This window comes from Adhaeretor mobilis (genome assembly GCF_007741515.1).
Lineage (GTDB): Bacteria > Planctomycetota > Planctomycetia > Pirellulales > Lacipirellulaceae > Adhaeretor > Adhaeretor mobilis.
On the sequence record NZ_CP036263.1, the window covers coordinates 2,162,843 to 2,393,528 of the forward strand.

The window sequence follows — 230,686 nt, forward strand, 5'->3', positions numbered from 1 at the left end:
GCCATCCGGAGGCGTACTGTTCAGGTCGGCTGCTAAAAGAATCGCGTCACATCGTCCCTCGAAGCCCGTGAGATCGTGAAGTTGCAGTTCTACTTTCGCGCTAAGCTGGACAATGCCACCATCCTGCCAATGCCACTGGGCACCTTCGGTACCGAAGGTCGTTGAGAGCGGCTGGCCATCTACGAGTAGTTGGAACTTGCCAGGGGCGCCGGGCGCCTTCCACGGCGCGACCCAATCGCGTGTTCGGACCCAAACTCGGTACTTGCCAGGCGAGGAGACTTGAACTTCGGTCTTGCTATTCGGAACAGGCACGCCCAGCCCGTGAGCGAGCATGTAAGGAGAGCCCATCTGGTCCATAAACTGTTGATCAACAACCCAGCCTCCGACATCATCAAAGGCCTCGGCCTCGACGAGTATTAAATCTGTATGCTCATCATCAGCGTAAGCAGACAAACTTAAGTGCAAAGCACAGATGGCTAGCAAACAAGCTAATAAGGTATTTTTCATGATATCCAGCTCTTCAATCATCGTGGACTAATAGACAAGGTGTCACAGTGCTGCTTGCCAACCTTCATTGAGCTGCTTCACGAGTAAGTTAACAATATCTGGGTGATCTTCGGCGATATTCTTCGTTTCCTGCGGGTCGGTTTGGTGATCGAAGAGCTCGATGAAAACCGGTTCGGCCTTCTGATCGCGATAGTCACGCCAGACCACTAGTCGATAGCGATCCGTCCGCATCGCGTAGCCCATCAGGTGCTGCTCGAAAAGTTCACGATCCCATTTGTTTCCCTGCTGCGCGATGATTCGCTCCTCAACATCCTCGATCAAGGGTCCGAAGAACGTCTCGCGCATTCCTTTGGAGAGCGGGTTAGCAGCCCACTCACGTAGCGCAGGCGTTGGGAATTGGCTAAAGGCCGCCTTCTTCCAGGTGCGCTCAGGTTCGTCGAGCAGCGGTGCAAAACTATGCCCTTCGATATGCTTGGGGAGTGGCAGGTCGGCCAGCTCACAGAGCGTCGGGTACATGTCGACCAGTTCCACCAGCGCATCGGTGGATTCGCCGCGCACTTGCATGTCAGGCGTCCAAATCATTAGGGGTACCCGGGTCGCGATCTCGTAGTTGGTCGCCTTGCCCCAGATTCCCATATCACCAAGGTGCCAGCCGTGGTCGCCCCAGACGATGATGATCGTGTTGTCGCGCAACCCCTCCTCTTCGAGGGCCTGTAGCATGCGGCCTACCTGCGCGTCAACGTAAGTGACACACGATAAATAGGCATGCTTGAGTGTTCTTGACAACTCAGAATAGATTGGGCCGCTTTTAGGAATGCCGTCTCTCACCCGCAACTCAAAGGAAGGATGCAGTCCCATCTCCGCACCGTTCACAGGGCCGTCTCTGTGCTCAGCCAAGGGAATCTGATCACGGTCATACATGTCCCAATAGCGTTTAGGGGCGATAAAGTTGAGGTGCGGTTTGTAGAATCCCAATCCTAGGAAGAACGGCTTGTCGCTGTTCTCAGCCATGTCCTTCATCGTGGCGATGGCAAGGTCCGTGTTGTAGCCATCGCGATAGGCTTGATCCGGTACGTCGGCGGACTCGTACGCGGGGCCTTGTACTAGTCCTGTCTTTCCGATTCCCTTGCCGTACTTGGCTTCTAACAACTGTAAGTTTCTCTTGAGTATTTTTCGGTTCTCAGGAAGAGCAAAAGAGTCTGTAGGTTTCGCCAAGTCCAATCGATCAAATGCCGGTTTTCTGCTCCACGAATTCTCTAGATCAGCGAAGTCGTCTTTGTGGAATATCTTCCCGCAATATGCCGCTTCATACCCGTTTGCAATGAAGTGCTGCGACAGGGTGGTGATGTCCGGGTTCTTATCGCGAAAGTAAACAGAATTTTCGATCACGCCGATCGTATCCGGGCGTGCCCCTGTCATGAGGCTCGCACGAGATGGACTACAAATCGCTTCCTGGCAGTAGGCTCGATTGAAGAGCAACCCTTCGGCTGCCAGCTTATCCAGATTGGGGGAGATGGCGATTTCTGAGCCGTAGCAGCCTAGTTCTGGGCGAAGATCATCAATCGCAATGAAGAGGATGTTCGGTTTGTCGCCTGCCCTGAGGGACTGTGGTGTCAGCGATAGTAAAGCCAAGAATAGTATGCGATACATAGATGCTGTTTGGGTTTGAGGGCAAAAAATGGATCAATATTTGTTCGACTACCAAACCACCGGCATAAAGACGGTCATCTCGGCGGTGCCGCGATTGCTCCAGGCGAAATAAGGAACGAAATTAGTCTCGTAAGACTCCCAACGCGGTTTCTCAACGACACGATACATGCCTTGGCCGTCATCGGTGCGTAGCAGCACGTTTCCACGGATCGTGGTGACGCCACCCAGAAACTCTGGTTGGTGAGTAGCTGTTAGCACAGCATCGCCTTGGAGATAGACATCCAAGGTTTTTGTGTTCTCAGGCAAGTCCGGAGACTCGATGCAGTAAACAATAGGTCCGCGCTTAATCGCGACTTGGTTGCGAGCTTCTTCAATCAGGGGATGCCCTTCGATGAAGTTGATAGCCATGGGCATATCTAGGGTAATGCTATCTCCCGATTTCCACGCTCTATCAACACTGGCAAAAGTGCCCGGCTCGACGGCGACCCCGACGTCCTGGCCATTGACTTGAATCTTTGTTCCTTTAGACCAACTGGGGATTCTCAACTTGATCTCGAAGGGAGAGTCCTTGCACTCGTTGATCGTTAGTTTTACTTTTCCGTCCCAAGGGTATGTCGTTTCTTGATCAAGTTTGAGCGTTGAGCCATCGAGCAAAGTCGTGTCGAGACGATTACCTCCGTAGAGATTCACCGCGATTCCGTTCTCCGCCAAGCTGTAAGCCCAACCTGAAACTTTTGCGATGGTGCGTACAAGATTCGGCGGGCAGCAGAAGCATTCGATATACGGTTCGCGGTCTGCGGACTCCGTGCAATCGCGATTATCTTCGTATTCCCGTTGTCCTCGATTCATCCGCAGCGGATTCGCATAGAAATAGTTTTTGCCGTCGGCACTGATACCTACTAACGCACTGTTGTAGAGCACCAGCTCCATGACATCTGCGTATTTTGAGTCTCCCTTGATGCCGAGCAAACGCCAGTTAAACATTGCGTTAGCGATATTAGCGCAGGTTTCATTGTAGGCAGTGGAATTCGGCATCAGGTACTCTTCAAGGAACCCTTCTTCGATCTTGTCCCGGCGAGTTGATGCGCCAAAGTGAGCTTGTCCCACGGCACCGGTGACATACATTTTCTTGTTCGCGACGTTGTCCCATAGTCGGTCGAGTGCCTCGATGAGTGCTTGCTCACCGGTTTCTGCATAAACATCGGCAGCACCGGCATAGTAGTACAGAGCTAACACTGCATGACCAACTGCTTCGTTTTCTTCACGTAGGGGAACGCGTTCCTGCACCATGTCCCCGATCGGATACCCTTCGGTGCTGGCATCTTCGACAACCTCGGACTTGCCGCGGTTGTTGATGAAGATTTCTGCCAGTTCCAAGTAACGCTTGTCGCCCGTCGTGCGATAGAGCTCCGCCAAGCCCATGATCTGAGACTGGTTGAATCCGAATCGCGAGAGTTCCTTAGGCTGTGGTTCGAACAGCTTGTAGAGCAAGTCCGCATTCTTCACGGCTATGTCTAGGAAGTTGCTCTTTCCGGTCAGGCGATGGTGTATCGACGCACTCGTGTACAAGTGGCCGCAATTGTACATCTCGTGGTACTTACGGTTGGAGAAATGCTTGATGCCGTCGATCTGGATGTTCGTGTGTAGATACCCGTCCTCCTCCTGAGCCTGGCGGATGATCTCGATCACTTCGTCAAGGTCGTTCAGGATCGTTTCGTCTTGGTTAATCGCGTAGACATAAGTGGCCGCTTCCATCCACTTGAAGAAGTCGCCGTCATGCCATGCAAAACCTTGGTGTTGACCTTCTTTGAGTCCGGCGGCGACCTTAAAGTTGTTTAGGCCGTGGCCGATGTCGCCCTTGAGTAGCGAACCCATGTAGGGGACCATCACCTCTTCACAAAGCTTGAACTTGTCTGCCCAGAAGCCTTCGGTCCACTGGCAGTCGCCAAAGTTGATACTCTTGAGCTTTGCGTGAGGACTCTGAGAGTTGTTGGTGATGGCGCGAGTGTGGGCAGATGAGCTTTTCATGTTGAACTCTAGTCACAATTCCTAGACAGCAAGTTGCATCTACTTGTGCTATGCCAGCCTATTCTGTTGCTTCTGATACTAGGCGTCGGGAGTTAGGGCTGCTTGTATTTCTTCAATGCTCATGTTCTTCGTCTCCTTCAAGGTGAAGAACAAAATCACCAAACCGATAGCTACCGTCCCGGCATAGAAAAGAAACGTGAAACTCATTCCCATGTTCTCCATTTGCCAGGGGAAAAATTTCTGAACTAGCCAACTGGTCAGGCTCGTGACAATGGCAAAGAACGGGATTGCCATGCCCCGGACCGATGCGGGGAAGATCTCGGAAAACAAAACCCACATGACCGGGCCTACCGAGAAATGGAACGCAGCAATAAAGCTGAGTATCCCTAGTAGCACAAGCTTCGCATCAATCTTGATAGCCGCTTCTAGCAGCGGATTAAAATACTTGGAAGTATCTTCTTTGTCGATTGATTCATCGAGCGCTTCCCGGAAAGCGATATCGCTTTCTTTTTCAACACCAGCCAGCGAATCTAAACGACCAATATCAAATGCTTCGGTTACTTCTCCTTCCTCGGCAGACTTGCTCTCAGCCTCTTTCACGCCCTTCGCAAACTCGGCAATCGCCTCCTCGGTGAGCGTGTACCGAGCTTCATGGAACGCGTACGAGCAGAGTCCCAGGCTGGCGATGATCCAAACCATGCCCCAGATAATTAGCGGACGTCGCCCCAGTTTATCGACGAGTAGCAATCCGAGAATCGTGAAAACGACGCTCGTCAAGCCCACCCAAATTGCCTGCACAAAAGCGGCGTCCGTCCCGATGCCTAACTGTTTAAAAATGGTTTGAGCATAAAAGAGAACCGCGTTAATCCCTGAAGATTGTTGGGCAATGGCAATCGTTATTGCGATGATGAAAATCAAACGCATCGGTTTGCTGAAGATGATCCTCAGTTCCGAAAGAGAAGAGCGATCCTGAGAATCTTCCTGCAGACTCTCGCGAATTTCGCTCACGTGAGCCTCAATTTCCTCTGCAGGCATCAGTTTGCTGAGCCGTTGTTTTGCTTCGTCAGGACGATTGCGGTAAACAAACCAGTAGGGGCTTTCGGGAATGAACAGCAGTAGCCCCATCCAAAGCAAACAAATAGGGATTTCGGCTCCCAGCATCCAACGCCAACTGTTTTCGGGGGTAACTCCTAGGGCCTGCACCCACTCGATCCCAGCACCCGCCAAGTAGTGAATGAGATAGGTAATGAAGTAAGCACCAAACAGGCCCACAACGATATTGATCTGAGTCATTGAAACCAGCTTGCCCCGCCACTTCGGTGGAGCAATCTCGCCGATATACATGGACGCCAGCGAGATGGAGCTCCATCCTACGCCACCCAAGAAACGGGCCGCAGTTAGCGTCCAATAGTTGGGAGCAAAGGCGGATGCAATGGCTGAAATCAAATAGAGGACCGCGATAGTCAGGATCGCCTTCTTGCGACCAAACCGGTTGCAGACATAGCCGGCGAACGGCAATGCAAGTAAGACTCCCAACGCGGGAGCGGCTACCGCGGTTCCTAACTGCTCGGAAGTCAGTTGGAACTCGGCCTTGATAAGATCGACACCGCCGGAAATCAATGCGGCATCCAACCCAAACAGAAAACCGCCCATGGCGACGATCGTCGCATAACGGAAAGCATTTGCGGTATGGTCGTTCATTCCGTTTTCTCGATGGACAAGTCGTCAATGTACAATGCTTGACCGCTGCCCGAGACATCCTCAGGCTGAACGACGACGCGTATGCGATCCTTCGCGCTCGAAGGGTCGCTGCGCCGGAACGTCTGGGATATGGTTACCCACTTGCCTTTTTCAACACCTGAAAGGTCAAGTGGCTTAAGTTCCAACCAGGGTTCTTCCAGTACGATGCGAACTCTCTTGACGTCGCATTCCGGCTCAAGCCAAGCCTTCATCGAGAACTCATATCTGCCCGGCTCGAGATCGGAGGAACCGTAGGGCGCAAAAGCGGTGACTTTTTCTTCTAAGGGGCCCGAGTCAGAAAATTTCAAGGATTTGCTGCCGCTGGCGGCTTTCTCATCGACGATTGCCAAATGTTTTCTGGATGGCTCCGTCATCCACCAATCTTGCGACTTCTCCTCCAAAGCAAACGGTCCTTCGAAACTGAGCGGTATATTACTGGTGAGACTCTTCTGCCAGATGCGGATGTATTCGATTTCAAAGTCGACCGGCAAGTCGTTCTTCTCTGGAATGCCGTGCCAGGGAAAGGTTTCAGAATCGACCCACACCCAGAGCGGCTTGGTGATGACCCAGCCCTCTTCGCCGACTTCTTGCCGCGTTACGCTCCTCACCAACTTGCCGTCGGCGTGAAACTTGAGGTAGTTCTCATCCCACTCGATTCCATAAACATGAAAATCGTCAGCTACTTTCCAATCGAGCTGAAGGCGGTCAGTCCAGGTGGTTTTCCCTTTTCCTTCCGGCGACCAATCATGGATAGAAGACCATAATTCCCTAGGCAGTTGTTTCTTATGGGTTTGTGCTGGACGGGCGAGAAACTCGAAGACGTCAAGTTCGACGCCGTTGCCCGTCATCCAGAAGGAACTTGTCACCGAGGCATCAGCCGCTTTGCACTTAATTTCCATGTAGCCATAGAGAAACTGCTGCTTGCTAATGACGGCCGCAGTCGTGATGTTCTCGTAGGGTCGCCCCTCGGGTGCTTTCTTATCCGACTTGTCGATCTTCTTGGAGAAATCAAAGTCCGGTTCCCACTTCGCTTGAAGTTTGAGCTTGCCGGCTTCGATCCGAACATTCTTCGTCGAGAATTGAGAAGGGGCTCTCCCGATGAAGTTCGAACGGTATTCTCCATTGGTGCCCTGAATGTGCCACTTTTTTTCGTCTAGTGTTGTCCCTTCGAACTCGTCACTGACGGCATCATTAAGGTGCCACTCACCTTGGTTTTTAGGGTCGGCTACCGGGTAAACAGCAGGCTGGGCCGCAGCAATTGTAGACCCCGTGGCAATCAGACAAGCGGCTGTGAAGATAGGTAGTGAGTTCATCATTTGTTCCCTATTGCGATGTTGTCGATGTAGAGTGCGCCGGTGCCCTCTGGGATTTGTGCCTTTAGAAACCGTAAACGCAGGCGGTCGCCTTCTCCTGAAGAGGAGTCTCGCTTGAAGTCCTCTTTCAGGGTGATCCAGGTACCTTTTTCAACTTTTGTGAGATCGAAAGTCTCGAAAAGTATCTCAGGATCAGCGAGGCTAACATTCAGTGCTTCCACATCACAGTCTTCAGTGACGAAGACCTGTAACGAAAGCTGATACTCTCCTGCCTGAATGTCGACAGCCCCAGCCGGAGACACGATGGCTACATTGCCGAGCACTCCCTTGGGAGTGAACTTCAGACTCTTGATTCCTTTAGCGGCTTGCTCCTTGGAATACGAGAAGTGGGGCAGCCCATGCTCACCAATCTGCCAGAACTTTTGATACTCATTCACCTCACTGCTCTCGGGGACAAGTGTCAGCGGAATGGGATGATCATCGTAGAGAATCGGACCTTCAAAGCCGAAAAATTGACGGGCGAGCAGATTGTCTTGCGGTTTCTGCCAAACCCGTACGTAATCGATTTCATAATAGGAAGGAAGTTCCTCCTTATTCGGCAAACCAAGCCAAACGAAAATCTCACTGTCGAAGTAGAGTTCGAGTGGGTTAGTTAGCACCCAGTTCTCACCCTCTTTCTCTTGGGTTGTCTCATAGTATAGTTTGCCGTCAAGGAACAGCTTCAGATAGTCCTCTCCCCATTCGCAACCGTAAACGTGAAACTCATCCGCCACACGGAACGGCAATTTGGTCTTGAGTCCAAAACGACGTGTCGGACGCTTAGCAGGAGGTGACCAGTTATGGACTGAAGCCTTCCAGGTGTCTGGCTGAATGTCGCCCTTAATCTTCGCCGGTCCGATTTGCTCGTAGATATCGACCTCGGATTCATAGCCAAGTGCCCAAAAAGCGCAGATCATGTTGGAATTACCTGCCTTGGTGCGCACTTCCATGTAACCGTTCAGGAATCGCTGCTTACTAATGATGCCACCTGTTGTAATTGGCATGGGCTTGCCCTCCCACATGCCATAGCTATCGTTGCGATCTCCATCAGCATATGCGCCTTTGTAGAACGAGAACTTCGGCTCCCATTGAGAGCGGATTTTTAAGTGGCCATCTTCAACGTACACATTATGAGCAGCGTACTGCGAGGGCGGACGCCCTTTCCAAATGTAGTAGTCCCCGTCGGTTCCTTGGATGAACCATTTGTCGTCGTCGATTTCCGCAGCGTCAAACTCGTCGCTGACTTCCGGGTTCAGCGTCCAGTTTCCCTGGTTCTCTTGATCGGACAACGGCAAGTCGTCCGCTTTCAGAACGGGAAGGGTGGCTGTCAGCAGCCCTAGAACTGTGAGCAGACGAAGCCCTCTCTTATTACTAATTCTCATATTGATCGGTACTCTCGCGCGAGGGTGAGGAAAACTAGTCGATGGTGAATGTCTCTTCAAAGTTAGGCATATCGGTTTTTACCCATTCGTCACGCGCCTCAAGAGCATGAAACCAGCGTGGCGGGGTGTGACTCTTGCTCCATGCTTCAGCTTCGGCGACAAGCGACTTCATCAACCCCGGTTGCTTGTTACTCAGGTCGTGCTGTTCGCTGATGTCTTCATCAAGGTTGTGGAGCTTCCATTTCTGGTTGTAAGCTCGACATGCTTTCCATTGATCGCGTCGCACGGCAACGTCGCTGAAGCCATTGCGATGACGCAGCGCCAAGATGCTTTTTCCTGGACGCGCGCTACGACCCGCCTGGAAGTCTTCCCAGATGTCCGTACCATCCAAGTCCTTCCCTTCGGGGATCGAAGCGTTCGCAAGATTCGCAAAAGTTGGGTAAAAGTCCAGCGTGGTCACCGGGTGATCATAGCGTTTCCCTGTGGCAACTCTGCCCGGCCAATGAAAGAACAGGGGAACACGAAAGCCTCCCTCGTAGGTGTCTCCCTTGCTACCCTTAAGTGGCCGGTTCGTTGCTCCGCTATGTAGTTGCCCCCCGTTATCGCTTAGGAAGACGAGCAACGTATCATTCAGCTGCTTCGTCGACTTGAGAGCCTCAATAAGTTCCCCAACGCCACGATCGACCGCGTACACCATCGCGGCATAGGTCTTCCGTTTCTCATCTTGGATATTAGGAAATACCTCCATGTCCTCTTGTTTTGCTTCCAGGGGAGTATGCGGTGCATTGTAGGAAAGATAGAGGAAGAAAGGTTGTTCCTTCTGCGAAGCCTCATCAACAAAACGGACTGCCTCTCGGGAGAGTGCATCAGTGATGTATTCGGTCTCGTCGACTTCTTTTCCGTTGTGCTCTAAGGGCGTCAAGTAGTCCCAAACAGACTGCACACCTGCCTTGAGTTGCCGTTCATAGATTGGCTTGTATTGCTTTGGGAAATACTTATGTCCACCGCCGAGGAAACCGTAGTAGTCATCAAAGCCACGGCTATTGGGGTGATATTCGGGCTCGGTGCCCATGTGCCACTTTCCGATGGCTCCCGTAAAGTAGCCGGCTTCTTGTAGGACCGTGCTAATGAGCGTTTCTCCCACATCGACACCTTGCCGATAGTACTCTTCATTGCCTTTGCCACTCTCGGGGAGATTGAAAGGTGCGCCGAATTCATGAGGATAACGCCCTGTCATGAGTCCCATGCGACTTGGACCGCAGAATGGATGCGCAGCATAGGCTGAGCTAAATACGGTTCCCTGTTTCGCCAAGCTGTCTAAGTTGGGGGTGACAATGTCCGTTGCCCCATTGAATCCAACGTCGGAATAGCCGAGGTCGTCACACATAATAACGATGATATTTGGACGGGCAGCCCAGGCCGGTGTCGTCATCAAAAACATGGATATTGCAACAAAGAGTTTCATGGTTTTTACCTAGTAGTCAGCGGCAGGTGGGGCACGGAACTCGTCCGTTCGACGAGCGGACCAGCCTTCTTCTTGTCGTCGTAGCATGAACAGCGGCCGCGCTAGTTCGAGCTCCCAGTCAAATTGCTTCTGGAAAAGCGTCTTCACTTTCTCTGGATGCTTACCAGCCAAATTGTTCTGCTCGGCGGGGTCCTCGGCGAGGTTGTAGAGTTGTGCGGGGCGATCCGGAAAACGCAGCAGCTTCCAGTCGCCATCACGGATGGCGGCGCGGGTTTCCATTTTCCAATGCAAAGTTTGGTGGGGACGCTCCTTGTTCTTCCCTTGCAAGAAGGGCATCATATCCACGCCGTCGAGTCGCTCAATCAAAGTCGGATCGCCACCACCGGCTTTCACGAAAGTTGGGAGTAAGTCGAGCGTTGTTAATGGTCTCTCGTAGACTGTTCCCGTGGGCAGCTTTCCTGGCCAAGCAACAATGCCTGGTACGCGAATGCCTCCTTCGAGTTGCGTCCCTTTCACTCCACTGAAGGGATAGTTGCTCGATCCGTTTCGATCCATCGGACCACCATTGTCGTTGGTGAAAACAACGATGGTGTCCTGCTCCAGTCCGAGGTCCTTGAGCTTCTCGATGATCTGCCCACAAGCGCGATCCATCGAGAGCATCATTTGAGCTGCCGTGCGACGTGTCCCTTCCAGCTCGAAGAACTGATCCTTGTCTTGAGGGTCTGCTTCCATAGGCGCATGGACTGCGCTGAACGAGACGTAGGCAAAGAACGGTTTCTTCTGGTTGCGCTCAATGAAATCACAGGTTTCATCCGCAAGGACTTGGGTGAGATACCCGTCATGCTCTTGATAGTTGCCAAAGTTTCGCTCGATGAGATTCTCGCGAGCTGTCGATTTGGGATTGGCGTAAGCGAAGAAGCTCCTAGCTCCACCGCGAAAGCCATAGAACTCGTCGAAGCCTCGCTTGAGGGGATGATAACGGTCGGCCACGCCCATGTGCCACTTGCCGAAAATGCCGGTGTGATACCCATGTGCTTGCAGGTGGTCGCCCATTGTTTTCAGATCGGTCGGCAGACCCATCTCGTCGCCGAGCAGCTTGCTGCTTTCGCTCATGATCCCAGGCACGTTGATTTCTTCGTAGCCGAAACGTTGTTGGTACTGCCCTGTGAGCATCCCAGCACGAGACGGTCCACAGGTAGCACCACTCACATAAAAATTCGAGAGGCGGACACCGCGTTTGGCGAGTTGATCGAGGTGGGGTGTCTTGAAATGGTGGCTGCCGTGGAAACCAAAATCCCCATAGCCGGCATCGTCGGCGAACAAGAGGACAATATTAGGTTGCTTCGCGTCGGATACTTCAGCCGCTTCGCTTTGTGAGGCGAATGCGACCAGCATCATTGAGAGGACGAATCGGTTCATCTATCGCACTACCCTTCCCGAAGCGGATCCGCCCATGAGTGATTCCACCTCGCTACGCGTTGAGTAGTTGAAGTCGCCCTTGATGGAGTGTTTTAAACAAGAGGCAGCCACGGCGAAGTCCAAAGCCGTTTGGGGATCGCTCAATTCGGGAGTTGTGAGCGAGAAAATGAGGCCAGCAGCAAACGAATCTCCGCCCCCCACACGGTCCACAATATTCTTAATTTCATAGGGACGGTAATTCCCTTCTTCATCCTGTGGCGCAAAGAACGGCTTATCCGCACTCGCATCAAGGAGCATGGCTCCCCAAGCGTTGTGCGAGGCAGAATGACTCTCGCGTAGCGTAATGGCAACCTTACTGACATTAGGAAATTGCTGGACAACTTGCCGTGCTACATCGGGATAACGCCCTGTGTCGAGCGAGCCGCTATGCACGTCTGATTCGCCAGCACGAATGCCGAGCACGTCGGAGCAGTCCTCCTCATTAGCAATGACGATATCGACGTGAGGCAGAATGGTTCGCATCGTTGCCTGGGCCAATTCTCGCGGTGTTTTGGGCGGATTCCATTTCCAGAGCTTCCCCCGGAAATTCAAGTCGATGGAAACCTGAGCACCTGCCTCTTTCGCTTGCTGGGCAGCTACTAGGGTGGCCTCGGCTGCGGTCTGAGATAACGCGGGAGTGATGCCGCTTAAATGAAGCCACTGAGCATCGGCTAAGATGGCATCCCAGTCGTACCGATTCGCTGCGGTAATAGAGACTGCCGAATCAGCTCGATCGTAAATAACTTTGCTGGGACGTTGATTGGCACCTGTCTCAAGAAAATAGAGCCCCAGTCGGCCTTCGTCAGTTCGCACAATGTACTGCGTATCAACACCAACGGCACGGACGGAATCGACAGTGGCATCGGCGAGGGCATGCTTGGGCAATGCGGTCACATAACGCGCTGCCCCGCCAAAGTTGCAAATCGACGCGGCTACGCTGGCCTCAGCGCCTGCGTAGGTGACATCGAATTCACGCGTTTGGCGTAAGCGCAGATTAGCAGGAGGCGCTAACCGCCCCATGATTTCCCCAAAGGTAACAACAGGTTTCATTCTTTTCCTCGATGATGTTCCATCGTGATCTGAATCAGAGTTGCTCTTAAGCGGGATTAGCAAGGACTTCTCGTTGAACTGACGACGATCCCTCTAGCAGGCTCCGCACTTCGGCAGCCCTTGAAGCAATGGCTGCCCAGTTGTTTTCAGCGACGAGACTTTCCTGGACAATCCAAGAGCCCCCAATCGCAGCCACGTTAGGTTCGCTTAAGTACTGCACCATATTCTCGGCATTGAGGCCTCCCAACGGGAAGTATTCAATCCCCAAGTGCTTGTACGGGGCACCCATGCTCTTCAAGTATTGGATTCCACCAGCCGCTTCGGCGGGGAAGAATTTGACGAAGCGACAGCCCAACTCAATCGCTGCCTCAAGTTCGGTGGGGGTTGATATACCTGGCGCAAAAGGTAGCCCGATAGCGTTCGCTTCGTTGACGACTCGAGGGTTTAACCCCGGGGAGACACCAAAATCCGCTCCGGCTGCTTTTGCTTCGGCGGCCTGTTCGGGTGTGAGGATTGTGCCGACACCAACTAACATCTCTGGCACTTCAGCAGAGATCGCTTTTACCGCTTCAATACCGGCATCCGTACGTAGCGTTAGTTCAATGACATCAATGCCTCCGGCTAGCAGAGCTTCCGCTACAGGAACAGCGAACTCAACTTTTTCGACGGAGAAACCAGCGACGACTTGAGCTGTCCTCAATCGCTCAAGAATTTCTGTTGGGAAGCAGGTAATCATTCAAGTAGTCTCCGGGTGATCATCAAGCGGCATGGTTGCATTCTTTCTAATGGTCGATGAGTACTGAAACACGTTTGAGCGTGAGGTACTCTTCTAGGCTATAGCGCGAGCAATCTTTACCAACGCCACTTTGCTTCAAGCCGCCATGGGGAAGTTGCACGGAATAGTGAGGCTCGTTAATGCAGACGCTGCCAGCCTCGATGTCGCGAGCCGCTCTCAAACCGGTCGCCAGATTTGAGGTGAAGACATAAGCTGCCAAGCCATACTCCGTGTCGTTGGCCAGGGCAATTTCATTATCAGCATCGGTGTACTTGATGATGGGCAAAACGGGGCCAAATATCTCGTCGTGCGCCACCTTCATTCCGGTAGCCACGTTCTTGAGAATCGTTGGCTCCATAAAATAGCCGTCGCCTTCAACGGGCTTGCCTCCAGAAACGAGTTCAGCCCCTTCAGCGACGGCCGATTCCACGAGGCCAAGGACATACTGCCTTGCATCGTCAGAGATTAATGGCCCCATCTCAACCGATTCAGCACGCGTTTTGGCGTACTCAACGAACTCGTCGTATACGGACTCGTGGACGAAGCAACGATTCGGCGAGACGCAAACCTGCCCGCAGTTCGCAAACTTCAGATCGACCACTTTGTTGGCAGCGTCGCGAATGTCCGCGTCGGGATAGACCACTACCGGTGCGTTACCACCAAGTTCTACGGAAAAATGCTTGACGCTCGTGCAGGATGCATTCATGACCTCCAGCCCACCTCGGGTTGAGCCGATCATGGTGACCATTGCTGGAATATCGCTTTGGAGTAATGCTTTGGTAACCTTGTGGTCGCTGCTGGTGATCATGTTAATCACCCCATCGGGGATGCCGGCCTCTTTGGCTAGGTGAGCCGCTTCGAGCGATGCGAGGGGAGTCAGGCTAGAGGGCTTGATAATGACACTGCACCCTGCGGCAAGAGCCGGGCCGATCTTATAGCCGACGTTAAGTAACGGAAAGTTCCACGCCAGCATCCCTACCGCCACGCCAAGAGGCTGGCGTAGCGTGTAATGCAGGAACCTGCCGTCGGGATCGTGCAACACTGCCTGATCGAGCCGCTCAAACTCTTCGACAAAAAAGCGAAGGCAGGTTGTCAGCATGCCGAAATCGTATTCTGCGTTGTCCTGCGGCTTGCCGGTTTCAGCACGTAACAGTACTACGATCCGTTCACTGTTTTCTTCCAACAGATCGGCATAGCGAAGGATCAATTCCTTACGTTGGACGGGTGGTGTTGCTGACCAAACGCGAAATCCCTGCTGAGCAGCCTCGAGTGATTGCTCGATCGTTTCGCTGTTCGCCTCAGGCACTTGGCCTATCGACCATCCGGTCGAAGGGTCGACGACATCGACTGTCGCATCGGTCAGTCCAGACTGCCCATTAATAAGCATGGGGTAAATATTACTTGGCACTGTTTTCCTCCGTTGTTTCAACGCAGAAGCGTTCCATCGCTGCTCGGTCTGGCTCGACGCCGAGGCCGGCAGCGCTCGGCACTTTCATCACACCTTCAGTAACTTCTAGCCCGACCGCATACATTTCATCACGCATCGGATTGGCAGTACGGTCGACTTCTAACAAGGGTTCAGCAACCTCCGCGCGGCCCGGTTCGACGTAAGTGCTAGCGAGAAAATGCGTGGCACACGCTAAATTAAGCTGCGTTCCCCAGCAGTGCGGGACCACATTAATCCCGTGGGATGACGCAATGGCGCGAATCTTGAGGGCTTCGGTCGGTCCACCACAGTAAGCCATATCAGGTTGAACAATCTGAACGCCTCCTTGGGCGAGGAGGTCTTGGAAACCCCAACGTGTTTGTTCGCATTCGCCGGTCGCGATCGGGACATTGACTTTGTCAGCCAACTGTCGGAAAAGGCTCGTATGCTCGGGAGAAAGTGGCTCCTCGAACCAGGCAAAGCTGTGCTCATCCAAAACGCCACCAATTTCAATCGCTTCCCGCAAGTCGTAGGCATGATTCGAATCTGCCATCAGCTGTACGTCCGGGAACGTGCGACGCATCTTCACGATCTGCGCTTTGTCAAAGGCAATGTTCTTGCCGACTTTGATTTTCAGTGCCTGATAACCTTGCTCGACGTATCCAGCCGCCTCTGCCAGGATCGTATCCAACAGCTGGGATTCAGGCTGTTCCTTGAAGTACATTCCCGTGGCGTAACATTGCACTTGATCGCGAATGCGTCCCCCCATGAGTTCGGAAGCTGACACATTGAGCAATTTGCCTTTGAGGTCGAAGAATGCCATGTCCAAGCCAGACATCGCGCCCATCATGATTCCCTTACGAGCGAAATCGAGCGACCCGCGCCAACAGTGCTGCCAGGCAGCTTCATTGCTCAACGGGTTCCACCCTATTAATAGGGGAGCGTAGAAAGAGGCAATTGCCGATTGCGTTACCTCAGCCGGGCCATAGCACTCTCCCCAGCCACTGAGGCCTGAATCGTCAACAATTTCGACCAGCAATGCACTTCGGGTACGGTAGTGCCATTGAGAAAAGCCGAACGACTCCTCCAGTTCATGCTGCAGACGATATGTTTTGATGCTCTGTATCACAGCCCAAGTAGCTTAAAAGAAATGTGGATAGAGGTAGATAAGTTCCAAGCTGGCAGTGTAATACCCAACGCAAATCAGCTAGACAGCAGCATTTATTTCCGTATTTGAATGGTTGGTGATCGAGAATACACCCTCGATCACGTCCCGCTGATGGGACGTAAACGCCCTCTCAAAACCAGTACCCTGAATAGACAATGCAGTATACCAGTTTGGCAATGCCAGTGCTAGTGTTTCCTGGGGAATCACAGCACATCACGCTGAGAGGCCCCTTCTTCTCGAGCGTACATTCTACGACGGGAGAGGTAACTGTCTTACCCCATGCATTTGAACTTCAATCAACTAGCGACTAATTATTGACGGAAATTGTTGACAAGAGACGAGTGAGGCGGTATACCGGTTAATGAGGGCGGAGTTCAGGGAAGTTAGGCTCAGGTCGTTTTAGGAGCCTGATCCTGTGCGCGGCAGTCTCAACCCTGCGTTCCACAAGAAGCTTATAACTAATCGGTTTTTAGGTGGGGCACCACTGTCAGGCCCGCCTTCCTCGAGCAAGAGAACAGAATAATCGGGAGCTCTATTATGGCGAATGAAGGCAACGCTTCGTTCTTGCGGCACGAAGCCTACGTACACATCAAGGAGCAGCTCGTTGCCGGAAAGTGGGGGTTAAACGATCGCATTTCAGAAAAGACGGTCGCCGACGAGTTGGGCATTAGCCGAACTCCTGTCCGCGAAGCGATTCGCAAAATGATCATCGAAGGGCTTCTTTACCAAGTTCCCTCGAGCGGAACATTTGTGACGAAGCCGGATCGACAAAGCATCGTTGAGATGTTTGAAGTTCGCCTAGCACTGGAAGGCATGGCAGTCGAGAAAGCGACTGAATTGATCAGAGCCCCCGAAGTTCGTGAACTACTACGGCACTTCACGGTGATGAGAAATGCAGGTCGAGCTTTCCGCGATTCGGGCGAGTCCTACATGAATGGGGAGATACTTGAGAGGTTTTTAGCCTCTGACAGGGCGATGCATAAAGTGCTTCTCCTGACATCAGACAATCGACTGGCCTCCAACATCGTACAGAACGGTCGGATCCAGACTCTCATTTACGGACTGCATACCTACGACAGAGACTTGCACCATATCGCGATAACGCTGAGGGCCCACGGTCGAGTGTTGCTAGCCATCAAGCAGCGAGACGCATCCTCCGCGAGGCTCTGGATGGAGAAACACATTCGAAACAGTATGTGTGATGCGCTTCGTGCTTACGATCGCCAAGCGAGCGCGGCACATCGCAGTTCCCAAGGAGATCTTTCCAACACCGACATGACCTGAGCCTTGCTCACTCGCTTCAGCGGCGTTCTGACGTTCTAGCGAAACTTTTCACTAATCTCATATCCGAAGGAAGTTCTAAGATGCCTGTACTCATAGGTAGCGTTGGATTTTTGGAAGGCCGTTTTTCTTCCGAACGAAAATCACCGACCGGTAACTCTCGCACGGGCCTCGGTGGTCCCTATTCTGATGGTCGCAGTGCTTTTACACTGGTCGAGCTTCTTGTAGTGATCGCAATTATCGGCGTTCTGGTTGGGCTATTACTACCTGCCGTTCAAGCTGCCAGAGAAGCGGCGCGACGGGCACAGTGTATTAGCCAGATCAAGCAAATTGGTTTGGCAATGCTCAATTATGAGAGCGCACTCGGGAACTTCCCCGAGGGCAATCACAATGACAGGGACCTTGAGTGCGACTTAACGGCAGGTACCTTTTCTGGCTTTGGGAACCGCTGCACCAACAGCGCTCCGTGGACAGTTTCGATATTGCCGTACATCGAGCAGCAAACTCTCTTCGACCAGTTCGACCTTGATCTCCCCATTCCCTATCTCTACAGCGAATGTTCTGGAAATCAAGCTTACAATCTACCGTTCATGAAGACTCCTCTGGGTGTCTGGCAATGTCCAAGCGATATGATCGCCACTCCGGGCACACTCTACTCTTGTTATAATGCTTGTACCGGGGGGGGCGATTGGACTTTGGCCAATCCCGATCCTGAATTTGCCTATGCATGTAAGAGCTTTACGGGGACGCCGGAGTACCTAGTCTTTAACAATGGTATTTCTGGCTACAACTCAAAGACCGAGTTCCGGAACATTCAGGATGGTGCGTCGAACACGATACTCATCGGTGAAAACCGGATGCACTTTCAAATGGGCTCGCACGGTGGTGGCAATCCTGAACAGTACACGGGGTGGTCCTCATCTTGGGACGTTTCGAGCGGGTTTGCTGTCACGCATACTGGTTCAGCAGCCTCCCGTCCCATTAATTTCACGGTAGTCACTGGTAACGAACCAGTAACGGGAAGCGCCTCGCAGCCGTGGTATAGCCCCGGCGAGCGCGCGACTCAGTTTAGTAGCCACCATCCAGGGGGAGCGCATTTTTGTCTCGCCGACGGATCAGCCAGGTTTATTTCAGAGGACATCGATGATTTAGCATACTGGTCCTACGGCCGCATGGCAGATGGTCAAGTGACAGGAGGAAACTAACGTGATGCGAAAGATATCTCTGGCAGCTGTATTGGCCGTATTGCTCTCCACACTCGGTTGCGGAGGCGATGGGCTCGATCGACACGATTTGAGCGGCATGGTGACATTTAAGGGCGCTCCCGTGCCAGCTGGGTCGATCTCGTTTCGCCCCGACCAATCCAAAGGTGGTAGCGGACCGACCGGATACGCAAAAATTGAAGACGGAGAATTTAGCACCTACGGTACCGGCAAGGGCGCAATGACAGGCCCAGTGAAGGTAATGATTGAGGGCGCTGTGTCCAAGAAGCCGATGTCCGCGAGGCTATTCCCAATCTATAAGACTGATATCGAAGTCTCTGGTGACAAGACCGAGTTTGACTTCGAAGTTCCCGAGCAGGCTGCTCGAGTTAAACAGAAGCAAAGGAAGCGCTGAGTGGACTAGTGGAGTTGTTCGCTCAACTCCTGACTTACAGCTTTCCAACGGCTGAGTTTCTCAACATGGCAATTTGCAACGGAACAGATATGAGCATGTTTTACCGAAAATTCGTGAGCGTTCTTTCGCTTGCGGCAGTGGCAGTTCTCAACGCCCAAGTTCAAGCCCAGTCGCCGAATGTCATCGTTATCGTTGCCGACGATGCAGGCTACTCCGACTGGGGTTTTATGGACGGTGTGGACGGGAGCAATCCGACCCCTACGCCCGTCCCGACTCCCAATCTCGATGCACTGGCTAATCGTGGGGTGAAATTCTCCCGCGCTTATGTCGCGCAGTCCTGCCAACCGACACGAGCAGCGCTCGTAACTGGTGGCTATCAAAATCGCATTGGCAATGAGGTTGTCGGCAACAATGACTTCGGCTTGCCAGCTAGTGCAACGACGGTCTGGGATCGTATGAAGTCGCAAGGTTATGCAACCGGCGCCGTTGGGAAATGGCATCTTGGCAGCATCGATGGCCCGCAAGGAAACCGCCCCCAAACGCAAGGTGTTGACGAGTTCTACGGCATCTGGCACGGTTCGAGGCAATACAACGTCGGCAACACGAACTTGCCGCAGACGCAATTATTACGAGAAGCCATTGTGCCGACCAGTGGACCTGTTACTGATACTGTCGTGGAAGGAGCTCATAGCGGCGAATTCATCACCAATACGTTTGGTCAGTACGGTGTGGACTTCATCGCGAATCACGCCAACGGCGCAAATCCGTTTTTCCTTTACCAATCGTTTACCGCGCCGCACACACCACTCGTGAACGGACCCGATTTCAACGACCCAAGACTAGCGGGACTGTCCGGCCTGCGTAAACAGTATGCATCGAACATGCTGACGATGGATGCCGAGATTGGTCGCATGCTCGACCGACTCGAAGATCCTAACAACGATGGCAACACCTCGGACAGCATCACTGACAACACGCTTATTGTATTCGTGAACGACAACGGCGGTGCCGAGGCAGGATCATCATCTCCCAACGGAGCGGACAACGGAATCCTCAGGGCCGGCAAGGGCACGCCGTACGAAGGGGGCATCCGTGTACCTATGATTGTTGCCGGCGCAGGCGTGAATGCATCCGTTCACGGCACGACCTATGACAAAGCCGTTCACGGGGTTGATATTCTTCCCACAGCGTTTGCAGCGGCGGGTGGGACGTTAGGCTCAGGAGACACCGGCATAGATGGTGTCAACTTATTGCCCCACATTAACGGCACAAACACAGCCAACCCTCACGAAGTTCTCGTCAACCGGCATCGCAAGCAATTCACCGTGGTCAAGGGAGATTGGCGGCTCGTCAACTCAGGAGGCAGCTCGACGAACGGCCACCAACTGTTCAACATCGCGACAGACCCAAGTCAAACCACGAACGTAAGAGGTGCGAATCAATCGATGGCTGCTGAGTTAACGCGAGATCTAACGGCTCATGAAGCCGTTTTCGACAAGCAACGCTATGCCATTCTGGGCAACACTGAGGAAGCGACAATCAATACGTTCGATCACTTCACCTTCAGACCCAGTGCTCCCGCACCAGGAGGCACGGCTACCATCATCCAAGGCGCAATAGGTAATGGCGACTTCGAATCTAGTGAACCAGCCAGCGGCGACCAGAACTGGTCGGCCACTCCCAACTGGTACCGTTTAGATGGGAGCGAAACGGGAAACAACTTTACAACGGAAACAGGAAGCGGTGGAAGCTCCCAGCCCGGCTCGAGAGTTGCCTACAATCGGGGTGGCGCCGTCAACATCAATGACACCGGTTACACCGTGACGACTGCCGGCCAAACTTTTGATCTCAGTCTCGATCTGAGCCGCTTTGGCGGAGGCAGCGACTACAACGGGGACGAGCAATTTCGCGGATTCCTGTTCACATCATCTGAGGCCGTGAACGGCAATACCGTCACTGGTGACATTACTGAATTGGGCAATATCTTGATCGACAACCCTCAGCCAAACGACTTTTGGAAGAGTTTCTCAGAGACCGCCTTTTACACAGCTACTGCAGCAGATGTTGGCAAGACCCTCTACTTCGGCTTTGAATTGGTGAACCCAACGGGACCTGCTGTAGAACCGCGTGTCGATGTGATTGAGCTCACGACGGTCGGTGGTGGCTCCGGCGGCTCTTCGACAACGGATTGGTCGGACAACGGAGCGTGGTTTGAAGGCGGTACCAACAATGTTGAAACCATGTTCAACTCCGATGCGTTCGCTGGGGCCGTGCTCGAATTCCCAACGACGAACACGTTCAGCTACATTTCAAACAATGACATGGTTCGAGAAACAGGCTTGGAGTACATGCTGAACAAAGTCGTACTTAGCGGAGCGTTTAACGGCACACAGGATCAGTCTGCCACGATTCAAGGGAACGCCGTGCTGTTCACCAATAATCTTCAGGGTGTCGGTCCACAGATCGCTGTGGAGGCAACCAACAGTGGCAGCTCAAACTATAGCTACGTGATTGATCTCGACGTCATCATCTACCACGACCTGACGATTACCGGCGACGGTGATACGACGCTAACGATCAACGGGGAAGTTAGCAACTACTTCGAACCACGTAGCCTTACCAAGAGTGGTACCAGTACGGTCGTCCTCACTGCCGACAACTCTTACGAGGGTGACACGACCATTGAGGCAGGTACGCTGAGCATCACGAACGCATATTTGGAAGACAGTGCAGACGTTTATCTTGCGACTGGTGCCATCCTCGACTTGGATTTTGACGGTATCGATACCATCGACTCGCTCTATATCGATGGCATCTCTCAAGCGACTGGGACTTGGGGAACGATCGGTTCGGGGGCCACGCATGAGAGCAACCTCTTCACCGGCTCTGGGTTACTTTCCGTTTCGACACTTGCGGCTCTCTCCGGCGACTTCGACAACGACGGCGATGTCGACGGTGCCGACTTCTTGAAGTTCCAGCGCGACGATGGCTCGGCCAGCGGCCTCGTTGCTTTCCAAGATAACTACGGCAGCACCTCGGTAACAGCAAGCTCAGGTGCGGTACCAGAGCCAGCGGGACTCATCATGATTTCGATCGCGCTAGCACTGGCGATATTGAATCGCCGCTAAGAGGACTTGCTCGCGCTGCCCGGCGAGCCCAGGAACTCAACGGCAATCCAACTCCGGCTGCCCCCGCGCAAACTCCTAGGACAAGTATCGGCAGAGCTATGAATAGAATTTTACGTATCCTGGCCGCCTGCCCTGCAATTTTTTTGATTCAAGGTTCGGTGGCTGTCGATGCGCATGCTCAGCAAGCGCCGAACGTCATCGTCATTATCTCTGACGATGCTGGCTATGCCGACTTTGGTTTCATGAATGGTTTGAGCGGATCGAGTTCGGTGGTTCCGACGCCGAATCTCGACGCATTGGCCAACCGTGGTGTTACCTTCTCCAGGGCCTATGTTGCTGCCAACTGCCAGCCAACGCGCGCAGCGCTGGTCACCGGTGGCTACCAGCAGCGAATCGGCAATGAAAGCGTTGGCAATAATCTCTTCCTTCCCGTCGACGACCCCAGCATCGCACAAACAGGATTCGAAGGCGTCCCTGTGGAAACGGAAACGATCTGGGACCGGATGAAGAGCCAAGGCTACACAACCGGCGCAGTCGGCAAGTGGCACCTCGGGCAGCACGCGAACTCCAGCGATGGCCAAGTGCTGGGCAACCGTCCTGAAAACCAGGGGGTCGATGAATTCTATGGCCACTGGCACGGGTCTCGGGATTACACCGTGGGAAGCTACAACCTCAATCAGATCAACAATCCGACGAGCGGACTGCAGACACGCTACTTACGCGAGACCGTCGTTGATCCTCAGGGCAATGTTACCGACACGGTCGTCGAAGGCGTTCACTCGGGTGAGTACATCACCAACACGTTCGGTGACTACGGTGTCAACTTCATCAAGAACCATCACGACGACTCGAACCCATTCTTCCTGTATCAATCGTTTACCGCTCCTCATGAGCCTTGGGACGAAGCGTCACCGGCAGAAAGCAACCCTGTTTTCCTAGCAGCGATCGCAGACAAGAACCTGAGTGACACACGCAAACGAGTCGCAGGCATGATGTATACGATGGACCAAGAGATCGGCCGCATGATGGAAGCTCTGGAAGACCCCGACGGCGATGGAAATACGAGCGACAGCATTGCCGACAACACGATGGTTGTATTTCTCAATGATAATGGCGGGATTAACAGGAACCCAAAAGGTACAGATAACGGGGCGTTGAACCGTTGGAAAGGCTCCCCACTTGAGGGTGGCATTCGGGTGCCAATGATCATCGCTGGTGCGGGCATCGATCCCTCCAAAGCAAATACTGTTTACGATAAACCAGTGCATGGAATTGACGTGCTACCTACCGCCTTTTCGTTGGCAGGAGGACAGTTTGCGCCCGACGAGGACAAGATCGACGGAATCAGTCTTTTGCCGTTCATCAATGGCACGGATACTTCCAATCCCCACGACGTACTTGTCCACCGCTGGCGAGGCAATTTTGCAGTGATCAAGGGAGATTGGAAACTTGTGAATCGAAGAAACGACGACTCCTCGCCCACCCATTACGAGCTCTACAACGTCTCCACCGATGTTGGTGAATCGAACGATGTCATCGGTAGCTCAGCCCATGCTGCCTTGGTCGCTGAACTGAAGCGAGAGCTTACCAAGCATGAAGCCTTCTTTGACAAACCGCGCTACGCGATCCTCTCCAACAGTGTCGAGTCGCAGCCGATCAATCTCTTTGACCATTTCGTCTGGCGACCCGGCGCTACGACAAATCCTGATTGGTCGGGTGGGCCGCTGACCTATGTTCAAGGCCCGGCGAATGGCAAGAAGGACGACTACTATGTTGGCGACAACAATTGGTATGAGGCAGGTACGACCAACGAAGAGTTCCTCCTAGCCACGGATGCATTTGCAGGTGCGATCCTGGAATTCCCCACGGCTGATGTCAACTACACTTCAAATAACGACCTGCTTCGCCAGACGGGAATGGAATTCATGCTCAATAAGATCATTCTTAGCAAGGACTTCAACAATGCCGCCGACCGCTCTGCAACGATCCAAGGAAACAAGCTGCTGTTTACGAAAGACCTCGACCAAGTGGGCCCACAGATCGCTATCGAAGCGAACAGCATCGGAAGTGGCAAATTCTCTTACGACATTGATCTCGACGTGATTATGTATCACGACCTTACAATCACCGGCGATGGCGACACCACGCTCACGATCAATGGCGAGGTAGGCGAATACTTCGAGCACCGCAGCCTCACAAAGAGCGGCAACAGCACAGCTGTTCTGACTGCGGACAACTCCTACGAGGGTGACACTCGAGTCGAGGCCGGCACGCTAAGCATCACCAATGCTTACTTGACAGATGCTTCGGACGTGTACCTGACAACCGGCGCGAATTTCAATCTGGATTTTACCGACATCGATACGATTGACTCCCTCTTCATTGACGGCACATCTCAGGCAGTCGGTACCTGGGGGGCAATCGGTTCGGGTGCCAACAACGAAACAGCCCTGATCACGGGAACCGGCATGTTGTCGGTATCCACCTTGGCCGCTCTCTCGGGTGACTTCGACAACGATGGGGATGTCGACGGCGCCGACTTTCTGAAGTTCCAGCGCGAGGACGGTTCTGCCAACGGCTTAGCAGCTTTTCAGGCCAACTACGGAGATCACGCCTCCACGACGGCAAGCTCAGTGCCGGAACCTGCCGGACTAGCGATTCTATTGAGTGCGATTGTTGCCCTCATGGGAGTAAGAGCGGACCTAAAACTGGCTAAAATAAGCGGTCTAAATCGTTGACAACAGAAGTAACGACCGGTATACTGGTGACTGGTAGCGGTATCCGGTTTCGTGCACTGCAGGATTTATCGAGCGTGCCTGAAACGGGTACTTTCCGGTGCCAAGTTTCACTCATCAAAAAAACTATTCCCAGGGTTTCCCCCTTCAGTTCGCACCTGGATTCCAGGAGGTTTTCGGCGGCAAGACGTAGAAGATTCTCTATTCGATAACTCTCTTTAGATACTAACCCACTAGTCACAGGAGCTGAGGTCCAATGAAGTTCATCACTAGCAGCATCCCCGCAGTAGCGGCATTCTTTCTCCTTCTGCCCATCTCTGCAGAGGCCCAGACCACGATCATTGGCGGCTCGATCGGAAACGGGGACTTCGAAGCCAGTGAGAGCCCGAGCGACCCCGACGCCGTCACGGGGCCAATCTCCTTTGAGAATACCACGAACTGGTTTCATGCAAACAATACGGGTCCCAACGAGACTATCAACTTTACCAACGACAGTCAGACGGGTGGCAGTTCGCAGGCGAATTCTAGGGCTGGCATGCCCTTCCAGGGTCGATTCCAGATCAATGATACTCCTTACACGATCGGCGGAGCAGACGAAGTATTTAATGTGAGTTACGATTTTGGTGCCGGTGGAGGCCCCTCAAATTGGACCGGTGATGAAGTGATGAGGATTTTCCTATTCACATCCACAGCAGCTGTGGATGGCGACACGACCGTCAACGATATCACTGAAATTGGTGGAGACAATTACGACATCGGCCGCGCTAACGGGGATCCTCAGTGGACAACCCGCTCGGCTCCCGCCTTCTATACCTCAACAGCCGGCGATATCGGTTCGACTGTCTACTTTGGGATGGAATTTCAAGACCCGATAAGCACAAACCTACTCTTTCCTCGCATTGATGTAATCAACCTCACTGTTGGCGGAATGACTGGTACGCCTGGTGACCTCGACGACGATGGCGACGTAGACGGAGCCGACTTTCTTGAGTTCCAACGCACCGACGGCTCGGCAGCTGGGCTAACCGCTTTTCAAGATAATTACGGTACAGTCCCCGCACTGGCATCAGTCAGCGCTGTACCCGAGCCAAGCAGTCTCCTTTTGCTAGCACTCACGGCAACAACTGGGCTCACAACCCGCCAGAGATGCCGAGGCTAACACGACTACGTAGAGCAGCGGTCCTGCCCTGGGGCAGCGGCAGGACCGCAGCGGGTATAACAAAGAGACTTTAACAAGAAATCAACTGGGAAGACTCTCTTGTCTGGATGACTAATTTTTTCTTTTTTTGGGAGGTGAGTTCTAATGAAAATCGGAATAACGACTCTTGCACTTAGCCTTGTGCTGTCACTCAGCACACATGCTCAGGCGGCAACCATTATTGGCGGTGCTGTCGGCAACGGTAACTTTAGCGCAGGTGGCGATGTCCCTGCGGGTGCTCAAACCTTTGATGAGACCGCTAACTGGTTCCATGCGAACAATACTGGCGCGAACGAAGGGACAAACTTTACGAACTCAAGCCAGATGGGCGGCAGCAATGACACGTCACCTGTTTCACGAGGTGGTCTACCTTTCAACGAGCGTGTGCAGATCAACGACACTGCTTACACTATCACCTCGGCCGGCGAAGTATTTAGCCTGAGCTACGACTTTGGCGCTGGTGGTGGTCCAGCCTCGTGGGCGACAACTCCGCTTCCCGCCATGACGGCCTTTCTATTCGAATCTGCCGTGGCTGTTGATGGTGATACGGTTGAAGGCGACATGACCATTCTCCCGGGAAGCCTCGACAGTTACTCCATCGATCGCGCCAACGACCCCCAATGGACCAGTCGCTCGACGGCTAACCTCTATACGTCCACAGCAGCAGACATTGGCAAGACCGTCTATTTCGGAATGGAATTCCTAGGGGCGACCAACCTCTTTCCGCGCATCGACATTATTCAACTAGATGTAGAGGCGGGAAATATTCCTGAGCCCTCCACAGCATTGTTAGCTTTTTTGGGTCTGGGCCTTTGCGCAAACGGAAGACGTAAAAGCTAAGGCGCAGTCCGACAACTTATTGCAACCCCACTAGGTCGCCTCGCACTCAGCGAGGCGACCTTTTTGCTTGTTTGGAACCAATCATCCAAGGCCATTGACACACCCAGCTTCATAGAAGATTCGCACATTAGTTTTAGGGGATGCCTTTGCTGGTAGGTCCGCCCCCAACTCCCTAGCAGCGTAGCTGCGGAGTAGTAGGCGACGGGCGCGGCCTACGCGACCGCCTCAGTGCTTTCCTGTTGCTTTCTCTCCTTCTCGGAGGGATCCAATTCAGATCTGCCAGCTTTCCAAGGTGGGTTTGACGCACACTTCGAAGTCTGGTTCAGACCGGATAGCCTTAGCGGTGGCGACCAAGTTGTTCTCAAGCTCGGTGGCAGTGGCAATGGCTCCTACTTCTGCTGGAATACGATGTGCTTTCATTCTACAGCAGGATTAATAACGTTGATGGCCCAACACTTTCAACGACGCTTGCCGAAGCTGAGCGGACGCAAGTGGTCGGCACTTGGAAAGGCACGACCGAGGCGCTTCAACTCTTTGTAAATGGTGAGTTTGTTTCTAGCGGTGTCACAACTGGAGATTTGAATGAACGGGCAGGAGGAACTGCTTGGGGGCTAGGTCAACGTGGCGAATCGGATCGGGACCCCGGAAATGATATTGCCACAGGTGGTCCACTAACCGAAACAGCCGGCACGGATTTCGCCTTTTCTGGCGAGGTTGCAATCTTCAAAATCTATGACTCGGCCCTCAGTGCGTCAGAAGTACAAGACGCGTACGACGCAATTGCAGCAGATGCGGCAACCGGTGATGCCGATGGCGATGGCGACGTAGACGGCACAGTCTTCTTGATCCTCCAACGCAATAACCCACTTGGCATTCCGGATTGGGAACTCAACTACGGCACGGATACGTCGGCAACTTCTTCACTCACCGCAGTCCCGGAGCCAAGCTCCGTGTGCCCTCAGTGGTCGCTGGTCTTGCTACGCTGCGAAGGCGCAAGCAACTTACTAATGCTTAGTTCTGACAGTGATACGCCAAGCCTGTCGCCGAGTCGTCGAATTTGTCGACATCTACCCCAAACATTGTAGAGATGGCCGGATGGCCCGTGAACGCAAAGCTTGCTGGTCACTCGGACGCTCCAATCTCAGTAGACTTCACCGGCAAATATCCGTGCTTGCGAATTGAAGCCGAGGCCGAGAAAGGTTTTCAGGATCGGCAACTTCCGATCACTCCAGATTTCGCTGAGTGGCTACTGCTCACGCCCTCAGAACGAAGGATGAGAAAAGTCTTTGTGGTTGCTGAGCAACAGAAGAGGCTCGATATGATAAGTAAGACGATCACCAGGATCGGTAAGGAAGCTCGTGTCGTGGTCAACAAGGAGCAGGGAAAGTTTGCTTCGGCTCACGATATGAGGCGTGCCTTTGGTACTCGCTGGGCCGCGAAAGTGCAGCCCGCGACTCTAAGAGAAATAATGAGGCATGCTTCAATCGAGACCACAATGAAATTCTACGTCGGGTTGCGAAGCGATGTGATAGGAGAAGAGTTGAAACGAATAACAGAGATAAGCACCGACATCGTGTCAGAAAAGCAAAGATCAACAGGTAATTAAATTTTGTTTGCAAGGAAGCTTGCCGGGCAATGCTCAGGGGCTTCGATAGTCATGAACGGAAGGTGCATTTGACCAGAGTGGTCGCGATAATTCTCCAGGTCGAGCATCATCCGTATATATGCCCTCAGCATTGGGTCTCTGAAACGGTAATATCCAGTTGTAGGCTTCGAAAGCACTTGGTTTCTTTCTGCCCTGACAAGTTGCCCAAGATTGTAACTAAGCGATTCTTTGCGGATGCTGCTGCCATAGAGTTTGTTGATATTCAAGGCAATATCGTTCCACCCTTCCTGCCAATAGTCTTGCCGGAGGTTTCTATTCTGCACTAGGTGTTAGTCCTAACGCATCAAGACTCGAATTGGCGGGCCTGCCTCAGCTCACGATCTAAGGAGAGCCTACGGAACTCGCTGGGCTGCTAAGGTCCAGCCGGCAACACTTCGGGAATGGATGAGGCACTCATCTATAGAGACCCCCATGAAGTTCTATGTGGGCTTGAGGGGGTGAAGATGTTGCTCGCGACTTGTGGGCTCAAGTAACAGAGCCTAGGGCGACTTTGGAAGACATGGAATTTAATGTGCCACTCTCAGAACGATTAAATCAGGCGATCGACTAACCTATTTGGGCTGGCCATGACTAAAGCACCTCGCTTGCGATGGCCGTCAACTTATGTGACAACCATTGCTTGTATTCAGCTACTAGAGTGTCTAGGATGTCCGTCGGATCACCTTCGTACCAAGCAATCTCCTGCCACTCATGTAGAGTGGTTTCTCCTTTGTTGGAGCCGGGTTCAATGTCACACCCGAGAACTACAGATTGTTCATCCCGCGAGGCTATCATGTAAACTCTTCCTTGGTGCAGTTGATGGTGGTCAACCCTTACATGTGCATTGAAAGGTCCTGCGACATAGTCAAGGCTGCCGTCTAGCTTTGGCCCATTCTGGCCCCCTGCTTTCATCGATGAGTTGAAACGCCCTAACTGTTTGCCGATCTGGTCGATCCTTGCAGTAAGTCCCTTAAGGAGCTGTGTAGCGGCAGGCTTGAACTCCATGATTTGAGTTTTTCTATCTTGCGCGCGAAACTGATTCGAGAGTTCGGCTGCTAGGGCTATCGGATCTTGAACATAGCTCTCAGAAGATTGATCAAGTAGAGTCGAGAGTCGGTTCGAGAATTCTTCGATGTTTTGAAAACGACTCATTATCGAAGGGGATAGTCCTCGGCTTAGAATAAGCTCGATTTGCGTTTGACGTGCATCGTCTGGCACCGATTCTTTGACGGTGAAGCCATGGCGAAGATGCGCAAGCCTTCCAGAGGAGTCCTGCAATTGACCTACTTTGTGTCCGGTTAGCAAGTAGTAGAAAATTGCACAGGCCGCAGTTACATCACTTCGTGCGTCTCTGAGGTCGCCGCCCGGAGTGTTCGTTTCCGGTAGGTCGAGAAACTTGTTCTTGAAAGTTTCTAATGTGACCGTCACGTCTTCGTCGTCAGCATTGAACGATAAGCCGTAGTCAACGATGAAGAGGCTTGAGGATTCTGCATTGCTGACAATAATATTGTTGGGCTTAATGTCGCGGTGTAGCACACCCTCTTTGTGGGCGATCTTTATCGTTTCACATAAATTCAACGCAAAGTTAATAGCGTGGTCTACGGGAAGTCTAGTGCGTCCTCCTCGAAACTCTTCAAGAGTATCCCCGGGGATATGCTTCATCACTAAGTAGAGCTCCACCGACGGATCGGCAGAGTACTCCGTGTTGTGGTCCAGCACATTAGGCACTCGGGCTTTCAAAGCAGCAAGCAATTGGAGGCTTGCAACCTCTCGTTTCATCCTAGCTCTTGATGATACGCTCTTGTTATTTCGTAGGTACTTCAATACCCCCTGGCTAGAAGGGTCGTGTTTATCCGTCACTAAATACGTGACTCCTTGACCGCCACTACCAAGTCGATTTCCTTGCAGCCATCTTTCGTCCCAGGGGTGTGCCATCAAAACGCTCCAAGTTGATCAGAAAGTCTGACTTGTTCAGTACCATCGAGGTGGCCGCATCGTGGCTATACAATCAGATGCAATGCTGGGCGTCGAATGGATCAATAGAGGCGAGCGAGTCCAGACGAGTAGGCCGTTGAGGTGCTAAGGTGACCATTAAGGTGACTTTAACGCAGAGTACGGATTGGGTTCAGATGGAGACCCGGCTGCAAAGCCTTTACTGCAAGGGACTTAAGAAGTGCTCCCTGTAGGAATCGAACCTACAACCTATTGATTAAGAGTCAATTGCTCTGCCAATTGAGCTAAGGGAGCCGGCAGACGCGTATTGTAAGCAGTCTGGCGGGGCGATTTCTAGTCCCTGTGGCTGGCAGGAAATGTCGATTCTTGGTCGGCCATTGCCACGAGGCTACTTGATGCGAGACATCTGGCGGTAGAAGTCGGCGGTCAGGGACTCTTCATCCTCGCCAAAGTGTTTTCGAAAGTCCGCGAGCCGCTGCTCCGGGGTGTCCCACACGAGTTGGCCTTTGGAGGCAAGTTGCTCTAGATACGCTACAAATTGCTTCCGATGGTGCCGGATGAGATAGTAGTTCCAGGCCCAGGCCTGTGCGTAGGCGGTGGCGGCCGTTTGCGGATCGGCCAGGAGCTTGTCGTCGGTGAGCATGCGCTCCAGCGAGAGGGTTTTGCCGCTTTGATAGTCCGCGCGGAACTGATTCCAACGCGGTCCGTTTACCTTGCCGATGCCTCTCCAGCCGCGGGAGCTCAGGTCGGGTGTTTCACAGTACAGGGCAATCCCTTCGCTCAGCCAACGGGGATTGTCAGCCAAGCGTGTTTGCAACCCGCAGTTGTAGGCGATTTGATGCGTTGCTTCGTGGATAATGGTTGCAACTTGCGGCGCGGCGGCAGGTGAGGAGAGAGCCGCTGTGATTTGATGCATCGAGCCGCGGCTATTTCGCTCGCGAGCAATCGCCTGATTGCCGGTGAGGTCGTACATCAGCACGCGATTGCTGGTGATGCTGTAGTAACCGATGACCGAGCCAACAGCGGGACCGAGTTCCTTGGCGGCGTAGCGTGCGTAGGACTGCTGATCGCTGAAGATGATGACGACCAACGGATCGGCGGGTGGGGTAATATCCGCATCAAGCTTTCCCCAGTATCCGAGAAATCCCTTATTGAGCCGTTCGAGCAACGAGCTACACCACTTGGCATAGCTTCGCGTGGTATTGAAGGCGATGGTGTAGTTCTTCGACTGATGTACCTGAAAGCCAAGTGGAAGCTCGGCCAGCAACTCCTCGGCCAGCTCATCTCCATCAAGTCGTTTGTAAGGGGTTTTGTCCTGGCTGCGCTTGGCGATTTCCGTGGGCTCGATCAAGTGCAACTCTTGATTGGGCGATTCTAAGAGAAGTCCGCCATCGGCGGCTTCCACAAGTACCCGTCCTGAGAGTATTTGCTCGTGGACATTGCCGCGGGTTTCCACACGCTCGATGGCACTGACCATTGCTCCGGAAGTGAGGTGCACCAGCAGAGCGCACACGAGGAGCGTTAAACTGAGCGGCTTCATTGAGGGAATAGTGTAGAAGGTCATATCGTCGTGAACTACAAGAGTAGGTATCCAAGTTGTCTCAAGGAAAGCTGCAAAGTCAATTCTACGTCATTTCGACCGAGCGACAGCGACCGAGAAAACCGGCTTGAACCCTACGTTGACTGGATTCCTCAGTCGTTCGACTCCTTTCGGAATGACATTGCGGCGGAACTTGCACTTCCACTGCGAGCCGACGGCTAGTGCCTGTCGGCTCGGGGGACCTATTCTCTAGTATAGCTGGCTGCTGAGAGTATGCAGATGCCGAGTGACTCGCGGAGAAGCACGACTTGCGATAAATTAGGGCCATGAGCGAAACTATTCTCGACAAAATCGTAGCTGAAAAACGCAAAGAAGTGGCGGAGAAGTTCGCCCAGGTAACGGTAGAAGAGCTCCAATGCCAGGCGGCTGAGGCTCCACCGGTGCGAGACTTCTTTGCCGCCTTAGCAGATTCCTCGGGAGTTTCGCTTATTGCTGAGGTGAAAAAGGCGAGTCCTTCAGCAGGGATCATCCGCGAGGACTTCGATCCGGCGACCATTGCCAAAACTTACCAGCAGCACGGCGCGTCGTGCATTAGCGTGCTTACGGACGAGCCATTCTTTCAGGGAAAGCTGGAATACTTAACAACGGTTCGCAACGTGGTGGACATTCCCGTATTGCGCAAAGACTTTCTGATCGATAGCCGCCAATTGCTGGAAGCACGAATCGCCGGTGCAGACGCAGTACTACTCATCGCGGAATGCCTAGACGATTGCAATCTCCGCAAACTGCACAACGAAGCAATCGATCTTGGCATGACGCCGTTGGTGGAATACTACGAGCCGGCGAATCGCCAGCGAGTACTCGATGCAGGGGCCACGCTTATCGGTGTGAACAATCGCGATTTGCGAACCTTCAAGGTAGACATCGCACACACACTTCGGCAGAAGGAACTGCTACCCGAGGAATGTCTGCTGGTTGCCGAAAGTGGCATTCACACACGTGAGCATGTACTGCAGCTAGAAGCGGCTGGAGTGGATGCCATGCTGGTTGGCGAATCGCTGATGCGCGAGACCGACATTGGTGCAGCGGTGCAGCGGTTGCTGGACAGTTAACGCGAACTCACTTCTGTAGGCGAAGACCCACCGTGGCGCACCGCTGTGCTAGGGTTCCTGGAATGTCATCTTTTCAGGCTGCACGTAAGAAAAAACGCGGAGCAATCGGGTGATTGCTCCGCGTTTGAAATGCCTCTCACTCTTACGTCTCAACTAGCTGTTATGACGTCGTCGTGCCAATCCCAGTCCGAGTAGGCTCAAACCTGCAAGGGCTAAGCTCGTTGGTTCCGGAACGACCGAATCACCCGAGATGGTTAGCACGCCGGTTTCTCCGAACGCAGCGTCCGTTCCGAACATCGCATCTGTCGAGGTGTAAGCAATACTTACTTGACCGCCGAACTGCTTCCCCATTGGAAGAGACTGCGAGGTTACGGTCCCCGATCCCGTCAAGAATAAGACACCGGGCAGTCCAGGAACGGACGGGCCTCGGAAGGCTTGGAGGTCATCAATCCGAACTCTCAAATCGGTTCCACCCACGAAGAAGTGGATTTCATTGGTGCCAGTCACTGGTGGTAGGATGTCCGTCAAGCCGACTGCGGGAACAGTAATTCCATCTTCAACGAGCCAATCGACTTCAATGCCATCAGCTTTCATCCACTCCATGAGATCGACATTCTCTTCGGAGAAGGTCGCTGTTGTTGCATTGTCTGCAATAGCCCCATTTCCTGGACCTGCGATCGTAAACATGGGCTGAGCAGTATCAAAGATTCGCTCGCCCACGCCGTCAATCTGCACATCGACGCCGGTAGCATTGATCGTAAGGATGGCTGCCTGCGAGCTGGAAGGAAGTGCGAAAACCATGGCTGCGACCGCAAACAAAGTTAGGCTGCGGAACGACCGGCAGGCTTTCGTACTTACCCGGGAGGTAATGTTCATTGTGCTTGTCCTTTTAAGAAAAAATCTAAGTGAAAAATTAAATGAGTATCTACTTTTGTCTCTAGTACTTGCAACGTCAGTAGCTGGCGTGCGTAGCACTTGTATGCAATCGGGTACCTGTCTGTCTCATGGGTTGATCGGTACTCGTTGAGGCCGCATGACGCGGATAGTTAAGTTGGTCTTGGATTGAGAACAAATCTCCTTTCCAACAAGCCGCTGTCGCTTCTGGCCCTGGTTCTGTGGGTTTCTACCATCCGTGTTTCTTGTTGCATCGTTGATGTAGTCCGTTTGCGGTAGAGCCTTTGCGTCGGCTCGATCTGGTTAGTTTTGCCAATAATCTTTTTCTGACTGAACGTCTGACCTTGCGACTGGCATGGACGGAGTCATTCTCAAAATGAGCGGGTTCGTCATAGGGTTTCTTGATCATGATTGCTTTTAGAGGGCTAAGGATTACCCGTTGTTGGTGCCAGCGAGCGGGAATACTCTTCGCACGATTCCTTGCGTGTCAGTGCCTCGCGAGCCTGCTCAAGAATGAACTCAAACCCTTCTCGAGAATCCGCCTCCTGAAGAAACGACCAGACTCCCAACCTGCGTGCCCAGAGCTCGTCGTCAGGGCGGGAACTCTTGCCACAGACAACCAACAGGCTGTCTTGAGAGCAAACGGCCGATTCGGCAGCCCGTCGTAGCTCATGCGACGCGGAATCGTCATCCGGTAAATCAACGATGATCAGCGGGACTCTACGACGGAATGCGCACCGGAGAAACTGGCCGGTGTCGCAGCAAATAATGGCGTCCCAAGCTTGTGCTTCGGCAGCTGCGCGCATAAAGCGTTCTCGCTGACCCGATTTGGTGAGGACGAGGCACTGGAAAACCCCATGTGCCCTTAGACGTGAAGCCTTAGGGGGGAGTATACGTGCTGTACGCAGAGCGCCGAGCGCTGGGCTATCAACAGTGTTCATCAAGGTGTCTCACTCCGAGCAATAGCTCAGTGCCACGGACGCCGAAGTAGCGCCTGAGTAATAGGTAGTAGGTACATTCGTAATCTGCCCTCTAGTGCGATAGCGATTCACCGATGACAGGACATGCTTCCTACCTGCTGGAAAGCCAGGGTCTCCCCGTAACGTTCAAGCTCGTAGCAAACTCGCGATGTCCTGTGTCTCTATATCACTGCGCGCTGCTTCATCGATATCCCTCGATATCCCTCGATCAGCTCGCATTTGCTCCATACGCTTTGTCACATGGAAATCCACGTGACAGCAAGTAGCACCAACCGCCTGATTACCAGGACAGCTTGCGCTTGCGACGGCGATGAATCCCGTTGATCGAGGTTGGCGACTTACCGCGACGGCGACCAAGGCTGGGACGTTTTTCCTTGGATCCGCTAGCAGGCTTGCGGCGAGCAAAGCGATCGCTGCCGTAGTCCATGTTGTCCATCTCGTATTCTTGGATGTGGCTCATTCTTCTCTCCTTGTAGTTGCTGATAGGTCCGCACTTGTCTTTGTGTTAAGACAACCGTGCGAGTATCTGAGTGTGACCACTTCGCCAAGCTCATAAGAAAAGACATTGAGTCGGCGACGCGGCCGAACTCCGCATGTGCGCACGAAGTTCGACAGAACCTATAAGCGATTGGCGTGCCAAGAATCGAGAAAGACACGCTATTGAGAAGAACACCCTGGAAAACAGGAGTTTATTTTTTCCGCGGAGGACAGGTGCTCCACAAAGTACTTTCACCATTCTTGTGAGGTGGAAAGTTGTGTCTTTGTGTAGATGCTTGATGTGCAGAGCTAAATCGCGAATTCACAAACATGGTGAATGATCACTGTTCCTGTGAAAGGCAAGTTGCGTTGGCACAATGGCGCTGCGTTGGTCGCCCAAAGATTTGGCTAGATGAGATGCTGTCAGCACAAGAAAAGCGAACGTACCACCAACACAATGCTTTCAATACGCATACGCCGACTGTGCCGTGTGTGTGAATGTATAGACCGCTCTGCTAGTTGTGCGTGCAGAGAGGAAAACGAGAAGCGATCAACTGAGAATTGCGTCCAGAAGAAAATAGGGCGCGAAGCAGAGCAGCGCGGGCACCAAAAGATCCTACTAGAATCCTCGGCCCGAGCCGGGCTAGCAATTCCGTTACAGCGCTATCAGAGATGGTAAATCGAGTCAGCTGATTGCCGTGCATGCACCGCGACGGTATGCGAGGCATCAGCGTTACCTCACGCCTCAACAACGAAACTTCAACAGTGAACTAGCAGTCAGAAGAACTCTGATCCGCATCCAGTTGCTGGAGGAGTCGCGTCATCGTATTGGGATGAATCCCCAGTAGCTTAGCGGCACGCCCTTTGTGGCCCTGAGTAGCCCGTAGAGCCTGATCCACGGCTGCTTCACGTAGTTTGGCTAAGTCGGTGAAGGGCAGATCGACACTTTCACCGCTAGGTCGTTGCTGCCCTGGTAGCATTGGCTCACACTCAAGGACATAGCTCTGCTCGAGCACGAAGCCTAACTGGCGGACGTTGCCGGGCCAGCTATACTCGCAAAAATCGCGGAGTGTGTCTGGGGAAGGCTTCCACACGGGGCGTTCGTAACGAGCGGCAAACTTGCGCGAAAAGTACTCGACGAAGCGCGGGATGTCTCCTTGTCGCTTTCTCAAGGGCGGCATTTTCAGCTCGACCAAATTCAAGCGATAATAAAGATCTTCGCGGAATCGTCCATTGGCGACTTCCTCTTCGAGGTTGCGATTTGTGGCCGCAATGACCTGCACGTCGATACTAATAGGCGTGGACGAGCCGACGGGAGTCACTTCACCTTCTTGGAGGACTCGCAATAACTTGGCTTGCAGCTCCAGCGGCATGTCACCGACTTCGTCGAGGAATACGATCCCCCGCTCGGCCGTACGAAATACGCCCAAACTAGCGCCCGTGGCACCCGTAAAGGCACCTTTTTCGTGACCGAAGAGTTGGCTTTCCGCCAGAGTAGGCGTTAGAGCGGCACAGTTGACGGGCACAAACGCCTGATCGCGGCGTGGGCCTAGGCGGTGAAGCATGCGCGCCCAAACTTCCTTGCCCGTACCAGTCTCGCCGGTAATCAGTACCGTGCATTCGACTTGAGCGGCTCGTTGTGCATGCGTGGCAATGCGACCTACATTTGGGTCATCGCCAATCAGAAGACTATCGGAATCTTCCGGAGGCAAGCTCGCGAAAGAGTCAACAATCAAAGGAGCAGTAGTTGTCATATCTCAGTTCCCACACAGGCTCAGTAAGAACCTGATCCCTCTGTTTTGCCTGCTATCGTTCTCAGTAGTGAAGTAGCGCCGACCCCTCATGTAGGAATCTACTCAACTTTTTTGCCCCTAAGAACGGCAGATCTTGTCATATCACTAGCGGTCCAGCCTTGTTATTTCCTGCGGTAAAACGAATTAGAATTTTGGTCGCTGATGCATCTGTACCAGCGACCAGCCAATCTGTTCCGTCCCTTCATCCTAATCGCTTTTGAGAAGATGCTCAAACCTTTGTCATAAAAACGATAATGAATTTGGGAAAACAGTTTCGATCAAATCGTTGCTGCGGATATTGCGATATTTACCGGGGTGCGACGTAACATGTTTGAGGGTAATGGTTTGCGCTTAATTCCCTGGTTTTTTCTTATCCGAGGTAGGGGGCATGAGGGCTCCAGCGTTTCAGCCACTGATTCAATCATGGTTTGCTCCACGTTCAACCCTTTGTTTTATCTTCCTCTGCGTTGGCTGCCCAAGGAGCCAGTTTCACCGCTGGGCGCTTCTTGTCCGCTTTTTTCCCGAAAACTAGCACGTGCTGCCAAGGAAGCTGGTCGTACTGCTCAGACAGTACGAAGGCCTGGGAAGTCAGCTCACGGTGAACTTGAGACTTACTCATTTTGTGCAGTGGTCGGATCGGCACATCTCTGTCTTCTTCACGAAATTCGACCAAAACCAGTCGACCATCGGCTTTGAGCGACTTCTTCACCTGGGCCAGAACCGTCGGCGGGTCGGAGAGCTCGTGGTAGACATCAACCATAAGAATAAGGTCGAGCGCTGCGACCGGCAGGCGTGGCTCTTTTGGCTTGGCGAGTATGGGATGAATATTCTTAATACCGCGGGACTCAGTGCGACGCTTGAGCTTATCAAGCATCTCGGACTGGATGTCGACCGCGTAGACTTTGCCGCGCGGGCCGACTCGCTTGGACATCTCAAAGGCGTGGTAGCCGTTTCCGCAGCCAAAGTCACAAACGTGCTGCCCCGCTTTTAGTTTGAGGAAGTCGTACAACTCACCAGGGCGTTCTTCTTGCGCTCGACTACGCCGAGTGAGCCAATCGGCGCCGCTGTAGGACATGGGAGGGGCAATCTGCCGGCCCATGTAGATGCCTGGTTGGGAGAAACCATTCGAGAGCTTCGTCGTTTCATCCACAGCTTCCAGAGCGAAAGCGCTGCGACTCAGGATGGGAAGAACGCAGAGGATCGTGAGCAAGACAGAAGCCGCGCACTGACCGGCCAAGAGAAATCTCTGAAGAGAAAGAGGTGTCGCCACGGGACCAAGCTCCTATCATGGTAGGAATCGCTTAATCATAGTGTAGCCACTTGGGCATAGCTATTGGGCGCAACGCGAAACCATCGCGGTTTAGGCAGCCGTTTTTGTTTGAGCAGCTGCCTCGCCCATGGCGACTACCGTAATGTTGAGTCGCTTGGCGTTGCGTTGAAATTCAGCGGCGTCCAGTAGGATGGTTTGCTCGCTTTGCAGTGCTAACAGGTTGCCGCCTGCTTTGGCGATGGATTCGAGCGTTTGCGTACCGACCGTGGGCACGTCGAAACGCATGTCTTGCCCCGGCTTGGCGACTTTCACGACGGTAAACCCTGAGTGTCTGCACAGATCACCGGCCCGCTGGATGCATTCGTCAGTGCCTTCGATCGCTTCCACGGCAAGCACTGCTTGATTCTTTACGCAAACGGTCTGTCCCACATCCAACCCACCCATCGACTTGGCCAATTGCCAGCCAAATTCCAGATCGCGACGTTGGCGCTGCGAGGGAGCTTTGCCGACGATCAGTCCACTTTGGACAAGTAGTTCTGGCGCGAAGTACGTGGGGGCTTCGAATTTGATTCCCGCTCCGGCAAAGGCTTCCACTAAGGTTAGCAACACGGTATCGTCCTTCCGATCTTTAGTTCCAGAGAGCAACTGCCCGGAGAAAGCTGCCAGACATTTCAGGTCAGGACGATGCCGCCACCACCAGCCGGGGCGAAAAAATTGAGCTTTATGGATCTTTCCCGCCATGACCGCTTGCTTCACGCCGTGTCGCCTGAAGACTCGAATTGCGCGTCCCACGCTGCCGATGCCGATCCACTGGAATTCGTCGCACATCTCCACAAGTGCCGGATCGGCGTGATCGTGAACGCCCAGTCCGATGATCAGTCGTCCTTCCGCCTTGGCGGCTTCGGCAACTTTCATCGGCAACCTTCCCCAGCCGGCCAGCAGACCAAGCGGGGGGAGGCGGTCATTCGATTGGGTTCGTGTCGAAAGCTTCATGACTTTTTGGTCAATGGTGAGAAATGATGCAATCTCTAGGCTGCTTGCTCTCCGGGAGCGGGCTGCTGGTGGGCATTCTGCAATTGCTGGAGTGCGATGACTTGTTTTTGAAGTGAGCGGAACTGGCGACGCATTTCAGGCAGCTTAGCGAGAGCCGCCATCTTGACTCGCTGCTCACGAACAGGTGTTGCCGGAGCTCCCAGCATGATTTCACCATCGGGCACGTCGTGCGTCACGCCGCTCATAGAACCTATGACAGCTCGCTGACCAACGTTCACGTGATCGCGAATACCGGCTTGTCCTGCCATAACTACGTAGTCACCAGTGATCGTGCTGCCAGCCACACCCACCTGCGAGCAGATGAGGTTGTGCCGCCCGATTTGACAGTTATGGGCGATCATCACTAAGTTGTCGATCTTGGTGCCTTCACCAACGAGAGTCGGGCCGAACGTGCCGCGATCGATGGTCGAGGAGGCGCCGATTTCGACGTCGTCACCGATCTCTACATTGCCAAGCTGCTCGGAGATTTTGTGCCTCCCGCCGACTTCCTGGTAGCCAAAGCCATACGCGCCAATGACCGCACCGCCATGCAGGACGCAGCGTGCCCCGATTTGCGTGTCCTCGTAGAGCACCACGTTGGGGAAGAGCACGGTTTGCGTCCCGATCTTGCACCCAGGGAGTATCTGTACGCCCGAATGAATGGTCACGTCATCCCCGAGCACAACATCGTTGCCGATGGTGGCGCCGGGGTGGATTTCGACGTTCTTGCCGAGAGTGACCCGCTCACCGACGATTGCCAAGTCGCTGACGCCCTGTTGCGGGCTGATCCTCTTGGGACGGAAATGAAGTACTGCTTTCGTGAACGCTTCGTTCACATCGTCGACAAGAATGGACGGTTTTTCGCCACACTCGATGTCCGCAGACACAATGGCAGCACCTGCTTGAGACGCCGTGAGCTCGTTCTGGCGATTTTTGTCCGCTGCGAAGGTCACTTCTGTCGGCCCGGCTAAATCGAGTCGGCGAACGTTGGTTACCACCAGACTTCCATCGCCCACGAGTCGCCCGCCGACGATCTCCGCTAATCTAGCCAGTGTTACAGTCATGCCTTGTTCCCCTTGATTACTTCTCTTGAACTCTTCAGACACCCTGTAAGCAGGTAAAACGGGCCGACAAGATGTTGAGATTGATAGTCTCCACGACGCTCAGTGATCGAGAAATCGCTGGCGAGTGGTCGCGGATGGTACCGAAGCGTGGCGAGGGCGCAAAGAGCATTCACTCTTGCGGAGCATCATCGCTATTCGTTTGACGGGCGACTTGCAGTGCTAGCTCGAAATTCTGCTGCAGTTGCAGGAAGTTTTTCAGATTGCCGCCCCGATCTGGATGCTGAGTCTTCACTTTTTCGCGGTAGGCTTCCAGCACGTCTGCCTCACTGCAGTCTTTGGCCAAACCGAGCGCGGTGAGGCAGCTTGGGCGATCACGTAGCGCCCAGTAGGGGATTTTTAAGGTAATATTGTTCGCGATCACTAGAGCCCTGCGCAATGAACGCAGGTATCGACGAAAGTCGAGAACGAGGAAGAAGTACCCGATCGCAGGGACGCCAAAAGCGATTGCCAAGAATGCGAGGGTCACCGTGCTATCAATGCCATCAGGCCAAGGTCGGACTTCACGGCTAGCGATAAGGAGTGATAGCATGGAGTTCTAGTTTGGAGCGTTAGTATCTAAATTGCGGGCTTCGTCATAGCTGCCTTCGGCTTAGTCGAACAGCTATTTAGGCTGGCATTATAGCGATCGCTAAGCACATCCGGTGTGGTACCCCGGCGGTCGGAAAACGCAAGCGACCAATTGCTGAGCGTTTGTCGCAAGACGCCCCGTTGAAGCCAACGACGTGCACTCACATGCAGCGGACCGGGCAAGATCGCTGGGCAATGTTCGGTCCTGCGGAGGCTCCGCATGAGACGCAGGTCCTCCATTAACGGAATACTTGGGAAGCCGCCGATTGACTCAAAAAAGCTGCGGCGAAAGAATAAGCCTTGATCGCCGTAGGGCGTGCGTAGAGTCTTGGCTCGGAAGGCGTTTCCCCATTCGAGCATCCGATAACGAAGCCCGTTCGCTTGGATCCAATGGTGAAACGCGCCGAACTGTGTGTCCGTATTTGCGAGTCTTGCATTCAGTTGATTGGCTCCATCGGGTTCTAGCCAAGTATCTGCATGTAGGAAGAGTAGCACGTCACCTGTGGCGATCGCAGCGCCGACGTTCTGCTGCGGGCCGCGACCACGAGCGGAGCGTACTACCGTTGCTGTGCCTTGGCGAGCGAGTTGCTCAGTCTCATCTTCGCTACCGCCATCAACGACAATGACCTCATGCGGCGAGAGGGCCCACGCGCGCTCCATCGCCGAAGCGATAGTCGCCGATTCGTTGAGCGTTGGAATGATGATAGAGAGATTCACAATTTCGAGTCGAGGTGCGTAAGCTCTCAAGGTAATCGACTGAGAGACTCCTAGTCAAAGATACTCTCACTCTTGGTATCGATTTGTTCGCGATCTAACCGACCAGCGTGAATCCACACTTTGTATCGCAGTTTCAAAGTGTCTCCTTGTTTCATTGTAGCAGCGCCTTGCTTCAAATCGCCCGGAGGGAAATGCTTCTGGCCGAATGGGTTCCCAGCTACTAAGCCGTAGTCGCGTGCGTGCCAGAGGCTCGGGTGTCGAAAGTTTTGTGGGTGGCTGAATATCGTGATGCCGACAGGCGTCGTGTCTTTCTCACCGAGGGGCCCGGTGTTATCGACCCAGGTGGCAGGCTGTCCCCACGCGGCTTTGTCGGTTTGGCCTGCACTGTTTAGTAGTTGGCCGCCGAGCTTTTCATTGACTTTCATAGCGCCAGCCACACGCACGGCGAAGGAGCCCTCTTTCGTATCGCCTAGGATCACGTCGCCCACTGTGGCTTTCAACAGGACGGTGAAGTCAATCCAACGCGAGCCGTCTGCGTCCGCACCGAAAACGATTGTTCGCTCATCCTCAAGTATCTTTTCTTCATCGCTAATCCAATCATTACGTGTGACAATGCGCAGATCTGGACCCTGCTCGGAGAGTTCTTTGAATTCTTGGTGGACGATGTAGCCCTTTCTCTCAATGGGGCCGTTAGCCTCGGGTTCGATCCAGAAATCGATATTGTTGACATCTCCGTGCGTGAACCAAAGCGAGCGGTGATGCGGATGGTCGTCCACTTCGTGATCTAGGAGCGGTCCCAGTGGATAGGAACGGGTGACTGCCTTGCCCGTCGGGCCGATGATTGGCCAAATAACCGGTTGGTGTCCAGAATTCTTGAGATACTCCGTGAATGGTTTGCCATCGATCCGAATCACGGCACCGTTCTCGGTGAGTTCCCCGCGTGTCACGGGCTGATTCTCGCTCTTGCGAACGCCCCGCACCGTAACGTCGTCGAAGTTGCCGTGATCGTCGAATGTCCCCAGGCCGATGCGGCCCCAAGTGAACGTTTTATCGCGAGCGACCATGCGAGGCTTCTTCATGTCATCGAAAAAGATTTCGATGAGTCCCGTCGCGGTGTTGTGTTTGACTTTGGCTTGATGCCAATCCTCGGTCCAGGGTGTCGTGTTCTCGTTTTCCAGAGTGATCGCCTTACGAGCGCTGCCGTCCACGATAAACACCTGGCAAGCGTGGGGGTCGGCCTTCGCGCCTAAATGCACGTAATAGTAGTGAGCCGCGTCCTGCCCGCCCCAGAACAAACACAAATCGCGGTGCCCACCGGCGGTGGGATTCGTATTCTGCAACCGTGCTGAGATTTCAACCGAGCCCTCAATGGTGTCCTTCAGCCAAGCAATGCTGTGCGGGCTGCGGTAGGGAGGCTTGTACGTGCTCTTGCCAGTTACGCGAAGCACATGATTTTCTCGCGAATTGCCTTCGGTGGAATGTGCTACTTCGGCGATCTTCCAAACCTGCGATCCGGCCTTGGAGTCGGTGGTTTCCCAACGATCCATTCCGTTCTCGAACTGTTCGGTGAGAAGCAGGGGAAGCTCGTCAGCGACACTGGACGAACCAAGGGCAAGAACCAGGAGGGACATGGAAAGCAATTTTACAACGGGGAGTGGCATAGGGCTCAATTCGAAAGTAGAGAAAACGGTTGTCCTATTTTAATGCAAAATGACAGCCCCCTCGCCCGACGTCAGTCGCTGGAGTATCGTAGAAGGCCTCAAGCACTACCTCAAATGTAACGAATTTAGCTACCTGGAAGCCAGTATGCCCCGCGATTTTCTTAAAGATGCCAAGGACCGATACGATGTGGTCGTGATCGGTAGCGGACTGGCGGGGCTCACTTCGGCGAATATTCTGGCTCGGCAGGGACGCTCGGTGCTGTTGTTGGAACAGCACTACAAGCTGGGCGGCATGGCCACTTGGTTCAAGCGACCGGGCGGGCACATCTTTGATATTTCGCTGCACGGTTTCCCCTTTGGCATGGTGAAGAGCTGCCGGCGTTACTGGACCAAGGAAATCGCTGAGTCGATCGTGCAACTCGACGGCGTCCGATTTGACAACCCGATGTTCTCGCTGTGGACTAGCTTCACACGCGAAGACTTTACAAAGCAGCTGATCGAGAAATTCAAATTGGAGCCGCAAGTAGTCGATGCGTTCTTCGATACGGCTCGCGGCATGAACTTCTATGACGATCAGCAGATGACCACCGGGGAGCTTTTTGAGAAGTTCTTCCCTGGTCGCGAAGATGTGATCCGCCTGCTCATGGAGCCGATCACTTACGCCAATGGCAGTACGCTGGAAGATCCGGCGATCAGCTACGGCATCGTGTTTAGCAATTTCATGTCCAAGGGCGTGTTCACCTTTCAAGGCGGCACTGACAAGCTCATTGGGCAGATGGAAGCTGAACTAAAACACAACGGCGTGGATATCTGCATTAACTCCAATGTGCAAAAGATCGACGTCGAGCGCGGTAAGGTCACTTCGGTGGAAGTGAATGACAAGACGATTCACTGCGATGCGATAGTGAGCAATGCCAACGTTCGTCAAACCATCTTCGATCTCGTGGGTGAAGAGAAGTTCGATGGCAACTTCATCGACGATGCCAAGGCCGTGCGACTGAACAATAGCAGCACGCAAGTTTACATGGCGCTGGAAGAGGAAGATCGTTTGGATGTGAACGAACTGGGCGACTTACTCTTTAGCAGCGAAGCGCCGTACTTTCGTACTGAGGCGTTGCTCTCCCGCGACGTTACGAGCCGCACTTATTCGTTTTACTATCCGAAGACGCGCCCACACAAGAAGCCACGTTGTTTGATCGTCAGTAGTACGAACGCCAAGTTTGAAGACTGGGCGCCATTGCCAGAAGTGGATTACGAAGCCTCCAAGCAGGACCTGTGCGAGACGACCCTCGATGCGTTGGATAAGTACGTACCCAACGTGCGCGAGCGTGTCGTGCATGTGGAAGCGAGCACGCCGCGGAGCTTTAAGCACTATACCAATCACCCCGCCGGCGCGAGCTTCGGCACAAAATTCGAGGGCTTAGCGGTCAGTCGTGCGCTGCCTAAACAAATCACCGGCCTGTATCATGCCGGCAGCGTCGGCATAATCATGAGCGGCTGGCTCGGGGCCATGAACTACGGCGTGATCGTGGCCAACGAAGTCGATAGCCAACTCATGACCAATAGCTCAGCATCAACGGCCGGCTTTGAAAAGTCGGTGGCTGAAGATGTGGCTTCGTAGGTCTAGACGCAATGCGCAGGGAACGCAAAGAGTCGCGAAGAAACTATTGTTGGCTATTCTAAGGGGGAATCGTCAAACTGCTGACTTGCTATCCGACATTACACCAGAGCGATTGAAGTCATATCTCTGCGATTCTCAGCGCCCTACACGACTTTGTGCCAAATACGAGTAATGAGGTATACATGTCTCTAGAAGCCATCAAAGCCGCCATTCCGCACCGCGAGCCATTCCTGCTCATCGACGAGATCGTTGAGCAGTCCGACGATCGCATTGTGTGCCGCAAGACGTTCACCGGCAAAGAGTTCTGGTACGCAGGACACTTCCCTGACTTTCCGCTCACGCCGGGCGTCATTCTTTGCGAAGCGGCCATGCAGGCTGGGGCTGTACTGTTGGCTAACCATGCGGAGCCGGGGGGCGATACCGTGCCGGTCGCAACGCGGGCTGACAATGTGAAATTTAAGAATATGGTGCTGCCTGGCGACACGGTGGACTTCGAGGTGACACTCGACGAGCAAGTTTCCAGTGCGTTCTTCTTAACCGCCAAGGCGACCGTCCGTGGCAAAGTGGCCACGCGCTTCAACTTCGCCTGTACGCTCGCCCCACGTACTTCAGCCAGCTAGGAGCCGCGCGTGCCTGCCGATTTTCTACAACTCGAGGGACGACGCATAGCCGTGTTTGGCGTGGCGAATCGCAAGAGCGTTGCCTACCACATCGCCAAGCAGTTGGAAGAAGCTGGCGCGGAAGTGGTGTATGTGGTGCGCTCGCCGGAGCGTCACGAGTCAGTCAGTAAGCTCACAGGTAGTGCGCAGGTGCATGTGTGTGATGTCGAATTCCAGGAGCAGATCGACGAGTTGACAAAATCCTTGAAGGAAAAGTATGGAGTGCTTCACGGCTTTGTCCATTCCATTGCCTTCGCCGATTACGACGAGCGGGGGATGATCCCCTTTCATGAAACGAGCCGCAAGCAGTTGCTGCGTACGTTCGATATCTCCTGCTACTCACTCATCGCACTATCCAATGCCCTCAAGGAGATGCTCACCCGTGATGCTTCGGTGGTGACGATCTCCATTTCGACTACGCGGATGGCAAGTGAGAACTATGGGTTTATGGCACCAGTGAAGGCGGCTCTCGATTCGAGCCTTGCTTTTCTAGCGAAGTCGTTTAGCAAATTTTCCGAAGTGCGGTTTAACGCCGTTGCTCCAGGTCTCTTGAAGACCAGTGCTTCGGCCGGTATTCCCGGTTATGTGGATTCGTATCTCTATGCAGAACGTGCCACCCTGCGTGGCCGGGCCATAAAGACTGAGGAGGCCGCCGCGGCAGCTACTTTCCTGTTGAGCCCGCGATCCAGCGGCATTACAGCCCAGCAGATTGTTGTTGATGCAGGCATGGAGGTGAACTATTTCGACGATCGTCTCATTCGCCCAGCGGTCGATTCCCTGGGAGAGTAGGGTATTCGCGGGCGGACGCTAGCTATAACGTCAATCTGGGCTAAACTTTAGGTAGGCCCACGTCGCGAGGGTGAATGGCGTGGCTTAGAAGGAATAGAGCAATCTCATCAGGCAAATTGGCACGTAGCGATTTAGGGTGTGAGGCAAGACGCATTGTTGACAGTGCGCGCTACTTCGCTTATTTGCTGCTGCCCCAACCTCGGCTGACAAGATACAAACGTGGCCAGTGAATTCTTAGATCTCGTACGACGCAGCAAGCTGGTCGAGAAGGAACGTCTAGAAAAGTTCCTTGGCGAGCTTACTGCAAAGCATGACGGCAAGCTGCCAAGTTCCAAAGAAGATCAAGCCCAGGCCCTCATCGGGGCAGACTTGCTGACGCAGTGGCAGGCAGACAAGCTACTAGCCGGCAAGCACAAAGGGTTCATCCTAGGTAAGTACAAGTTGCTCAGCCTGCTCGGCAAGGGCGGCATGAGCCAAGTCTACTTGGCTGAGCACATGCTCATGAAACGCAAGGTGGCGATCAAAGTGCTACCGAAGAATCGGGTTGCCGATTCCTCTTATCTAGAGCGTTTCAGAATCGAAGCTCGTGCGGCGGCAAAGCTGGATGATCCGAATATCGTCCGAGCATATGACATCGACCATGACGGCGACACACACTACTTGGTCATGGAGTACGTCAAAGGCCGTGATCTGCACGTCGTAGTAAAAGAGGACGGGCCCCTGAAGTTCGAGGCGGCGGCGGACTACATCGCGCAAGTCGCTCGCGGACTAGACCACGCTCACGAAATGGGACTTGTCCATCGCGACATCAAGCCAGCCAATTGTTTGCTCGACGGAAAAGGGACCGTGAAGCTACTGGATATGGGGCTCGCTCGATTGATTGGCGACGAGGCCTCGCTGACCCTCGAAAACAACGAGAACGTTCTGGGTACAGCCGACTATCTCGCGCCCGAGCAGGCGCTTAACAGTCACAAGGCAGACCATCGAGCGGACATTTACAGCCTCGGCTGCACGCTTTACTACCTGCTCACGGGGCACCCGCCGTTTCCAGACGGAACTATTTCCGAACGGCTGCTCAAGCATCAGGTCGAGCAGGCCCCAAGTATTTTCAATGATCGACCCGACGCACCTCCCTCGCTGATCAATATTTGTACTCGTATGATGGCGAAGTCGATCGACGATCGATATCAAACGGCCGGTGAAGTGAACAACGTGCTCACGGATTGGCTTGCCGATCGGGGCTCCGAGGTCGGTGGTAGTGGGAAGCGATCTGAGAGCGATTCGGGAGGAGTTGGCAGCGATGTATATCGACGCTTTGCAGCTTCCATGGGTAGTAGTGCAGGGAGCGGATCGAAGGGTTCCGGTAGCAGTGGGAAATCCGCGCCAATCAGCAATGAACCCGAAGAAGACATTGGCCTCGCACCGCTTGAAGACGATTCGCCAAGTAAAGAGGACTCCAGCGACGATCTAGACGATTCGCCCTCCACGCCAGAGACCGATCCAAAGCCGGTGGGCCCGTTGGTTTCGCTAATCGAAGAAGCATTCGCAGACGACGAGAAAGAAACCCGCCGCCCGGTGCGTACGATGAACGACACCTTCGATCCGCTCAACCCACCTGGGTTCTCCGGTCCCAAGTACGGCACGCCCGTTTGGGTGTACCCAGTGGTAGGCGTAGCAGTGGTCGCCGTGCTGGCGGTTATTGTTGCGATAGTTGTGCTTTAGCGTTTGTCGCAGCAAACGGCTCGTCGATGCTTCTACTGGGCTCTCACTTCGCTCGTCTGCGTTGTGAACTCTACCAATTTGTAGAGCTCCGCTGTCCGAAGGTATTGGGCTTCAGCAACGGTCCTTAGCGTAGGCTTTGGGTTCCGTTACTGCTCAAACCCCCATCAAGGGTTATCCAGTATCAACCGGTCTCCCTCGCGATGTACCGCCAATGGCGGCGACCAGGAATAGGGTCGCTCTGCGTTGCGGGTAGAGAAACCGGCTAGCGCCGCACTATTGTTCGACGGGTCCGCCGGAAGAAAAGCCAGGGCGTAGCAGTGAGCTCGCCAGTCCAAGAGCAAATCAGACCCATCTGGTCCGGCTGCTTTCCAAGGACCGTCAATGTCTTTGGCGGAGAAGACCCGAGTCGCTAGACCGGCCTGTTTTTCATCGGGGACGAGGTGATCCTTGCTAGAACAGACGAGGAAGATTTGTTTCCCGGAGAGGAGGATGGAGGGACATTCCATCTGGGTATAGTTACTCGGCAGGTCTAAGGGAGGACGGAGGTTCCAACGCAGGAGGGTATCATCCTCTGCAACGGCATGACCGATTGTTCCCCGGGGCGTATCACCGGTATGTTTCGCACCGAAGAGCATGTGCCAAGAGTTGTCGGCGGGGAGGTTGAAGACATGCGGGTCTCGCCAGGACATGATTACCCCATCAGTGTCCGTGATGTCATAGCCATCTGGGCAAGGTTCTAGGATCGGGGTGGGGTGCTTGATAAAGTCACGACCGTTGCCCGAGAACGCGACACAAATAGTCTGTCGACTCTGCGGGCCGCGGCTGACTCCGGTATAGAAGAGTGCCAGTCCTGTCGGCAAGTCTACTGCCGAACCGCTCCAGACGGCTTGCTCATCGGGTGCCCCCTCCTTCCCTGGAGAGAGGGCCGCCCCCCAAGGTTCCCAAGACGTTCCGTCGGTAGAGACCCAATGCGAGATAATCGCGTTCAGGTGTCTCTCATCCGGGTTTAGCTCACGTGGTGCGGTCAGTGAGAAACGGTGCAGCCGGTTGTCGATCCTCGAGCGGGTCGTCCAATTGTCCCAGCGATAGAGGTGTTCCGGCATTGGTGCAAGCTTGCATTAAAAGGGAGGTGGACTGTTCGGTAAGAGAGAAATGCGCAACCTGAGCGAGGAAACGATTGTCAGCCTGCTTCATCAGGCGTTCCAGAACGCTGTCACCAGAGGCAACATAAATCTCGCAGCCCCAAGGTTTCCGCCAGTCGCATAGCACAGCTCCCACGGTGCTCCTTACTGGCTTCTTAACCGAATTTGGTGGGCAAGTGAATGAAGTATCTCTTCGCTGTTAGAAAAAATACGCCGAAGGCGTTGCGCAACGTAGTCTAGGGTTGCTCAACAGCGAGCCTAAGCGAGCTTTGACCTACCCTAGGAGTTGGTGCCATTTGTATTCATCGACCGAGCACCATGCGTTGCCCACCTAACGTGCGTTGTCGAGGTCGAAACCATCGCTGTCTCGCCTCCGTTGCGACCTCGGTCATGCGGCTTGGTAGTCAACACGTCGTGCTCGGTCGCTGGTTGCGGTTGTGTACAAACCCAGGGCGTCCCTAGCTCGCCTAGGCTCGCGTCGGTTGCCCTGAGCCATGGTATGAAACCCCTGCGGGGTAGTTCGAGATAGGATCTTATCAAAGATTGCGAAGTTACCCACTAAATTCGGTGAAAAACCCCTTACTGCATTGGCTCGTACTGCAATGACTTCGCGTTCCCAACGACGCGGGACTCTTGCCAGCGAACTCCCAGCATTTGGCAATTGATGCCCGATCCAATGCCCAGCATGGCCACGGAATCGTCTCGTTGGAATTGCCCTGCTTCCGCGCCGAGCGCCATCGTGAGCGGCAAGGCAGCTGCTCCGGTATTTCCGAGTGTTTCGAGCGTCGGAACATCGAGCGCTTCCTCCAGTTGCAATTCCTCAAACAGCATTTTTCGGTGGGCGACTCCCACTTGGTGGCACACGGTGCGATTGATGTCCTCCCGCGTCCAGTCGAGTTCGGCTAGGAACGGATCGAACGTCGCTCCGCCAGCGGCCACGCCACGGCGCATGAGTTGCTCGCTATCGGTTTGCATAAAGGTTTCCAGGCCTTCGCTCTGGCACAATTCGTGATGGTCGGTCGAGGCAGTGACTGCTCCCCCCAGAAGCTTGTTACCCGTCTTGCTGATGCTCTCATGGCAAAGCACCGCCGCCACGCTGCCCGAGCCAATCGTGAGCGAGGCAACGAGCAGTTTGATGTTCTTTCGAGTGACGGACTCGTCCTCGTTAATTCGCCGCACGGTATTCTCCACGAGGGTCCGGCCACACTCTGTGCCCATCACGAGCCCGGCTTTGATTTGTCCCAGTTCAATCATATTGGCGAGCTGTACCATGCCTGTCAGTACGCCGAGGCAAGCGTTGGAAACATCGTAGATCATGCAGGACTGCGGCAGGCGGAGTGCATGATGCACGCCACATGCTGTTGCCGGTTCGAGAAAATCGCGACACACCGAGCCGTGGACCAGTGCGCCAATTTCACCAGGATCGAGACCGCTGGCTTGAATCGCGTTGGCAGCGCTAGTGGCGCTCACCGAGCCAGGAGTCGTGCCGGGCGGATAAAATCTCCGCTCGCGAATCCCAGTCATGAGCTCCAGCCGGCCCTCGGGCAAACGAAGTCGCTGGTAGCCTTGAGCGAGCTTGCTCTCCAGTGCGTCGGTGGTGACCACTTCCTCGGGCAAGGTGTAGCCGAAGGCTTCCAGGCAAACTTGGGAGTATTTCATGAGAGTCGAGTCGATTTCGGCAGGCTGAGCGTTCTGCTTCAACGATACCAGCGGAATCTGCATTGGTAAACGAGCCATAGCCGACTACCCTTGAGGTGGTATGAGTTCTCCAGATAACCATCCGCAGAAAAGTCGGGCCGACTTGATCGCCTTAGTCGTCGCGATCGTGCTGCCCTCTTTGATCACCTGGGCCTACTTCTTCAAAGCGGAATCGGCAGAAGCCGGAGTCCAGCAAGCAGTGTTTGCGGTGGCGAAAGTTTTTCAATTCGCTCTCCCTGCTGTTTGGGTGTTTCTCATTCAGCGAAAGCGATTTGAGTGGTTCGCGCGAAGCAAAGCCGGACTCGGAATTGGCCTAGCATTTGGCGTTGTTGTCGCAGTGGCCGGCTTGGCGCTGTTTCATTTCGTACTGCGCGATGCGCCATTCTTTGCCCCGGCTGCTGAGCAAATCCGCGCAAAAGTTGCAGGGATGGGGATGAATACGCCTTTGAAATACGTCTGCCTGGGCCTCTTCTACACAGTTTTCCATTCCCTGCTGGAAGAGTATTACTGGCGTTGGTTTGTCTTTCAGAAGCTCAAAAACTGGGTCTCTGTAAATAGCGCGATTGTGATCTCCTCACTTGGTTTCATGGCGCATCACGTGTTAGTGCTAGGCAAGTTCTTTGGTTTCGCCCACTGGGCGACTTGGGTGTTCTCGCTGGCTGTGGCTACGGGCGGACTTGCTTGGGCATGGTTGTATCAGCGTTCTGACTCGCTTCTGGGACCCTGGTTGAGTCATGCCGTGGTTGATGCAGGGATCTTTCTCATTGGGTACCAATTGGTCGCAAATCTGTTGGTCGGCTAGTAGGCCCAGCAACAGCGATTTCCTGCCATGTTGTGCTAGCAAAAGTTATTTTGGCCCAACATAGCGAATTCCCTTGCAAAGGATTTCGCATAGCTTATTCTCTCCCCCTGACTTGCAGTCCTCCAAGCAACAGACCGCGTGACAACGGTTGCCAGCCAAAAGGAGCTTGAGACCAGAACGATAGGGAAGTCGAAAAATAAACGCGTTTCGCTCCAGATGCAGGTTCCAGGGATTTGGGAACCAGTGGGTGGACGCAATTTGGTCGCCACACATTTTGTATGGATGCTAGCAACAACCCAGGGACTTGGGAGCCGCAGTATGTTTGCCACTGTTCATCAGTCGTGCAGACAGTTAGTTCGTAGGTTGCACCCTCCCCCCCCAAAAAATGTCCGATCCTCTCGGATAAAGTGTGCGTTGGCAGTCCGCTAGTCGTAGTGGTTTATTTCGATGGTTTTCTTCACGCACATTGTGTGTGAATGGGCTTCTCTCTTTCGCATTGGTCGTCATCGCACCGGTTGGGAAATACGGCTTAGCGCCAATGATGGCGTGGGAAGGACTGCGAGACTATGTCGAAGCCTTTAATTGGAATTAATGCAGATTACCGTCAGGCGAGTAACGATTCGTCTGCTTTTACCTATGTAGCCTCAGGCTACTATGATGCGATTCTTAAAGCCGGCGGGTTGCCGGTTGTGATTCCCCCCTACGACGACGAGCAAGATATTGCCGACATGCTAGACCGGCTTGACGGTGTGATGCTAGTTGGCGGTGCCGATCTCGATCCACGTCGCGACGGTTGGATGCTTCATCCGACAGTTCGACTGCAGAATCCTCGCCGCGAGTCGTTCGACCGCTGCCTCATGCGACTCGTCGCTGAGCGCCGCATGCCTGTGTTCGGCGTAGGTTCGGGTATGCAACTGTTAAATGTTTCTCAGGGCGGCAATCTTATGTTGCACATCCCTGAGGACATGCCGAATGCCTTGCCTCACCGCGATCCATTGGATCCTTCGCATCGCCACACTCTAGAATTGGCCGCTGGTTCGATCATGGACCGCGTCTACGGTGATGGCGAACTGCGTGTAAATAGCATGCACCACATGGCCGTCGACGAAGTCGCTCCCGGCTTCATGGTCACCGCCCGTTGCCCTGATGGGATTATCGAAGCCATCGAGAGCACTCAGGAAGACTGGTTCGCTTTCGGCACTCAGTTCCATCCTGAAGCGGAAACCGCCTCAGCTCTCGACCAACGTATCTTCGAAGAGTTCATGTGCGGTGTCCATGAAATGCACAGCCAAGTTCGATTGGTTGCGTAACTCAGAGCCTTACACGCTTGCGGTCTATTGGGTATTTTACCGCTAATCCGCAGGCAGTTTGAGTCCCGTACGCGGCATGGACTGCCTGCGTTCTTGAGGGCAGGGAAGCCCTCATTTATTGATCGAGTACGGAAGCAAGATTAATAGAACCCGGCGTTGGCAACGGATGCCAACGCCGGGTTTTTTTGGTTGTAGGAATCGGTTCCAAAAAGGCCGATCTCTTAAAGAGCGATGCCTAGCAGGCGCGCAAACTCACGCATCCAGTTCGCGTTGGCCGGCCATGCAGGGGCGGTCACCAGATGGCCATCTACATGCACGCTATCTAGTCCCTCGCTGGGCTCGACCCACACGGCGCCAGCCAGTTCTAACTCGGGCCGCAGCGTTGGGTACGCCTGGCACTTTTTTTCGCGCACCACGTTGGCTGCCGTCAAGACATAAGCCGCATGGCAGGTAGCCGCCAACGGTTTCTCGTGTTTTGCGAAATCGCGCACGATTTCCAGCACTCGCTCATCGAGTCGCAGGTACTCTGGAGAACGTCCGCCGGGAATGACGAGGCCGTCGTAATCGGCCTCTTTAACCGATTGCCAGTCCGTATTCACGGCAAAGTTATGGCCACGCTTTTCGCTATAAGTTTGCTCGCCCTCGAAATCGTGAATGGCCGTGGCGACCGTTTCGCCGGCTTTCTTGTCGGGGCAGGCCGTGTGAACGGCAACGCCAAGGGTCTCCAAGATCTGTTTTGGGACCATCGCTTCGTAGTCTTCGACATAGTCGCCGACGATCATCAATACCGTCTTATTGCTCATAAGTTACTCTAGGATTTCCATCTATACCCACAGAGCCCATTCTCTGAGGCACTGCTCCGTGTACCTCTGCGTCCTCTATGGTTCACTGAATTGTGGACTGTATTAAGAAGCCGGATCGCCACTTTCGACGTCCACGAAGAATATCTCCGGCATGCGGCGCATGTTGCCGTTCCTGTCGATGCAGGCGAGTGTGCTGACACCCTCAGCAAGCAACTCGTTGCCACGGAACACTTTGTAGTCATGTTCCAAGCGGGCCATGGTGATGTTGGTCACACTTGTGTGTATCCGCAGCCGATCGCCGAACAGGGCAGGGCGGTGGTAGCGGCAGGAGATGCTGTGGACGACCAGCAGAATGCCGTCACGTTCCAGGTCGGCGTACTCATGGCCGTAGGCTTTGAGCATTTCCACGCGGGCGAGTTCGAAATACTGAAAATAATTGGCGTGATGGACCACCCCTTGGCCGTCTGTTTCGTAATAGCGAACTTCCAGTTCAAATTCATGCTCGGCCATAGCGTCATCCTTCAGTAGTGGTAGTCTGCAAGTGGTGGCAGCTTCAAGGACACTGTATCGTAGATTATGCGAGTCCGTTCTCCTAGATACTGATTGCTTGAACTAGAGCTGCTGCCGTGAGATGCACTTCACGTTGCAGCGGCTACGCGGTGGGCTTATATTGTGTGCGACCCGCGGTTTGGGTAATTTAAGGCTGGCAATGTATTGCCGCAGTTCTAGCAAGCAGGCCGCCAAGGAGGATCATGCAATGTTGGGTTCTGATGAAGGCGAGGGAGTCGATCTACTCACCATGCGTGGGCGGGGCTATCCCTCTATCCGGCAGTTCACCGTCTTTCTTGAGAACCGCGTGGGCCAGCTCTTGGAAGTTGTCCGGCGGTTCGAAGGCAGTAGCGTGCGGATCGTGGCGCTGACGATTTCTGAATCCACTGAATACGCTGTCGCTCGATTCTTGCTGAGTGATCCTGAGCAAGGGCGCGAAGTACTAGAACGGGCTGGGCTACCGATTGTCGAGTCCGACCTCATTGGCGTGGAATTGCCCGATAGCCACCAACCGATGTTGCAGGTTTGTACCGCGCTGCTGCAGGCAGAGATTAACATCACGCAAGTCTATCCACTGCTGCCCGGCCCCAATGGACGTCCGGCGGTTGCCCTCATGGTAGACAATATTGACATGGCGTCCGATACGCTCGCCAACAAGGGATTCATCGCACTCACCGAAGACGATCTCAAAGCGTATGAGTAATGTCGTTTCAAGATTGAGCCGTACTCGCTAGCGTCGGGCACATCGGAGCAGCAGCGGAATCCTGGTGGTTTCGTGCTCGATTCCCCGGGCGCGTCGGTTGACTCAGCTCCCACTGCTGTCGAAACTAGGAGCTCCACTCTGAAACGCCTTCTCTACCCAGATCCCTTCTCTTCGCAGAGCCTACCTCATGCCGATTAATGTAATCTGCCCTAAATGTCATACACGCTTCAAGGTAGGCGATCAGCACGCTGGCAAGACGGGGGCATGCCCCAAGTGCAAAGGCCCCATCGAAATCCCTGCGGCCGGTGATGAGGTGATCATCCATGCGCCGGAGCTCGAAGCGGGCGCCAAGGATTCCAAAGGTCGCTCGGTTCTCAAGCCGATCGCTCGTACCGAGACGAAGCTCGGCATGAATATGCTAGTGGTGATCATCGGCACCGTAGTGATGACTCTCGCCATCGCACTGCTCGCCCGCTTTAGCGACCTGGGCGAGATGACTATCTACGTGCTCACTGCCGGGGCGATTCTGCTTGGGCCACCGATCGCGTACGCAGGCTACTCATTCCTGAAGGACGATGAACTAGGCAGCTACGAAGGCTCCGCACTCTACATCCGCTGTCTATCGTGCGGCTTGGTTTACGCATTACTGTGGGGCGTGTTCATTTTTGTGGGCGGTCAAATCTTTGACGAAGATTCTTGGCAGACAGGGCTAGAGATGGTGCCCCTGGTGGGGCTGACCGTGCCTATTATGCTCATGGGTACATTCGCCGCGTTTGTGTGTTTCGATCTCGAACCCTTTTCAGCCTTCTTTCACTACGCCCTCTACATAGTGGCAACCGCGCTGCTGCGGCTCATTATGGGGTTAACTCTGTTGCCTGGTATGGACTGGCCAAGTGGCATCTTGGGCTCATGAACGGCATCGATAAGATCCCGGAGGTTGTTGCGCTGCGGGGCGGAAGCAGCGTCATTCGTATTCCGCCCGAGACCGATGTGCCTGTCACACCACGCGTGCAACGCTTAATCGACACGGCACCTTTCCGCCGCTTGGCTTCGATCAGTCAGTTGGGTCTAGTAGGGCACGTTTACCCAGCTGCCCGGCATTCGCGATTCGAGCACTCCCTTGGCGTGTATCGCACGGCGTTGCAATTTCTTGACCGTCTGTGCCGCGACGAGCGTTTTTGCAAAGTGGTCGATGAGCCGATGGCAGAGCGTTTTCTGGTTGCCGCATTGTTGCACGACCTTGGACACTGGCCGTTTTGCCATCCGATTGAGGATATCGGACTGAAGAACCTGCCCAGCCATGAAGAAGCAGCGGCTACGCAATTGGAAGAAGCCGGTCTCACAAAGGCACTCAAAGAAGACTGGGGAATCAGCCCGGGCGAGATTCTGCATCTACTCAGCGGCAAGCCACGAAACGCGGCCGAGCGGACGGTAGGTAGTATGCTCAGCGGGCCGATTGACGTGGACAAGATCGACTACCTGCGCCGCGACAGCCTGCACGCGGGCGTGCCCTACGGGCAGAACTTCGACTCGCGACGGCTGATGCAAAGCCTGTGTATGAACGAGTCAGGCGAGAAAATCGCGATTTCCACGAAAGGGAAAACCGCTGCCGAGATGATGGTCTTTGCCCGCTATGTGATGTTCAGCGAGGTCTACTGGCACCATGCAGTACGTTCCGCCACTGCGATGTTGCAACGCGGGTACTACGAGGCCCGTGAACACGCCGCCCTGAAAAGCATGCTCACCCTGACCGACAGTTCCATGACTGATGCACTGCTGGCCGCGACGGCTGGCACGCCGAGCGAGGCGCTCATCGACGGCCTCTTCGGCCCCCAACGCCGTCTCTATAAGCGGGTCGCTCAATATAGCTCGTTCGATTCCCCCGAGCTATTTCAGAAAATTGCGCACCAGCCGTTCAGTGAGTTGGTGAAGTCTTCACAGCGATTGGCTGAGCGGCTTAGCAGCAAGCTGGGTTGCACGATCGAGCCGCACGAGTTGTTGATTGACGCTCCTCCGGTTGAGTTAGAGGTGCAGTTCGAAATGGAAGTCTTCGATGCGAAGTCAAATTCCTACCGGCGGTTAGGAGATATTTCGCCGGTCGTAAGGACGCTGGCGAAGGAGCAGTTCGATGATCACGTGAAAATGGTACGGCTGTTTGTTCATCCGCGGTTGGCGGAGGAGGTACGTGGCTGTGGGGATTTGCCGGAAATCCTGGGCGAGGTGGTGGAAGGTTAGCGTGAATGAATGCGAATACAATCTGCGAATTTCAGGAGAACCGAAATGACCAATTACTGCATACCTAGTTATCCCTTTTGGTGCCTGCTATTAGGCTCGGCAGTTCTAAGCCTCGGTTGTGGCCCCAAGGGGGAAACGGTTGCTCAGAAAGTCGTTCAGCCGGTCAACCCCGACCATTTCATTGCCGATAGCCTGATCGAGCCTATCAAGAAGGAAATGCGAACGCTTAGCGACGGCAGCAAAGCCGAGTGCTACGTCGTTACGACGAAGGCTGTTCCCTCGGATCACGAGATCGGCCCGTGGGCGCCCAAGCATGTGACCGACGGCAAGGAAAAGGGTGGCATTTGGATCAAGGACGGCCATGTCTACGATGTCTCTGGCGAATTCGTTGCTCACTTGGACGAGCTCTATGACGACCCGCAGTGGAATCTCGTGCGCGAAGATGGCAGTATCAAAGTCACCGACACCAAAGAAGCGTTTGATTTGGCCGCGCGACCCAACGTTGATCCTCGCTACCACAATCACGCTGTCGAGTGTCCCCCTGATGTTGTTGGGTGGAAGAGCAACCATAACGTTTACGTCATTCCTGTGAATCCCGTTTATCGGTCGATCGCGACCGATCCCCATCGAGTCGGCGACGGACATGGTCCTGTGGGGGTAGCGTTCAACGGCGTCAAGTACGATCCGCCAGCGCCCATTCACATGATCATCAAAGCTCACACGATCGCCCCGTTTGATCATTCAGGCGGACACGTCAATCCGCACGCCGGATATCACTACCATGCGGCCACTGGCAAAACCAAAGAGATCGAGCAAGCAGACGGTCACGCGCCGTTGATCGGCTACGCTTTGGACGGCTTTGGCATTTATGCCCACTTGGACGAAGACGAGAAAGAGCCCAAAGGCTTGGACGAGTGCAGCGGGCACTACGATGACGTTCGCGGTTACCACTATCACGTGAGCGCAGCAGGGAACAACCAGATCATCGGCGCTTTTCGCGGCATCGCTGGCTCAGCAAGCGTCGTCGAGCCTAAGTGAGCAGGCTAGCTGCTAGAGTGCCACTGCTGGCTTGCCCCAACAGTGGCACACGCGAGACCCGTCGGTAGGCCTTGCCGGAACTCGTTTCGCCCATTCCAGCCACATCTCCAACAACCGCCCGTCAACTTTTTGCTAGCATTTCACATGTTAATCTGGAGTGACTGCGCAAAGCGTGCCGATGTCTTCTTTTAGTCAAGGCGAGCGTCCTTGATGGTTACGCGACGGATTTGCGTCTCCGATGGATTGTCCCACTGCTGTTGCTCCCAGGGACTTGGTGAGCAAGGCGTATCCGCGAGACATCGCCAAACTTCCTCCCCCGGCTATGCAACTCGCCAGACTGGGCGAAACACCGATGATGACCTCCCCGACGCATTACCTGCTCTTCTCCGAAGCGAGTCGAGATGAACAAGACGTAGCCATTTGGAGGTTTGTCCTTCAGGACGTGCTGACCAATCGACGCTTCTCCGCCAATGGGGTCGAGTCTACGGCTTGTCCTGAGAGACTTGAGCTGTTAGCCGTCGTGCGAGCCTTAGAATCGCTCGACGGCCCTGCCAGAGTGACACTAGTCACTAAGAGCCGCTACGTGAGCCGAGGCCTCAAGCGAGGCCTGCCCCAATGGCGAGAGCGGCAGTGGAAGTGGGAACGCTTCGGTAAGCTGCGCCCGGTGCGCGACGACGACTTGTGGCGGCGAGTGGACGGTGCCCTCAAGTTCCATGACATGGATTGCCGACTTTGGCAGTTCGGCACTGCATTCGATGCGGCGGGTGAACAGGCCCCAGAACAGGCCGCTACAACCAGCACTGAGACGACAGCCAAGACGCCCCAATACAAGATCGCCGCGAGCGTCGCTGGAGAAGTCCCGGTACGAAATCGCAGGACTCGGCGTCAGAGGCGGATCGACTCGCCTCATAGCCCAGGACTCGTGGTGGCTGCTAAAGAGCGATTGCGAAGGGCCTCGGAGAGCCTCGGATCAATCGCAACCTCAAGCATGGCAGCGAATTAGGGAATATTCAAGCCAATACACTTCAGGAGCTCGGTGCGGGCGTTTTGTCCCTCCGAGCCGATTTTCAGCAGCATTGACGCTGCTTTTCCAGTACAACAAGCATTCAGGATAAGTCGTCGTGCATACTCAAGTTGACGTTAGCGCTCTCGGATCAGTGATTCACGGGTACAACGCGAATCCGCACGCCGTGTTGGGGCCTCACGAGGTCACCGAGGGAGGACGGCAGGCCCTGGCGGTACGAACCTTCCAACCCGATGCCCAGCAGATGTGGCTGGTCGATCCCCACGAGGGCTGCTCGCAGCCTATGCGGCGCATCCATCCCGCGGGGATTTTCGAGGCAATAACCTCGCCAGAAATCAACAATCAAGCACTTGGACTCAATTACCAACTCAAAGCTATGAAGAATTCCGGCAAACAAGAGACCTCGCACGACCCCTACGCGTTCCCGCCCCTGCTCACGGATTACGATCTGTACCTGTTGGGCGAAGGTCGCCACTGGCAGAGTTACGACAAACTTGGTGCCCATCTGCGCGAAATAGACGGCGTCAAAGGCGTGAACTTCGCCGTCTGGGCCCCGAATGCCGAGAGTATCAGCATCATCGGCGAGTTCAACGACTGGGACCGCCGCAAGCATGCCATGCGGAAGCATATCCCCACGGGCGTCTGGGAGCTATTCCTGCCGGGTGTCGATGTGGGGCTGCTTTACAAGTACTCGCTCAAGAACAATGGGAACATCCTGGAGAAGTGCGACCCCTACGGCTTTGCCGCAGAAGTTCCGCCCCGCACAGCCAATATCGTCACATCGCTCGACGACTACCAATGGGGTGACAAGGAGTGGATCGACACGCGTGCCGAAGGTGCCAACGCTCTCGACGCGCCACAGTCGATCTACGAAGTTCACTTAGGCAGTTGGCGAAAGAATCACGAGGGCACAGGCAATGGCGACGGCCAGTGGATGAACTACCGCGACCTAGCCCACCAGTTGGTTGACTACTGCAAAGAGTTGGGCTACACGCATCTTGAGTTGATGCCCATTAGCGAGCACCCATTTACGGGTAGTTGGGGTTATCAAACGGTCGGCTACTATGCCGCCACCAGTCGCTATGGCACGCCTGAAGACTTCATGTACTTTGTCGATCACTGCCATCAGAATGGCATCGGCGTGCTCATCGACTGGGTTCCTGCTCACTTTCCAAAAGATGGCCACGGGCTAGCAAATTTCGATGGCACGGCCCTCTACGAGCATGCCGACCCACGCCAGGGCGAGCATCCTGACTGGGGCACCAAGGTATTCAACTACGGACGCAACGAGGTCCGCAACTTCCTGACCTCCAATGCACTGTTTTGGCTCGACAAGTACCACATCGATGGGCTGCGTGTGGATGCGGTCGCCTCGATGCTCTACCTCGACTACAGCCGAGAAGATGGTGATTGGGTCCCGAACCAATACGGCGGCCGCGAGAACCTGGAAGCGATTTCGCTGCTCAAGGAATTCAACGAGCAGTGTCACTTGCAGCATCCGGGCACGCTGACCATTGCCGAGGAATCAACTGCCTGGGGTGGCGTCTCGCGACCGACCTACGTGGGTGGATTGGGCTTTAGCCTCAAGTGGAACATGGGCTGGATGAACGACACGCTGCAATTCATGCGGCACGAGCCAATCCACCGCCAGTACCATCACGACGAGCTAACCTTCTCGTTGATCTACGCCTTCACGGAAAACTTCACTCTGCCGTTCTCGCATGACGAAGTGGTCCACGGCAAGGGCTCGATGCTCGACCAAATGCCTGGCGATCTCTGGCAACGTTTTGCGAACCTGCGATTGTTGTACGGCTACCAGTGGACGCATCCCGGCAAGAAGCTGATGTTCATGGGCGGCGAGATTGCCCAGTGGGAGGAGTGGGACTGCAACAGTGAGCTGCAATGGGACCTCTTGGAGTGGGAAACCCATCAGGGCGTGCAGAAGCTCGTGGGCGATTTGAACCGGGTGTATCGTGAGGAAAAGTCGCTGCACGAAGTCGATTTCGAGCACACTGGCTTCGAATGGCTCGACAGTCATAATCATGCCGACAGCATCTTGGCCTACGTGCGGCGTGCGAAGGACCCCAACGATTTCACCGTCGTAATCCACAACTTCACGCCTGTGGTGCGAGAGAATTATCGCATTGGTGTTCCCTCAGGCGGATGGTATCGTGAGATTCTCAATACCGACTCAGCGTACTACGGCGGCAGCAACGTGGGCAACTACCCAGGTGTGACCGCCGACGACATGGAAAGCCACAGCCGACCATTCTCGCTAGAACTAACACTGCCGCCGCTCTCGACGATCGTCTTGAAGCCTGATAATCAGGGGTAGGCGATGGGGCCGTTAGCCGACGACCTTGGTCGCCGCGGGTGATCCAACCTGTTGGGGACTCCACGTCGAGCAAGCTCGGCGGCTAACGGTGACGTTGCACGTGTGGCTCGTTTCCCGGCAAAGTATGAGTTTTTCTGCTACTCGCGTTCGTTCGCCTGTTCCATCCACTCTTCGTTGAATTCGAACCCGATGCGTTCTTTGATTCGCTCTTGAACACTACTGGTGAACTTTTGGCGATCGGCCTGCAGCATGGAGTTCTGGCCCAACCAGCTATTTGCTTCGATCAGGTACATACTGCGAAGCTGGTCTTGGGTTCGCTCACGGCCGTGGATCTTAACCACGTACGCTGCTGAGTGGTCGTGATTCATCGTGGCAGCGGCTTTTTCGTCTTTTAACGAGAAGACGGTTTCCATGAACTCTTCACCGGCGTTCTCGATGCCCGGTACCTCGCTAATCACCGGGGGGCGTCTACCGGCCGTGTTGGGCTGGAATGTCAACCACGCGAACGGGTCGGTGGTTTCTACGGCAATCTTCTTAGAGTCAAAGAACTCGAAGAAAGTTTCTTCCGACTTCTCGTAAGCTGCGGCCAATTCGTCGGCTTTAGCCTCGGCCAGTTTCATTGCCTCGTTGCGTTTCCAGGCATCTAGGACCTCTTCACGAACGTCTGCGAATACGGGTTCCTCGCGTAGTTCTTCCTCGACGCGTACCACGAGGTAGAAGTTGCTATACATTGGCTGGCTGGTTTGCTCGCTCGTCATGATCGGCTCGTAGAGATCCGAGCCATTGAAAGCAAACAGGGCTACCGGGCGTTGCTCGCCAGACACCTCACGACTAGGTCCGACCAGCGTATTCTCTGCCAGCTCGGCCTGGGTCATCATGGCGAGCTTCTCGAACTCAAGGTCGTACTTTTCACCTAGCGGCTTCATGTTTTTCAGAAGCGATGGAACCTCGGGCGGGTCTTCGCCTTTTTCTTCAGCGGTCACTCGGGCAATGCCGTAGGAAATGAATTGATTGGAGAGCTCTTGCTCCGCATTCTCCATGGCGGTTTGCACCGCCTCCGCTGCTTTGACACCAGCTAGATATTCGCGAATTTCGTTTCGCAGTTTATTGTCGAGTGCCACATATTCCGTGGGTCCATAGCGGCCGTCGCCCTGTTCAGTGTCGCCCTCTGTGGTTTCAACGTCGTCGCTAACTTCTTCAGTTTCCGAGGTATCAGAGCCTGATTCCACGGTTGTCTCTTCGACTACTTCCTCTTCCTCCTCCTCTTCTTCGCTCACGGATTCATCAGTAGCAGTCTCTATGGTTTCTGTGACTGTCTCCTCGGCTTCGGACTCGTCTGTGACCGTTTCGCCGGAAGTCGTTTCCTCAGATACGGTTGTGGTCTCTTCGGCGTCTGACTCCTCTTCAATTTCTTCAGATTCTTCCGCTTCAGATTCCTCGGACACACTCTCTGGCTTGTCTTCGCCGTCGCTATCGGCTTCGTCTACATTAGGCATGGCGACATCTTCTTCGGAAGCTTCGTCTTCGGAAGAGTCCTCAGAGGTTTCCTCTTCTTCGTCGTCGCTGCCTGCGGGCTTCACAAATTGCAAGTCTTTGTTGTCCTCGTAGAACTTTTCGACATCTTTGTCGGAAACTTCGTCCAGGAACTTTTTACGCCAATCCACGGGGCTCGCTTTGAGCGTATGCAGGCGCACCCGCGGTGCGGAGGCGAAGCCCGGCTCGCGGGCTGGCATGATGCGGCCCTGCACCGAGTCGCGTACATTGGAGTTGCGATCCTTGTACTGCTCGAAGTAATCCTTCAATTGACGATCAGTCGGCTCCGGCACATCGGCCAGAAAGTCCTCAATTGGCAGGACAGCAGCTTGTACGGAGACTTGCTCGTTCACCCGCCGCCAATTGTCCCAGCGATCTACTGGCAGCATGACGAGCGAGGGATCTTCGTAGCTCTTACGGAAATGGTAGCTGAGAAGTAACTTTTGCAACGTGGAGTACACCACTTTTTCTGTAGTCCGCCCGCGCCCACGGCCTAGGCTTTCGAAGATTTCCTTAATGCGATCGCTGTCCGCACGACCACGACTCCAATGCTGGATATACTGCGTGACCATACCGGGGGTGACCGAGAGTCCTGCTTTCTGAGCCACTTCACTCATCACTTCCAAATCAATAGCCTGCCCCTGCATTTGGATGGCGGGCATGCCCTCGACGTTCATTAGAAATATCGGTTGAGGCGGAGACTGTTGTTCTTCAACTTCCGTGGTGGTGAAGTAGACGCGACGCAGGAATTCGTTGGTGATATTTCGTTGCTCGACGAGGTTTTGCAGCCTGTTTTCATCGATGCTGCCCTCATCCCAAGTGGCCACCACCTGGTTTGTCGCACCTCGCCCACCGCTCGAACCGCTACCGTCTAGCGCGCTGGCGAACACAAAAATAATCATGCAAAGCACGGCCGCGATGGCCATAAAAACCTTCTGGTGCTTGCGGAAAATACCAAACGAGCTCGCCATGTGAGCATCCTAATTTGAAAAATCTGGTCGGGCGAAGGGTTGACAATTCGCACCGCAGCTAAGTATTGATTGATCAGTCCGGTTTACGATGCAAGCTTGCTCATAGAGCTGGCTTAGCTTGGTGCCGGTAATCGCGTGATTCTAGGTGAGATTGACGTAAATGCAATCCCAATCAGTAGTGTGGGCGATTTCAGAAGTCTCGAATAGTGGCTTCTAGGTCCAATTTGGTGCCTCGATAGTTGCTCGCACGAGCACTGTTGGCCTGAAAGGCATCGCGATTCGATTGTGAGCGAACGCTCATATGGTTTAGACCGATGACGCAAGCTAGGGTGACTTCCCTCACGAAAGCAGCCCTGCCAATCAGATAATACTGAGAGCAGCCAGATAACAGATAACACAAACATGGGCAGCAAACTAAGCCAACGCAGAACATAGCAGAGCACTCCCTAAGACCCTCAGCACACCCCTCCCAATAGTTATGGCGAAGAAAAAAGAAGCATCCTCCGGCCAAGCGCTTGTGATCGTAGAATCACCGGCTAAGGCGCGCACCATTGGCAAGTTCCTGGGCAAGGGGTACCGCGTGGAAGCGAGTATCGGCCACGTGCGAGATCTGCCCCAAGGCGCCGCCCAAATTCCCGCCAAATACAAGGGAGAGAAGTGGGCCAGTCTAGGCGTAAATGTGCACGATGGCTTCAAGCCCATTTACGTCGTGCCGCCGGGCAAGACCAAACACATTAAGATGCTCAAGGATGAACTGAAGAAATCCAGCGCTTTGTACCTCGCGACAGATGAAGATCGCGAAGGGGAAGCCATTAGTTGGCATCTGCTGGAATTGCTCAAGCCCAAAGTTCCGGTACATCGACTCGTATTCCACGAGATCACCAAGAGCGCCATCGACGAAGCTCTCGCCGAGCCGCGCGAGGTAGACCAAGGCCTAGTGCAAGCTCAGGAAACTCGTCGCATTCTTGATCGGCTGTTCGGTTACGAAGTCTCGCCGCTATTGTGGCGAAAAGTGAAGCCACGGCTATCTGCCGGCCGTGTGCAAAGCGTCGCCGTGCGGTTGATCGTTCAACGCGAACGCGAACGCATGGCGTTTGTGTCGGGTAGTTGGTGGGATTTGCTTGGCACTTTCGCCAAGAGCGACAAGCAACAACTGGAAACGACGCTCGTCTCGGTGGACGGCAAGAAAATCCCTGCCGGTAAGGATTTCGATTCCAACACTGGCAAGCTGAAGTCGGACGACTTCCATCACATGGACGCGGCAGCTGCTCAAAGTTTGGCCGAGAAAATCCGCAGTGGTGAGTTCCGTGTCACTAAGGTCGAAGAAAAGCCTTACAGTACGAAGCCCTATGCGCCGTTCACGACAAGCACACTCCAACAAGAGTGCAATCGTAAACTCAACTTCACGGCACGTCGCACGATGCAGGTGGCGCAAAGCCTGTACGAAAACGGTCACATCACTTACATGCGTACTGACTCGACCAACCTTGCGAAGGTTGCTATCGAGGATGCCCGCAAACTGGTGGACGAAACCTACGGCAAGGACTACTTGCCTGCAGAGCCACGGATCTACAAAGGCAAGGTCAAGAACGCTCAGGAAGCTCATGAAGCGATTCGCCCAGCCGGCCACCCGTTCAGCTTGCCGGAAGCGATGAAGAGCAAGCTCAACACGGATGAGTTCCGTCTGTTCGACCTCATCTGGAAACGGACGATCGCCAGTCAGATGTCGGACTCTCGCGGCCGCAGGATTGCGATCACCATCGAGGGCGAAGGCTGCAAGTTCACCGTTAGCGGCAAGACGATTGATTTCCCCGGATACTTGCGAGCTTACGTCGAGGGCTCTGACGATCCCAACGCGGTGCTTGCCGATCAGGAAAAAGTCTTGCCAAGCGTGGAAGAAGGCGAACTGCTGAGCTGTGTGAACCTGGAAGCCAAAGAGCATATCACCCAGCCGCCCGGCCGTTACAGCGAAGCGTCGCTTACCAAGGCGCTTGAAGAACGAGGCATCGGTCGCCCGAGTACCTACGCGTCGATTATCGATACGATTCAAGCACGCAATTACGTGTTCAAGAAGGCCAGCGCGTTGGTGCCCACCTGGGTGGCATTCTCGGTGGTTCGCTTGCTGGAAGATCACCTCGGCGGGCTCGTGGACTATCAGTTCACCGCTCAGATGGAGGACGACCTCGACTCGATCAGTCGTGGCGAAGAGAAGCAGCTGCAATATTTGGAGAATTTCTACTTCGGCAACGGCAAGCCGGGCCTCAAGAAGCAGTTAGAGAATAAGATCGACGAGATCGATCCGGCCGCAATCAGTCGTATTTACATCGGCAAACCGGAAGATGGCGAAGACATCTACGTGCGCGTGGGTCGCTACTCGCCGTACATCGAACAGGGCGATCGGACCGCCTCGTTGGTGGAAGATACTTGCCCCGATGAGGTCACCATCGAGATGGCTCTCAAGCTGCTCGACCAAGCTCAGTTGGCTGACGAGCCGATGGGCGTGTGCCCAGAAACCAAAAAGCCGGTTTACCTGAAGACAGGTCGTTTCGGGCCCTACATCCAACGTGGTGACCCCGACAACGAGGACGAGAAGCCGCAGAACGCGTCACTGCTCAAAGGCATGGAGCCTGAGAGCATCGATCTCGAAACAGCGCTCAAGCTGCTCACCCTGCCACGCGACTTAGGCAACCATGCCGTGGTGCCGCCGGTGAAGGACAAAGAAGGCAAAGAAAAGCCTGACACACGCAGTGGCCAGCCGATTCTAGCGCACAACGGACGGTATGGACCGTATGTGAAGTGTGGCGACGAGACTCGCTCACTCCCTGAGGGCATTTCCCCGCTGGACGTGACATTCGAAAAAGCGGTCGAGTTGCTCTCCCAACCCAAAACACGTGGCCGCGGTGCAGCTAAGAAACCGCCTCTGAAAGTGTACGATAAGCCTTCGCCAGTAACTGAAAAACCGGTGCAGATTCTCGACGGTCGCTTCGGCCCTTACATCACCGACGGCACAACCAATATCTCACTGCGTAAGGGCATGATGCCTGAGGAAATTACTTTCGACGAAGCGGTGGACCTGCTCGCCGAAAAGGCCGCCAAGGGACCTGCCCCGAAGAAAAAGAAGAAAGCCAAAAAGAAAGCTGCCAAGAAGAAATCGACGACCAAGAAAAAGACTCCTGCTAAGAAAAAGTCGACGACCAAGAAGAAGGGAACAACTAAGAAAAAGGGAACGAAGAAGGGGACCTAACGGCCCCCTCCCCCGTTGTAATTCGTTGGTTGCAGCAAGCGGTCACTCGGGGCGACGCTGACGACCCTCACGGCCCTCAGGACCCCCTGCACCACGCCCACCACCCTCTGCTCCGCGGCGTCGCTGCCCCATTTTCTCCATGGCGGCTCCTAATTCGGCTGCGTCGAGAGAACCATCGCCATTGGTGTCGCTACCTTGCAGCATCTGGCGCATCCTCTCAGGCACTTCATCTGGAGTGAGGCGACCATCGTTGTTGCTATCGCTACGTTGGATCATTTGCTCAGCCGCCTGACCACGATCACCGCCTCCTTGTCCTCCCCGCTGACCTCCTCGTCCGCCGCCGCGTCCGCCTTGAGCTTCTGCGATGGCAGCAAGCTCTTCGGCGTCGATCGCCTTGTCGCCATTTTTATCGCCGCCTTGGAGCATCGGTAGCAACTGCTCCGGGACTTCGTTCGGTGTGAGCTTGCCGTCACCGTTCTTGTCGTTCTCCATCATACGCGTGACAAATTGCTGTGGATCGCCGCCACGCCCGCCGCGCCTGCCTGGACCACCTTCGGGCGTAACCTCGGCTAGCGTGATCGTGCCGTCTTTGTCTTTGTCTAGCTTCTTGAGTGCCGCTGCCGCTTTGCGAAGCTCAACCGCTGAAATCTCCCCATCGCTGTTCAAGTCGAGCGCTTCGAAGATCAGATTCTGGGGACGGCCACGACCTCGGAATTCCCCCCCTCGGGGGCCTCCTTCGCCGCGACGTTCTCGTCCCGCTCCCTCCTCATAGGTTCCACCAGGACGATCACCAGGACCCCTGCGGTTGGATTCGCCAAATTCGTCGTCCCGCGACGGTGGCTGAGCAACGGCACCTTGGATAGCCAAGAGTGTGATTGCAAGGAAAGCAGTAGCACTTAATGTAATGATTCGCATGTTCTTTCGACTCCACAGGACTCGTAGGAGGGGGAGTTGGCGCACGCCAGCGGCGTATCTGTAGGCGATTCTAACCCTGCGGCGCTGGGAGAGTTCCGCGAACTCCCAAAATTCTTTGAGAATTATTCCTCACGCCCCACCAAGTAAGACCGCCTCTAAATGCCCGGCGCTCCTTCGGCCACGGCCTGTGCGGTGGCATAGTGGCGGCTATGGGAAATGCTGATGTGCATGGTCTCGATACCCAATTTATCGGCCACTTCTCGAGCTCCGCCGTAAAGGCGAATGGTTGGCCCGCCGCTGCTGAGGTTTCGCACTTCCACATCACGCCAACTGATGCCTTGCCGCCAACCCGTGCCCAGCGCCTTGAGCACTGCCTCCTTGGCGGCCCAGCGCCCTGAGTAGTGCTGCAAGGCGGCCTTCTTGGTGACGCAGTAGTTGATCTCGTGCTCGGTGAATACGCGTGTGATGAACAATTCGCCGTGCCGCTCGATCATTCTGCCGATGCGGCCGCATTCGGTGATGTCGGTTCCGATGCCAATGATTGCCATGAGAAATCGATGATTGACGATTTGCGATTGAAGACTGAATCCACCCCCTAGCCCCCGGCGCAAGCCGCGGGGTTGGAAGCGGAATCATTTCTGTTGTTCGAACCCCACGGCTTGCGCCGGGGGCTAGGGGATGTGGTTTGTTTCCTTTGCGACTAACTCAGTTTGAGGCCGCAGGCTTCTTGGGCTCTGTGCAGCACTTCGCCCGCTTTGGCACGTGCTTTCTTCGCTCCATCGGCAAGTACATCTCGCACATCGTCGGGGCGAGACTCCCAATCTTGGCGACTTTCTCGGGCTGCGCCAAAGTATTGGTTTGCTGCTGCCACGATCGACTTTTTCACGTCTCCATAACCAAAGCCACCTTTACGGTACATGGCGGCCATCTCCTCGCGTTCGGCATCCGTCGCCACCAGCGAATACAGTTGGTACAGCACGTCGCCTTCAGGTTCTTTGGAGTCCTCCATCGGACGCGAATCACTGGCGATTCGCATGATCTTTTTCTTTTGCGGACCTAGCTCCTCAAACACTTCCAGGGTGTTGTCGTAGCTCTTGCTCATTTTCTCACCATCGAGACCCGGCACTTTGGCAGAGCCGTCGAGCAGTTGCGGCTTCGGCATCGTAAACACTTCGCCGAACTTGTGATTGAAACTACCGGCGAGGTCACGGCAGACTTCGATATGCTGCACCTGATCTTCCCCCACGGGCACAACATCGGCATCGTAAGCCAGAATGTCAGCTGCCATGAGCACAGGGTAGGTGAACAGTCCCGCGTCGGCTGCCATACCCTTTGCCTTCTTGTCTTTGTAGGCGTGGCAGCGTTCCAGCAAGCCCATTGGTGTGCCGGTCATCAGCAACCAGCACAGCTCGCTTACCTCAGGAACGTCGGACTGCACGAACAAAATCGCCCGAGCCGGATCGAGTCCTAAAGCCAACAAGTCGAGAGCCGCATCGTAGGTGAGTTGGCTCAGATGTTCCTTGTCGCGAATCGTGGTGAGCGCGTGCAGGTTGGCGATGAAGTAGTACGCTTCGTCCTCGTCCTGCAGGGCGATGTACTGTTGGATAGCTCCGAAGTAGTTACCCCAGTGAAATCGGCCGGTGGGTTGGATGCCGCTAAGTACGCGCATGGTGGGATTTTAGATTTATGATTGAAAATTGATGATTGTTTTGATGTTAGCCGCGGTCGTCCCGACCATGTTTTATTAGACCCGAAGCGTGCCAACAATTTCAGCGACGCTCTTCGCACCAAGTTCCGCCAGCGCTGCGGGCAGAGCATCGAGCAAAGTCATCGACACGGTTGGATTGTAGAAGTTCACAGTCCCGAGTTGAACCGCTGAGGCGCCAGTAACCAGGAACTCCATCATATCGTCCAACGTGGCGATGCCGCCGATGCCGATGATCGGCGTATCAACTACCTGGGCGGCTTGGTAAACGCAACGCAAAGCGATGGGCTTGATCGCCGGGCCGCTGAGCCCGCCGATGACGTTACCCAGCATGGGTTTTCTTCCGCGCCAATCGACGGCCATGCCTTGGCAAGTGTTGATAAGGGAGAGGGCGTCTGCCCCGGCAGCTGAAGCGGCACGGGCCATGTCCTGGATGCTGGTGACGTTGGGCGTGAGTTTGGCAAGGATCGGCAACTCGCACGCTCCGCGGCAGGCTGCTACGAGCTGCTCGCACATGTTTGGATCGGTACCGAAGTCGACTCCGCCGGAAACATTGGGGCAAGAGATGTTGAGTTCAATCGCAGCCACACCCGGCACACCGTCCAGTTGCTGGCACATTTCAACAAATTCATCTTGGGTGCGTCCGGCAATGCTCACGACGATGGCAGTGCCCAACGTGGTCAAGTAAGGCTGATGGTTTTCGAGAAAGGCGTCGATGCCGTCGTTGTCGAGCCCAATTGAGTTGAGCATGCCCGCGGCAGTTTCGATGGTGCGCCAAGGAGCGTTGCCTTGTCGCTCCTGTTTGGTGACCGTCTTGGGGAGAATGCCTCCCAGACGTGAGAGGTCGACCAGATGGGCCATTTCCCGCGCATAGCCAAACGTGCCCGATGCGACCATGACAGGGTTAGTCAGGTGCAAGCGCCCGAGCTGGACGGACAGATCAACCTCGGGTGGTGCGATAGAGTTCGTGTTTTCGATGGCCGTGTTCAAAAATTCAATCCAAGTTCAGTGTCTGTGTCGTCAACCGACCTTTGCTTTTTGCACGTAAGTTGTGTTTTTGTGAGCAAAAGTCCCCGAAACTATGTGTGCGCATTGTTTGTTAATGCTGGCCGAATAACGACTTATGGCAAATGGCCCACGAGTGCTCCGGCGACTTTTGCTCAGCTGTAGTCGCCGCCGAGCAAAACTCTGCGGTACGAGTCCGTCTTCCAGTGCATGGGCAGAATGCGCCGGAGCGAGCTAATTTAGCACACCAATTCTAACAGATTTGCTGGCTGAAATCGCGTGGGAAAGTAGCTCGGCCTTCCAGGCTGAGTAGGGTTGATGTGCCGCTCTAATCAGCTGAGCCACTGTGCTAGGCAAGACTCCTGACCTTGTTGTTAAGCGAACCTGTGGTGCTCAGGCCGGAGGCACCGAGCTACAGCGCACAGAAGCAGCCAACGGTTTGCGTACCGCTGGCTGCTCGTTGGTAACTCTCGGGTTTATGTTCAGACAGTGCGACGGCGACGGACCAGAGCCAGTGTGGCAATCGCCAGCAATGTGGCCGTTGTAGGTTCCGGTACGCTGACTGGGTTGGCTGCGGTGAGCCCGGTGGCGTCGGCGAAGCTGGCAGTGAATGTATTCTCAGCATTCGCAAGGCCACTGCGGCGGACGCTCGTGCTGAGGCCGGCTATGACGTAGAAGTTGTCTCCGGGATTCACGGTGAAGACCAGTTCGCCGGGCTCGCTATGATCGCCCACCGTGTTGATGTACGTGCTAGTCATGCCCAGATGCTGTTCCTCCGGGACGACTTCGAAGAAAAGGGTTCCGAAATCGGTGTAGAATTCGACATTCGTGCCGAGGTAGGCACCGACTCGCGCGGTTGCGCTGGCTTCGCCGGTTCCTGGGTCAACCACAGCGTCGAGCATGTAGTTGAGCGTGATCTCTTTGGGACCCGCTCCTTCGTAGGTAAAGCCCTGAATTCCGGAGGCGCTAGCTCCGCCGCCACCGCTGGGGCTAGCCTGCGCGTACGCTTTGAGTACTGGGAGGTAAGTGTCTGCAGCGCTATAGTAGCCCGAAGCTCGCATGGTGCCGTAGGTACTCTCTGAGACACTAGCCGCAGGAGCAAACTCGCCCCCATCGTTGGCAAACTCAACCGCGCCGCTGCAGTAGCTGGGGCAATTTTGGTAGTTCGAAGCGCCAGCCCGCACGCCGAAGCCCGAAGTGATCGGTCCCGAAGGGCCCACTTGGGCTGGTGCAGGAACTGCCAATAGGACTGATGTGGCGAGGGACAGTGTGAGACATCGCAAGGTGGGCATGGAGCAATCCTGGAGAGATTTAGAGGGAGGGGTAGAGGCAGGAATCGTTGCAAGCCTTGAGCGTTTGCAATCAATTTTTATCGAGTCTCACACGGCTGAGATCTAGCGTCAAGTGATAGTCGGTGCTTATGCATTCAGCCGTATCGAGTTGTGGCGAGTTGTTGGTCTGCCGGTCCTGGCTTGCGGCCAGCGCACAGAAGCAGCCAACGGTTTGCGTACCGCTGGCTGCTCGTAGACTACATGGTTGGGCAACACGGATCGGGCCAACAGGGCCCGACTGTGGCATGACTTAGCTACCTGCTAGATAATGCCGCCGTGCGTGCTGTGTGGCGTCAGGTGCGTCGGCTGGTCGAGGAACCAGATGCGTTCCCATTCGTCCAGGAAGGCACGCAGATTTTCTGACGTGTAGAAGAGCTGCTTGCCGCGTCGGACTGGATCGCCACTATAGATGGGGATCATGCAGCCAACATTGCTGGCAAGCGAAATGGCAACGAGAGTTGAAAGGATCCATTTTCTCATCTTGGTAGCTCCTCCTTGAGCTGCGTAAACCAAACTCACGTCAATGCGACTTAAGTCTAGTGCTGGTCTCTGCTTAGCGAGCCTGTGGCCCATTCTGCTTGTACATGTCTCGTTGCTGTCAGAAAGCTGAGGATCAGCCGCCGGGCGCTAGACCACGGTTCTGACCTCTCCTCGACACCAAAACCGGACGCTAACGCGTTGCGGCTGATTTCTGTTAACTCTGCTCAGGTTGCTGAGCGTGATTCTGCTTCGTAAGCACTTGCCCCACCTAGGGTTCCGTTCGCTGAGGGTGCTCCGTTGGCCGAAGGGCCGGGCGTTGTTGGACTGGTTGGCCCTGTGGCGGCATTCTCTTGGGCGACCGCTGCGGCTGCTTGTTCGTTGGCTTTGCGTTCGAGTTCGCGAACGCGTTCTTCCATCTCCTTGCCGGGCTTAAAAGTCACGACAAACTTCTCTGGCACAAACACTTTCTCGCCGGTGCGAGGGTTCCGTGCCTTGCGAGCAGCCCTCTTTTTCACTTCAAACACGCCGAAGTTGCGAAGTTCGATCCGTTCGTCCTGGACGAGCGTGTCGACAATCGCATCAAAGGTCTTCTGGACGATTTCCTTCGTCTTCAATTGGGTCAAACCGATCTCTTCTGAGATGGTCTTTACGATCTCTTTTTTAGTCACGACGAAGGTCCCCCTAGAGCACGAATCAGTGCGGGCGGGGCAGGCGAATGAGCCCCGGATTGTGTCCGCCTCAATTGCTCCAAGTGTAATTGGGGTAAGCATTAGTGTCAAGAAATGGCCCTTCGCTGGCACTCAGGGAAACACCCCTGAGACGCCTTTGATGGGCCCTCTTGGACTCTCTGACAGCAAGTTTTCAAAGATCATCCCGGGACGACTCTTGCCGATCATTGCTCGCTTGAATCCGCGAGCAGCAGCGTAGCAGGATATCCCGTACTGAAGGGCATCGACCCGGAAAGGCAGCAAACTTCATCTAATCCGCAAAAACTACCAAAATCGCTAGTTGTCGAGGATTTTTGCCGTTCGGAGTGCTAGCAGATGGCTGCCACCTAAGTACCGAATCGTTCGCCCACGAGCTTGCCCGCCGTGGAGTTTATAGCGGTTTTCCAGGTCGACAGCGTGGAATATCGAGTCTGCAGATTGAATGATTGGCGGAGGATTGCCGGAACTGGCAATCGCGCGGCGAGCACGGTATTTGCAAAATTGGCGTCGGCTAACGGTAGCGTTAGAGCGTGTGCAAGCTTTTTCTGGAGCTTCCTAAGCACCCTCAGACGTGCACCACTGCCGCTTCGCTCTGAATGTGCTCTAGAGAGTAGAGCTTGCCTTTGCCGGCCCCTGGGCAAGCCTCGCAGGTTTCCTGCCAGGTCTCAGGCGATTTGAGGTTCGAATCCCAGAAGGGCCACGTACGGCATTGGCGAGGGCGGGTTGCATAAACCTCGCACTTGCGGGTTTCGGCATCAAGAAATACGCAGTCGTAGCTCACGGGTAGCTCTTTGAGACTGCGGCGGATTCCGATGTTGCGGACATAGCGCCGCTCGAATTCCTTGGGAGACAGTTCCAACTCGCCCGCCATGGCGTCGATCTCCGCCTGATTGAGCCAAACGTACCCAGGCGAGCCGGTGCAGCAGTCGCCGCAGCCGGTGCATTTGAATTTCAAGCCGTCGGCGAACCAGGGCTGCTCGTTTGATTTGTTGGTGCTCTTGGCTTTGCCCATGCGTGTGACTTCTCTGGAGTTACGTTCCGACGACTGCCGCGATGACGGCAAGCGCGGCTTCGACTTGCTGGGGAGTGGTTGCCCAGCCGATGGATAGTCGCACCGTTCCGCCTGTCTCGTGCGTGCCGATCGCCTGGTGCATGCGTGGGGCACAGTGCAGGCCTGCGCGACATTGCAAACTGGCGGCGGCATCCACTGCGGCTGCCAGTTCTTGTGGATCATACGCTTCGGCAGTGAAGCTCACAACGCCCACCCGCGACATGCCGGCTGGCGGGCCATAGACTCTTACGCCAGGGATTGCTTCTAACCCGGTGAGCAATTGCTTTGTGAGTTCCTGCTCGTGGGCGGCGATTCTTTCTGTTCCTTCGCTGATTAGGAATTCGGTGGCAGCGCCTAAACCGGCAATCGCGGGCACGTTGAGATTCCCAGCTTCGTAGCGCTCGGGCATCTGGTCGGGTTGCTGTTTCGATTGGCTATCGACGCCGGTGCCGCCTTGGCGTGTGGGATTGAGCCTCGTCTCAATTCCTTCGCGAACGTAGAGGATGCCAGTACCGAGCGGTCCGAGTAGACCCTTATGCCCGCTAGTTGCGAGGAGGTCGATGCCGAGCGCTTCGACATCGATTGAAACGTGCCCAGCGGTTTGGGCGGCATCGACTAGGAGTAGGGCGCGGGAGTTCTTGACGATTGCGGCAATCGCTTTCAGCGGTTGCAGTGCACCGGTGACATTCGAGGCGTGCGTCACGACGACGAGATCGGTGCTGTCGTCGATCGTACTTTCTAGCTGTTTGAGATCGAGGTAGCCTTGCTCGTCGCAGTTGACGAATTCGACCGACACGCCGAGTTGCTCCTCAGCGGAAGCAAGTGGCCTAAGCACCGAGTTGTGTTCTGCGACCGTCGTGACTACATGATCACGTTTGCGGAGAATCCCGTGCATTGCCAGATTCAGTGCATCGGTTCCGTTGGCGGTGAAGACGATGCGGTCGGGATCACGGGCGCCGAGTAGCTTTGCACAACCTCGACGAGCGGCGCTGACGATGCGCTGAGCTTCCACGGCAGCGGTGTAACCGCCTCGTCCTGCCGCTGCGCCGACTTCTCGCTGGTAGCGATCAATCGTCGCGTACACGCAATCCGGCTTGGGCCAGCTGGTGGCGGCGTTGTCGAAGTAGAGGCGGTTGGACATGGGTGAAGATTCTGTTAGTTGCACATACAGTCGCGAACGTATGGGGCCAAGAGACCGGGTAGCCGCGACACTTCGTCCGGATTGTAGGTCGCCTATTCTAGCGGCTCGCTCGGACAAGTGTCGGGGCCGCCTGCGGCAAGAGGTCTAAAAACACTACACTCAATCTTCGAATCCTCTTGTGCTGCGCACACCGACTCTTCTCCCTTGCAGCATTCCACAAAAAAGTGAAGCGAAACGAGGAGAAAGTGTCGGTGCTACCCAACTTTCAAACTTGTATGTAACTGCATCGGGGAAGACTGCGGGCTAGCCGCCAATTTGGTACATGGCTCGTGCGGGTTGCTGGAAGCCGGCTTCGCTAATGCCGTGGGCTTTGGCTTTTGCGCCGATTGCGCTTCGTACTAAGTCTTGGATTGCCGGTTCGCGCTGTGCGGGTTCAAGCTCACTTCGCAGCACCGCTCGGGCGTCCCATTCTTCGTGGGAGAATAGGCAGTTGCGGATTTGTCCCTCGGCTGTCAGACGCAGTCGATTGCAAGAGCTGCAGAAGGGTTCGCTCACTGGGTTGATGAAGCCGACACGACCACCACCGTTGACGAATTGAAAGTCGACTGCCGGTTGGCTGGGATCGTCGCGGTGCACGGGCGTGAGCTTTCCGAATTCTGCTTCTAGAGTGCGACGAATTTCAGTGCCAGTGAGTACATCGGACTCTTCCCAAGCTCCGTCTGCATCTAGCGGCATGAATTCGATGAAGCGGAGTTCCAAGCCGTGTTCGATAGCAAAGCGGCCCAGCGGCACTATTTCGCTCTCGGTGAGGCCACGAATGGCGATGGCGTTGAGGCGGATGTTATCAAAGCCGGCTGCTTGGGCAGCGGCGATACCTTTCAGTACCGCATCGAGTCCCGTGCGGCGGGTGATCTTTTCGAAAACTTGTTCGTCCAACGAGTCGAGGCTGACATTCAAGCGATCGAGCCCGGCTGCTTTCAGGCCGGCTGCCTGCTCAGCCAGCAGAATGCCGTTGGTCGTGAGTGCAATGTCGTCGAGGCCAGGGATCGTACGTAATTGCGAAATCAAACTTGCGAGGCCACGGCGCACCAAGGGCTCGCCACCAGTGAGTCGCAGCTTGTTGATGCCGAGTGGGACGACGGCTTGAACAAACTGCACCATTTCCTCGAAGGTGAGCAGTTCTACACGCGGGCGGAATTGCACGTTTTCGGCCGGCATGCAATAGAAGCAGCGGATGTTGCAGCGATCAGTCACGCTGAGCCGTAGATTGGTGTGGCCGCGGCCGAACTGATCAACGAGCGGGCCAGTCGAGTGGCTAGCCGAATTTTCTGGCGAGCGATTCATGCGTCACCACCAGTCACAGACGATGAGGGAGCACCCGGGTGGACCCATTCTTGGCTGCCGTCGGCCCAGTGTTCTTGTTTCCAAATGGGCACGTGCTCCTTGAGCGTATCGATGAGCCATTTGCCTGCCTCGAATGCCTCGCCGCGATGGGCACTGCTAACCGCGACCGCAACGCTGGCTTCTTTGAGCGGAACAAGTCCTAAGCGGTGAACGATAGCGCACTCGACGAGCGACCAGCGCTCGCGGGCTTCTTGCTCAAGGCGCTCGAGTTCTTGGGTAGCCATTTCTTGGTAGGCATCATAGTACAGTTCAATGGTCTCACGCCCGGCGGTGAACTTTCGAGTCGTCCCCAAAAAAAGCACAACGGCACCTGCCTCCTCATGCTGCACGTCGGCAAGCAGGGCGGTGGTGTCGATCGGCTCTTGAGTGAGTTTAATCATTGGGGCGAATCGTGTAGGTGGTATCGTATCGGTTCTAGCCGCCGCTCACTGGCGGGATGAGTGCGAGCGTGGAACCTGCCGAGACAGGTGTGTCGTCAGTTGCGTATTGAGTATCAACGGCCAATAGGGTATGTGGCAACAGCGGGGCAAGCTCGGGGTGTGTCGCGACGAGGGCTGCTTTCAAAGTGACGGCAGTTGTTGGGAAATTCACTTCCAGAGTGACCTCCGCCTGGCCGACTAGCTCGCGCGCCCCTGCAAACAGCAATATCTTGGTCGTGGCCATACAGGCTTCATCTTACTCGCAACCGCTCGCTGGGCCTACTCAGCAGATCACGCAGCTCCGGCATGATGTTGTAGGCCAAGGCCAAGACTTTTACGGGGTGGAGGGTCGGTTTGGCGGCGCCTTGTTCCATTTGAATGCGGCAAGTGCTGCACTCGGTGACTCCGGCTTGGAATTGTCCGTCGCGTAGTTCATTGAGCAATGGCAAGCCCATCCGCAAGCTCCGACGGTAGTTCTTGCGCTTGAATCCGTACAGGCCCGCCATGCCGCTGCAGCCTTTTTCAATGCGTCGCACACGCACGCCGGGCACCAGCTCTAACAAATTGACCGCCGGCGTGCCCATGTTCAACGCTTTTGCATGGCACGGCATGTGATAGCCCACGGTGAGATCCGTCGTCTGGAAATCGAGCTGCAGTTTGCCGCGTTGGTGAAAACGCCACAGATAGTTGCACGCTTCGAAGGTGTGTTCGGCAAGCATGTCCGCGTCGCTATCGCCGCCAAGCAGGCTTGAGTACTCGTGCTGAATGGCAAGCACAGCCGAAGGTTCGGGGGAAACGATGGTGTATCCTTGCCGAACTGCTTCGGCCAACATGGCTACGTTGTGCTCCGCCAGCTCGCGCGCCGGGGCGAGCACGCCCTGGGAAATCATAGGCATGCCCGCTTCGCGTTGATCGTTGGGCACGTAAACGGAAATGCCGTTGTGCTCCAGAACGGCGACCAGTGCGTTGGCGAGCTCCGCATCGTAGTAGTTCGCGTAGGTATCTACGAACAGCAAGACTTTTTCGCCCGTGCTACGGCGAGGACGGTGCAGCTGGCGCGACTTTGCCTGTTGGAGGAACGAACGACGTTCCAAGTAGGGTAACTTACGCCCCTGCGCAATCCCGAATGACTTTTCCAGCGCCCAACGCATGACACGATTTCCCATTGCCCAATTCACGAGGCGGGGGAGCTTGGACGCAGTTCGTGAAAGCCCTTCGATGCGAGTCATGGCCCACTCGCCAAGCGGAAGGCCGTTGGTTGCCACGTGCGCAGCTTTGGCTTCTACCATCAGTTTGGGAACGTCCACTTCGGCGGGACACTCCAGTCGGCACATGTGGCAATGAACGCATAGGTCGGCCACTCGTTTGGTTGAGTCTTCTAAGACGGTATCGGGCGACAGCGAGCCCGTGAGGATGCCACGGGCGAAATTCGCCTTTGCCCGTGGAGAGGCTTCCTCTCGTGTGGAAACATGGAAGATGGGACACATACGCGTGTCTTCCGCCTGCGTGCGACACGCAGCGCAGCCGTTGCACATACGGGCGGCGCGGGTCATCTCCTGCGGCTGCCAGTCAAGTTGTAATTCGATCCTCGGTAGAGTGGCCTGAGTAGAATCATCGCCCACCACGACTGCTAACCCTGCTGTCTCTGGTGCTTCTCCGGCCGAGTCTAGGCGACCTTGCAAGCGGTCGAGCAACGGGTAAGCGACATGCCGCAGATTCGCGCTGATCGAATTTGTGCTTGGAAAGACTTTCTTGCCGGGGTTGAGGATTCCTTCAGGATCAAACAGCTGCTTCACGTCCCGGAAGGCATTCATGAGCAGCCCGTGCTGCTGCCCTAGGAACGGCGTGCGGCTGAGCCCATCGCCGTGGCCGCCACTGATCGTGCCGCCCACTTCCCACACTCGCTCGTAGAGTCCCTCCGCCAGAGTTTGCATCTTCTGTACGTGCGACAAGTTGGACAAATCGAGGAAAGGGCGGATGTGCAGCTGCCCGTGTCCAACGTGCCCAAAAATCGATGCGGTGATTTGGTGCTCTTTGAGCGTCTGCTGAGTGTGGCGAAGAAATCCGGGTAGCGCCATCGGTGGCACGGCGATATCTTCAACGAATGGAACCGGCCGCGTGGTGCCCTTGAGCCGATAGAGCGTTGGCACGTACTGGTGCGCCAATTGCCGGAGCAGTTGGTGGTCGTGTGGATCGCTCGCAATGTAGGAACCTACGGCGAGCGACTTTTGGCTGATTAGAAAATCGTTGATCCCAGCAAGCGACTGTTTCAACTCGCCGGGTGAATCGGCAGCCTGTTCGACCAGCAGCACGGCCTCTGCAGCGGCAGGGATCATCAGCTCGTAACGCGGGTCTTCCTGCCGGGCAAGGCTCAGGTGACGACGGTCCATGAGGTCGCACGCCATAGGAGCTAACTCGGAGATTGCCGCAGCTGCCTCGGCAGTTTTATCAATCGAGTTGAAGAAGAACAGTACGCTGCCGACATGTTTTGGGAAGGGATTCGTGGCAAGCGTCAGCTCCGTGATTAGCGCCAGCGTGCCTTCGCTGCCTGCCAGCAAGTCGAGAAGATCAACGCCATCCTCGTGAACGAGTTCCGAAAGACGGTAGCCGCTCCGATCCACCAGACTCTTTGTCTTCTTCTTTCCTTCGGCAATCGCCTGAGCATGTTCGCTCGTGATGCGCTGGACCCTATGTGCAAGGAACCCTGCGGGGTTGGATTCTCGATCGACCCCGGGAGCCGGCTTGGTTCTTCGAGCGAAGCGAACGACTTGCCCATCGGCGAGCACTACTTCCGCTTCGACAATCCTCTGCCGCATGGAACCGAAAGTGCGCCAGCGACTTCCGTGAGCGTCGATGCCGGCCATTCCGCCCATGGTGGTGACTTCGCTATTGCCGGGGTCAGGGCCCAGGTGGCGGCCGTTGCGGGCGAGTTGGCGGTTGAGTACATCCAGCACAACGCCGGCCTGCACGCGAACGGTATCCTCCGTTTCAGCAACAATGCGTTTGTAGAAACGTGAGAAGTCGATGATCAAGCCACGGCCTAGCGACTCACCGGCCAAGCCCGACCCACTGCCGCGGGCGTGCAGCGGGATTTCGTTTTTTGCGGCATAGGTGACCGTGGCGACGATGTCTTCAAGCGTACGGGGCCGCACGACGCCCAGGGGGCGAACTTCGTAGATGCTGCCGTCACTCGCATAGAGTTGCACGAACAGATCGTCGCAGCGCACTTCGCCTTCGAGCTGCCCGCGGAGGTCTTGCTCGATTCGAAGGCGGTCGGCGTCGAGAGGCATCTGGCATGCGCCGCAGTTAGCGAGCGTTTGTAGTTGTGGGATTGCAGCGTAAGACTACTGCGTGGGCTGCGCTATTTCTGTGTTATTGGGCCAAGCGTGCATCGATTTGCCGATAGCGTTCATGAGTTTCCAAATCAAATTGGCCGTGCGAATCCATTTCGTCCACGCCGCGATATTGCGCCCCGCAGCGGTAGCACATGAGCGCGTCGCCCACCATAGCATAGAGCAACACGTCGATCAGTGCCGTGGCGAATAAGATGCCGAAAGTCCAGTCGAGTCTCGTGTAGTACCAAGCGATGGAACTGCCCACGATTCCAATCACGACGAGCAGCACGCCCAGCTTTTGTGGGAAGTCCTTGCGAATAAACAAATCGTGACTGGGGCAAACTAAGCACTGGGTCACTTGCTCGCCCTGTATTGCCCCGGCAGGGGTGTCGATCTCTTGACGACAATGCGTGCATGAGAGCGATTCTGTTGAATCATTGAACTCGATGCGACTCGCTTGGTCGCACTTTGGGCAGGCAAAAGTAATATTCATATCGGTTATCCGAGAGCCGGGTTGTCCCGACCCCGACCAGTAGTAAGCAAGAACTGCACGCAAGCGAAGTTCATTATATCGGGAAGGTGGACTCGGCTGACAGTACCAGGGAAGCGATTTCGCCAGTGAAGGCGCCGATCACTGCCACATAGAGAATGCCTGTGGCGCTTTGGGTGTTGGGGATCTTGAGTGTTTGCCAAGTCATATAGGTGAGAAAACCGATGCCCACGAGGCAGGTCCAGCGGAGCACGACGAATAGCCACCACGAAGAAGGAAGTACTTCTTGTGTCCGATACTCTGCCGCTAGCCCGGTAGCGCAGACTACGGCATGGATGAACAAAGCTAATGTGATGTACTTCAGCAGCTTCTGCAGTGGCTCCAGCTTCATGCCGGGCGCGTTGAGATACCAATGCCCGAGGAGCATCGCCGCCATGACAGTGCCTAAGAGCATTGCCGAGGAGATCGGGTAGATGGAATTTAAAACGCCGCTTGCCGGCTTAGCAGTCGCGAGAATGAGGCCAGCCGTAGAGAGGCCTGCAGCGATCCACAGGGCAGCCTTTCCAAGAACTGGCCGCTCATAGAGCCAACAAACCGCCCCAAGGTAGCTAACCACCGCCACACCCGCTGCCCACCAGAGCGCAGCTGGAAGCGCAGAAGGTGAGAGCAATGCGGCCAGCGTCGCCAGGCCCAGCACCACGTAAAGGTGATTGCGGAAATAACCACTCGAAACCTGCGAGTGCGGTACGAGTGCCATGGCGGCGGCCATGCCGAGGCAGAGACGCAGCAGGAAATCAATGAGTAACGCCATCGCGTTTTCTACCCTAAACTTCTGCCTGACTGAGTGAGCAAGTGCCGCGTGAAAGAATCTAGTGGCGACCGCCGTAGATGAGCGTCATGATTTCGGAGCGGCTGGAGAGGTTCGAGCGGAACAACCCTTTCATGGCCGAAGTCACGCACAGACTCCCCGGCTTACGCACGCCGCGGATCGACATGCAAGAGTGAGACGCCTCGATGACCACGGCCACGCCCTTCACATCGAGCTCGCTGACTAGCAAGTCGGCAATCTCCTCGGTCATGCGTTCCTGCACCTGCGGGCGATGAGAGACTTCCTCTACCACGCGGGCCAACTTGCTGAGGCCCACGACCTTGCCGTTGGGCACATAGCCGATATGCGCCTTGCCAATGAAGGGGAGCATGTGGTGTTCGCACATGCTGTTGAAGGAAATGTCACGCACGAGCACCATCTCGTCGTATTTCTCTGTGAAGTACTTCTTCAAGTGAATGCGTGGGTCGGTATGCAGGCCACTGAACAGCTCCGCATACATGCGGGACACGCGGGCAGGGGTTTCCACCAGGCCTTCGCGGTCGGGGTCTTCGCCTACTGCGATCAGAATTTCCCGGACGGCCTTCTCAATACGGGGCAGATCCACCTCGGGCGGTACGGGTTTGGAAGATTCATCCGCCTCGCCAGAGATGCTTCCCTGATCGACGGTTTGTGAATTATCTGACATGGATATCGCTTGCGCGTTCTTAGGGCTATATCGTGAGACTATGAGCGAAGTCCCCATGATAATCGCCCAAGCAGCGCAGCGGGAGGGGCGAGCAAACAGCGGGTGGCATGGGCAGCTTGCTGCCCTTGTTGTCTAGCTTGTCTAGCCCTGGGGTTTCAACTGCCAGCGCGGACAACGAGACTACACGTTCAGAGAGGTTTCAAGGGCAGCAGGCCTGCCCATGCCACTCCTAATCTCTTTTTTTGCAACCCAGCTCAGTTGCTACTGAAGGGCGGCGGGAATCCGTTTGCTAGCCTCACCGCTGCTACGTCTTGGCAGGCTTTCTTGAAGAAATCGGCCTGGTCTAGCTGTGTGCTGGAATCCGCAATCGATTCCGTACTCGGCTCGAATTGCCCACAACCGGTAAGTTCCGCGAGCAGCTGCTTCGCTCGCACTTCGATATTGCTCTCGCTGAGCATGGCGAGCTTCAGATCGCAAGGCAGGTCCAGTGCAAAGCTCACAAGATCGGTGAGCACACCCAGCGGGATTTCCTCAGCGAGTAGTTCACTGATGGGTTCACTTGCAGCCGAACCCGAAGCCAGCGAACCTGCAGGCAACGCTTCACGGAAGGCTTCAGTGAGCTTTGCCTGCAGGGCCGCACTCTGAATTTCCGAGAGTGTCGGTTGGCAATCTTCGAGGACTTCCACACGCGCTTCGCGGAATGCGCTGCGTTGGGGAAGCTCCTCAACGATGCGAATGCGCCTTTGGCCGAGCAGCATCAGGTTGTAGCGGCCATCTTCCAGCCGTTGATGCGTGACGACTTTCCCGAGACAAGCGTACGGCGCGAGTTTCGGGCGTTTTTCCTCGTCGCGGAGTAAGTGAGGATCGAGCACGCTCATGGCAATCAAGCCGTCGCTATCGAGTGCCTGGTGGAGTAGGTCGCGGTATCGTTGCTCGAAAATGTGTAACGGCTGTACCACATGCGGAAACATCACCAAGTCGGGCAGCGGGAACAGGCGGACAATGCCGCGGAATCGGTTCTCATCGAACGAAAGGTCTTGGGCGTTCCAGGGAAGCATGAGAATGTTAGGTGTTGGATTAAGGGTTGACGATGTGGGTGCCGAGTCGTGTCACGTAGCACCACTTAGGCTTCGACTAGATCAGGGTTAAGGTGGATTTCGGGGATGGTTTCCGCATCGATGTCGATCTTGGGGAATTCTTCCGTCGAGGAGAGCACGTCGGTGAAGCAGTTCTCGTATTGTTTGAGAAATGCTTCGAGATCGAGCCCCTGGCGACTGGGGCGATATTCTTCGAGATACTTGCAACTTGAATCGTAAACCTTCTTTGCACCACGGATGTTGCCGTTGCCGAAGTGGTGCAGGGCGACTGCCACTTGAATCATGCCCTGGTAGAACTTGCGGTCCGGGCCGCGGTACTCGGTCCATAGTTCTTCCCAAACTTCGTGGGCTTCGAAGAAATCGCACTCATTGAAGTATTCAATTCCCTTGAGGTAGAGCGGATCGAAGAGAGCTGATAGATCGGTAGCTGGCTCGCCGGACATGGATCGACAGTGCAAAGAGAGTGTGATTCGAGAAAAACAAGTCGCGTTCCGAAAGGAAGTATAGGCGTGCGATGCCCATTGGGCCAGGATGGCCGAAACCCTAGCGGGGACTTTCCATCGCGGCTTGACACCCTGGTGGCATCGGCCAGAATACTCGCTTGGTCTTCTTGTTCAACTTGCCCGCCGCTCAGCCCATGGCCAAATCGAAAACTGCGAAGCGGCCCAAAAACACCGGCACTCCCCCATTCGCTGATGCAGACTCTTTGAAAAAGCAGGCATCAAGCGTCCTGCGAAGATTGAAAGCCGACTATCCCGATGCCCACTGTGCGCTGGACTACGATTCGCCGTTCCAGCTGCTAATCGCCACGATCCTTTCCGCGCAGTGTACTGACAAACGCGTGAACCTAGTGACGAAAGACCTCTTTCAGCAATTTCCCGAGCCAGAGGACTTTGCCGCTGCCCCGGTCAAGAAAATCGAGAAGGCGGTGCAGAGTACCGGCTTCTTTCGGAACAAGGCGAAGAACATCAAATCGTGTTGTGCCGATTTGGTAGAGAAGCATGGCGGTGAAATTCCGCAAGACTTGGCTTCTCTCACCCAACTTGCCGGCGTGGGCCGTAAGACGGCCAATGTGGTCCTGGGCACAGGGTTTGGCTTGGCGACCGGTGTGGTGGTCGATACGCACGTCGGAAGAATTAGTCGGCGGACGGGGCTCACCACGAATACGGATGCCGTCAAGGTCGAGCGCGACTTGATGCCATTGATTCCGAAGCGGCGTTGGGTCCAGTTCTCGCACCAAATGATCGACCACGGGCGTGCGATTTGCGACGCAAGAAAACCGAAGTGCGATGAGTGCTCGATGAAGAAGTTTTGCCCGCAGATCGACGTAGGATGAGCTGGAGAAATTTCGGTTAATTCTTTATTGAACCACAGAGATCACGGAGGTACACAGAGAACCCTTTGCAAGTTTTTCCGATTAGAGGCTTCGAGTGCTCCGTTTAGGTCTTTCAATTTAGGTCATCAACAAAATAGGTACCTTAGATTCATTAATTACAGCACTTACTTGTCGTGCAGTATGATTAAGCTTTTCGACCTCAATACACCGATCCAGTTCTTTGTGTACCTCCGTGCCCTCTGTGGTTCCATTTTTTGCAGTTTCAGCTAGGTGCCTTTATGATTCTTTCAGGACGAGAAATCGAACGTCGCATGGGTGATGACATTGTCATTGATCCTTACGACCCGGCGAATCTCAATCCCAACAGTTACAACCTTTCGTTGCACGACGAGCTGATGGTGTACGAAGAGGTTGTGCTCGACATGGCCAAGGCGAATCGGGTGCGGCGGATCGAGATTCCTGAAGAGGGGATCGTGCTTAGCCCGAACCAGCTGTACTTAGCCCGCACGGCTGAGAAGACCGCTACGAAAAACTTCGTACCTCAGATTGAGGGCCGCTCGTCCATTGGCCGACTGGGGTTGTTCGTTCACGTGACGGCCGGTTTTGGCGATGTGGGCTTTGCCGGGTACTGGACGCTAGAAATGTTTGCCGTGCAGCCGGTACGAATCTATGCCGGCGTGCCAATCTGCCAGATTTTCTACCACGAGATCACCGGCGAGTTCGACCCGTACGACAGCAAGTACCAACATAATCACGACATCCAACCGAGCTTGCTGTTTCAAGAGCTCGACCCGGCGAATGAGAACGACCCGCAGCTGGCACTGGACTTTGGGTTGGAACGCTCGCATAAGTGATGGCGATATTGCAACAGAATTCAGGGGGCGATTTTTTTAGCCACGGATGTCACTGATTTGCACGGACTGAGCGTGGCAATTTCGCCGAAGTCTTGTGCACGCTTGATCACCGGGCGAGGTAGCTCGCCGGCTACTGTACCGCTCGAATGCCATGCGTGCCAAGCATCAAACAGCCACCGCACCGCCGGCAACTTCGCGGATAGCTTGCACATCTTCTTGGCGGCCGGCACAGATCACTACGTCGCCCACCTCGAAGGTTTGGTCGCCGCGGGGACGCATGAATAGCTGGCCGTCTTCGCGTTCGACGGCCACAAATACCAGGTCGCCGGCTTGCTTGCCGTACTCCATGACGGTTTTTTCGAGTAGCTCGGAGCCCTCTTCCACGACAGCTTCGCCGAGTGTTAGGCGATCGTCTGGGTTATTGCTGGACTGCATGGCGGAAGTGAGCCGGGGGTGCAGTACCGCGGAAGCGACGCTTTCGCCGGCCATCATGTGCGGTAGTACGACAAAGGTGGCGCCGGCGCGCTCCATCTTGCGAGCGGCGCTCGCACTTTCCGCGCGGGAGATAATCGAGCACTCGGGGTTGAGGTCGCGAGCGCTGACTACGGCATACATGTTTTCGGCATCATTGGTGACCGCGGTAATCACTGAGTTGGCCCGCTTGATACCGGCTGCGACTAACGATTCATCTTCGCTAGCGCAACCATGCACGGCAGGAAAGCCGTTCTCCATGGCAAGCTCATAGTACTCCTGATCGTCCTCAATCACGACACAATCTTTGCCGCCTGAGCGGAGTTGCTCGCAGATTGATTGCCCCATGCGGCCGTAGCCGCACACAATGACGTGACTTTCCCAGTCCATGGTTTTCCTCAAGAGTTTGCGTGCCTGTGCCTGATCGCGATTGACGGTAAGTTGCACTAGGTTGGTGATTGAATAGGTAAAGCCGCCAATGCCGCCGAGCAGCATGATGGCGGCAAATTTCTGTCCGGTTTCTGAGAGGCCCTGGTCGCCGTAGCCAACAGTCGTGATAGTGATGAGCGTGAAATACAGCGACCTCCAGAGGGTCCAGTCGGTTTCAGTGACCCAAAAGCCCCAAGTTCCAAACGTCACGATCCCGAGCAATATTAAGACGCAGCGGAGTACCGCGACATCGATCCCTAGCGAAAGGGCTTTGTTTTGCAGGGTGCTCATGTTGGTTCGTTGTTGGTGGGGTTTTCCTGGACTCGACTGCATCGGGACGATGCGGGTAAAACGTCAGGAAGAAATCTTGTCGGTAGACATCTCGCTTACATAATTGCGAAGTAATTCTCCACAGCGTAGTCGATGTACTCATGTGACATCTGGGGCTGCTTGTCGATGTAGCGGCAGTAATTCACCACTTGCAGCAGCAGGTCGCGTGGCTGGCAGCAGCGAAACGGTCGATTCATCTTCTTGTAGTGATCTTCGACTAAGTAGTTCACGCACTCCGCGTCGTAGGGAATGCCCACGATTGGTGCCATAATTTCAAACAGCTTGCGGAATTCTTCTTCAGACGGATCGCCGACTTCAATCTTGTAGGGTATTCGACGCAGGAACGCATCATCGACCAAATCCTTGGGCTCCAAGTTGGTCGAGAAGATAATCAGTTGGTCGAACGGCACCTGAATCTTCTTGCCGTTCACGCATTGAAGAAAGTCGTAACGTTTTTCCAACGGTACGATCCAACGGTTGAGCAACTCATCGGTGGTCATCCTCTGTCGACCAAAGTCGTCGATCACTAACGTGCCACAATTGCTCTTGAGCTGAATGGAAGCTTCGCTCACGTTGCTGCCACTGCTGGCCTTGACTTCCAGTTCGTTCATGGTGAGCTCGCCACCCACCACGATCGTAGGGCGGCGGATTCGCACCCAACGTAAATCGACAGCCTGATCGTTAAGCGGTCCGCTCGTGTGCTCCAAAGGAGCTTCTTCGTGGAGGCCTGGGTCGAACACCCGCATAATTTCGCCATCGATCCCAATCGACCGTGGTACCCAGATGCAATCGCCAAAGGCGCTCGTAACACGTTCGGCGATACTTGTTTTACCATTGCCCGGCATGCCGTACAGGAAGAGTCCGCGGCCGGAATTCACTGCTGGGCCCAGTCGGCGGAGCATGTCGGGGTTGATTAGTAGGTCAGAAAATGCCCGCTTGAGGTCGGTCTCGGTGGGATGCAATTTGGCGATCGATTGTTGCTTGACGCTATCGATGTAAGCCTCGAGGGTTACCGGAGCAGCACCGAAGTAGCTGCACGTTTCGGTGAGTTTCTTGGCGCGTTCGCGGCCCATGTCGGTGGGCTGATAGATATAATCGTTCATCGGTGCCGAGCCGCGGAAGGCAACCAATTGGGCAGTCTTCATGTCTTGCAGTACGGGCTCAACAAGGCGGAAGGGCAGGGCGTGCTGTTCGGCAATACCGCGACCACTGATGTCTCCACAGGCGGCAAGCGCCTTGAGCACGAGATGCTCCAACTGCCCTTCACTCACGCCGGCAGCATCCAGCGTGTCTGGTTCGAGGGGTTTCCAATCATTCCGGCCATCCTCGACGGGGGGACTGGAATTAACTGAAGGAGCGGCTCCCGGACGAGACGAAGGGAGTACCTCTTCGTTACCACCTTCGTTGGAAGTGGGGGGGATTGGTGCAGACGCAGTATCTGGGGCAGAGGTTGAAGGTGACGGAGGAGTTACCGAACTTGTCGTTACCTCTTTGCCTGCTAGCTGATTGATTCTTGCCAAGAGCGATTCGAGATCAGTTTGCGAATCAGCGTCGGCAGATGGAGATTGGAGTTCGTTCATCGGAGGCTCGTCTAACTTGTTTGTCTTAGTGTTTTCGGTGGCCCTTCCCCGCGCATGATGCCGGAAACAGCCTGACTGCGGCCGATCAAGCGGCAACTTAAGTTAGGTTGCGGAATGCCACCCAGCAAACTTCAGTCGAGAAGCAACCCATCTGGAGAGCGGTCGTACCGGATGTGACAAATCTGCGGGGCATTTCCATGAGTGCGAGCGATTTGGCGGTGACTCACAGCACGCTGGCAACTAACTTGGAGTATTCGCCCAGCTAATGCACCACTTACGCAGCAAACGAATGCAACTGATTATTACCGCCGTTGGTCCCGACAATCGTGGGCTTGCCGATCCGATCGTCCACTGCGCGACCGAGCACGGAGCGAACATCTCGGAAATCCAGATGTACGACCACGATGAGGAGAGTGTATTCTCCATGCTCACACGCGTCAGCGTGGAGCCCGAGCAGGTCGAGCCACTCCAGGCTGACATGGTGGAAGTGAGCGAACGAACAGGCCTGTCGATTCGCACCTGGTCGCCTCCCCAGGGCGTGCGGCGACCTCGGTTGGCAATCTGCTGTACTTACCGCGACGAAACACCGCGGGCAATTCTGGAAGCGATCGCCGACAACCGCATTGCCGCCGACGCAGCAGTGATGATTAGCAACCGCAAGAAGTGTAAATCGTTGGCTGAGGAGTTCGATGTGCCATGGTTCTCAATTGGCGACGACGAAGGGCGAGCCAATGACGAACGCCTGATTGAAATATGCGACGAGCACGACATCGACTACATCATCCTTGCCCGCTACATGCGAGTGCTACCCCCGTCGAGCTGTTGGAAGTATGCCGGCGGGCGAATCATCAACTTGCACCATGGCCTACTACCCAGCTTCCCCGGCATGCGGCCCTATCATGATGCGTTTGCTGTACGGATGCTTACTTTCGGTGCAACGTGTCACTTTATTGTGCCGGAGCTCGATGCAGGTAACCAAATCATCAACCAGACGACATTTACTGTAGCGCCTGGTACCTTGCGCGAGGAGATCATCGATCGAGGCCAAGCGGAAAACGAACCGGTTTGCTTAGCTGAAGGCGTGCGGCGTGTGGTTGATGGTGAGGTGGAGTTGCACTTCAATCGCGTCGTTGCGCGAAAGTGAGCGTGGATGAGGCCTATTCCACAGATCAAGAGGTAACCAGATGTTCTCAGCTCAGCTTACCTGCTCTGAGTGTCAGTGGCGGACTGTTTGTGGTGAGGAGCAAGTTGCCAAGCGATTGAGAAAGCTCGGGCTACTGCGACGAGCCGCAGAACCGCCGGTTGAGATGCTGCAGGAATTGCTGATCAGCCATGGCAGCCAGCTCAAATGTGACCAGTGTGAAGCTGTTGGGCTCGCGGTAAGCGATCCAGCGGTTGACGAATTTGACGAAGCTGGTGATTGGCAGCAAGCGATTCTTTGTGAAGTTTGTCGCAAGCCAATCTCCGAGGAGCGGTTAGAATTTATGCCCAAGGCGACCCGTTGTGTGAAATGCCAGTCGGCGGAAGATCGCGGTGAAGTCGAGGAGGAGTTCGATTATTGCCCCAAGTGCGGATCGCTCATGGAGTTGCGAACCAGCCGCGGTGGTGGGATCACGCGGTACAAGCTGTTCTGCACCGGCAGTCCTAGTTGCCGCGTGTAGTTTTGATTTGTGTCGAATAGGAGATTGTTTTGTTGATTTCTCGCAAAGACGCAAAGGCGCGAAGACCTGGATTGAATAATGAAACAACAAAGCGCACAGACATAGCTTCCATCCCCAATGAGAACCCAAAGTAGAAAAAGAGAATAGGGATTTTAGCGCCTTTGCGAGAAATTCCTTATCCCGCATGATCTCCGTGTGCTCCGCGCCTCCGTGGTAAATAAATGAACTTAATCGCTACCGCTGCTTTTGGACTCGAAGCGATCGTTGTGCGCGAGTTGAAAGCGTTGGGCTACGAAGCAAAGGTCATACGTCCTGGGAGGATTGGCTTTCAAGGGGACGCTTCGGCCATCGCACGGGCAAACCTTTGGTTGCGCTGTTCAGATCGCGTGCTCGTAGAGCTAGCTAACTTCCCTGCGGCAGACTTCGATGCGCTGTTCGACCAAACCAAAGCTTTGGATTGGGAAACCTGGATGACTGCCGACGCGGAGATCCCAGTTCGCGGGCGCTCGCGCAAGTCGCAACTCACCAGCGTGCCAGCGGTACAGAGAACCGTGAAGAAGGCCATCGTAGAGCGTTTGCAATCGCAATATGGCAGCGAACTCCCCGAGACGGGTCCCTCGGTGCCTGTGGAAATCTCCATCGTTGAGGATCAAGCTTCGCTCGATATGGATACCACGGGCCACGGACTGCACCGTCGTGGCTATCGCAAGCTGGCTGCTGAAGCGCAGTTGCGCGAAACGCTGGCGGCGGCATTGGTGCAGTTGAGCTTTTGGAAGCCAGGACGCCCGCTCGTCGATCCTTTCTGCGGCACGGGCACGATTGTGATTGAAGCGGCCATGCAAGGCCGCAACCTGGCGCCGGGCAGGAATCGCGATTTTCTCGCAGAGCAATGGCCGGCGATTTCCGGTGAAGTTTGGAAGGTGTCCCGCGAAGAGGCCGCGGACCTCGCTCTGCCGAACCTCGAAGAGACGATCATCGGCTGGGACAAGAATGCAGAAGTGCTCAGCTTGGCCAGATATCATGCTGAGCAAGCCGGCGTGGCTGGCGATATTCATTTCCAGCAAGCGGAGTTCATCGACCTCACCAGCAAGCGTGACTACGGCTGCCTGATCACCAACCCGCCCTACGGCGAGCGTATGGGTTGGGACGACGAGATCGAGGCGCTCTATGAGTCGATGCCTGAGGTGTTCCGCCGGCTCAAAACTTGGTCGCATTACGTGCTGACTTCGCGCTCGGATTTTGAAAAGCTCCTCGGACAGAAGGCGGATCGTCGTCGTAAGTTGTTCAACGCCCAGATCGAATGTACGTACTACCAGTTCTACGGGCCTCGGCCGCCACGAGATGGGTCGGCAACGCCTGAGACAAGTAGCGGCGAAGACGCAAGCGAGAGTGTAGGTCGTAGTCCCAGGGTGGATCAAGATGTTGGCGAGGAAGTAGGCCGCGATGCCAATGCTGATCAAACCAGTCACGAGTTACGGCACGAAGCTGAGGAAGCACGAACTCCACCGTCGCAACCAGCCCCGGCGTTCGGTGGCCTGCCACCGGAGGCGAAGCGCCAAGCTGAGGAGTTTGCCAATCGCCTGAAGAAGCGAGCCCGGCACTTGCGGCGCTGGCCGAAGCAGCGGGGCATCGGTTGTTATCGATTGTACGAGCGCGACATTCCTGAGATTCCGCTGGTTGTTGACCGGTACGAAGATGCTTTGCACATGGCGGAGTTCGAACGACCTCACGAGCGCACTCCCGCAGAACATGCAGACTGGCTTGACTTGATGGCCAAGACCGCCTCGAAAGCCCTGGAAATCGAGCGTTCCCAGGTTTTCATGAAGCACCGTGCGCGGCAACGTGGGACCGACCAGTACCAGCGTGTCGGCAATCACAGCTTCATCAAAACGGTGGAAGAAGCGGGGCTAAAATTCAAGGTCAACCTGTCCGACTTTCTCGACACGGGGCTCTTCCTCGATCATCGAGTAACACGCTCCATGGTGCGCGAACAGGCAGAAGGTAAGCGGTTTCTCAATCTGTTTGCGTACACCGGTTCCTTCAGCGTCTATGCGGCAGCCGGTGGTGCGCTGGAAACCGTGACGGTAGATCTCTCACAGAACTATCTCGACTGGGCTGCTGAGAACATGCAGCTGAACGACTTCACAGGACCACAGCATCAATTCGTTGCCGAAGACACGCTTGAGTTTCTCGATCAAACGATCGCACGGGGAGACGAAGAGCGTTTTGGTCTTGTGGTCGTCGATCCGCCAACGTTTTCCAACAGCAAACGGTTGGATCGCGACTGGGACGTGCAGCGTGATCATGTGGAACTGCTGCAAAAGACGATTGCCGTTACAAGTCCTGGCGGCGTGATTTACTTTTCTACCAATTCGAGACGCTTCAAGTTCGATGCTGCGGCAGTCGAGGGCGCCACTTCCCGCGAAATCAGTAAGCAGACCGTGCCGGAGGACTTTCGGAATAGGCGGATTCACCGTTGCTGGCGGATCGTGAAAGGGTGAATTCCCTGAGAGTGTTAGCACGCATCGTCCCGATGCCGTTTAGTAGCGTTGTCGTTCATGAGCATCAGAGGAACGGTCAGGGGAAGCTGGTACAATAATCTCACTCTTCCGCTGCCAATCAAACCTCATTTCCCTGGGCTGACGAGATGATTATCATTATTCTCTTGCTTGTGGTAGCACTACCTATCGCCTGGTTTATATCTGAATTTCAACCGAGTCGAGGCCTCAGAGTAGTATTGGGCGTCGCTGCACTTTCGATGTCGTTTGGTGTCGCTTGGGTCGTTGGTTCACTTGAGCGGTTAAATTTGAATTCTCTCTACGGCGCAGCTAGCAAAGATCTCATCGAGAATACCATTGTTGAATTGGAAAACGGCAATACGGATCGGGTGATTCAGGGAATGCGCAAGCTTCGTTCAGGGTTTCATCCGAGCTATGAAACACACGATGACTTCGACAAAAAGGTTGACGAGTACTTGCAGGCTATTTCGAATTCTCCCATACGGCATGACCCTGGCGATCCAAGTTGGGCTGGGGAGTAGCTTCCTATCTCGCTTGAGATACGGGAAAAAAAGACGCTCGCCGTAGCAAGTCACGGCGTTAGTCGAGAGCGCCAGTGTTCGAGAAATCAGCAAGCAGACCGTGCCAGAAGACTCTCGCAATAAGCGAATTCACCGTTGTTGGCGGATCGTGAAGGGATGAGCTCTGGGGTGGCATGGGTAGCACCGACACTTCCTCCTCCAATCGCATGAGGATTACTAAATGCCTGCAAGGGAGGGGGGTCGGTGTGCGCAGCACAGGAGGTTTTAGATAATCCTGAAGTTGGGTTAGAAGGCCTCTTGTCGCAAGCGACCCCGACACTTGTCCGAGTAATGCCTTACAGGAGGCAATCCGTTCTGCGGACGAAGTGTCGCGGCTATCCTCTCCTATTAGCCCTTCCTAGCACATCTTTGCCAAGTACTCCCGCAACTCCGCCAGTTCACGTTCAAACCCGCTCGAAAGAATCGGGAACCGGCACCAAGTTTTCGGATCGAGGTTCTCATCATCTAAATGGAACGATGGCGCGTAACGTTCACGCTTCCATTGGTTGCGGCACCAAAGCGTAAAGAAACGTTCGACCCAAGTGCCCAATTGTTCCCTTGAATACTCACTCAACTCTGGCTGCAGTTCCTTGAACACCTCTAGCGGCATGAGGCGGTCGCGGATCGCCGCCCGTTCGATGGCGTCCAGCACAGCGTAGGGCATGAGGTCGGCTTCGTCGGTCTGTCCTTCTGAGGGCGGACGCAGCTCAGCGGTGGGAGCTTGCTTCGTAACTGCAGCGAGTGCCGGGAGCGGACCAACTCCTTGCGGGCCGGTCGTCTCCATCCAGCTTAGCCAATCGAGCAAGAACGCCTTGTCGATGCCGGCAATGGGAGAAAGCCCGCCGCACGTGTCGCCGTCCATTGTGGCGTAGCCAACAGCCGCCTCACTGCGATTGCTCGTGGCCAATAGCAACGCACCGCGAATGTTTGCCAACAGCCAAACGCTGGGCCCGCGAGCACGAGCTTGGATGTTTTGCAGCGATACGTCGTCGGTTTCCCACGTCAGTTCACGACCGATCGCCTTAGAGACGGTCGTTGTGTAACCTTCAACGAGTTCATCGACGCTCCAGTGCAGGAATTCCGCCTCGAGTGCGCCGGCAACGCTCTCGGCAGCGTTGCGAGTGACCTCGCCGCTATTCTTGGTGGCTTGATAGACACAAGTGAGCAATCCTCTAACCGGCAAATGCGATTGCTCGCTGGACTGCTCCGCTAGGTATTCGAGTCGTTCGACGAAGCCAGCTTCGCCCAGTTCGTTACTTGCAAGCTTCACCATAAGCCATACGAGCGTCGCCACTGCGGATGAGTCCGCACCGCCACTGAGCGAAACAACAAACCCGCGCGAGCGGCTCTTGCGCAGATAGTCGTGCAAGCCCAACGCCACCGCCCGAGCGAACTCTTCCTCTTTCGGTGGCGGCGAAGCATCCCAGGGACTCATTTGCGTAGCCGGAATTGAATCGACAGCGCTCGGAAACTGAAACTCACACGCCACCTCTGCTTGCGGCTTCGCCGCGCACAGTGCCTCCAATCGCTTCTCACGAATCGTTTCTAAATCAATATCTGCTGTCGCCATCGTTGAGTCAGCAAACGAGAGTCGCGGGCCCTCGGCAACGATTCGGTCACCGGCAGCGATGAGCGTACCCCCATCGAAGATGGCGCGTCCCGACTCATTGCCCAGTAAATTGCAATAAACGAACGCCACGTGGAACTCGCGGGCGGCCTGCTTGGCAAAATTGCGGCGGATTTCTTGCTTTCCAAATGCAAAGTGACTTGCGCTGGGGTTGAGAAGAATATCGATGCCCCGTTTCGCGAGTTGCATGCCGGGGCGATTCTCGACCCACGCGTCGCGACAGATTTCGAAGCCTATCTTTATGCCCTGACAATCAAAAACAAGGTCGCCGACAGGATAGCTCTTGCCCTCAATCTCGACTTGTGAAGTTTTCCCCTGCGGCCACGGATGGAACCAGCGCGGCTCGTAATGAATACCATCGCCGGCCAAATACTGCTTCACAGCGAAACCGACAAGCGTGCCGTCGGCAATCAATGCGGAGGCGTTGTACAACACACCGTCTACGACCAGCGGTAGACCGACGGTCGTTACCATGCCGTGGGTATCTGGCAGCAGCTTGAGCAACACTTCTAGTGAAGTCTGCTGGACTCCCTTGGCGAAGAAGGTATCTTCGCACCCATAGGCGCTGATGCACAGTTCGGGGAGGCAGAGTAGAGCGGCGCCCGCTTCTCGCGCGGCATCGAGCGCAGCGACGATTCGTAGTCGATTACCTTCCCAATCGAGCGGTATCTGGTTCAGTGAAGCGGCTGCTAAGCGGATTTTCGGCACGTGTTAGTCGCTGTCGGTTAGGTCTCGCGCAGAGACGCAGTGTTTCAAATGGTATGCTGTAGAACTGGAAAAAAATTCACACCTGCCTTTTCAGGACATACACAGGAGATAGTCCCCATTGTATCTCTCTGCGTCTCTGCGTCTCTGCGTCTCTGCGTCTCTGTGGCGAATCCTAGTTACCAAGATTCTATTTTACTTTACCCAGCAGGGTGAGCCGTAATGTGTTCATTGCCTGTTTCGCAGTGCGGGCTCTTACGATTGCCGGATGCGAGGAACAGGCAAAGCGTGTTTTGCGAGTCCCCTCGGCACTTGCTACAGCTGCAAAGACATGAGCTTCCGGAGCATTTCTGTCAGGCGGAAAAGCAGAGACCGCTAGGCCATAGTCGGCACCGGTTTGCAAGCGTATCGCTTCGGCAAGTGCTTCGGCCAGTTGGGGACTGTTGGGCTCAAGAACGGCTGCAACGCCCAAAGAGGACGAGGCCTGCTTGAGCGATCGTATGACCGCTCCGCCAACAAAGTGATCTTCCTCGTCCGCCAGTTCTAAACGCTCTGAGAGCAATCCTCCGGTTGCCCATTCGGCTACGGATAACGTCTGCTGATGTTCTTTCAATAATCGTAGCACGGCATGCTCAAGCTCGTCGTCTTCCTGGCCGTACACGAGTGTGCCGAGCGAGTCGCGAATGATTTGCAGCGTGGGCTCGATTTTCTCCAGGCAGGCCGCTTCGTTGGGGCCGCTGGTGGTAGCACGCAGCGTGATCGTGGCATCACTCACGGTGATTCCCACTACGGGGTCGCGACCGCGAGCAATCAAGTCGGGCAGCATTTCCTCAAGGTGGCTTTCGCCCGCGCCGAAGCACTTCAAACGCCGGTGCACGGTGATCCTTGGCTCGGACTGAGAGGCAATAATCTCGGGAGCGATCGAGCTAGCCCACATCGGTTTCAGTTCTGCGGGCACGCCTGGCAACGCATACAGCTGACAGTTGCCACCGCCAGTTCGCTTGACCAACATGGCGATACCCGGTGCAGTGCCATGCTCGTTGGGAATGGGGCTCGCTCCTGCGGGAAACTCAGCCTGCAGGCGATTTCGCTCTGGCATTTTTCTACCGCGACTGGTGTAGAGATTTTCGATGTGCCTGAGTGAGTCCTCGTCCAAGACGAGCGGCACGCCGGCAGCTTTTGCAATCACCTCGCGGGTTAGATCGTCTGCCGTGGGGCCCAGTCCGCCGGTGCAAACGATGATGTCGGCTCGTTGGATGGCAATACGAAAGACGTCGATGTTGTTCGCCAGATCATCCCCGACAGTCGTGTGGAAGGCGACCGTCGATCCGCATTCCAGCAGGCGTTCGCTGAGCCACTTGGTATTCGTATCGAGCCGTTGACCGGTGATCAGCTCATCGCCAATCGCTATGATTTCTGCAAGCATGGTTGCAGTGTGTGCAGGTAGCAAGAAATTGAGAAGGGCTAACGAGCCAACTCAGTTCGCAATGCTACTTTGTCACACTAAAGCCCCAGCTCACTCGGCCTCGAGGGCGTCCGCGATGATGGTAACCGTAGCGATGTCGCGGTCCGTAGCCAGGTGGCGGGCCGTAGTAGTGTTCCTCGACGATAACTGGAGGTCCGGGGGCTTGGGCCACCTGCTGGGGCGCTGGCGGGTTCTGCATCATCTGAATGACCTCCGTCGCCACGCCGTTCTTGTGCAGGTAGATAACATCGGCGGCCGAGGGTGGCGCGGCAACTCCGGAGGTGCTCACGTAGTTACTGATTAGCCGAGGATCGACGCCTTGTTGGCTCATCGCGACCACTTCCTCCATCGTGGCGGCGCCGGCGGGGACTTGGCGTCCGGTTGCCGCGGCAATCGCAGCGCGATTCTCGGCCTGCATTTGATCCATGCTGTCGCCTACTGCGGCACCGGTCAAAGCTCCCAGTCCAGCACCGATGAGTGCGCCGGTGCCTGCGTTCCCTCCGGTGGCATCGCCAATGATGGCACCTGCCCCAGCACCCGCCAACGCGCCAACACCTGCGCCACGATCGGCGTACTGGGTCGAGCGGCAGCCGGCCGACCAACCCATCGAAAGGGCAGTTAGAATAACGAGTGAGGCGTGCTTTACCGACGGACGCATGCTAGGTCTCATGGGGAACAAGTGACGCTCGCTTGGCGGAGATTGCTCGTTAGGCGGAATGGACAGGCGAGCCGGCGGGGGCACCGATAGTCTCAAACCGGGAGTTGACGGGTCAATAGCAGTGCTATTGGTGCGTATCCTATCCGGCTTTTCGGCTATTTCCGCTCTGACGCTTGCAAGTGCTTACTAGCGGACGTAAACTTTAACTAACTCGGGATTTGTGGCCGCTTGCAGCCGAAACTGCTAAAGAGCCGACGTCGTACCGCGTCTCCCTTGTCAGCAACTTTGCAAGCTCGCAGGGTTAATTGGCAAACGCGGCACACTCAAGCTTTCAAGCAGAATCAGTAATGGGCCGCATTCACCGAGCGTGACTGCGGTTTTTTTATTGCGCGGTTCAAAATTGCACCGGCGCCTGAAGTTAGGAAAGCTCGAAAATGAGTACCATCGAAATGGCAGAACCCACCAAGTCAGACTCTCCCAAGTCCCCAAATGCCGATGCTGCGCCAGAGCCGTCGCTAGCGACGCTAGCAGTTCATGCCGGTGAGGCACGGCAGAAGCCGGGCGACTCGATCACCGATCCCGTCTTCTGCGCTTCGACCTATACGTTCGAAAACACGCAAGCGGTGATCGACTTCATTGAGAAGGATCAGCCTCGCGAGGAGTACGGTCGTTACGGGAGCCCGGGAATTCGCATTGCCGAGAAAAAGCTCGCCGCCCTGGAGGCGGGTGAGGATGCCGTGGTCTATTCCAGCGGCATGGCGGCATTTGTTGGCTTGCTCATGGCGAAGCTCAAATCCGGCGACGAGGTGATCTTTTTCGACGAGTGTTATCATCGCAGCCGTGAGTTCTGCGCGAAGCATTTGGCCCGGTTCGGGGTTGTGACTCGCCAAGTGAAAGCGTGCGACTACGACGCGATGGCCGCGGCGATCGCGCCGAACACGAAAATGTTAATTAGCGAATCGCCCACCAACCCGCACATGAGCTGCGTAGATCTCGACCGCTTCGTGGAGATTGGCGTGAGCCACGGCGTGGAAACACTGATCGATGCGACACTCGCTACGCCGTACAACCTAAGGCCTATCCCGGCTGGTGTGGATTACGTAATGCACTCCGCGACGAAGTATCTCGGCGGGCACAACGACTTGCTGGCCGGTGTTGTGGTAGGCACGCAGGAAAAGTTGGAGCCAGTTCGCAAGTTGCGCGGCATCATGGGCGCGATCAACGGGCCGCAGAATATCTATCTGCTGCTCCGTGGACTGAAGACCTTTGAACTTCGCATGCAACGTCACAACGCGAACGGTTTACAGGTAGCCCAATTTCTTGAGAACCATCCGCGTGTAGAACGGGTTTATTACCCAGGGCTGGAGTCGCATCCCTATCACGAAGTTGCTAAGCGTACCATGCGTGGCTTTGGCGGTCTGGTGACATTCCTGGTTAAGGATGCCGACTGGCGGGCCACGGGAGATGTGATCGATGCGGTGAAGATACCACGCATTGCTCCGAGCCTGGGCGGCGTGGAATCGTTGATCGAGCAGCCGTTGGTTATGAGCTATTACCAATGCACACAGGCAGAGCGTGATCAATTTGGCATCCCCGATAACATGATTCGCATGTCGTGTGGAATCGAGAGCGGGGACGATCTGGTGGCCGATTTGGCACAGGCTCTGGGTTAACCACGGAGTCACGGAGGCTGGCAATTTAATGAATCTCTCGCAAAGACGCTAAGGCGCAAAGATTCGAGAAATTCCCTCAATGATACAGTTCGAGTGCTCAATAATTATGTTTAGAATTAAAGCGTGCGATGTCGACGAGTGTTCCTCGCGACTTAGCGCCTTTGCGTACACAACTCGACGCAATTTATTCTCCGTGTCCTCCGTGCCTCTTTGGTAAGTAATGCATTTTCGAACTCGCGCTATTCATGTCGGCAACGAAGCCTGCAAGCAAACTGGAGCCGTGGTACCACCATTGCATGTTGCTTCGACTTTTGTTCAACCTGGCGCTGGCGACTGGGGTGAATTCGACTACTCGCGCAGTGGAAATCCCACGCGGAAGCAGTTTGAGACGACCCTCGCATCGCTGGAAGGGAGCGTTGGAGCTCTTGCATTCTCCACTGGGATGGCGGCGACGCATTGTGTTACCTCGATGCTCTCCGCGGGCGATCACGTCGTTGCGGGGAGTGACATCTACGGCGGCACGTATCGCCTGTTGCACAAAGTTGCCAGTCGCGCCGGCGTTGAAGTCACGCTCGTCGACAGCACCGATGCGGCCAATGTCGCAGCGGCAATCACCCCTCAGACGAAGCTCGTCTGGATCGAGAGTCCCGGCAACCCAAAAATGACGATCACGGACATAGCCGCGTGTGCGGAAATTGCCAAGAAGCACGACGTGCTGCTTGGCGTTGATAGCACTTTTGCAACGCCCGTGCTCACGCGACCGTTGGAATTGGGGGCCGACATCGTGATGCACTCCGCTACGAAGTACATTGGCGGGCATAGCGATCTCATGGGTGGTGCGTTGGTTGTGAAGGACAAGCAGCTGTTCGATGATCTTTACTTCGTGCAGAACGCCACTGGCGGGATCATGGGACCGCTGGAGGCATTTCTTTGCTCGCGGGGTCTGAAGACCTTGGAGCTGCGCGTGCGTGAGCAGTCGCGCACCGCGTTGGAATTGTCCCAGTGGTTGAACGGACACGACCAGGTCAAACGCGTGTTGTATCCCGGATTGCCGCAGCATCCGGGCCATGACGTTGCTAAGCGGCAGATGCAGGGCGGCTTTGGCGCGATGCTGAGCTTCGAGCTGACGGGCGACTTCGCGGCAACCAAGAAATTTGCCGAATCAACCAAGCTGTTCCAACTAGCTGTGAGCCTGGGGGCCGTGGAATCGCTGATCGAGCAGCCGGCCTCGATGTCTCACGCCAGCTACGATGCGGCGGATCGCGCGAAGCATGGCATCAGCGATGGACTCATTCGGCTTTCCGTTGGTTTGGAAGCGGTTGAGGACTTGCAGGCTGATCTTGAGCAAGCGTTTAAGGCCATTGAATAAACCACAAAGAACACGAAGGACACAAAGGTTTGTTGGATTGAACTTACTGCCAGGATTGGCATGCCCACCCTGTTATGTTCTCTTGGATTGCTCCACCTTTTTCTTTCTTAGTGCCCTTCGTGTTCTTTGTGGTTCAAGTTTACTTTTTCACATGAAGGCAGTTGTCGTTAGGAAAAGCTATGCAACTAGGATTCGTTAGCGCCATCTTTGGCGACATGTCTCTGGAAGAAGTCTTTCAGCACGCCAGCACCCTGGGTTACGACTGCGTGGAGGTCATGTGCTGGCCGCCGGGGGGGCCGGATCGCAAGTATGGTGGGGTTTGTCACCTCGACTGTACGGACTTTACTCAATCGCAGGCCGACGATACCCGGGCATTGAGCGAGAAGCACGGCGTGGCTATTTCCGCCTTGGGGTATTACTCGATTCCGCTCTCCGCACAGAAAGATCAAGCAGATGCTTCCCGTGGGCATCTTCGCAAAGTGATTGACGCTACGGCCCTGCTGGGGCTACCGACGACCAACTCTTTCGTTGGCGCGAACCAGAACATGAACCTGGAAGAGAATTTTCAGCAGTACGAGCAGGTTTGGCCCGACATCGTGCGCTATGCAGAGGACAAAGGTGTGCGCATCGGCATCGAGAATTGCCCGATGTTGTTTGACGACACCTGGCCGTTTGGGCTGAATATGGCCCGCACGCCGGCGATTTGGCGGCGGATGTTTGAGATCATTCCCTCAGAGAGTTTTGGGCTGAATTACGACCCCTCGCATTTGCAAATGCAACTCATGGACCCGATCGCGCCAATCTTTGAGTTTGGCTCGCGGATCTTCCATGCCCACGCCAAGGACATGCGTATTGACCACAACACGCTCAACGAGGTCGGATCCTTGGAACCGCCCATGCAGCGTAGCACGGCCAAAATTCCCGGCTTCGGAGATATTTCGTGGGGAAAATTTATCGGCGCGCTCACGGATGTGGGCTTCGATGGGCCCGTTTGTGTGGAGGTCGAAGACGAGGCCTTCGAGGGAGACGTAGAACGCCGGCGTCAGTCACTGCAGATTAGCCATAGTGTGCTTCGGCCGTTGATTGCTTAGTGTTGGGTGGCGTGCGTAACTTGTTGCCCTTGGATATCTTGTGCAGCTTGCTCAGTTTCAGAGTTGTTCCTAGGCGATCCTCACTGCCGAGTTCCAGCAAGGGTAGCAAGCTAACCATGCCACCCTCTGAATGCTACGAACAAAAGCTGACTGGCAAATCGACTAGCTGCTCTAATCGCTTAAGGTAGTCTCTTCGCGGCACTTCAATCGCGCCCAAACTACCCGTATGATCAGTCCATTGCTGAATGTCGAGCATCTGGTATCCACGTGCGTTGAGATGTTCGATCAGACGATAGAGGGCAACCTTCGACGCATCGCGAACCCGGTGGAACATGCTTTCCGCAGCGAACACACCACCCACAGCAACGCCATACACGCCGCCAGCCAACTCTCCCTCTTGCCAAACTTCCACGCTGTGAGCGTGACCCAATTTGTGCAAATGCACGTAAGCGGCAAGCATTTCCTCGGTGAGCCAAGTGCCGCCCTCGCGGCCGGGGCCTACGGAGCAGGCATGAATGACCTGCGCGAACGCTTTATCGACCGAATGCGTAAATTGATTGCTCTTGAGCCGCCTGCTGAGCCTACGAGAGACGTGCATGCCCTCCAGCGGCATGAGGGCCCGCGGATCGGGCGACCACCAGAGCATGGGGTCCTCAGCATACGTGGGCCAGGGAAAGATGCCGTGACGGTAGGCGTCCAGCAATCGATCGGGCGTCAGGTCCCCGCCGATACCTACGAGGCCATCAGGGGTTGCATCTGCAGGGTCTGGAAAGTACTTGGACGTCATAATCGTGTCAATTAGCGGCAGAGAACGTGGGAAACTGCACGATTCGTGCTAGTTTCGCATTTACTGCACGCCGCTACAAAATTGCTAGAATAGAAAATTGGAAGCATGGTGAGGCTGGTCGCGGTCATCAGGCCAGCAACAATTCTAACAAGACAAGCTCCAAGCGGAGCGCGCACCTTTTACAATCTCCCTCACAGCCGAGACAGGACTCACGGGTATGACGGACGAATCTCAACCTTTAGCAGTCACCCCTTTGAGTAGCACTACGAACACGCCTGTTGCTGAGCAAATAGGTGGACAACCGTTCGAGCGCCATTCATCAGGGGCCTATTCAGATATCAATGCCGAAGATCAGCAGCGTCTGGGGAGGCTGCTACGAGTGTTTTTTGGGCTCTCGATCTTGCTACTCTTGGGGTTTGTCGTGCCCTACTTTGCCGGTCGCGTTCAATACAGCATGACGGCCGCCAAAGAACGTGCCCAGTTGGACGTAGCGCGCGAGAATCTGCGAGATTTCAAACTTGGACAGCAGGTCGAGGCATACACGCTGCTCCCCCAAGCGGTGAAGCCAAGCGTCGTGAGCATTCGCACGCACCGTCGCACGCGACGGGGAAGTGGTAGCGGGCAGGGCTCTGGAGTTATCGTCGATGAGGAAGGCTACATCCTGACCAACGATCACGTGGTGCATGGTGTCGACTCCGTGGAAATCGAACTGAGCGATGGTCGAATTGGCTCGGCAAGTGTGGTGGGGGTCGATCCCGACTTTGATCTTGCCGTCCTAAAAACAGAACTCACCGGGCTGACGCCTGCCATTTGGGGTGATAGTGAAGCACTAGAAGTCGGCGAGCCGGTGTGGGCATTTGGTAGCCCGTTTGGTCTGCAGCAATCGGTTACATCGGGAATCGTGAGTGCCACAAAGCGGCGGGGCATCGTGCAAGGTCCCTACAACGAGTTCCTACAAACCGACGCCGCGGTGAATCCCGGCAACAGTGGCGGTCCGCTGGTGAATTCGCGTGCCGAAGTGGTGGGCATCAACAACATGATTTTCGGCGAGAGCTATCAAGGTATCAGCTTTGCAATTCCTAGCGAATTTGCCCGGGATACCTATGAGAAGTTGCGCCGTGATGGCTACGTAGAGCGAGGATTTCTCGGCGTTGAGCCCTCCAATGTGCCGGATCAAGCCGCTCGACTACTCGGTCTCGAAAGAGGTCAGGGTGTGTTAGTCTACAAGCTCACCAGGGACACGCCGGCATTTAACGCGGGTATGGAGTCGGGCGATGTGATCCTGAGTTGGAATGGTCAGCCTTACAACGATCCGACGCTACTCAGCCGAGCGATTGCGGCGACACCGATTGGCAATAAAGTACCAGTAGAAGTCCTTCGCAATAGTAACTCGGGTGCGAAAGAGCACACCTTGGAAGTTGTTGTTGGTACTCGGCCTCGAAGGTAGATACACCCTTGTTCCCACGCTCCTGCGTGGGAACGCAATGGTACGTCGCTCTGCGGCGCTGAACCCTTCGCACAACAAACCACTGTTTAGGATTCAGCGCCGCAGGAGCGGCTGGATAGTTCTTTCCCACGCAGGAGCGTGGGAACGAGGGTAGTGAATTGAAGAGAGATTCCACAAATGTCGTTAGCTGATATGCAGGATGCAAAAGAACAAGTTCGCCAGGCGGTCGACATTGTCGAGCTCGTAGGCGGATACTTGCAATTGCGCCGGCAAGGTCGGAACTTTGTGGGACTGTGCCCGTGGCATGATGATTCGCGTCCCAGCATGCAAGTGAATCCGGAACGGCAATCGTTCAAGTGTTGGGTATGCGATATCGGCGGCGATATTTTCACGTTCCTCATGCGGATCGAAGGCGTCGAGTTCCGCGAAGCGCTGGAAATGCTCGCCGAACGTGCCGGTGTAGAGCTCAGCCAACGGCCTGCCAACCAGTCGCCGACTGATAGTCAGTTCGAACGTAGCAATTTACTGAAGGCGCTTGCTTGGGCCGAGCAGCAGTTTCATCAGGCGCTGCTCAAGTCGCCCGCTGCGGAACCCGCCCGCAAGTACCTCGCTGATCGTGGCATCAACGACGAGAGCGTCGAGAAGTTTCACATCGGCTTTTCTCCGAACGAGTGGGAATGGCTTACCAAGCGTGGAGCGGCGGCCGGGTTCTCGCCGGCGGTGTTGGAACGCGTCGGGTGCGCCGGCAAGCGAGATAGCGGTGGATACTACGACCGGTTCCGTGGGAGATTGATGTTCTCGATTCGTGATGTGCGTTCGCGACCCATTGCGTTTGGCGGGCGCGTGTTGCCCGAATTCGCTGGCGAGCGTGATGCGAAGTACATCAACAGTCCGGAGACGCCGTTGTTCAGCAAGAGTCGCGAGCTTTACGCGCTGGATGTGGCTCGCGATGGTGTATCGCGCGAAGGCGAGGTTGTCGTCATGGAGGGTTACACCGACGTAATCATGGCGCACCAGCACGGCATCGACCATGCTGTCGCCGTGCTGGGAACCGCGTTGGGCGAGCAGCATGTGCCTTTGGTAAAGCGTTTTACCGATACGATTACGCTAGTACTCGACGGCGATGAAGCGGGCCAACGCCGCACGATGGACATCCTCGACAACCTGCTAGCACTCTTCATTAAATTTGAGATAGAATTAAAAGTTTTGGGGTTGCCTGAAGGGGCCGATCCATGTGATGTTGTTGTATCGCAAGGAAGCGACGCGTTTCGCGAGCTGCTCGCCAGTTCAAAAGACGCACTCACTCACAAAATGGATTTTGTGATGCAAACTTTGGCTCAACAATCTGGCGCGTCTTCGACGCATGACTCGGCGCAAGCCGTCGAGTCGATTCTCGCCACGCTCGCCCGCGCACTGCCCGGCGGGGTTAGCTCTACATCTTCGGCACTGGTTCGCGAACAGCAGATGGTCGGCCGCATTGCCCGCCAGTTTGGCCTTGCCGACGATACACTCCGCACACGCTTAAAAGCACTCCGTAAGAGTCAGGCGAAACCGCAAGCGACGCGGCCTACGCAATCGGCAATAGCGAATATGACTGATGACGAGGAAATGCCTGATGAATCGGCATTCTCCTCTGCCCCGGCCACGAAGCCCACGGCTTGGGACCAAGAATTGATCGAGCTGATCCTCTTGCAGCCAGAAGCGATGACGCTCATGAGCACGCAAGTGAGCGGCGACGATGCCACGAGTGAATCGGCCAAGGAAATTTTCCAGCTCGCTCGCGATCTGCATGAAGTGGGCATCTTACCGACTTACGAGCAGCTGATGCTCGCGACTGATGATGAACAAATCAAGAGTTTGCTCGTCGATTGTGACGAGCGCAATTCGTTGCGTGATACTAGCGATCCCCAGCTACGGCTGAGCGACCTATTCGCTACGGCCGCTCGTCGACGCGAGGAGGCGCGTCACCAGAATCAGTTGGCACAACTTCGCCAACATAAGCTCGACGATGACAGTGAAGACGAAGTCCTTAGAAAATTATTTGGAGACCTAGAACGCGGACAATCTGGTTCCTCGCCCACGGAAGGGTGAGAGGTTTGATTCGTGAACGTCCTTTGGCGAGCTCCCGCGCTCGTCATCGTGGCAAACTTCCATTTTGCACACGATGTGCAGAGAGGATTTAGTGATGACCCAGCAATCCCAAGCAGCCCCATCCAATAGTCAACTGTTGAAGAGCCAACTCCAGTCCCTTGGCAACCTGGCCAAGGAGCAAGGCTATCTTACTTACGATCAGACGAACGAATTTCTGCCAGACGAAGTGAACGACGCTCGTCACATGAATCTGCTGCTCGACTTGCTTGACGGGCAAAACATCAAGGTCGTGGACGACCCAAACTCTCCGATGAATTACAACTCAGAGAAGCCTGACGGCGAGCCTGAGGAAGAGCCCGAGCAACTCGCAGCCGCGGACATCCCCAAACTGACCGACGATCCGATTCGGATGTACCTGTCGCAGATGTGCAAGATCCCGCTCTTGGCCCGCGAGCAGGAAGTTCATCTCGCGAAGAAAATTGAGATTTCTCGCAAGCGTATGCGACGCAGCATCCTTCGCTCGTTCTATGCTTTGGAAGCCACTGTCGAAGTGCTTGAAAAGGTGCACGCCGGCGACTTGCCGTTTGATCGCACCATAAAAGTTTCACAGACCGAGCGCCTCACCAAGCCACAAGTTGCGGCTCGCATGCCGAACAACTTGAAGACACTTCGCTGGTTGATGCAACAGCAACGTCGTGACTTTGCAATCCTCACCGGCAAGCAGCTACCGCAGGAGCAAAAGAGCGAGGCACGCGAGCGTTACATGCGTCGCCGTCGCAAGATGCTTCGCTTGGTCGAAGAGCTGAGCCTACGGACTCGCCGCGTGCAACCGCTCATGGATGCTCTCTCGGAGATGTCCCGCCGCATGGACTTCTTGAAGAGCCAGCTCGATGAGCTCAAGGCAGAAGGTGCTACCGAAACTCGCACAAAGCCAGTCCGCGAAGAGCTCCAGAAGCTTATGGAAAAGACGCTCGAAACTCCCGCCAGCTTGCGGAACCGTTGCGAGTTTCTTAAGGCGGAACTGGAAGAGTTTGAGCGTGTAAAACGCGATCTCTCAGGCAGTAACCTGCGTTTGGTTGTTTCGATAGCTAAGAAGTATCGCAATCGCGGCATGAGCTTTCTCGACTTGATTCAGGAAGGCAACACGGGTCTGATGCGTGCGGTCGATAAGTACGAGTACCGTCGCGGTTTCAAATTCTCGACCTATGCCACTTGGTGGATTCGTCAAGCGATCACTCGTGCCATCGCCGACCAAGCCCGCACGATCCGCATTCCGGTTCACATGATTGACGTGCTCAGCAAATTGCAGCAAACCGCCAAGCGATTGCAGCACGAGCTGGGCCGCGTGCCCACGCACGAAGAGACGGCCATCGAAGCGGGCATTAGCCTCGAAGAAAGCCTGCACGTGCTTGATATTGGACGTACTCCCGTGAGTCTCGACCGCCCTGTGGGCGAGGGAGACGATTGCAGCTTTGGCGAATTCGTGGAAGACGCCCACGGTGACAACCCGTTGAATCTCGCCAACAATGGCCTGCTGCGGGACAAGATTAATGAACTACTGAAGACACTCACCTATCGCGAGCGCGAAATCGTGCGACTCCGCTACGGCTTGGCCGACGGGTACTGCTACACGCTCGAAGAGGTTGGACGGATTTTCAAGGTCACACGCGAACGGGTTCGTCAGATTGAGGCAAAGGCAGTCGCCAAGCTGCAAAACCCTGTGCGAAGCAGCGAACTTGCCGAGTACGTGGTGGATAGCCCCGTGATCGAGGAAGATGTCACCTGGGAAGAGCAGCCAGGCGATGTCGCCGGTGAGGTGCCCACGGAAGCGACCGTCGAAATGCCCAGCGAGCCTGTCCTCAACTTTGAGGAGTTTCCTGCAGCCGCCTAAAGTGGTACGCAAAAGCGAGATTAGTCACTATTTAAGACCCCGCAGCGCCTCAACGGGCTTTCCCGTTGGGGCTTTTTGCTGCGCCGCATTCAAGTGCCGGATCTCAGCAACGGCTTCTGGCGACGTTATTACCACGACCGCCTTCATACTCGGGAAATGCCCGCTACAATAAGGAATTCACCGAGACCCTACATTCGATCTCTTTCCCAAATGGAACCGTCAGCTATGGCAGTCACTGCCGAACTTTTGCGAGAATTGCATCGCATGCACCAACAGTTGGCCGATCTTCGGGAGCGGCTGGAACGTGGTCCGCGTCAGATTCGGGCTCGCGAGCTGAACGTGGAGAAATTCAATGAGCAACTGTCAGATGCTCAGACCACGATGCAGAAAACCAAGATGGCAGCCGATCAGAAGCAGTTAGACCTGCAAACGGGCGAGAACAAAATTGTAGACCTCGGGGCAAAGCTCAACACGAGTAGTAGCAACAAGGAATTTCACGCTCTGCAGGAACAAATTGCCGCATCGAAAATGGCAAACAGCGTATTGGAAGACGAAATCCTCGAATCGTTCGACAAAGTGGAACTGCTTAAGCAAGCGGTCGCAAAAGCACAGCATGAAGCGAACGCCGGGAAAGCTGAGCTAGAGAAGTCCCGCGAGAAGGTCGCCGCGGAAGCGGTGCTGATGAAGGCGGACATGACGCGACTCGAAGGAGAGTTGGCCGAGGCAGAAAAGGGCCTAACTGGCGATTTTCGCGAAGACTACAACCGCGTGATTCGCAGCAAAGGTGCCGACGGCATGTCCCTCGCCGACGGTCGCATTTGCACAGGCTGCGGGCAACAGATGACCCTCAATATGCATAACGACTTGCTGCTATCGAAACCCATTTTTTGTAAAGCTTGCGGTCGGATGTTGTATATCGGCGAAGAGTAGACCGAGGAAGAGGCTTTACACAGCAAGCCGTAGGCGAAATAATAGAGCATGAAAGCGACGGGTCTCCCACAGGGAGGCCCGTCTGTTTGTTTAGCCACGTTTCTCAGGCAGCGTTGACTAGATAACAACCAACTCAATCCAAATAAAGTCGCACAACCACAGCAACGCAGCGAGGCGAAGATGACTGACAGCACTCCGATGACCCGCAAGGGCTATGACAAACTCAAAGCAGAGCTTGCGCACATGGAAAATGAGCTTATGCCCGAGATTGAAAAGCGCATTGCTGAGGCGCGTGCCGAGGGTGATCTCAAAGAGAATGCAGAGTATCACGGTGCGCGCGAAAGCCAGGGGATGCTGCAAGCGAAGATCAACATGCTTAAGAGCAAGCTCTCGACCGCGGACATCATCGACATGTCCACCATGCCAAAAGACCAAGTGGTGTTCGGTGCGACTGTGAAGGTGAAGGATCTCGACTTCGGCGACACGGAAGAATTCACTTTTGTTGGCGCTGGCGAAGAGGATTATGACGAGGGGAAGATCCTCGTGACTAGCCCACTCGGCCAGGGCCTGCTAGGGAAGAAAGTCGGCGAAAAAGCGGTGATCGAAGTCCCAGCAGGCACGAATAATTTCGAGATCCTCGAAATCCACTTCGACGAGTAGTAGACCAGCTCTTCATGAAGGTTAGCCGTCGAGCTTGCTCGGCGCGTGTTAGCCGAAGGTGCCCCGCGCCGAATAAGTTTGGCGGTTTACGAATCTCTTACACGAATTTGTATTCGCACACGTGTTCGTAAGTTTCCCCCGGTTGCAGCAGGGTTGAGGGAAAGCTCGGCTGATTGGGCGTATCGGGGAAGTGCTGAGTCTCTAAGCACACTGCCGAGCGGTATTTGTACTGCTTACCACCTTTGCCGGTTTGGCCGTGCAAGCCGTTGCCGATGTAGAGCTGCACGCCCGGTTGATCGGTGCTCACCAGCATCCGACGAGCGGAGCTGGGATCGAACACCTCGGCAATTTCTCGCACCGAACCGGTTTGTCCGTTGAGTACATAATTATGATCGTACCCGCCGGCATCAGGTCCCGTGAGTGAGTCGAGACGAGTCCCAATGGTTTGCCGCTCGCGGAAATCAAATGGGGTGCCAGCGACCTCGGCGATTTCGCCCGTAGGAATCGCCTCTTCATCTACTACGGTGTAGTGGTCTGCGTTGATGCGGACCTCGTGGTCCAGTACGCTCTCTGTGCCGTGTCCCGCAAGATTGAAGTAGCTGTGATTCGTCAGGTTCACGTGCGTTGGCTTTGTCGTGGTGGCTCTGTATTCGACTCGGATAGCGTTGTCGTCTGTGAGTGTGTACACAACCGTGCAGTCGAGATCGCCAGGAAAGTTTTCCTCGCCATCGGGGCTTACGTAATGAAAGCGTACGCCCTTTCCATCGGGGCCATCAAATTCAGTGCCTGCCCACTCGACTTTATCGAGGCCGCGCTCGGGCCCGCCGTGCAGATGATTCTGACCTATATTGGTCGCCAGTTGGTACTCACGGCCCTCGATTGTGAACCGGCCTTTGGCGATCCGGTTTGCATAGCGGCCAGTCGTACAGCCAAAGTGCTGATTCGCCCCGGTAGCGTAGCCCGCTTCTTCGTCAAAGCCGAGCACGACATCGACGGTCTCGCCGTTGGCGTCGGGCACATGCCATTCTGCCAAAGTAGCCCCGCGGCTGATGAACTTTGCCCGCATGCCATTTGAGTTCTCAACGACGAATTCCATAGTCTTGCTCCGCGAATATTGTCTTCTTGATTGGCGAGAAGGCGAATTATCACGGAGCATTGAGAGATTGGCAACCAGCTATGTAGCGATAGGCTCGATTGATTAGAGTATCCAACTGTAGAATCGAGTTAGCTCGCATCTTCCCAATGCCGCTTCATCGCTCACCAACCGCGAAACTCGTCATCGGGACGATGCGGGCTAATAAGATGAAGGTTCGTCAAGAAAGCGAGAGACTCATTGCTGAGTCTCCCGCTTCGTCGATTCCTCGCTGAGCTTCTAGCTCACGGTCCTTCGAACACGATGTCCTCGGGGTCTTTCTCGACGCTATCATCGCCGTCGATGATAAGGAAATCGACTTCGCCATCGAGGGCGTCGATCTTATCGGCCCCCGGTCCGCCGAACAGGATATCGCTACCGGTACCGCCAACGAGCTTATCGTTGCCGATTCCGCCAAGGATAATGTCGTTGCCGCGACCCCCCAGCAACTCATCGTCTCCAGCACCGCCGTCGATCCAGTCGTTGCCTCCGGCGCCGAAGATCGTGTCGTTACCACGACCACCTCGAATGGCGTCATTCCCAGATCCACCGGAAATGCGATCGTTCCCACGACCTCCGATGATGCGATCTGCACCCAACATGCCGAGGATCGTATCGTTGCCACCGCGCCCGTAAATGAGGTCGTTTGCAGCAAAAGCAAGGTCCACAGCATTCACAGCAGCGACCTCAGCACCAGCGGTGGGCGCATCTTCGACGGGCTCGCCCTCGAGATCGATCGAGCGGAAGAGTGCGTCTGCGTTGGTGATATCTTCGCGAACGATCTCTCCGTTAATCTCCGGATCAGCGGGAGTCGTAGAAAGGTCGACCGGATCGCCGATCATCAGATCGTCTCCTTCACCGCCATCCATCCAGTCGGAACCACGACCGCCCAGCATGTAGTCACGCTGGTCGCCACCAGACATTCGGTCGTTACCACCGTTGCCGAGCAGGATGTCTACGCCAGCGCCGCCGCGGATGCTATCGCTAGCTTGTCCGCCGAGGGCCACGTCATTCCCGTCGCCTCCGGAAAGCGAATCCCGACCGCTGTTGACGTTCGCATAGCGGCGAGCGTAATCATGCAGCCCGGCATAGTCGTCGGGCACTTGGTTAGTACCATCGCCGAAGAGCCAGTCGTTGCCAGCATCACCGCTCAGTCGATCATTGCCGGAGCCGCCAGCCATGGCATCGTTGCCATCGCCGCCGCTCAACCGATCGTTGCCGGCTCCGCCGAGTAGGGCATCGTTACCGACCCCACCAGAGATGACATCCGCACCGAGACCACCCACAATCAGGTCGTTGCCAGCGCCGCCGCGGATGCGGTCTCGACCATTACCGCCGTCGATGCCGTCGTTCCCCGAACCACCCTGCACGCTATCGTTTCCGTCGCCGGCTCGGATGTGCGTCCACTGGTGCACTGAGGCGTCCATGCGGATCAGGTCGTTACCATCTCCACCAAAGACGACGATGCCGTCGATTTCGTCGCTGTTGTAAGTGCTTTCGTCACCGTTCACGACTACGTGCAGCCGATTGTTGTCATCGACAAAGGCGTTGATGCGATCGACTTCACTCGTTCCCTCCGCAACGACGATACTTGTCTGCGGATTCACGAGATCGATGTCGTCGAAGTTCGGCAAATCCACAATCGCTATATCGGCAGCCAAGAGGGTGCGCGACTCCAGCGATTCCATACGAGTTTGCCGACCGAACTTCAAAGATCGTTGCATCCTCTGCTTAAGTAATCTCTTTTGCTTTCTAGATTTCGACATTGCTAAGCTCCGTTCACAGTTGATGAGATGCCCCACTTCACTCGCTCGCTTTCGTTGGCGACTGACTGAGTGCGCACCTTCCACGCAAACGTGCAGGCACTTTTTCGAAACAAACGTCTTGAAACGAATGTTCGCGAGAGTGCTGCTCGTTTTGGAGCTTGGAACTCAACTCGACGTGACCGTTAGTGCGCACTTTGGGTGCGTACCGCGAGCGCAGTCAGTTCTTTTGCTTTTAGAAGATTTGCAATCCTTGCAATGCAACCTTTGCATTGAATAGCCAGTCGCCCCCGATTGGCCCTTACCCCGATCCGACCCTTAACCAAAAACACTCTAGGAAATAGGGTGTCCCAGTGCCAACGAGTAGTAGCGTCGCTGGCACCTTCGGTTGGCTCGAGCCCCCCGGCCCGATTCCGTACTTACTGCCTTTAGCTTGTGCCCCCCAGCACATCTGGCCTGCAGATGAAAGTGAGGTTGAAAAGACTATTCATCACCTTCAACTTGCAACGTAATTCACTCAACGAAAAGTGTAAAGCGAAATGTGACCAACAGTGCTGAGGAAGTGCTCAAGGGGCTTCGCCAACAGAGTAACTAAACACGAAGTTACGGATGAGGTTTCGCAGAAAGTGGGAATGCTTTCGATTCTGCGGACACAATCGTGTGTTTATCTGCCCTTGCCAGCTCCCTGGGCGATCTTATCGCCGATCATGGCAATTTTTTGATCCCGCAATCGCTTCTCATTTAGCCAGTACGGGCTGGTGATCTCCTTGAAGGCGTAGATCGCTGCCTGAATGCCTTCAGCCCACGCGACGGCTACGAGCTTAATATCGCCATGCACATCGCCTACCGCAAAGATGCCGCGACGGCTGGTTTCAAAGTAGGGGTCGATAGCAATGCTACCGTCGTCATTGAGCCGTAGGTCAAGCCTCTGAAAAGTTTCCTTTGCGGAAAGAAAACCGATTTGCACGATGACGTAGTCGGCAGTGAGTGAAGACTCGTTAGTCAGCTGTAGACGAATCAAACCCGCATTAAACTCGGCTGAGGCGATTTCCGTACCACAGTGGACGCGTCCGCCAGAAGCAATCAAGCGATCTACGGAATCGCTTTTTGCGATGGGTGTGTCTTCGCGAACGACGACATCGACTTCTGCTTTGCGGTCGCGCGCCATGACAGCGGCATCGAGAGCTGAGTCACCACCGCCGACAATGACTACTTGACTATCATCGTAGTCGCCGATTTTAGGGATCTTGTAGAACACGCTCTTGGACTGCAATGCATCGAGCACCGGTAGTTTTCTGGGAAAGTGCAACAGGCCGCAAGCGAGGATGACCTTTCTGCAGAGGTACTCGCTTTGTTTCGTGACGACTCGCTTGAGGAGGTCTTCCTTCTCGACTTGCTCGGTTTCTTCAACCGTGACCAATTCTTCGTTAAACCGGAACTGCACGAGTGCGTCCACGGCTTGGCGGTAGACACGGGAGGAGAGTTCTTCGCCACTAATGCCGTCGGGAAAGCCGGGGATATCTACGATCTTTTTGTCTGCGTAGAGGAACTGGGGCTGGCCGCCTGGTAGGTCCTTTGCTTCGATAACCAGTGTGGTGAGACCGCGGTGGGCAGTCGTGAGGCTGGCTGCTAGGCCAGCGGGGCCGGCTCCGATGATGACAACGTCCCAGTAGGGTAGGTTGCCGAAGTCGAGATTTTCGTCCAACTCGGTAACTTTGAAATCGGCCATGATGCGGTATGCTTCGCTGTGAGGGGGGATCTAAGAAGTGCAGGCGTTCGCTCTGAGTTTTAAGCGTGCTGCGGTCCCTCTGCAATGAGTAAGACCGACGAGAAAGTGAGAAGTTCTCGCACGATGCCGGGCAACTGAGTACAATGAAACGAGTTCTGTGGGCCACCTGTCACCGCGAATCAGTAGAGCTAATTATGCGAACTTGTCACAGCTTTTGGATGACCTTTGGCGTCCTTGCACTAATTTTCTCACCCGCAGGTGCGCAGGCCCAATTTGGACAGCAAAATAACTTTGGTGGGCAGCAGGGTGGCTTTGGGCAGGGAGGCTTTGGCGGCCAGGGAGGCTTTGGCGGACAAGGAGGATTTGGCCAGGGCGGATTTGGCCAAGGTGGCTTTGGTCAGCAAGGTGGCTTCGGCGGTCAGCAGGGGGCGGGTGGATTGCGAGGTGGGAATATCACTAGCCTTCGCAACAATCAGCAGGAACGCTTCAACAGCGACGGTTTCGTCGGTCGCGACGCGCAAGATGTGCGTAGCACTTTCGACCAACAGAGCAGGCAGCCCGATGCACGAACAATTGCTCGTGAGATTGAAGACCTTAATGATCTGCGGCGACAACGGCGACGCGATCGCAGGGATCGTGGGGAGCAAACGCCTGCCGTGCGAGTACGCCTTATAGCGGAGTTTGACTATGAGCTGCCAGCCGAAAGCCAAACGGAGTATTCCCTCAATGCGAGCCTCACACGCGGAGCAGTAGCACACCAAATACAGACGCCGAGTATGGAACTATCCGATGGCGTAGTAACCCTCCGTGGCATCGTCTGGACTGAGCGTCATCGCAAATTGGCAGAGCAATTGGCTGCTATCGAGCCGGGAGTGTCGCGCGTAGAGAATCTCTTAGAGGTTCAGCCCGCAGCGAACGCCGGCCCGGAGCTTTCAGCTCCGTAGTTGGGGCTGGTTGATCGGCAGTCGGCCTGGCCGGTTCATCGACCGGGGAATGCGCGGGCAACATCGCTGCTTGTCGAAGCGGTTTTGCCTGCTTGGCATTGGCCAGCTTGTCGCTCAGACCCTTGGGCACCTGGAAGGTAGCGGTATCGAAACGTTTCTTGGCTTCGCTCATTTGTGTCTCTTGTTCTAAGCTGTCGCCCTCCTTGTAGCTCGCGAGTTGGACGTCTTGAGATTGCTTTTCCTCGGCCAACATCGTTTTCTTAGGCTGCAGATCAGTACCAGGTAGCAGGTTCTTGGTGGGCTCGCCAATGACGAGCGCTCCATCAGCGGGCTCGAATCGCGTAATCAGCGTGATGTTCTTCCGTGGGCCGCCCACGTCATCCCACGGCAGCCACACGCTGTAGGCAGAACCAAGCTTCGTGGTGCTTTCGTGGCGGACGAACTGTTCTGGAGGGAAGATGAACCGCTTGGTGGGATGCGTCTCATGCTCTGCGCGATCGGTCTCGTCGAAGGCGTACACCACGAGTTGGCCCTCCACACGCACGGGAATATCAGATTCACGACTGAAGAACACAATCCGACCACCAAAGCCACGCTTCGGCTGAGCGCCCCCCGAATGATGTACAGCCTGCGTCCAGCTGCTCACCAATCGAATAGGTGTCTGCGGTGGTTCTGGTTTATCCGATTCCATTCCCACGGCTTTGCGAACGTCCCAGCCTTGGGCGAACTTCCACTCGTCGTTCTTGCCGCTTTTGCAACCGGTAGCGGCCAACATCGCACAGCTCACTAGAGCGAACAGAGCAGGCCTAAGGCAAGGATTGTGTTGTGCGAGTAACATTGTAAGTTCGCGTAGGGATTAGTTTGTGTGTGCCAGTAAGCCGTTAAAAAACTACGGTGTGTAACTCGTTGGTGGTAGAGCCATGTCCGGCTGGCCGACGGGCATATTCTCTACCGGAGGTCCCTGCATGTAGGATTCGCCGGGGCTGAGGTCGCTTGGGTAAACCGTCTCAGCATTTGCTGCACCCATGGTATCTTCAACGCTTCGCAATCCTGATTGGCCTGACCATTCGACTACATCGGACAAGCACCAATTCATTCGGGCTGACTCAACCTGCTTGAGCATCTCTGCCTCGTGACGATTTCGCACGATGTGCGGCGTGAGAATGATTAGCAACTCGGAGCGAACCGTGGAGGTCGTGTCGTAACGAAACAAATCGCCGAGCAACGGAATATCTGCAAGCAAAGGCACTCGACGATGTAGAGCAGAGTCGCTTTTGGTGAGCAAACCGCTGAGCACAACTGTTTGGCCATCGAGCGCACTAATGGTAGTTTCCGCTTGGATTTGGTTAATACGTGGTACGCGTATTGCGTCGCCGTTGGGTGCGACAGATATCGGCAGGCCTTGGCTGATCGGTCCCAGCTCGCTCTTTTCCGCGTAGACTTCCATCACGACGAGGCCGTCCGGGCTAATTCTTGGACGGACGAGCAGTTCTAGGCCAACAGGCACTTGCGTGGTAAAGGATTGCAACCGGCCAAAATTGTCCAGTGCTGTCGATTGAATTATCGGAACCGTTTCGCCCACGAAGGTCCGTCCCGTTTGGTTGTCGAGCGCCATGATCTGGGGACGGCTCAGCACTTCTAGACGCCGTGATTCTTGCAACGCACGTAGCAGCATGCTCACGCTTTCGCTGCTGGCCGATAATACTAGCCCTCCGAAGCCCAGGTCCGGGCTCACACGACCAACGGCAAAGCTAGACAGACTTTGTGCTGCTACTTTACTAGCGGTGGCTAGTGAAGCGGCACTACCTGCGTTGCCGAGCGCGCGACTGGGGTCGCCGAATTCAAAGCCGGGGGTAAACCTAGCTGAGTCGATCACTTGGTTCTCAAAAGTCGTGGAACCTCCGCCAGGATCGTTGACGATTGTGGTATTGGTGGAGCGATCGATATCCTCCAGCAGACCACGATCAAACAGCAGCGAGTCTTGCAGTCCAAGTTCCACGCCGAACTCGTCGGCGTCTCCCAGGCGGACTTCGCCAATAAGTACTTGGATCATGACCATGGGCGCCTGCTCATCGAGCTGCTCGATGATTTTGGTGAGCTCCTCGTAGTATTCCGGCGCGGCCGAGACGATCAGACTATTGCTGTTAATTTCCGGCACGACTACGACTTCGCGCTCGATCTGCTGGAAGGGACTCACGACTCCGGGAGCTGTCCCCTCCACATTACGTCGGCCTTCGAGCCAGTCTTGCAAGGCGAGCGCCACCTGTTCCGCATTGGCGTTCTTGAGTTTGTAGACTCGGTTCTCGCGCTCACGAGCGTTGCTTGAGTCAAGCCGCAAGAGAATCGCTTCGACCAGGATCAACTCATCCTGGCTGCCCGCAGCAATGATGCTGTTGGTACGCTCATCTACTGAAAAGCGAAGCTGGAACGGACTGCTGCCCTCCCCTTGATTGCCTTCTTCGCCGGCTCCCAGGAGTGTTTCTAGCATTTCGGCAAGGCTTACCGCATCGCCGTTGTTGATTGTGAATACCTTCAGCTCGGCTGTGTTGTCTGGGGCCTTATCAAGTTCCGCGATGAGTGCCGCAATTAACGGCAGAGCAGGGCGGGGCGCGCTAACAATCAGGGAATTGCCGTTTTGGTCAGCAGTAATCTGTGCGTTGGAGAAAACGCCCGATTCCAGTTGCTGGCGGCCTTTTTCATCAATGGTGATCAATCGCAGTACGGCAGAAGCACGTTGGGCCGCGTCTGAATCCCCCACTTCGTTACTGCCGGTGAGTGCTTCTCGGATTACGGGGGCTAGGTCGGTTGCGACCGAGCTGCGCAGCTTGAATATCTGAATGTCTACTTCAGCTTCTCCGCCGGGACGATCAATCTCATCGATGAGAGCTTTCACTTCGGCCATATCGCGAGGACCGGCGCGTACAATGACTGCGTTTGTGCGTGAGTCAGCGATGACTACCGCTTTCGGACTGAGTGTAGTGAGGCCCTCTTGCTCCTCAGTGCGAAACACGTTCTCGATGACTTCTTGGGCCCGCTCGGCGTCGGCAAATTTTAGACGGAATACTTCAAATTGAGTCAGTGCCTTGCCTGGCAGATCGAGTTTTTCGATTAGTTCGCTTGCCTTGCCCACTGACAGTTGCGGCCCAATGAGCAGAACAGCGTTGGGTTTAACCAGCGGCACCACCAGTAACGATCCGTATATGCGATCGAGCGAGGCTCCACTCGTGTCAGAATCGAATGTGCTTTGCACCAATCGAGCAATTGCGGTCGACTCGACATGCTGAAGTGGGAACACGGTGATCTGAGGCTCGGCAACTTCACTGAGATTTTCGATCTGCTGGATGATCTGCTCGACGCGGGCGACGTCTTCCGGCTTACCCCGGATGATAAGGTACCGAGTGCCCTCGATAAATTCGATCTGCACAGGACCAAGCAGGCTACCGAGCGCGCTAGCGGGGTTCTGCTCCCCAGGACTTGCGGCATTTGAGTTTGTCGCGTCGCCGTTTGGGGGCGAGTCAGAGTTCTCTGCATTGAGTTGTGTGTTTTGCGCCAGCAGCAGGTTTACGACTTGGCGAACCTTGGCGTCCGATTTGCCGCTGGTGGTGACCATGGCCGTTTGCTGCGTCCCTCTTGCTGGCGAGTCGAGCGCTTCGATGATCTGCTTCCAAGAGCGCACCTGATCGGGCCGACCGGCGAGACGGAGTTCCCCAGTCTTAAGGTTGCCCGTAATGACTACGGGGGGGGCCTTGGCTCCGCCAGGTTCAATGACTAGTCGAGCCCATGGTTGTTGGGGATTACGAACCAGAGGTAGCTGCTTGCCGAGAGTTTCTTGCAAGCGATCATGCAACTTCTCAACGGTCAGGTTGTGCAGCTGAAGTCGATCGTTCTCTGTGAGTGCTTGTGGCGATTGCAGTTGCGGTGCCTGCTGTTGGAGGGTTTTATTTTGATTTATTTGTGGCCCGCGCGCTTCAGGAAGAATGTCTGCCTGAGCAACATAGCGTGGCGCAACTGGCGTTTGCGCTCGCTGTTGCGCAGCAGCCCGGTCGGAGGGCCGTAGCCACAGCGTGAGCCCTGTGACCGCCATCAGGAGGACAACGAGCCAACGGGTGAGGCGAGGGCTGAAGAGTTTGAGCTTGGACATGATGTTTAATCGGTCGGTCGGAGCTTCCTGAGAACGCAACGCTCCGTCTGCGCAGGTACGCAGGGAGGCGGCATAATCGGAATAATCGACAAACTTTACCAGCCGCGCCAGCTAATCAGTTCACAGAGAGCAAAAAAAGAAAGTGCTAGCAAGTCATGCTAGCGCATACGCCGCCTTTGGCGGCCGGCGCTTTCACCGCTAGCAACGTCCAGTGGGCGCGCTTCGGAGAAGGTATCGCCGAGCTCCAGCTCAAACTGGCCCTCGTCGGTCTTGTAAATGACGCGCTCGTCATTGAGGTCGATGACACGACCCGAGATGCGACCAATCTCCAGTTCGTCCCCAACTTGGTAGTACGTCACGTCGCCGGACTTCTGCTGGCGTACCGCCATGGTCCAACCGTTGCCATAAGTGATTTGGGTAAACCGCGCATCCTTGGCTGCCTCATCTTCTCGGGGCTCGTCGCTCTTAGCAGTGCTAGCGTCACCTGCCTTCTGCTTGGGTCTGTAGATGGCGAAGAGATCGCGGCTTTCGAGTCGCTCACGGTATTCAGTCAGCGTGTGGGCAAGCTCGGCCGTCGCGTTTTCTGCGAGTTGATCTTCACGAAGCACTTCAGGCAGAATTAGTGCATCCACACTCAGACTCACGGTGAGCTCCTTTTTGCCTTCCTGCGGCTTGAAGGTTGCTTTTGAGATACGTTGCATGTGGCCCGCACTGTAAAACTGATGCAGGAACTTGGTCACCTGTTCGAGGGTTGCCTTGCCGGCAATTTCAAACGACAGCTCTTTCATCTCGTCAGGGCGATCGGCGAAGGAGCGAGCGTTGGTCTTATCGAGCACCGAGGCTTCCGTGAACCCGCTGTCGCTGGTCGCCTCACGCAGCCAGTCCTGATAGAGCGAACGGGCGATATCCGGATTCGTCGGCAGCGAGCGTTGTCGCCACTTGCGTAGCTCGCGTTGGTCACGCTGGGCTCTTCTCAAGAGAGATTTTGTCTCTTGTAAGGATGACTCAGCGGCAAGCTGTTGATCGTCGCTCTCGTCGAGTGCATCACGATAGCGAGTAAGTCCTTCGGTGCCTGCGTACAACAAGCCTGCTATGCCTACGAGGCCGACCAAAGCTTTTTCACGTTGATTCATGGCTGGCTCTCCGTGGAATCATTGGCCAGTTGTATCTTCTCCACGACTTTCAACGGATAGGCTTTGTTAATCGAGTCGTCCTTGGTGAGCGATTGTCGAGTGACGCGACGGCCTTCTTTTCGTAGGCGATCTTCCAGTGGCTGCACTGCGCTATCGTTGGGCACCGCGGCGGTCAGTGTCCACTCGTCTCCTAGCAACGAAAGCTCTCCCGTGAGCACATCCTTGTCCTTGGGGTACGCCTCGCTATCCAACGGTACCGGGCGAAGTTGCTGACTGAGAGCGTCGAGTTCGTCGAGTAAGTTGACTGTATTCTCGTTCCATTCACTAACCTTGGCGTGCTGTTGTTGATCACTGGCCAGTTCTTCTAGCGTGGCTTGGTACACAGCCTGTTCTGCCTCAGCTGTCTCAGCTGCACGCAACGGTGCGTTCACATTTTGGTAAGCCTGATAGCCGACCATTGCCGCGAGCGCCGCTGCCGCCACTCCGGCCAACGCCCAAGTGCGGCCCTTACTGGGCGGCGCGACCGGGCGGCGCGGATTCAGTAGATCGAGCGGCGGCTGCTGGCCACGCGCGCGTTGAGTCGCTAAGCCTGCCAATGGAGCGATCTCTTGCAGGTTCAGTTCAGTGTCGGAAATGTCCAATCGTGAAGCAATGTCTCCACGTTGGATGTTCTCGGGCAGGAATTCTGCAACCGAGCGAGCCTCAGGTGTCGAGAAATCAAACCAAGCCGTGATCGTTGCCGGCGATTCTCCCTTAGGCTGAAGAGTCATCGCTGTGCGTTGAAGCTCGCCGGCGAGCAGCTTCGCACGCGACTCAGCCGCCGTGGCACTAGGCAGAGGCAACGCGCGCAGGCGAGTAATTTGCCCATCTTGAGTGGCCCACATGGTTGCCGAGTCGTTTTCCACAGCCGCATGAACGGCAGCACCTCTGTCATCCGTTGAAAGCAGGCTCGCCCAACCCAACGGGCGAGCCGTGAGATGCGCGATACGCACGTTGGCCTCTTCGCAAAGCTCAAGCGTTTTGTCGAGTGTTTTCTGATCGACACTAATTCCCAAAACACGGTGCGGGTTGTCCGCGTCCCCTTCGAGCGGTAGGAAATCAAAGCCTTTCTCCGCGCCCGCCAAAGGGTGATCTCGCATCGCCTGCAACGATACCAAGTCAGGCAAGTCTTCGACCGGGGCGGGGGGGAATTGGTAATTCTGCCAGTGCAGGTCTGCTCGCGAAAACATAACGACTGCCCTTAGACGATGGCCACCGCAGTTCTCAATCGCTGCCGAGAGCTCATTGCCCCGAGTTTCCAAGTCAGACGCAGAAAAGTGGACCGTGCTAGCGGCATCCACCTTCGGCAGATCGCCCGACGTTTCAACCACTGCTACGGTGGCTTGGTCGTCACTAAGATGAATGGCGAGTGACTTGGACATGATTCGAGGTGGCAGGACTAAATGTTTGAAGGCGGGCTAACGTAGGGCGGGATTCCGCTAGTGACTATTGTAGTCACATTCTGTGACGGGGTCCGAGTTTTATTATCTGGCGATAGGTCCCGTTCAGCGCCTGCGCGCGGAGCCCTTTCTTGACAAACTCGCTAAGGTTCCATCTCCGGGCTGAGCGTAGCGGGCGAGTAGCCGCGGCCCAGTGAGGAGAGATCGCTCCAATCGATTAGCTCCGGCTTCGGTCCGCGGGCGTCGATCCGAAACTGTCGTCGGGCCACGACATCGATTTGGGACGGCGATTCGCCCGGTTTGCCGGACTCACTGGTGATTTGGCGGAAGCCCACGGCTTGGCCGCTGTAAACGCACCCGCGGGTAGTGATGTAGGTTTCCATTTGTTGAAATTGCTCACGAGTGACAAGTCCCTCGATGAGCAGCCATAGGGGCGAACGTTGATCACTGAGGGTCATGTCTACCTCGGGTTCGCGCCGTGCGAGGATTTGATCGGCGAGAGCGTAACTCATACCCGGAATCGTGCCCAACACGGGCCGCGAAGCTACGTTAATGTTGATGCGCCCGGCATAGGTTGGACTTGAAGAAGTCGTGGCAGAGTCGTAGAGCTTGAGCAATCCTTGATAGCCGGCCGGCGTGTCGGGCCAAGGTGACTCGACTGTTTGCGATTCTTCGTCTCCGTCGGGCTCACTTTCGTCGTCTGAGTCGGAACGCCCCCTGTTGCGGTTTCCCCCTCTCCCTGAGCGAGCGCCGCCACTCTCTTCCTCGGAAGTCACAGTCACCGTGGTGCCTACAAGATCCAGAAGTGAGTTGATGCGTGTGGTTGCCTGTTTCTCGAAATCAAGCTCTACATTTGCCGGTGCGCTGGCAGGTTGGTTTTGGTCACGGCTTTCGCGTGCATCCTGCTGCTGGCCGCCGTATTGACGATACAAGACGATGAACTTTGCTTCTTCGGCTGAGAGTTGGCTGGAAAGTGATGTATGCAACGTATTAAGAGTGGGGAGGTTCAAATCAATCCGCGGTCCCTGCTCGGTGATCGTGCTCTCCGCACTGACGACTGTCAGGTATTCTGCCATGCCTAGGTTAAGAGTGCCCGTACTATCATCAGCTTCTAGCAGCAACCCGCGCGGCGCTTCCCCTGCATCGCCTTGATAGTTGCGATTGTGATCGAGTCCGTAGAGTAAGTCTCGTGACATCCCACGAATCGAAAGCAGTTCCTCCAAACTACGTAGAGGTCCGTTGCGGGGCGCGTAGGGTGGATCGAGCTGGGCGTAGTAGTCCGCCTCCGCTCCGAACTCGCGTGGCAGATCATCAGCGTCAAGCCAATCCAGAATAGCGTCGGCCAGCTCGACGTTCATTCCTGGGAGTGCCATTAGGCGTTCTCGTTGCTGGTTCAATTCACCAGCCAATAAGCCATTGACGTGCAACTTGCTCGATTCATTCACAAGGCCATAGCGAAGCCCTGATAGCGAGCCGTTGGACATGCCAGGTGAGACGATGGTCATGAACCACTGAATCTGCGGATCATCGCTCTCGTAGAGCGGCAAAGCCTGGAATAACGCTGGATTGTCAACCAATCCGCCTTCGAGCTGAACTTCTGAATCCGGTCGCGAAAGCAAGGCTTGCACGTAGGCGACGCAGGAGGCGGCAGTCGCGTCGGCTTGGCCTTGCAGTCCGTGATAGCGAACCGCGGTACGCTCGTTCTGCATAAGCGTCATATAGCTGGCCGCACCGAGTGAGAGTATCGCTACGACGACGAGCACCAGCAGCAAGACGCTGCCACGGTGTTGTGGCAGCGTTGGAGCAAGTTTTTCTCTTTCGGGTGGGCTAATCATCGGAAGTCTCCCCGGTTGAGGTCGATTCTTCACCGGTCTCTCCACCCGCTCCACCATCACTGGTTCCCTGTCCTGGGGAGCCGTCACCGGAGCGATTAGTCGTCTGCTCAGGAGGCCCCACAGAAATTGGCGTCTGCGGCTGCGCCTTCACGCCGGACAAGTTCACGTAGCGCCGATATTCGACGATATCTTTTTCGGAATAGCGCTCCGTAGTGGTGTTGCTCTGTGCGATTGCTTCTTCGTAAGGCACTTCCAGCACGCGCAGGCGAATCTCAACTGCCGCAGGAAGCCCCTCCTGATCGACGGAGTCCCAATAGTCGAGCATTTCATAACCATCGAAGTAACTAAACTCGATGCTAACTACCTCGGGAGCCAGCAGCCTTGCACGTTCTGTGGGAAGGCGGCTTGAAGAGAACTCAGTATCTCCCTCTTCTTGGATGACAGCACTCGGCAAGTTCTCGCGATACAATCCGGCAATGTCCGTGGTGGGCTCTGCTTGCAGGGCTCTGCCGGCCGATTCGGGCGATGCGACTCGTTGGCCGTCTTGGTAGGTGTAGAAAACGGTTTGCGGCAGCTCCGGGTCGGGCAATTCTGCCGACGGCTCGTCGCCCATTGAGGTCCGAGTCGCACTATGCCAGTCGTAGGTAGCCGTGTTGTCGATTCGGATGAGTTGTGCATCGCCATAGATGCCGCGAACGGTTGTGGCGTCGATGGGAATGAGCGGGCTGCCTGTGCCGCCTCCGAGGCCAGTGCCGCCCCCGACAACGTCGCCACCTCCACCTCCTGCAGGACCATTGGTTGGAGGGCCTCCACCGGAAGGCTCTTCTCCCTCGGAAGTATCAGGAGGGGGCTCTTGATCAGTTGCTGTACTGGTTGGAGTGCTGAAGTAGTTGGGGGATTCGAAACGGGTGCTTTGCAGGTCGTTTGCAATAGAGTCGAGTACCGCGCGGGCGACTTGGCTCGATTCGACCCTGGTGCGACTACGATCGACGCGGTGCAGATGCAACTCAGTAGCCATCATGACTAAATACAACAGTACTGCGGAGAGCCCAAGCGCCAGCACGATTTCGAGTAGTGTAAAGCCAGAAAACAGATTGCGTCGCACAGGATGGTTCACAGCTGCCCTCCGCCTAGTAAACCCGTGCCTGAAGTGGCAGCTTCTGGACTCATCGGGTCGGCTGCCGAAGATTCGGAAGCGGCTGAAGGAGGAAGGATCCAGCGGATGAGACGCTGCTTCGCGGGGTCGAATTTCGCTTCGAGGTCCTGCTGCACCGTGACTTCCACGATTTGCACTTCGGGCACATCACCCTCTCCGATCACCACGGAGTAAGTCCAGCGTACATCGGCGCTCGACTCGAATTCGCTTGCTTCAAACGGTTCGTCTTGCTTGTCGATCAGCTCGATCGCGCCACTGACGAGTTGGTCCATGACACTCTCGGCCAGCAGCTGGGCGCGCGTTTCAGCGTGAGCCTTGCTTCCTTGGCGATCGGAGAGGCTCATGATTTCACCTAGCACAGCCAGCGAGCCTCCCAGAATTGCCAGCGCAAGAATCACTTCTATCAAAGTGAATGCTGGTTTGCGTTTACCTGTACGCTTGGGACGCTTCATGAAGGAATTTGGGGTCATATTAGCGCTCCTGTGCCTCGTCCCATTCGGACTGAGACATCACGTTGCTCTTCCGCCCCACGCCAGTCAGGCCGCGCAGGCGAATGCGCAGGTACTGGTTGCTCGCATTCTTGAGAGCTACTGTGGCATCCGAGGTGGAACCGTTTGGGAAGAAAAGTAACGGTTGGGACCACGTTTCTTTGCCCCGCCCTTTGAGCGATACCACTTGCCGCTGGCGCGATGTATCTCCAGTTATCTGCTCTTCAATAATGCTGCCTGCATGAAAGACGATCTCCTTATTCAAGCCGGTCTCACTTTCGGCCGCCTGCTCGGCTGCCGGTTCCTCGGGCTCCGTCTCCTCAGTGGTAGACCATTTGGCGACGCGATAGGTCGAGCCTTCCACCTGGAAGAGAAACTGTTGCACCTCGCCCGAGCGAATCGCCTCGGTGCGTGCTTCGGTCCAAGCGGCCAGCACCTCGTCTCCGGCGCGGCGCAACTTCACCGAGGCAAAACTTCGCCCAATCGAAGGCGTCGCCAAGCCAGCGATAATCGACAGCAAAGCGAGCACAAGCAGCAGTTCGATGAGGGTGAGAGCGTCACGAAACGCAAGCGAACTTGGAGCCCCAGAGCAAGCCTGCGAGCGAGCTCCGCCTTTCCCCTTCCGCCTTCCCCCTTTGATACGCTTCATGTCAGCAGACTCGTTTGAGATCCCATGCTCACCTCGCCCTACTCCCAATTCCCGATGTCATCTTCCGTGCCGCTCTTACCGTCGGGGCCATTGGACCAGAGATCGTACTTGTCCGAGTTCTTTTTCCCTTCGGCGAGATATTGATATTCGTTCCCCCAGGGGTCAGGCTTCATCTTTTCTAGGTACTTGCTGCCCCACTTTTCTGCCATCGCTTGATCGCTGGGCTTCTCCCATAAGTCGGCAAGTTTCGATGGGTATTTGTTCATTTCCAAGCGGTACTCGTTGATCGCTCCACTGACGATCGAAAGATTACTCGTGGCGGCTTTGATACTTGCTCGATCTTGCGTGCCAATAAACACGCGCGACGCAAGAGCACCGATAATCACTAAGATAATCAGCACCAACAGCACTTCAATCAGGGTGAACCCATTGCGGGTTCGGTTTTGGGTAAGGCTTCGGCGGGACTTCATTCGTTTCTCTCCTCGTGAGTATTTGGTTGGTTCCAAAATGGGTTGCGTTCTACATGTGTATGCCTACATCGTCATCGCTGTCTTGAGGATAGGCAAGAGCAGGGCGATAACGATCACCAGCACAGCGGAAGCAAGAATGACGAGCATCACAGGCTCTAGTAGTCGGACAAACAAGTCGAGCCTGCGCCACGTTTCTTTCTCTAGGGAGTCGGCCACGTTCCCCAACACGGTCTCCAGCGTATTCGATTGCTCGGCCACGGCAATCATTTCCACCACGTCCGTAGGAAAGTGACCGCTCGCGGCCAGCGGTTCGGCCAGTGACTCGCCCGCAGTGATATTCTCAGCTGCCTCGTTCACTGCCTCGGAGAGCACTCGATTGCCCGTCGAGTCGGAGCTGATCTTCAGCGACTTAACAATCGGCACGCCGCCAGCGAGTAGCGTTCCCAGCACGCGGCAAAAACGCGAGACGGCCAGGTTGCCGTAAATCTTACCCGCTTGCGGGATCTTAAGCTGCCAGCGATCGAGCCACAGTCGCCCCGCATCAGTCGAGAGTTTTGCTTTAGTGAAGAGGTAAATACCTACTAATGCCGCTGCAATAATCAGACCGTAGGAGCTGAGCGTATCGCTCAACCATAGCAGCATGTCGGTAACTGCCGGCAGTTCGCCTCGCTCGCGCAGCCTAGCGAACAAGCCTTCGAACTTAGGTACGAAGAAAATGACCAAAATGGTAACGATGGAAACACCGAACACCGCGAGGAAAATCGGGTAGGCCATCGCGCCCAGGACGCGGGCCTTCAGTTCCGCCTGTTGATCGGCAAACTTGGCGACCCGTTCGAGAGCTTCTTCCAAGAAGCCCCCCTCGCCACCGGCCCGGACGATACTACGAGAGAGCTCGTCGAATGCCCGCGGATGCCGGGCCATTGCATCGGCTAGGGAATCGCCCTCGCTGATGCGGCTATGCAAGTCTTTAGTGATTTCTTTGAGTGACGGGTTGCTGGACTGCTTCTTGAGAACATCCAGTGATCGTAACAACGGTACACCGCTACGTAGCAGTCCTGCTAGTTGGGTATAGAACCGCGACATCGCCTGCGGCCGCACCTTCAACCCGCCACTCTTGCGAACGTCTTTGCTGGAGGCATTGACCTTCAGCGGGAAGAGTCCTTGGGCAGACAGACTTGCCAAAACATCGCGCTGCGAAGCGCCCTCCAGCACGCCCTCGACGCGCTGTCCGGTTTCATTTCGAGCGATGTAAGCAAAGTCAGGCATGGCTGATGGAAGGGAGCAGGCGGAAGGGGAAATCAGTGATTCGCATTTCCACTTTCGCATTTCCCATTTTAGACAATGTCTCCTTTGGTGACTCTCAGCACCTCTTCCACGCTTGTGGTGCCGCCGAGGACTTTTCGCCATGCGTCCTGGCGGAGTGTGAGCATGCCGTCGGCAATTGCAGCTGCGCGAATATCCCAGCTGCTGGCGCGGTCGTGGGCCAATTGTCGCACGGCATCGGTGGTGGGGCACATTTCGAAAATACCTTGGCGACCTGAGAAACCCGCCCCACGGCAAATACGGCAGCCACTTGATCGATACAACGAAGCTCCCCCCTCTTGGTACTGTTCCCAGGGGAAGTCGTCCGGTAGATCTTCACGTCTTGGTTGGTACGGATCGCGGCAATGTCGGCAGAGGGTGCGCACCAATCGCTGGGCGATAACTGCCTCGATGGTGCTCGCCACGAGAAACGGCTCAACGCCCATGTCTACCAGTCGCGTATACGCACTGGGCGCATCGTTTGTGTGTAAAGTACTGAATACTAGGTGACCGGTGAGCGAAGCCTGAATGGCGTTTTCTGCCGTTTCGAAGTCGCGAACTTCACCTACCAGGACGACATCCGGGTCGTGGCGCAAAATGGCTCGCAACGATTGTGCAAAGGTGAGTCCAATTTTCGAATGTACCTGGATTTGGTTAATGCCTTCGAGTTGATACTCGACGGGGTCCTCGGTGGTGATGATCTTGGTGCCTTCGCTCTTAATATCTAACAGCGAACTATAGAGTGTTGTGGTCTTGCCCGAGCCTGTAGGCCCCGTTACCAGGATAATGCCGTGAGGAGCGCGGATCAGCTGATCGAACCGCCGGCGTACGTTCGCCTCCATGCCGAGTTTCTCCAGCGAGAACTCCATGTTGCCCTTGTCGAGAAGGCGCATGACGATGCCTTCTCCGTGCAGCATCGGAATCACCGACACACGCACATCGACTTCGCGGCCGTGAACTTTCAGCTTGATGCGTCCATCTTGCGGAAGGCGTTTCTCGGCAATGTTGAGCCGTGCCATGATCTTTAGGCGGCTGATGATCGCGGCTTGAAAGTGGTTGATCTCGGGTGGCGTGGGTTGCCGTTGCAAGATGCCATCGATGCGATATCGCACTTTGATGCCCGAGGGTTGCGATTCGATATGCACATCGCTCGCCCGGATGTCGATTGCCTCGATCAAAATTTCGTTCACTAAGCGGACGACTGAAGCCTCTTGGACTTCGGCTGAAATCTCGGCGTCGTCGACTTCGAAACCATCGACAAGTTCTAGCTCGTCTTCATCTTGGCGAGCGGCGATGAGTCCTTCGACCGTTTCGCTACCCACGCCCAAATGATTCTTGATTCGTTTAGCGATTGCTTCCGGCGTGGCAAGTACAGGGATCACGGGCAGTCCCAAGACCGCGGCCACTTCGTCCAGTGGATCGAGGTCCAATGGATCGGCCGTCGCAACCGTGACCGTGCCAGCCTGTTCGCTCACGGGGAAGATCGCATGCCGATGAATCAGTTTTTGTGGGAGCTTACCCAGCAAACCGAGATCGACCTCGGCTGCCTCTAAGTCGAGATACTCCACACCCATGCGTGCTGCCGTGTGGCGCAACTCATCCGCTTCGAGGTCGAACCCAGAACCTTCAATTGGGCCATTGCTTCGTCCCGATTTAGACCCGTTGCCCAGGGCCATCTCGGCTTCGAGACGCTGGTCCTCAGTCAGTAGACTTTCGTCCTCTAATTGGCTTCCTGAGTCCATAGAAGCAGACACCTTGGCGGGAGCAAGTTACGGATGGGGGAGTAGGGAGGGGATCGGGGTACTTTTAAACCCGTGGCGGGAATCCATGATTATGAACTGGGAAGCCTCGGACCGCAAATCAGTTGTGGATGCCGAACTGCCATTTGGAGACCTATTAGCCCGCAAAAAGGAGTCGCTGACAGTCTAGCATCGCTTTGGGAGGGGATTTCACGCATAATTAAGGGTCGGAGAAACAAGAGGTAGGACGAAGCTACTTAGTTTCAACCCCGCATAGTCAACTACGGACCAATAAATATGCCAGAATCCACGACTAATGGAGTCATTACCCCTGAGGACCTCATGCGAGAGGCCATCAAGGTTTGCCGAGAGGGCCTCGCTGCCGGGCAAAGCCCGTTTGGGTGCGCTATTGCTATCGATAGCAACATTATATCCCGCAGCCACAATACGGTCATGGCGTCGACGGATGTAACCGCTCATGCAGAAGTCAACGCGATTCGTGCAGCGAATCAAGAATTGAGGAATGTGTTCCTGGAAGGGGCCATCGTAGCGACAACTTGCGAGCCGTGCCCCATGTGCATGTCGGCACTGCACTGGGCGCGGGTCGATACGGTCTACTACGGTGCCACCATCGCCGATGCCGAAGGCGCTGGTTTTAATGAGCTGCAACTCCCTGCGTCTGAAGTTTTGCGGATTGGGCAAAGTACGCTCAAGCTGAAAGGCGACATGCTGAGAGAGGAGTGCAGTGACCTGTTCCAACAGTGGCTCGCGATGCCTGAACGCAAAGTATACTAGAGATGAACCACCGATCCCTGCAAAATTGATTTTTGGTTGGACACTTAAGGCATAGATAGGTTTGAAATGACGCTGACAAAAGTTGATTTGGCCGAAAACTGGTTGCCTCGCTACACGGGTATGGAGCTGGAAGAGTTCGGCGATTACATCCTGCTGACGAACTTCAGTAGCTACGTGCGCAGTTTTGCAGAGCGATTCAACTGCAAGATCCGCGGCGAAGATCGCCCCATGCAGGCCGCCTCGAACGACGCAGGCCTCACGATCATCAACTTTGGCATCGGTTCGCCCAACGCCGCCACGATGATGGACCTACTGTTGGCGAAGCACCCCAAGGCAGTTCTGTTTTTAGGCAAGTGCGGCGGGCTGAAGCACTCCACGGAGATCGGCCACTTTATCCTGCCGATTGGCGCAATTCGCGGGGAAGGAACCTCCAACGATTACCTAGACCCGTTGGTCCCGGCGCTACCCTCCTTCAAGTTGCACAAATTTGTCTCGGAGAAACTCGTCGGTCGTGGGTTGGAGTATCGCACAGGTGTCGTCTACACGACCAATCGTCGCGTCTGGGAGCATGACGAAGATTTCAAATCGCAGCTAAAAGAATACACCCCCATTGCGATCGACATGGAAACGGCCACGATCTTTGTGGTCGGTCATACCAACCAAATTGCTCGTGGCGCGTTGCTCCTAGTGTCTGACCTCCCGATGACTCCAGAAGGGGTGAAAACGCAGGCTTCAGACGACCAGGTGACTACAGATTGGGCAGAAGCCCACCTAGACCTCGGCATCGAATCGCTCACCCAACTGGGGGAAGAGGGCGAGGAAATCAAGCATTTCACGTACTGAGTGCTCCCGGCGGCATAGCTCGACGGTTTCCTCGCCCGCCGTGTTCTATTCGTAAACTCACCGATCATCATAGTTTACGTCACTTCGACGATCCTCTTGGTTTTCTGCTTCTGAATCTTACCCAGAAAAGTTACGTGCTTTCACTTGGCTGTGCCGCTAAACTGCCCCATGCAGCCAAGGATGCGGCAGGAATGGCACTTGCAACTTCATTGGGATAGCGATGACGATGAATCGACACCGTTGGATTGGATTCGTATTGGCAACTCTCGTTACTTCGCTCTCTCTGAGTCCGGCGATTGCAGAGACGGTTGTCTTTGATCTTCGCGCTCCTACGGATGGCATCAACGCCGGCAACGACTTGGAAGATGAAGAGATGATCACCGGCAACATGCATACTGCCGGTGGCATCACCGTCACGGCTAGTGCTATGGGTGGCGCGGTCAATGGCACTGCCGCTGGCATGGGAGTCAACGCGGACGCCAACAACGACGACCGGGATGCTATTGAAGCCGCTTTTGGAGAGTCTCTCAGCTTCACGATTAATTTTGCCGGGTTTACGGTAGATTTAGTTTCTATCGATTTCAAAGAGATAGGGCAGGAAGACGATTCGGCAATCATTAGCATCAACGACGTGACGGCAATTGAACTCCACACCGGAGTAGACGATTTTAATGGGACTTCGGATGTTTGGACCCCGGCCGAAACAGTACCCCTAATAAGTGGCGACAAGTTCACCTTTTCGGCCGACATCGCCTTTGCGCTCGAAGAGATCACGCTCGAAACAAGTCTCGCTGGCGCCGACAACGCTAACTTCAACAGCGATGCCGGCGTCGATGGTCATGACTTGCTAATTTGGCAGCAAGGGTTCGGCACAGGCAACACCCTCGCCGCCGGCGATGCCAACAGTAGTGGCGCGGTGGACATGGTCGATCTCTTGGTTTGGGGAAATCAATACGGCAGCAGCGGAGTCTCGATTTCTGCCGTCCCCGAACCTTCTGTGCTACTACTGGCATTTCTGGGGACCAGCTTCACGCTATTTCGACGACGAGTCATTTGCTGAAATCGCTCTCCGAAGCAAGTCCTCAACGCTGCTAGGTAGTATCCACATCTAAGAATTGCCTCGTGCAAGTGCATGGGGAATGGGTTACGATGCGGGTTGTCGCTCGCTGTTACTACTACTTCCCTCAGGTAATTCCTCACGATGCGATCCCTTCAGATATTCAGTCTCGCTCTAGCATGTGTCTTGAATCAGTTCGCCACACCGGCCTCTGCCGAGACACCGGTACGTATCGTGACTTTCAACGCGGAAATTCTCACCGCTCCTGGCATTCGAGCCGGCAACTTGGAAAAGTATCGCTGGGATATTGCTCGGCGTGCTCAGTTCGAGCGAGTCGCCTCGATTATCGAAGTGCTCAACCCGGACATCCTCAACCTTGTAGAGGTTACCTCCAAGGAAGGAGTGGATCTGCTGATCGAGATTCTTCACGAAAAGGGGCTGACCGATTTGCATGGTTATCACGTGGAAAATAACGATTCGTACACCGGCATGGACGTAGCGCTCATCACCCGGTTTGAGCCTGTCGAGGTAGACGGTGCAAGGATTCGAACGCTCAACTCGGAAGAAAACGACCCCACGTGGCGGCAGGCCTTTCCCGCTGTAAGTCGCAAAGGGAATAAGTACCAGGCAACAACATCGATTTCGCGAAATGCCGTGTACCTGATGGACATCGACGGTCACAAGCTGGGCTTTCTTGGCTTGCACTTAAAGAGTAACCCAAGTGACGAATACGCGAACGCAAAGCGATCTGCCCAAGCGGAGATTGCCAAACGCGTGGTCCAACAGGAGATCGTCAGTCGAGGCTACACGCCGATCATTCTTGGCGACATCAACGATTACGACCCGGACGTGCCTGATCGCGATGAAACTCGCGATACGGCGACAACGGTGCTCAGTGACTTGAAGGATTTCGACCCAAGCAAGCCGGGCTCCGAGCTGTTCAACGTGGCGAAGCTCATGCCGCGGCAAGCAGATCGCTTCACTTCGCTATGGGATCGCAACGAGAATGGCGTGATGGACCCGTTCGACGTGATGACGATGATCGATCATATTTTGCTACCGCAGGCGTTCGAGCCTTACGTGAAACGCGCGTTTATCTTTCATTCGATAGACTTGACGACGACCGATCACCTAGCAGTGGTGGTTGATTTGTTGCTGCCACGTAAAGTGGCCGTGCCGGCGACGGCTGCGGTAACGCAATAGAGTACCCAAAAGAAATCGCTGCTAAGCCGCGAGCGGCCCTTCTCGGATCACAAGACTTTTCCCTTTTCGACTTTCCTCTTTCCCATTTCGTGCTATGTCTGTTGTTTCGCTAATTGACCACGCCGTTCTTAGTCCCACGCAAACTGAGGCCGACCTGCGCGAGGCCTGCGAGTTTTGCATCGAGTTGGCCGTCGCAAGCGTTTGTGTGAAACCGTCGATGGCAGCACTGGCGAGCGAACTGCTTGCCGATTCGCCCGTCGCTGCGAGCACCGTCATTGGTTTCCCCCACGGCGGCACGAGCACCGGAACCAAGGTGCGCGAGACGGAGATTGCGTGTAACGACGGCATCGTGGAGGTTGATATGGTCGTGAACCTTGGCCACGTGTTTGCGCAGAACTGGCAGGCGGTTGAGCAAGACATTCGCGAGGTTGTCCAAGCCGCTAAGGCAGGTGGAGCGATCACAAAAGTGATCTTTGAAACAGGCCTGCTTCCGAGCGACGATGTGAAACGCCGCCTGTGCGAAATCAGCGAAGCCGCCGGAGCCGCCTTTGTGAAAACCTCCACTGGCTTTGGCATGTTGAAGAATGAAGACGGCAGCATGCGTTCCACGGGTGCCACCGCGCACGACATCAAGCTTATGCGAGCGGCGTGCAGTGATGCCGTCGCCGTGAAAGCGTCGGGCGGTATCCGCAGTTACGAGGATGCCGTCAAACTGGTTGAGTTGGGCGCTACCCGTCTTGGCACGAGCGGCACCAAAGTGATTGCTGCGGGTGAAAGCGGCGAAAAAGTGGTTAGTAAGTTGGATTATTGATTTTTGAACAGAAGGAAACAGAGAGAGCAGAGTTGGTGGACGATCTGATCGAAATTCAGTAGGAAAATAGCTGTGCATCCTGACTTTGAGGGAGCTTCCAGCCTAACCGGCGGAATCATTAACGCAGCGATAGAAGTCCACCGCCATATGGGGCCAGGTCTCCTTGAATCTGTGTATGAATGGTGTTTGACGAGAGAGCTAGAAGACAGCGGGCATCACGTCAGCTCACAGAAAAATGTTGTCATTCGCTACAAACATCATTCACGTGCTGAAGAACTGCGTTACGGCCTACTAGTAAACTTTCACCAGAACAAGCTTACCGATGGTGTCTCCCGGTTGATACTTCCCGGTGCAAATCGATAATGTGCATCGACTCAGTTCTCTCTGTTTCCTCCTGTTAACAACCTTTGTAGAAGAAAAATAAAGTGCTAGAACTCTACGGACAAATCGAAGAAGCAGTTGCCTTCATTCGTACGAAATGGGATCAAACACCGGTTGCTGGCATCGTGCTGGGAACCGGCTTGGGAAACTTGGCTGCTCAGATCGAGTCGCCGATCGCGATCGACTATGCGGACATTCCGAACTTTCCTGTGAGTACCGCGACCAGCCATGCGGGACGTTTCGTTTGTGGCATGCTTGATGGCGTACCTATCGTGGCGATGGAGGGGCGCATCCATCAATACGAAGGTGTGCCGCTGAAGCAAATCACCTTGCCGATTCGCGTGATGAAAGCCCTGGGGGCGAATCTGCTCATCGTTTCGCAAGCGGTTGGAGGCATGAATCCGCAGTATGTGGCCGGCGATGTGATGATCATCGACGATCAAATCAATCTCATGGGAGATAACCCGCTGGTGGGCGTGAATGACGATCGCCTCGGCGAGCGCTTCCCAGATATGTCTGCACCCTACACGCCGGAACTCATCGAAGTAGGCATGGAGATTGCCCGGCAGGGTAACTTCCATGTCCATCGCGGCGTAACAGTTGCAGTCACGGGCCCAAATTTAGAAACGCGGGCCGAGTACCGTTTTCTGCGCATGATCGGTGCTGATGTGGTCGGCATGTCCACCGTGCCCGAGGTGATTGTCGCCGTGCATGGCGGCATGCGGGTATTTGGCCTGTCGGTCGTTACGGACATGTGCCTGCCGGACGCGCTGAAAGTAGCAGTCACCGAGGAAATCATTGCCGTAGCAAACGCCGCTGAACCGAAGTTGCGAGCCCTTGTGCTGGGCGTTCTTGCTCACGAAGCGAAACGCAAGGCCTAGTTATGCTCGAACTTGCTAGTCAGATGAAAGAGGCAGCCGCGGCGGTCCAGGCTCGCTGGTCTGAGCAGCCCGTTGCTGGCATCATCTTGGGGACCGGCCTAGGCCGGCTTGCCGATGAGATTGCCGATTCGGTAGCGATTCCCTACGCCGATGTTCCGCACTTTCCGCAATCGACTGCTATCGGACATGCTGGCCAACTGGTGTGTGGGCAATTAGCTGGCCGGCCCGTCGTGGCATTCCAGGGCCGATTCCATCTCTACGAAGGCAACAGTGCCCAGCAGGCTGCGATGCCTGTGCGGCTGCTCCAAGCCATGAACGTTCCCGCGATGATCGTGTCCAACGCTGCTGGCGGACTCAATCCGCACTACCGCGTGGGCGACTTGATGATGATCGAGGATCAAATCAATCTGCAATTTGATAATCCGCTGATCGGCGTGAACGACGATAATCTGGGCCCACGTTTCCCTGACATGTCTGCACCCTATGACATCGAGTTGCAAACGCAGGCCGCTCAGATTGCCCAACAGGCAGACATCGAATTGCATCGCGGCGTTTACGTGTCGGTACTCGGACCGAACTACGAAACTCGTGCCGAATATCGCATGGCCCGCCAGTTGGGCGGCGACGCAGTCGGCATGTCAACCACGCCAGAAACTACCGCAGCCCGTCACGCCGGCATGCGAGTGCTCGGCTTCTCCACCATCACGAACGTGGGTTCGCCGGACATTCTTAGCGAAACCGATGGCCACGACGTGATCGCTGCTGCAGACGCTGCGAGTGGCAAGCTGCGGACGATCGTCGAAGGCGTCGTGAGCAGTTTCTAGCTTCGCTCACATTTCTTCAGGTGCTGTTAGAGCGTCGCCTGCCGAATTCGTTCCGGGAATGCCTCGCCGTACTCGGCCAGTTTCTTCTCGCCCACGCCTACGACCTCGAACCGCCATTGTCAGGTGAGTATATTGTCGGTCAATACACTATTGAAGCTGCGTTAGATGCGTAGAAATATTTTTCGAGAGTGCATCCACCAGCAGATCATCCACAGGCAGAGACCGACCGAGAAGTTTTCTAGTAGCGGTGTGAAAGCATCTCCACAAACCTCGAAGATAGCTGTTCCGAAGTGCGTATGGAGCGTAGAAAGTATCCAACCCGCGACCATGTAGATCATGCAGTACATGGCAATTGAGTTGCGCCCAACAATGATCGCCGGCCAAGCCCAGCGCTGCCATTTGAGGAGATCGATCAGCGCGTACAAGAATCCCAGGCAGAGTAAGCAAAGTCCTGTCGAAAGCAGCCCGAAACTGGGCGTCCAAATCCGCTTCACGATCGGGCACAACCCAACGGCTTGCAGTACCCAGCCAATCGCAATCGACAGCAGGCCCGCAGTGATCAGAATGTATAGGTTTGTTTTCATGTCGTTACGATGGCGCAATAACTCGCCAGCCATAAGCCCGAAGATCATTGTTGAGAGCGATGGAATAAAGTTGAGCGTGTTGTAACCGCCATCGTTTGCAACGAAATCTGCCTCACGCGGGAAGAGGTTCAACAGCCACTGATCGAAATAGTGACCTGGGTGAGCGTTCTTGTTCCAATGTGCGAAAAAACCCTCGTAGTAAACCTTTCCATCGACGATCGCATAATCGTAATCACTTTCGGGAAGTGGCCAAAAAGCGAAGAGAGCCCAGTACGCAAACAAGAGCCCGAGGGCAGCGAGCAGTTGGATTTTCCATGGTTTGTTCCACAGTAGAAATAGGCCCACGTATCCTAAGCCAATTTGTGAGACCACATCCTCTAAAGTCCAGTAGGTACTCTCGCTTCCCAACGAGCGCAGAAGCACTCCCAGCAGGACTAGCACGATCGCACGGTAGCAAGCGTGGCAAAGCATACACGCATAAGAATGTCCTTGGCGCTGGCGAGAGGCGTAGGAATACGCCATCGACACACCAACCATGAACATGAAGGATGGCTGGATCATGTCCCAGAATGTGATTCCTTGCCACTCGATATGCTCGAATTGAACCAATAGGCTTCCTAGCCAAGGCACATTTTCGTAGGCATTCTCGATCGGGACCATCCAACCCCAATGTGCTGCGGTAAACGCCAAGAGTAGCATTACTATCCCTCGGTAGGCGTCCAAGGAAAGTAGCCGGTCCGACTTCAATCGAGTTGCAGGACCGTTGGTAGAGATGGTTTCGCTCATGGTACGTGAGTTCCAGCTATTTCGTCACTGACCGCAAGCTACCTGTGGCAGGGGTCCAATCGACGGTCACAACTTGCCTCAGATGAATCTGCGAGAATTCGGGATTAAAAAGAAATCAGCTCCCCGGCGGAGCAACAAATTGGTCGAGAGCTCTGACGCTAACATAGGGGATAAAGCCCGCTTCGCGTTGGCGATCGTAGGAATCTTGTAGACTGCGTGGCGCCTTGGCATAATCGACGCCCAACAGCAGTTTACCCTGGGTTTTTATAAATTGAGCATTGGCTCGATTCTCACGGCACCACTTCTGGTCGCACGGCTTGTCATGGGCAAGGTAGAAGGGCGACTCAAGAGCCAGGCCGTCAATCGCGCGCAGGTAAGTGTTGTTCGTATGAGGTTCCCAGAACGACCAGGTTGCCAGCTCTGGGCAGTTTTGCGCGACAATTTTGAAGTCGCGATTTCTTGCCTTGGCAAACTTCGAGATGCGCGCTAGCAAGGCAACCATTCGTTTGGCACGTTCTTCCGCACTAAGCCCAGTGTCGGGAATTTCCTCGTAGGCGGTAATGAGGTCTAAGTAGATTCCATCAAATCCGCATTTCAGGGCAAGTTCAATGCGAGATTGGACCACCGGCCACCAACGCTCGTCCCAGTACTTGACGTATTGTTCTTTGGGCCAGCCCTCTACCTGTCCTGCCATCAGGTCAGTTGGAACGGCAGACCACTCGGGACGGTATCGCTCAATCGCGCCAATCTCAAAATATGCCAACACTATTTTGTCAGTACTCTTAATCGTACTTACTTCGTCGGCCGTGAAGTATTCGGAACCACCATCTCTCGATAAGTCGATCACCAGTAAGTCGACCGGAGCAGAGACCAGAGAATCGAATCCCCGCCCTTCGTACCCCGTCAGCTGGTAACCCCAAGAGGTGACTTGATCGAAGGCTGGCGGAGCGGCCAGTGTGCTCTCATGTAACAAGGACACCAGTATTGATATCAAGAGAATCTTTATGCACCTAGACTTTTGCACGGACGACTCTACTTGTTTGAGTATCTAGGTGCTTGAGTATTCGGAATTTATCAAGAGAATACACCCCTGACTATCGCTGCCTAAGAGCTATCAGTGAGAGCAAGTAACCGACAACACCCAGGCAAACACCGTGTGGCTCGGGGACTGCTTGAAGCGTACTGGGGGGTGTCGAAGCAACGCCAAAATTGGCTTGCCAATCCGCGAGATCGCTCAATTGAAACGTGCTACCCATTCCAAGTTGCCATCGAAGAAAATCAGCTCCATCCACCTTGCCGTCGGCATCAAAATCTCCAGCCAGCAGAAGCGAATTAGGATCGACGACTTCCTCAAAGGAATCTCCTACTTGGTAGCTAGTGCCATCAGCACTTTGTGAAATTTGCAGGTCCGTCTTGAGAACATTGATGCCCGTCGTCGCATCCCAGACATTTTGGTTAGCAAAGCGAATCGAGTAGCGCACGTCGTCGTCTAGCGAATCTTCAAGGTCGGGCATCTTGATGCCAACCGTATAAGTGCCTTCCGCCATGTCCGCCGGAATACTCAGCACGGCCTGCACATCATTGCTTGTGCCGCCACTCCAGAACCGGGGATCAATCTGGAGTGGGGCTGAAACGATTTCACCGGAACTGTTATTTTCGAGTGTTATTTCAACTTCTCGAGGATTGAATAGCTCACCAAATCCTACGTTATCTATTTCAAACTCAATTTGCAGTAGGCCGCTCGGTTTCACTTCGTCGGGTAAGGCTGCCGTTTGCAGTTCGAAGCGATAACCTAACCGTTGCGATATTTGCTGGTAGCTATCGCTGTATCCGTCTGCCGTGTTGCCGTCGTTTTTCCAACTATTGAGAACGTTGGTGTTGTAATCGATGTTGAGGTAGTCGGTATGTAGTTGCTCCATTTCGTTAACGGCATTGACGCCCGTTGAGAATGCGCTGTCGGCACACGTTTCTCCGCCGTGGGGTGCATACTTGCTTTCAGCACCGATATAGTCCAGTTCATCTTGCCGAGTGAAACCTGGAGTAACATACGTGCCAAAGTCACTTGACGAAGCCAAAAAACAATCGTTCAGATGCCCTACTCGCGATAAATCGGAACCATCAAACGCATTGGCCTCGGTAATCGTGTTGGTCGTGCTGGCGGCGGAACCGTTGAAGATCTGGCGTTTGAAATGGGGTGTCCGGATTCCCACCATGCGATCTTCTGGTAGTGCGTCGAGAATAGCAGTAAGAATTTCGGTACGATCTGCGGCGTTGTCGAGTCCGTTAGTCGAGCTATGCCACTCGCCCCAGCCACCGATAAAGCCGGCATCCATATGGTAAATGACGTCCTTGTTGGATTCCCACAGCGGCTGGAGTTGCTGGATATGGTTGAGAATCACCGACTTAGGTGCATCGGCACCGCCATTATCGTTGTAAGCAACACGCGGTTTTACCTTGATTCCTGCCGAGCGTGCCGCGTCGAATCCAGACTGGATATCGTCAAGGAACGACTGGCTAAACGGAGAGTTGCGAAACTGGTCAGCGAGAATTCGACCATAGACCAAAGTCTCGCCGCCCGAACGAACATCTTGATAGAACCAAGGATTGGTCAGGTCGGAGAACTTGAAGAATCCGCGTTCAGGATTGAGGATGTCGGCATTGGAAGACTGGAAAGTGATCGTTTGTAAGGGCGGTTCAGCTGCGGAGGCCAAACTCGAAGTGAAACCGATCCCCGTCAGAAGCGTAAACGCAATCAGCGTTCGAGACAAAAGGTGGTGCAATCTGAGCGATCTTTGTATTCGAATAACCATCTCAACTCGATTCCGGATAATTAAACCACTGAAACGGTCGTCCACATGTGTATGTGCAGGCAACGTGACCGCAAAGGCTCTGCCATCCAACTTTCATCTCTCAAGCTGCTGCCGGCAGTGTGCGAAAGCACAACGCCGGCAGGTGCATACTGCCCTGATGCACCGCAGCTTAAGAATCAATCTTAACGTCGGCGCCGTAGAGCCGAGGTCAAGAGCCCGACCATCGCGAGAGCAATGCTACTTGCTTCAGGCACAGCTGAAATGCTAGGGATCGATCCAGTCCCGTAATGATCTTGCCAATCAGTCAAGTCGTCGGCATCGTAGGGATTTCCAAAGTCTTGCTGCCACTCTAAATAGTCGGCTCCGTCGACTACTTCATCGGAGTTGAAATCACCAGGAGTGCCTGGGTTTGGATTCTCAGCAAAGGTGTAAACCAGCGATTCGAACTCGAACGTTGTCCCGTTATTTAATATGTCTCCAGCTCCAACGTCGGTATAGGTCATTAAAGTAAAAGTATCTCCTGTGAAAACGGGCGTTCCAGGTGCATCTGGGCCTATCGCTAGGCTTCTGGGAATCGCCCACTCCATCTGTGTGCCAGTGGGGGGACCACTCTCATCGAAGAAAGGAAAGGTGACTCCAAGGCCAATAAAGTCTCCGCCAAAGTCCACAACCCCATCGACTCCAGTGTTAAAGTTAGTAATGTCTTGCACGAATGGAAAATCTGTTTGATATCCTAATTCCGATCCAATTGCTCCAAGGTCAAATATGTCGTTGCCTGTTGCAAGATCGTTATCAAGGTCGAACGCAAGGTTCATCGTCGCGAGCGAGGCCGACGTCGTGTTTAACAATGTCACTCGTATGTATAAATTGTTATCGTCGTTAGCAATCTGAACCGTGTCGAGGTCAGGGAAGCCACCTGGATTGTCTGCTACACCTCCGTTGTCCGTGTAGGCGATGGGTATCCCTGCCCAGTCGTCAAACTCGGTGCCTGGATCTTCTCCCTGTACCTGGAGCCCCGATGCAAATGTGCTTGGGGCGATAACGCCGTGTGCTTCTCTTACGTTCATGCCGGCTATGGCCAACAGCAACGCTAAGGAAAGACCTGGAACCAGTAACCGGATAAAAGGCATCGCTAACCTCCTCTGTTTGCTTCTCACATTGCGCATCACGATACATTGCGCTAGTGTATTGAATTTAATAGAAAATTGTGGTCGAGCAGTTATCTGCCGAACAAGCGGCGGTCGCGGTTGCCTCGCGACCGCCCTTGTTCAGCGAAATCCTTATTATCGACGCCTTGTGAAAACTAGGCACCCAGCCATGGCTACGAGTAGGCACGCAGAGGCAGGCTCAGGCACGGCAAGCGTGTAATTGATCACGCCGCTGACATCTCCGTTGCCGGTGTCAGTCCAGAAAAGTAGGCGGACAGTATCGTCGGGGAAAACTTCGCCCAATGCCGTGGGCGGATTTCGCAAGATGTCAAGCGAAATGGCAAGCTCTCGCTCATTGGAATCGGCGAAAGCATCAAGCAGTGCGGCGCCACTACCAAAGAAGTCGCCGGTCATTCCTTGTCCATCGTTAAAGATGCCGGCGCCAGACAAACCGCCATTAGACGAGGTGAATGGGAAATCGTTTTGCCAGCCGGAGTCTTGACCAATCAAACCCAAGCCAAAAATGTCGAAGCCGGTGGCAACGTCGTCGTCAACGTCAATACCAGTGAACAGGCCGAGCGACACGCTGCTGTGAAATGTGTTGCGGATGTAGAGAAAATTAGCGTCATTAGCAATCTGCGTCTCCGCGATATCGATAGAGCCCACATTGTCGGCAGCGTCGCTGTCAACAACGGGAATACCAATCCAATCTGAGTGATCGTCGTCAATGACGATGGTTTTGAAGGTGCCGGCGTTTGTGGCGGTACCCACCAGTGCTACCAAGGCCCAAATCCCTGCAATCTTAAGCGTGTATCGAAGTCTCATTAGTTTCCCTCCTATCAAAGTTTAAAACGGACATCAAAAAACTAACTAAAAATTGAATGCGGAACACGAGTCTACATCCGTCTGCAAATTGACTATCTGGCGTCTGGTCTCGTTCATTATGCCTACTCGTTCGCAACTATGCCATCGGATCGGTGACCACGCGTACGGTGGACATCAGGATCGATGTCAAAGGAAACAAACCGCGTCGAGGCATCGCAAAAAGCCATGTTGAACCCGGAGGTATGCGCAGAACCAAATTTCAGCTCGTCTCCAGTGCTTTGACCGGATTTGTCAGAGGACAGCTCAACAGGGCGGTTAAATTTGACCCGACTTGCCGTGATCCGAAGCGTATCGGCATTCGCCCCACTAAAGCCCGGTTCGTTGTCACCAATATCCAGGCCATCTTCGTAGTGGTCGGTGGACATGTACTTCTCACCTACCATATATACATTGGATGTACCATCTTCCACACGGCGAAATGCCACTTCCGATCTCGTATAGACAACTCCCGTAGCGTCTTCAAGAATAATGACTTGGTTTTGGTTCGTTGGTTCTCTGGAGTCCCAGCGAGGTTGCCAGGCATACTTCTTTCCGGTGAGATAGTCATTTTCCCCATAGGGAATGGCTGAGCCTCCCCCTGTGGGCTCAGCGACGAATACGTCGCCCGCGTTGGCGGCGTAGTCCGACTTACTACAGACATCGATGGGCGTTTCGCAATAGGCATAGGGTAATGCCGTGCTAGTCAGTGGAAATACGTTGGCAGTCCGTCGACTGGGGCAAGTCATTCCTTCAAATGGCGATTGCACACGTTGTAGCGTCGCGGCTTCCCGGGCGACTCCAGTAAGCCCGTTACCCAAGTCGTGAAGACTTTGTTGTTCAATGTAGGGCAAGATGTTGTAGAGCCATCCGCCAGGCTGATTCTTGCCATAGCCATATTCGGGATAACCTAGCCAGTTGAATAACCAGCCACCTGTTGGCAGATGATTGTGGGCGCCGTGATGATTGTGGAAAGCCAGCGCTAACTGCCGTACTTGATTTGCACACTGAGTCCTGCGGGCGGACTCTCGGGCAGCTTGAACCGCAGGAAGCAATAGTCCAACCAGCACACCAATGATGGCTATGACAACGAGTAGCTCCACCAAGGTAAACGCCCTGCATTGGGATTTCTTGTTGGGATCCGTATTGGGTGTCTTGAGCATCGTTCTCATTCGTAATTCGCTATTCGTAGTCATCGCTATTGAATGTTTCTCGATCCGCCCGTCGCGGTCGATGCTGCCAACTCATCCTATTTGCCGATTGCCCACTACCTGCTGCACTCTACCCTATTGCACGACATCAATCCATTTATGGCTGACTCGCACCTCATCTAATGTGGCCATGGTGCGATCGTCCATTTCCCAACATCGGATTGCAATCGCGTCCGCGCCTGGCTGGCCCGTGTCGCGGATGATTACTTTTTTGGGCGTTGATTCATCGGCAAGCGTGGGGTTGATCCAAATGGATAGTCGCTCTTGATCTCCTACGGCGTCCATTTCCAGCTTGCCGACTATCAAGTGCCGACTCCCCTTCGCGTACTGCCCGCAGTCGCCAACGCTTTGCTCAACTTCAGGGGCTCCAAAGGGAGCAAGTCGACCAGAAAATTGTCCGTCGGTAATGCCAATGACCGCCAAGTTTCCATCTCCATTGCTCCAATAATGTGGAATGAACTTGAAAAGTTCTAGCCAAGCGGAGCAGCGGTCATCGGGTCCATCAAGTTGGAATTCAGCTGAAAAATAGAGTAGCTCTGCAGGAGCCAAACTAGGACCGAGACGCCGTTCCACTACGCCATCGCCCGAACCACGAGATATCGCTCCATGGCTACCAAGCATGAACGAAACACTATTGCTGTCAGGCGTATTAATCCACGAGCCACTCCAACCGAAGCCGCCGTTTCTGCCCGTCAGCCGCGTACCAGGGCTGCCTTGCCCGAACGAGTCGATTGCCATACCGTTGAAGCCGCCAGCGAGCATTTTGTCTTTGATTTGAGGGAGTGAACGAGGGAACTGGTGCAAAGGCTCAGTAATCTCACTCACGCGCACTAGCGAGCTTTGCTCGTCAATCACCATTTTTCTTGCTGCCCCAGCCACAAGGCCTATTGCTGCCGGTTTCTGTCCTGTCGTCGATTGCTGCGCTGCCATCGGTTGCTGAGACGTACGTCGTTCAGGATGCAATTCAAGTTCCCCCTCAAAGACTTGCACCTCGATCTCATCGCCAACGTTGACACCAAACGCGGTGCCCAAATCGACCACCCGCCCTAAGGGAGTATCCACAGTAAATCCCTGAGCTACCTCCGGTACGACCGCCGAAAGTTCACCGCCTGAGAGGAAGCAATCCATTCCTGAGTCAATCCGCAACTTGGCGGGGCCGCGCACGATGATCTCCGCGCCACAATCGAATCGCAACTTAGCCAGGCCTTCGAGGAGATTTAATTGATCTTTGCTTTTCAGCATCCCACCTTGGATCGACGCGACAGTTCCATCACCCCAGTGGCAATCGTCCTGCTGAACGATGCTTGCAACATAATGCACCCGGCTGCGGCCAAATGGAGTTAACACACTATCGCCAGTGGAGGAAAACAGCACCCAGGCGGCGATGCAGGCGACGATCGCTGCTACGCTGGCTGCGAATCGTGGTCCTATCCAAGATTTCCAGCTTTCACTACGAAGTGTTACCGGGGGGGGCGACTCGAAACCCTCACCCATTTTGGTAGAGCTCACCTGGGCAGTAGGACCCTGCGAATAAGCCACACTGGCATGCATGTGGAGATACTGAATGTAGGTACTGCGAGCTTCTTTCGAGCGACGCAACAATTCATGCAATTTATTAGCATCCGTTTCATTCAGCATTCCGTCGCACAAAGAACTGAGCAGGTCGTTGAGCTGTTCTTTTTCAGGAGAATCTAGAGGCGATTCGTTCTGCCCATACTGATCGCCGCCAGCCGAAGATTGCGGGTGCATGTTCTCGGAGTTTTCTCTCGGGATATGTTTGTCCATGACAATCTCGTCAAAGGGCGGCCAGCTTTATAGTCTCTTAGCTTAGACCTCCTGGTCTAAGTCGCTTGTTGTACGCAATGCAAGAGTGCACCTCGGATACGCCGGAGTGAGTTGCAAATTGATTCCACCGAACGGCCGAGGCTGGTAGCCAAGGCACTTGTGCTTGACCCATGCAGGTAACGTGAGCGAATTAGCTTTTGGTCGTCGTCACGAAGCCTCTTAAGGCAGCCTTGAAGGGCTCCGTCCTGGCTGTCCAATAGGTCGCTCATCTCTATTGCTTGCACGGCAAGTTGCTCAAGCACCTCGTCGCTTAGGAGTTTGTCGGCCTTCTTTTGCCGGTCGCGAAATTTGCAGACTTCAAAACGAGCCACTTGTGTTGCCCAGGCGCGATAGCTGGTTCCCGGTTTAAAACTTGAAAACTTACGCCACAGAACCAGAGAAGTCTCCTGCAGGATTTCCTCCGCATCGGTCCAGTTGGGTACAAGTGTAAGAATGAATGAAAAAATCGCACGCTGATGGCGGGCATGATAGGTGATGAACATCTCTTGCAAATCAGGAGTTGCCATCTGAGTACCCTTTCTCGTCGCGTGTTACTCTTGCCATAGTCTTTCCAGTTACGCAGTTTCTCTAAGCTTCAAAAAACAAATTGCAGCCTATAGTTAAACCCTGTCGGTTGGAGAAAACTCACTCTTCTTCTTGTAGAAACTCGTAGGAAAGCTGTAAGTCTTTCCTGTCCCATGAGTTACGGAAGGAGGAAAATGATTGGCATTTTCCCGCCCGAGCGAGCCCCCGAAGGCGAATTGGGCAGCGCCAGCACCCGCGAGACTATCAGGAGGGTGTGATCTTCGCGTCAATTTAGCCCCATAACAACGAGGTAAGTCCCTCGAAGCAGGAAGCTGGTGTCTTATCTCTATATTCTCGAAAGAGGTCGGTCTATTCATTCTGTTGACTGAAATTGGGAATCTACTCGGCGAGCGTCGCCTGCCGAATTCGTTCCAGAAATGCCTCGCCGTACTCGGCCAGCTTCTTCTCGCCCACGCCGACGACTTCTCGTAGGCTATCTTCCGTGTGAGGCTTACGGCGGGCCATGTCGCGGAGGGTGCGATCGCCAAACACGATGTACGCCGGCACGCTGCGCTGCTGGGCAAGGTCGCGGCGGAGGTTTCGAAGTTCGGCGAAGAGATCGCGATCCACGTCTTCCCAGTCGTCGGCGTTCTCGCTCGTGGTGCGTACAACGCTGCGTTTCGACTTCGCCGGCTTGAGCAGCAATGGCTGCAACTCGCCCCGCAACAAGCGCTCCCCACGTTCTGTGAGTGAAAGCGTGTTGTATTCCCCAGTCTTCTCCAGAAAGCCTTGCCCAACGAGCTGCTCCGTCCAATCTCGCACGGCTCGAAGCGGATGCTCTTCCATCAGGCCATACGTGCTGAGCGTTTCATGTCCACGTTCGAGGATGCGTTGTTCGTTGGAACCGACGAGCACCTTGGCTGTGTAGTCTGCACCGTAGCGTTGCTCAAGTCTTATCACGCAGGACGCGATTTTCTGTCCGATGATGGTTGCATCTTCGACGAGATCGACTTCGGCAAGGCAGACATCGCAGGCACCGCAGTTTTCTCGGTCGAACTGTTGCCCGAAGTGTTCGACGATCGCACGGTGACGGCAGATGGCGCTTTGGCAGAAGGCCGACATCGAGGCGAGTGCCGTGAGAGCTCCCTCTTGACCATTCGCTTCCCCGTCCGCAATGATTCGCCGCCACAATGGTGCGTCGCCGCCGGAGTGAATCAGCAAGCACTCTGCCTCCAACCCGTCGCGCCCAGCTCGGCCGCTTTCTTGCTGATATTGCTCCAGCGACTTGGGCATGCCGAGATGCACTACATAGCGCACATTCGACTTGTCGATGCCCATGCCAAAGGCCACCGTGGCTACGATGATATCGACGGCTTCACTCGCGAATTCTTCCTGGTGCTGCCGGCGAATTTCAGCGTCGAGTCCAGCATGATAGGCACGCACTCGGCATCCCCAACCGGCAAGGGCTGCGGCAGTTCGCTCGACTTCCTTGCGACTGATGCAATAGACGATGCCCGCCGAGCCAGCGTGTTTTTCCACAACAGCGCGGACTTGTTCTAACGCTTGGTGCTTTCGCTTCACGCGGTAGATAAGATTCGGACGATCGAACGAGCCGACAAGCATTTGGGCATCTTCGAGGCCCAGTTGCTCGGCCACATCACGGCAAACTTGCTCAGTAGCTGTTGCGGTATAGGCGTGCATGCCGACACCAGGCAATGCATCTTTCAGAAGACGCAATTGGCGGTACTCTGGGCGAAAGTCGTGCCCCCATGAGCTAATGCAATGGGCCTCGTCGACGGCCACTTGCGAGACCTGAACCGACTTTAAGAATTCTACCGTTCGCTGTTGCACGACACGCTCTGGAGAGCAATACAGAAGCTTCAGCTTGCCGGAGCGAATGTCTTCAGCGATCTGTCGCTTCTCGTCGGGCCCGACCATGCTGTGCACGCATGCAGCGGGCACGCCGCAGTCGGTGAGTGAGTCGACTTGATCTTTCATCAAAGAAATCAGCGGCGAAACGACAACCGTGAGCCCCTCAAGCACCAGGGCAGGAGCCTGGTAGCACAACGATTTTCCACCACCAGTGGGCAACACCACAACCGAATCGCGATGTTCTAGTGCGAATTGCATCGCCTCTCGTTGAAGCGGACGGAACTGGTCGTAGCCCCAGTACTTCTTCAGCGCGGCGCGCAATGACTCTTGATCGGGTGACTGAAGATCGGTTCCGTCCTCAGCGGTCATGCTCTCGTCGTCCGCAGCCATAGCAGGCACATTTTAGCGAAGGCTGCGAGCTTGGGTAAGCGGTTGCCTAAGCTGCCACACGAGGGGCCAAGCTGCCTGAGAGGTGATCGCAGATACTTCCCGCGATCTCCGAGGCGGCCTGGGGGCGGGCCAGCTCTTGCATTTTGCCGGCCATTCTCCCGCGCAGCTCTAAATCGCTAAGTAGCGGGCTGAGTTCTCTCGACAAAGCGGAATTCAGCGCACCACCCTGTGAGCTTTCATCAATCATTCGGCTAGCTCCAGCCGCGGTAAAGACCTTCGCGTTCGCAATCTGGTGATTATCGACCGCCTGCGGATAAGGAACCAACAGTGCGGGCACGTTGGCCAAGGCCAACTCTGCCAGTGTGGTTCCGCCAGCGCGACACACGACCAAGTCGCTCTCAAAGAGGACCGACGCGATTTCGTCAATGAACGTGACGGCCAGCGCCGAGACTCCTGCAGATTCGTATCGAGCTTCAGTGGCTTGCAGTTGTCCTTCGCCTGTTTGGTGGACGATTTGCCAATCGGCGATTTGATCTTTGAGCTTCGAGAGTGCCTTGGGCATGTTCTCGTTGAGCGAGCGAGCACCTCCCGCACCGCCGAGAATGACTAGACGCTTGCGTCTGCCGTTGTTCTCTTCTGAGAAGCGTGCCTTGCTCGCTCCGGAACGTCTGTTCATCTGAGCGTAGAGCTTTTCAAACGCTGGACGCGAGGGGTTACCGGTTACGGTAACGGGTGCCTGTACATGCAGGTGGGGGCGCACTTCGTCAAATGCCGCACAAACAAGCGCGGCTGAGCGTGAGAGCCAGCGCGTCGTGCGACCGGGAATTGCATTTTGCTCCAGGAGAACCACCGGTATGCCACGAGCTACGGCTGAGCGCACCACGGCTGAGCTAGTATATCCGCCCAGCCCTACGACCATCGACACGCGTTGCTCGCGCAACATCCAACGTGCAGCACAGTACCCCATGGCATTATCAGTAAGAAATCTCAAAGCCTGTATAGGCGAATGCGGAGTCGGCTGAGCAGGGATCATCGTGTAGTGATAACCGGCGTTCCGTACGATGTGGCGTTCGCGTACTTTGCCGGAGCCGGCGAAGGTGATCATCGTCTTGGGAGCACGTCGCTGGAGATGCTCAGCGACTGCCAGGCCAGGAAAGAGGTGGCCAGCTGCGCCGCCACCGGCGAACAGCACATGAGAATTTGCGGGCATCGAGGTGTCCTCAGCTCAGGCGGTCTTCAATGCAGTCTTCAAAGCGTTTTCAGACTTTGGGGAGGCCGGCTCGCGGAGAACGCCCTATCGTGGCGAACTCCGCGACGGCTTGGATCCGCTGGGCGTCAGAACCTAAAGCTCTGACGCCCAGACGTAAGCCCCATCGTGAAGCGTTCGCAGGGCAAGCAACTGACCCAGTAGCTGCTCGCTCGCGAAATCTTGTGCTTCTACCCCAGGGAGGGCGGTTTGCTCGACCCCGCAATCTTACAAACCAACGATGAAGCCCGAAAATTTAATCCTCAATTTCAAGTGTAGGGTTTCTCTTTGTTTTTTTCTTTCCTTGTGATTCGTAGCGCATGACTCACGCCGCGGCCATCGGCTGCCAAAGTTGTTTCAGCCAACGTTGCAAGGCTTGCGAGGCCACGCTGGAAACTTCATGCAAAAGAATGGCATCGCCAGGGGCAAGCCGCTCGGTAAGCACTTGGCAAGCCGTTGCTTGGTCGGTGCAAACGACGACATTACTGAGAAACAATCCTGCGTCCCTCGCTCCCAGAGCAACTTCCCGTGCGTTGAATCCCGTTGTGAGGAACAGATCGACGGAAGCCTCGGCAGCAAACCGGTGGCCGATTTCTTTCCAGTCACAGTTCGTGTCGGACGTTTGTTCCGCATGAAGCCAGACGAGACGACGTTGTTGTGCTCCGGCACTTCGGAGCGAGGCTAACGAACGGTCGATCGCTGCTGGAGCATACCCGCTGGTTTCCACCAGCAAGGTCAGCTCTGACGCAGTCGCTTGCGACAAGTCGTCGTTCAAAATGTATGGGGCCGGACCCTGATTCGCATCCTTGCGAATTTTTTGAGCCGGCTTCTCAAGCAGATCCATCTGCTTTCTTTCTTCTTAAAATTGAGCTCGTGAAGTTTTAGCTTGTCTTTTTTCGAATAGCTTATTTCTGAAACATTTGTTTCTGAAGAGACGCGGACAATAGCGACCTAGCCAACAAGCCGCAACACTGATTCGCCGCGGGCGTAGAGAAGGTCGCGAGCGATATCGACATCCGTGGTTTTTTCACCGCCAAAAGCGAGGGCCGGCCCCAAGGAGCTGCCGGCAATCACTACTACGTCGCCCAACTCAGCCGCGGAAACTGCCCACTGAATCGCTTCTTGGCGATCCTGGGCAATCTGTGTGTCGGTCTCTTCATCCTTGCGCTGCGGCCAGCTCTCGCTCACCAAGGCAAGCTCTTCAGTGACGATGGCCACGTCTGCAAGTTTGCAAACGATGTTCTGGATGATCAGATTCTCATTCGTATTGGCGCTTGCTCGATCGCCGAGCACGCAAATGACTTTCCCAGTTGCCAACTTGCGAGCAGTGCGAAGCGTCGCGAGTAGGGCATCAGGAGTGCTAGCGGCATCGACAAAAACAGGGAAATCTTGCCCACAGTCCACACGTTGCATGCGGCCTGGGAGCGAAGTGAGAAGCTCAATACCACGGGCGATGTATTCCAATTCCACGCCGTGCGCCATGGCAACGGTCGCTGCGGCAAGGCAGTTTTGGATGTGGTGATCGCCAAGGATGCTCGTCCTAACGGCTGCCGATTGACGACCGGCGGTCAGTAGGAATACTTGCTCGCAAGCATTCTGATGGAGCACCTCGGCACCGATCTGCGATTGATCACCCAAGCCAAAAAGAAAGCTCGGTCCGCTAGTCTCGGCGAGTAACTGGCAACAAGTTTGATCGTCGCCGTTGACAATCGCAACACCATCTTGCGAAAGCAGGTTGAGCAGGCGTCCTTGACCATCGCGACGGTCTTGAGCTGTGTGAAAGGGTCCGTTGGCTGCATCGGCTAGGTTCGTCAAGCAAATCGTATCGAAATCAATTCCCGCGAGCGAATTTTCAGCGATCATCTCGGCGGAAACTTCCAGCAACAAGTGCGAGCATCCAGCGGCATCGGTGTTTGCCAACTTGGTCGCTAGAGAGGCCGGAGTGGGTGTGGCGCTCATGGCCGGACCTCGCGCCATGCCGTCGTAGGTTTTGAAACCGCTCATGACGCCTACGTCTTTGCCGGCGGCATGAAAGATGGATTCTAGCAATGCGATGGTGGTCGATTTGCCAACTCCACCGCTCACGCCGATAACTTTCAGATGGTGCGAAGGATTGCCAACGAGTGCTTGGCACACTTCGCTGTAAGCAACACGGCTATCTTCGACTTCGTAGACGGGAACTTTGAACACAGGGACTAAACGCTCGCAGACGACGGCAATCGCACCGCGAGCAACCGCTTCGCGAGCATCTTCGTGGCCATCTTGCTCGCCATTGTCCAGAGCGACAAACACATCGCCTGGCTTCACGTGACGCCAGTCGCTGGTGCAACCTTTTACGTGCGTGCCAGCTTGGCCTGTGAGTTTGGCCTCAGGGAACAGGCCATCCAGCGAAATGCCGACTTGCCGGCGCGAGCCACATTCGCCCGTGAGCTCGTGTTTGGCGGCCCCAGCAGATAAGCCGCTGGAAAGAATCTGAGAGTCGTTCTTCTGAGCCTTGAAAGACATAGCACCAGGCCTCCTTGCCTGAGACGAATCGACAGCTTCAATAGGGACAGAGCCCTTGCGGGTTGGAACTGTGATTCATCATCTTGGTTCGCGACGCGAAAATCCGTTTTCACGTCCTATCTTGCAGAGCAAAACAGCTTCCTAGCTGTTGTCCCCAGGGCCATTCCCAGAGGGACCTGCTCAACAAGAGCGGACGCAGTTGAATCCTTCTGAAAGGGTGAGTCAAGACGAGATTCCACAGAAAGTGGAAAGGGGGAATGCGAAAGGGAATGCATGCTGTTTGTCTGCACTATGGACACGGTCTAGTCGCGAGTCGAGAATGGAGTGCTGGAGTATTCCCCTTTCCACATCCCCCTTTCGCCTTATCTGACAATGGAAGATTTCGACCTTGCTAGCTTAGCTGCCTACTTACACCAAATGCCAGCACAGATAGCAAGACTGGCCGAGCGCGGTAAGCTGCCGGGGCGACGCGTAGGCGGTGAGTGGGTTTTCTCTCGTCCGGAGATCCACCATTGGTTGGAAGATCGCATCGGCGTATCTGACGATGAGGAGCTCGCCGGCATTGAGACAAATCTCGAACGAGCCGACAAAACCGGTGTGGAAGTCACGCTAGGCGAGTTGCTACCCCTCGAGGCAATCGCTATCCCGCTGCAAGCCCGCACGCGCAGGAAAGTGATCACGGCGATGTGTAATCTTGCGGCCGATACAGGCATGCTGTGGGATCCTGAGAAAATGGCCGAGGCGGTAACAGCTCGTGAGAATCTCCAATCGACGGCCCTCGATATTGGCGTCGCGCTGTTGCATCCGCGACGCCCTCAAGCTTCGATTCTAAGCCAAGCGGTTGTGAGCTTAGGGATTACCGCGGCAGGAATCCCCTTCGGCGGATCGCATGGCCAGTTGACGGATGTGTTTTTCTTGCTTGGCTCGACTAGCGATCAGGAGCATTTGCGCCTGCTCGCCCGGCTCAGTCGCGTGATTAGTGACCCGGATTTACTGGCCGAACTTCGCGCTGCCGATGATCCCCAAAAGGCCCGAAGGTTGATCACCGATCGTGACTTGCAGTTGAGCGAATGAACAGTTCACCTCCAAACGCTGCTGTTAGCGTGATGCTCGTTGGTGATTGGTCACAAGGCGAATTCGCAACGCTACGCGAACAACTTCCAGCTAGTTCTCTCTGGCTCCAGGCCAACAGCTTAGCTGATGCGTTGGATGCCATTGCTCCAGCCGCGGACGCAGTTGAATCACTGCCAGTCGAGCAATCGCCACCCGAGCTCGCACTGGTCGCTATGCCGCGGCCCGGCAGCGCTCGGCAGAGCGAGGTCGATGCACTCCAACACGCATCCCCGCTGACGCGCATCGTGACGATTGCCGGTACATGGTGCGAGGGGGAGCTGCGCACCGGCCGGCCGCTTACCGGAGTGATTCGCCTCTACTGGTACGAGCTTGCCGCTTGGTGGCACTCAGCCCTAGAGTGCCTTGCCAAGGGCGCCAGTCCACCTTGGTCGGTGGCTTTGGGCGATGTGAGAGCTGGGCAAAATATCGCAGAAACTCTGTACAATGATCCGCTGACGTATCGTGAAGTCATCATCGATGCCGTGGACTATTCCGTCTTTACGGCATTGGAAACCGCATTGACGCCGTTGCACTTTACTTGCCATTGGGAGCCGCGGCACCGCCCTGAATTGTGGAGGGAATCTGACGAGACCCCCAGCCGTGTTGCGATTTGGGATGGAAGCCAGCTCGATAGGCTTGAACTAGAGAACTTGCAAACCTTCGCTCAGCGAATGAGGCAACGGAACGCGCCCCTAGTTGCCCTGCTCGACTTTCCACGGGCGGAGCATATTGAGATTGCAGCGAGTATCGGAGTGACGGAAGTACTGGCCAAGCCGTACCAGGTGGCAGCGCTGGTTGCGTTGCTGCAGCGGCCCAATCCATTGACTTAGGCCATTGGCTTAGTCCGGCTTGCAATCTTTCGTAGCGTCCTACTAATCGCAACCCGACGCGTAAGCGAGGGAGAATCCTGAAAGAGACAAAATAGCGGAGCCTAGTAAATTCTTACGAGCGGAGCTGATGGTTTACGGGAGTCAAGACAAGCTCACTCCAGCCAATTAAGCTCCGTCCTGATAATCACGCGCCGCCAGCTGTCCTCGAAAACGGGCCAGGCACGAACGCTTTCCAATTCATCTGGCAAGCAACTCGATTCCACGCGAATGGTCTTGCCGCGATTGTGACACATCGCTTGAGCTTCGACTTCGGCACGAAGTAACTCACACGGCACGCCGACGCGGTTTCCGCGCCGCCAGGTAAGTTCCCCTTGATCGAAAACGCTAATCATGACCGCCGCCGACATGTCGAGCATCCGTCGGGCTATAAGCTCGTGACTGGCGGTGTAGTAAAGCTTCTTCAGTTCCAAGAGTTCCCAATCGTGCGCACTACCATCGTGGCGATACCACTGGAGCGGCAAGAGCAAACTGGTAGCGAGACGATTGGCAAGCGATTCGCGGGCTGCGGGAAGCGCATCGGCGGGGTCTGCCGCCAACTGCTCGAACACCTCCACAGCCAGGTGCTCCCCAATCTCGTGAGCAACGGCCCATTGCCGGCGCTCGGGTCGCGGGTCGTCTGCCAGTAGGATGACGCCCTGGGACGAGCCATCTCGCGACAAGGTTGCCGCGGGGCCAACTTCTACCATGCGCGCACGCGAAGCGGCCGAATTATCACGCAGGATGGTGAGCCCCAGTCGCTGCGCAACAACAAACGCGTCAATCGGAGGGCCGACGACATCAGCAAACGCCAACGTTTCCCGAACGATCTGCTCAATCGCTTCGGTCAGCTGCTCGTGATGGATTTCAGGGAGCATGAGGGGGAGTTGCGGAGTGCGGCAATGAACATGCGTATACTACATTCAGCCTGCCTCCTGATGCAAGAGAAACTTCACAATCATTCCAAATCCCCTCCGAGAGACATCGATTGATATGAGGCAAAGACTACTGACACGCCTATCTGCTTGAACGGAGTCGCGTGGAACGTATGCGAGTGTAGGTGTCCGCTAGATTACCCAGCGCCGAGGGTCTATTTTGTATTTCCCCAATCAAGCCGTACTTCATTGGGGAATTTCCAATGAATAACAAGTTATTTGGATGAGAGATGGCGCCCCACTGACTCCCGATTTTGTGACGAGGGCAATAGTGACTCGAGAGCAGTTCGACATGATCAAGGAGAAGCACGGTCAGTACGCCAGCTGGGCCGTATGGGCTGCGGCTGGCGATACCGCCACGTCAAACATCGGGGATATCGGCGTCCTTGATCCTGCGCGGAACCCTACGCTCCTCGCGGCGTTGAATCCTAAGGTAGTGATGCTTGGCCTCAATATCTCACGACCCGTCCTCGAGCCTCTAAGCAACTTCCACGACAAGAAAGCCCAGGCAAAGGACTTCAAGATCCGACATGCCTTCACGGGGACGCGCTTCTACGGTGCCTACATGACGGATGTGCTCAAGTTCTTTGTAGAGGTTGAGTCATCGAAAGTCATGTCGACCGTGCGCAAGCGCCCCGACATACTGCAAGACAGTGCAGCGATACTGCGTGAAGAGTTTCGGGACCTCGGTGTGTCTCAGCCCGAGCTCATTGCGTTTGGCGGCTATGCCGCAAGCCTCGCCAAAAAGGTACTCAGTCCAACAGACTACTCAAGCCTAGTGCGAGTAACTCACTACAGTCACTTCGTGGGACAAGACAACTACAGAAGCGAGGTTCTTTCGCAATGTTCGTGATTGATGTTGCAAGTTTCATGCGGCCGTCTAACGAAGCGTTGCACCTTATCTTTGAATCCTCATGTCTTACGAATTTCTTGGGGTAGCTCTACCCACGGCTCCACTCTGCGAGACTATTCCCTACAGAACAGCTTTGCAGACGTCTCGTTTTTCGATTTCGCGATTTCGCTAACCGTCGTTCGTGCGGTCGGGCTTTCTCACCTCAGACGCTAAGAAGGACGCGATATCTCGCCCAGGTCGATGCCAGAACGGTGTTCGCTCAGGTCCCAGCTGGTTGCCGTCGTTACTCTCAATCGAATTCTATTTAGGCGAACGAACTCTTCTAGATGTCAACAAATACCAACGTACTTCAAAGACCTCGACAAACTTGCTCATTTCCTAACTTTTTCGCCTATTTTCAACGGCCTGTGGGCTGATCGCCTCACTTGATTAGCACTCACGAGTCTCCTGATTTATACCGGAATAGACCGACTGCAGAACTTTTGCCAGCTGAGAAGGTTTGGCCGATGGGGGCAAATGAAGAATCTGGGAAAAAAAGCTTGACTCTCATTACCGGAGCGAATATTTTCAAGAAAGTTGGAGTCGAGGCACCCGAAAGATGGTTTCACTTTTCTGCTCTTCGAGCAAGCCGTAACCGATCAGTCACAGGGATCCACGATCATGCTTTGCACCACCAGAATCTGGGTAGCAAGTTTCTTGCTAACGCTCACCTTTTCAGTTGTTTCGGCCACAGCCGATATAGTTATCGATGAAGGCCCCACCTATTCTCCTCCAGGTGCAGGTGCGATAGTAGGCTCTGGAACCGGCAATACATTCGCAGGTGGTAGGACTTTCACTATCACTGGGACTGATTTAGGACAGACTGCCAATTTATATCTGGGGATCAAGAATGATCTCTATTTGACCGGCTTTTCTATGGATGGCGGAGGAATCTCAGGCTCCGAGATATTTCGTTTTGATTCCGTCACACTTAATTCGATTATCTACACAGGCGACACGTTGATGCAGTTCTCAGATAGTGAGCCTGACTTTACTTCTCCCACGCGCCTGACGATGACATTTGGAGGTGCAGGCACGATCATTCAAGATGGCACTACCGCAGCTCTCAGTAATACCAATGCGGATGTAGGCGCACTGTGGCGCGTTGAAGGAGATTTCACCGTAAATTTTTTGATAGAAGCCACGGTGCCGCCATTTGCTTCAAACGCAGGAAACTACGAGCCTGGCAACGATTTGTTTAATCGACTGGATACTACCTTGAATAGTACTGGCACATCAGTTGACTTTGGCTATTACTACGAGACAGCTGCCGTTCCTGAACCGAGTGCGTTTTTATGTTTTGGTTTGGTTGCAATGGGATTTGTTGTGCGTAAAAAAATCCAGGCAGGTCACGCCCAACAAAGTGAGGGAGTTGCTTAAGCCGCTCTGACCCAAACCAGCCAACATCGAGCGTTACCATCGATGTAAATAAGCTTCTCACTTGTCCATGGGCTAGTGTTTTCTTTCAATAAATTTCTTAGTGTCGGCGGTTCGGAAAGTTTGCCCGAGCATTACTTTTCTGAACGGTGAGTCTATTCGCCCGTTCCAGATGCGAATAATCGAAGCCGGTGACAACGAGTCACTGATGGATTCGGCGGTACTCACGCCAGCAGTTGGAAGCGGAAGTTTCGAAACCGCACAAGATTCATCCTCCGATGCGTCCAATTGGCTCTCTTTTAGAGCCGAGTTTCTAGCTTGTCTGTCAGTGACCGCCATCTCGAACCGCCCCCCAAATCAAGTCGGCTAGAGCTGCTCAGATTTGAGAGCACGTTACTCAACGCAAGCCCTTCTTGACCTCAGTGCTTGGCATGGGATGCCACTGACGCTCTTACCTTGGTGCCGTTGCACCCGATCTTTGAATCCTCACGAATTCCTTGGGGGCAGCCTTACTCACGGCGCCATTGTGTGAGGCTATTCCCAATAGGGTAACTTTGCAGCCGTCTCGTTTTGGTGAGGCCGTGGCCGGCGTGAAATCGCGTAATTTGTGGAATTCGTTGGGAAAAGTGCGGCGACAGCACGGAATGCCACACGCATTGAGGCTCAGCGAGTTGGCGATTCACCCTAAGTGCCGTACAATCACAAGATTAGCAATACCGTTTAGGGCTACGCCACTCAGGCGACCCTGCACCGTTCACTATGGGCACAGCACTGTGGCAGCCACGTTTACCGACAACATCCAGCAAGCGAAGTCTAAGGGCCGTTATGCCTTTGTGAGTCTTGGCTGTCCGAAGAATCTCGTTGATAGCGAGCGCATGCTTGGCATGTTGCAGCTAGACGGCTACGAGCTGGTTGATGACCCCCAAGGTGCCGATTTCGCCATTGTGAACACGTGCGGCTTCATCGAGCAGGCTCGCACCGAGTCGTTCGCGGTGATCGACGAGATGCTCGATCTCAAAAGCCGAGGCGACCTGCGCGGTGTGATCGTATCTGGCTGTTTGGCAGAACGGCAGAAAGAAGACCTGCTGGTGGATCGCCCAGGGATCGATTCGCTCGTGGGAGTTTTCGGTCGCGAGGAAGTTACCAAAGTAGCCGACCGGTTAGTGGGCGGCCTGGAAGAGCAACGGGCCATTTTCCAACCGGCACCAACGCATCCGTTGCCTGATACCAGCCGGCTGCGAATCACGCCCAAGCACTTTGCTTTCTTGAAGATATCTGAAGGGTGCGACCGGTTGTGTACGTTCTGCGCTATCCCCAAAATGCGCGGCAAGCATGCGACGAAGCCGATGGAAGAAGTGATTGCCGAAGCGAAGGAACTAGCAGCCGACGGTGTGCGAGAGCTGGTGGTCGTCGCGCAGGACACCACCTATTACGGCAAGGACCTCTACGGCGAGACGCGCCTTGCTGAGCTGCTTGGCCAGTTGGACCAAGTCGAGGGGCTCGACTGGATTCGCTTGATGTACCTCTACCCGATGTACTTCACCGACGATGTGATCGACGCCATTGCCAACAGCAAGCGCATCGTGCCGTATTTGGATATGCCCTTGCAGCACATCAACGATACGATGCTCAAACGCATGCAACGTCGCGTGAATCGTGCAGATACGGAAACTCTCCTCAAGAAACTCCGCGAGCGCGTACCGAACCTCGTCATGCGAACCACCTTCATCACCGGCTTCCCTGGCGAAACCGACGAGCAATTTGAAGAACTGGTGGAGTTTGTCGCCGAACAACGCTTCGAACGGTTGGGCGTGTTCACCTACTCTTACGAGCCTGATACGCCCGCGGCGAAGCTGCCAGATCACTTGCCCGAGGAAGTTAAAGAGGAGCGTCGCGAACGGTTGATGGCCGTGCAACAAGAAATTGCCTTTGAGTGGAATGCCGCTCAAATGGGGCAACAAATGGAAGTGATCATCGACCGAGCGGTTCCTGGCGAGCAAGGCGCGTGGATTGGTCGTTCCTACGCCGATGCACCCGACGTAGATGGCGTGGTCTATGTGACCGGCGAGAATCTCCAGCCCGGGCAAATTGTGCCTTGCGAAGTTGTTGCCTCGCAGGAATACGACTTGATCGCAGTGGCCGTCTAGGCGACACGATAGAACACTTTTTTCGTAGCCCAACTGTAACGTCTCGCACGCTGAATGTCTGAATTCCCTGCCACGCCCCCCGATCTAAAAAATCCGCCCCGGATTTGGAACGTCCCTAATCAGGTGACCATGGCCCGCGTCGTTTTGACGCTCGTGCTGTTTGTGTTACTTGGTTTCAATTGGTATGTCGCCGCACTGGTGGTGTTTCTAGTCGCAGCGGGGACCGATTGGGTCGATGGTTACTGGGCTCGCAAGTATGGGCAAGTCACGCAACTGGGGCGCATTCTTGATCCGTTCGCGGACAAACTGATTATCTGTGGCACGTACATCTACCTCTGTGCGTCTCCCATGCTGGCCAATGGCAAGCGCGCCTCGGGGATTGCCGTGGGCGTTGCCGTGTTGATCGTCGGCCGAGAGTTGTTAGTCACCGCGCTACGCAGCTTCGTGGAAGGCATCGGCGGAGATTTCTCCGCGAAGTGGGCCGGCAAATGGAAGATGGTTGCGCAGTGCGCCGCCGCAGCCTTGGCCATTTACCAGCTGAGTTACTTAGCGCCGACAACTAGCGGAGCCATCGCGAGCTGGCAAACTGAGCCGCCTGCCTGGCTCTCCACCAGCCTGACGATAACCGTGTGGGCCACCGTGCTGTTGACGATCTACACGGGACTCGACTACGTACGCGATGCTTTGCGGTTCTTGCGTGCCGAGTAGGTAACCAATCTAGGTAAGGGATGCATCGATGCCAGTCGAAGAAGTCTCGTCCGCCTCCCAGGTGCTCATTCCCGCGGTGGCTGCTGCGAGTATGGTCACGATTGGCTACTTGGCCAATCGACTTGCAAGCGGCAAGCCGCTGTTGGAGTATCGCCCTCGCGTTAGCGTTCCCTGGCCGTTGACCGCTGTCTTGTTGTTGCAAGTCCTAACGCTCGTGAATGTCATCTCGGCACTGGTCAATATGGGACGTGCCACTGAGCTACCCTCGAATGAGACTTTTATCATGAGTGTGTGGAGCGGCGCGTTCACCATGAGCGGGGTGGCTATTGCCACGTACTTCCTGCTAAATATTCTTGCGGGCGCGAACTCCTCCGACCTCGGACTCCCCAGTAGCACTCGTGAACTTTTTGCCGATGTGGGACTCGGGATCGTTGCCTTCTTTGCCTGCATCTTGCCGGTCTCGCTGCTCGATGGGTTACTTCATCTGCTGGTCCCGTCCGAGACAAAGCACCCATTCATCGAGCAAATGTTGCAGGGCGACTCGCCTGGGATGTTCGCTGCGATAGCCATCGCGGCAACCATTCCAGCACCGTTGTTCGAGGAAACTGCCTTTCGGCTCGTGTTGCAGGGTTGGTTGGAAAAGTGGGAAGATCGACTAACCGGTTTTACAGCAACTCTGCGGCGTCACGAGCCGATGCGACCCGAAGGCATTCTAGAACTGGACTCCCTGTCGAGTGCATCGGCCGACATTGCCGCGGTTGAAGTGAATGCTTCACCGCAACGCCGGTTGGTTACTTGGTTGCCCCACGGTTGGCTGCCGATCATCGTCTCTGCAACGATCTTCGGCCTGGCTCACTTGGGCCACGGTTGGGCACCCGTGTCTTTGATTCCGTTGGGACTTGTGCTTGGATATTTGTACCAAAGAACGCACCGCATTGTGCCCTGCATGACTCTCCACGCGGTGTTCAACGCCTTCTCGATGATCCGGCTGTGGCTTATTATTTCAGAACCATGAACATTCAACGTAATCCAACTCGTGCCGTTTGCATCGGCAGCGTCACCATTGGCGATGGTCACCCGATTGCCGTGCAGAGCATGACGGCCACCAGTACGCAAAATATCGATGCCACCGTCGCGCAAGTGAACGCATTGCACACCGCCGGAGCCGATGTGGTTCGCGTAGCGGTGGATAGCACGAAAGATGCCGAAGCGCTGGCTGAAATTCGTAAGCAGAGCGACGCGAACTTGGTGGTCGATCTGCAAGAGAATTACCGGCTCGCGGAAGTGGTTGCGCCCCACGTGGACAAACTTCGCTACAACCCGGGGCATCTCTATCACCACGAGCGAGAGAAACCGTGGCAGGAGAAAGTGCGCTATCTTGCTGGCATCGCGGCGGACAACGACTGCGCGATGCGAGTTGGCGTAAACTGCGGTAGCGTCGATCCGGCCAAGGCGGACGCGTATCCTGCTGAGGATTCTTTATCGCCGATGCTCGACAGTGCCGTCGATCATTGCAATTTCCTGGACGAGATCGGATTCACCCGGTTTTGCGTGTCGCTCAAAGACTCCGACCCGCAAAAGGTGATTGAAATCAATCAGCGATTTGCCGACGCTCGGCCGGATGTTCCTTTGCATCTAGGCGTCACCGAAGCGGGCATGCCGCCCGAGGGAATCATTAAGACGCGCATCGCTTTCGAGCAACTCATCAGCCGTGGTATCGGCGATACGGTGCGTGTTTCGCTCACGGTATCCAACCCTCGGAAGCCGGAGGAAATTGCCGCGGGTCGTGATATTCTGGCTGATATTGCCGCAGGGCGGGTGCGCAGTGTCGTGGATTACGGGCTCGACACGCTTAACATCATTAGTTGCCCCAGTTGTTCGCGGGTGGAGAACGAGGCGTTCATCGACCTAGCAGAGCAAGTGAAAGAGATGACCCGCTATGCCGCCGATCACGCCCTAACCATCGCAGTCATGGGGTGCAGGGTGAATGGCCCCGGCGAAACGGACGACGCGGACCTCGGCCTGTGGTGCGGCGCTAATCATGTGAATCTCAAGAAAGGTAGCCAGTCGCTCGGCCAATACGCCTACGACGAAATCCTGGGGAAGCTGAAGAGCGAGCTCGATTTGCTGATTAGCCGGGGCTGATTGTTATGTCTCGCGCAGAGACGCAGAGACTCAGAGTACACAGTGAAAAACAGCTAGCAGTCAGCGATTTCATTTTCAGCAGTCTCTCGCTCTGTGCGTGGAGGCTAGAATAGGCCCTCTGCTGTCTCTGCGACTCTGCGCGAGACTTTGCTTCTACGCTCACATCCATTGATTTTGCAATTGGGAGCATGGCAAATACTCACTATGATGATTCGATTCTAAAACCTCCCCAGGACGCACGGATGCGACCCCATCTTCTGCAACTACTGCTACTAAGCCTCTGCCTCACCGGATGCCAAGGTGTAGGCTCTCGCTCGTTGGACGCGGGCCCCACAGCCGATGAGGTGAAAGTGCGCCTCAACGATGACGGTCCTCCAGCCACTGTGGACTCGCCTGCAATGGCCACAAGTGCGTCCAAGCAAATTGTGCTGCATACCGATCATCCGTTGGAGAATCGGCAGCGGCTGCTCGAAGACTTGTCTGAAGAGCGTAGTTACATTGCCGAGCGACTGAACCTTGCACCGCCGGCCACTCCCGTCCATATCTATCTATTCGCGAAGCAAGCGGCCTATCACGATCACGTGCACGCGAAGTTTCCCCAGTTCCCGACGCGTCGGGCAATTTTTGTCTCGGCAGACAACCAGCTTTCTGTGTATGCCCACGGTGGCGATCACCTTGTGGAAGACTTGCGGCATGAAGCGACGCACGGTTTCTTGCACGCAGCGACGCCCAACTTGCCGTTGTGGCTAGACGAGGGGCTTGCGGAGTTCTTTGAAGTCGGCCGCGGGAGGGAAGGTTTGCATCGCGGGCACGTCGATTACTTGCTAGGTCAACAAGCCATCGCCAATTGGAAGCCCGACCTAGAGCGGCTTGAACAGATCACCGATGCCGCTCTGATGACCCAGCTCGATTACGCCGAAAGCTGGCTATGGGTCCACTTCCTGTTGGAATCGGCAGGCGACAAGTCGCCCGTGCTGACTGCGTACCTTGCCGACTTGCGCAGTGGCACTGCGGAAGATGCACTCTCGGTACGCCTCAGCCGACGAGTGCCCAATGCCGGTGATCAGGTTGCAGCGCACTTGGGTAAGCTGCCACGGTGAGTTTGCTTTTCTCTTCCCGTACCATCCGAGCCGTTGATGGCAAAGGCTAGATTGCTGTTTGAACTCACGGGTAAATGAGGTGGCCCAGACTTGACGGGCGCGTCATCCCTTAAGTCTGGGCCACCTCAAAAGACGCTAAGAAGTAGTTAAAAAGACTAAGACGCGTTGACGGCACTGTAGCGAAAGGCAGCTGCCTCAGCTTCGTGATCCGGCGCAGTTTAGTTGCCGGAAGAACGAGCGTCCCTTAAGTCGATTGGCTCCAAATCCCCGTTAAATCTTACTCGCATCCTGAATCGCTCCCACGTAGAACGAAAACAAGCGGAAGATGAGTAGGATGATGACCGCCGCTACAACGAGCCACACCGCATAGCCAAACACATTGGCAAGAATGCTAATCGCGCTGGCGGCTTTTTCGCGGTATTCCTTTGCCTGACGTCGCATGGTTTCGGCCAACATGCCGCTTTGCTCGCCTACGGCAATCGCGTCGAGAAAGTCCGGCGGGAATACCCCCGTCTTGGAGAATGCCGTCGCAATGTCGTCGCCGGCTTGAACGCTTTCAGCAATCGCTGGGCCGTGCTGGGCGTAGTGATTATTGCCGGTTGCTTCGAGCGCTAGTGGCAATGCTTTTCGCAAGTCCATCGGCGTGTCGAAGACCAATTGCAATGCCCAAGTGAGTCGCGAGAGGGCAAGCGTCTTCAGTGCGCCGCCAATCGCGGGGACTTGCAGTGCTATCCGCTGGAGTGCTTGTGTCCAAACGGCACCCCGTCGGGCCGATTCGAAGATCAGTATCAAAGCGGCGCCTACGAATGTCAGAAAGGTTAGGTAAATCATCAAGCCCCGCGTGCCGATGAGCCCGAAGCCCAGCAGATCGATACGCGGGCTATTGGGACCACCGCTGGGCATGAATCCCATGATCCAGATCAGCAGGCCCACCACCATTGCTGCCATGCCGAGTTGTAACAGCGGCCAAGCCATCGCGGACCAGAATTCGCGTTTCGCTTTGAGTGTGCGGTCGTAGTGTTGAGCTAACTGCTTAAACGTGAGATCAAGTCGCCCGGTCATCTCACCCACTTCGACCAACTGGCGAAACAGCGGCGGGAAATAATCGTCGGTCCCGCGTAGCGCCTCCGGCAGCGAAATATTCCTGGCAAGTCGATCTGCCACCATGCCCACGTGCCGTTGTTGAGCACTATTGCCGCGGGCGCTTTCGTCCCGCCAGATGCGTTGATCTTCCAGCCCGGCAGAAGTAGCCGTGCCCAAGCGATGGCACAAGGCGGTCAGCGGTTTCAGATGGATGCGAGGAGAGAACATGAGAGGAAGTGGGCGGTAAGCAGGGGGCAGTCGGCAGTAATTTAGTCGAATAGGTTCGTCGGTGTGTTGATCTCAGCTAAGTGATCGTACCATCTCCACGACGGGCATGAATTATACACTGCCCACTATTCCCCAATATCCTCATTCCACAATTCGGGACAGTTCGCAATGAATTCACGCATGAGATCGATGCACTCTTGGTCGTCGGCGATTGTGACTTCCACGCCGCGCTCACGAACATAGCTCTCCGGACCTTGGAAAGTTTGGTTCTCACCCACTACGACGCGAGGAATGCCATACAACAGTGCGGCCCCACTGCACATGTCGCAGGGTGAGAGCGTGGAGTAGAGCGTCGCCCGCTGGTAGCTCGCCGCGGGCAACCGGCCGGCGTTCTCCAGGCAATCCATCTCCGCATGCAGCACGACACTTCCGTTTTGAACACGCCGATTGTGGCCCCGTCCTACGATTTCATTTTCGATCACCAGAACCGAGCCAATCGGGATTCCCCCTTCGGCAAGGCCGAGTCGGGCTTCGTCGATTGCTGCTTTTAGGAAAGGGTCCATCAAGAAAGAGTCCTTGGCTATGAGTAGTAGTGGGGACTTTCATGTCCGACAGAATTTCCGATTATCAAAAAAAAAACCGCAAAGAGCGCAAAGAACGCTAAGAGTCATCATTTGTGCGTTCCTCTGTGATGGCACGAATCTCATTTCTTTGCGCTCTTTGCGTCCTTGGCGGTTCCAAGACTTCTTGTCAGAAAGCTTTGCCACTTACAGGCCTTGCCATATCGAACAGAATTCAAACTTGCCGCCGTCGAACAAGCCGCGATCGCTGAGCTTTAGCTCCGGGATCACCAATAGTGCCATGAAGGAGAGCGTCATGTAAGGTGCCCGTAAAGGCGAACCCCAAGATTTCACAGCCTGGTCGAGTTGCTCGTAGGCGTGTGCGATTTCTTCGGCCGTGCCAGTACCCATGAGCCCTGCGACGGGTAGCGGCAACACGTGGCGGATACCATCCTCGTGGCAAACGGCACTCAAGCCCCCTTGGGCATCCATGACTGCGTTAATGGCTGCGGAGAGGTCGTCATCGCTGACGCCCACAGCTATCACGTTGTGACAATCGTGAGCCACGCTGGAAGCCATTGCACCGCGCTTCAGACCGAAGTTTTTCACGAAAGCAATTACCGGGGGGGCCTCTTGATAGCGATTGACCACTACCATTTTCAAAATGTCACTTGTCGAATCGCTTTGAACGCTGCCTTCGACAATCAGTGGCTCGGCGGCAATCGAATTCGTGATGAGTTGCCCATCGAGTGCTTCAATTACCCGTAACTCAGCGGCGCGCAATTCAGATCCAGTGTTTTCAGGTATCAGCAGGTCCTCAGGGGCTACATGCTGCACTACAAACCGGTTGGCTAGCGTTGGCTCGACGTAGGGCAGGGTGGTCTTGCCATCTTGAGCTACGAGCTGCCCGTCGATCCACGTGCGCCGAACATTAAAGTCTTCCAGTGAATCTACTTCAATAAAGTCAGCCGGGTCGCCCACTCGCAGTTGGCCGACGTGGAGCGAGTAATGCTCGATAGGATTTAAGCAGGCTGCTTGGAGAGCATCGTAGACATCGATGCCCCGCTCGACGGCACGGCGCACGAGCAAGTTGATGTGCCCCAGCAAGAGTTCATCGGGATGCTTGTCGTCGCTGCACAACATGGTCTGGTCTGGAAACTCGCCCAGCAGCTTATACAGAGCATCAAAGTTGCGAGCGGCTGAGCCTTCTCGAATGGCGATCTTGCAGCCGGCGGCCACCTTGTCGAGTGCTTCCTCTTTCGTGAAGCATTCGTGGTCGGTGGTCATGCCTGCTTCGACATACGCCCGCGCGTCTTCACCACACAAGCCGGGTGCGTGTCCATCGACCGGTTTGTTGCGCTGCTTGGCGGCGGCGATTTTTGCGAGGCATTCCGGGTCGCCCCCCAAGACGCCGGGGAAGTTCATCATCTCGCTCAGGTAGCCGATGCGCGGATCGTCGAGCAGCGCCTCGACTTCGGCAACAGAAATAGCGGCCCCAGCGGTTTCAAACGTGGTGGCCGGCACGCAGGAGGGGGCACCGAAACAAATTTTCAGTGGTGTCTTTTCCGCATCAGCAAGCATGTACTGAACACCTTCAACGCCCAGCACGTTGCCGATCTCGTGCGGATCGCTCACTGTGGCTACCGTACCGTGAACAACCGCAGCCCGCGCGAACTCCGTGGGCACCAGCATCGAGCTTTCCACGTGGATGTGAGCGTCGATGAAGCCGGGTAGCAGATAACCCTGGGCCTCTCCACCAGAAAGTTCGGTCGGCGTGATCGCTGTGATCTTGCCGTCGACGATGGACACTTTAGCGGCATAGGTTCGCCGCTCGCGAATATCGACCAGCTGACCACGGACTTGAAACGTCCGTGCTTGCGATGCCGCTGCTTGGGATTCTGTTGCGGACATGGTTCAGACTCCTCGAAAACTTCCAACGATATGCCGCACTGCATTAGCGTCCGGCTTTGGCGGGCTGTTGCGCTTGGAATCGTGAGCTTACGCTCGGCGGCTGATTTCAGGTTGCTGCCGAAATAATGGCTTAGGAGGAAGAGCTCTGGCCACGGCCCCGTCCCTTACCGCCACGTCCGCGTCCGCCGCGGCCTCCTCGTCCGCGTCCGCCGCTGGGGCGAGAGGGAGCGTTCTTGCGCGATTCCAAATTTACGTCTACCATAACGCTAATGGCTTCAGACCAAGTAGGAATGTTGCGATGCGAGTTGCGACGCCCTCTCCCACTGCCTGAGGACTCTTCGCCGTCTTCGTCATCGTCCAGATCGTCAGCCGATTCGCTACCATTAGCCTCTGCGGTGCCGCCCTCTGAGGTCTCGTGATCGGCGGAACGTTTCCGGCGTCGCCGACGCTTGCGTTTGGGCCTCTCGCCGTCTTCGCTGGAATCTTGGTCGTCACGTTTGGGACGCTCCACGCGACTTTCTTCGTTGACGTCTTGCTCACTGTCCTGCTCCTCGCCTTCTTTAGCCGCCTCATCGCCTTTTGCACGACGCCGGGAACCTCGACCTCCGCGACGGCGTCGCCGGCGCTTGGGGCGTTCTTCCTCGTCGCCTTCCGTAGCCTTGCTGCTTTCGGATTTCCCTGTCTCGTCTGAAACTAGACCCGCCCCGAAATCGTCGGTAGCTGAAGTCGCATCCGAAGTCGCATCGAGTTCGGCAGCTTTAGAATCGTCGCCCAGGTTTGCTGCGTTAGGCGTTGCCGTGGGCTCTTCGGCAGCCGGTTTCTTGCGGCCACGGAACAGTGCGGCTCCGCTTGCGAACAACGCGTCGAACGCGCTACGAGCTGCATCGCCCGAGAGTGAAGGGCGCTTGGCCGGTGCCTCTTCGGTAGCTTCTTCTTCGGTAGCTTCTGCTGCTGGACTTTCCACTTCATCGGGCTCGTCGAGATCGGGCTCGTCGAGGACCGTCTCAGCGATGGGCTCGACTTCCTGTTGGAAAGATCGTTCCACTTCTGTCTGGGAATCTTTGCGAGCCTCGGTCCGTTTTGCAGTAGGCGGTTTATCTCGACCAGAGTCAGCACTGGCTGGCTCAGCCGGTTGTGCAAACGCGGCGAACATTTCTTCGAGTTCAGGATCGACGACAGCTTTTTTAGCCGAGTCGATGCTCTTGGTTCGCTTGGTTTTTGCTTCCGGAGCGTTAGTGGCTCGCTCAACGGTAGAGGCGGGTTCCGCTGCTGGCGCAGTTTTCTCTTGAGAAACGGCGGGGGGAGATTCGCGTTTAGGTACATCGAGGCCGAGCTCGCCGGCCAGAGAATCCCAATCGCCGGCCTTCGGCTCTGGCGGTGGCGGAAGCTCACGAGCACGCGGCGGCGTCGGGGCCGGTTCTGGCGGCTTGGGCCTCTCGGAGTCCGCAGCGGGCTCAACGCCGAGATCCTTAATGAGATTGTCCCAAGGCGACGCGCCTGCTTCAGGTGATTGGTCTTGGGGAGTTTTGTCGTTGTCGTCGCTCATTTTGCGAAGCTTGGGTTCAGCAGGCTTGTGGTAGTGACTTGGCAGATCTCGATTCTAAGGCAACCAGTATAAGGCTAGTTTTCCTTTACTGGAAGGCGTCCGATAGCGGCAAACCTGAGGCCGCACAACGGTTTACGTCGTTAAGAGCGGACCAGAGGCGTCCGCTTGATGACTGCCTGAAACTGCGCTACGTACAACAGCGCAGTTCGCTACACCATTTCAGAGCCTGCTGGCGGTGTTTGCTTCGCCAACGCACTAATTGCCTTGAATTGCGGCGTACCGGCTCGCTCGCACCACTCGAAAAGTGCCGCCTCCGTGGTGGTAAGCAGCACGCCGCTGGCCTCCATCCTTCGCAGAGCGACCCCGTGATCGACTTTGTAACGAGAGCCGACGGCATCCACGGCCACGAGCACCTGAAAGCCGGCCGCCAGCAGATCGAGTGCTGTTTGCTGCACGCACACGTGTGTTTCGATGCCGGCGAGCAACACCCGATGAATGCCCGCTTCAAGCCAAGCGGCGAACACTTCGCCCCGCTCGCCGCAACTAAAGGCGATTTTTTCAAGCGCCGGCTCGTCCGTGCAGCTAAGCAGCACCTTAGGAGTCGGGCCCAGTTTCTCCGGATACTGCTCCGTAATTACCGCTTTCACACCCAAGGTCTTCGCACCGTCGAGTAGCCGGCGGCAATTCCACTCGATCCTCGCCCCCTGCGGTTGCACGGCCAGCAGACGCTCCTGCACATCGACTACCAGCAATGCGGTGTCGGCGGCACGCATCATTTCAGGACTGCGAGGAAGTGGCTGGCTCATGCCACGAAGATAAGGTCACGGGCAAGCGATTGCCAGGGGAGGGGATCCAACCGTTTCTCTCGCCCCTAGCCGATTTTCGGCAGTTTGCGACAATGTAGACTAGTTCCCACCAAGCCTTCCCACCCGCTTTATCTCAAGGTTCTGCCATCGATATGCCCAAGTTTCGCTCCACGACCATTCTCACCGTTCGCCACAAAGGTAAAGTTGCCATTGGGGGCGACGGCCAAGTCACCATGGGGCAAACGGTTGTCAAAGGCGACGCTGTGAAGATCCGTAAGCTCATGGACGGCAAAGTACTTGTGGGTTTTGCCGGGGCAGCGGCCGATGCGTTCGCGCTGATGGAACGCCTGGAGGCGAAGCTCAAGGACTACCCAGCCAACTTGCCCCGGGCTTGCACCGAACTGGCCAAAGATTGGCGCATGGATCGGGCGTTGCGCAGGCTCGAAGCACTCGTGGCCGTCGTGAACGCTAAGCACACACTGCTGGTCTCCGGCACCGGCGATGTGATCCAGCCGACCGACGGCATCCTGGGCATTGGTTCCGGTGGCAACTACGCGTTGAGTGCCGCTCAAGCCCTGGCAGCTCACAGCGAACTCGACGCGGAGGCTATCGTTCGCAAGGGCCTGGAAATCGCCGGCAACATCTGCGTGTACTCCAACGGCAACCACACCATCGAAGTGATTGATGCCGAGTGATGACTCAGATTGAACCGCCAAGGACGCAAAGAGCGCCAAGGTTAGATTCAATATCGAAATGTTAGATAAGCGTTTCCCCTAGCTAATGAGTTTTCATAGTTGAGATATTAAGATAATCCGTCAGGCACTTGGCGCTCTTTGCGTCCTTGGCGGTTCAAACATAAGCGTACCCCTCAAATAAGCTGTAATCATGAAGAACCTTACCCCTCGCCAAGTCGTTTCCGAACTCGATCGCCACATTGTTGGCCAAGCAGATGCGAAAAAATCAGTCGCTATCGCCATTCGCAATCGCTGGCGCCGGCAACAATTAGACGACGACCTGCGTAAGGAAGTCAATCCGAAGAACATCCTCATGATCGGCCCTACCGGCGTGGGCAAGACCGAAATCGCTCGCCGACTGGCGAAGCTCACCGAGGCACCATTCATCAAGGTCGAGGCGAGTAAGTACACCGAAGTTGGTTACTACGGTCGCGACGTGGAGAGCATGATTCGCGAGTTGGTCGAGAATGCGATCGGTTTGGTGCGTGAGCAGGAGCTGGAGTCCGTGAAGGAGGAAGCCAAGCAGCGAGTCGAGGAAAAGCTCGTTGATTTGCTCGCTCCGCAGCCCGCTTCATTCGACGTGGGAGTTGATTCCTCCGATTCACCAGAGCGATACGAACGAACCCGCGAGAAAATGAAAGCCATGCTGCTGGGCGGGGAGCTCGAGAACCGGAACGTCGAAATCGCTACCGAACAAAAAGTACAGGCGATGGTCATGCCCGGCATGGGTGGCCCGGGGGGCGATCAGATGGATTTCGACTTCCAGGGCATGCTAGAGAAGATCATTCCCAAAAACGTTGTGCGCCGCGAATTGACAGTAGCCGAGGCCCGCAAGGTGCTGTTCGACCAGCAGTGCGAGGCGCTCATCAATCAAGAAAAAGTGAACGCCAAGGCAGTCGACTTGGCGGAGAATACAGGAATCATCTTCATCGACGAGCTCGATAAGGTGGTTTCCAGCGAAGGAGGTCGCGGCGCGGACGTTTCGCGACAAGGTGTCCAGCGCGACCTGCTGCCGATTGTCGAGGGCACGACCGTGCAAACGCGTTACGGTTACATCAAAACCGATCACATTCTGTTTGTCGCCGCCGGTGCATTTCACACCACCAAGCCGAGTGAACTGATGCCTGAACTGCAGGGGCGGTTCCCGATTCGCGTGGAACTGAACGACCTGACCAAGGACGACTTCGTGCGGATTCTCTCCGAGCCGAAGAACTCACTCACACGTCAATACAGTGCCCTGCTGAATACGGAAGGCGTGAAGCTGGACTTCACCGAAGATGCCATCGAAGCGCTGGCTGAATTCGCTTACCAAGTGAATCAATCGACTCAAAACATCGGCGCGAGACGCCTGCACACAATCATGGAACGCCTGCTAGAAGACTTGAGCTTCGAAGCGCCCGACATGGGCAGCGGCAAAGTGGAAGTGAATGCCGCGTACGTGAAAGAACGGCTAGAAGAGATCGCCCAGGATGAGGATTTGAGCAAGTTTATTCTGTAGGGATGGGTACCGCCCACCGAGAGGCATTGGTCATGTGGCGCTTCCTATCAAAGTATTGGGTTGGCATCCTCGCCGCCACGATTGCTGTGGCATTGCTTGTAGCGATTGGTATCGCAGTGAAGGCCGCGCTCTTTGCACTCGACTGCGAGCACAGTCTCCACGCCATGCACAACGTGCTCACAGCATGTAGAGCGTATGTCGAAGAGCATGAAGGAAATTGGCCTAAATCTTGGGATGAGCTTCAGCCACTCTATACCTATGAAGGGGATGTTGCGGCAGAAACCAAAGAAAGAATCGCCGTAGATTTCGGGGCCGATCCCGCAGAGTTAGCAACTCAAAGCATCGAATCATTCACAGGTATTAGGCCCAAGGGCCCGATATTCGAAGCCTACGATGGGCGATTGCAAGAACTCATCGACCTCTTGAAGAAGTATCATCCCCCGGATCACCGTCGGGACGACGACGGCTAACACTGTACCCCACTGATTGCGATTTTTGGGTCAGTCGAATTGGCAGATTGCCCAGGATGAGGATCTGAGCAAGTCTATTTTGTAGGGCGGATCGGAAGCACACGAACCCTGCTTAATTGGCTATTGGAGTTGGAACCACGCCAGTTCTTTTCTGAAGAACGCAACGGTCCGCTCCCAGGCCAGCTTCGCAGCCTCCTCGTCGTAACGCGGCGTGGTATCGTTGTGGAAGCCGTGGTTCACGCCCTCGTAAACATGAGCCTCAAACTGTTTGTTGTGCTCTTTCAGGGCCGCCTCAAACGCGGCAACACCTTCGAGAATACGTTTGTCCAAGCTGGCGTTATGAATCAGTAACGGAGCCTTAATCTTAGGGACATCGCTAAGCTCAGGCTGCCGGCCATAGAACGGCACCCCGGCGTTAAGGATTTCAGGGATGCGAACGGCAAGCTGGTACACCATACCGCCGCCGTAGCAGAAGCCGACAGCACCGAGCTTTCCCGTTGAATGCTCATTCGCGTCCAGCCACTCGGCAGCGGCAATGAAATCTTGGGTCATCTCTTCGCGGTCGCGCTTCCTCTGCATGGCCCGCCCCTCATCGTCGTTGCCTGGGTAGCCGCCTAGCGGCGTCAATGCATCAGGGGCAAGGGCCAGAAAACCATCCACGGCTAATCGTCGCGCAACATCTTCGATGTAGGGATTAAGACCGCGGTTCTCGTGAATGACGAGCACTGCCGGAAACTTGTTGCCCTTAACGGGGCGCGCGAGCAGTCCTTTCATTTCGCCACCACCCTTGGGCGACTTGTAGGTAACGATTTCCGTCGTGATGCGTGGATCGTCGGGTTTGATCTGCTCGGCCCACGCGTAATTGGGGCTCAGGCTTGAGAGAATCCCTTCCACCGTCAACCCACCGACTGCGAATGCCCCAAGCCGGCGGACATATTCGCGTCGTGTCAGACGCCCATGGGCGAAGTCGTCATATAATCCAAGGACTTGTGGATCAAAGTCGGTTGCCTGCTTGCGTTCCATTTAGATTCTCCGGGAAGCGAATCACTGACCATACAATTCCTACTGGTCAATTCTTACCGGCAAGTGGATCTAACGCAACTCTAGCCGCAACGACGCCTGCGTATCCCTAAGAATCCAGTAGTAGCAAGGATCAGAAGCGCGGCGGAACTTGGCTCGGGAACGGCACCAGCGAGGTAAAACTGAACTCTGTCGAACGCGGCTTGTCCAACCAACGTACCAAGCTCGCGGCCAAAAAGATCGCCGTCCTCGAAGTGGATTCCGCCGTACAAGCGTGAAAGTCCGGCTTCGTCAGCCGCGGCGGTAAAGGTAAGCCACTCCAAAGTTGTCTCCAGCGTAGGGGTCGTGCCGGGTTCAAAGCGTGAGTCTCCGGGATCTAACGTCACGCTAAGCCCCAACGTCCCATCCCCTAGAATGAAGTCATCGCTACCGGTGATGAGCCGAAGCACTTCCGCAGCGGCAGCGCTGAAAGCGCTGTGGCCGGAGGTGAACTCCGGAAATGGGGGGGATGGATTTGCGCCGGGAGTCTGATAGGTGACAAAATCCGTGGCGAGTATCGTTTGCGTCCCTTGTCCAACACCGGCGTAGGCCTCGATCTCAAACTCTCCCTGGCCGTTTTCGGTGCCGATCAGCCCGAGTTCACCCAATTCGCGGATTGCCCTGACTGGGCGGGTATATTCGTACTCATACTTTGCTTCCCAGGTGGCAATGCCTGCGTCCATGACCGCATTGCCTAGACTAAAGAAGGTAGTGACATCGGCGTCTAGGTCCGGCGTTGCGGACTCTCCCACCTTCTGGCCAAAAAACATCCAACTGCCAGGAGGATAGGGCGTGCCATTAGGATCTTCCCAAAATTCAGCAACGAGCTTCTGCTTGTCAGTCAGGTGGGCGCTGTAGTCCACCACTTGCTCAGCTTGTGCAATGAATCCTGGGTTGATGTCCGTTCCAATCAACGCTTTGCTAATAGGTACGACCGTACCGTTGGCACGCGTGATAGTCTTCGCTGCGAGGTCAGCCGAAGCGTTGGGATCGAGCAGGAATGGCTCCGGCGCGGGTGGCGAGAATTGGTTACTCGCAGCGAGTGCAAAGGGAGTCACCCCACCCCACTGCGGATGCAGTGCCGATTGGGGAGTACCGGTGGTACTGTCTATCGGAACGAATTCGGGAGTCCAACCTGCAATATCGACGACGTTTGCGGACGATGAATTCACCGGGGTGTACCCGGTTGTGTCCGCGTAACCATTGAGCTGATTGGAGCCATCATTATGTCGAGACGTGAGTAGGTTGTTGGCCATGGTCACACCGACCGTTGCTGCGGTGCTGTTTGCGTTGTCGGGATCGTACCCGAGCGAGGTCATTTGATTGCGGAACGATTGTTGCAACCCGGCGTCGGAGAATAAGTCGTTGAGTACCGTGTAGGCTGCGTAGCTGATCGCCTCCGACTTATTGACTGCCGTATTGCTCGCAGCAGGTTGTTGAAGCGTGTCGCCTAACACGGTGCTAGCAGGCGTCGCTTCGTACGCCGACCAAGCGTCGTACATCGTCGTGCCGAGCATGCCATAGGCCCGCGATGCGCCCGTCGGGCCCAAACTCTGCCCAGCTGGGTCGCTGATTGCCAACAAGGCTTCGCTCACCCAGAGGCTAGCGGTGCTCTGTTTGGTCGGGTCAAGTGGGATGTCGGCGATCGCCGTTTGAGCGACTGCTAAGCTAGGAGTGGCAAGCAACAGGAGGGCAAAGAATGATAGATAACGAACACTCATCGGCAGCATGCGGTTGCTCCTTGGGCGATGCAAAAAGGTACATCGATTGGCTAATGATAACTGGTTTCACTACTCTCTTTTACTGTAATTGCAGTTGCTCCCCGGGCAACCGTTTCAAAGTTTGAATCGATCGTGATTAACTTTATGAAGTTGGGGTCAGCCCGGCGAGGATTGCAGTTGTGGGCCAGGACAAAGCCACCAGGACGCAGCATCGGTACAATCGTAATCTAATAATCGTTGTCATCCTCTTTGGCTTCGACATCCGAGCAAGCCAGTGAGAAACTACGTAAATGCTGAGTCGAATGTCTCACCGCGTCAGATGCTTAGTCATTGGTGAGTACCGTCGCCTGCGTATCTGCCTTGGCTAACTAGGCATGTTCACAATCACGTCACTCAATTGAGCCGAGGTGGCGCTAATCATGAATCGGCGCTCTGTTTCACCAAGAACTTCGATCTCGATCCGCACGTACTCTTCCGGTAGGCAGTCGGCTACTCTATCGGCCCATTCCACAAAAGTTAGCCCGGCCGATTCGAAATATTCCTCGGGGCCGAGCTCTAGAAATTCATCGTCATCGCGCAGGCGGTAGGCGTCGAAGTGGTAAATAGGTTTGTCGCCTTCGTACTCGTTGATCAGCACAAACGTCGGGCTATTCACTTCGTCGCTGGGAACACCCAGAGCTGCGCCCACGGCTTGAACGAGTCGCGTCTTGCCCGCACCCAGTGTGCCGATCAATGCCACCGTCGTCCCCGCGGGCAGCGCACCGGCAAGCGCGGCGCCGAGGTGCTCGGTATCGGCTTCGCAGTTGGCTTGAAAAATGATTGCCATCGTGTTCGCTCACGTTAGCCGTTGAGCTTGCTCAACGTGGAGTCGGCATTCTCAAACGGGTGAAGAATGGAAACCACGCGGCGAGCAAGCTCGACGACTAACGAATCCTATCAGGTCAATGCAGGTAGCCCCGCGGCTTTAGTGGCTTCAGTTCGTCGTTGTGCGTCTGCCACAACCCTGGCTCAGCGACGCAATGACCGACTTGTGTGATACCGACTTCCGTCGGTTGGTCTGCCAGAATTTGCGCTGCTGAGTTCGGCGGTGCGGCGAGGATAAGCTCGAAATCTTCGCCATCGCTCAAGGCATGGTCTATCGCATCGCGACCACTGCGGGCAGAGCGTTTGATCGCAGCCTCGGCGATAGGTACCAATTTGAGATCGAGTGCCACTCCGCATCCGCTGGCCTCGGCCAAGCGCGACACATCAAGCGAAAGCCCATCGCTGATGTCGATGCCGGCATGTAAGTCATAACGTTCGTTGAGTAGTAGAGCTTCCAGACAACGTGGTTGGACAGCCAAGTGCTTCCCAAGAATACTGCCACCGAGTTTGCCGGTGACGAGAATCGCATCGCCCGCTCGCGCACCTGAGCGAATCAGCGGGCCGTTGGTAGTTGTTTTTCCAATCGCAGTGACACTGATTACCAGCGGTCCGTCCCAGGTGTTCGTATCGCCACCGGCTATGGCCACATCGAACTCTTTAGCAAGCGGCAGCAGCCCCTCGTAAATTCCAATTGCAAGTTCCAAAGCGGAGAGCGCCTTATTCCCTTCCCGCGGCAACACCAGCGACACCACTGCCGCTTGCGGCTTAGCCGCAAGCGCCGCTAGGTCGCTAAGATTCACTCCCAGTGCCTTATGCCCAATCGCTTGCGGGGAAGCTTCGTCAACTAGAAAATCGACTCCGTCGGTTAGCGTGTCGGTGGTCACGACCATCCCAGTGTCCGATCCAACCGCCAGAATGGCCGCGTCGTCACCGATGCCTAGAAGCACTTGATCGCTTTGACGCACGTTGGCTTTTAGCCATTGATAGAATTCGACTTCCACGATGCTTTCCAAAATGGGTGCCTAAACATCGCAGCTTACGCATTGTCGCTGTGTTGGCAATTGTTCCGCTAAAATGCTTGCATTTGCTAGCACTCCGATCTAGTTTACCGAGTGCGGGGCTCGGTGTCTCGTGTGGGGTATTTTCGTGTGGGGCTCGAATGTCCGAAGCGTGAAAAGGAGTTCACAGAATGCTTGTCATCGCCAGGAAGCCCGGTGAGCGGTTGCTCATTGGCGACAATATCACAATTACTGTCGTGAAGCTCAGTAGTGGCGGCGTGCGGCTGGGAATCGAGGCACCGCCTGAGATGGCCATCATGCGACAAGAGCTGGCCGACGCGCTCCAAGCAGCGGAGCAGCAAGCCATTAATGACGCCGAGCAGCAAACAGCCAACGAGCCGGCTACTTCGTAATCTTTGCGTCCTCGCTCGATTTTTCTTTCTTTGCGGTACGGGCGACGATGCGCTCGCCGTTTCTCACGTCCACAATTTTCGGACCCCGCACGGAATCTAACGGGCCGGTCCGACGGACGCAGCGATTCAGCCGTTGTAGTTTCTCTTGAAAGTCCGACTCGCCGGGCGGGTTATCACGTGGAGCGGCTCCCCATACGATGCGCGTGCCACCACGCGTGATCAAGTCATAGAGAAAGTACTGTCGCGGGCCGTTGATCTCGGGCCGCGGCGAGGGCAAGATTTCCGAGAGGTAGAGCCGTTCCCAATCGGCCGTCAAACGCTCAGCCAAATCAACGGCACCCGCTACGCGGGGATCGTCCCAGCGCTGCCCCTGCGGCGGTTGGCCGACGATGCCCATGATTCGCGGCAAGTAACGCAGGCCCACCCCGGGTACGTCTTCAGCTGGAAGATGGATGCCGTGCCGATCCACCGGCAATAGCAGCACTGAATTGCCAGCAACCCCTAACCGAGAATCCCGCACCGTGGTTTCCACAGCCGCCACGGGGCGACGATAGGTCAGCTCCACATGGATCGCTGGCGGGTAGCTCTTCTCGATCTTGCCGACCGACTCGACCCACGGGTGCAGGGCAAAGGCGTTTTGAATCTCTTCGATGAACGAATTATCGACTATTGAAATTCTCCGATCGAGCCCCGCGTTCTTCACCACTTGGCTAAGGACATCTCCAGTGATCCACTCGGGTTGGTCGGTGGCGGTAATCGCTTCGGCCGAGAGCAGGTAGCGATCACGATGGATCACCTGCGGCGAAACAGATTCCCAGAGCTGCTGCCCGCCCCAGCCCAGGCCAGCAATCGTAGCGAGAATCAGCGCAACGCGTAGCCGGCGGAAACGCCGAGGAGTAGGAGCGGCGAGACTAGCAGAGTTCTTGACGCCCTCAGAACCAGTCTCCTCGGACCGGGTGTCGTGCGGTCGTATTCGCTTGCGCTTGGCCATGGTGACGCCTCCATGCGTTATTTGAGGCTGTTGGCTATTAGCTATTGGCTCAATCAAGAATAAGCCGATAGCTAACAGCCAATGGCCGATAGCCCAATTACCAGATCTCTAGTTCCGTCTCGAGCTCTACGCCAAGTCGTTCGGCGACGCGGCTACGAATCATATCGATCAAGCGCAGCACATCCTGGCTGGACGCTCCTTCGACGGCTTCGATGAAGTTGGCGTGCCGTTGGCTGATCGCCACGCCGCCAACGCTAGTTCCTTTGAGGCCAGCCTGCTCGATGAGCATGCCGGCACTCATGCCGCGAGGATTCTTAAATAAGCAGGCAACGTTCTCATGTGAGAGCGGTTGGCCAGCCTTCTTGACGATCCATTGCTTTTGCATGCGCTTGGTAAGTTTCGCGGGATCGTCGGGCTCGAGTTCGAACTCCGCGTTGAGAATCACTAGCTCGTCGAGGCTGCTTTGACGATACGCGAACACGAGGTCTTCGCGCTGACGCTGGAGGATTTCTCCCGCACGGGTCATCACCGTTGCGCGGCAAGCCCACTGACCGATGTCGCCACCGCGGCTGCCACTGTTACTGTGTAGGGCGCCGCCAACGCTACCGGGGATGCCGACTAGCGGTTCGAGTCCGGCTAGGCCTTCACGGACTGTCTCGCTAATCGCATGCGCCAGCTTCGCGCCACCACCAGCGATGACGGTGTTGCCCTTGATCTGAATAGAGGAGAACGCAGCGCTCGAGAGGTCGATGACCATGCCGGCGACGCCTTCGTCGCGTACGAGCACGTTCGAGCCTGCACCGATCAGACGAACGGGGACTTCCTCGTTCGCAAAGCGTCGCACTAGGGCCGCCAATTCGTCGACGGAGTTGGGCGTCGCAAAGAACTGGGCATGTCCGCCCAGGCGCAGCCACGTACGCTCAGCCAGCGGCTGGTCAGCCTGTACGATTTTCTCAAAGCCTGAAACTAGGGTCATCACGGAAATACCTCTTGGAGCAGCCCACTATCTTGACTGCTGGCAGTGCGAGCGTCAATTCGCCCCCGGCTGCGGAAATTCTTGTTTTCAGTTGGTCTCGTAAGATTTCTGAGCGTCGGCGGTGCCCAGGTGTCGTGGGTTTGACGGCAGTTGTAGCGTTCTCGGGCCTCCGACATCCCCTGTAGGTGCATTTCTCGGCCACTGCAAAACCCGCACTTCTTTTTGTGCAATTTGCGGGCCAGTGCTTACTCGGCTAGTTTCGACTTTCCACCTGAGGCAGGATAAGTGTACCTTGCCAGGTACCAGTTCGGCGGCTGCTGAGAGCCAAATACTGGTCGAATCTGCCCAGATTTACCTATTTCCGCTAAAGCCGCCTGCGGCCTAGCAGATTAGGGGGAAGTCGTTGGGAACGTGTCACTGAATACGGCGCCGGCTAAGCCGCAAGCGGCACCGACTCTACCCACCCCACTGCCGCAAGCACTCGTAGGTCAGCACGGCAACGCTGTTTGAGAGGTTCAAGCTCCGAACCTCGGGTCGCGTGGGTATGCGCAGCCCCCGGTTGGGATCGCGATCGCGAATCTCCGGCGGCAGGCCCTGGGATTCTCGTCCAAAAACCAGCACGGTGCCGGGCTCGAACTCGACGCTGGTGTACTCGCGCGTAGCGAACTTGGTGAGGTACCAATGCCGCTCGACCGGCAGATTCTCGAGCAGTTCTTCCCAGTGATCGACGACTTGCCAATTCAGATGCTGCCAATAATCGAGCCCCGCACGCTTCAGGTGGTGCGCATCCACCCGAAATCCCAGCGGCCGCACCAGCCACAGTTTGGCCCCCACCGCCACGCAGGTTCGCCCCACGCTTCCCGTGTTGTAGGGAATCTCGGGCTGGTAGAGCACGATGTGGAGGCGTGGCTGGTACAAAATAATCTTTCCAATTGAAAGCGATGTCGGATTTTCGGAATCGGCCTGCCCGCTGTCCCAGTAGCAAAGGCCCCGAATTCAAGCATAATAACAGCCCGCTGGCTTGAGGTTCTACTCGTCGGCAGGTCGTTCATCGGAAACCAACACCCTTTAGGAATAGGCAATTCTCCATGGCACTCGGATTTGGCATCGTCGGCACAGGCATGATCAGCAACTTTCACGCGAAGGCCTTGGCCGACGTACGGGGGGCGAAGCTAGTGGCATGCTACGATCGCGCACCCGGACGGGCGGAGCAGTTTGGTGAGGAGCAGGGCTGCGCGGCCTACGATTCGTTGGATGAGATGCTCGCCTCCAGCGATGTCGACTGCGTAGCCGTTGCCACACCCAGTGGTGCCCATATGGAACCAGCCGTCGCTGCGGCCAGGGCTGGCAAGCACGTGTTGATTGAGAAGCCGTTGGAGATCACGCTCAAGCGTTGCGACAAAATCATCAAGGAATGCGAAAAAGCGGGCGTGAAGCTGGCGGCCGTATTCCCGTCGCGTTTTCACGATTCGTTTGTCGCACTCAAGAAAGCAGTCGACAAAGATCGCTTCGGTCGGCTCACTCTCGGCGATGCCTACGTGAAGTGGTATCGCACCCAAGAGTACTACGATAGCGGCGCGTGGCGCGGCACCTGGGCCTTGGATGGCGGCGGAGCGCTCATGAATCAGGCGATTCACACCGTGGACTTGCTTACGTGGCTGATGGGCCCCGTCGTAGAAATCCAAGCCCTCATCGATACGCTTGCGCACGAACGCATTGAAGTCGAGGATGTAGCCGTCGCGACGCTACGCTTCGAGAACGGCGCACTTGGTGTCATCGAAGCCACAACCGCTGCGTACCCGGGCTACTTGAAGCGTATCGAGCTACACGGTTCGCAAGGTAGTGCAGTCGTTGAGGAAGAGGACATCAAGAAGTGGGACTTCGCCAAGAAGCTCAAGAGCGACGAGGCGATTCACAAGTCGATGAAGGGAAAGAAAAGCACCGGCGGCGGCGCGGCCGATCCCAGCGCCATCGGCCACCATGGCCACGCTATGCAAATTGCCGACTTCATCAAAGCCATCAAGAAAGACGGCACACCTAGTGTCGACGGCTACGAAGGGCGCCGCTCCGTGGAGATCATCCAAGGCATCTACAAAGCGGCGATGACAGGGAAATCAGTGAAGCTGCCGCTCAAGGGCGAGCCTAAGCATGGGTAGGTTTCAGCTACCAACTGTTACCCTCCTGTTGGCACTTCTAGTCCACTCTAGCACAGTCCGCGCTCAAACACTTCGAGTTGCGACGTACAACGTCAACTGCGGCAACCATCAATCGAAGCAAATTCTCGACGCAATTACGACGGCCAACGCAGGAGTAGTTTGCTTGCAGGAAACCACTCTTAGTTTGGAGCAAATCCTTACGAGAGACTTGGCGAAAGACTATCCCGAAATCCATTCATTCGGCCACAAGGCGCAGATTCCTGCCGAGCGATTCACGATTGTTTCCAAGTGGAAACTAGAGGAGTTAAAAATCCATCCGCCGCAAGCAGGTCTATTTGGCTTTGTTTCTGCGAAGTTTGATCTGGGCGAACATAAGGTGCACTCGGTGAACGTCCATCTCGCTCCGTTCCGCATCAAGCGTGGAGCCGGTTTTCGCAGTGCTATGGCAACCATTGCGAAGACCGAAGCACAGCACGAGAAAGAAATTATATCGATTCTCAAGATAGTCGATGCGGAAAAGCCGACCCTCGTGGTGGGAGACTTCAATAGTGCTTCTACCTTTCGCGCACCGGGGTCAACTCAGAACAATCGGGCTAGTGGACTCTTTCGCAGCAATCCACAAGGACCCAGAGGCCCATCCCACGTGGCACTGGCCGACCAAGCCGGTGCCGCTGAACCTGCGGATCGATTACATCTTCCATTCCAAGCACTTCAAGACGCTGCAATCCAGGGTGGTTCAGCGCGACGGGTCAGATCACAGTCTAGTGGTCTCGGAACTGGAACTGATTGGGCTTGCTGGTGCTCGTTAGCACATAAGCATGCCTAGCTCGAACAGTTTTTCTTACCTGGCTGAGCGCTCCGGCGAGTCGGCAGCATCGCCAAGAGTCCCGATACCACCACCAACAAGTCCCCTGGCTCTGACGCCGCATGAAACGCACTCATCGGTCTCCACTCGATCTGCGTGTTTTGCAAGATCACATCGGACACCCTCGACTCGGCCAAATCGAGAGGGCCTTTCCCAGCTAGCCGATGGCTGTAGGTCACCGCAACTCGTGCACAAACCGCAGTTTCTCAATAACGGGGCGTGAGTAGACTTCCGGGACCAAATCAATCAGCCCCATTTCGCGGTTCAACTCGTTGGCGAGGATGCCGACTCTTGAGTATTCATTGACCATCGCGTCGAAGTCGTTGCCGTCGATGACATTATTCGCATCAGTGGTGAGATCAAAATCTTCGCTGGTCATGAGTACTGCTACCATGTCGAGGTAGGCGGCGAAGGTTTCGGCGAAGTCTTCCCAGGGGTGCATCGTTGCGTAGGCAGAGATGAACGAATTTTGCCAATTCGGCAATGGACCATTCTCGTAGTAGGCGTCCATCGCATCGGCGTAGGGTGGGCTTGTTTCGTTGCCGAATAGCTTGCGGAATTTCTCTAGCCGGGTTGGGTTCACCAGCAAGTCCCAGTAGTAATGTCCCAGCTCGTGGCGGAAGTGGCCGACAAGAGTGCGTTGCGGCTCGCCAAACTCCACTCGGGCGATCTCTCTCTTCACGGAGTCCGCTTCCTTGAGGTTGATTGTGATGCATCCGTTGGCGTGGCCGGTGGCGATGGGCTCTGCCTTCTTCTTGTCCTTACCCGGCTTCTCTCTATCGGCTTTGAACTCGAAGGAGAGCTTGGGTACCCAGTGATTCTCTGGGGTGCCTATCGGCAAGCCAATCTTCTCAATCGCGTACAGCACACGGTGCTTCGCCCATTCAAGCCGCGACCACTTCTCGAGATTGCCTTCAACATCGAAGTCAGGGATCACGGTCGTCAGCCGGCAATGCGAGCACAGGGTCTCCTCAACTTCGTCTACGGAAATCGAGTTATTGCAGACCCCGAAGTTCCTGTAGTTCGCGCAGAGCTTAAGTTGGGCCTGGCACTGAATGTTTCCGCAGATGCCAAGGTTGTCGCCGTTTGCCTCCCAAGCGGTTACCTCTTGGCAAACGGGGCACAACGTAGTGGGTTTTTCACACTGGACGCATTGTGTGCTGTCGAGGAAGAGTGCGTTTCCGCACGAGCACTGGAAAGTGTTCAATGGAGATCTCTTATGGGCGGAAGGCGTGGACGGGGTAATCTCACCGATGAGACGCCGCCGAGATCAGCATCGAGTTTCGGAAAGCTGTCCAGTTTAACCAGCCCTACGCTTCCGAGAAGTGCCCCCGGCGATAGCGATCAAGAACATCGCCAGCGCCCCGGGTTCCGGCACCGCGTGGAATGCACTCATCGGCATCCAATCGATGTCCGTGTTCCTCATGATCACATCCGAAAGCATCGAGTCGGCCAGTCCCGGGAACAGGGCAAATGCGTCTGAGTCAGTCTCATAGAAGAAACGGTCGCCATCGCGTAGGCGTGTGAATTGATCGACGAGGATCGAGTTCAGCAGTTCACCTACCAAGCTGTCGGCCATGGCATCTTCGGCGATGGCTCCGATCCAGAGATCGACATCTTCGATGGAATCATAAATCGATTCAAACGCCGTAGCGATGCCTGGGTCGGAAGTGATTTCACTGAAGGCGGTTCTCGCGGCGAGGCCCAATCCGCGGCGCATATCGTTGTAGGTGGGCAGGCCGTGATCTCGACCGCGTTGGATGTTGACTGCTGCAAGGTCAAGCCCGCCGTTGCCTTCCGCGAATAGGAAGCTGCGTACTTCGTCGATCACCATCGCGTCGACATCTTGAGACATTTGCATCGAGAGGCCCTTGAGGACCGTTTCGATGCCGTTGTCTTTGGTGAATTGCGGGTTGAAGTACGCATCTCGCAGGGCAACCTCACCGATGTTGCCCGTGCTATCGTACAGCTGAACCATCGGCGAGAGCATCGTGTGCCCTACACGATAGGCCGCGTTGGCAAATTCGTTACTCAGCGTGGCATTCACATTGCTGTCGTAACCGGTATATGGCGATAGCGCATCGCCAAGCATCATGGGCAGGAATTCCTCGTAGGTGATCCGCTGGATCTGGGCCCCCACGGCTTTGCGGCTCGTTTGGTAAATGTACTCATCCACATCGGTCGCGTCGGCAGCATTGAATCCGGCTGAAGCAGCCAGCGTGGGCAAGTCGGCACGTCCGGCGAGACTTGTGGCCAAGCGGTTGTGCTCTCGCACGAACAGTGTGTGCACTGCCGTCAGCCCAATTTGCTCATTCGCTCGTGCATCACCCGCAATGAATAGCTGGTCTGCCGCAGATGGTGTGTCGCCGGGTACGACCGGCGGGTTGGCATTGGGGAACGGATCGATGGCTCGGTTCATAGGCAGCAGCATTTCGCCATTATTACCGACGGACGTTTTCAGTTGTCCGCCGCTCATGGTACGCAAGAAACTTGCGCGTGCGTCGTCGGAACCGTATACATTGGAGCCGTCAATATAAGTCGTCAGCGCGTTGGTTTGTTCGCGCGGCGTGTTACCGACGCCAGTCCCTAAAGCAGGGTCGTTGCGCCGGAACGGAATGAATGGGAAATGCTGGTTGTGAAGTGTGTCGCCGGAATCGAGCACCGGAATCATAAACGGATCACTCGTTGACGTAGGTTCTTCGAGCGCAATGTCGTGATCGATGAACTGCCCCCACTGCCATAGCCAGTCGCTGGCACCTTTGGGGTTGAGAACCGATAGGCTCCCTTGAGAAACGACGGCGTTGCTGATCTGACGGGCATTGGGCAATCGCGATGCGCCCATGCCAGTTACTGAATCGAACGCAGTCATGCCGGTCGGCGTGTTGATCCCGTCTTCGTAGGTTGGCATGAGTTTAGACGAGTCGAACCCAGTGGGTGGGTTGACGATGACGTCGCGCATTCTTACGAGCGGTGTGTCCGCGCGGCCTTGGTTCGGGTTGGCTATGTTGTTGCCAGAGCCGTCGATCGTGCGGTATTCAACGGCAGTGGCGGGGCTATTTGATTGGGTGAGCACACTGGCAAACAGCAGTGCGAATACGTTTAAGAGTTTCATCCGAGAGAGCCTCTGCAATGAGAACGAAGGTTTGGGAATGGGAATATGAAATAAACGATCAGGCACCACGCTTCCGGTGCCTAATTCGAAACTATTCTCAGTCTGGTCGTCCTCAGTAGGCTCCTCTCAGTGGCTTAGAAGTTAGTTGGCATTCTCTAGGATACACGCGGCGACGGTCTATTGCAAAGTAAGTGAACATTGCAAGGAATGCGACTAGTGCTAGCCCAAGTGTGCCAAGTTCGGGAACTGCTGCAACCCCAGCAACGGCAGACGATTTTGATTCGCCACCTGCCTGGCAGTGAAGCCGAGTCCATCGACATGCCCATCGCCTTTGACGGTTGCTGCTCCCGTGGCCCTCCCGTACCTTTCTCCAATTGGACAGGTCAACATGGTCGACTGTGCCATCACCATAAAGGTTGCCTGGCATGGTGCTCGTAGTAATTGCGAAACTGGCATCGCTCACGCGGAAGTCACTTGAACCGCCATTTTCTTGCTCCACGCTTACGGCCACTCCTGGCTCAGACGAATATTCGCTCTATCAGACTTTCGGAAAACTGACCTTGCCGAGAGATTGGTGCGTTCTTGGATCAACGATGACGTACCAGTCTTAAATCCACTTCAAACTCATCTTCTGCAAACGCATTGAATAGCTCGTTTGTCGCTTTGGTTCGCTTCGACAGTCGGTCGAGCCTAACATCCTGATCTTCATGGTCGTAATTGAATGAGTAATAAAGACCTCGCACCTCGCTAAGCACACGGTCTGAAATATGCTCTACGCCATATTCCTCTTGATGCACAGAGGGCAACTTTTGCCGCAACTGCTTACCGCTACGGCGGAAGATCTCATCAACCAGTTGGTCATTTAAGAACGGTGACCGACCCGACTCAGCTCCGACTAATGCCGAAACCGAACGTTCCTCGCTAAACTCTGGCCCCGCGGCAACGACAACTTCGACGGCCGTCAAAGACTGTGCCGCTTCGACGGGGTTCGTGGCCTCAACCGCCACCAAGGCTGCTATCGTCGGTGCCGCTTGGCCAAACTGTGTTTGCCAAATGCCGAAATCGGTGTCATCGACGGCCCGATCCAAATTTGCATCGCCATCGAGCGGAGTCGCTGTCGGCGTCGGTGTGCCTGAGCCAATCTGCCAGTGCAAAAAATCGAGCCCTGTGACGAAACCGCTGCCGTTGAAATCGGCGGATTGTGGCGAGGCGAGCACGTCGCCCAGTGTTACCAGCGGTACGCCATAAGCGTTGCGCCAAATAAGGTAGTCCTCGTTGTCGATACGACCGTCGCCGTTGCCATCGGCGTCGGGGTTCACCGGTGGAACCGCGCTGCGCCAAACTGTGTAGTCGGCTGCATCGACCTTGTTGTCGTGGTTATAGTCACCAGGTACGTTGGGCCCTGTGAGGCCATAATGATTGCGCCACACGAGGTAGTCGCCGCTATCGACCCGGCCGTCGCCGTTGCCATCGAAGGCGAGATCGTACACAGGCAATGAGTCGGCCCAAACGGTATAATCGCCTGCATCGATCACACCGTTCAGGTTGTAATCGCCTGCTACGGTTTCTACTTCTGCGAATAGCGTTAGCTTCTCTTGCAATGAAGAGTGAAACCACCGGACGGCATCGGCGTCGTCCGCTGCCCGGTCCGCATCGGTCACCGCCAGTATCGGAAGGAGGGCCGACACGCCATTGCCGGATCGATCGGACCAGTTAAGTTGATCGAGGTTGGTGAGCGACGCCGATACGGATACGCTTGGCTCGCTAGTGATTGGGGCGTTCGATCCGACGCGCGCCCGAAGCGTGAATTGACCGGCGTGGAAGGAAAGAAGCAGATCGGCGATGTCGCCACGGAGTAGGTTTGTCGTGAGCCGAGCGACGGCGACGTCGGCGGAGCCGTCGTAGAGCGTGGCGACCCATTCGGTATCAGTCGTGGAAATATTCTGCGCAGTGATCGTGACCGCGGTGCCGCCATCGCCCACCAGTGAAGCGATCGGCAAGATTCCGTTGCCGGTTAGCGGTGCCGCCTCGTCCCACTGGAACACGAGTCCCGCCGTCCACTCGTCGCCGAGTGGCGAAACGGCTAGCGAAGCGACCTCATTCGGGCCAATCGCCCCCGGCGCCAGCGGGTAGGCTGGAGTGGGTTGGGAGCCCAGGTACGACGGCGCCCATAAGAACCGAACGCCGGGAGACGGTTTGAACAGCGACAGGTCGATAGCAAGCCGCCCACTGTCGGGTGTCGAGTCGCGAAGCACGCCCATTGCGACCCACTCTTCGGTTGCCGCTGAGGTTTGCGAGCGGAAGTCGCTGTTCGAACCCACCTCCGCAGCTGGCAGGAGACCTGCCCCGAGCGACACGGTCTGGTCGGCTAGGTTTGCCACCCAGAAGTCGAGGTTCCAGATGCCTTCGGGCGCTACGGCGTCCACTTCCTGCAGCCACCACTGCCCGAGGTCGGTGGCGCCTGATGAGACGTTGAATTCGTAAGCCTTTGTGACACCGGGACGCGGCGGCATGGCCTGCCGGTCAAGTGGCACGCCGGTATCTGCGTACACCCAGGCGCCTGCCGTATAATGCACCTCGCGCATCGTTACCCCGGCGGCGGGCGCATCGGCGGGCTCCAGGGTCGCTGCCAATGCGTTCGTTCCCCCCGGCGCCACGCGGAGCGGCGTGACGACCTCGATCTCCGGGAGCGGAGCGGTCCACATTTGGTGGTTGCTGTCGAGCGCCAGCAAACGTTCCCCAAATAGCCATAATCGGCCGTTAACCCCCTCCGGCGGCCGGACCGAAGCCCAGTTCTCACCATCGAGTGAGAGGTGCCAATAGGGCTTCACTGCGCTGCCCGATACATAGCCTACTCCCTGCAGCCACTGTAGGTGCAGGATGTCGGCGTCTTTGTATCGCGTTCCGAAGGTCGTGCGGAGCGGCTTATCCACAACGGCATCGACTTCCAGGCGGGTTTCGCCAATTGCGATGTTGTCGAAGCCGATCACCATTTCGCGTGTGAGGTCACCCGACGCTAAGTGGCTACCGGGCTCTGGCCCCGGCGCCGCGGAGGTCGGTTGCGGTCCGTCAATATAGTTGGTCGCCGTGGGGTCGTAACCGCCGAGGGCCACCGTCGTCGTAATCGGGGCGGTGAGGTAGTTGTCGAGGTCTACCGCGTGCAGCAGCGATTGGCTGCGGTAGCCGACGTCGCCCCAGTGCGAAACGACGCCCGCGCCAGTGACCGCGGCCGTGTGGGCGTGCAGGCCGCCCGAGTCGTCGGGGAGCCATATCTCATGCAACACTCGATTGGGCTGCACGACCCACGGGCTATTGGCGTCGGCCCGGGTCGCTCGAAACAGACCGATCTGTCCTCCCTTGGGGTTGTCTTGCTTCTGTAAGTAGTCAGCCCAAGGGAACCAGACGTCGTTGGTTTCATCGAGCCCACCGGCAGGAAACGGGTTGGTGAATGACCACACGCGGCCTCGTGTCAGTCCGTCTGCCGCGCCGCCGGCGATGCCCGGGATGTCGCCCCCACCGATGTCGGCCACCACGTCAAGCGTGGCTCCGTAGTCCTGCGTTGTAAGGAACGATGTACCTACTGGCACGAACTCGCCGCCGCGTTCCTCGTGGCGTTCTGTGCCGATCACGACCAAGCCGTGGTGGATGACGGCTGACTGCGGGTAGTATTGGGCAGCAGCCATCGATTCGCGGATCAAGCCGAGGTTTGAATAGTTAAGCGAGGCGACCGACTCAAAATTGTAACCCCTGTAGATTCGGATCGTGTTCGCCGCGTTCGAGTTAACGACCACGAGTGGCGTGACGCCGTCAGCGTCCCAGCCCGTAGCTAGGACGCTTGAGATACCTTGGCTTGCGACGGTCGGGCCATCAGCGGTCCAATCGGGCAGCGGTGAGTGGGCGACGGTCGGTCCGTAGCGCGGCGTGTCGTCGCCGATCGGCTCGCCGGATGGGTTGAAAGTGGCCGCGTCGCGGTCGAAGTCGGCCACAACCGTGCCATAGGTGGCCGCGTTGTAGTAGATGAACTCCGCGTCGCCTACGTGCGCGAGAAGCGGGTCGGCGCTGAGCACTTCACGCGGCTCGAGCGACTCGAAGACAAGTCGCCGACTCGTGATGTGGTGAGGCGGAGACATGTCGAAACGCGGGAGAAAGTGATGTGGAATAGCTGGAACCCCAGTCTCAATAGTAATCAACTATTGGGTGCTTGCCAACGTTTCTGAGGCCCTAAGCCGTGATTTCCCGTTCGGGTTGAAGTGATTTGAGCCTGGACTCGCTCCAGTCGCATGCGGTCCTCCGCTTAACATCGCACTCCCCACCCCTTTCTTGTGTCTTGTCAATTCTTGGGCATTTATTCGCCGCTGCGGAAGTCGCAGCTACCGGCTGAGTAGCCGCAAGACCCTCAAGACCGGCACAAGCAAGACCAAGGCGCCCGCCGGGTCCGAGTTCACTTGCGCCGCCCGTTAACCGACAACGCGCCGCATGACAGGGTCGACCGCTAGTCGCTTGGCATCATTCACATCTCAGTCGCATGCTAGAATGACTGTCGCAGCATCGGCACAGAACCATGTTGTTTGTTCTGGCCCAGGCGTGCATCGGTTGGCACCTCTGCGGCCACTGTCGTGAGACTGAGCAATTCGTTCAGTTCGTGGTAGCACAACAGACCAGCATCGGTGGTGATCTAGCTTCCTACGAACTTCCCGCTTCAACCGGCTGTCGAAACCGGTCCGCAAATCGTCCTTTGCCTCCTTGAAAAGAATATGCCTACAAGCAGGGCAGTGAGTGTCGATGGCTCAGGTACAGCAGCAAATGAAGCTGAACCTATAAATGGTGCGCCATAATTCGCTTCCCAAAAAGCCAGGTCTACCGCACTTGGAGGACCGGAAACCTCATCATATTGCCATTGGAGAAAGTCACCGCCATCGACGCGAATATCTCCGTTGAAATCTCCTAAGATCACATCGGTCACATCGCTTGAGGTAAAGACGCTGTGGTTCACGCCTTGCTGAGCAAGGATTCCATAGGCATCTATGGTCCCTGTACCTCTGAACTCGACTGTGAGGAAGTCGAAGACGCCGACACCCAAGCTACCCGTACCGAATGAAGCAAAGATTTCATTGGTTGAGATGTTGTCTAGATTGAGCCCACAGGTGACGGTGTCAGTAAACGGATTGTGGCCTAGATTCTCGACATCAAAAATTGCGGGGTCGGCAAGGATGACGTTTGTGAACGTGAGGTTCCCTGTGCCTACTAGGCCGCCCTCCTCGGTGGCAATTTCGGTGGCGATTGGGCCACTGGCATCCGTGACGACTTGTAGTGTAAAGCTAGCGTTGCCGTTATCGACGAGATTGAGTGATGGTTGGGCCCGTGTCGAGGAGGCAGTCACAGCCGCGACAACAAGCGTAAGCAGAGTTGCTGTCCGGTTCATGATTAGCCTCCAAGTAAGAATGAAAGAATGAGAAACGCGGTAGAAAAAGCCCGCTGAGTACCCATAAAACGACATTGCCCATTTGGGGTGTGCCTGGAGCTGCTCCAGACCTAAGTCGCTTCTCCATCTTAACATCGCGCGCGCCTTGTCAAGCAAATGGCGGTTTTTCCACTATTTTTATCGTCTATTGTGGCATTCGGCGAAATTGTTTTGTGGGACTCTGTGGGTGAAAAAAAAATTTCTGGCACGAAAATCACTCAATAGGGGTAAAAAAAGATACTGCCACACTGTCCTGGGGTTGAGAATAGTGATCAGTTTGGCCGTCGCAGAAACCCTGTATACTATCATGGAGGCATTCTTGGGCAGCTCACCCCTTCTGGCGAGCACATCGTGATCACGATCGCAGACTAATCCGACCCGATTCGGGCGAGCCAAAGAGCGGACAACTTTCAAAGGGAGGCTCAGACATCGCCTACTCTTCTACCTAAAAAGATCCACCGTCGCGCAGCTTCGGTTCCTACTCGGTGGGGCTTCACGCTCGTAGAGTTGCTCGTTGTTATCGCTATCATAGGCGTGTTCATTGGGTTGTTGATTCCGGCTGTTCAAGCTGCGCGCGAGTCCGCTCGGCGCACCTAGTATACAAACAATTTGAAGCAAGTTGGCCTGGGCGTGAACAACTACGAAAGCTCACGCAATAAGTACCCTGCTGGTAAGTTTTGGTCCGGGCCTCGAGACAAGCCGGAGACGTACTCCCTGGCCTGGTCGGTGGATTTGCTCCCCTATTTGGAGTTAGCCACGGTCTACGACCTAATCAATTTCTCAGCTCCGCTGGACCATCCGACGAATCTCGCTGCCACGGGACAAGTGCTGACGGTCTATTTGTGTCCTAGCACTTATCGGCTCGAACCTTTACGCGGGGAAGATCACAGGCTGTTGCCACTCGCCGGTGGCTTGCCGGGGGCGGGGATGGCCTGCATGGACTACCTTGGAATTTCCGGCCCCGACAAGGATGCAATCCACCCTGACACTGGTGAGGAGTACGGTCGCCAGCGCGGTATTTTGATTGGCACAAAGGGCCTACCCAACGATGACAATCTCATTGAGCCGCCCCCAATGAAACCGAAGGATGTTGCCGACGGTACCTCTTACACTGTCTGTGTCACAGAGTGCGCGGGGCGTGGTGTCGATATCGACAACGATGAGATTGATTCACTCAATGGCATCTGAGCTTCAGGCAGCAATGTAGGGCATCTGGAGAAGAGTCCCAACGCCAGCAAACTTCCTAAAGCGTGGTACAAGGAGAGTATGCACTCCGATCATCCGGCGGGAGTCAATACACTCATGGCCGACGGGAGTGTCAATTTCTTTACTGATTCGCTGGAAGGAGTTATTGTCACGAGTATTTGCTCTCGCGATGGCGAGGAGCTGATCGACGAATCGCAGTTCTAGATCCCTGGCTCGTGATCCGTTGCTGGGTGCTATTTACGCCTCTCTGTCACGGCGCACAACGGCTACCTCGCCACTACTGTGGGCAGACTGTTCCTCTGGATAGAAGAACAGGTCGATTCTAATCGTATCGCGCAAGAAGTCGATCTGCCCCAACTCGATGCGGCTGATCTTCAAGCCGGTGCGTTCTTGCAAGTCAGCCACAAGCTGATCGTAGTTTTCTGGCTTGATGAGGTCGATCCGCTCGTAGACCACGCGTTCGCTGAATTCCTGTCTCAGCAGAGGCAAACGCTCCAGAAGTTCCGCCAATGCTACGATCATGACATTGGTGAACGCCAGCTCGACGTAGCTCACCTTGCGATTCGCGAGCGAATTGATCACTGCGATGCCAATTACTATAAACAAATAGGTCATTTCCTTGATGGGAATGGCATCGGTTCGGTATCGCAAAATGCCAAAAATTGCGAACAGTCCCAGAGCCATCCCCATCTCCAATTCCATCTTTTTCAAGGTGAAACAGATGAAAAAGACCATGAGGTTGATCATGAAATAGGTAAACACATAATCTTTGTTGCCCGTCTTTCGGTAGTAAACGATCCCCACGATGACCGATACAAAAACCAAATTCACGAGCAAACGGAACGCCAATTTGTAGAGATCGTTATCGAAGAATGGAACGCCAAGAAACTCAAACTGGAATGACTCGAGTGTTGAAGTTATGGATTGTGCAAGAGCGGGATGCATGGTGCTTAACCTAAAGGGCAGACTGTTTAATAGTCTATCGGAGCGGAACTCAAACGTTGGCAATCTTCTGCAAGGATCGCAGTTTGGCTTTGAATCGGTTGTGTTTGAGAGTTGGATTGAGCATCGCGCTACCGACACAGTACTTGCTAATGCGTAGCGGACGGATGCCTCTGGCGCGAAATTGCTTGCGAACGGGGGACTGACGATCGTCGCCCGGTTGCTTGACTTCCGCGATGATCACCCCAGGGAGCTGCACGGCACGATCGCCTTTATGGAAGCTAAGGCAGGTGTCGATGGTGACTCGCTCCGCAATGTTGTTGTGGACTAGAGTCATTCGCAGAAAGCGACTCCAGAGCTGAGGAATCAGGCCATCGAAGCTTTGGTTTTGAAGATCGGGAGCGATAGAATCGAGGAAGCCAGCGTGTGATTCATCGATCGAGGGCTGGATGTCTGAGAGCGACATCCTCTGCTTGTCAGTGCGACCCTTGCTGTTTTTGAGCTTCACCTCCAAAAAACAAACGCCGTTGGCATCATACCGACGCATACGGTACTTCCGGCGATTGAGCTTGCCATTGTGATGAGCCTTGTAGCACACCAAGTCAGGCGTATCGAAGTAGAGAGTACTATAAGGAGAAAGACGCACTTCCTCCACTTCCAAGGAGCGATAGTTGCCCCGCAGTTCGGGCAGGGTTTCTAGGAGGTCGTCGCTACTCAGCAAATACTTTGTGTCCGTGCGATTCATCAATTCGAAGCCCGACAACTCATTCAACTGGACCGGGTCGAAATGGCCAAGGAGGTGCTGAAGCTCCCTGTTTTGCTGCTCTATAACAGGGCCGGACTCGAATTCACCAGGGCTACAGAGACTGTTCGAGGCAACTGACATAGCTTACATCTTAACCAAGTCTTAATCTTATGTCTTTCCAGAGTTGTTGCCTGAAAAGCTTTTTTCTCCTGCTAGGTGAGCCCCTTCGGATATCTTCTGGTTACGGCGACCTAACAAGCCCTGCACAATAGGTTGCTTTCCAACTTTCCGAATCGACCAACCGCTAAAGCCCCTGAAGCCGTAATGTTTCAGCAGTTATCAGATTACTCCGCTTATCTCGCCGTACGCTTAGTCGTGGGGCTGGTGCAGGCGCTGCCTTTGAAGGTGGTTGACGATGCTTCCGCACCGCTTGCCCGGCTGATGTGGCGGGTCCTGCGGATTCGCAAGAAAGTTGTCCAGCAGAATCTGCAGATCGCCTTTCCGCAGGCATCCTCTGAAGAGCACGAGCAGATCGCTCTCGGAATGTGGCGGCACCTGTTCTTAATGATCGCGGAGATTGCCCACGCTTCGCGCAAGGTGCATCGTACGAATTGGCGAGAGCAATCTTCGATACCCGACATGCCTACGCTCGTTCGACAAATGCTCAGTGGTCGTCCTACGGTGATTATCTCGGGGCACTTGGGCAATTTCGAGTTGGGTGGTTACCTACTTGGGTTGCATGGATTCCCGACACACACGATTGCTCGCAAGCTCGACAACCCGTACCTCGATCGTTGGGTTACCGAATTTCGTGGCAAGACGGGGCAGCACATGCTGCCCAAAAATGACAGTAGCCGTCAAATCGCTCATCTACTGGAGAGTGGCGGCACGCTTGTCCTGCTGGGAGACCAATACGCAGGCGATACGGCTTGCTGGGTCGACTTCTTCGGCAAGCCGGCCTCCACGCATAAAGCGGTGGCGGTGTTCACGCTCAGCGGCCAGGCTCCCACCGCGATTAGTGCTGTACTGCGAAAAGGCGGCCCGTTGCATTTCGAGATGTGCCTAGCCGATCTTGTCGACCCAATGGTAGATGACTTTCAGAAGGGGACTATTCCCGCCCTTACCCAGTGGTACACCGATGGACTGGAGCAACTCGTGCGCAAAGCGCCTGAGCAATACTGGTGGGTCCACCGTCGCTGGAAGGGCACGCCTACTGACCGCCGCGAGCGGCGTCGCAAGCGCCGGGCAAAGCCGGCAGCCTGAGGGCTACTACGAAATCATATTCCCAGTTTCCTTACTGGAATAATTGCCGCGGATTGGCGATCCACTGGTACGCTGCTCCTTGAGTTTGACTTACTTTTTGAGCTTTCGAGCAGGGAATTCCGGCGAAAGGTTTCCGACGACCCGTTGGCTAGCCTCTGTTCAGAATGACACGAGTATCTCGCTTGACACCCTCCCCGCTGATGCACGGCTCTGTCATACTTGTGTGCTTGCCCTTCCGTCACTGAGTTTCAGCCCCGTGGTCAGCTTCGCACGTGTACCGTCTTCGGCCGTTTGAAAATTCGGACCCCCCGCATCTCGCGGAAATCTGGCGCAGCCAACCGCCCCAGCGCGGTTTGCTCCAGCCGGTCTCCTCGATGCTCTTGGAGTACGGCGTCCTCTCGAAAATGCACTTCGATCGTCAAGGCCTGATCGTTGCCACGCACGACGAGCGCCCCGTCGGCTTTGTTCACGCAGGTTTCGGACCCGATGACGCAGGCATGGCACTGGACACGAGCTTTGGCACGACGCATGTCCTGATGTTGCACGCCTCGCATCAGAGTGAAGCTCTGGCCGACGAACTACTTGCTGCCAGCGAAGCCTACCAGCGTACACGCGGAGCCAAGGTGCTTTACGCCGGTGGAGTGCAGCCGTTGAATTCTTTCTATTTGGGACTGTACGGCGGCAGCGAAATTCCCGGCGTACTACCGACAGACCTCACCTTCCACGAGGCTTGCCAGCGCGCCAACTACGATGTGGTCGATCAGGTTTGTATCTTCCAGGCAGATCTCGCCAGTTTCCGTCCGCCAGTGTCACGTGAGATTCGCAATCTCAAACGCAACACCAAGATTACCGAGCAACTTGATCCCCGCTCGAAAACTTGGTGGGAAGCCTGTGTGTGGGGCGGCTTACAGCGCAATCGTTTTCAGTTGATCGATAAATACAAAGACGACATTCTCGCTACCGCTTCTTTCTGGGACGTGCAACCACTCTCGACCGGTTGGGGCATGCCGACGGCTGGGTTGTTCGAGCTGATGGTCGCACTCGATTATCGTCGGCGCGGCGCCGCCAGTTACCTGCTCGGCGAAGCCGCCCGTCTGTTGCGTCGCCGCGGGATCGCCACCTTCGAGGCGCAAACGATGGCCAGCAACGAAGCGGCACTTAAGTTCTACGAGAAGCTCGGCTTCATTGAAGTGGAACGCGGAACAATCTACCGCAAACCGGGCGGCTGATGTTCCTGCGCTCTCATCGAGCAATCTCTACCTAGTTGTCGAGCTGCGCGTCAGCCGGAAGAAGTGGGGCAACGAACTCGTAAGCCCCGCTGGTCTTCACTGTACCAACTCTGCTATGCTGGGGAAACAACCTCAACTCTCACCCACTCTCCCATCGGAGGATCTTGCTCGTGGCCACTGCTGAAATCATGCAAGAAAAAGTCGCTCACCCTGAAATCCGTCAAACTCAGTGCTTTATTGGCGGCAAATGGTTGCCCGCGGCCAGCGGTAAGACCTTTGAGACGATCCATCCTGCCACGGAAGAAGTGATCGCTCAAGTTGCCGAAGGAGACAAGGCAGATATCGATTTGGCAGTGGACGCTGCTCGCGCGCAGTTCGATGGTGGCGAGTGGTCGCAGATGGACGCGCGCGATCGCGGCCGGCTGATGTACAAACTGGCCGACTTACTCGAAGAGAATGCCGAAGAGCTGGCCGCGCTGGAAACGTTAGACAACGGCAAGCCAATTCGCGACTCACGAGCAGCCGACATCCCGCTGGTGATCGATTGCATTCGCTATTACGCCGGTTGGGCAGATAAGATTGAAGGGAAAACGATACCCATTCGAGGCAATCATTTTTGCTACACACGGAGCGAACCGATCGGCGTTGTCGGGCAGATCATTCCTTGGAACTTCCCGGCCCTGATGTGTGCTTGGAAGTGGGGCCCCGCGCTCGCTGCTGGCTGCACCATTGTGATGAAGCCGGCAGAGCAAACGCCGCTCACTTGCCTGCGGATGGCACGCTTGGCCCAGAAGGCGGGCATCCCTGATGGCGTGATCAACGTGGTTCCCGGCTTTGGCCCCACCGCTGGCGCGGCGCTGGTCGAGCATCCGAGAGTCGATAAGATTGCCTTCACCGGTGAGGATAAGACTGCCAAAATTATCCAGCGTGCCGCGACGGACACCATGAAGCGGCTCACGTTTGAACTGGGCGGCAAAAGCCCCAATGTGATTTTCGCCGATGCCGATCTCGAAGCAGCCGTCGCCGGTTCGCACTTCGGCTTGTACTTCAATCAAGGGCAATGCTGCACTGCCGGTAGCCGGTTGTATGTGCAAGCAAGTGCCTACGACGAAGTGGTCGACCGTTTGGCCGAACGCAATCAGGCTCGTCAAGTCGGCGACCCGTTCGATCCCGCTACCGAGCATGGCCCCCAAGTGGATCAGGCGCAGTTCGACAAGATTCTTAAGTACGTCGAGTACGGCAAAGAAGATGGCGCGAAGTGCATTTCCGGTGGCGAACGGCACGGCGACCAAGGTTACTTTGTTCAGCCCACTTTGTTTGCCAACGTGACGGACGACATGCGCATCGCCCGCGAAGAAATCTTCGGCCCTGTGCTATCCGTCTTGAAGTTCGACGACGTGGACGAGATCGCCCGCCGTGCGAACGATACCAACTTTGGACTTGCAGCGGCCGTCTGGTCACGCGACATCAGCAAGGCGCATCTCCTCGCCTCGAAAATCCGCGCTGGCACCGTGTGGGTGAACTGCTACAACGTGTTCGATACCGCAGCCCCCTTCGGTGGCTTCAAGCAAAGCGGTATCGGCCGAGAACTGGGCGAAGCCGGCTTGGCGGCGTACACGGAGAACAAGACCGTGACAGTGTCATTGGATTGAAACCCAATGTAGGTGTTCAACGTTAGCCGACGACCTCGGTCGCCGCGGAGTCGAAACCCACGGTAAACGTCGCCGTATGAATTGACATTAAACCAAGGGCCAACCACGCGCCGAGCAAGCTCGGCGGCTAGCGGCAAGGTTTGCTTGCTCCACTTGGCCTCACCGTCGCGAGCTTTCCTTCTCGCCCACCGCTAAGTGCCCGAAGAAGCGTTCTTCGCCACGTACGATGTCGAACCGCACGGTGCCCGTCTTGGCGAGCGACTCGCTGCGGCTCATCACGTAGCGGACGTCTTGCTCGTTGGTGGTGTACCAGCGATGCACACGGACGAGGATGTCGCCGCTTACGACGCCCTCTTTCTCGGCCGAGCTGCCACTACGCACGCGAACCACTTGCATGCCTCCCTGGAAGGGCAGGCCTCGCTTGCGAAGCGTCGAGCGAGAGACGCTTTTCAATTCCAATCCCAACTTTTCCCAAGTCGATCGCGAGAACGAACCATTGGGCTCCGTGGGCGTGCTAGAGAATTCGACGGGCTTCGACGCGATGATGCCCGAGCCTCTTGGGGGGCTCGCATCTCTGGTCGAGGAGCGGCCCGGCAAGCGAGACAGCACCAGATCGACATCCACGAGTCGGCCACTACGGCGTACCTGCACGGGGACGCTCTCCCCGCTGCGGCGTCCAAGCAGTGCTCGCTCTACATCCAACGGACGTACGATGAGAGTGCTGCCGATTTGTTGGATCTCGTCGCCCCGTTGCAAGCCGCTGGTATCGGCCGGGCTATCGCGACTGACCTTAACGAGAGTGACTGGGCCGAGTAGCCCGTTGGTGGCTAACGGGGTCATACCATGCCAATTGCGGTCGAGCCGCTCGATGCTAATCAGCCCGGTGGCGATATCGAGCGCCTTGTCTACAGGAATGGCAAATCCAATACCTTGGGCACCAGCTCGTACAGCAACGTTTACGCCGATCATTTCGCCTTCGATGTTTAGCAACGGCCCGCCAGAGTTGCCCGGGTTAATGCTCGCGTCGGTCTGAATGAGATCGAGGTACTTCTGCGTTTCGTTTACCTGCACATTGCGATGCAACGCACTAATGACGCCTGTGGTCACGGTATTCTCGTATCCAAAAGCGTTTCCAACAGCCACAACCGATTCGCCAGTGAGCAAGTCGCTAGAGGTGCCAATTCGTAGAACGGGCAGCGGCTTCGGAGTGCGAATGCGTATCACAGCGAGGTCAGTCTCGCGGTCGTGGGCAATCACTCGAGCGGTGTAAGTCTGTCCGCCAGAAAGTGTCACGTTGATCTGGCGAACACCTTCTACCACGTGATGGTTTGTAAGAATGTAACCGCGAGGGTCAATCACGACACCAGTGCCCATACCGTTCACCTGTCGCGTGCCGACACCTGGACCGCCGGCTTCGCCAGTAGCCGCGACCGACTTTTGGCCCTGGATGTTGACGACAGAAGGACCAGCATTTCGCACAGCTCGCACCACCGGAGTGAGCCGAGCTTCGCTGGCGGCACGTGCTTGCCCAGCAGCTATTGCTCCACAGAACAGTAGACTGAGAGCAATAGGAAGGCGGGACATTCCGAGGCGGCATGGACCGCGCGAGAACTTCGTACGTAAAGGGTCGCACAGACGCGAGTCGAGCATCAGCTGGGTCGTCCGAATAGGAGCAAGTCAAATCGAGCGTTGACCATGTTTGGGCAACGCTCGAGGCGACGCGAGCGCGGGGAGACTTCTGCAGTGCATGCAAGCGGGGAGCGCACGCGGAAGAAGTCACTAAGAGGAGGGATCGGCCACCCGTTACTATGTGCTTAACTCGCACAAATCGCAGCCCGCAGAGTCGGCCTAGCTTGACCGTATTGCTAGCAGAAAAGAGTGGTCAGCAGTGGCCATGCCACCCCAATGAAGGAATGAGACTCTTCGGATAGATTCGATCAGTCCCGTCCAGGGAAAGTCAGCTGCGGCCCGAAGTTGCGCTCGACCGAACCTCGCAGCCGCATTGGCGAATCGCTAGACACGTCGGTAAACGCTGGCTGCGTAGGCACTGGTAAGAACTTGGGCGGTTGAGGTGGCACGTAGCCCACAAGCGGTGGCGTGTTCCGTTTGCGTTGTGGAGGCTCGGCGACCTGTAGCCCGCAGTTGCCTGCTTCGTCGCAGTAGACGACCTGCCCCTCGAGCTCCGATTCGTGGCAGCCCAGATCACATGTGGGATCTAATTCGCAAGACGGTTGCGCTCCGCACTCCTCGACGTAGGGTATCAGCACACTATCCAGTGCGATGGAGAAGAGATTCTCGTCCAGAATCGCACCGCAGCGGTCGGTGTGCAAATGCCGCGCGCAGCCGCTGGCAGCTAGAGCTGTTACCGCCAGGAGGGCCAGGAGCACGTTGTTGAAAGATCGAAGCATGGATCAGGGAGAGATTCTAGGTGGCGTAGCGCAGCAGCGCTGCAGTTCTCCCCCCGGAGAAGTTGTTTGCCTCTAGTCACTGGATCGACCGACCAAGACGGATAATCCATCTAAACGGCAAAGTTTAGCGTATTTGCTAGCAGTCGCTCAGTGACTTCGGCCCGAGTCCAGAGGCGAGACTTTTCTAGCGAGAATAGAATTCTGGCAAGAGTTCTCCCCAACAAGAACCGCAGCGCGGAAACCAGTCCCGCTCAGCCCGGGAGGCACCGAGCTACTTTTTGGCATAGACAATTTTCGGCAGCACTTGCAGTCCCAGGAAGAGGGCTAGCAGTACCAGCAATGCGTGCGGCCAGTATTCGGCAACCGGAATGCCAAATAGCCCAGCGATCCAACCCACCAGCAGTAACAGCGGAGGTAGCACCATCAGGACGCCGCAACCGAGTGCCGCCATCGTGCCCTTGAAGGCTAAGTGCTCTGTGAGTTGTTGGTGGTGTACGTCGATCATGCGCCCGCGACGTAGGCTGATTTCGATGGAGTCGGCCAGTTCCATCGCCTGCAGGGCTGCCGGCCAAGTGGATTCGTCGGTGTCCGCCTGCAAGCCGTTCACAAATCGAGAGACGGCGCTCACAGCAGGATCAGTAGACTCATGGGATTCCTGTTCCATGCGAAGATTGCTAGCGTCGAAATGTTCGGTCACTCGCCCTCGCTCTCCCACCAGTTCGATCTTCAACCCGGGTGAGTCGCTCACCGGCCCCACCGACCAACGCACCGGCACCGCCTGCTTGCCGAGTAGTTGCACGCTGAGTCCTGCGTAGGCGGCATCGTCATTGCCGGAGCCCAACGCCCCTATGCGATCGAGCGGTCCGGCTATGCGGATCAGCAGTTCCACATCGCGAGCAAAATGGTCGAGTACCGCCTCGCGAGTTCGATGATCGAAAGTGCGTTCGGCGACCACTTGCTCGATCTTCCCCACTTCAGGATGTCCGTCGGTGATCCACTCGGCGAGCCTCGGTAGAAGATTGCACTCGGTGAGCGGATTGTAGTGCTGCAGCAGCGCCTGAGTCTCGCCGCGGGCCATATCGATTTCGAAATAGGCCAGCACTTCTGGCACTACCGGATGAACGGCAAGTACGGGCAGCCCCATTTTCACCAGTTCTTGGAGTTGCTCACTACGCGGCGAGCCTTGTTCGTCGGAAGGGCCAACCAACACTGCGTCACAGGTCCCGGGGTCGGGTGCGCCCCGCCACAAATCGTTCTCCTGGTCAGACGCCTGCTCCTCGCAGCGAGTCACCTTGTGCCCGAGCTGTTCTGCGGCAGCTGCTAGGGCCAAGCAATCCGGGTCATCGCCGAGGGTGGCAAACTTCATGTAGGGCTCAATAAAGTGAGGGATCTGGGGGCGGCGGGGTGGTTCTCCGCTGCGTGAACAACGGCCTCTTCAGAGCGTAATTCAACCGGCAGTAGGTAACAACGGGCTGCCCAGAAGTACGGTTTGCCTACTTTAGCCCCTGCATTTTCCGTCGAGAGATGCCCACGAAGGTGTTATAATTCACTAGTGAACATAGCAAATCGCCCAGAATTGTCGAAGTCTCAGCACCGCCTGCTATGTTGCGGCGTCTCGCTCTGCGCGCTGGGCCTATTTGCATGCGGCGCGGCGTCCTCCCTGGCCCAGGATTCAGTCGGTCCTGGCTTGGAAGGTCCTAGAGCTGCAGCCGCCGATCCCTCTGTCAGTGAACTTGCCGAGAAGCGTATCGCCCAATTGATCCTTCAATTGGATGACGATCGGTTTATCGTTCGCGAAGGTGCCCAGCGAGAACTTGCCGCCCTCGGCGAGCCCGCGCTCCTGCAGGTTGGAAAAGCAGCCCAGAGCGAAAGTCTGGAAACTTCAACGAGAACATTGAATATCCTCCTCGAGTGGTCCGGCAACGATTCGGACACTTTCCGACTTGCCACGCTCGGCCAATTGGCCCAACTGAAGAATCGCCCTGCTGAGGCAAAGATGGCAAAGAATGCACTCGATCGAGTGCGTGAGCAGGTCGCACTGACCTATCTCCTGAAGTCCGGTGTGAAGATACAAAGAGACTTGCGTCGCAACTTGGTGCGTTCATCGCATTTTAACCTGCAGGTGGTTCTCGGGCCCGATACGAAAGTCGACGAGCAGGTACTTACCGCAATCGCCGACGTACGTAGTGCCACGATAGTGAGCTTTCACTCTGCTGAAGTGTCTGAGGAGTTGCTGAAAACCCTAGAGTCGGCCAAACAGCTAACTCGCTTGGAGTTTTACGGGACTCCTGTTTCCAAGGCGATGCTAGCTCGACTCAAAGAGAAAATGCCCCACTTACAAGAGATCGACGTTCGCAGCGGGGCTCGCTTGGGTGTGCGTGGTGACCCTGTCGTGCAAAACGGACGCATTGGGGACGTGGAAAAGGGCAGTGCGGCAGATCGAGCTGGTTTGCGGAAAAACGACGTTGTGACCCATGTCGATGGCGAAGCAGTGAAGAGCTTCGAGCACCTCATTCGGCTGGTCGCTAAGCACAACCCGACCGAGACCGCGCTGCTAACGGTTGAGCGCAGCGGCGCGCTGAAGCCGCTGGAGATTGAGGTGACCTTCGACCGCTGGGGCGAGGAAGACCTCACGGATTCGAGAAGCACGCAGATAACGCTGCACGATCTGCGACAACGCTCTTCCCAAGATCATCAGATATTGCAGCGCCGGCGGTAGCGTGGTTATGGCAATGCATCGCCTCTTCCAGCGCAGCGAACAGGCTGGCTACCCGATGGGCAGCCAGCCTGTTTCTTCCCCCCTGGTTATCTGAAATTCGCTGTGAGTCGCTGGCGGACAAGTTTGTTTACCGAACCTGGTCGATAAACATCCAGCCGTTGTCAGCTACGTTGAACAGCGGACGGAACCGGCTCTTGCAGCCGCTGCGAGCTGTCTTGCCCCAGTGCCAGACAAGGTTCGTACCGACGTTCCAGGACTCTTCTCGGGCACCAATTGAGCCGGCTGCGGCATCGGTGATTAGGTAGTTAAACCCTGTTTGGAGTGACCAACGATCGTTGAGCGACACTTGGAAGTCAGCACCCACAAGGCCTTCTTCGTCGTTGGTTCCACCGCCCCAGATCCGACCTGTGTTGCCGTTCTTAAAGTGCCAGCGGTAGAAAATCGCATACTGTTGTACCGCTTCGTAATCGATTCCCCCGACAACCGCGTTATTGGTGGCTGAGGCACCCCAGAAGCCAACCTCGCGACCTTTCGGGCTCTTCAGGCTCACCTCGTAACGAATCTGGTGGAAGTCTTCCTCCATGATCAGGTCATCACGCATGAAATCGAACACGGCACCGAACTGCAAACCAACCGGCACGCGACGGAAGAAACCACCGGTTACGAAATGTTGGCTGCGATCATTCGCGTCGCCATTGGAAGTTCCCGAGAAGCGGCTCTGAACGCCTTGATAACCGAGCTGGTAGCTTAACTCAGGGAATAGGAGCCCGATGAGTGGGGCGCGGCCGCTGATGCCAACGCCTTCTTGGAACCCGAAGTTCGCGTCGCCAGGGCCGTTACTAAAGCTATCGCGTGGACCTTTGAACGCGTGCACGCCACCCCAGACCTGAAGAGTCTTGAAGCGTGGGATACAAATCGGGATGCAGTCGTAGTCTTGGTCGTCAACGCACGAGCCACAGCCAACGCCATCGCCACAGCACGCGTCGCACCCACCAAGGGTATCACACCCGCAGGCAGGCTCGGCGACTCCGCAGCTTGGGCCGTAGTCACAGATTCCGCAACCCGGCTCGGCACAGCCACAGCCTTGCTCGACAATACCGCAGTCCGGTTCGTAGATGCCGCACCCTGGTTCAACAATTCCACATCCAGGCTCTACGATTCCGCAACCTGGTTCGTAGATGCCACAGCTCGGCTCGCCGATTCCGCAACCGGGTTCACACGTACAGCCACCGAGACAGGTGTCGCACTGTGGCGCAGGAGACGCATATCCGCCCGGACGCTGATAGTGTCCCCGCATGGCGAGTCGTTCTTCATTGGAATAGCCCGCGGTGCGGACTGTACTATCGCGATAAGACTTTTGAGTGCCTCTGGCATTTGCTCTACGCTGCAAATCAGCAGCACGAGCATCAGCTACATAGGCTGGCGTTCTCTCGACGGGCGGTTGCGATTTCGCAATTCGTTTGGTTGTTATCTCTCCCGACTCGGCCGACGTACGCCGTACTATTTTCGTCGTCGATCCTCTTTTGGCGATAGGCTCCTCTGCCTTGGCCGGGCTTGGGCTGGACGCAGAGCGTTGAGCATTGACACGATCGTCGTCAGCTCCAGATGGGCTCCGAAATGTCACGCCTTCACTCGAAGACGATTTCCCAAGGTTTGGCTTTTGGAAGTGAATATGCTGGGCACCTGTGTGGTGAGCTGCCGCGGCTTGCGGAGCGATTCCCACGGCTATCAATGCCAGCAACGCCATGCCAGCAGAGGCATGGTTGTAGATATCGGAGAGCTTCATAGTTCGATCCCACGGAGAGACGTCACCGACGCCTCTTCCGCCTTGGAACTCGAAGTCGTTTCGCAATATTGGAGCGAAAACAACTTCTTGGTAGCCCCCCCGGGAACCAATACGTACAGGCAGTATCGTCATGGTGGGAATCAGGACTTTCGGAAAAGTCCTCTCAATCGGAATATTTTGCCACTCGGGGCTGTTTCAAGCTTCGTTACCCCCAATAGCCGCGGGCCAACGGCCTGCCGGGAACCTGCCACAAACCGCAACTTTGGGATTAAGCTCGCTAGCACTTCTCCGGCGGGCCGTTGGCCCGCGGCTATTCGGGAATGTCTTGCACTGAGAAGTCAGGCACCAAGAGCATTTCGAGGGTAAGTATTTCGGTGCACCTTCGCACTTTTTCACGAAGTGCCCGAACAGTTCGAGTTGCCTTTCTTGCAACTTGTGCTGATACTTGAATTAGCAGCGCAAGCGAATGTTCGCTCCCCAAGAACGTCGCTGCCTGCCACGCAGGTACCCCACCTGCTCAGAGCAATCTCCCTACCGCTCTTTGCCAACCTTCGCTTTGGGTCTCTCCCACCCCCGGCGTCAGCAGTCGCTTTGTAAGCTGCTCACGCACACTCTGGGTGCGTCACCGCTGAACTTGCCACCGCGGCTTTCCATTCAGACAGATCGTATTCAGGCTGATGGCCAGCTGGACTGATCGCCAGTCTTGGCAGCCACGTGCGGCTTACTTCAGTGTTGGTAGTCCCGACGAAGGTTCAACGGAGCAACCGTTTGCAACAACATTGACCAGACAACTTCGACGCGTCCATTCCTTTTCACGAAAAATGAACTGAACCCACGACAACGAGAGCGATCTCTCTTAGAGCGACCAATGTAGAAAGTCAAAATAGCAAGCCAGAACAGAAATACCACGAAGCCAAGCATAAGTCCGTCCTAGTATCAGTGCATCATCCGATCATTGAATCCCATGATCTCATTTGGATCGAAGAGGAGCAAAAGGCCATGACGACCGGTAACGACATCATCTCCCTGGTTTCCGAGCAACAAGATCGCGACAAATTTCGACGCAAAAACTGGGTCGGCACGTTCGCTGAGTATCTAGACATCGTGCGCACCACGCCGCAGGTCACACGCACTGCGTACCAGCGCGTGTACGACATGATCCTCTCGTACGGCGTAGACGTTGAGAAAAACGGTCGAGAAAAGGTCTATCGCTACCGTTTCTTCGACGATCCCACTAACGACGGGCGCGACGCCGTGTTTGGCTTGCGCGAGCCGCTCCACAAGCTGGTCAATGCGTTGAAGAGCGCAGCCTTTGAGTACGGTATCGAAAAGCGAGTCCTCCTACTGCACGGTCCAGTGGGTAGTAGTAAGAGCACAATCGTACGGCTCCTCAAGCAAGGCTTGCAGCGCTACTCCACCACGGACGAGGGTGCCCTCTATACGCTCGGTTGGGTGGATGAGGAGAATCGAGAGGAAGTGCATTGGTGCCCCATGAACGAGGAGCCCCTGCACCTGATCCCCGAGCGTTTCCGTGCTGACGTCATGGCCCAACTCAATAGGGACCGCGGGCTAGACGACTTCAAAGTGCGCATCCGTGGCGAGCTCGACCCGTTCTGCCGCTTCATGTATCAGCAACGGCTCAAGAAGTACGACGGCGATTGGACTCGCGTGGTCGACGATATTCGCATTAAGCGCGTAATCCTCAGCGAGAAAGATCGCGTGGGCATCGGCACGTTCCAGCCTAAGGACGAGAAGAATCAAGACGCCACCGAGCTGACCGGCGATATCAACTATCGCAAAATCGCCGTCTATGGCAGCGATAGCGACCCGCGCGCGTTTAACTTCGATGGCGAGTTCAACGTCGCCAATCGCGGGCTCATTGAGTTTGTAGAAGTGCTGAAACTGGACGTAGCCTTCCTCTACGACCTGCTTGGTGCAAGCCAAGAGCACCGCATCAAGCCGAAGAAGTTTGCCCAGACCGACATCGACGAGGTGATCATCGGACACACGAACGAGCCCGAGTATCGTCGGCTTAAGAACAACGAGTTCATGGAGGCGCTTCGCGACCGGACGGTAAAGATTGATATTCCTTACGTCACGACGCTCGAAGAGGAAATCCATATTTACGAGAAAGATTACAACGAGAAGACGGTCGCCAATAAGCACATCGCGCCGCATACGATCGAGATGGCAGCCATGTGGGCGTTGCTCACACGGCTTGAAGAGCCCAAGCACGCGGGGCTGACCCGTTTGCAAAAGCTCAAGCTCTACAACGGCAAAACGCTACCCGGCTTCACCGAGGAGAACATAGCCGAGCTGCGCGAAGATGCAGTTAACGAAGGTCTCGTTGGCATTTCGCCGCGCTACGTGCAGGATAAAATTTCCAACGCGCTGGTCGCGCACCCCGATGCGCGATCGATTAACCCGTTTATGGTTCTCAACGAGCTGGCTTCCGGCTTGAAGCACCACGGCCTGCTCAACAACGAGGACACAAAACAGGAATACCGCGAGCTGCTCGATGTCGTCAAAGAGGAGTACTCAAACATTGTGAAAAACGAAGTCCAACGGGCAATCGCCGCCGACGAGGATGCCCTTTCCAGACTGTGCGGCAACTACATCGACAATATCAAAGCGTACACCCAGCGTGAGAAGGTTAAGAACCCCTACACGGGGCAGTACGACGAGCCAGATGAACGCCTCATGCGTTCCATCGAAGAGAAGATCGATATCCCCGACAGCCGCAAGGACGATTTCCGACGCGAAATCATGAACTACATCGGTGCTTTGTCGATCGACGGTAAGAAGTTCGACTACAAGACGAACGAACGCCTCAACAAAGCGCTTGAGCTGAAGCTGTTCGAAGACCAGAAGGACTCGATCAAGCTCACGAGCCTCGTGTCGAACGTAGTCGATGCGGAAACGCAGCAAAAAATCGATGTCGTCAAAGGCCGCCTCATTCGCGACTACGGCTACGACGACGAAAGCGCCACCGATGTCTTGCAGTACGTAGCAAGCATTTTTGCCAGGGGTGATACCAAGGAATAGTGGGCAGTGGGCAGGGAGCAGTCACCATCATGTCATTCCGACAGGAGCCGAGCGACTGAGGAATCCGAGTTGAACTCTATTTGGTACTCAACCTGGATTCCTCGGTCGGCGAGCCTCCCGTCGGAATGACATAAGCTCTGGGCTAGAAACCGAATGGACATCAAACGCGATCAACGCCGGTTCAAACAAATCGTCCGCGGGCGAATTAGGGACAATCTGCGCAAGTACATCACCCACGGCGAAATGATCGGCCGCCGGGGGAAAGACTTGGTCAGCATCCCCGTGCCTCAGTTAGACGTGCCGCGATTCAAGTTCGGCAAGAACGGCTCCGGCGGGGTAGGGCAGGGCGATGGCGAAGTGGGTTCCCCTGTCGGCAAGCCGGGGCAAGGTCCCCAGGGGGCCGGAGGTGCGGGTAGCGAACCGGGCAGCGGTCACCTGATGGAAGTCGAGGTGACGCTCGACGAACTGGCCGAAATGCTAGGCGACGAGCTTGAACTCCCCCGCATCAAACCTAAGGGCAACGCCAGTGTCGAAGCGGAGAAGAGCAAGTACAACAGTGTGCGACAAACGGGCCCCGAGTCGTTGCGACATTTTCGACGGACTTATTTGCGAGCGCTGAAGCGGCAGATTTCCACTGGCGTGTACGAACCGTTAGAGCCCAGGGTCATTCCGATCAAAGCCGACAAGCAGTACCGCAGTTGGAACGACGTGCCCATACCGCATGTGAACGCCGCGGTAATTTACATGATGGATGTGTCTGGCTCGATGACCGACGATCAGAAGGAGATCGTCCGTACCGAGTCGTTCTGGATCGACGCCTGGTTAGGCAGCCAGTACAAGGGCGTCCAGCGACGTTACATAATCCACGATGCCGTAGCCAAGCAAGTCGACGAACACACTTTCTACCACACCCGCGAGAGTGGCGGCACGCGCATCAGCAGTGCCTACCGTACAGCAGCTCAACTGATCGATCGCGAATTTCCCGCTGAACTCTGGAATATTTACTGCTTCCAATTCTCCGACGGCGACAACTGGGGGGATGACAACCGGCAAGCGTTCGAGCTGCTCACCGATCGCTTGCTCCCCCGTGTGAATCTCTTCTGCTACGGTCAAGTGGAAAGCCCCTACGGCAGCGGCGAGTTTCTCGACTCGCTAGAGAAACAGTTCGCAGGAAACGAAACATTGGTACTGTCAGAGATTCCCGACAAGGATGGCATTTATGAGTCAATCAAAACTTTTCTCGGAAAGGGACGTTAGTTTTGAACCACAGAGGACACGGAGGCTGATGTTTTTGCTCGTAAGGGCTCAAAGTCGCAAAAGACACGCCAACATGATTCACTAAACCAAACTCAATATAGAACGTGAAACAACCAAACCTATCTTCTATTGACTTCTTCGTGCCTTAGCGCCTTTGCGAGAGCCTACCAACAAACCTCCGTGCTCTCCGTGTCCTCTGTGGTTCAACAATAATTACGCCGCAAGTAATCAAACATGCCCCTGATTCAATCATCCAACCTAACGCCCGAGTTGGCCGCGATGCAGGTCGAGGTCGAGGAGTATGCGCGCGGGCACGGGCTGGACTTTTACCCCACGATCTTCGAGCTCATCGACGCCGACGAACTCAATATGATTGCCGCTCGGGGCGGGTTTCCGACCCGCTATCCGCATTGGCGGTTCGGCATGGAGTACGAGTCGCTCAGTCGCGGCTACCAGTACGGTCTGCAGAAGATTTACGAGATGGTCATCAATAACGACCCCTGCTATGCGTACCTCATGCGCTGCAACGGGCCGATCGATCAAAAGCTCGTCATGGCCCACGTATACGGGCATTGCGATTTCTTCAAGAACAACCAGTGGTTCTCGCACACCAGTCGCAAGATGATGGACGAGACGGCCAATCACGGCACGCGCATTCGTAAGATCATGGACAAAGTGGGTGTAGAAACGGTCGAAGAGTTCATCGACGCGTGCCTAAGTCTCGAAGACTTGATCGACGTGTACTCGCCTCATATCAAGCGCCGCGCCGATCGTAAATCTTCGACACTCAATGGAGAGAGGGAAGAGGAAGCGAAGAAGCCGCGCCGTTTCCGCTCGAAGGACTATATGGATACGTTTGTTAATCCACGTGAGCTTCCAGGGGAAAAACACGATGTCGAGCCTCGGAAAGTCCCCGAACATCCCGAGCGCGATGTGCTGTTGTTCCTGCTAGAGCATGCTCCGCTCGATGGCTGGCAAGCGGATGTGTTGTCGATCATCCGCGACGAGGCCTATTACTTCGCTCCGCAAGGGCAAACCAAAATCATGAACGAGGGTTGGGCTAGCTATTGGCATTCCAAGATCATGACGACCCAGGGGCTAACGACTGCGGACATCGTGAACTACTGCGATCACCACAGCGGCACCCTAGCGAGTAGCCCCACACAGCTCAATCCCTACAAAGTTGGCATTGAAATGTTCCGCGATATTGAAAGCCGTTGGAATCGCGGCGCTTTTGGTCGAGAGTACGAAGAGTGCGATGACGATGCCGAACGTCGTCGCTGGAACACCAACGCCGGTCTTGGCCTGGAGAAAATCTTTGAGGTGCGCCGCATCCACAACGACCTCACGTTTATTGACGAATTTCTCACGCTTGATTTCGTTCGCGAACACAAGCTGTTTCGGTTCGGCTACAACCCGGGCAGCGAAGCCTATGAAATCGAAAGCCGCGAGTTCCCGCAGGTCAAACAACAATTACTGTCGAGCCTTACTAATCGCGGCAGACCGCTAATTTCCGTGACTGACGGCAATTTTCGCAATCGCGGCGAACTATACTTAAAGCATGAGCACAGTGGCGTGGATTTGCAGATCGATTACGCAACCGACACGCTGGAGAACCTCCAGAAGCTGTGGAATCGACCCGTGCACCTTGAGACCATCGTTGACGATACGAAAACGGTACTCACCTACGACGGCGAAGAACACGAATGCGACTATGGAGAATCACTTTCAGATTTGTTTGATTTTTCTGAGGATTCAGAGGATTAGGAATTCCCACTAGTTTTTTTGAACCACAGAGAGCGCAGAGGAACACAGAGGACAACATGAGGCTTGAAAAGCTACTCCAAATTTCTCTGTGAATCTCCGTGCCCTCTGTGGTTCAAGAATGAATTAGGTCAAATGACGCTAGCCCAAAAACTACTCGCTGGATTGCAAACCTCGCTAGGGCAAACTAGTGTCGCCCTAACCGTCGATGAAGGTGCGCGTGAAGTTAATTGCAAGGCGTTGCAGTGCGAGCAGTTGGCGGTAACGGTTACTGACTTAACGCTCGAAACCTCCGAGCTCGCTGGCATCGATCTGCCACGTATTCAAGCCGCCAGTCAAGCCTTGTGTAGCCGCGTGAATTACTTGCTGGAGCCGATCTCCCCGATCGAGACCGACGCCCAAGGTTGCACGGTGCAAATGCGTAGCAATCCGCCTCAGCAAGACGACAACGGTTGCCGCTACTACGAGCTCCTCCTCCGCCGCGGCGGCTCGGTCGCATTGCACCGCTACGAAAAACAACCGGGCAAAGCGCGCGTCCGCGTACCAGCGGTACTGACTCATGAAGTGTTGGGCCGCTTAGTGGATGATTTTTCTCAAGCTGTGGATGGAATCTAAATGGAAGCTATCCTCGGCACCTACGACCAACTGCTCGACGATGATCTAAGGCTTGCTTTGAGTGAAGGCGGTAGGTACTTCGAGAACGAGAGCGAAGTCCACAAAGCACTAAGAAAAGTTGTTTGCCTGCTCGGCGAACTAGGTATCGAAAAAGTTCTGGCAGGTGCTTTGGCGATATGCATTCATGGGTACAGACGGATAACGCACGATGTCAACCTAATTGTCACGCGAGAAGGGTCAGAACGCATCCACTCGGCGCTTAAAAGGTTGAGCTATATCCGCCTCATTACAGGTAGAAAAGCGTTGCGAGACGCCCAAAGTCGTGTGAAAATCGACTTTCTCACGACGGGTGATTATCCTGGAGATGGTAAGCCTGCGTCGGTCGCCTTTCCCAATCCGTTGGATGTAGCCAACGATTTAGACGGCCACAAAGTCATCCAGCTTGCAAAGCTTATCGAGCTAAAGCTTGCTTCTGGGAAATTGAAAGCTCGCTGAACGATATTGACCCATCGCTGCAAGAAAAGGACATCGAGCTTTGGCAAGCAGTAAACGATTTGCAATCAGACGAATATTGAAACGAAATCCATTCCCATCAGCCCAATCCGCGTCCCATTTTCCCGGTTCCCGACTATACACCCCACCAAAGCAAGTTAACCAAAGGCCACGTACTCCCACTCCTAGGCACTTCACCCCGATAGGACGATTCACTAACATGCGAGAAGACTTCACCCGGTTCCGCCGTTTGCTTTTAAGTTGCCTCCCAGCTCATTATGAATCGTCCCACTTCAGGTCGTCCGCAGGCCACGCCGGCGGAAATTTCTTTGGTCCCCAGTGGGGGCGGCTGGCATACCAGCCATCTCTATTACACGTGGGATCGTCAAGTTCTCGCTCAGCTGCCCAGCGAGCAGCTCTCAGCCGGGCGAGCTGCGCTGATCGAAACGCTCGATCCCACTGCTGAGCTGCCCAATAGTCAGGCGCAGCCCACAAGAATGCAAACTTCCGTCGTGAGCGGTCACAAGGCGGACTTCTCACTCATGCTTATGGACCCCGATCCATTAGTGGTCGATAGTGTCCACCAGCGGCTCATGAGCAGCCCATTGGGTATCGCACTGAAGCCTGGCTATTCGTTCGTTTCTGTCACAGAGATTAGCGAGTACGTGCCCAGTGTCGAGCAATTTGGCGCACGGTTAGTAGCGGAAGGCGAAGAGAAGGACAGCCCCACCTATGCGGCCAAGTTGAAGGGTTACGAGGGGCGACTTGAGGGAATGAACAAGCAGCGGCTCACGCCCACGCTGCCCGACTACCCAAGCACTTGCTTCTACCCGATGAATAAGAAGCGAAAGACGGGCGAGAACTGGTTCACGCTCGACAAGAAAGAGCGTAACCGCATGATGAGCGAGCATGCCCGCAGCGGCATGGCGTTCGCCGGCAAGGTATCGCAGCTCATCACCGTCGGACTAGGTTTCGACGACTGGGAATGGGGCGTCACCCTCTGGGCGGCCAACCCTGAGTATCTCAAAGATATCGTCTATCGCATGCGCTTCGATGAAGCGAGCGCCCGCTACGCCGAATTCGGCCCCTTTCTCATCAGCTATGTTTCCAGTGCCGAGGAAATGCTAGATCATTGCCGAGTAGGCGTTTAGCCTAGCAATCTTCACTCTATCGTTAGAGTCTGCGAGACCCCAATAAATTAGTGGGCAGTCGGCAGTCTTGTTGGAATCCGGAGCGGAACTGCCGACCGCCCGCTGCCCCCTGCCGACTTTATTTCTTCCCAATCGCAGTCTCACCGCTTAGACTGCTAGCAGTGGAGGTCGCCTTTCTTTTTCCGTGAGCTTGTGAGCATGGCCAGCATAGTGGATGCAATCCCCCCTTCAGAGCAGCAATCGTCCGCCAAACCTAAGGGCGGGGTCTACCAAATCAACCACCCTTTGGTGCAACGACACATCACTTGGATGCGCAATGAAGAGACGCGTCCCAGTTCGTTCCGCCACTCGGTCCGTCGTCTTGCCGTGTTGATGGCCTACGAAGCTACCAAAGACTTGCCCATCGAGCCGGTCGAGGTGCAAACCCCGGTCGCCATGGCCGAAGGCGTAAAGATTCAAGGTCGCATCGGCCTAGTGCCTATCCTACGCGCCGGCCTTGGCATGGTTGACCCCGTGCTCGATCTCTTGCCCATGGCAGAAGTTTGGCACCTGGGGCTCTATCGCGATGAAGCGACCGCCCAGCCGGTGACCTACTACGACAAACTGCCCAACGAGCGCCCCGTGGATGTCGCGCTCGTCACTGATCCGATGCTCGCCACCGGAGGTTCCGTCACGGCAGCGCTCACCGCGCTCCGCGAGTGGGGCGTGCCCCATGTGAAGGTGCTCTCCCTGATTGCCTCGCAAGAAGGCGTCGATATGGTTGCCGAGCAATTCCCCGAAGCACAGATCTACGTGTGCAAGATCGATCCGGTCCTCAACGACCAGAAGTTCATCGTCCCGGGCCTCGGCGATGCAGGTGATCGTATCTTCAACACGGTTGATCCTACCTAGATACCGCACGCTCAGAAACTACACGACTCAAACCTTCGGTGTCTATGCTCGCCTATCACCCGATTCTCGCCCAGGCAGTCGATGCAGCTGAAACTGCCGAGGGCGTTGCGTCTACTGGCACAATCCAGCAGCGTCTAATTAGTCTGCTCGGCTTGTTCGTGATGATCGGGCTCGCTTGGCTGATGAGCTCTCACAAGCGGAAAATTCCGTGGCGTATCGTATTTGGTGGTCTGGGATTGCAGCTTGCGTTTGCACTTCTGATCCTTCGCACGGACACCGGGCAAGCGTTGTTTAAGTGGCTTGGGAACTTTTTTAGCGCAGTTGTAAATACGACCGATGTGGGATCGGCGTTTCTCTTCAACATTTACCCGCAGCCTGGCGACGCGGCTTTGCCGCCTACGTATACGCTCTGGCGGAGCTTTGCCTTTGGTGTGCTGCCGACCATTGTATTCTTCTCGTCGCTAATGGCCATTCTCTATCATTTGGGAGTCATGCAGCGTGTCGTGCAGGCGTTTGCCTGGGTCATGCAGAAAACCCTCGGCACCTCAGGAGCGGAGACGCTATCTGCAGCTGCCAACATTTTTGTTGGGCAGACGGAAGCGCCACTGGTGGTTCGGCCGTATGTCGGACAGATGACCATGAGTGAGTTGAACGTCGTTATGGTCGGCGGCTTCGCGACTATTGCAGGCGGAGTACTAGCGATCTTTCTGCGCATAGGAATTGACCCTGGGCACTTGATCACCGCTTCAGTAATTTCTGCGCCGGCCGCATTACTGATCGCGAAAGTCATGCAGCCGGAGACGGAAGAGCCAAAGACTGCCGGTAGTTTGAAGCTCGATGCAAAGTCAACCAGCGTAAATGTTGTCGAGGCTGCCGCTGAAGGAGCTTCCACAGGCATGCAACTGGCGTTGAACGTTGCGGCCATGTTGATTGCGTTTGTAGCATTAGTGGCACTTGCCGATTTAGGGCTCGGCTGGCTCGGCGTTCAGTTTGGGTTCAAAGAGGAAGCGGCTTGGACGCTCAACAAAGTCTTCGCCTTCTTTTTCGCACCATTCGCCTGGCTGATGAGTATCCCCTGGGAGGAGTGCGGCGCGGCAGGAAGCTTGCTGGGAACGAAAATGGTGGTCAACGAAGTCGTGGCCTACATCGATCTCGCTGCCGTCTCCGAGAAAGGTCAGCTGAGCGGGCGCTCCGTCGATATCATGACTTATGCCCTCTGTGGCTTTGCGAATTTTAGCTCCATTGGCATCCAGCTCGGCGGTATTGGTGGCATTGCCCCTGAGCGTCGTGGCGATTTGGCCAAGCTAGGCTTCCGGGCCATGCTGGGCGGCACCCTGGCCGCATTCATGACCGCCTGCGTTGCCGGAATTTTGCTATGATGGACCTTACTGAGCGATTTCGTCCTAGCCCGCGAGCTACGCCTCGCGCGGAAACCCTTCTCAGGATCACCGCGCGAGACGTAGCTCGCGGGCTAGCAGAAACAAACCACTAACCTCAAACCCTCTACCCGAACTACCCTCCCCATGAAAACACTCTATTCCGAACAAGAACTTCATGATGGCGTCGCTCGTATGGCCCGCGAGATCGAGGCTGCCTACGAAGGGCGCCAACTCACGATCGTGGGAGTTCTCACAGGGAGTGTGGTTGTCGTGGCCGACTTGATCCGTCACATCGACCAACCGATGCGTGTCGGCGTCATTCAAGCGAGCAGTTATCGCGGTGCCACCACGACCCGTGGTGATCTGGTGATCAACAGCGAGCTGATGCTCGACATCTCCGGTCGAGATGTGCTACTGGTAGACGACATCTTCGACACCGGTCACACTCTGGAAAAGGTCGTTGCCAAGTTGGCAGACTTCAACCCCAACTCAGTCGCCTCAGCGGTGCTGCTCCGCAAAGAGGGACGTCAAGAAGCGGAATACGAGCCCGATTTCGTGGGCTTCACTATCCCCGACGAATTCGTCGTGGGCTATGGACTCGACTACGAGGACATGTATCGCAACCTGCCGTTTCTCGGAGCGCTTGAGGAGCAAGACCTCAAGGAACATGCCAGCCAAGCGGCAGAGAGTACCGTAGGCTAATTCTTAAGAGGAAACTCAAACTGCCTTGGCAACAACGTGTCGAGTGAAGTCTCGTTTACGTTCGTTGGGTCGTCGGAGTCGATCAGCAGCACGGTCATAGCGCCACCAAACTCCGCCAAGAATTGCCGGCACGCTCCACAGGGCGAGTGCCCACCAGGTGTGGCAACCGCCACTGCGGTGATCTTCTTTCCGCCGGCGGCCACGGCCGCACCAGCGGCAATGCGTTCGGCGCAAATCGTGAGCCCGTAGCTGGCGTTCTCCACGTTGCATCCACTGTGGATTTCTCCCGAAGCAGTCAGTACGGCCGCGCCGACGTGGAATTTGGAGTACGGCGCGTAAGCATTCGCCCTGGCCTCAACGGCAGCGGCTACTAGCGATTGTTTCTGTTGGTCATCCATTCTGGCAAAGCACCTTCCTTATTCAAATCGCTCGACAATCAGTGGGTTCCGCTTGACGGGCTCCTCGGAGATTTCGATCGCGTCTAGCACCGCCATGCGCACATCGTCGACAGCGCTACCTTTAGCAAACACACGCACCAGTGGCTGGTCGGCTTTCACTTGCTCGCCCAGCCGTACAAGCATTTCGAGGCCTGTCGAGTGATCGAGTGCCTCTCCCTGCTTCTTGCGCCCGCCCCCGAGGGAAATGATGGCTTGCCCTAGTTGTTCCGAATTAATTTGCGACACGTAGCCGGCTGTTTTCCCCACAAGATCGTTCGGCGGGGCAACGACTCGCGGTGCTTCGAGGTCGCCACCTTGGATGGTGACCATCTCGGCAAATTTCTCTCTCGCGCCGCCGCTGTCGATGGTTTGTTGCAACTGTTTGCGTGCCGCGGTAACGTCACGAGCAGTTCCGGTCGAAACAAGCAGTTCTGCTCCTAAGGCGAGTGTGACTTCCATGAGATCGCTCGGCCCTTCGCCTTCCAAAGCAGCAACGGACTCATCGACTTCGACCGCGTTGCCAACCATGCGGCCCAATGGCTGGTTCATGTCCGTCACGAGAGCAGTGGTTGCAACGCCCATCCGCTTGCCAGTATCGACCAGCGACTGCGCCAGCTGCCGTGCTTGACTGAGCGACTTCATAAACGCTCCGCTGCCATACTTCACGTCCAACACCAACGCATCGAGACCCTCGGCCAACTTCTTGCTCATGATACTGCCGGTGATCAAGGGAATCGAAGGCACCGTGCCGATCACATCGCGAAGTGCGTAGAGCTTGCGATCTGCCGGCACAAGTTCTGGAGTGGCGCCGCTAATCACACAGCCGACCTTCTCGACAACTTGTCGCATCTCATCCATGGAAAGATTCGTACGGAAGCCACCAATCGATTCCAGCTTATCGAGCGTACCCCCCGTGGAGCCCAGTCCGCGACCGGAGATCATGGGTACTTGCAGATCGCAACACGCGAGCATCGCCGCCAACGGCAATGAAACCTTATCGCCAATACCACCGGAAGAGTGCTTGTCGACTTGCTTCGCATCTCCCGACCACTTGAACGTCGCCCCAGAGGCAAGCATTTCTTGCGTGAGATTGGCGGTCTCTTCGGTCGTCATCCCGTTGAGATAAATGGCCATCGCCAACGACGCCATCTGGTAGTCGGGGATCGTTTCGTCGGCAAAGCCAGCGATGAAATAGGCAATCTCCTCTTGAGAGAGATGGCCCTTGTCGCGTTTCTTTTCAATAATCCAAACAGGGTTCATACTATTTCACTTAACAAGATTTGAATTTAGCCACGGATAAACACAGATTATACAGAGGTTCTATCGACGGAATCGAATCAGTGCAAAAATCGCTTCTGATGCGTGGCCCATTCTATCACATATCCTTTGCCAATCCGTGACTTCCGCATCTATTTTTGTCTCGTGGTCAAATCATTCCTCGCCACTCAATAAGTGCCCCAATGATCGCTCGGGATTATCCAGGAAGTTGCGATTCACGCGATAGTGCTCGGTATCTTGGTACTCCATCCGCTGCAAGCCCGTGCTCGTCGATCTCCGTGGCCACGTTGTAAAAGCTTTCCGCTCGCAAGAAGAATCCACCGCTGCGCCGCTTGCCCCGCGCGCCGCGTCCTAGCTTGATCTATTTATAAAGATCAGCATGGGTGTCTCTAGTTGTGTTGCTAAAGTTCCGTGTGCCCCCTTCAGGATTAAACCCATCGGCCACCGCAATCGCTTCCAGCAGTGTTGACTTGCCTGTGCCGAGTTCGCCTATGAATAACGTCACATGCGGGTGCAAATCGATGCGCTCGATTGCTTGGATGGCTGGAATCTTTGCGGCGTTTTCGCTCTTGAGTAGGAAGAGTCGCTCGAAGCGCACGTAGTCGACATGGGGGTGGTAGGGGGGCATGGGGGGCATTGTTTACTAGTCAGGCGGCTTGGGCAACTCACGGAAGTTTTCGGCTATCATGGGTACGGACCAGCATAGGTTTGCGGTGCAAAAAGAGATTGGGTATTCTTGTGTGAAACGAAGGTCGACCCCAGCGATATCTTGTTCGCAGGCTAGACGCTCACAACAAATCACAGGCCGACGATGGATGAGCCGACACCCAAAGAATTGTTTCTCCAAAGCGTAAGCCGTTGTGTCGGCATCGAGGCATTCATCCCGTCGTTTTATGATAGGTTTCTCGCTAGTTCTGAAGAGATAAGAGCGAAATTCCGATTCACGGACTTCGAAAAGCAAAACAAGATGCTTGCGCGCTCATTGGAACTATGTGCGTGCGCAACCGCCGGCGAAGCTGAGTCGCTTGCAGAGATCAACGAACGAGCGACGACGCATAATCGCGATCACATGAACATTGAACCTCGGTTGTATGACACTTGGCTTGACTCAATTGTCGAAACGGCTAGTGAATTCGACGACGAATGGACCGACGCTATCGAAGCGGCTTGGCGGAGGATTCTCGGTCACGTCGTGCAACGTATGGTTCGTAAATACTGACGCGGGCGTGCGAATGGCCAGCGAACAATTGTGTAAACCGGAGCGGAATGCTCGTAGTAGTTCCCGACACCGGTTGCACTCCTCTGGTCGTTCCGCCGGGCTCGAATCCAGGGGAACTTTGCGGGCAATGGGAGCACATCAATCCAAACGACTAACAAGGCGCTGGACACCAAGACCTGACCCGCTACGAGACGAAAGCGCCATGAAAACTCCAACCATTAACCAGCAATCAACGCTCGCCCTCAGTTCAGGTCTGGGTCAGCTTTGACGTTATCCGACTAAACCCAATCCATGTTTTGGCCTCTCATCTTGCCGTTTCAAATAACCTGCTGCGTCTTGCTCGTCGCGGTGGTGATGCTCACGGCATTCGCCTCTCCGAAGGCTTGGAGTCGTATCAAGACGTTTTGCCTATACTCAGCGCTCGCGTTGCTTGCTTTTGTGCCTTCATGTACCGGAATCATGATCGCAGTTGACGCCTTCCGTTTTGGCGATTTCAGCTACGCCTCGTACAACGATATTTCCGACTTCCGCTCACAACGTTACCTGCCAGAAGCCGCGACCGATATTCAAATGCGAAGACATGGCAACGGATACTTCGCACGCTATAAGCTTTCATCCGATGAATTCAATTCGTACCTAGATAACCTTTGGCAAAAATTCGGTGAATACTCTGCTGTTGAACGCGGTGGGTTCTCCGACGAGGGAGAATCTGTTGATCCAGAATCGTTTGCTATGACCTTCGGTGATCTTGGGTGGGATTGCCCACCAGAAGCCATCGTTTACTATAGCCCTAGCGAAGGAGATGGTGGCGGGGCCACTTACTATGTCGATTCCAATTCTGGACTCGTCTTTCAACGCACCGGTTTTTGGTAGCTCATTCGTCGGATAACAATGTGATGCACCGAAGTCGCCGTCGGTGCGGGAATTGAAGCAATGATCACTCCGGCGACTCGGTGATCACTGTCGTTCTGTCTCGGGAAACAAACCTTGTACGACCAGCGATCGTTCTTTCTCGCATTTGCGCCAGAAGTTCGGCTTTGAGTTAATGTCGCGTTGTAAATGCGGTTTTTCTCTCGGCGACTTCCGCAAACACTGTGATCGCAAAGAATAATGAACGATAAATCAGTTGTCATCGCCGGAGGCAGCGGTTTTCTAGGTGTTTCACTGGCCTATCACCTTCTGGAATCCAACTTCAAGGTAACGCTTCTGTCCCGAAACCGTCCCAAGGCAAATGGGCATTGGGATTTCGTCGAGTGGGACGCTCGAACGTTGGGTAACTGGCAGTCCGTCATCGATGGTGCCGCCGCAGTTGTAAATCTGGTTGGCCGGTCTGTGGACTGCGTAAAGACACCTGGCCATTGCGACGAGATTCTGCGTTCGCGGGTTGAGGCCACCCGAGTGTTGGGCGAAGCCATGCAATCCGTAACAACGCCACCTCCGGTCTGGGTGCAAATGAGTACTGCCCACATCTACGGCGATCCACCCTCATTGGTCTGCACGGAAGGCTCTCCGTTCGGTTATGGATTGGCACCTGAAGTTGGCAACGCATGGGAATCACAATTTGCACAGTCAGTTCTCAATGAACAGCGTGGCGTTGTGCTGAGGACTAGTTTCGTCGTGGGAAGAGACCGTGGGGCAGGAGGTGGCGCACTTTCTCGTCTTCGCTTAGTAGCTCGTATAGGTTTGGGTGGCAAGATTGGTTCGGGTCGACAGGGCATGAGTTGGATTCATGAAAAGGATATAAATCGTATTTTTGAGCGGGCGATTATCGATTCGTCAATGCAGGGGGCTTACATAGCAAGTTCTCCCAATCCGGTCTCCCAAATGGACTTCATGCGATCACTCCGTCGAACGTTACGCGTTCCCATTGGTTTGCCTGCTACCGAGGCAATGGTGCGTTTTGGGGCACGCTGGATTCTCGGTACCGATCCAGAATTGGCCCTCTATGGTCGCTACGTTGTCCCCCAACGCCTAATCGAGTCCGGGTTTTCGTTTGAATTCCCCGACTTGGATCGTGCGCTAGTCGATTTGCTATAGGTTGGACAACGCGGTCCTTCGGCACTCGTTCTCTGTTTGTTCCACGCCGGCCCGTATGGTAAATTCGCGACTGGTCAACGGTGGCCCAACTGGTAGAGTCGGTTGGTGGTACTTGCGACAGAACAAAGCCGTGAACCGGAGCACTCAATCACGCGGCAACTGAAATCAAAGTCTTCCGTTCGTGCCCGGTTACGGCAGGCGTTAGGGCCTTCAGATGACGCGGAGTTGGATCAATGGCATCCATGTATTCATTTGCTTGATTCTCGGGGCTGCGGTCTGGGCTGCACGTTGGGTCTGGGCGGGCCTTCAGAGCGAGTACGGGCGTCGCGGACCCAACGGAGAGTATCTTTACGACCTATCTGATCCAGGCACGGTCCTGCAAGTTAACGTGACCGGTATCGCGGCCGGCTTGGTTCTAATATTGCTTTACTTGTTGATTGTCTGGCTCTTCCGAAGGTTGGGCCCTAACTACCGGCTGCAGTTGACCGGCAGCGTCCGCGATAGATAATGTTGTTGTCGATTGAACGCCCGCTCCCGCGGGCGGCCGGCAACTGAGCCTTTTATGTTAGCTTTATCACGTGAAGCGCAAAAGATTACAAACAGTGAGCATTCTGGATGACACTGAGCTTGCGAAGCTTACGGAATCAAGATTACGCGCATACCGCAAACGGGTCTTGGCCGTGTGGGACAGCCCCGACCATGTTGACCTTACTTCTAATCAAGTAACTGCCTTGGATAAATCCAAAATTGCATTCAAAACCGACCCCCGGTGGAGCGATCTTCACACTCGCGTCAATCGGCAGCTTGAACTTGTTTCAAAAAGCTAACCAGCGGCTGCAGTTGACCGGCGACGACCGCGATGGATAATTCAGTGGTCGGTTGGACGCCTGCTCCCGCGGGCGACCGGCAACTGAGCCTTTTACGTTAGGTGCCTCATGCAATCTTGGCGAAAGACCTGCACAATCTTTGGCTTGGGCACGATGGCTTTGTCGGCGTCCCTGCATCTCTGGTGGAAATATAGGGCTCTACAAGACAGCAACTGGTTCTTTGTGCCGTTGGTCTTGGGGATTATCATGGTTTTTTCAGCAGCCCGCTATCAACGGGCCGGCACCTAACCAACCGCTGCGGTTGACGAGCGACGCCCGCGAGTCCTGATTTTCTTTGAGTCGTCCGTTTACCCCCGCGGGCGGTCGGCAACTGAGCCATTTACGTTATGCCCGCACACTGAATGGATGCCTGCGATGTCTCCGAGTCAAAAGGAATCGCTATTTGACCATTACCGAAAAAGCCTTGCCGCCGCCGATCTTAAAACGACGCACCAAGATTCCCTCATTTGCCCACTTTGCTGGCAAGAAACTCGGTTCGACGACTTGTCACTTGAACATATCATGCCGGGGTCCGTCGGCGGAAAACGTTGCATTTTGACATGTACTCAATGCAACAATGAACACGGAAGTTCGTTCGATTCACATCTTGCTCAGTTTCAAAAACTTCGTGATGGCTTCAAAGGGCACGGGACCATCCCCGCCAAACTCAAGGTCCTCGGCAAGGAAGTCGTTGCCAATGTTGAATGGGGCGATGGCTACAAGAACATCAACATCGTGGGCAAGGCATCAAATCCCGCCGAAGTATCAGCGATGCAAGATGATGCCAAGGCTGGCAACGTTGGCGAACTAAACCTCACGTTGCTTTACGGCTATAATAAAAACAATTTTCAAACTGGTTTACTTCGGTGCGCCTACTTGGCCGTTTTCAAATGTTTCGGCTACGAGTATGCCAATCATGAAGTTGTGCAGGTCATCCGAAGGAGAATCTGTGATTCCACGCTTGAACATCCGCGCCTTGAGTCGTTGATCGGTGAACTCCGCGATGGTTCACTTCCGTATCGCGATTCCTATGTAATTGTGCCGGGCAACGTCAACGGCGTCGAATTCTTCCTTGTGATCCTGCTGCTCCGCAAAGAAACGGTCACAAACCAATTCGTCTATATGCCTGTGCCCGTTGCGCGCTGCGATGAGTTTTGCGATATGATGGAACGGTCGTCGAAGGACAACGATGGCAAGAAGCTCACGATTCCCCACGAACTTGTTTTCACGTAAGGTTTGTCCCGATGCAGAAATGCCGTATAACAGTGCGACGCACCGGAGCGGGCTACGTTTTCGGTTTTTCCACGTCGTTCGCTTCGTTTAACGTTGTTTGTTTTTCCACGATCACTCGCGTTGTTCCGCCCGCCCGGTGATCTTGGACGTTATGTTGCAAACACGAATCCGCTTCCGATAGAGCACGACGGTCTCACCACACATGCCATCACCGACGCCCAGCGAATTCATCCCGTACCTCAGCATCACTGATGCCACCAAGGCAGTCGCGTTTTACACCGATGTGTTCGGCGTTGCCCCATATCTGCTGCTCAACATGCCGGACGGGCGTGTGATGCACTGCGAGTTTCGCGTTGGCAACGCTCGATTCTTCGTTAGCGAAGAACTCCCGGAACATGGAGGCACCCCAAGCCCCACGCGTCTTGCCGGTACAACTGTCGCGATTCATCTTTACGTCGATGACTGTGATAGAATGATTGAAGCCATGAAAACCAATGGTTCGACTGTTCTCATGGAACCCGCCGATATGTTCTGGGGTGAACGATTTGGACGCGTCCGTGACCCATTCGGCCACGAATGGGGAATCGCAACTCAGCTCCGTGAGATGTCGCCGGAGGAGATTCAAATAGCGGCCGAGAAGATGTTCGCCGACATGTCTGAGTAGTGGGCTGACAATCGCGTCCAGTAAGACTGCGCAAGAACAAGACAGTGCAACACAGAGAACTTGGCCGTTTCGCCAGCGGATTATTTTGCTTCATGCCTGAACCCGATCCAGCGAAAATCAGGACCTTCCAGTCGCCGAAAGATCTCGGTCGGTGGCTCGAAGTGAATCACGCCACCGAAAGTGAGCTGTGGGTGAAGCTATTCAAGAAGAAGACTGGGATTCCGAGCGTGACTTGGAACGATGTCGTGATTGAGACGCTCTGCTGGGGCTGGATCGACGGCATCAAGAAGTCAATCGATGAGCAAGCCTATCTCCAACGGGTCACCCCAAGAAAAGCGAGAAGCAACTGGTCAAAAAGGAACAGAGCGCACGCGGAGCGTCTGATAAGCGAAGGCCAGATGATGGAGTCAGGACTCGTGCAGGTGCGCGCCGCCAAGGCGGACGGTCGGTGGGAGAACGCTTCTGCAGCAAGTGAAATGAAAGTGCCAGCGGATTTCCTGGCAGCACTGGAGAGTAAGCCGGATGCGAAGGAGTTTTATGAAACGCTCAATAAATCGAATCGCTATGTCATCGCGTACGGTTTGATAAGTGCAAAGAAACCTGAAACCAGACAGAGGCGTTTTGCTAAATTCATGGACATGCTTGACCGCAAAGAAAAACCGGACTTGGGTTTGAAAAAGACGAAAAAGACATAACGGAAAAATGGACCGGCGCCCCGAAAGCGGGTCCCTTTGAAAGAGTACTCGCGTCAAATGGACAAGAACCCATCGCTGCGCCGCTTGCCACGTGCGCCACGTCCTAGCTTGATCCAATTATAAAGATCAGCATGGGTGTCTTTAGTCGTGTTGCTAAAGTTCCGCGTGCCTCCCTCGGGATTGAACCCATTGGCCACCGCAATCGCTTCCAGCAGTGTGAATTTCCCTGTGCCATTCTCGCCAATGAAAAACATGACATGCGAATGCAAATCGATTCGTTCTGTTGCGGCAATGCACGGAATCTTGGCGGCGTACTCACTGTTCAGCGAGCACTTTCGCTCGAAACGCACGTAATCGACATGAGGCTGGTAAGGGTGCATGGTAGAGTTGTCCCCTACCAAGGCGGCTCCGGCAACTTGCGAACTGTACCGGGCACAACCGGCACGCCCCGCTGGGCGCTTTCGATGGCTGCGAAGCAGAGAGCCAAACTGTGCAAGTTGTTGCGGGCGCTATTAGACGGCTCGCGTTTCTGTTCGATCGCACACAGCAGCTCACCCATCGTGCCGTGGAAACCGTCCGGGAACCACATCCCTTCGAGCACGGGCGAGAACGTGCCACCCTGCTTGCTGAACTGCACGGTTTGGCGGTTCTCGTCGATGCCACTGCTGCGCAGGGTCCCCTCGGTGCCAGAAATAAAGGTGTGATTGTGTTGGCCATGTTCGGTGTGCCCGTCGAACACGAGTGTCGCTTGCGCGGTTGGATACTCCACGGCCACCTGGGCCAACAGGGCGGGCTTGATCTCCTGCGTGGGTGACTTTGTCGTCGATGCGAATACTCGCGTTGGTTCTTCCCTATTGTTCCCATCGCCGGCCATGATTGTTGTCAGGAAATCAAACCAGTGAATAGCGAAATCGTAGAGCATCAAGTGATAGATACTCTCGAACGGCGTGCCCTTCACCCACTCGTGGTTCCAATGCACACCGCAATGCACGGATGCGACCTGGCCGATCTCGCCTGCCCAGACCGCTTCTCGCATATAGCTGAAGTGTGGTGCCCAGCGGGCGTTCTGATTCACCGCCAGTTTCACGCCTTTTTTTTCTGCCAGCTTGGCGAGGCGTTCTCCTTCATCGAGATCCAGCACGAATGGCTTCTGGCTTAGCACGTGCTTTCCTGCCGCGATCGACTCCTCGATCAACCGACCGCGAACCTCTGGGTGGGTCGTGACATCAACCACTTCGATCTTCTTGTCAGCAAGCAGCTCGCGGTGGTCTGAAAAGACTGCCGCATCCGGGAAAAACTCGTCTCGTCGGGCCGCGGCAGCCTTCACGTCGAGGTCGCACAGGGCAGTGACTTGATATTCGGCATTCTTGTAGGCCCGGAGGTGGTACTCAGTGATCGCCCCGCAGCCGATCAGGCCGATCGCCGGGTGATATGTCTTTGGGTCCTGCGGCTGGTAGGCAATATCGGCGAACTGGGCAGCCGTGTTGGCGGGTTTCTTCATGCTCGAGGATAGTTAAAAGGGGTTCAGGGAAGGTCAAACGGAACGCTCAGTATCCTCCTACCCTCGTTCTGCGGCTAGCGTCGATGCCACAGACGGTGCCAATATGGCGAAACACCAAGGCTGCCGACCGACTCCCGGTTGAAAAATCCCCTCTCCTGGGTAAGTTGGGGGACTGCTGATTTCCGCAATTTCACTTTGCCAGCAGCGGGCTCCCGCCGTGGTGGGTGATCATCATATTGAGAAATAAAGACATGGCTAAGAAAGCAGCTTCCGACGAGTCAAGCAGCGCTAGCAAGCGAATCCTGCTCGTTGATGACGATGCAGAAATCATCGAGTCTCTCCGCCTGGCGCTCGAGGCCAACGGCTACGAAGTACTCATCGCCCGCGACGGCAACCAAGGGCTCGCTCTGATCGAGCGCGAGAGCCCCGATCTCGTGATCCTCGATATGATGATGCCCAAACGCAGCGGATTCCTCGTTCTGGAGCGTCTCAAAAAGCTCGGCGAGAAAAAGCAGCGGATCATCATGATCACCGCCAACGAAGGCAACCGCCACAAAGCCTATGCAGAAATGCTAGGCGTGGACGATTACGTGCGCAAACCGTTTCCGATGGATCGATTGATTCAGAGTGTGCAGAGGTTGTTAGGGGATTAGGCTGTAGGCTGTAGGCTGTAGGCTGTAGGCTGCAGGGATCCCGTGCTAGCCATCTAGATATGCGTGACCATACACAACTTCGTGCTTTTGAATTAGCCGATGAATTGGCACTGCTCGTGTATCAAGTGACGAAGAACTTCCCGAAGGAGGAGCAGTTCGGACTGACTTCGCAACTCCGTCGAGCTGCTGTGTCAGTTGCCTCCAATATCGTTGAGGGCTGTGCCCGGCCAACGCAGGCTGACTATCTGCGATTTCTAGGTATCGCATATGGCTCTGTTAGAGAAGTCGAATATCAACTCTCATTGGCTAAGCGACTGGGCTTTCTTCGTGCTTCAGATGTCGAAAGAGCAGATTCTCTCGCTTGCGAAACGAGCAAGGTTTTGGGTGGCCTAATTAGGTCACTTCGGAGAAAACCTTAACTAAGAAGCCCTAAAGCCTACAGCCTAAGTACCTAAAGCCTAGCCTAAAGAAATCGCCCGAGACAGTGGCTGCAAGATCGCCTCTGCCGCGTAGTTGTCCACAACCTCTTGGCAAACTTCCCACAGCCGGTTGAGCATCTCCACGTAGCTCACCCCGGCTTCCAAGCTGCCGTAGTGGCGCGCGGTGATGTAGACGCTCAGCTGGTCGTCGGTGTATTCACCGCTGCGGATTTGGTACTCGGTCGTGCGCGACTCAAAACCAATACGGCATTGCAGACGACAATCTTCGTCGAGCGCCACCGTGAGGCTCGGCTCGTGATGAATGAGTTTCGAGCCGGGGATGCTCGCCAATTGTTCCATTGCGGGCGAAACACCAAGCGTTTCAGCCAAGAGCTGGTTCTGATTGCCCCGATAGCTGAAGTCGAAGCCCATGAATATGTCCAACGCCTCGCAATCAAGTGGGCTGAGCGAAAGTGCGTAGGGAGCGATGTCCAAAATGTGACGGTGTTGCTTGAGTGCTTGTTCGGGCGTTTCCGGATTCACTTGGCCTGAACATAGCCGGCGCTGCTCGACGGAAGCCCAGCAGTAGTCGCCGCGATCTTTGTCCTCTTCCAACAGGAAGCTGTCTTTGTCGCGCGTACTGAAGTTCCGCATTTGCGGGTACTTCTTCTGAACCTGCTCAAAATAGTGCAGCACTGGCTCCCGCCCCTTCGGCAGCGGCATCTCAGTGGTGAGATTCAAGTTCAAATAGTAGTCGTCAGAAAGCTGTGCGTAAGGATTCATAGGCATTAGTTAGGTCACGAAGTGGCGAGCCGGGTCGTCCCGAGCTCGTTCAAGTGCGATAAGCTTGTGCGGTAATTGCGAGGCGCTCCCCGAAAGTATAAAGTTATCAGCTAGCGAGTGTCAAATTATCAGCTAGCGAGTGTCAAAGACGAAAGTAGCAACAGCCCTCGCTAGCGAACCCACTCTAGGCAAGTCCTCGACTCGAAAGAGCATCCGAATGAGCACGAATCTTCTCGCAGAAGTCGAGATTTCTTCAAAGACAACCCTCTTGGGGGGCATGGCCGTTGGCGTAGCGGAAGGTGCCGTGGCAGCGATTGCTTTCGGTCACAAGTCGGCTGCCGCCGCAGAGAGAGACGTTCGCCGGCAAATGCGCGATCTTCCTGAGCCGGCTGGAGGCACCCAGGGCAACGTCGCTGCAGACGAAGTCCTCGAAGTTCTCACCGACTATGCCGCAGGCGAAGCGGTCAACTTCTCTAAAATGCCAGTTTATTCGTACCCAAGAACAAGTTTCCAGCAACGTGTGATCGCCGCATGTTGTGCGATTCCCCGCGGCAAGACGCTCACTTACGGTCAACTTGCTGCCAAAGTGGGCAACCCAGGGGCAGCACGTGCCGTGGGCTCGGTGATGAGCAGCAATCCATTGCCGCTGGTCATCCCTTGCCATCGCGTACTAGCAGCAGGCGGCGGCCTAGGAGGCTACTCCGCCCGTCAGGGCCTAGCGATGAAGCGTCGGCTCCTGGAGATGGAAGGTGCAGAATTCTAGTCACCCATCGCACTGCTTACGCTTCCTAGCACCACCATTTCGCCGCTGAGCGTGCTCAGGGCTCTACTTTATTAATCTGGGTGGATTGTACCGATCGTCCGGCCGATAACCAGAGATAAGGTGCGCCCTCGTTGCGCGCTCGTCCTCGTGGCGATTCGCTTCGTGATCAAGTAACCGCTCATGCCACTGTCGATCAAGGAAGATCGCCATGATACACTACATCGAAGATACCTACGAAAGTTCGGCCAGCGGCCCTACGCTATTGGGACTTCATGTCACAGGACTGAGCGCATTGTGGCCTGTGCTCATCCTGTCGTTAGTGCTGCTCGTTGGTTGCAAAAACACTCCGCGAGTGGCCGAGACGGCGGATCCCTTTTTGCCCACCAGAACAGTTGCCACGCCTGCAGCTGTGCCTGCGTCAAGCGAACTTGCCACGCAGCCTCTCGCGCCCGCTCAGCTGGCGCCAACCTCTGTGAAGCAGGACAGCCAAGTCCTGAAAGTCGGCTACCAGCCAGTTCTCAGCGAGCCCCTTTCGGCAGGCGAATTGTCTGACTGACGAGGATTCGGCCGAAATCGACTTGCCCTTGGCCAACCTGAGGCCCTCTAGCAAACGATGTCATTACCGCTGCCGTCTGAAAATGTTGCTAGCGCGACAGCTAGCAATGTCACGGCTAACCGCAGCGTACTGCGTCAAGTAACCGGCCTTTTCTGTTTGCACACTTGGCTGCGTGTTTTTCTGCTGCGTCGCGCTTGGCAGATCGTTGCCTCCGGGCGAGTTCCTGCCTAAACTGCGAGCAAGCCAAGAAGCATCTTAAATGGCTGCCGGCTCGGGGGAGCCAATCGAGTTCGTAGCTGGCAGCATCATCGGAACCGAGGGGAACGAGAATGGATTTGCGATTGAGAGCGCGCGCGATTTGCGCAAGGATGAGCTGCTGCCTGCTTGTAGGATTCTTAACGTTCGCAAGTTTGGGAGACGTCGCTAGGGCTATCGACATCAACATCGATTATACCTATGACTCGAGCAGTTTCTTCGGCTCGGGCAATCCCGACGGAGCAGCTTCCGGGACGCTGGCAAGGAATGCTCTGGAAGCTGCTGCAGATTACTTTTCTGGGATTCTCAACGACACGTTTGAGCCGGTAACGATTCCCGAACCATTCGTTGGAGCTGAGTCGACCTTCACATGGTCCTTCAACTTCACCAATCCATCG

At 55.4% G+C, this 230,686-nt stretch carries 196 protein-coding genes, 1 tRNA gene and 1 pseudogene (2 of these 198 cut by a window edge); 88 read left to right on the forward strand and 110 right to left on the reverse strand.

The annotated features are described in order from the left end of the window. The 12 genes from HG15A2_RS08440 to HG15A2_RS08495 form a co-directional block, all read right to left on the reverse strand. Nucleotides 1–507, reverse strand: the start of a protein-coding gene (locus HG15A2_RS08440; RefSeq protein ID WP_315851220.1) for an FAD-dependent oxidoreductase. It extends 1,425 nt beyond the left edge of the window; 507 of the gene's 1,932 nt are visible here — the first part of the coding sequence; its start codon is at nucleotides 505–507; its stop codon lies off the left edge, out of view. A 42-nt stretch (nucleotides 508–549) separates the two neighbouring features. Continuing rightward, the gene (locus HG15A2_RS08445) at nucleotides 550–2,157 is read right to left on the reverse strand and encodes a sulfatase (protein WP_145059662.1); all 1,608 of its coding nucleotides are present in this window, start codon (nucleotides 2,155–2,157) and stop codon (nucleotides 550–552) included. Between the two features lie 48 nt (nucleotides 2,158–2,205). After that, nucleotides 2,206–4,185 (reverse strand): glycoside hydrolase family 127 protein, encoded by a 1,980-nt coding sequence (locus HG15A2_RS08450; RefSeq protein ID WP_145059664.1) that lies wholly within the window; start codon nucleotides 4,183–4,185, stop codon nucleotides 2,206–2,208. Between the two features lie 78 nt (nucleotides 4,186–4,263). Next, complete coding sequence (locus tag HG15A2_RS08455) at nucleotides 4,264–5,886, reverse strand: MFS transporter (protein ID WP_145059665.1); 1,623 nt, start codon at nucleotides 5,884–5,886, stop codon at nucleotides 4,264–4,266. After that, nucleotides 5,883–7,241 carry a family 16 glycosylhydrolase gene (locus HG15A2_RS08460; RefSeq protein WP_145059666.1) on the reverse strand — a complete coding sequence of 453 codons (1,359 nt, stop codon included), beginning with the start codon at nucleotides 7,239–7,241 and terminating at the stop codon, nucleotides 5,883–5,885. Before HG15A2_RS08460 ends, HG15A2_RS08455 begins: the two co-directional genes overlap by 4 nt. Beyond that, a complete protein-coding gene (locus tag HG15A2_RS08465; RefSeq protein ID WP_145059668.1) occupies nucleotides 7,238–8,659 on the reverse strand; it encodes a family 16 glycosylhydrolase in 1,422 nt (473 codons plus the stop codon). The genes HG15A2_RS08460 and HG15A2_RS08465 overlap by 4 nt, the downstream gene beginning before the upstream one ends. Nucleotides 8,660–8,693: 34 nt before the next feature. Then, a complete protein-coding gene (locus HG15A2_RS08470) occupies nucleotides 8,694–10,124 on the reverse strand; it encodes a sulfatase-like hydrolase/transferase (RefSeq protein WP_145059669.1) in 1,431 nt (476 codons plus the stop codon). A gap of 9 nt (nucleotides 10,125–10,133) precedes the next feature. Continuing rightward, the gene (locus tag HG15A2_RS08475; RefSeq protein WP_246117913.1) at nucleotides 10,134–11,543 is read right to left on the reverse strand and encodes a sulfatase-like hydrolase/transferase; all 1,410 of its coding nucleotides are present in this window, start codon (nucleotides 11,541–11,543) and stop codon (nucleotides 10,134–10,136) included. After that, entirely contained in the window at nucleotides 11,544–12,632 is a 1,089-nt protein-coding gene (locus HG15A2_RS08480) for a sugar kinase (RefSeq protein WP_145059671.1), read from the reverse strand. It lies immediately after the preceding gene. Between the two features lie 46 nt (nucleotides 12,633–12,678). Next, nucleotides 12,679–13,368, reverse strand: a complete 690-nt coding sequence (locus HG15A2_RS08485) for a bifunctional 4-hydroxy-2-oxoglutarate aldolase/2-dehydro-3-deoxy-phosphogluconate aldolase (RefSeq protein WP_145059672.1) — start codon at nucleotides 13,366–13,368, stop codon at nucleotides 12,679–12,681. A gap of 46 nt (nucleotides 13,369–13,414) precedes the next feature. Further along, nucleotides 13,415–14,815 carry an aldehyde dehydrogenase family protein gene (locus tag HG15A2_RS08490; protein WP_218932418.1) on the reverse strand — a complete coding sequence of 467 codons (1,401 nt, stop codon included), beginning with the start codon at nucleotides 14,813–14,815 and terminating at the stop codon, nucleotides 13,415–13,417. Beyond that, nucleotides 14,805–15,962, reverse strand: a complete 1,158-nt coding sequence (locus HG15A2_RS08495; protein WP_145059673.1) for a mandelate racemase/muconate lactonizing enzyme family protein — start codon at nucleotides 15,960–15,962, stop codon at nucleotides 14,805–14,807. Before HG15A2_RS08495 ends, HG15A2_RS08490 begins: the two co-directional genes overlap by 11 nt. 576 nt (nucleotides 15,963–16,538) lie before the next feature. Between HG15A2_RS08495 and HG15A2_RS08500 the strand changes: the two genes are divergently transcribed. From HG15A2_RS08500 to HG15A2_RS08540, 9 genes are all read left to right on the forward strand, one after another. After that, nucleotides 16,539–17,285, forward strand: coding sequence for a GntR family transcriptional regulator (locus tag HG15A2_RS08500; RefSeq protein WP_145059675.1), 747 nt, complete (start codon nucleotides 16,539–16,541; stop codon nucleotides 17,283–17,285). A gap of 80 nt (nucleotides 17,286–17,365) precedes the next feature. Beyond that, complete coding sequence (locus HG15A2_RS08505; protein ID WP_145059676.1) at nucleotides 17,366–18,487, forward strand: DUF1559 family PulG-like putative transporter; 1,122 nt, start codon at nucleotides 17,366–17,368, stop codon at nucleotides 18,485–18,487. Between the two features lie 4 nt (nucleotides 18,488–18,491). Then, nucleotides 18,492–18,899 carry a hypothetical protein gene (locus HG15A2_RS08510; protein ID WP_145059677.1) on the forward strand — a complete coding sequence of 136 codons (408 nt, stop codon included), beginning with the start codon at nucleotides 18,492–18,494 and terminating at the stop codon, nucleotides 18,897–18,899. Nucleotides 18,900–18,994: 95 nt separating this feature from the next. Continuing rightward, nucleotides 18,995–22,027 (forward strand): sulfatase-like hydrolase/transferase, encoded by a 3,033-nt coding sequence (locus HG15A2_RS08515; RefSeq protein ID WP_218932419.1) that lies wholly within the window; start codon nucleotides 18,995–18,997, stop codon nucleotides 22,025–22,027. Nucleotides 22,028–22,125: 98 nt separating this feature from the next. Continuing rightward, complete coding sequence (locus tag HG15A2_RS08520) at nucleotides 22,126–24,765, forward strand: sulfatase-like hydrolase/transferase (protein WP_145059679.1); 2,640 nt, start codon at nucleotides 22,126–22,128, stop codon at nucleotides 24,763–24,765. 253 nt (nucleotides 24,766–25,018) lie between these two features. After that, on the forward strand, nucleotides 25,019–25,921 hold the full coding sequence (locus tag HG15A2_RS08525) for a PEP-CTERM sorting domain-containing protein (RefSeq protein ID WP_145059681.1): 903 nt from the start codon (nucleotides 25,019–25,021) through the stop codon (nucleotides 25,919–25,921). Nucleotides 25,922–26,065: 144 nt separating this feature from the next. Continuing rightward, the gene (locus HG15A2_RS08530) at nucleotides 26,066–26,800 is read left to right on the forward strand and encodes a PEP-CTERM sorting domain-containing protein (RefSeq protein WP_145059682.1); all 735 of its coding nucleotides are present in this window, start codon (nucleotides 26,066–26,068) and stop codon (nucleotides 26,798–26,800) included. A 410-nt stretch (nucleotides 26,801–27,210) separates the two neighbouring features. After that, nucleotides 27,211–27,885 (forward strand): LamG domain-containing protein, encoded by a 675-nt coding sequence (locus HG15A2_RS08535; protein ID WP_145059683.1) that lies wholly within the window; start codon nucleotides 27,211–27,213, stop codon nucleotides 27,883–27,885. Nucleotides 27,886–27,887: 2 nt separating this feature from the next. Beyond that, nucleotides 27,888–28,406, forward strand: coding sequence for a site-specific integrase (locus HG15A2_RS08540; RefSeq protein WP_145059684.1), 519 nt, complete (start codon nucleotides 27,888–27,890; stop codon nucleotides 28,404–28,406). A gap of 630 nt (nucleotides 28,407–29,036) precedes the next feature. Here the strand turns inward: HG15A2_RS08540 and HG15A2_RS08545 are convergent. The 3 genes from HG15A2_RS08545 to HG15A2_RS08555 all read right to left on the reverse strand — a co-directional run bounded on the left by HG15A2_RS08545 (nucleotide 29,037) and on the right by HG15A2_RS08555 (nucleotide 31,938). Continuing rightward, nucleotides 29,037–30,380, reverse strand: a complete 1,344-nt coding sequence (locus tag HG15A2_RS08545; protein WP_246117955.1) for a serine/threonine protein kinase — start codon at nucleotides 30,378–30,380, stop codon at nucleotides 29,037–29,039. Between the two features lie 239 nt (nucleotides 30,381–30,619). Further along, nucleotides 30,620–30,692: transfer RNA gene (locus tag HG15A2_RS08550), tRNA-Lys, on the reverse strand. 94 nt (nucleotides 30,693–30,786) lie between these two features. Continuing rightward, nucleotides 30,787–31,938 (reverse strand): DUF1570 domain-containing protein, encoded by a 1,152-nt coding sequence (locus tag HG15A2_RS08555; RefSeq protein ID WP_218932420.1) that lies wholly within the window; start codon nucleotides 31,936–31,938, stop codon nucleotides 30,787–30,789. A gap of 326 nt (nucleotides 31,939–32,264) precedes the next feature. On the opposite strand from HG15A2_RS08555, the gene trpC reads away from it, so the two are divergent. After that, on the forward strand, nucleotides 32,265–33,050 hold the full coding sequence (gene trpC / locus HG15A2_RS08560) for an indole-3-glycerol phosphate synthase TrpC (RefSeq protein ID WP_145059688.1): 786 nt from the start codon (nucleotides 32,265–32,267) through the stop codon (nucleotides 33,048–33,050). Between the two features lie 153 nt (nucleotides 33,051–33,203). Here the strand turns inward: trpC and HG15A2_RS23880 are convergent, their stop codons facing one another. The 10 genes from HG15A2_RS23880 to HG15A2_RS08610 all read right to left on the reverse strand — a co-directional run bounded on the left by HG15A2_RS23880 (nucleotide 33,204) and on the right by HG15A2_RS08610 (nucleotide 43,565). After that, complete coding sequence (locus HG15A2_RS23880; protein WP_218932421.1) at nucleotides 33,204–33,926, reverse strand: PEP-CTERM sorting domain-containing protein; 723 nt, start codon at nucleotides 33,924–33,926, stop codon at nucleotides 33,204–33,206. A gap of 443 nt (nucleotides 33,927–34,369) precedes the next feature. Next, on the reverse strand, nucleotides 34,370–34,750 hold the full coding sequence (locus HG15A2_RS08570; RefSeq protein ID WP_145059689.1) for a hypothetical protein: 381 nt from the start codon (nucleotides 34,748–34,750) through the stop codon (nucleotides 34,370–34,372). Nucleotides 34,751–35,204: 454 nt separating this feature from the next. Then, nucleotides 35,205–35,384 (reverse strand): hypothetical protein, encoded by a 180-nt coding sequence (locus tag HG15A2_RS08575; RefSeq protein WP_145059690.1) that lies wholly within the window; start codon nucleotides 35,382–35,384, stop codon nucleotides 35,205–35,207. A 787-nt stretch (nucleotides 35,385–36,171) separates the two neighbouring features. Next, nucleotides 36,172–37,155: a sigma-54 interaction domain-containing protein gene (locus tag HG15A2_RS08580; RefSeq protein WP_145059692.1), complete on the reverse strand. Its 984-nt coding sequence runs from the start codon at nucleotides 37,153–37,155 to the stop codon at nucleotides 36,172–36,174. Nucleotides 37,156–37,633: 478 nt separating this feature from the next. Further along, complete coding sequence (locus HG15A2_RS08585; protein WP_145059693.1) at nucleotides 37,634–38,464, reverse strand: class I SAM-dependent methyltransferase; 831 nt, start codon at nucleotides 38,462–38,464, stop codon at nucleotides 37,634–37,636. A gap of 90 nt (nucleotides 38,465–38,554) precedes the next feature. Next, entirely contained in the window at nucleotides 38,555–39,457 is a 903-nt protein-coding gene (locus HG15A2_RS08590; RefSeq protein ID WP_145059694.1) for an LpxI family protein, read from the reverse strand. A 35-nt stretch (nucleotides 39,458–39,492) separates the two neighbouring features. Further along, on the reverse strand, nucleotides 39,493–40,560 hold the full coding sequence (lpxD, locus tag HG15A2_RS08595) for a UDP-3-O-(3-hydroxymyristoyl)glucosamine N-acyltransferase (protein ID WP_145059695.1): 1,068 nt from the start codon (nucleotides 40,558–40,560) through the stop codon (nucleotides 39,493–39,495). A 169-nt stretch (nucleotides 40,561–40,729) separates the two neighbouring features. After that, complete coding sequence (locus HG15A2_RS08600; protein WP_145059696.1) at nucleotides 40,730–41,149, reverse strand: J domain-containing protein; 420 nt, start codon at nucleotides 41,147–41,149, stop codon at nucleotides 40,730–40,732. Nucleotides 41,150–41,175: 26 nt separating this feature from the next. Continuing rightward, nucleotides 41,176–41,904: a TIGR04283 family arsenosugar biosynthesis glycosyltransferase gene (locus HG15A2_RS08605; protein ID WP_246117914.1), complete on the reverse strand. Its 729-nt coding sequence runs from the start codon at nucleotides 41,902–41,904 to the stop codon at nucleotides 41,176–41,178. 50 nt (nucleotides 41,905–41,954) lie between these two features. Continuing rightward, nucleotides 41,955–43,565 carry a DUF6807 domain-containing protein gene (locus tag HG15A2_RS08610; protein ID WP_145059699.1) on the reverse strand — a complete coding sequence of 537 codons (1,611 nt, stop codon included), beginning with the start codon at nucleotides 43,563–43,565 and terminating at the stop codon, nucleotides 41,955–41,957. 49 nt (nucleotides 43,566–43,614) lie between these two features. Here HG15A2_RS08610 and HG15A2_RS08615 point away from each other — a divergent pair, with 49 nt between their 5' ends. The 4 genes from HG15A2_RS08615 (at nucleotide 43,615) to HG15A2_RS08630 (ending at nucleotide 48,356) form a co-directional block, all read left to right on the forward strand. Then, on the forward strand, nucleotides 43,615–45,186 hold the full coding sequence (locus HG15A2_RS08615; protein WP_391483912.1) for a phytoene desaturase family protein: 1,572 nt from the start codon (nucleotides 43,615–43,617) through the stop codon (nucleotides 45,184–45,186). Between the two features lie 182 nt (nucleotides 45,187–45,368). Further along, nucleotides 45,369–45,806, forward strand: a complete 438-nt coding sequence (locus HG15A2_RS08620; RefSeq protein WP_145059701.1) for a 3-hydroxyacyl-ACP dehydratase FabZ family protein — start codon at nucleotides 45,369–45,371, stop codon at nucleotides 45,804–45,806. Nucleotides 45,807–45,815: 9 nt separating this feature from the next. Continuing rightward, nucleotides 45,816–46,634 carry an enoyl-ACP reductase FabI gene (locus HG15A2_RS08625; RefSeq protein ID WP_145059702.1) on the forward strand — a complete coding sequence of 273 codons (819 nt, stop codon included), beginning with the start codon at nucleotides 45,816–45,818 and terminating at the stop codon, nucleotides 46,632–46,634. Nucleotides 46,635–46,853: 219 nt separating this feature from the next. Further along, on the forward strand, nucleotides 46,854–48,356 hold the full coding sequence (locus HG15A2_RS08630) for a serine/threonine-protein kinase (RefSeq protein WP_246117915.1): 1,503 nt from the start codon (nucleotides 46,854–46,856) through the stop codon (nucleotides 48,354–48,356). Nucleotides 48,357–48,520: 164 nt separating this feature from the next. Here the strand turns inward: HG15A2_RS08630 and HG15A2_RS08635 are convergent, their stop codons facing one another. Next, nucleotides 48,521–49,459: a glycoside hydrolase family 68 protein gene (locus tag HG15A2_RS08635; protein WP_145059704.1), complete on the reverse strand. Its 939-nt coding sequence runs from the start codon at nucleotides 49,457–49,459 to the stop codon at nucleotides 48,521–48,523. Nucleotides 49,460–50,077: 618 nt separating this feature from the next. Further along, a complete protein-coding gene (locus HG15A2_RS08640; RefSeq protein ID WP_246117916.1) occupies nucleotides 50,078–51,235 on the reverse strand; it encodes a 3-oxoacyl-ACP synthase III in 1,158 nt (385 codons plus the stop codon). A 22-nt stretch (nucleotides 51,236–51,257) separates the two neighbouring features. On the opposite strand from HG15A2_RS08640, the gene HG15A2_RS08645 reads away from it, so the two are divergent. Together HG15A2_RS08645 and HG15A2_RS08650 are read left to right on the forward strand one after the other, a co-directional pair. Then, nucleotides 51,258–51,998: a CPBP family intramembrane glutamic endopeptidase gene (locus HG15A2_RS08645; RefSeq protein ID WP_145059705.1), complete on the forward strand. Its 741-nt coding sequence runs from the start codon at nucleotides 51,258–51,260 to the stop codon at nucleotides 51,996–51,998. A 566-nt stretch (nucleotides 51,999–52,564) separates the two neighbouring features. Then, a complete protein-coding gene (locus tag HG15A2_RS08650; RefSeq protein ID WP_145059706.1) occupies nucleotides 52,565–53,308 on the forward strand; it encodes a gamma-glutamyl-gamma-aminobutyrate hydrolase family protein in 744 nt (247 codons plus the stop codon). Between the two features lie 221 nt (nucleotides 53,309–53,529). On the opposite strand, the gene HG15A2_RS08655 is transcribed toward HG15A2_RS08650, so the two are convergent. Both HG15A2_RS08655 and HG15A2_RS08660 read right to left on the reverse strand, forming a co-directional pair. Further along, the gene (locus HG15A2_RS08655; protein ID WP_145059707.1) at nucleotides 53,530–54,111 is read right to left on the reverse strand and encodes a DJ-1/PfpI family protein; all 582 of its coding nucleotides are present in this window, start codon (nucleotides 54,109–54,111) and stop codon (nucleotides 53,530–53,532) included. 102 nt (nucleotides 54,112–54,213) lie between these two features. Then, the gene (locus tag HG15A2_RS08660; RefSeq protein ID WP_145059709.1) at nucleotides 54,214–54,621 is read right to left on the reverse strand and encodes an acyl-CoA thioesterase; all 408 of its coding nucleotides are present in this window, start codon (nucleotides 54,619–54,621) and stop codon (nucleotides 54,214–54,216) included. 247 nt (nucleotides 54,622–54,868) lie between these two features. On the opposite strand from HG15A2_RS08660, the gene HG15A2_RS08665 reads away from it, so the two are divergent. From HG15A2_RS08665 to glgB, 6 genes are all read left to right on the forward strand, one after another. Continuing rightward, nucleotides 54,869–55,363, forward strand: a complete 495-nt coding sequence (locus HG15A2_RS08665; RefSeq protein ID WP_145059711.1) for an acetolactate synthase — start codon at nucleotides 54,869–54,871, stop codon at nucleotides 55,361–55,363. Between the two features lie 187 nt (nucleotides 55,364–55,550). Continuing rightward, nucleotides 55,551–56,276 carry a hypothetical protein gene (locus HG15A2_RS08670; RefSeq protein WP_145059712.1) on the forward strand — a complete coding sequence of 242 codons (726 nt, stop codon included), beginning with the start codon at nucleotides 55,551–55,553 and terminating at the stop codon, nucleotides 56,274–56,276. Continuing rightward, entirely contained in the window at nucleotides 56,273–57,598 is a 1,326-nt protein-coding gene (locus HG15A2_RS08675; RefSeq protein WP_145059714.1) for an HD domain-containing protein, read from the forward strand. Before HG15A2_RS08670 ends, HG15A2_RS08675 begins: the two co-directional genes overlap by 4 nt. Nucleotides 57,599–57,643: 45 nt before the next feature. Further along, the gene (locus HG15A2_RS08680) at nucleotides 57,644–58,636 is read left to right on the forward strand and encodes a YHYH protein (RefSeq protein ID WP_218932422.1); all 993 of its coding nucleotides are present in this window, start codon (nucleotides 57,644–57,646) and stop codon (nucleotides 58,634–58,636) included. A gap of 238 nt (nucleotides 58,637–58,874) precedes the next feature. Further along, nucleotides 58,875–59,639, forward strand: coding sequence for an RNase H family protein (locus HG15A2_RS08685; protein WP_145059717.1), 765 nt, complete (start codon nucleotides 58,875–58,877; stop codon nucleotides 59,637–59,639). 118 nt (nucleotides 59,640–59,757) lie between these two features. Then, entirely contained in the window at nucleotides 59,758–61,995 is a 2,238-nt protein-coding gene (gene glgB / locus HG15A2_RS08690) for a 1,4-alpha-glucan branching protein GlgB (protein WP_145059719.1), read from the forward strand. A gap of 137 nt (nucleotides 61,996–62,132) precedes the next feature. Here the strand turns inward: glgB and HG15A2_RS08695 are convergent, their stop codons facing one another. Next, entirely contained in the window at nucleotides 62,133–64,499 is a 2,367-nt protein-coding gene (locus HG15A2_RS08695; protein ID WP_145059720.1) for a hypothetical protein, read from the reverse strand. A gap of 478 nt (nucleotides 64,500–64,977) precedes the next feature. On the opposite strand from HG15A2_RS08695, the gene topA reads away from it, so the two are divergent. Next, the gene (topA, locus tag HG15A2_RS08700; protein ID WP_145059721.1) at nucleotides 64,978–67,743 is read left to right on the forward strand and encodes a type I DNA topoisomerase; all 2,766 of its coding nucleotides are present in this window, start codon (nucleotides 64,978–64,980) and stop codon (nucleotides 67,741–67,743) included. 42 nt (nucleotides 67,744–67,785) lie between these two features. Here topA and HG15A2_RS08705 read toward each other — a convergent pair whose 3' ends face one another. The 18 genes from HG15A2_RS08705 to HG15A2_RS08790 all read right to left on the reverse strand — a co-directional run bounded on the left by HG15A2_RS08705 (nucleotide 67,786) and on the right by HG15A2_RS08790 (nucleotide 84,780). After that, the gene (locus HG15A2_RS08705) at nucleotides 67,786–68,658 is read right to left on the reverse strand and encodes an EF-hand domain-containing protein (protein ID WP_145059723.1); all 873 of its coding nucleotides are present in this window, start codon (nucleotides 68,656–68,658) and stop codon (nucleotides 67,786–67,788) included. A gap of 155 nt (nucleotides 68,659–68,813) precedes the next feature. Further along, nucleotides 68,814–69,206 carry a holo-ACP synthase gene (gene acpS, locus HG15A2_RS08710; protein ID WP_145059724.1) on the reverse strand — a complete coding sequence of 131 codons (393 nt, stop codon included), beginning with the start codon at nucleotides 69,204–69,206 and terminating at the stop codon, nucleotides 68,814–68,816. Nucleotides 69,207–69,358: 152 nt separating this feature from the next. After that, nucleotides 69,359–70,327, reverse strand: a complete 969-nt coding sequence (gene trpS / locus HG15A2_RS08715; RefSeq protein WP_145059725.1) for a tryptophan--tRNA ligase — start codon at nucleotides 70,325–70,327, stop codon at nucleotides 69,359–69,361. 75 nt (nucleotides 70,328–70,402) lie between these two features. Then, nucleotides 70,403–71,323 carry a dihydroorotate dehydrogenase gene (locus tag HG15A2_RS08720; protein ID WP_145063980.1) on the reverse strand — a complete coding sequence of 307 codons (921 nt, stop codon included), beginning with the start codon at nucleotides 71,321–71,323 and terminating at the stop codon, nucleotides 70,403–70,405. Between the two features lie 527 nt (nucleotides 71,324–71,850). Continuing rightward, nucleotides 71,851–72,660 carry a PEP-CTERM sorting domain-containing protein gene (locus HG15A2_RS08725; RefSeq protein WP_145059726.1) on the reverse strand — a complete coding sequence of 270 codons (810 nt, stop codon included), beginning with the start codon at nucleotides 72,658–72,660 and terminating at the stop codon, nucleotides 71,851–71,853. Nucleotides 72,661–72,960: 300 nt separating this feature from the next. Beyond that, nucleotides 72,961–73,179: a hypothetical protein gene (locus tag HG15A2_RS08730; protein WP_145059728.1), complete on the reverse strand. Its 219-nt coding sequence runs from the start codon at nucleotides 73,177–73,179 to the stop codon at nucleotides 72,961–72,963. Between the two features lie 224 nt (nucleotides 73,180–73,403). Further along, nucleotides 73,404–73,847: an HU family DNA-binding protein gene (locus HG15A2_RS24520; RefSeq protein WP_145059729.1), complete on the reverse strand. Its 444-nt coding sequence runs from the start codon at nucleotides 73,845–73,847 to the stop codon at nucleotides 73,404–73,406. Nucleotides 73,848–74,451: 604 nt separating this feature from the next. Next, complete coding sequence (locus tag HG15A2_RS08740; protein ID WP_145059730.1) at nucleotides 74,452–74,898, reverse strand: YkgJ family cysteine cluster protein; 447 nt, start codon at nucleotides 74,896–74,898, stop codon at nucleotides 74,452–74,454. Between the two features lie 19 nt (nucleotides 74,899–74,917). Then, nucleotides 74,918–76,078 (reverse strand): cysteine desulfurase, encoded by a 1,161-nt coding sequence (locus tag HG15A2_RS08745; RefSeq protein WP_145059732.1) that lies wholly within the window; start codon nucleotides 76,076–76,078, stop codon nucleotides 74,918–74,920. 303 nt (nucleotides 76,079–76,381) lie between these two features. Beyond that, entirely contained in the window at nucleotides 76,382–77,422 is a 1,041-nt protein-coding gene (gene moaA / locus HG15A2_RS08750) for a GTP 3',8-cyclase MoaA (protein ID WP_145059733.1), read from the reverse strand. Then, nucleotides 77,419–77,862 carry a molybdenum cofactor biosynthesis protein MoaE gene (locus HG15A2_RS08755; protein ID WP_145059735.1) on the reverse strand — a complete coding sequence of 148 codons (444 nt, stop codon included), beginning with the start codon at nucleotides 77,860–77,862 and terminating at the stop codon, nucleotides 77,419–77,421. The genes moaA and HG15A2_RS08755 overlap by 4 nt, the downstream gene beginning before the upstream one ends. A gap of 34 nt (nucleotides 77,863–77,896) precedes the next feature. Beyond that, nucleotides 77,897–78,145 (reverse strand): MoaD/ThiS family protein, encoded by a 249-nt coding sequence (locus HG15A2_RS08760; RefSeq protein WP_145059737.1) that lies wholly within the window; start codon nucleotides 78,143–78,145, stop codon nucleotides 77,897–77,899. 7 nt (nucleotides 78,146–78,152) lie between these two features. Then, entirely contained in the window at nucleotides 78,153–81,191 is a 3,039-nt protein-coding gene (locus tag HG15A2_RS08765) for an anaerobic glycerol-3-phosphate dehydrogenase subunit C (RefSeq protein WP_145059738.1), read from the reverse strand. Between the two features lie 82 nt (nucleotides 81,192–81,273). After that, on the reverse strand, nucleotides 81,274–81,729 hold the full coding sequence (locus HG15A2_RS08770) for a hypothetical protein (protein ID WP_145059740.1): 456 nt from the start codon (nucleotides 81,727–81,729) through the stop codon (nucleotides 81,274–81,276). Nucleotides 81,730–81,802: 73 nt separating this feature from the next. Continuing rightward, nucleotides 81,803–82,537, reverse strand: coding sequence for a hypothetical protein (locus HG15A2_RS08775; protein ID WP_145059742.1), 735 nt, complete (start codon nucleotides 82,535–82,537; stop codon nucleotides 81,803–81,805). A gap of 58 nt (nucleotides 82,538–82,595) precedes the next feature. After that, nucleotides 82,596–83,240: a GTP cyclohydrolase I FolE gene (folE, locus tag HG15A2_RS08780; protein WP_145059743.1), complete on the reverse strand. Its 645-nt coding sequence runs from the start codon at nucleotides 83,238–83,240 to the stop codon at nucleotides 82,596–82,598. 254 nt (nucleotides 83,241–83,494) lie between these two features. Next, nucleotides 83,495–84,298 (reverse strand): LON peptidase substrate-binding domain-containing protein, encoded by an 804-nt coding sequence (locus HG15A2_RS08785; RefSeq protein ID WP_145059744.1) that lies wholly within the window; start codon nucleotides 84,296–84,298, stop codon nucleotides 83,495–83,497. Nucleotides 84,299–84,363: 65 nt separating this feature from the next. After that, on the reverse strand, nucleotides 84,364–84,780 hold the full coding sequence (locus HG15A2_RS08790; protein ID WP_145059746.1) for a DUF309 domain-containing protein: 417 nt from the start codon (nucleotides 84,778–84,780) through the stop codon (nucleotides 84,364–84,366). Between the two features lie 194 nt (nucleotides 84,781–84,974). Here HG15A2_RS08790 and nth point away from each other — a divergent pair, with 194 nt between their 5' ends. After that, entirely contained in the window at nucleotides 84,975–85,673 is a 699-nt protein-coding gene (nth, locus tag HG15A2_RS08795) for an endonuclease III (RefSeq protein ID WP_145059748.1), read from the forward strand. Nucleotides 85,674–85,951: 278 nt separating this feature from the next. After that, nucleotides 85,952–86,527, forward strand: a complete 576-nt coding sequence (gene dcd, locus HG15A2_RS08800; RefSeq protein WP_145059750.1) for a dCTP deaminase — start codon at nucleotides 85,952–85,954, stop codon at nucleotides 86,525–86,527. Between the two features lie 165 nt (nucleotides 86,528–86,692). Here dcd and HG15A2_RS08805 read toward each other — a convergent pair whose 3' ends face one another. Then, entirely contained in the window at nucleotides 86,693–87,718 is a 1,026-nt protein-coding gene (locus HG15A2_RS08805; protein WP_218932423.1) for a potassium channel family protein, read from the reverse strand. A 95-nt stretch (nucleotides 87,719–87,813) separates the two neighbouring features. After that, entirely contained in the window at nucleotides 87,814–89,337 is a 1,524-nt protein-coding gene (locus HG15A2_RS08810) for an ATP-binding protein (RefSeq protein WP_145059753.1), read from the reverse strand. 289 nt (nucleotides 89,338–89,626) lie between these two features. Here HG15A2_RS08810 and HG15A2_RS08815 point away from each other — a divergent pair, with 289 nt between their 5' ends. The 4 genes from HG15A2_RS08815 to HG15A2_RS08830 all read left to right on the forward strand — a co-directional run bounded on the left by HG15A2_RS08815 (nucleotide 89,627) and on the right by HG15A2_RS08830 (nucleotide 94,038). Beyond that, nucleotides 89,627–90,481 (forward strand): formyltetrahydrofolate deformylase, encoded by an 855-nt coding sequence (locus HG15A2_RS08815; RefSeq protein ID WP_145059755.1) that lies wholly within the window; start codon nucleotides 89,627–89,629, stop codon nucleotides 90,479–90,481. A 40-nt stretch (nucleotides 90,482–90,521) separates the two neighbouring features. Continuing rightward, nucleotides 90,522–90,998, forward strand: coding sequence for a TraR/DksA C4-type zinc finger protein (locus HG15A2_RS08820; protein ID WP_145059756.1), 477 nt, complete (start codon nucleotides 90,522–90,524; stop codon nucleotides 90,996–90,998). A gap of 221 nt (nucleotides 90,999–91,219) precedes the next feature. Beyond that, on the forward strand, nucleotides 91,220–93,499 hold the full coding sequence (gene rlmKL, locus HG15A2_RS08825; protein ID WP_145059757.1) for a bifunctional 23S rRNA (guanine(2069)-N(7))-methyltransferase RlmK/23S rRNA (guanine(2445)-N(2))-methyltransferase RlmL: 2,280 nt from the start codon (nucleotides 91,220–91,222) through the stop codon (nucleotides 93,497–93,499). Between the two features lie 146 nt (nucleotides 93,500–93,645). After that, a complete protein-coding gene (locus HG15A2_RS08830) occupies nucleotides 93,646–94,038 on the forward strand; it encodes a hypothetical protein (protein WP_145059758.1) in 393 nt (130 codons plus the stop codon). Between the two features lie 397 nt (nucleotides 94,039–94,435). On the opposite strand, the gene nadE is transcribed toward HG15A2_RS08830, so the two are convergent. From nadE to HG15A2_RS08845, 3 genes are all read right to left on the reverse strand, one after another. After that, nucleotides 94,436–96,412, reverse strand: coding sequence for an NAD(+) synthase (nadE, locus tag HG15A2_RS08835; RefSeq protein WP_145059760.1), 1,977 nt, complete (start codon nucleotides 96,410–96,412; stop codon nucleotides 94,436–94,438). A gap of 187 nt (nucleotides 96,413–96,599) precedes the next feature. Beyond that, nucleotides 96,600–97,835 carry a CinA family nicotinamide mononucleotide deamidase-related protein gene (locus tag HG15A2_RS08840; RefSeq protein WP_145059761.1) on the reverse strand — a complete coding sequence of 412 codons (1,236 nt, stop codon included), beginning with the start codon at nucleotides 97,833–97,835 and terminating at the stop codon, nucleotides 96,600–96,602. Nucleotides 97,836–97,899: 64 nt separating this feature from the next. Further along, the gene (locus HG15A2_RS08845; protein ID WP_218932424.1) at nucleotides 97,900–98,544 is read right to left on the reverse strand and encodes a glycine zipper domain-containing protein; all 645 of its coding nucleotides are present in this window, start codon (nucleotides 98,542–98,544) and stop codon (nucleotides 97,900–97,902) included. Nucleotides 98,545–98,966: 422 nt separating this feature from the next. Here HG15A2_RS08845 and HG15A2_RS08850 point away from each other — a divergent pair, with 422 nt between their 5' ends. The 3 genes from HG15A2_RS08850 (at nucleotide 98,967) to HG15A2_RS08860 (ending at nucleotide 102,665) form a co-directional block, all read left to right on the forward strand. Next, nucleotides 98,967–100,205, forward strand: a complete 1,239-nt coding sequence (locus HG15A2_RS08850) for a trans-sulfuration enzyme family protein (protein ID WP_145059762.1) — start codon at nucleotides 98,967–98,969, stop codon at nucleotides 100,203–100,205. A gap of 220 nt (nucleotides 100,206–100,425) precedes the next feature. After that, nucleotides 100,426–101,574, forward strand: coding sequence for a trans-sulfuration enzyme family protein (locus HG15A2_RS08855; RefSeq protein ID WP_145059764.1), 1,149 nt, complete (start codon nucleotides 100,426–100,428; stop codon nucleotides 101,572–101,574). Nucleotides 101,575–101,753: 179 nt separating this feature from the next. Beyond that, nucleotides 101,754–102,665: a sugar phosphate isomerase/epimerase family protein gene (locus HG15A2_RS08860; protein ID WP_145059765.1), complete on the forward strand. Its 912-nt coding sequence runs from the start codon at nucleotides 101,754–101,756 to the stop codon at nucleotides 102,663–102,665. Nucleotides 102,666–102,798: 133 nt separating this feature from the next. On the opposite strand, the gene aat is transcribed toward HG15A2_RS08860, so the two are convergent. Next, nucleotides 102,799–103,452, reverse strand: coding sequence for a leucyl/phenylalanyl-tRNA--protein transferase (gene aat, locus HG15A2_RS08865; protein WP_145059767.1), 654 nt, complete (start codon nucleotides 103,450–103,452; stop codon nucleotides 102,799–102,801). Between the two features lie 217 nt (nucleotides 103,453–103,669). On the opposite strand from aat, the gene HG15A2_RS08870 reads away from it, so the two are divergent. From HG15A2_RS08870 to greA, 5 genes are all read left to right on the forward strand, one after another. After that, nucleotides 103,670–104,899: a S1C family serine protease gene (locus tag HG15A2_RS08870; RefSeq protein ID WP_145059768.1), complete on the forward strand. Its 1,230-nt coding sequence runs from the start codon at nucleotides 103,670–103,672 to the stop codon at nucleotides 104,897–104,899. A gap of 177 nt (nucleotides 104,900–105,076) precedes the next feature. After that, the gene (gene dnaG / locus HG15A2_RS08875) at nucleotides 105,077–106,990 is read left to right on the forward strand and encodes a DNA primase (RefSeq protein WP_145059770.1); all 1,914 of its coding nucleotides are present in this window, start codon (nucleotides 105,077–105,079) and stop codon (nucleotides 106,988–106,990) included. Nucleotides 106,991–107,084: 94 nt separating this feature from the next. After that, a complete protein-coding gene (locus HG15A2_RS08880) occupies nucleotides 107,085–108,881 on the forward strand; it encodes a sigma-70 family RNA polymerase sigma factor (protein WP_145059772.1) in 1,797 nt (598 codons plus the stop codon). 225 nt (nucleotides 108,882–109,106) lie between these two features. Further along, nucleotides 109,107–109,811 carry a zinc ribbon domain-containing protein gene (locus HG15A2_RS08885; protein WP_145059774.1) on the forward strand — a complete coding sequence of 235 codons (705 nt, stop codon included), beginning with the start codon at nucleotides 109,107–109,109 and terminating at the stop codon, nucleotides 109,809–109,811. Nucleotides 109,812–109,991: 180 nt separating this feature from the next. Then, nucleotides 109,992–110,471 carry a transcription elongation factor GreA gene (gene greA, locus HG15A2_RS08890; protein ID WP_145059775.1) on the forward strand — a complete coding sequence of 160 codons (480 nt, stop codon included), beginning with the start codon at nucleotides 109,992–109,994 and terminating at the stop codon, nucleotides 110,469–110,471. 97 nt (nucleotides 110,472–110,568) lie between these two features. On the opposite strand, the gene HG15A2_RS08895 is transcribed toward greA, so the two are convergent. From HG15A2_RS08895 to HG15A2_RS08905, 3 genes are all read right to left on the reverse strand, one after another. Next, the gene (locus tag HG15A2_RS08895) at nucleotides 110,569–111,567 is read right to left on the reverse strand and encodes an aldose epimerase family protein (protein ID WP_218932425.1); all 999 of its coding nucleotides are present in this window, start codon (nucleotides 111,565–111,567) and stop codon (nucleotides 110,569–110,571) included. 281 nt (nucleotides 111,568–111,848) lie between these two features. Further along, nucleotides 111,849–113,369 carry a calcium-binding protein gene (locus tag HG15A2_RS08900; RefSeq protein WP_145059779.1) on the reverse strand — a complete coding sequence of 507 codons (1,521 nt, stop codon included), beginning with the start codon at nucleotides 113,367–113,369 and terminating at the stop codon, nucleotides 111,849–111,851. A 661-nt stretch (nucleotides 113,370–114,030) separates the two neighbouring features. Further along, on the reverse strand, nucleotides 114,031–115,095 hold the full coding sequence (locus HG15A2_RS08905) for an NAD(P)/FAD-dependent oxidoreductase (protein WP_145059781.1): 1,065 nt from the start codon (nucleotides 115,093–115,095) through the stop codon (nucleotides 114,031–114,033). Nucleotides 115,096–115,289: 194 nt separating this feature from the next. Here HG15A2_RS08905 and HG15A2_RS08910 point away from each other — a divergent pair, with 194 nt between their 5' ends. Further along, nucleotides 115,290–116,039, forward strand: a complete 750-nt coding sequence (locus HG15A2_RS08910) for a BON domain-containing protein (RefSeq protein ID WP_145059783.1) — start codon at nucleotides 115,290–115,292, stop codon at nucleotides 116,037–116,039. Here the strand turns inward: HG15A2_RS08910 and HG15A2_RS08915 are convergent. From HG15A2_RS08915 to HG15A2_RS08965, 11 genes are all read right to left on the reverse strand, one after another. After that, complete coding sequence (locus HG15A2_RS08915) at nucleotides 115,954–116,877, reverse strand: hypothetical protein (protein ID WP_145059785.1); 924 nt, start codon at nucleotides 116,875–116,877, stop codon at nucleotides 115,954–115,956. The two genes, HG15A2_RS08910 and HG15A2_RS08915, sit on opposite strands and share 86 nt — an antisense overlap. A gap of 51 nt (nucleotides 116,878–116,928) precedes the next feature. After that, nucleotides 116,929–120,180 carry a secretin N-terminal domain-containing protein gene (locus HG15A2_RS08920; RefSeq protein ID WP_145059787.1) on the reverse strand — a complete coding sequence of 1,084 codons (3,252 nt, stop codon included), beginning with the start codon at nucleotides 120,178–120,180 and terminating at the stop codon, nucleotides 116,929–116,931. Between the two features lie 158 nt (nucleotides 120,181–120,338). Next, nucleotides 120,339–121,313, reverse strand: coding sequence for a hypothetical protein (locus tag HG15A2_RS08925; protein ID WP_145059789.1), 975 nt, complete (start codon nucleotides 121,311–121,313; stop codon nucleotides 120,339–120,341). Beyond that, complete coding sequence (locus HG15A2_RS08930; protein ID WP_145059791.1) at nucleotides 121,310–122,734, reverse strand: hypothetical protein; 1,425 nt, start codon at nucleotides 122,732–122,734, stop codon at nucleotides 121,310–121,312. Before HG15A2_RS08930 ends, HG15A2_RS08925 begins: the two co-directional genes overlap by 4 nt. 161 nt (nucleotides 122,735–122,895) lie before the next feature. Beyond that, on the reverse strand, nucleotides 122,896–124,587 hold the full coding sequence (locus tag HG15A2_RS08935; RefSeq protein WP_218932426.1) for a type II secretion system protein GspK: 1,692 nt from the start codon (nucleotides 124,585–124,587) through the stop codon (nucleotides 122,896–122,898). Continuing rightward, a complete protein-coding gene (locus HG15A2_RS08940; RefSeq protein WP_145059794.1) occupies nucleotides 124,580–125,704 on the reverse strand; it encodes a PulJ/GspJ family protein in 1,125 nt (374 codons plus the stop codon). The genes HG15A2_RS08935 and HG15A2_RS08940 overlap by 8 nt, the downstream gene beginning before the upstream one ends. Next, nucleotides 125,701–126,213, reverse strand: coding sequence for a type IV pilus modification PilV family protein (locus HG15A2_RS08945; RefSeq protein WP_145059795.1), 513 nt, complete (start codon nucleotides 126,211–126,213; stop codon nucleotides 125,701–125,703). Before HG15A2_RS08945 ends, HG15A2_RS08940 begins: the two co-directional genes overlap by 4 nt. Nucleotide 126,214: 1 nt before the next feature. After that, entirely contained in the window at nucleotides 126,215–126,880 is a 666-nt protein-coding gene (locus HG15A2_RS08950) for a prepilin-type N-terminal cleavage/methylation domain-containing protein (protein WP_145059796.1), read from the reverse strand. Nucleotides 126,881–126,918: 38 nt separating this feature from the next. Then, a complete protein-coding gene (gspG, locus tag HG15A2_RS08955; RefSeq protein ID WP_145059798.1) occupies nucleotides 126,919–127,350 on the reverse strand; it encodes a type II secretion system major pseudopilin GspG in 432 nt (143 codons plus the stop codon). Between the two features lie 63 nt (nucleotides 127,351–127,413). After that, nucleotides 127,414–128,616, reverse strand: a complete 1,203-nt coding sequence (locus HG15A2_RS08960; RefSeq protein WP_145059799.1) for a type II secretion system F family protein — start codon at nucleotides 128,614–128,616, stop codon at nucleotides 127,414–127,416. A 68-nt stretch (nucleotides 128,617–128,684) separates the two neighbouring features. Further along, nucleotides 128,685–130,394 carry a GspE/PulE family protein gene (locus HG15A2_RS08965; protein WP_246117917.1) on the reverse strand — a complete coding sequence of 570 codons (1,710 nt, stop codon included), beginning with the start codon at nucleotides 130,392–130,394 and terminating at the stop codon, nucleotides 128,685–128,687. Nucleotides 130,395–130,688: 294 nt separating this feature from the next. On the opposite strand from HG15A2_RS08965, the gene HG15A2_RS08970 reads away from it, so the two are divergent. The 8 genes from HG15A2_RS08970 (at nucleotide 130,689) to HG15A2_RS09005 (ending at nucleotide 137,186) form a co-directional block, all read left to right on the forward strand. Next, the gene (locus HG15A2_RS08970) at nucleotides 130,689–131,186 is read left to right on the forward strand and encodes a nucleoside deaminase (RefSeq protein WP_145059800.1); all 498 of its coding nucleotides are present in this window, start codon (nucleotides 130,689–130,691) and stop codon (nucleotides 131,184–131,186) included. Nucleotides 131,187–131,252: 66 nt separating this feature from the next. Further along, a complete protein-coding gene (locus HG15A2_RS08975) occupies nucleotides 131,253–132,029 on the forward strand; it encodes an AMP nucleosidase (protein ID WP_145059802.1) in 777 nt (258 codons plus the stop codon). Between the two features lie 220 nt (nucleotides 132,030–132,249). Continuing rightward, nucleotides 132,250–133,089: a PEP-CTERM sorting domain-containing protein gene (locus tag HG15A2_RS08980; RefSeq protein ID WP_145059803.1), complete on the forward strand. Its 840-nt coding sequence runs from the start codon at nucleotides 132,250–132,252 to the stop codon at nucleotides 133,087–133,089. Nucleotides 133,090–133,230: 141 nt separating this feature from the next. Continuing rightward, nucleotides 133,231–134,289, forward strand: a complete 1,059-nt coding sequence (locus tag HG15A2_RS08985; protein WP_145059805.1) for an endonuclease/exonuclease/phosphatase family protein — start codon at nucleotides 133,231–133,233, stop codon at nucleotides 134,287–134,289. 94 nt (nucleotides 134,290–134,383) lie between these two features. Further along, nucleotides 134,384–135,100: a deoxyribose-phosphate aldolase gene (deoC, locus tag HG15A2_RS08990; protein WP_145059807.1), complete on the forward strand. Its 717-nt coding sequence runs from the start codon at nucleotides 134,384–134,386 to the stop codon at nucleotides 135,098–135,100. A 147-nt stretch (nucleotides 135,101–135,247) separates the two neighbouring features. Continuing rightward, nucleotides 135,248–135,463 (forward strand): GxxExxY protein, encoded by a 216-nt coding sequence (locus tag HG15A2_RS08995; protein WP_218932550.1) that lies wholly within the window; start codon nucleotides 135,248–135,250, stop codon nucleotides 135,461–135,463. A 62-nt stretch (nucleotides 135,464–135,525) separates the two neighbouring features. Continuing rightward, nucleotides 135,526–136,362, forward strand: a complete 837-nt coding sequence (locus HG15A2_RS09000) for a purine-nucleoside phosphorylase (RefSeq protein WP_145059810.1) — start codon at nucleotides 135,526–135,528, stop codon at nucleotides 136,360–136,362. 2 nt (nucleotides 136,363–136,364) lie between these two features. Continuing rightward, nucleotides 136,365–137,186 carry a purine-nucleoside phosphorylase gene (locus HG15A2_RS09005; RefSeq protein ID WP_145059811.1) on the forward strand — a complete coding sequence of 274 codons (822 nt, stop codon included), beginning with the start codon at nucleotides 136,365–136,367 and terminating at the stop codon, nucleotides 137,184–137,186. 161 nt (nucleotides 137,187–137,347) lie between these two features. On the opposite strand, the gene HG15A2_RS09010 is transcribed toward HG15A2_RS09005, so the two are convergent. From HG15A2_RS09010 to HG15A2_RS09065, 12 genes are all read right to left on the reverse strand, one after another. After that, nucleotides 137,348–138,556 carry a DUF5009 domain-containing protein gene (locus HG15A2_RS09010; protein WP_145059813.1) on the reverse strand — a complete coding sequence of 403 codons (1,209 nt, stop codon included), beginning with the start codon at nucleotides 138,554–138,556 and terminating at the stop codon, nucleotides 137,348–137,350. A 115-nt stretch (nucleotides 138,557–138,671) separates the two neighbouring features. Continuing rightward, nucleotides 138,672–139,535 (reverse strand): endo alpha-1,4 polygalactosaminidase, encoded by an 864-nt coding sequence (locus tag HG15A2_RS09015; RefSeq protein WP_218932427.1) that lies wholly within the window; start codon nucleotides 139,533–139,535, stop codon nucleotides 138,672–138,674. Nucleotides 139,536–139,650: 115 nt separating this feature from the next. Beyond that, a complete protein-coding gene (locus HG15A2_RS09020; protein WP_218932428.1) occupies nucleotides 139,651–141,336 on the reverse strand; it encodes a DUF4832 domain-containing protein in 1,686 nt (561 codons plus the stop codon). Between the two features lie 212 nt (nucleotides 141,337–141,548). Continuing rightward, nucleotides 141,549–142,496: a PEP-CTERM sorting domain-containing protein gene (locus tag HG15A2_RS09025; protein WP_145059817.1), complete on the reverse strand. Its 948-nt coding sequence runs from the start codon at nucleotides 142,494–142,496 to the stop codon at nucleotides 141,549–141,551. 153 nt (nucleotides 142,497–142,649) lie between these two features. Then, entirely contained in the window at nucleotides 142,650–143,339 is a 690-nt protein-coding gene (locus HG15A2_RS09030) for a hypothetical protein (RefSeq protein ID WP_145059819.1), read from the reverse strand. 122 nt (nucleotides 143,340–143,461) lie between these two features. Continuing rightward, complete coding sequence (locus tag HG15A2_RS09035) at nucleotides 143,462–144,538, reverse strand: DUF1559 domain-containing protein (RefSeq protein WP_218932429.1); 1,077 nt, start codon at nucleotides 144,536–144,538, stop codon at nucleotides 143,462–143,464. Between the two features lie 123 nt (nucleotides 144,539–144,661). Next, nucleotides 144,662–146,371, reverse strand: coding sequence for a FecR domain-containing protein (locus HG15A2_RS09040; protein ID WP_145059822.1), 1,710 nt, complete (start codon nucleotides 146,369–146,371; stop codon nucleotides 144,662–144,664). 56 nt (nucleotides 146,372–146,427) lie between these two features. After that, on the reverse strand, nucleotides 146,428–146,937 hold the full coding sequence (locus HG15A2_RS09045) for a sigma-70 family RNA polymerase sigma factor (protein WP_145059823.1): 510 nt from the start codon (nucleotides 146,935–146,937) through the stop codon (nucleotides 146,428–146,430). 397 nt (nucleotides 146,938–147,334) lie between these two features. Continuing rightward, nucleotides 147,335–149,197, reverse strand: a complete 1,863-nt coding sequence (recQ, locus tag HG15A2_RS09050) for a DNA helicase RecQ (RefSeq protein ID WP_218932430.1) — start codon at nucleotides 149,195–149,197, stop codon at nucleotides 147,335–147,337. A 46-nt stretch (nucleotides 149,198–149,243) separates the two neighbouring features. Beyond that, on the reverse strand, nucleotides 149,244–150,407 hold the full coding sequence (locus HG15A2_RS09055) for a UDP-N-acetylglucosamine--N-acetylmuramyl-(pentapeptide) pyrophosphoryl-undecaprenol N-acetylglucosamine transferase (protein WP_145059824.1): 1,164 nt from the start codon (nucleotides 150,405–150,407) through the stop codon (nucleotides 149,244–149,246). A gap of 361 nt (nucleotides 150,408–150,768) precedes the next feature. Then, nucleotides 150,769–151,287 (reverse strand): hypothetical protein, encoded by a 519-nt coding sequence (locus tag HG15A2_RS09060; RefSeq protein WP_145059826.1) that lies wholly within the window; start codon nucleotides 151,285–151,287, stop codon nucleotides 150,769–150,771. Nucleotides 151,288–151,394: 107 nt separating this feature from the next. Beyond that, nucleotides 151,395–152,948, reverse strand: a complete 1,554-nt coding sequence (locus tag HG15A2_RS09065; RefSeq protein ID WP_145059827.1) for a Mur ligase family protein — start codon at nucleotides 152,946–152,948, stop codon at nucleotides 151,395–151,397. A gap of 372 nt (nucleotides 152,949–153,320) precedes the next feature. Between HG15A2_RS09065 and HG15A2_RS09070 the strand changes: the two genes are divergently transcribed. Next, nucleotides 153,321–154,022 carry a PTS sugar transporter subunit IIA gene (locus HG15A2_RS09070; protein WP_145059828.1) on the forward strand — a complete coding sequence of 234 codons (702 nt, stop codon included), beginning with the start codon at nucleotides 153,321–153,323 and terminating at the stop codon, nucleotides 154,020–154,022. Continuing rightward, a complete protein-coding gene (locus HG15A2_RS09075; RefSeq protein WP_145059830.1) occupies nucleotides 154,019–154,891 on the forward strand; it encodes a hypothetical protein in 873 nt (290 codons plus the stop codon). Before HG15A2_RS09070 ends, HG15A2_RS09075 begins: the two co-directional genes overlap by 4 nt. A 152-nt stretch (nucleotides 154,892–155,043) precedes the next feature. Here HG15A2_RS09075 and HG15A2_RS09080 read toward each other — a convergent pair whose 3' ends face one another. Continuing rightward, nucleotides 155,044–155,805, reverse strand: a complete 762-nt coding sequence (locus HG15A2_RS09080) for an ImmA/IrrE family metallo-endopeptidase (RefSeq protein ID WP_145059831.1) — start codon at nucleotides 155,803–155,805, stop codon at nucleotides 155,044–155,046. Between the two features lie 349 nt (nucleotides 155,806–156,154). Between HG15A2_RS09080 and HG15A2_RS09085 the strand changes: the two genes are divergently transcribed. The 7 genes from HG15A2_RS09085 (at nucleotide 156,155) to HG15A2_RS09115 (ending at nucleotide 164,231) form a co-directional block, all read left to right on the forward strand. Next, nucleotides 156,155–156,715, forward strand: a complete 561-nt coding sequence (locus HG15A2_RS09085) for a hypothetical protein (RefSeq protein ID WP_145059833.1) — start codon at nucleotides 156,155–156,157, stop codon at nucleotides 156,713–156,715. A gap of 660 nt (nucleotides 156,716–157,375) precedes the next feature. After that, entirely contained in the window at nucleotides 157,376–158,134 is a 759-nt protein-coding gene (locus HG15A2_RS09090; RefSeq protein ID WP_145059834.1) for a PEP-CTERM sorting domain-containing protein, read from the forward strand. A 770-nt stretch (nucleotides 158,135–158,904) separates the two neighbouring features. After that, nucleotides 158,905–160,278 carry a 30S ribosomal protein S12 methylthiotransferase RimO gene (gene rimO / locus HG15A2_RS09095; protein ID WP_246117918.1) on the forward strand — a complete coding sequence of 458 codons (1,374 nt, stop codon included), beginning with the start codon at nucleotides 158,905–158,907 and terminating at the stop codon, nucleotides 160,276–160,278. Between the two features lie 54 nt (nucleotides 160,279–160,332). Beyond that, nucleotides 160,333–160,986, forward strand: coding sequence for a CDP-diacylglycerol--glycerol-3-phosphate 3-phosphatidyltransferase (pgsA, locus tag HG15A2_RS09100; protein WP_145059837.1), 654 nt, complete (start codon nucleotides 160,333–160,335; stop codon nucleotides 160,984–160,986). 28 nt (nucleotides 160,987–161,014) lie between these two features. After that, complete coding sequence (locus tag HG15A2_RS09105; protein ID WP_145059839.1) at nucleotides 161,015–162,001, forward strand: CPBP family intramembrane glutamic endopeptidase; 987 nt, start codon at nucleotides 161,015–161,017, stop codon at nucleotides 161,999–162,001. Further along, nucleotides 161,998–163,131, forward strand: a complete 1,134-nt coding sequence (gene ispG / locus HG15A2_RS09110) for a (E)-4-hydroxy-3-methylbut-2-enyl-diphosphate synthase (protein WP_145059840.1) — start codon at nucleotides 161,998–162,000, stop codon at nucleotides 163,129–163,131. The genes HG15A2_RS09105 and ispG overlap by 4 nt, the downstream gene beginning before the upstream one ends. Nucleotides 163,132–163,373: 242 nt before the next feature. Continuing rightward, nucleotides 163,374–164,231 (forward strand): hypothetical protein, encoded by an 858-nt coding sequence (locus HG15A2_RS09115; RefSeq protein ID WP_145059842.1) that lies wholly within the window; start codon nucleotides 163,374–163,376, stop codon nucleotides 164,229–164,231. Nucleotides 164,232–164,501: 270 nt separating this feature from the next. On the opposite strand, the gene HG15A2_RS09120 is transcribed toward HG15A2_RS09115, so the two are convergent. The 5 genes from HG15A2_RS09120 to HG15A2_RS09140 form a co-directional block, all read right to left on the reverse strand. Further along, a complete protein-coding gene (locus HG15A2_RS09120; protein WP_145059844.1) occupies nucleotides 164,502–165,542 on the reverse strand; it encodes a type II secretion system F family protein in 1,041 nt (346 codons plus the stop codon). Between the two features lie 125 nt (nucleotides 165,543–165,667). Then, nucleotides 165,668–166,105 (reverse strand): nucleoside deaminase, encoded by a 438-nt coding sequence (locus HG15A2_RS09125; protein WP_145059845.1) that lies wholly within the window; start codon nucleotides 166,103–166,105, stop codon nucleotides 165,668–165,670. 204 nt (nucleotides 166,106–166,309) lie between these two features. Further along, nucleotides 166,310–168,013 carry an adenine deaminase gene (ade, locus tag HG15A2_RS09130; protein WP_145059847.1) on the reverse strand — a complete coding sequence of 568 codons (1,704 nt, stop codon included), beginning with the start codon at nucleotides 168,011–168,013 and terminating at the stop codon, nucleotides 166,310–166,312. Between the two features lie 130 nt (nucleotides 168,014–168,143). Then, nucleotides 168,144–169,559 carry a hypothetical protein gene (locus tag HG15A2_RS09135; RefSeq protein ID WP_145059849.1) on the reverse strand — a complete coding sequence of 472 codons (1,416 nt, stop codon included), beginning with the start codon at nucleotides 169,557–169,559 and terminating at the stop codon, nucleotides 168,144–168,146. A 209-nt stretch (nucleotides 169,560–169,768) separates the two neighbouring features. Continuing rightward, nucleotides 169,769–170,365, reverse strand: a complete 597-nt coding sequence (locus HG15A2_RS09140) for an isochorismatase family protein (protein WP_145059850.1) — start codon at nucleotides 170,363–170,365, stop codon at nucleotides 169,769–169,771. 152 nt (nucleotides 170,366–170,517) lie between these two features. On the opposite strand from HG15A2_RS09140, the gene hslV reads away from it, so the two are divergent. From hslV to HG15A2_RS09155, 3 genes are all read left to right on the forward strand, one after another. Next, nucleotides 170,518–171,060 carry an ATP-dependent protease subunit HslV gene (gene hslV, locus HG15A2_RS09145; protein ID WP_145059852.1) on the forward strand — a complete coding sequence of 181 codons (543 nt, stop codon included), beginning with the start codon at nucleotides 170,518–170,520 and terminating at the stop codon, nucleotides 171,058–171,060. A 190-nt stretch (nucleotides 171,061–171,250) separates the two neighbouring features. Continuing rightward, entirely contained in the window at nucleotides 171,251–172,597 is a 1,347-nt protein-coding gene (gene hslU, locus HG15A2_RS09150) for an ATP-dependent protease ATPase subunit HslU (protein ID WP_145059854.1), read from the forward strand. 32 nt (nucleotides 172,598–172,629) lie between these two features. Then, nucleotides 172,630–173,067, forward strand: a complete 438-nt coding sequence (locus tag HG15A2_RS09155) for a hypothetical protein (RefSeq protein ID WP_145059856.1) — start codon at nucleotides 172,630–172,632, stop codon at nucleotides 173,065–173,067. A gap of 120 nt (nucleotides 173,068–173,187) precedes the next feature. On the opposite strand, the gene HG15A2_RS09160 is transcribed toward HG15A2_RS09155, so the two are convergent. The 4 genes from HG15A2_RS09160 to HG15A2_RS09175 all read right to left on the reverse strand — a co-directional run bounded on the left by HG15A2_RS09160 (nucleotide 173,188) and on the right by HG15A2_RS09175 (nucleotide 177,712). Then, nucleotides 173,188–174,090, reverse strand: coding sequence for a dienelactone hydrolase family protein (locus tag HG15A2_RS09160; protein WP_145059857.1), 903 nt, complete (start codon nucleotides 174,088–174,090; stop codon nucleotides 173,188–173,190). An 80-nt stretch (nucleotides 174,091–174,170) separates the two neighbouring features. Then, nucleotides 174,171–175,856, reverse strand: a complete 1,686-nt coding sequence (locus HG15A2_RS09165) for a DUF6851 domain-containing protein (protein ID WP_145059858.1) — start codon at nucleotides 175,854–175,856, stop codon at nucleotides 174,171–174,173. Between the two features lie 355 nt (nucleotides 175,857–176,211). Further along, nucleotides 176,212–176,673 carry a tRNA (adenosine(37)-N6)-threonylcarbamoyltransferase complex ATPase subunit type 1 TsaE gene (gene tsaE, locus HG15A2_RS09170; RefSeq protein ID WP_145059860.1) on the reverse strand — a complete coding sequence of 154 codons (462 nt, stop codon included), beginning with the start codon at nucleotides 176,671–176,673 and terminating at the stop codon, nucleotides 176,212–176,214. A 115-nt stretch (nucleotides 176,674–176,788) separates the two neighbouring features. Then, a complete protein-coding gene (locus HG15A2_RS09175) occupies nucleotides 176,789–177,712 on the reverse strand; it encodes a thiamine-phosphate kinase (protein ID WP_145059861.1) in 924 nt (307 codons plus the stop codon). Nucleotides 177,713–177,900: 188 nt separating this feature from the next. On the opposite strand from HG15A2_RS09175, the gene HG15A2_RS09180 reads away from it, so the two are divergent. Then, on the forward strand, nucleotides 177,901–178,122 hold the full coding sequence (locus HG15A2_RS09180) for a carbon storage regulator (RefSeq protein ID WP_145059863.1): 222 nt from the start codon (nucleotides 177,901–177,903) through the stop codon (nucleotides 178,120–178,122). Here HG15A2_RS09180 and HG15A2_RS09185 read toward each other — a convergent pair. The 3 genes from HG15A2_RS09185 to HG15A2_RS09195 form a co-directional block, all read right to left on the reverse strand. Next, nucleotides 178,112–179,113 (reverse strand): cell division protein FtsQ/DivIB, encoded by a 1,002-nt coding sequence (locus tag HG15A2_RS09185; RefSeq protein ID WP_145059864.1) that lies wholly within the window; start codon nucleotides 179,111–179,113, stop codon nucleotides 178,112–178,114. The two genes, HG15A2_RS09180 and HG15A2_RS09185, sit on opposite strands and share 11 nt — an antisense overlap. A 97-nt stretch (nucleotides 179,114–179,210) precedes the next feature. Then, nucleotides 179,211–180,089, reverse strand: coding sequence for a UDP-N-acetylmuramate dehydrogenase (murB, locus tag HG15A2_RS09190; RefSeq protein WP_145059865.1), 879 nt, complete (start codon nucleotides 180,087–180,089; stop codon nucleotides 179,211–179,213). A gap of 456 nt (nucleotides 180,090–180,545) precedes the next feature. Further along, complete coding sequence (locus HG15A2_RS09195; protein WP_246117919.1) at nucleotides 180,546–181,007, reverse strand: tRNA (cytidine(34)-2'-O)-methyltransferase; 462 nt, start codon at nucleotides 181,005–181,007, stop codon at nucleotides 180,546–180,548. 170 nt (nucleotides 181,008–181,177) lie between these two features. Here HG15A2_RS09195 and HG15A2_RS09200 point away from each other — a divergent pair, with 170 nt between their 5' ends. Beyond that, entirely contained in the window at nucleotides 181,178–182,245 is a 1,068-nt protein-coding gene (locus tag HG15A2_RS09200; RefSeq protein ID WP_145059868.1) for a Gfo/Idh/MocA family protein, read from the forward strand. Next, nucleotides 182,238–183,071, forward strand: a complete 834-nt coding sequence (locus HG15A2_RS09205; protein WP_145059869.1) for an endonuclease/exonuclease/phosphatase family protein — start codon at nucleotides 182,238–182,240, stop codon at nucleotides 183,069–183,071. Before HG15A2_RS09200 ends, HG15A2_RS09205 begins: the two co-directional genes overlap by 8 nt. A gap of 214 nt (nucleotides 183,072–183,285) precedes the next feature. Here HG15A2_RS09205 and HG15A2_RS09210 read toward each other — a convergent pair whose 3' ends face one another. The 5 genes from HG15A2_RS09210 to HG15A2_RS09225 form a co-directional block, all read right to left on the reverse strand. Then, nucleotides 183,286–184,317, reverse strand: a complete 1,032-nt coding sequence (locus tag HG15A2_RS09210) for a zinc-binding metallopeptidase family protein (protein ID WP_145059870.1) — start codon at nucleotides 184,315–184,317, stop codon at nucleotides 183,286–183,288. A gap of 93 nt (nucleotides 184,318–184,410) precedes the next feature. Continuing rightward, nucleotides 184,411–186,222 (reverse strand): peroxidase family protein, encoded by a 1,812-nt coding sequence (locus HG15A2_RS09215; RefSeq protein ID WP_145059871.1) that lies wholly within the window; start codon nucleotides 186,220–186,222, stop codon nucleotides 184,411–184,413. Nucleotides 186,223–186,441: 219 nt separating this feature from the next. Beyond that, nucleotides 186,442–186,612: a hypothetical protein gene (locus tag HG15A2_RS23890; RefSeq protein WP_218932431.1), complete on the reverse strand. Its 171-nt coding sequence runs from the start codon at nucleotides 186,610–186,612 to the stop codon at nucleotides 186,442–186,444. 197 nt (nucleotides 186,613–186,809) lie between these two features. After that, nucleotides 186,810–190,352, reverse strand: coding sequence for an LEPR-XLL domain-containing protein (locus tag HG15A2_RS09220; RefSeq protein WP_145059872.1), 3,543 nt, complete (start codon nucleotides 190,350–190,352; stop codon nucleotides 186,810–186,812). 569 nt (nucleotides 190,353–190,921) lie between these two features. After that, nucleotides 190,922–191,644 carry a hypothetical protein gene (locus tag HG15A2_RS09225; protein WP_145059874.1) on the reverse strand — a complete coding sequence of 241 codons (723 nt, stop codon included), beginning with the start codon at nucleotides 191,642–191,644 and terminating at the stop codon, nucleotides 190,922–190,924. A 492-nt stretch (nucleotides 191,645–192,136) separates the two neighbouring features. On the opposite strand from HG15A2_RS09225, the gene HG15A2_RS24795 reads away from it, so the two are divergent. After that, nucleotides 192,137–192,280, forward strand: coding sequence for a prepilin-type N-terminal cleavage/methylation domain-containing protein (locus HG15A2_RS24795; protein WP_261342166.1), 144 nt, complete (start codon nucleotides 192,137–192,139; stop codon nucleotides 192,278–192,280). A 12-nt stretch (nucleotides 192,281–192,292) separates the two neighbouring features. Continuing rightward, a pseudogene (locus HG15A2_RS24530) lies at nucleotides 192,293–193,093 on the forward strand (DUF1559 family PulG-like putative transporter). A 33-nt stretch (nucleotides 193,094–193,126) separates the two neighbouring features. Here the strand turns inward: HG15A2_RS24530 and HG15A2_RS09240 are convergent. Beyond that, a complete protein-coding gene (locus HG15A2_RS09240) occupies nucleotides 193,127–193,834 on the reverse strand; it encodes a DUF4956 domain-containing protein (protein ID WP_145059877.1) in 708 nt (235 codons plus the stop codon). A gap of 49 nt (nucleotides 193,835–193,883) precedes the next feature. Next, the gene (locus HG15A2_RS09245) at nucleotides 193,884–194,717 is read right to left on the reverse strand and encodes a polyphosphate polymerase domain-containing protein (protein ID WP_145059879.1); all 834 of its coding nucleotides are present in this window, start codon (nucleotides 194,715–194,717) and stop codon (nucleotides 193,884–193,886) included. Nucleotides 194,718–194,900: 183 nt separating this feature from the next. Here HG15A2_RS09245 and HG15A2_RS09250 point away from each other — a divergent pair, with 183 nt between their 5' ends. The 3 genes from HG15A2_RS09250 to HG15A2_RS09260 all read left to right on the forward strand — a co-directional run bounded on the left by HG15A2_RS09250 (nucleotide 194,901) and on the right by HG15A2_RS09260 (nucleotide 198,720). Beyond that, complete coding sequence (locus HG15A2_RS09250) at nucleotides 194,901–195,839, forward strand: lysophospholipid acyltransferase family protein (RefSeq protein WP_145059880.1); 939 nt, start codon at nucleotides 194,901–194,903, stop codon at nucleotides 195,837–195,839. A gap of 272 nt (nucleotides 195,840–196,111) precedes the next feature. Next, nucleotides 196,112–197,068 (forward strand): GNAT family N-acetyltransferase, encoded by a 957-nt coding sequence (locus HG15A2_RS09255; RefSeq protein WP_218932432.1) that lies wholly within the window; start codon nucleotides 196,112–196,114, stop codon nucleotides 197,066–197,068. Nucleotides 197,069–197,256: 188 nt separating this feature from the next. Beyond that, nucleotides 197,257–198,720 (forward strand): aldehyde dehydrogenase family protein, encoded by a 1,464-nt coding sequence (locus HG15A2_RS09260; protein WP_145063984.1) that lies wholly within the window; start codon nucleotides 197,257–197,259, stop codon nucleotides 198,718–198,720. A 159-nt stretch (nucleotides 198,721–198,879) separates the two neighbouring features. On the opposite strand, the gene HG15A2_RS09265 is transcribed toward HG15A2_RS09260, so the two are convergent. The 3 genes from HG15A2_RS09265 to HG15A2_RS09275 all read right to left on the reverse strand — a co-directional run bounded on the left by HG15A2_RS09265 (nucleotide 198,880) and on the right by HG15A2_RS09275 (nucleotide 202,494). After that, nucleotides 198,880–200,304, reverse strand: a complete 1,425-nt coding sequence (locus tag HG15A2_RS09265; RefSeq protein WP_145059883.1) for a trypsin-like peptidase domain-containing protein — start codon at nucleotides 200,302–200,304, stop codon at nucleotides 198,880–198,882. 353 nt (nucleotides 200,305–200,657) lie between these two features. Beyond that, nucleotides 200,658–201,128 carry a hypothetical protein gene (locus HG15A2_RS09270; protein ID WP_145059885.1) on the reverse strand — a complete coding sequence of 157 codons (471 nt, stop codon included), beginning with the start codon at nucleotides 201,126–201,128 and terminating at the stop codon, nucleotides 200,658–200,660. 271 nt (nucleotides 201,129–201,399) lie between these two features. Further along, nucleotides 201,400–202,494, reverse strand: a complete 1,095-nt coding sequence (locus HG15A2_RS09275; RefSeq protein ID WP_145059886.1) for a hypothetical protein — start codon at nucleotides 202,492–202,494, stop codon at nucleotides 201,400–201,402. A gap of 321 nt (nucleotides 202,495–202,815) precedes the next feature. Here HG15A2_RS09275 and HG15A2_RS09280 point away from each other — a divergent pair, with 321 nt between their 5' ends. After that, nucleotides 202,816–203,847: a PDZ domain-containing protein gene (locus tag HG15A2_RS09280; RefSeq protein WP_145059888.1), complete on the forward strand. Its 1,032-nt coding sequence runs from the start codon at nucleotides 202,816–202,818 to the stop codon at nucleotides 203,845–203,847. 127 nt (nucleotides 203,848–203,974) lie between these two features. On the opposite strand, the gene HG15A2_RS09285 is transcribed toward HG15A2_RS09280, so the two are convergent. Continuing rightward, nucleotides 203,975–205,633 (reverse strand): DUF6666 family protein, encoded by a 1,659-nt coding sequence (locus HG15A2_RS09285; RefSeq protein WP_145059889.1) that lies wholly within the window; start codon nucleotides 205,631–205,633, stop codon nucleotides 203,975–203,977. A gap of 999 nt (nucleotides 205,634–206,632) precedes the next feature. On the opposite strand from HG15A2_RS09285, the gene HG15A2_RS09290 reads away from it, so the two are divergent. The 9 genes from HG15A2_RS09290 (at nucleotide 206,633) to hpt (ending at nucleotide 216,929) form a co-directional block, all read left to right on the forward strand. Further along, entirely contained in the window at nucleotides 206,633–208,678 is a 2,046-nt protein-coding gene (locus tag HG15A2_RS09290) for a PrkA family serine protein kinase (RefSeq protein ID WP_145059891.1), read from the forward strand. 153 nt (nucleotides 208,679–208,831) lie between these two features. Beyond that, nucleotides 208,832–209,935, forward strand: a complete 1,104-nt coding sequence (locus tag HG15A2_RS09295; RefSeq protein ID WP_145059892.1) for a DUF444 family protein — start codon at nucleotides 208,832–208,834, stop codon at nucleotides 209,933–209,935. A gap of 234 nt (nucleotides 209,936–210,169) precedes the next feature. Continuing rightward, the gene (locus HG15A2_RS09300) at nucleotides 210,170–211,702 is read left to right on the forward strand and encodes a SpoVR family protein (RefSeq protein ID WP_145059893.1); all 1,533 of its coding nucleotides are present in this window, start codon (nucleotides 210,170–210,172) and stop codon (nucleotides 211,700–211,702) included. Between the two features lie 132 nt (nucleotides 211,703–211,834). Then, the gene (locus HG15A2_RS09305) at nucleotides 211,835–212,314 is read left to right on the forward strand and encodes a hypothetical protein (protein WP_145059895.1); all 480 of its coding nucleotides are present in this window, start codon (nucleotides 211,835–211,837) and stop codon (nucleotides 212,312–212,314) included. Continuing rightward, a complete protein-coding gene (locus HG15A2_RS09310; protein WP_145059896.1) occupies nucleotides 212,315–212,809 on the forward strand; it encodes a hypothetical protein in 495 nt (164 codons plus the stop codon). Nucleotides 212,810–213,084: 275 nt separating this feature from the next. After that, a complete protein-coding gene (gene hemQ / locus HG15A2_RS09315) occupies nucleotides 213,085–213,957 on the forward strand; it encodes a hydrogen peroxide-dependent heme synthase (RefSeq protein WP_145059898.1) in 873 nt (290 codons plus the stop codon). A 198-nt stretch (nucleotides 213,958–214,155) separates the two neighbouring features. After that, entirely contained in the window at nucleotides 214,156–214,848 is a 693-nt protein-coding gene (upp, locus tag HG15A2_RS09320; RefSeq protein ID WP_145059899.1) for a uracil phosphoribosyltransferase, read from the forward strand. A 44-nt stretch (nucleotides 214,849–214,892) separates the two neighbouring features. Further along, nucleotides 214,893–216,227 carry a NupC/NupG family nucleoside CNT transporter gene (locus tag HG15A2_RS09325; RefSeq protein WP_145063986.1) on the forward strand — a complete coding sequence of 445 codons (1,335 nt, stop codon included), beginning with the start codon at nucleotides 214,893–214,895 and terminating at the stop codon, nucleotides 216,225–216,227. A gap of 144 nt (nucleotides 216,228–216,371) precedes the next feature. Next, nucleotides 216,372–216,929 carry a hypoxanthine phosphoribosyltransferase gene (hpt, locus tag HG15A2_RS09330; protein WP_145059900.1) on the forward strand — a complete coding sequence of 186 codons (558 nt, stop codon included), beginning with the start codon at nucleotides 216,372–216,374 and terminating at the stop codon, nucleotides 216,927–216,929. On the opposite strand, the gene HG15A2_RS09335 is transcribed toward hpt, so the two are convergent. The 3 genes from HG15A2_RS09335 to HG15A2_RS23895 all read right to left on the reverse strand — a co-directional run bounded on the left by HG15A2_RS09335 (nucleotide 216,926) and on the right by HG15A2_RS23895 (nucleotide 219,272). Beyond that, complete coding sequence (locus tag HG15A2_RS09335) at nucleotides 216,926–217,327, reverse strand: cytidine deaminase (protein ID WP_145059901.1); 402 nt, start codon at nucleotides 217,325–217,327, stop codon at nucleotides 216,926–216,928. The two genes, hpt and HG15A2_RS09335, sit on opposite strands and share 4 nt — an antisense overlap. Nucleotides 217,328–217,345: 18 nt before the next feature. Next, nucleotides 217,346–218,626 (reverse strand): thymidine phosphorylase, encoded by a 1,281-nt coding sequence (locus HG15A2_RS09340; RefSeq protein ID WP_145059903.1) that lies wholly within the window; start codon nucleotides 218,624–218,626, stop codon nucleotides 217,346–217,348. Nucleotides 218,627–219,005: 379 nt separating this feature from the next. After that, a complete protein-coding gene (locus HG15A2_RS23895) occupies nucleotides 219,006–219,272 on the reverse strand; it encodes an AAA family ATPase (protein WP_218932434.1) in 267 nt (88 codons plus the stop codon). A gap of 183 nt (nucleotides 219,273–219,455) precedes the next feature. Here HG15A2_RS23895 and HG15A2_RS09350 point away from each other — a divergent pair, with 183 nt between their 5' ends. The 7 genes from HG15A2_RS09350 to HG15A2_RS09380 all read left to right on the forward strand — a co-directional run bounded on the left by HG15A2_RS09350 (nucleotide 219,456) and on the right by HG15A2_RS09380 (nucleotide 225,358). Continuing rightward, entirely contained in the window at nucleotides 219,456–219,863 is a 408-nt protein-coding gene (locus HG15A2_RS09350) for a globin (RefSeq protein WP_145059904.1), read from the forward strand. A 291-nt stretch (nucleotides 219,864–220,154) separates the two neighbouring features. Continuing rightward, nucleotides 220,155–220,736: a hypothetical protein gene (locus tag HG15A2_RS09355; RefSeq protein WP_246117923.1), complete on the forward strand. Its 582-nt coding sequence runs from the start codon at nucleotides 220,155–220,157 to the stop codon at nucleotides 220,734–220,736. A gap of 237 nt (nucleotides 220,737–220,973) precedes the next feature. Continuing rightward, nucleotides 220,974–221,900 (forward strand): epimerase, encoded by a 927-nt coding sequence (locus HG15A2_RS09360; RefSeq protein ID WP_145059905.1) that lies wholly within the window; start codon nucleotides 220,974–220,976, stop codon nucleotides 221,898–221,900. Nucleotides 221,901–222,114: 214 nt separating this feature from the next. Continuing rightward, complete coding sequence (locus tag HG15A2_RS09365; RefSeq protein WP_145059906.1) at nucleotides 222,115–222,408, forward strand: hypothetical protein; 294 nt, start codon at nucleotides 222,115–222,117, stop codon at nucleotides 222,406–222,408. Between the two features lie 733 nt (nucleotides 222,409–223,141). Beyond that, on the forward strand, nucleotides 223,142–223,999 hold the full coding sequence (locus HG15A2_RS09370; RefSeq protein WP_218932435.1) for an HNH endonuclease: 858 nt from the start codon (nucleotides 223,142–223,144) through the stop codon (nucleotides 223,997–223,999). A gap of 202 nt (nucleotides 224,000–224,201) precedes the next feature. Beyond that, nucleotides 224,202–224,663: a VOC family protein gene (locus tag HG15A2_RS09375; RefSeq protein WP_145059909.1), complete on the forward strand. Its 462-nt coding sequence runs from the start codon at nucleotides 224,202–224,204 to the stop codon at nucleotides 224,661–224,663. A 92-nt stretch (nucleotides 224,664–224,755) separates the two neighbouring features. Further along, nucleotides 224,756–225,358, forward strand: coding sequence for a YdeI/OmpD-associated family protein (locus HG15A2_RS09380; RefSeq protein WP_145059910.1), 603 nt, complete (start codon nucleotides 224,756–224,758; stop codon nucleotides 225,356–225,358). A gap of 53 nt (nucleotides 225,359–225,411) precedes the next feature. Here the strand turns inward: HG15A2_RS09380 and HG15A2_RS23900 are convergent, their stop codons facing one another. Further along, the gene (locus tag HG15A2_RS23900; RefSeq protein ID WP_218932436.1) at nucleotides 225,412–225,738 is read right to left on the reverse strand and encodes an AAA family ATPase; all 327 of its coding nucleotides are present in this window, start codon (nucleotides 225,736–225,738) and stop codon (nucleotides 225,412–225,414) included. A 14-nt stretch (nucleotides 225,739–225,752) separates the two neighbouring features. Further along, complete coding sequence (locus HG15A2_RS09390; RefSeq protein ID WP_145059913.1) at nucleotides 225,753–226,859, reverse strand: Gfo/Idh/MocA family protein; 1,107 nt, start codon at nucleotides 226,857–226,859, stop codon at nucleotides 225,753–225,755. 251 nt (nucleotides 226,860–227,110) lie between these two features. Between HG15A2_RS09390 and HG15A2_RS09395 the strand changes: the two genes are divergently transcribed. Both HG15A2_RS09395 and HG15A2_RS09400 read left to right on the forward strand, forming a co-directional pair. Continuing rightward, the gene (locus HG15A2_RS09395; protein ID WP_145059914.1) at nucleotides 227,111–227,512 is read left to right on the forward strand and encodes a response regulator transcription factor; all 402 of its coding nucleotides are present in this window, start codon (nucleotides 227,111–227,113) and stop codon (nucleotides 227,510–227,512) included. A 59-nt stretch (nucleotides 227,513–227,571) separates the two neighbouring features. Continuing rightward, nucleotides 227,572–227,931: a four helix bundle protein gene (locus tag HG15A2_RS09400; protein WP_145059915.1), complete on the forward strand. Its 360-nt coding sequence runs from the start codon at nucleotides 227,572–227,574 to the stop codon at nucleotides 227,929–227,931. A gap of 39 nt (nucleotides 227,932–227,970) precedes the next feature. Here HG15A2_RS09400 and HG15A2_RS09405 read toward each other — a convergent pair whose 3' ends face one another. Continuing rightward, on the reverse strand, nucleotides 227,971–228,720 hold the full coding sequence (locus tag HG15A2_RS09405) for a hypothetical protein (protein WP_246117924.1): 750 nt from the start codon (nucleotides 228,718–228,720) through the stop codon (nucleotides 227,971–227,973). A 211-nt stretch (nucleotides 228,721–228,931) separates the two neighbouring features. On the opposite strand from HG15A2_RS09405, the gene HG15A2_RS09410 reads away from it, so the two are divergent. The 3 genes from HG15A2_RS09410 to HG15A2_RS09420 form a co-directional block, all read left to right on the forward strand. After that, nucleotides 228,932–229,477 (forward strand): methylated-DNA--[protein]-cysteine S-methyltransferase, encoded by a 546-nt coding sequence (locus HG15A2_RS09410; protein WP_218932437.1) that lies wholly within the window; start codon nucleotides 228,932–228,934, stop codon nucleotides 229,475–229,477. Nucleotides 229,478–229,685: 208 nt separating this feature from the next. Further along, the gene (locus HG15A2_RS09415) at nucleotides 229,686–230,033 is read left to right on the forward strand and encodes a hypothetical protein (RefSeq protein WP_145059916.1); all 348 of its coding nucleotides are present in this window, start codon (nucleotides 229,686–229,688) and stop codon (nucleotides 230,031–230,033) included. A gap of 329 nt (nucleotides 230,034–230,362) precedes the next feature. Beyond that, nucleotides 230,363–230,686, forward strand: the 5' portion of a protein-coding gene (locus HG15A2_RS09420; protein WP_145059918.1) for a matrixin family metalloprotease. The gene runs 891 nt beyond the window's last position; only the first 324 of its 1,215 coding nucleotides appear in the window; it begins with the start codon at nucleotides 230,363–230,365; its stop codon lies off the right edge, out of view.

What these genes read in the sequence shown, in the direction of transcription:
- HG15A2_RS08960 (WP_145059799.1), bottom strand. Translation starts at nt 128,616, where the DNA reads ATGCCTGACTTTGCTTACATCGCTCGAAATGAAACCGGACAGCGCGTC.
- HG15A2_RS08785 (WP_145059744.1), bottom strand. Translation starts at nt 84,298, where the DNA reads ATGCTTCCCTGGAACGCCCAAGACCTTTCGTTCGATGAGAACCGATTC.
- HG15A2_RS08920 (WP_145059787.1), bottom strand. Translation starts at nt 120,180, where the DNA reads ATGTCCAAGCTCAAACTCTTCAGCCCTCGCCTCACCCGTTGGCTCGTT.
- HG15A2_RS09140 (WP_145059850.1), bottom strand. Translation starts at nt 170,365, where the DNA reads ATGAGCCAGCCACTTCCTCGCAGTCCTGAAATGATGCGTGCCGCCGAC.
- dcd (WP_145059750.1), top strand. Translation starts at nt 85,952, where the DNA reads ATGATTCTTTCAGGACGAGAAATCGAACGTCGCATGGGTGATGACATT.
- rlmKL (WP_145059757.1), top strand. Translation starts at nt 91,220, where the DNA reads ATGAACTTAATCGCTACCGCTGCTTTTGGACTCGAAGCGATCGTTGTG.
- HG15A2_RS08705 (WP_145059723.1), bottom strand. Translation starts at nt 68,658, where the DNA reads ATGCGAATCATTACATTAAGTGCTACTGCTTTCCTTGCAATCACACTC.
- HG15A2_RS09185 (WP_145059864.1), bottom strand. Translation starts at nt 179,113, where the DNA reads ATGGCCAAGCGCAAGCGAATACGACCGCACGACACCCGGTCCGAGGAG.
- HG15A2_RS08555 (WP_218932420.1), bottom strand. Translation starts at nt 31,938, where the DNA reads ATGAAGCCGCTCAGTTTAACGCTCCTCGTGTGCGCTCTGCTGGTGCAC.
- HG15A2_RS09155 (WP_145059856.1), top strand. Translation starts at nt 172,630, where the DNA reads ATGTGGCGCTTCCTATCAAAGTATTGGGTTGGCATCCTCGCCGCCACG.
- HG15A2_RS08665 (WP_145059711.1), top strand. Translation starts at nt 54,869, where the DNA reads ATGTTGGGTTCTGATGAAGGCGAGGGAGTCGATCTACTCACCATGCGT.
- HG15A2_RS09120 (WP_145059844.1), bottom strand. Translation starts at nt 165,542, where the DNA reads ATGTTCTCTCCTCGCATCCATCTGAAACCGCTGACCGCCTTGTGCCAT.
- HG15A2_RS08500 (WP_145059675.1), top strand. Translation starts at nt 16,539, where the DNA reads ATGGCGAATGAAGGCAACGCTTCGTTCTTGCGGCACGAAGCCTACGTA.
- HG15A2_RS09365 (WP_145059906.1), top strand. Translation starts at nt 222,115, where the DNA reads ATGACGCGGAGTTGGATCAATGGCATCCATGTATTCATTTGCTTGATT.
- dnaG (WP_145059770.1), top strand. Translation starts at nt 105,077, where the DNA reads ATGTCGTTAGCTGATATGCAGGATGCAAAAGAACAAGTTCGCCAGGCG.
- HG15A2_RS08620 (WP_145059701.1), top strand. Translation starts at nt 45,369, where the DNA reads ATGTCTCTAGAAGCCATCAAAGCCGCCATTCCGCACCGCGAGCCATTC.
- HG15A2_RS08870 (WP_145059768.1), top strand. Translation starts at nt 103,670, where the DNA reads ATGACGGACGAATCTCAACCTTTAGCAGTCACCCCTTTGAGTAGCACT.
- HG15A2_RS09300 (WP_145059893.1), top strand. Translation starts at nt 210,170, where the DNA reads ATGCCCCTGATTCAATCATCCAACCTAACGCCCGAGTTGGCCGCGATG.
- HG15A2_RS08530 (WP_145059682.1), top strand. Translation starts at nt 26,066, where the DNA reads ATGAAAATCGGAATAACGACTCTTGCACTTAGCCTTGTGCTGTCACTC.
- HG15A2_RS08805 (WP_218932423.1), bottom strand. Translation starts at nt 87,718, where the DNA reads ATGAGCACCCTGCAAAACAAAGCCCTTTCGCTAGGGATCGATGTCGCG.
- recQ (WP_218932430.1), bottom strand. Translation starts at nt 149,197, where the DNA reads ATGGCTGCGGACGACGAGAGCATGACCGCTGAGGACGGAACCGATCTT.
- HG15A2_RS08675 (WP_145059714.1), top strand. Translation starts at nt 56,273, where the DNA reads ATGAACGGCATCGATAAGATCCCGGAGGTTGTTGCGCTGCGGGGCGGA.
- HG15A2_RS08840 (WP_145059761.1), bottom strand. Translation starts at nt 97,835, where the DNA reads ATGCTTGCAGAAATCATAGCGATTGGCGATGAGCTGATCACCGGTCAA.
- HG15A2_RS08980 (WP_145059803.1), top strand. Translation starts at nt 132,250, where the DNA reads ATGACGATGAATCGACACCGTTGGATTGGATTCGTATTGGCAACTCTC.
- HG15A2_RS09075 (WP_145059830.1), top strand. Translation starts at nt 154,019, where the DNA reads ATGAACAGTTCACCTCCAAACGCTGCTGTTAGCGTGATGCTCGTTGGT.
- HG15A2_RS08935 (WP_218932426.1), bottom strand. Translation starts at nt 124,587, where the DNA reads ATGATTAGCCCACCCGAAAGAGAAAAACTTGCTCCAACGCTGCCACAA.
- HG15A2_RS09370 (WP_218932435.1), top strand. Translation starts at nt 223,142, where the DNA reads ATGTCTCCGAGTCAAAAGGAATCGCTATTTGACCATTACCGAAAAAGC.
- HG15A2_RS23880 (WP_218932421.1), bottom strand. Translation starts at nt 33,926, where the DNA reads ATGAACATTACCTCCCGGGTAAGTACGAAAGCCTGCCGGTCGTTCCGC.
- HG15A2_RS08790 (WP_145059746.1), bottom strand. Translation starts at nt 84,780, where the DNA reads ATGTCCGGCGAGCCAGCTACCGATCTATCAGCTCTCTTCGATCCGCTC.
- HG15A2_RS09305 (WP_145059895.1), top strand. Translation starts at nt 211,835, where the DNA reads ATGACGCTAGCCCAAAAACTACTCGCTGGATTGCAAACCTCGCTAGGG.
- HG15A2_RS09250 (WP_145059880.1), top strand. Translation starts at nt 194,901, where the DNA reads ATGTTTCAGCAGTTATCAGATTACTCCGCTTATCTCGCCGTACGCTTA.
- HG15A2_RS09285 (WP_145059889.1), bottom strand. Translation starts at nt 205,633, where the DNA reads ATGAAGCTCTCCGATATCTACAACCATGCCTCTGCTGGCATGGCGTTG.
- HG15A2_RS09055 (WP_145059824.1), bottom strand. Translation starts at nt 150,407, where the DNA reads ATGCCCGCAAATTCTCATGTGCTGTTCGCCGGTGGCGGCGCAGCTGGC.
- nth (WP_145059748.1), top strand. Translation starts at nt 84,975, where the DNA reads ATGGCCAAATCGAAAACTGCGAAGCGGCCCAAAAACACCGGCACTCCC.
- trpS (WP_145059725.1), bottom strand. Translation starts at nt 70,327, where the DNA reads ATGCGCGTACTTAGCGGCATCCAACCCACCGGCCGATTTCACTGGGGT.
- HG15A2_RS08680 (WP_218932422.1), top strand. Translation starts at nt 57,644, where the DNA reads ATGACCAATTACTGCATACCTAGTTATCCCTTTTGGTGCCTGCTATTA.
- HG15A2_RS09005 (WP_145059811.1), top strand. Translation starts at nt 136,365, where the DNA reads ATGCTCGAACTTGCTAGTCAGATGAAAGAGGCAGCCGCGGCGGTCCAG.
- HG15A2_RS08815 (WP_145059755.1), top strand. Translation starts at nt 89,627, where the DNA reads ATGCAACTGATTATTACCGCCGTTGGTCCCGACAATCGTGGGCTTGCC.
- topA (WP_145059721.1), top strand. Translation starts at nt 64,978, where the DNA reads ATGGCGAAGAAAAAAGAAGCATCCTCCGGCCAAGCGCTTGTGATCGTA.
- HG15A2_RS08765 (WP_145059738.1), bottom strand. Translation starts at nt 81,191, where the DNA reads ATGCCTCTCGACGCCGACCGCCTTCGAATCGAGCAAGACCTCCGCGGG.
- HG15A2_RS08570 (WP_145059689.1), bottom strand. Translation starts at nt 34,750, where the DNA reads ATGCGCGCAGCTGCCGAAGCACAAGCTTGGGACGCCATTATTTGCTGC.
- lpxD (WP_145059695.1), bottom strand. Translation starts at nt 40,560, where the DNA reads ATGACTGTAACACTGGCTAGATTAGCGGAGATCGTCGGCGGGCGACTC.
- HG15A2_RS09275 (WP_145059886.1), bottom strand. Translation starts at nt 202,494, where the DNA reads ATGAAGTTTGCCACCCTCGGCGATGACCCGGATTGCTTGGCCCTAGCA.
- HG15A2_RS08760 (WP_145059737.1), bottom strand. Translation starts at nt 78,145, where the DNA reads ATGGCCACGACCAAGATATTGCTGTTTGCAGGGGCGCGCGAGCTAGTC.
- HG15A2_RS08810 (WP_145059753.1), bottom strand. Translation starts at nt 89,337, where the DNA reads ATGAACGAACTCCAATCTCCATCTGCCGACGCTGATTCGCAAACTGAT.
- HG15A2_RS09395 (WP_145059914.1), top strand. Translation starts at nt 227,111, where the DNA reads ATGGCTAAGAAAGCAGCTTCCGACGAGTCAAGCAGCGCTAGCAAGCGA.
- HG15A2_RS09085 (WP_145059833.1), top strand. Translation starts at nt 156,155, where the DNA reads ATGATCAAGGAGAAGCACGGTCAGTACGCCAGCTGGGCCGTATGGGCT.
- HG15A2_RS08970 (WP_145059800.1), top strand. Translation starts at nt 130,689, where the DNA reads ATGCCAGAATCCACGACTAATGGAGTCATTACCCCTGAGGACCTCATG.
- HG15A2_RS08475 (WP_246117913.1), bottom strand. Translation starts at nt 11,543, where the DNA reads ATGAACCGATTCGTCCTCTCAATGATGCTGGTCGCATTCGCCTCACAA.
- HG15A2_RS08730 (WP_145059728.1), bottom strand. Translation starts at nt 73,179, where the DNA reads ATGAGAAAATGGATCCTTTCAACTCTCGTTGCCATTTCGCTTGCCAGC.
- HG15A2_RS08610 (WP_145059699.1), bottom strand. Translation starts at nt 43,565, where the DNA reads ATGCCACTCCCCGTTGTAAAATTGCTTTCCATGTCCCTCCTGGTTCTT.
- HG15A2_RS08695 (WP_145059720.1), bottom strand. Translation starts at nt 64,499, where the DNA reads ATGGCGAGCTCGTTTGGTATTTTCCGCAAGCACCAGAAGGTTTTTATG.
- HG15A2_RS09035 (WP_218932429.1), bottom strand. Translation starts at nt 144,538, where the DNA reads ATGCTCAAGACACCCAATACGGATCCCAACAAGAAATCCCAATGCAGG.
- HG15A2_RS09065 (WP_145059827.1), bottom strand. Translation starts at nt 152,948, where the DNA reads ATGTCTTTCAAGGCTCAGAAGAACGACTCTCAGATTCTTTCCAGCGGC.
- HG15A2_RS08945 (WP_145059795.1), bottom strand. Translation starts at nt 126,213, where the DNA reads ATGACCCCAAATTCCTTCATGAAGCGTCCCAAGCGTACAGGTAAACGC.
- HG15A2_RS08660 (WP_145059709.1), bottom strand. Translation starts at nt 54,621, where the DNA reads ATGGCCGAGCATGAATTTGAACTGGAAGTTCGCTATTACGAAACAGAC.
- HG15A2_RS08670 (WP_145059712.1), top strand. Translation starts at nt 55,551, where the DNA reads ATGCCGATTAATGTAATCTGCCCTAAATGTCATACACGCTTCAAGGTA.
- HG15A2_RS08600 (WP_145059696.1), bottom strand. Translation starts at nt 41,149, where the DNA reads ATGCTATCACTCCTTATCGCTAGCCGTGAAGTCCGACCTTGGCCTGAT.
- HG15A2_RS08460 (WP_145059666.1), bottom strand. Translation starts at nt 7,241, where the DNA reads ATGATGAACTCACTACCTATCTTCACAGCCGCTTGTCTGATTGCCACG.
- HG15A2_RS08860 (WP_145059765.1), top strand. Translation starts at nt 101,754, where the DNA reads ATGCAACTAGGATTCGTTAGCGCCATCTTTGGCGACATGTCTCTGGAA.
- HG15A2_RS08950 (WP_145059796.1), bottom strand. Translation starts at nt 126,880, where the DNA reads ATGAAGCGTATCAAAGGGGGAAGGCGGAAGGGGAAAGGCGGAGCTCGC.
- hslV (WP_145059852.1), top strand. Translation starts at nt 170,518, where the DNA reads ATGCCCAAGTTTCGCTCCACGACCATTCTCACCGTTCGCCACAAAGGT.
- HG15A2_RS08850 (WP_145059762.1), top strand. Translation starts at nt 98,967, where the DNA reads ATGAGTACCATCGAAATGGCAGAACCCACCAAGTCAGACTCTCCCAAG.
- murB (WP_145059865.1), bottom strand. Translation starts at nt 180,089, where the DNA reads ATGACCCTAGTTTCAGGCTTTGAGAAAATCGTACAGGCTGACCAGCCG.
- hpt (WP_145059900.1), top strand. Translation starts at nt 216,372, where the DNA reads ATGAAAACACTCTATTCCGAACAAGAACTTCATGATGGCGTCGCTCGT.
- HG15A2_RS08540 (WP_145059684.1), top strand. Translation starts at nt 27,888, where the DNA reads ATGGCCGGATGGCCCGTGAACGCAAAGCTTGCTGGTCACTCGGACGCT.
- HG15A2_RS23890 (WP_218932431.1), bottom strand. Translation starts at nt 186,612, where the DNA reads ATGTTGACCTGTCCAATTGGAGAAAGGTACGGGAGGGCCACGGGAGCA.
- HG15A2_RS23900 (WP_218932436.1), bottom strand. Translation starts at nt 225,738, where the DNA reads ATGCACCCTTACCAGCCTCATGTCGATTACGTGCGTTTCGAGCGAAAG.
- HG15A2_RS08740 (WP_145059730.1), bottom strand. Translation starts at nt 74,898, where the DNA reads ATGGGCAAAGCCAAGAGCACCAACAAATCAAACGAGCAGCCCTGGTTC.
- HG15A2_RS08895 (WP_218932425.1), bottom strand. Translation starts at nt 111,567, where the DNA reads ATGGAATTCGTCGTTGAGAACTCAAATGGCATGCGGGCAAAGTTCATC.
- HG15A2_RS08520 (WP_145059679.1), top strand. Translation starts at nt 22,126, where the DNA reads ATGAATAGAATTTTACGTATCCTGGCCGCCTGCCCTGCAATTTTTTTG.
- HG15A2_RS08525 (WP_145059681.1), top strand. Translation starts at nt 25,019, where the DNA reads ATGAAGTTCATCACTAGCAGCATCCCCGCAGTAGCGGCATTCTTTCTC.
- HG15A2_RS08515 (WP_218932419.1), top strand. Translation starts at nt 18,995, where the DNA reads ATGTTTTACCGAAAATTCGTGAGCGTTCTTTCGCTTGCGGCAGTGGCA.
- HG15A2_RS08775 (WP_145059742.1), bottom strand. Translation starts at nt 82,537, where the DNA reads ATGGCGTTACTCATTGATTTCCTGCTGCGTCTCTGCCTCGGCATGGCC.
- HG15A2_RS09350 (WP_145059904.1), top strand. Translation starts at nt 219,456, where the DNA reads ATGGATGAGCCGACACCCAAAGAATTGTTTCTCCAAAGCGTAAGCCGT.
- HG15A2_RS09080 (WP_145059831.1), bottom strand. Translation starts at nt 155,805, where the DNA reads ATGCTCCCTGAAATCCATCACGAGCAGCTGACCGAAGCGATTGAGCAG.
- HG15A2_RS09245 (WP_145059879.1), bottom strand. Translation starts at nt 194,717, where the DNA reads ATGTCAGTTGCCTCGAACAGTCTCTGTAGCCCTGGTGAATTCGAGTCC.
- HG15A2_RS09410 (WP_218932437.1), top strand. Translation starts at nt 228,932, where the DNA reads ATGAGCACGAATCTTCTCGCAGAAGTCGAGATTTCTTCAAAGACAACC.
- HG15A2_RS09290 (WP_145059891.1), top strand. Translation starts at nt 206,633, where the DNA reads ATGACGACCGGTAACGACATCATCTCCCTGGTTTCCGAGCAACAAGAT.
- HG15A2_RS09220 (WP_145059872.1), bottom strand. Translation starts at nt 190,352, where the DNA reads ATGTCTCCGCCTCACCACATCACGAGTCGGCGACTTGTCTTCGAGTCG.
- HG15A2_RS09415 (WP_145059916.1), top strand. Translation starts at nt 229,686, where the DNA reads ATGATACACTACATCGAAGATACCTACGAAAGTTCGGCCAGCGGCCCT.
- HG15A2_RS09375 (WP_145059909.1), top strand. Translation starts at nt 224,202, where the DNA reads ATGCCATCACCGACGCCCAGCGAATTCATCCCGTACCTCAGCATCACT.
- HG15A2_RS09135 (WP_145059849.1), bottom strand. Translation starts at nt 169,559, where the DNA reads ATGAGCGACGACAACGACAAAACTCCCCAAGACCAATCACCTGAAGCA.
- ade (WP_145059847.1), bottom strand. Translation starts at nt 168,013, where the DNA reads ATGTCCGCAACAGAATCCCAAGCAGCGGCATCGCAAGCACGGACGTTT.
- HG15A2_RS09355 (WP_246117923.1), top strand. Translation starts at nt 220,155, where the DNA reads ATGTTTTGGCCTCTCATCTTGCCGTTTCAAATAACCTGCTGCGTCTTG.
- HG15A2_RS09405 (WP_246117924.1), bottom strand. Translation starts at nt 228,720, where the DNA reads ATGCCTATGAATCCTTACGCACAGCTTTCTGACGACTACTATTTGAAC.
- HG15A2_RS08855 (WP_145059764.1), top strand. Translation starts at nt 100,426, where the DNA reads ATGCATTTTCGAACTCGCGCTATTCATGTCGGCAACGAAGCCTGCAAG.
- trpC (WP_145059688.1), top strand. Translation starts at nt 32,265, where the DNA reads ATGAGCGAAACTATTCTCGACAAAATCGTAGCTGAAAAACGCAAAGAA.
- HG15A2_RS09265 (WP_145059883.1), bottom strand. Translation starts at nt 200,304, where the DNA reads ATGTCCCGCCTTCCTATTGCTCTCAGTCTACTGTTCTGTGGAGCAATA.
- HG15A2_RS08640 (WP_246117916.1), bottom strand. Translation starts at nt 51,235, where the DNA reads ATGGCTCGTTTACCAATGCAGATTCCGCTGGTATCGTTGAAGCAGAAC.
- HG15A2_RS08505 (WP_145059676.1), top strand. Translation starts at nt 17,366, where the DNA reads ATGCCTGTACTCATAGGTAGCGTTGGATTTTTGGAAGGCCGTTTTTCT.
- HG15A2_RS09335 (WP_145059901.1), bottom strand. Translation starts at nt 217,327, where the DNA reads ATGGATGACCAACAGAAACAATCGCTAGTAGCCGCTGCCGTTGAGGCC.
- HG15A2_RS09270 (WP_145059885.1), bottom strand. Translation starts at nt 201,128, where the DNA reads ATGCTTCGATCTTTCAACAACGTGCTCCTGGCCCTCCTGGCGGTAACA.
- HG15A2_RS09260 (WP_145063984.1), top strand. Translation starts at nt 197,257, where the DNA reads ATGCAAGAAAAAGTCGCTCACCCTGAAATCCGTCAAACTCAGTGCTTT.
- HG15A2_RS09070 (WP_145059828.1), top strand. Translation starts at nt 153,321, where the DNA reads ATGGAAGATTTCGACCTTGCTAGCTTAGCTGCCTACTTACACCAAATG.
- HG15A2_RS09115 (WP_145059842.1), top strand. Translation starts at nt 163,374, where the DNA reads ATGCGACCCCATCTTCTGCAACTACTGCTACTAAGCCTCTGCCTCACC.
- HG15A2_RS08465 (WP_145059668.1), bottom strand. Translation starts at nt 8,659, where the DNA reads ATGAGAATTAGTAATAAGAGAGGGCTTCGTCTGCTCACAGTTCTAGGG.
- HG15A2_RS08975 (WP_145059802.1), top strand. Translation starts at nt 131,253, where the DNA reads ATGACGCTGACAAAAGTTGATTTGGCCGAAAACTGGTTGCCTCGCTAC.
- HG15A2_RS08745 (WP_145059732.1), bottom strand. Translation starts at nt 76,078, where the DNA reads ATGTCCAACCGCCTCTACTTCGACAACGCCGCCACCAGCTGGCCCAAG.
- HG15A2_RS08615 (WP_391483912.1), top strand. Translation starts at nt 43,615, where the DNA reads ATGACAGCCCCCTCGCCCGACGTCAGTCGCTGGAGTATCGTAGAAGGC.
- HG15A2_RS08770 (WP_145059740.1), bottom strand. Translation starts at nt 81,729, where the DNA reads ATGAATATTACTTTTGCCTGCCCAAAGTGCGACCAAGCGAGTCGCATC.
- HG15A2_RS09240 (WP_145059877.1), bottom strand. Translation starts at nt 193,834, where the DNA reads ATGCATCCCGCTCTTGCACAATCCATAACTTCAACACTCGAGTCATTC.
- HG15A2_RS08645 (WP_145059705.1), top strand. Translation starts at nt 51,258, where the DNA reads ATGAGTTCTCCAGATAACCATCCGCAGAAAAGTCGGGCCGACTTGATC.
- HG15A2_RS09090 (WP_145059834.1), top strand. Translation starts at nt 157,376, where the DNA reads ATGCTTTGCACCACCAGAATCTGGGTAGCAAGTTTCTTGCTAACGCTC.
- HG15A2_RS09225 (WP_145059874.1), bottom strand. Translation starts at nt 191,644, where the DNA reads ATGAACCGGACAGCAACTCTGCTTACGCTTGTTGTCGCGGCTGTGACT.
- moaA (WP_145059733.1), bottom strand. Translation starts at nt 77,422, where the DNA reads ATGAATCGCTCGCCAGAAAATTCGGCTAGCCACTCGACTGGCCCGCTC.
- HG15A2_RS08880 (WP_145059772.1), top strand. Translation starts at nt 107,085, where the DNA reads ATGACCCAGCAATCCCAAGCAGCCCCATCCAATAGTCAACTGTTGAAG.
- HG15A2_RS09160 (WP_145059857.1), bottom strand. Translation starts at nt 174,090, where the DNA reads ATGGAACGCAAGCAGGCAACCGACTTTGATCCACAAGTCCTTGGATTA.
- aat (WP_145059767.1), bottom strand. Translation starts at nt 103,452, where the DNA reads ATGACGTCCAAGTACTTTCCAGACCCTGCAGATGCAACCCCTGATGGC.
- greA (WP_145059775.1), top strand. Translation starts at nt 109,992, where the DNA reads ATGACTGACAGCACTCCGATGACCCGCAAGGGCTATGACAAACTCAAA.
- HG15A2_RS08445 (WP_145059662.1), bottom strand. Translation starts at nt 2,157, where the DNA reads ATGTATCGCATACTATTCTTGGCTTTACTATCGCTGACACCACAGTCC.
- HG15A2_RS09105 (WP_145059839.1), top strand. Translation starts at nt 161,015, where the DNA reads ATGCCAGTCGAAGAAGTCTCGTCCGCCTCCCAGGTGCTCATTCCCGCG.
- HG15A2_RS08885 (WP_145059774.1), top strand. Translation starts at nt 109,107, where the DNA reads ATGGCAGTCACTGCCGAACTTTTGCGAGAATTGCATCGCATGCACCAA.
- HG15A2_RS09295 (WP_145059892.1), top strand. Translation starts at nt 208,832, where the DNA reads ATGGACATCAAACGCGATCAACGCCGGTTCAAACAAATCGTCCGCGGG.
- HG15A2_RS08910 (WP_145059783.1), top strand. Translation starts at nt 115,290, where the DNA reads ATGCGAACTTGTCACAGCTTTTGGATGACCTTTGGCGTCCTTGCACTA.
- HG15A2_RS09310 (WP_145059896.1), top strand. Translation starts at nt 212,315, where the DNA reads ATGGAAGCTATCCTCGGCACCTACGACCAACTGCTCGACGATGATCTA.
- HG15A2_RS08995 (WP_218932550.1), top strand. Translation starts at nt 135,248, where the DNA reads ATGGGGCCAGGTCTCCTTGAATCTGTGTATGAATGGTGTTTGACGAGA.
- HG15A2_RS08685 (WP_145059717.1), top strand. Translation starts at nt 58,875, where the DNA reads ATGGATTGTCCCACTGCTGTTGCTCCCAGGGACTTGGTGAGCAAGGCG.
- HG15A2_RS09045 (WP_145059823.1), bottom strand. Translation starts at nt 146,937, where the DNA reads ATGGCAACTCCTGATTTGCAAGAGATGTTCATCACCTATCATGCCCGC.
- folE (WP_145059743.1), bottom strand. Translation starts at nt 83,240, where the DNA reads ATGTCAGATAATTCACAAACCGTCGATCAGGGAAGCATCTCTGGCGAG.
- HG15A2_RS08725 (WP_145059726.1), bottom strand. Translation starts at nt 72,660, where the DNA reads ATGCCCACCTTGCGATGTCTCACACTGTCCCTCGCCACATCAGTCCTA.
- HG15A2_RS08455 (WP_145059665.1), bottom strand. Translation starts at nt 5,886, where the DNA reads ATGAACGACCATACCGCAAATGCTTTCCGTTATGCGACGATCGTCGCC.
- tsaE (WP_145059860.1), bottom strand. Translation starts at nt 176,673, where the DNA reads ATGGCAATCATTTTTCAAGCCAACTGCGAAGCCGATACCGAGCACCTC.
- HG15A2_RS08510 (WP_145059677.1), top strand. Translation starts at nt 18,492, where the DNA reads ATGCGAAAGATATCTCTGGCAGCTGTATTGGCCGTATTGCTCTCCACA.
- HG15A2_RS08820 (WP_145059756.1), top strand. Translation starts at nt 90,522, where the DNA reads ATGTTCTCAGCTCAGCTTACCTGCTCTGAGTGTCAGTGGCGGACTGTT.
- HG15A2_RS08985 (WP_145059805.1), top strand. Translation starts at nt 133,231, where the DNA reads ATGCGATCCCTTCAGATATTCAGTCTCGCTCTAGCATGTGTCTTGAAT.
- HG15A2_RS09215 (WP_145059871.1), bottom strand. Translation starts at nt 186,222, where the DNA reads ATGAAACTCTTAAACGTATTCGCACTGCTGTTTGCCAGTGTGCTCACC.
- HG15A2_RS08930 (WP_145059791.1), bottom strand. Translation starts at nt 122,734, where the DNA reads ATGTCCAAGTCACTCGCCATTCATCTTAGTGACGACCAAGCCACCGTA.
- HG15A2_RS08575 (WP_145059690.1), bottom strand. Translation starts at nt 35,384, where the DNA reads ATGAGCCACATCCAAGAATACGAGATGGACAACATGGACTACGGCAGC.
- hemQ (WP_145059898.1), top strand. Translation starts at nt 213,085, where the DNA reads ATGAATCGTCCCACTTCAGGTCGTCCGCAGGCCACGCCGGCGGAAATT.
- HG15A2_RS08470 (WP_145059669.1), bottom strand. Translation starts at nt 10,124, where the DNA reads ATGAAACTCTTTGTTGCAATATCCATGTTTTTGATGACGACACCGGCC.
- HG15A2_RS08635 (WP_145059704.1), bottom strand. Translation starts at nt 49,459, where the DNA reads ATGCCGGAACACCTCTATCGCTGGGACAATTGGACGACCCGCTCGAGG.
- HG15A2_RS09390 (WP_145059913.1), bottom strand. Translation starts at nt 226,859, where the DNA reads ATGAAGAAACCCGCCAACACGGCTGCCCAGTTCGCCGATATTGCCTAC.
- HG15A2_RS09165 (WP_145059858.1), bottom strand. Translation starts at nt 175,856, where the DNA reads ATGCTGCCGATGAGTGTTCGTTATCTATCATTCTTTGCCCTCCTGTTG.
- HG15A2_RS08915 (WP_145059785.1), bottom strand. Translation starts at nt 116,877, where the DNA reads ATGTTACTCGCACAACACAATCCTTGCCTTAGGCCTGCTCTGTTCGCT.
- pgsA (WP_145059837.1), top strand. Translation starts at nt 160,333, where the DNA reads ATGTCTGAATTCCCTGCCACGCCCCCCGATCTAAAAAATCCGCCCCGG.
- HG15A2_RS09025 (WP_145059817.1), bottom strand. Translation starts at nt 142,496, where the DNA reads ATGCCTTTTATCCGGTTACTGGTTCCAGGTCTTTCCTTAGCGTTGCTG.
- HG15A2_RS09200 (WP_145059868.1), top strand. Translation starts at nt 181,178, where the DNA reads ATGGCACTCGGATTTGGCATCGTCGGCACAGGCATGATCAGCAACTTT.
- HG15A2_RS09125 (WP_145059845.1), bottom strand. Translation starts at nt 166,105, where the DNA reads ATGGACCCTTTCCTAAAAGCAGCAATCGACGAAGCCCGACTCGGCCTT.
- HG15A2_RS09030 (WP_145059819.1), bottom strand. Translation starts at nt 143,339, where the DNA reads ATGAGACTTCGATACACGCTTAAGATTGCAGGGATTTGGGCCTTGGTA.
- HG15A2_RS09040 (WP_145059822.1), bottom strand. Translation starts at nt 146,371, where the DNA reads ATGGACAAACATATCCCGAGAGAAAACTCCGAGAACATGCACCCGCAA.
- HG15A2_RS08905 (WP_145059781.1), bottom strand. Translation starts at nt 115,095, where the DNA reads ATGGCCGATTTCAAAGTTACCGAGTTGGACGAAAATCTCGACTTCGGC.
- HG15A2_RS08590 (WP_145059694.1), bottom strand. Translation starts at nt 39,457, where the DNA reads ATGAAGCTTTCGACACGAACCCAATCGAATGACCGCCTCCCCCCGCTT.
- HG15A2_RS08965 (WP_246117917.1), bottom strand. Translation starts at nt 130,394, where the DNA reads ATGGACTCAGGAAGCCAATTAGAGGACGAAAGTCTACTGACTGAGGAC.
- HG15A2_RS08900 (WP_145059779.1), bottom strand. Translation starts at nt 113,369, where the DNA reads ATGTCGAAATCTAGAAAGCAAAAGAGATTACTTAAGCAGAGGATGCAA.
- hslU (WP_145059854.1), top strand. Translation starts at nt 171,251, where the DNA reads ATGAAGAACCTTACCCCTCGCCAAGTCGTTTCCGAACTCGATCGCCAC.
- HG15A2_RS08450 (WP_145059664.1), bottom strand. Translation starts at nt 4,185, where the DNA reads ATGAAAAGCTCATCTGCCCACACTCGCGCCATCACCAACAACTCTCAG.
- HG15A2_RS09205 (WP_145059869.1), top strand. Translation starts at nt 182,238, where the DNA reads ATGGGTAGGTTTCAGCTACCAACTGTTACCCTCCTGTTGGCACTTCTA.
- HG15A2_RS09400 (WP_145059915.1), top strand. Translation starts at nt 227,572, where the DNA reads ATGCGTGACCATACACAACTTCGTGCTTTTGAATTAGCCGATGAATTG.
- HG15A2_RS08480 (WP_145059671.1), bottom strand. Translation starts at nt 12,632, where the DNA reads ATGAAACCTGTTGTTACCTTTGGGGAAATCATGGGGCGGTTAGCGCCT.
- upp (WP_145059899.1), top strand. Translation starts at nt 214,156, where the DNA reads ATGGCCAGCATAGTGGATGCAATCCCCCCTTCAGAGCAGCAATCGTCC.
- HG15A2_RS09380 (WP_145059910.1), top strand. Translation starts at nt 224,756, where the DNA reads ATGCCTGAACCCGATCCAGCGAAAATCAGGACCTTCCAGTCGCCGAAA.
- HG15A2_RS08485 (WP_145059672.1), bottom strand. Translation starts at nt 13,368, where the DNA reads ATGATTACCTGCTTCCCAACAGAAATTCTTGAGCGATTGAGGACAGCT.
- HG15A2_RS08925 (WP_145059789.1), bottom strand. Translation starts at nt 121,313, where the DNA reads ATGAATCAACGTGAAAAAGCTTTGGTCGGCCTCGTAGGCATAGCAGGC.
- HG15A2_RS09060 (WP_145059826.1), bottom strand. Translation starts at nt 151,287, where the DNA reads ATGGATCTGCTTGAGAAGCCGGCTCAAAAAATTCGCAAGGATGCGAAT.
- HG15A2_RS08580 (WP_145059692.1), bottom strand. Translation starts at nt 37,155, where the DNA reads ATGACAACTACTGCTCCTTTGATTGTTGACTCTTTCGCGAGCTTGCCT.
- HG15A2_RS08545 (WP_246117955.1), bottom strand. Translation starts at nt 30,380, where the DNA reads ATGGCACACCCCTGGGACGAAAGATGGCTGCAAGGAAATCGACTTGGT.
- HG15A2_RS09360 (WP_145059905.1), top strand. Translation starts at nt 220,974, where the DNA reads ATGAACGATAAATCAGTTGTCATCGCCGGAGGCAGCGGTTTTCTAGGT.
- HG15A2_RS09340 (WP_145059903.1), bottom strand. Translation starts at nt 218,626, where the DNA reads ATGAACCCTGTTTGGATTATTGAAAAGAAACGCGACAAGGGCCATCTC.
- acpS (WP_145059724.1), bottom strand. Translation starts at nt 69,206, where the DNA reads ATGGCAATCATTGGCATCGGAACCGACATCACCGAATGCGGCCGCATC.
- HG15A2_RS08650 (WP_145059706.1), top strand. Translation starts at nt 52,565, where the DNA reads ATGTCGAAGCCTTTAATTGGAATTAATGCAGATTACCGTCAGGCGAGT.
- HG15A2_RS08755 (WP_145059735.1), bottom strand. Translation starts at nt 77,862, where the DNA reads ATGATTAAACTCACTCAAGAGCCGATCGACACCACCGCCCTGCTTGCC.
- HG15A2_RS09010 (WP_145059813.1), bottom strand. Translation starts at nt 138,556, where the DNA reads ATGAGCGAAACCATCTCTACCAACGGTCCTGCAACTCGATTGAAGTCG.
- HG15A2_RS08830 (WP_145059758.1), top strand. Translation starts at nt 93,646, where the DNA reads ATGATTATCATTATTCTCTTGCTTGTGGTAGCACTACCTATCGCCTGG.
- deoC (WP_145059807.1), top strand. Translation starts at nt 134,384, where the DNA reads ATGTCTGTTGTTTCGCTAATTGACCACGCCGTTCTTAGTCCCACGCAA.
- HG15A2_RS09325 (WP_145063986.1), top strand. Translation starts at nt 214,893, where the DNA reads ATGCTCGCCTATCACCCGATTCTCGCCCAGGCAGTCGATGCAGCTGAA.
- ispG (WP_145059840.1), top strand. Translation starts at nt 161,998, where the DNA reads ATGAACATTCAACGTAATCCAACTCGTGCCGTTTGCATCGGCAGCGTC.
- HG15A2_RS23895 (WP_218932434.1), bottom strand. Translation starts at nt 219,272, where the DNA reads ATGCCCCCCTACCACCCCCATGTCGACTACGTGCGCTTCGAGCGACTC.
- HG15A2_RS08655 (WP_145059707.1), bottom strand. Translation starts at nt 54,111, where the DNA reads ATGAGCAATAAGACGGTATTGATGATCGTCGGCGACTATGTCGAAGAC.
- gspG (WP_145059798.1), bottom strand. Translation starts at nt 127,350, where the DNA reads ATGAAGTCCCGCCGAAGCCTTACCCAAAACCGAACCCGCAATGGGTTC.
- HG15A2_RS09180 (WP_145059863.1), top strand. Translation starts at nt 177,901, where the DNA reads ATGCTTGTCATCGCCAGGAAGCCCGGTGAGCGGTTGCTCATTGGCGAC.
- HG15A2_RS08845 (WP_218932424.1), bottom strand. Translation starts at nt 98,544, where the DNA reads ATGAGACCTAGCATGCGTCCGTCGGTAAAGCACGCCTCACTCGTTATT.